Genomic DNA, 230,686 nt, shown 5'->3' with positions numbered 1-230,686 from the left:
ATCAATCCACTGGCACAACGTGCGCAACGTTTGTGGCGTTAATCCTTTGGGTAAGCGCCGCGTTTCTTGTTCATTGGAGGAGCTGCCGTGAATCAACTGGTCAAGCTCAGACTGTTCATAGTACTGATGCTTTTCCATCTCAGTTTTTTTCTGTAGCCAGCCGGTGAGCGCCTCTTCAAACCGGGACGCCTGGAAAGGTTTGATCAAGTAGTCAACGACGCCGTAGTGAAGTGAATCTTTAATGGTGGTGGCATCGGCTGCAGAAGAGATGACGATGACATCGCACTTGCAACCTTCACTGTGCAGAACCGGTAGCAGGTCCAGACCGTTTTCTTTTTGCATATAAATATCTAGCAAAATCAGATCTATATGATGACCGCTATGAAAGATTATCTCTTTTGCTTTCTCCAGCGTGGAGGCTGTGCCGCAGCAGTGAAAACCGGAGAGTTGCGCGACATAACGGCGGTTTAATTCCGCTACCATTGCATCGTCATCGACAATTAAGACATTGATCATCTGCTGGCCCTCTCACCATTCCACGGTAACTGTACAAAAAATTGGGTGAAGATCCCAGGTTCAGACTCGACGGATATATTACCGCCAACGTTTTCAACCTGTTGTTTAACAAGCGCTAAACCTACTCCCCGTTCGGTTCCTTTTGACGAAACGCCCTTCTCAAAGATGTGCTCAATGTTTTCGGGGGCGATCCCCGGACCATCGTCATTCACTTCGCAATGCAACCAGCCGTGTCGATAATGCAAGGATACGCTGATCTCACCACCAGGTTCTTGACCTAGCGCCTCCAGGGCGTTTTCAATCAGATTACCCAGAACGGTAATCAGCACCGCCACCTGATCTTCGTTGTTATTTTCCGGTAGCTGGCTTTCATTGCTGATGACCAGGCTATGGCCTAAATCAGATGTGCGATTAATCTTACTGAGTAAAAATCCTGCGATCACCGGAGATTTTATTTTTCCTAACAGTGAGCCAATTTCTTCCTGATAATTGTTCGCGGTCTTTAGGATGTAATTTTCAAGCTGCTTATAACTTTTCAGATGCAATAATCCCAGAATCACGTGCAATTTATTCATGAATTCGTGGGATCGTTCACGAAGTGCATCGGCATAGTTGACCATACCGTCCAGGCGTTGCATTAACTTTCGGACTTCAGTCTTATCTCTGAAGGTTGAAATGGCGCCGATGATTTTACCGTTGCTGAGTACCGGGACCGTGTTAATTAAGAGTAGCCGATCCTTCACCATGATCTCTTCATCGCGGCGCGGCGTTCCGTTATGTAGTACCTGTGAAAAATCGACCACCTGTGACCACGCATGGCTGAGCGTGGAGAGCTGGGCATCATCTTGTGATTTGCGATAATCCAGCAGCTCCTGCGCAGCTTGGTTAATCAACGTCACCTCACCGCACTCGTCAACGGCAATGACTCCTTCCTTTATAGAGTGCAGCATCGCCTGGCGTTGTTCGAACAGATTGGAGATTTCATAAGGTTCCAGACCAAACAGAATGCGTTTGAGGACCTTAACGAATATCCATGTGCCGAGCAGCCCAACCAGCACGCCAAATAAGATTGACCAGATGATGCTGCCGCGGCTGTTATTGATCTGTTCAGCAACTCTGCTTAGCTCAAGACCGATCGCCACCACGCCAATTTGCTGGTGATGTTCGTCGTATATAGGGGTGAATACCCGTAGGGCTTTAGCCAGAAATCCGCGATTAATGGCGACATTCTCTTTACCTTGCAGGGCCAGCAAAATGTCATCGCCTTTAAATGGCTGGCCGATTCGCTGTGCTTCGGGATGGGAGTAACGAATGCTTTGCATATCGGTGACGACGATGAACAAAAAATCGTTGCTCTTATTCACCGCCTGGGCAATCGCCTGAATACCGCTTTCCTCGGGCTTTTTCATTAGTCCCTGGCGGATCTCCGGAGAGTTGGCCAACGTTCGCGCGACGGCAAGCGCTTTACTCGCTAACGCATCGCGCGTCATGTTGCTAATTTGCGAGAAATAAATCAGATGAACGACAAGCAGCACGGAGAAGAGAACTGCACTAACCATGAGGATCACGGTGGTGCCAAGCTTCATCGGGCGTTTGCGTATAGCAGTACGTTGCAGTGAGTGTCTCATCACGGTCCTGAAATCACGGTTTGTGCGGGTATTATCGCCTGATGGGGGGCGTAATTCAAAGGTGGTAGGGATTATGGAGCTTAAGTTGTCAGCCCTTCTTCTTTATATAGCGTAGAGTGAATTTCTTTCTATATAGAAGTTTTCATACCGGTTCTCTCCTTTTTCAGGGACGCTGACAGATAATTTGCTTACGATTGTGGATAACTCTGTGCGTAAATGGGTATAAGGCGGGGTTTTGCTGTGGAATGCAGCAGTCAGTCATTTTTCTGCAATTTAAGGGTTGCGGGCCACAGGAAACTCCCTATAATGCGCCTCCATCGACACGGCGGATGTGAATTACTTCACACAAACAGTCGGTTCGGTTGAAGAGAAAAATCCTGAAAATCGGGGTTGACTCTGAAAGAGGAAAGCGTAATATACGCCACCTCGCGACAGAGCGCTAAAGCGCGTCGCAACTGCTCTTTAACAATTTATCAGACAATCTGTGTGGGCACTCGAAGATACGGATTCTTAACGTCGCAAGACGAAAAATGAATACCAAGTCTCTGAGTGAACATACGTAATTCATTACGAAGTTTAATTCACGAGCATCAAACTTAAATTGAAGAGTTTGATCATGGCTCAGATTGAACGCTGGCGGCAGGCCTAACACATGCAAGTCGAACGGTAGCACAGAGGAGCTTGCTCCTTGGGTGACGAGTGGCGGACGGGTGAGTAATGTCTGGGAAACTGCCCGATGGAGGGGGATAACTACTGGAAACGGTAGCTAATACCGCATAACGTCGCAAGACCAAAGAGGGGGACCTTCGGGCCTCTTGCCATCGGATGTGCCCAGATGGGATTAGCTAGTAGGTGGGGTAACGGCTCACCTAGGCGACGATCCCTAGCTGGTCTGAGAGGATGACCAGCCACACTGGAACTGAGACACGGTCCAGACTCCTACGGGAGGCAGCAGTGGGGAATATTGCACAATGGGCGCAAGCCTGATGCAGCCATGCCGCGTGTATGAAGAAGGCCTTCGGGTTGTAAAGTACTTTCAGCGAGGAGGAAGGCGTTGTGGTTAATAACCGCAACGATTGACGTTACTCGCAGAAGAAGCACCGGCTAACTCCGTGCCAGCAGCCGCGGTAATACGGAGGGTGCAAGCGTTAATCGGAATTACTGGGCGTAAAGCGCACGCAGGCGGTCTGTCAAGTCGGATGTGAAATCCCCGGGCTCAACCTGGGAACTGCATCCGAAACTGGCAGGCTAGAGTCTTGTAGAGGGGGGTAGAATTCCAGGTGTAGCGGTGAAATGCGTAGAGATCTGGAGGAATACCGGTGGCGAAGGCGGCCCCCTGGACAAAGGCTGACGCTCAGGTGCGAAAGCGTGGGGAGCAAACAGGATTAGATACCCTGGTAGTCCACGCCGTAAACGATGTCGACTTGGAGGTTGTGCCCTTGAGGCGTGGCTTCCGGAGCTAACGCGTTAAGTCGACCGCCTGGGGAGTACGGCCGCAAGGTTAAAACTCAAATGAATTGACGGGGGCCCGCACAAGCGGTGGAGCATGTGGTTTAATTCGATGCAACGCGAAGAACCTTACCTACTCTTGACATCCAGAGAACTTAGCAGAGATGCTTTGGTGCCTTCGGGAACTCTGAGACAGGTGCTGCATGGCTGTCGTCAGCTCGTGTTGTGAAATGTTGGGTTAAGTCCCGCAACGAGCGCAACCCTTATCCTTTGTTGCCAGCGATTCGGTCGGGAACTCAAAGGAGACTGCCAGTGATAAACTGGAGGAAGGTGGGGATGACGTCAAGTCATCATGGCCCTTACGAGTAGGGCTACACACGTGCTACAATGGCATATACAAAGAGAAGCGACCTCGCGAGAGCAAGCGGACCTCATAAAGTATGTCGTAGTCCGGATTGGAGTCTGCAACTCGACTCCATGAAGTCGGAATCGCTAGTAATCGTGGATCAGAATGCCACGGTGAATACGTTCCCGGGCCTTGTACACACCGCCCGTCACACCATGGGAGTGGGTTGCAAAAGAAGTAGGTAGCTTAACCTTCGGGAGGGCGCTTACCACTTTGTGATTCATGACTGGGGTGAAGTCGTAACAAGGTAACCGTAGGGGAACCTGCGGTTGGATCACCTCCTTACCTTAAAGAAACGTTCTTTGTAGTGCTCACACAGATTGTCTGATGAAAAGTAAATAGCAAGGCGTCTTGCGATTGAGACTTCAGTGTCCCCTTCGTCTAGAGGCCCAGGACACCGCCCTTTCACGGCGGTAACAGGGGTTCGAATCCCCTAGGGGACGCCACTTGCTGGTATGTGTGAGTGAAAGTCGCCGACCCCAATATCTCAAAACTTACCTTCGGGTGACGTTTGAGATATTTGCTCTTTAAAAATCTGGATCAAGCTGAAAATTGAAACGACACACTGTTTCATTTCTCCGTAATAAGAAATGAAAAATGGTGTGTTCGAGTCTCTCAAATTTTTGCAAGTCGATGATGAATCGAAAGAAACATCTTCGGGTTGTGAGGTTAAGCGACTAAGCGTACACGGTGGATGCCCTGGCAGTCAGAGGCGATGAAGGACGTGCTAATCTGCGATAAGCGTCGGTAAGGTGATATGAACCGTTATAACCGGCGATTTCCGAATGGGGAAACCCAGTGTGATTCGTCACACTATCATTACGTGAATACATAGCGTAATGAAGCGAACCGGGGGAACTGAAACATCTAAGTACCCCGAGGAAAAGAAATCAACCGAGATTCCCCCAGTAGCGGCGAGCGAACGGGGAGCAGCCCAGAGTCTGAATCAGCTTGTGTGTTAGTGGAACGGTCTGGAAAGTCCGACGGTACAGGGTGATAGTCCCGTACACCAAAATGCACAGGTTGTGAACTCGAAGAGTAGGGCGGGACACGTGGTATCCTGTCTGAATATGGGGGGACCATCCTCCAAGGCTAAATACTCCTGACTGACCGATAGTGAACCAGTACCGTGAGGGAAAGGCGAAAAGAACCCCGGCGAGGGGAGTGAAAAAGAACCTGAAACCGTGTACGTACAAGCAGTGGGAGCCTCTTTATGGGGTGACTGCGTACCTTTTGTATAATGGGTCAGCGACTTATATTCTGTAGCAAGGTTAACCGTATAGGGGAGCCGAAGGGAAACCGAGTCTTAACTGGGCGTTAAGTTGCAGGGTATAGACCCGAAACCCGGTGATCTAGCCATGGGCAGGTTGAAGGTTGGGTAACACTAACTGGAGGACCGAACCGACTAATGTTGAAAAATTAGCGGATGACTTGTGGCTGGGGGTGAAAGGCCAATCAAACCGGGAGATAGCTGGTTCTCCCCGAAAGCTATTTAGGTAGCGCCTCGTGAATTCATCTTCGGGGGTAGAGCACTGTTTCGGCTAGGGGGTCATCCCGACTTACCAACCCGATGCAAACTGCGAATACCGAAGAATGTTATCACGGGAGACACACGGCGGGTGCTAACGTCCGTCGTGAAGAGGGAAACAACCCAGACCGCCAGCTAAGGTCCCAAAGTCATGGTTAAGTGGGAAACGATGTGGGAAGGCACAGACAGCCAGGATGTTGGCTTAGAAGCAGCCATCATTTAAAGAAAGCGTAATAGCTCACTGGTCGAGTCGGCCTGCGCGGAAGATGTAACGGGGCTAAACCATGCACCGAAGCTGCGGCAGCGACACTATGTGTTGTTGGGTAGGGGAGCGTTCTGTAAGCCGTTGAAGGTGTACTGTGAGGTATGCTGGAGGTATCAGAAGTGCGAATGCTGACATAAGTAACGATAATGCGGGTGAAAAACCCGCACGCCGGAAGACCAAGGGTTCCTGTCCAACGTTAATCGGGGCAGGGTGAGTCGACCCCTAAGGCGAGGCCGAAAGGCGTAGTCGATGGGAAACAGGTTAATATTCCTGTACTTGGTGTTACTGCGAAGGGGGGACGGAGAAGGCTATGTTAGCCGGGCGACGGTTGTCCCGGTTTAAGCATGTAGGCGGAGGTTCCAGGTAAATCCGGTACCTTTTAACGCTGAGGTGTGATGACGAGGCACTACGGTGCTGAAGTAACAAATGCCCTGCTTCCAGGAAAAGCCTCTAAGCATCAGGTAACACGAAATCGTACCCCAAACCGACACAGGTGGTCAGGTAGAGAATACCAAGGCGCTTGAGAGAACTCGGGTGAAGGAACTAGGCAAAATGGTGCCGTAACTTCGGGAGAAGGCACGCTGATATGTAGGTGAAGTGATTTACTCATGGAGCTGAAATCAGTCGAAGATACCAGCTGGCTGCAACTGTTTATTAAAAACACAGCACTGTGCAAACACGAAAGTGGACGTATACGGTGTGACGCCTGCCCGGTGCCGGAAGGTTAATTGATGGGGTTATCCGTAAGGAGAAGCTCTTGATCGAAGCCCCGGTAAACGGCGGCCGTAACTATAACGGTCCTAAGGTAGCGAAATTCCTTGTCGGGTAAGTTCCGACCTGCACGAATGGCGTAATGATGGCCAGGCTGTCTCCACCCGAGACTCAGTGAAATTGAACTCGCTGTGAAGATGCAGTGTACCCGCGGCAAGACGGAAAGACCCCGTGAACCTTTACTATAGCTTGACACTGAACACTGGTCCTTGATGTGTAGGATAGGTGGGAGGCTTTGAAGTGTGGACGCCAGTCTGCATGGAGCCATCCTTGAAATACCACCCTTTAATGGCTGGTGTTCTAACGTGGACCCGTAATCCGGGTTGCGGACAGTGTCTGGTGGGTAGTTTGACTGGGGCGGTCTCCTCCTAAAGAGTAACGGAGGAGCACGAAGGTTAGCTAATCCTGGTCGGACATCAGGAGGTTAGTGCAAAGGCATAAGCTAGCTTGACTGCGAGAGTGACGGCTCGAGCAGGTGCGAAAGCAGGTCTTAGTGATCCGGTGGTTCTGAATGGAAGGGCCATCGCTCAACGAATAAAAGGTACTCCGGGGATAACAGGCTGATACCGCCCAAGAGTTCATATCGACGGCGGTGTTTGGCACCTCGATGTCGGCTCATCACATCCTGGGGCTGAAGTAGGTCCCAAGGGTATGGCTGTTCGCCATTTAAAGTGGTACGCGAGCTGGGTTTAGAACGTCGTGAGACAGTTCGGTCCCTATCTGCCGTGGGCGCTGGAGAATTGAGGGGGGCTGCTCCTAGTACGAGAGGACCGGAGTGGACGCATCACTGGTGTTCGGGTTGTCATGCCAATGGCATTGCCCGGTAGCTAAATGCGGAAGAGATAAGTGCTGAAAGCATCTAAGCACGAAACTTGCCCCGAGATGAGTTCTCCCTGAGACTTAAAGTCTCCTGAAGGAACGTTAAAGACGATGACGTTGATAGGTCGGGTGTGTAAGCGTAGCGATACGTTGAGCTAACCGATACTAATGAACCGTGAGGCTTAACCTTACAACGCCGAAGATGTTTTGGCGAAGAGACGACATTCAGCTTGATTACAGATTACATCAGAACGCATAAGGCGGTCTGATAAACAGAATTTGCCTGGCGGCTGTAGCGCGGTGGTCCCACCTGACCCCATGCCGAACTCAGAAGTGAAACGCCGTAGCGCCGATGGTAGTGTGGGGTCTCCCCATGCGAGAGTAGGGAACTGCCAGGCATCAAATAAAGTGAAAAAGCCCATCCTGACGGATGGGCTTTTTTGCGTCTGTGCGGGGTAAAAACCGCCGGGCTGAACGTATTGTGCAGGCCTGATAAGCGCAGCGCATCAGGCAGATCACGACACCGCACCATCGGGTGCAAAGCAATATCCAGAGCCTGCATAACACAAGCCATTCTGCGGCATACGCGATAAACACCCAATCTGAATTATCTGTATTACCTCCCGAAAATATCAGGATCTCCTGCGGCAGTTACGTGTACCTTTATCTATTAGTAAGGGTCAATCCGGAGAATAAAGTGTTCGGAAAAATGGTATTAAACTACATGCCGGGTCTAAAAAATTTATTAGCGTACGATAAAAGCTGGCTAAAACATGATGTTAAAGCCGGGTTATCCGTTGCTGCCGTAGCACTACCGGTTGCGATTGCTTACGCTGAGTTGGCGGGAGTCGGGGCTATCGTCGGGTTATATTCCTGCGTTTTGCCAATGCTAGCTTATGCACTGTTTGGTTCTTCCCGCCAATTGATTGTTGGCCCTGATGCCACGACCTGCGCGGTAATTGCGGCAGTTGTGGTTCCTCTTTCTGCCGGAAATCCAGAACTCCACTGGCAGTTAACAATCGTCATGACCGTGATGATGGGAGGATGGTGTCTACTTGCCAGTAAGTTTCGCCTGGGTGCGCTTGCTGATCTGCTTTCTCATCCCATTCTAACGGGGCTGCTTAACGGCGTTGCCGTGACGATTATTGTCGGGCAACTCGGTAAGGTGCTGGGGATTACGCTTGATGAAGAGCAAGTGATTGAGAAGATTATAGCCCTGCCAGGCCGACTCTCAGAAATTCATTTATTAACCTTAGGGATCTCCATCCTAACGTTAGCGATTTTAATAGCTATCAAAACGTTTCGTAGCCAATGGCCAGCACCGTTAATTGCAATTGTGATAACAACGGCGCTGGTATGGGTCACATCTGCACAGCAGTATGGTATTGCCACTATTGGGGGATCGGGCTTCCAGTCTGGTTTGCCTGTTGTTCACTGGGGCTCATTTCAGCCTGGACTGGCGCGTGATTTATTGATCCCTGCGCTGAACCTGGCATTAGTCAGTTTTGTTAGCCTGATGCTAACCGCTCGCAGTTTTGCCGCGAAAAATGGATACGAAATAAATGCTGATGCTGAGTTCAGGGCTTTGGGTGTTGCGAATTTGATGTCTGGCTTATCTCAGGGGTTTGCGATTAGCGGAGCCGATTCCCGGACTGCGGTAAATGACTCCACCGGAGGGAAAAGTCAGCTGGTTTCCGTTGTTGCAGCCTTAATCATCGGAATTGTCGTGGTATTTTTCACGCAGCCATTACAATTTATTCCGGTATCTGCATTAGGCATTGTTCTAATTTATGCATCGTGGTCATTGATTGATTTACGCGGACTCTGGAATCTGAGGCGAAGAAATAAACCCGCATTTCGCCTGGCGTTCTTCACTTTTGGCTGTGTTCTGATTATTGGTGTTATTCAGGGGATCGGCCTTGCGGTATTGCTGGGTCTGTTGCAGTTCCTGCGCACAGTTTTTCGTCCTACTGAACACTTATTGGGAATTGACGAAAATGGGATGATTCACTCATTAGGGAATTCAACTGATGTGAAAATGATCCCTGGCGTGTTGATGTACCGATTTAACTCACCGCTGACCTATTTTAATGTGGCCTATTTTAAGCGCCGCGTTTTGAATTTAGTCGATGGTGCAGTACTACAACCTAAATGGGTGGTCATTGACGCCGTTTCTTGCTTTACCTATTCAGATATCAGCGTCCTGGCAACCATTAATGAGTTAAAGCGGGACCTGAAGGGGCGGCAGATTAAGTTAATTCTTGCGGGCCGGAAAACGGAGTTAACACGCTGGTTTAAAGAGAGTCGACCGACAATGAAGGACGACGACATGATTCTGGCACCAGACCTTTATTTGGCGCTGCGGTTTATTCAAAGCAAAGAAAGCATGAGTGATGGTGAATCTGGCGTTGTTGAATAAAGCAGATTTAGGTAAATAATCAGGATGGAAGGCGCTGAGGACGGGTTTTCGTCCAGCAGGACCTGACATCGACCAGAACCCTATGTTGCTAAAGGGGGGATCAGCATCCGCCCGGGGACGGTGAGTTCCCCGGCAGAGCATTGATATCGGCAAGCTACCTGAAATATAAGCAGTGTGACTGTTGTTAACCTTACGCTGTGAATGCGACAGATCGCTTAAATGATATCCTTCCCATTGCTGGCTTCGAGCTCCCGAATCAGGCGCTTGTTGATCTTGCCAACGCTGGTTTTGGGAATATCCGGGACTATCCTTATCTGTCGTGGGATCGCCCATTTAGTGATGTGGCCGCGGTCGACGAATCCTTGTAGATGTGTCGCTATGGCTTGCGGCTCCAGGTCCTCCCCTTCCTTGCAAACCACCAGAGCCAGGGGGCGTTCGCCCCACTGCTCATCAGGTATCCCGACGACGGCTACCGACCTGACCGCCGCGTGTGAGCTGATGAGGCTCTCCAGCTCCAGCGTGCTTATCCACTCACCGCCCGTCTTGATTACGTCTTTGATGCGATCCTTGATTTCCACTATCCCATGGGGATCGATAGAGGCTATGTCGCCGGTGTGCAGCCAACTGCCATTCCATAGCTCAGCCCCTTTCTCGGGTTCCTTCAGGTAGCCCTGAGTCAACCAAGGGGCTCGCACCACTATTTCGCCCAGGGCTTCTCCGTCGTGCACCACCTCCCGACCTTCGCCATCGACGATACGCAGATCCACCAACGGGACAGGCAGGCCGGTCCGAATCCGCAGGGGTAACTGTTCATCCATGGGAAGGGCCAGCTCGGCATCGCTTAAGTGGGTCATACAGAGCAGGGGACAGGTCTCAGACATGCCATAGCCGGCGTGAATGCGTATGCCCCTATGGTGGGCCTGTGTCGCCAGTCCAAGGGACAGTGAACTGCCACCCAGTAACATCTTCCATCCTGACAGATCAGTCTGCGTGGTTTCTTCGCACTCAAGGATCATCTGCAATATGGTTGGCACACAATGCGAGAAGGTCACACCCTCATCGTGATAAAACCGTACCAGTTTGTTGGGTTCGTAACGACCGGGATATACCTGCTTCACACCCAGCATTGTTGCGACATAGGGAGCGCCCCAGGCATGCACGTGGAACATAGGGGTGATCGGCATGTAGACATCGTTCGATCGTAGCAGCGACTGTCCCTCGTGGGCAGCCAGGAGACCCAGCTCATTGAGCGTGTGCAGGACCAACTGGCGATGGCTGAAGTAGACTCCCTTGGGATTGCCCGTGGTTCCAGTGGTATAGAACAAGGTAGCTATCGAGTTTTCATCGAAGTCGGGGAAGTCAAAGCGTTCTCCCGCTGCGGCCAGCAGGGTCTCATATTCCCCTAGCACCGGCAGGCTGGTCGCCTTCGATTCTTCGTCGCTAAGCTGGATGTATCCCCGGACAGTGGTCAGCGTCTCTGCCAGTGACTCGACAACCGGCAAGAAGTCGTCGTGCACCAGTACCAGGTTGTCCTCGGCATGATTCATGGTGTAAGCGATTTGGTCCGCCGAGAAGCGGACGTTCACCGTGTGAAGCACGGCACCAATCATGGGTACCGCGAAGAAGCACTCGAGGGCGCGATGGCTGTCCCAATCTAGCAGGGCGACGGTGTCTCCAGGCATGACACCGGCCGCTGTCAGCATGTTTGCCAGGCGATGAATGCGCTGTTTGAGGGTACGATAGTCGTAACGGAGCTTATCGGCGTAGACGATTTCTCGCTCGGGATGAGAACGCCCACCCGACAGCAGTAGGCTTTTGATCAGCAACGGATAGGCATGGGCCCCCTGCGCTGACTGTATGATTCTTGTTTTCACCATCCAGATTCCTCGTTGACTCACTATTTGCTCGGTATGATGGCAATTGTAGATGAAGGTTGGCTTTTACTCCCTGGCGTTTGCTTCAGATATCGAGGCGGAGACCAGTTCCAGCCCCTGGGGATGAATGTGCGTACCTTGCAACGCGATCGGGTTATTCGCTACCTGCAGAATCCTGGCTACTCTATGCCCAGTTCCTTCACCCGCTGGTTCAGTGCCCAAGGTTTTCAGATAAATTACTCAAATCTGGCCTACGGTTAAGCACGCCAGAAAAAGAGGTGTTCCTGATACCGCTATATTTTTTGCAGTACCATCGTGGTCTCACTGAAAGGTTTAGCTGGCGTGATGAGGTAGGGTAGGAGTCGCTGTGGACAGAACGATCAGAAATCTAGCAGAACCCTAAAAGCAAAAAACCCGCCATAGGCGGGTTCTTCTGAATAGTGGTGCCCGGACTCGGAATCGAACCAAGGACACGGGGATTTTCAATCCCCTGCTCTACCGACTGAGCTATCCGGGCAACGGGGCGCATTAAACCGTATTCACGTCTGTCAGTCAATCAAATTTCTGGAAACATTGTTCAACCGCTTAATATTGCGGCAATCTGCATGGTTATGCCTGAAGTTTGCACAAATCTCCCCGACAGATGCGGCTAAAACAGATAATGCTCGCTTAGGTCAGCGCACCGCCCATTCGGCACTGGGCAAAGCGTAGGATATCTTCGGCCAGGTGGTGTGCCGTTTCGACATCAGCATGACTACGATTAACCAGCATGCGGCTCAGGCAGCCTTCCAGCACCAGTTCCATCTGTTTGGCGACCATTGCCGGGTCGTCAACTTCCAGCGTCGTGAGCAGTTCATGGGTGAAGTCATGTGCTGCCTTTTTTTGCTGATCGGCTAACTGATGGATCGGATGCCCGGGATCGGGGTAAAACGTACAGGCGGCGATGAACAGACAGCCGGGATAGCGATTATTGCTCACGCATTCGGACAGTGCGGTGTAGCGCGCCAGTAATTTCTGCTCAGCGCTCAGGGTGTCATCCAGCAAAAGCTGACGCCGCCAGATATCCACCCGCTGGCTGAGGTAACGTAGCGCATCGTACAGAATGGCCTCTTTATCGGGCCAAAAGCGCTGCAGTTCATCCAGAGGATAATCGATACGTTCGGCCACCATTTCCAGCGTGGTATTGGCTATCCCTTGCACCTCAAGTAATTTCAGGGCTTCTCCCAGGACATCTTCACGTTGCACGGTATTCTCCTCCGTATTTCCTGTTGCAAGTGTCGCTCACGGTTGGCGATCGCGCAAATGTGCGCTGAAGGTCGCGGCATCCATAAAACCCGTTACCCGGGCCTCCGGATGCTCTTTTCCCTCGGCATCAAAGAACAAGATAGTCGGCAAACCTAAAACCTGTAGATGTTTCAGCAGAGCGACATCCTGGGCATTGTTTGCTGTCACATCCGCTTGCAACAGCACCGTGTTGCCTAGCGCTTGCTGAACCTGCGGATTACTGAACGTGTACTTTTCAAATTCCTTACAGGCTACACACCAGTCGGCATACAGATCCAGCATGACTGGCCTGCCTTTAGCTTGCTCCAGCGCTTGATTTAACGCATCTACCGATGCCACCGGCGTGAAGTTAAGGTGTGCCTGGGGTTGAGTATGCGGCGCGCCGAACGCCCAGTCTTGCAGTGGACGCACGCATACCAGTGCTGCGGCTAACAGGACAATCTGCACGATACGCATCCAGGCGTGCTTTGCCTGCAGGCTGGTAATGAACGCCCAGCCAAAGAACGCGACGCCTAACAGTGACCATAAGCGAACGCCCCACTCGTCGCCAACGATACGTTCGAGTAAGAAGACGGGAAGCGCCAGAATGACAAAGCCAAAAGCGGTTTTGACATGCTCCATCCATGGGCCGCTTTTAGGCAACAGGCGATTGCCAAATACGGTAATCAGCATCAGGGGGAATCCCATCCCCAACGCATACAGATACAGCGTGCCGCCTCCCAGCCACATGTTCCCGCTCTGAGCGATATACAGCAAAATCGCGCTTAGCGGGGCCGTTGTGCAAGGAGAACAGATGAGGCCAGCAATCGCCCCCATCGCAAAGACGCTGCCGGGAGCTCCGCCTTGCTGGCGGTTACTCATTAGCGTGAGGCGCGTTTGCAGCGATGAAGGCAGTTGCAGTGTGAACAGGCCAAACATCGACAGAGCCAGCAGCGTAAAGATGACGGCAAGGCCAATCAGGACGTAAGGATGTTGTAGCGCGGCCTGGAACTGTAAACCGGCGGCTGCAACAACCAAACCCAGCGCGGTATAGGTGAGCGCCATCCCTTGAACGTAGATAAACGTCAGCAGCAGTGCCCGTCCGGTTGATAAGCGTTGCTTGCCGCCCAGTACGATCCCGGAAATCAGCGGATACATCGGCAGTACGCAGGGCGTAAACGCGATGCCTATTCCGATCAGCAATGCCCACAGAGCGGTAAAGGGAAGTTGAGCCGCGGGCTGCGGTTTCTCTTGCGGATCGACAGTGGCTGGCACCGGCGCAGGTGTCGCCTGGATATCGGCAGACACTTCACTTAATGGCACCGTTTTTGTTTCTGGTGGATAGCAAAATCCGGCGTCGGCGCAGCCCTGGTATGTGATCGTTAATGTTGCGCCAGACTTAGCCTGATTGACCGTGATCGGGATAGTCAGTTGTTTACGGTAAATCTCACTTTTGCCGTAAAACTCATCTTCATGCCAAACGCCTGGCGGCAGTTTTATCTCGGCAATATCGGCCTGAGATGGCGTAATGCTTATCTGTTTGCGATACAGATAGTAGCCATCTTTAACCTGCCATGTGAGGTTCAGATCGTGTTGGTTTTGCTGAAAATCAAAAACAAACGCCCGATCGGCAGGTACAAACTGCGAGCGGCCAGGCGCGTCAAATAATCCGGCAAAGGAAGATGTGCTGCACAGCAGCAGGATCAGCGTAAGGATGCGTTGAGCCATGAGCGGTAATCAAAGTCTCCGTGAGTGACGGGTAAAACCAGAAGTTCAGGCGTTTGATACGGATGATGTGACTTCAGGCAATCGAGAAGGGCTTGCTGGTGCATAACGGTGGTTTTTAAAATCATCTGCACTTCATATTCCTGCTCCAGTTTACCTTCCCAATAATAGAGGGAGGTCGCACCGGGTAGCAGGGTCACGCAGGCAGCCAGCTTTTCCGCCAGCACTTTGGCGGCGAGATCCTGGGCGGTTGCTTCATCCGGGGCAGTACAGAGCACCACAACGGTATCGGGGATGGAAATATCCTGACTCTTTACATCAAGCATAAACACCTCGAAAGAACAGAGTAACCAGCAAAAGAATGGTCACTATACAACGGACGAGGGAAGGATGTTAGTTAAAGCGGGGTGGGGAGTAGGAACTGCAGGGCGCCCAGGCACCCTGCAGGAAAAACTTACAGCATGAAGCTGCCCAGCAAGAAGCCGAAGCAGACAGCCAGAACCACACCCAGAGTACCAGGGATGAAGAACGGATGGTTAAAGACGAATTTACCGATGCGGGTTGTACCGGTGTCATCCATCTGAACCGCCGCAACCAGAGTTGGGTAGGTTGGCAGAATGAACAGGCCAGAAACCGCGGCGAAAGACGCAACAGCAGTCAGTGGGGAAACGTTCAGAGCCAGAGCCATCGGCATCAGTGCTTTAGCGGTTGCAGCCTGAGAGTACAGCAGCGCGGAAGCAAAGAAGAAGATGACCGCCAGCAGCCACGGATGACCCTGGATTACGCTACCTGCAGTATCTTTGATCCAGTCAATGTTGTGAGATACGAAGGTATCACCCAGCCATGCAACACCCAGGATACAAATACAGGCGCTCATACCGGCTTTGAAGGTGCTGGAGTTCAGGATGGAGTCAGTTTCAACGCGGCAGACGATCGTGGTCAGCGTCGCGACGCTCAGCATGATGATCAGGATTGCGTTGGTGGTGTTCATCAGCGGTTTAGCGACCAGGCCAAGGCTTGGGCTGTTGATGATGGCGTAAACAACTACGCAAACCACGCCCAGCAGGAACAGCCAAACGGAGGTTTTCGCGCCAGCTTTGATTTCAACTTGTCTTTCACCGCGCAGTTCAACCAGGCCTTCTTCCAGACGCTTACGATAAATCGGGTCGTCAGACAGTTTGGAGTTGAACAGTGCGGTGATCAGGAAGGACATCACCAGAACGGCCAGCAGGGTGGATGGAATGACCACGGACAGCAGGTGAATGTAGCTGATGCCATGACCTTCCATGACGGAAGACATGTAAACCACGGCTGCGGAGATTGGAGAAGCCGTAATCGCAATCTGTGCAGAAACCACTGCGGTAGAGAGCGGACGGCAAGGCTTGATACCTTGTTCCTTCGCAACTTCAGCGATAACCGGCAGCGTTGCCAGAGAGATGTTGCCAGTACCGGCAAAGATAGTCAGGAAATAGGTCACGATAGGTGCAAGGATCGTGATGTATTTCGGGTTCTTACGCAGCAGTTTTTCAGTTTGATGAACCAGATAGTCCAGACCACCTGCAATCTGCATAGCTGAAATGGCAGCGATAACCGCCATGATGATGGAAATAACATCGAACGGGATATTACCGGGTTTTACGCCGATAGCGGCAAGAACCAGAACACCCAGCCCACCTGCAAATCCAATACCGATACCCCCAAGTCTGGCACCTAAAAAGATTGCCAGCAAAACGATGATAAGTTCTAAAACTATCATATTAGCCTTCCTTGTTGTTTAACAAGTTGATATTAAATTGTTGTTTTTAAGTAACTTCGAGTAAGAAAAAAGGCACGTCATCATGACGTGCCTTCTCCGGTACTACCCTACACGATTACTGTTCGCTTTCATCAGTATAACGTTTTGCTTTATAAGCAGGGTGCATCAGGTTCTGTGCAGAGAAGATATCGTCCAGTTCAGACTCGGTCAACAGACCGCGTTCCAGGACAACTTCACGTACGCTCTTACCAGTTTCGGCACAAATTTTACCGACGATGTCGCCGTTGTGGTGACCGATGAACGGGTTGAGGTAAGTAACGATGCCGATGGAGTTGAATACAAACGCTTCACAGACTTCTTTGTTAGCAGTGATACCACTAACGCATTTTTCCAGCAGGTTGTAGCAAGCGTTGCTCAGAATGTGAATGGATTCAAACATTGCCTGACCAATGACCGGCTCCATTACGTTCAGCTGCAGCTGACCAGCTTCAGATGCCATGGTAACAGTGATGTCGTTACCGATGACTTTGAAGCACACCTGGTTTACGACTTCCGGAACAACCGGGTTCACTTTAGCTGGCATGATAGAAGATCCAGCCTGCAGTTCCGGCAGGTTGATCTCGTTCAGACCCGCACGCGGACCAGAGGAGAGCAAACGCAGGTCGTTACAGATTTTGGACATCTTCACAGCCAGACGCTTCAGTGCGCCATGCACCATAACGTATGCGCCACAGTCAGAAGTTGCTTCAATCAGGTCTTCTGCCGGAACACAGGCGAAGCCAGTAACTTCAGCCAGTTTCTGTACTGCCAGCGGAGAGTACTCTTTCGGCGTGTTCAGACCAGTACCGATTGCTGTTGCGCCGAGGTTAACTTCCAGCAGCAGCTCAGCGGTACGCCCAATGTTTTTCACTTCTTCTTTCAGCAGTACGCTGAAAGCACGGAATTCCTGACCGAGAGTCATCGGTACAGCATCCTGCAGCTGGGTACGACCCATTTTCAGGATGTCCTGGAATTCATCGGCTTTTTTCTCAAAGCCTTCACGCAGCTGGTTCAGTGCATCAATCAGTTTGATGATGGATGCGTATACAGCGATACGGAAGCCAGTTGGGTATGCATCGTTGGTAGACTGACATTTGTTAACGTGGTCGTTCGGGTTCAGGTACTGATATTCACCTTTCTGGTGACCCATCAGTTCCAGACCGATATTGGCCAGAACTTCGTTGGTGTTCATGTTGACGGAGGTACCCGCACCACCCTGGTAAACATCTACCGGGAACTGATCCATGCATTTTCCGTTATTCAGGACTTCATCACACGCCGCGATGATGGCATTTGCCACACTCTTAGGAATGGTTTGCAGCTCTTTGTTGGCCATTGCCGCTGCCTTTTTAACCATTACCATACCGCGAACAAATTCAGGAATATCGCTGATTTTGCTGTTGCTAATGTAGAAGTTTTCAATCGCTCTCAGAGTGTGGACACCGTAGTAGGCGTCCGCTGGAACTTCCCTGGTACCCAACAAGTCTTCTTCGATACGAATGTTGTTTAACATGTGAACCTTCTTTTTCAAGCTGCCAATGATTTGACTAAACACACAGGATATATGTGATTTCGATTGTTTCTCGACCGACGATTATCCCCTGCATCGGTCTGATACCCGAGATCATATGCTGGTTAAGGATTTCTACCGTAATCTGGATCACTTAAAGCGTGGAATTTACCCCTTATTTATTATTCTGTGAAATGGATCACCCCTTTGTGATTAACCCTAAATATTAGTGTACAAGCCACTTGAAATTTTGCTAACCACCACAATATCAAATCGATGCGATTAACATAATTTTTCGAACAGAAGTTGAACAAAACGGCTGTTATTAACAGGAGATCCCTTTGCGCTGGATACCATTACTTGCCATTTTTCTCTATGTTTACATAGAGATATCTATTTTTATTCAGGTTGCCCATGTGATGGGCGTCCTGATGACGCTGATTTTGGTTATTTTTACGTCGGTTATCGGTATGTCTCTGGTTCGTAATCAGGGATTTAAGAACTTTTTACTGATGCAACAAAAAATGGCTGCTGGTGAAAGTCCGGCTGCAGAAATGATCAAAAGCGTATCGCTGATTATTGCCGGTCTGCTGTTGGTACTGCCTGGTTTTTTCACCGATTTCCTCGGTCTTCTTCTTTTATTACCCCCGGTGCAAAAACATCTGACGATGAAACTGCTGCCACATTTACGTTTTTCACGTATGCCTGGCGGTGGTTTTAGCGCCGGAACCGGTGGCGGTGAGACTTTTGATGGTGAATTTCAGCGTAAGGATGACAAGCGCGACAGCATCGAACATAAAGACGATCGTCGGGATTAAGCCTCAGTATGTAGGCCGGATAAGCGTTAGCGCCATCCGGCAAAAGTGTTTATAGGCCGGATGATGGCGTCAACGTTGCCTTATCCGGCCTGCGGGGTAAAAACAGCCACAGCCCTGCCAGCATAATCAACGCGTACAAACTCTTCCAGCCGACCATTGCCAGTAGTAGTAGGCACAGCAGACCACCAATGATCGCCAGTGCGCGGTAATGCCCTTTCAGTAATCGACAACCCGCCAACATGCACAGCAAATAAATCATAATAAAGATGCCGTTGGCGTAGACGATTAACGCATCGAGATTGATTTGCAGCATATAGATACACAGAGTACTGACTACGCAGCAGCCTAAGACGGCGTTTAGCGCATTGCGCGGAAGGTGGCGGGGGGACAGGCGAGCCAGATAACTCTCAGGCTTATACTGCGCTTGCGACCAGACCAGTCGAGCGAAACTTTGAATATAAATGTTGAGGCTGGCAAAACAGGCCAAATAACCAATGATGCAGGCGACCCACAGTGCCTGTACACCAAACAGTTGCACGACGATTTCTGGCAGCGATGCTGCGGCGGCCATTTGCTCGCCGTAGGCACCAAAATGGAGAACGACGACGGTGCATGCCCAATAAACAGATCCAGCCAGCAGCAGGCCAATCATCAGCGCGCGTGGGAAGTCTCGTTCCGGATTTTTGAATTCAGACGCCAGGTGAGCAAACGCTTCGAGGCCAACAAAACACCAGAACATCACCGACAGCGCGGCGAACAGACCGGGGAGTTCAATATCGCTAATTGCAGGGAAGGGGATTTCGCCTGGTTTCAGATCGCCCGCCCACCAGATAGCAACAATGAGGGCAACAATCAGTCCGGCAATGACCGTTTGCAGATTAGCGCTTGAGCTTGCGCCGCGGGAGCCGATGTACCAAACCAATGCCAGCGTACCCAGCTCAGCCAGCAGAAGCTGCTCGTCATGCCAGCCAAACATCGCCTGACCGAATCCGGCGGCGATGTGCAATGCCGCAGGCAAGCCGACAGGAATGACCGACAAAAATAGCCATCCGGTGACGCGCTCCAGTCGTGAACCAAAGGCCATGCCGACAAAATGCGCCACACCGCCTGCGCTGGGGAAATGACGACCCAGTACGGCGAAGACAATCGCCACCGGAAAGACCAAAACAATCAGCACCGGCCAGGCCCACAGGCTGTTATTGCCAGCCACCAGCGCAGCCAGCGCGGGGACGGCGAAAACGCCTGTACCTAACAATGATGTCGACAACAGGCCAACGCCCTGAGCCAGTCCCAGCTCTTGTTTCAGTCCGCTCATAAGTGGTTATCCGATTATGCCCATTGACCGGGCTACAACGCAGATTTTTGATGGTATCACAATCGGATTTGCTTATGACGACGTGACTGAAATCGTTATGGAATGTGAGGCAGGTCGGCATTTTGACGGGATTTTCTGCTGATAAAAAATTTTTTTCGCTTGCCCCCTTGAAGGCACAAAACCCCATCCCCATCTCTCTGGTCACTAGCCGGGAAACCGTTTACGGGCCGGCGTCACCCATAACTGATAAAGACTTTCTCAAAGGAGAGCTATCAATGAGTATTCGTCCGTTACATGATCGTGTGATCGTCAAACGTAAAGAAGTTGAATCCAAATCTGCTGGCGGCATCGTACTGACTGGTTCTGCAGCAGGTAAATCAACTCGTGGCGAAATCATCGCTGTCGGTAAGGGTCGCATCCTGGATAACGGTACCGTACAGCCGCTGGACGTGAAAGTCGGCGATATCGTTATTTTCAACGATGGCTACGGTGTTAAATCTGAGAAGATCGACAATGAAGAAGTGTTGATCATGTCTGAAAGCGACATCCTGGCAATTGTTGAAGCCTAATCCGCGAACGACACTGAACATACGAATTTAAGGGAAAGAGAAAATGGCAGCTAAAGACGTAAAATTCGGTAACGACGCTCGTGTGAAAATGCTGCGCGGCGTAAACGTACTGGCAGATGCAGTGAAAGTTACCCTCGGTCCAAAAGGCCGTAACGTAGTTCTGGATAAATCTTTCGGTGCACCGACCATCACTAAAGATGGTGTTTCCGTAGCACGTGAAATCGAACTGGAAGACAAGTTCGAAAACATGGGTGCGCAGATGGTGAAAGAAGTTGCCTCTAAAGCGAACGACGCTGCAGGTGACGGTACCACCACCGCAACCGTACTGGCTCAGTCCATCATCACTGAAGGTCTGAAAGCCGTTGCTGCGGGCATGAACCCGATGGATCTGAAACGTGGTATCGACAAAGCTGTCGCTGCTGCTGTTGAAGAACTGAAAGCACTGTCCGTACCGTGCTCCGACTCTAAAGCTATTGCTCAGGTTGGTACCATCTCCGCTAACTCCGACGAAACCGTAGGTAAACTGATCGCTGAAGCGATGGACAAAGTCGGTAAAGAAGGCGTGATCACCGTTGAAGACGGTACCGGTCTGCAGGACGAACTGGACGTGGTTGAAGGTATGCAGTTCGACCGTGGCTACCTGTCTCCTTACTTCATCAACAAGCCGGAAACTGGCGCAGTAGAACTGGAAAGCCCGTTCATCCTGCTGGCTGACAAGAAAATCTCCAACATCCGCGAAATGCTGCCGGTTCTGGAAGCTGTAGCGAAAGCAGGCAAACCGCTGCTGATCATCGCTGAAGATGTTGAAGGCGAAGCGCTGGCGACTCTGGTTGTTAACACCATGCGCGGTATCGTGAAAGTCGCTGCGGTTAAAGCACCTGGCTTCGGCGATCGTCGTAAAGCAATGCTGCAGGATATCGCTACCCTGACCGGTGGTACCGTTATCTCTGAAGAGATCGGTATGGAGCTGGAAAAAGCAACTCTGGAAGATCTGGGCCAGGCGAAACGCGTTGTTATCAACAAAGATACCACCACCATCATCGATGGCGTGGGCGACGAAGCTGCAATCCAGGGTCGCGTGACTCAGATTCGCCAGCAGATCGAAGAAGCAACTTCCGACTATGACCGTGAAAAACTGCAGGAGCGCGTAGCGAAACTGGCAGGCGGCGTTGCGGTTATCAAAGTTGGTGCTGCGACTGAAGTTGAAATGAAAGAGAAGAAAGCCCGCGTTGAAGATGCCCTGCACGCTACCCGTGCTGCGGTAGAAGAAGGCGTGGTTGCTGGTGGTGGCGTTGCGCTGATTCGCGTAGCGTCTAAAATTGCCGGCCTGAAAGGTCAGAACGAAGACCAGAACGTAGGTATCAAAGTTGCGCTGCGCGCAATGGAATCCCCACTGCGTCAAATCGTACTGAACTGCGGCGAAGAGCCGTCTGTAGTGGCTAACACCGTGAAAGCCGGTGACGGTAACTACGGTTACAACGCTGCAACTGAAGAATACGGCAACATGATCGACATGGGGATCCTGGATCCAACCAAAGTAACTCGTTCTGCTCTGCAGTACGCGGCTTCTGTTGCGGGTCTGATGATCACCACCGAGTGCATGGTAACCGACCTGCCGAAAGGCGATGCACCTGACTTAGGTGCTGCTGGTGGTATGGGCGGCATGGGTGGAATGGGCGGCATGATGTAATCATGTTGTTCTGAACCTCTCAGAATTGAGAAACCCCTGGGCAGAAATGTCCGGGGGTTTTTCTTTTGGTCATCTTTTTAGTATATGATTCAGCTACGGACATAACGTCCAACTAATTGATCATGGGGAATGACATGCACGTGAAATATTTAGCAGGGATCGTTGGTGCCGCGCTACTGATGGCGGGTTGTAGCTCCAGCAACGAACTGAGTTCAGCCGGGCAAAGCGTACGCTTTGTCGAAGACAAGCCTGGCGCAGAGTGCCAACTGATAGGCACGGCAACCGGTAAGCAAAGCAACTGGCTTTCTGGCCAGCACGGCGAAGAGGGCGGCTCAATGCGTGGCGCAGCAAACGATCTGCGTAACCAGGCTGCGGCAATGGGCGGTAATGTGATTTATGGCGTCAGCAGCCCATCGCAGGGAATGCTGTCCAGCTTTGTTCCTACCGCCAGTGAGATGATTGGACAGGTTTATAAGTGCCCTAACTGATTACACTTCATCCTTCAACCAGCCTCTTTGTTGGATGCGCTGTGAAACCCCAGTCACATAGTTATCTATGCTCCTGGGGATTTTCTTCGCTTGCCGCCGCGATGCAGATTGAATGATTTTGTGTAATAAAGTGGCCTGGACAGACTCATGCAATCGTAGGCCTGATAAGCGCAGCGCCATCAGGCATTCTGAGTCTTATGTGCAGACTGAACGCGTAAATGATGCAGCGCGCGCAGGCACTGATCCTGATTGAGTTTTTGCGTCTTATCACCCGTCAACGTTCTGATAAACACCTGGCACGGTACACCGGCAAGTTTTTTCAGCCGTGGGCTGAAATCGAGCAGACGGCGAGTAATGGCTTCGGCCTCTTTGCTGCCGGAAGCGGCGCGAGTTTTTACTACCGAACCACAGAAATGGGCTTTTCCTTTATCATCCGTATAGCGGTAAATAATCGCCAGATAATGATTAAACAGGTTATGTTTCCATTCGGGTTGTGTATAAGAGTCGTATTCCAGATTGTCGTTTTGCTGGCAATCCACATCGTACAGCGGCAGGAAATCCAGCAGCGATGTAATTCGTAGCGCTAAATCCCGCATGCCAGCATTATTTATTGCATGAATAATTGCATGCGCCAACACCTGAATTTGTAATTCATTAACCAGTAATTCATCTGTTTTCCCGTCATGCAACGTCAGAGAAAATGCTAAGTTCTCCCCTTTATCATCCACTAACGTCAGTGAATTTATGCGACGGTTAATATCCGCATTCTTTAACTCATCTTCCTGAATTAACGGAATGTTTTCGTGCATCTTTTTGCTGGCTTTGTCACGTTCTTTTTCATATTGCAAACGTGCGTCTTCGCTAAGTTGGTGCTTCATATAGAGCCTGCTCTCGAGCGCGATAAGCAGATCTCTTAGCCCAAGCGGAGAGAGAAAAAACAGCGACTCTTTATTTCTTGGTTCTTTAATCTTCAATGCCAAGGCAACAAATTCATTCTTTTGACGAATAACGCCGGTATTAACACCCTTAATACTTATAGCCATCAAAGGTTCTCCCTAACCATATATTTATTGAAAATCTAGATTTGACTTGATTTATATTTTTTGCAAATAACTAATTGCGCGCTGCGAGTTAAAATAGCACATATTAAAAGTGCGGCTCCACCTGCAGGGATATTAAATAATCGTGATCGATAGCGAGTGTCCGGAATCGGACACTCAATAATGGTTATTGTTGGCGTAACTGCAGGTCCAACGGCGTTTTACTTGGCTCTCCGCCAATTTCACGCGCCAGTTTGGGGACCATGTAACCGGAAACCAGTGTCAGCAGTTCACGCATAATGTGACGTGCTTCATCATCGCTGACCATAAAGTGGGCGGCACCCTGTACTTTATCCAGCACGTGCAGGTAATAGGGCATCACACCGGCATCAAATAGTGCGTTGCTAAGGTTAGCCAGGGTTTGTGCGTTATCGTTCACGCCACGCAGCAATACGCTTTGGTTGAGTAGCGTAATGCCCGCGGCGCGCAGACTACTCATCGCCTGGCGAAACGTCTCATCAACTTCATTGGCATGGTTAATGTGATTGACCAGCAGAATCTGCAGAGAGGAGCGCGCAAAACGTTCGACCAGTCCTTCGGTAATGCGCGCAGGGATCACTATCGGCAAACGGCTGTGAATACGCAGGCGTTTAATGTGCGGAATGGCTTCCAGTTGCGTGAGCAACCAGTCCAGTTCGTGGTCTTTGGCCATTAACGGATCGCCACCAGAGAAGATGATTTCATCCAGCTCAGGATGCGCGGTAATGTAGTCGAGAGCGACCTGCCAGTTGCGCTTATTGCCTTGGTTTTCGGCATATGGGAAGTGTCGACGGAAGCAATAGCGACAATTCACCGCACAACCGCCTTTGACCAGCAACAGTGCCCGATTGCGATATTTATGCAGCAGACCGGGAACCACACTGTGCTGTTCTTCCAGCGGGTCGGTTGAGTAGCCTGGCGCGGCAACAAACTCTTCCTGGGAGGTAAGTACCTGACGCAAAAGCGGATCGTCCGGGTTACCTTTCTGCATGCGGGCAATAAACGCGCGCGGCACGCGCAGGGCGAAAAGCCGTCTCGCATCGCGTCCGGCCAACAGTTTTTCATCTGCGTCTATATTCAAAAGATGCAGAAGTTCATCGGGATCGGTCACAACATCGGCAAGTTGCGATAACCAATCTTCTCTGGATGGGGTATTTAGGGTTACAATATGCGCCATTTTGTGGCTTAGCTACCAGTTAACAATTTTCAGAGGGCCTTATGGCAACGTACTATAGCAACGATTTTCGTGCTGGTCTTAAAATCATGTTGGACGGCGAACCTTATGCGGTTGAAGCCAGCGAATTCGTTAAACCAGGTAAAGGCCAGGCGTTTGCGCGCGTTAAGCTGCGTCGCCTGCTGACCGGTACTCGCGTAGAGAAAACCTTCAAGTCTACTGACTCCGCTGAAGGCGCAGACGTAGCCGACATGAACCTGACTTTCCTGTATAGCGACGGTGAGTTCTGGCACTTTATGAATAACACCACTTTCGAACAGCTGGCTGCTGACGAGAAAGCGGTAGGCGATAACGCTAAATGGCTGCTGGACCAGGCTGAATGTATCGTGACCCTGTGGAACGGTCAGCCGATCTCCGTAACTCCGCCGAACTTCGTTGAGCTGGAAGTTGTTGAAACCGACCCAGGTCTGAAAGGCGATACAGCTGGTACTGGCGGCAAACCGGCTACCCTGTCTACCGGCGCAGTCGTTAAAGTTCCGCTGTTCGTACAGATCGGCGAAGTGATCAAAGTGGATACCCGCTCCGGCGAATACGTTTCTCGCGTAAAATAAGTCTTCCATTTGATCTTATGGCGCAGGTTGCTGCGCCATACTTTTTCCAGGGCAGGAATGATGAAACGTCTTCTCGGTCTTGTAATGCTACTCCTTTTCACCAGCACCCTCCTGACGGGATGCAATACCGCGCGCGGCTTCGGTGAAGACATCAAACATCTTGGCAATTCAATCTCTCACGCTGCCAGCTAATCCTTTCATATAGTCTTAAAAACGATTGTTTATCCATCACACTCCCAGATCTTGTCTATTATTAAGTAGCTATACACAAACAATATTGGCTAGAAAAGGAAGACGTTATGGTTAAGAAGACAATTGCTGCGATCTTTTCTGTGTTGGTACTTTCTTCCGTTTTAACCGCGTGTAATACCACACGAGGCGTAGGACAGGATATTTCTGAAGGCGGTAGCGCCATTTCTGGTGCAGCGACAAAAGCTCAGCAATAATGAAGAACGGTACGACGTCGTGTCGTACCGTTAATCTCCCTTCCCTGGGAGTGACAGAAACGGCGAGAAGCGGTTCCCCAGGTGCAGTTTCATACGGATATTCCGCTTATAGGTGTAGACCGTTTTGCCATGAATGCTGAGTGCGGCGGCAATGGCATTGTTACTCACACCATCCATCCACATTGATAATACTTTCTCCTCCTGCGGCGTAAGCAAAGGCGTGGCGTTTTTGGGTATTTCTAATGCGGGGCGAACCTGAAGTGCTTCCTGAATTGTGTGGGAGAGTGTGTTCAGCGTGGTGTGCTTGGTCAAGACCGAATGGGCGACGGATTGAGAGGGCGCGATGGGGGCATGCTGTCTATCTGCTGATTGCAGTAAAATCAGTGGGATGACGCCACAACTCATAAAAAAAGGGTTAATTGGCGGACTGGAGTGCGTCTCGCTAATAAAACTGTATAAATCCGCGATCACCAGATGCGGTTTCCATTGCAAAATATGCTCTTTTGCTAACAGGAGATTATTGATTCCTGATACCAGAAATGAAGAGCTGAACCTGCCAGAATGATTAAGCAAGGCCTCTATCCCTGTGCGGGTAAAGTGGCACCGGTCAATCACTAAAATTTTAAGCATAAACGTTTCGCATTCAGAAGAGGGGCAATCGACTTTCCGTTTCAGAAAGCCCTTCATCATAGAGAACTCCGATGAGTGCCAAATGCGGGAACTACGCCGCTAATTATGCTTAATTCTTGCTTTTAGCAGGCAATGAATAAAAAGGTTGAAATTCATTTTCTTCCGGGCAAAAATGCCATTTCACACATCAGCTTTGTAGGACGACCTGCAAACGCTTCTTTCACCGGGGACGGCCCCATTGTTCTGGAGCCTGATATGTCCTGGATCGTTTTATTAATTGCAGGTTTGCTCGAAGTCGTCTGGGCGATTGGCCTGAAATATACCCACGGTTTTACGCGTCTTACGCCAAGCATTATCACTATTGCGGCGATGATCGTTAGTATTGCCATGCTCTCCTGGGCAATGCGCACATTACCTGTAGGAACCGCTTATGCGGTCTGGACCGGCATTGGCGCTGTCGGGGCGGCCATTACAGGGATTTTGCTGCTGGGTGAATCTGCCAGCCCGGCGCGTTTGCTGAGCCTTGGGCTGATCGTTGCTGGCATTATTGGTCTGAAGCTGAGCACTCACTAAGCGCCAGGCTGTTTCACCCAAATCAGCTTATTCACCTCAAACCCTTCCCGGGTCGCGATGGCTAACATTTGCTGTTTCATTTCATCTGAAATAGTTGGGGTCCGTGAAAGGATCCACAGGTAGTCGCGATCCGGACCGCAAACCAGCGCGTGACGATATTCCCGGTCGAGTGCAATTACGTTATACCCACCATAGAAGGGGCCGAAGAATGATACTTTAAGCGCGGCCGTGCTTGGGTCGCCGGTGAAATAGGCTTTCCCTTCCGTTTTCTGCCACATCTCCCTGTCAGGGTTATAGCCCTTGTTAATAACGTTGATGCCGCCGTCGTCGCGCAAGCTGTACGTTGCGGTCACTTTATCCAACCCGCGCTCGAAACGATGGTCGAAGCGCGCAATTTCATACCATGTTCCCAGATAGCGTTTGGCATCAAAGTTATTCACCACGGTAACGCCTTTCGGCGGTGTTGGGGAGCTGCAAGCGACAACCAGGAATGCAGCCGTAACTGCAGCAACGACGGGCAGAATGCGCATAGTGTTTTCCTTACTGTTTTTTGTTAAGTGTAGATGACAGCAGGGAAAAAAGAGCAAGAAAGGAGGTCCGATTTACCGGACCCCTCTGTCAGTTATTGCAGTTTTTCAAGAATGCGCCAGGCCGCCTCGACGCGAGCCGGGTTGGGGTAGCTTTTGTTTGCCAACATTACGATGCCAAGGTTTTTTTCTGGAACGAAGGCAACGTAGCTGCCAAATCCGCCTGTGGATCCTGTTTTATGCACCCATGAGGCTTTCACGGCAGGTGCTGGCGGGTTTACCTCAACGGCGGGAAGCGCTGCCAATGCCACTTTGCTGTCGCTGCCGTTGATGATCGAATCAGCTTTCAGCGGCCAGTTCAGCATCTCCCAGCCTAATCCCTGGTACATATCACCAATACGCTAGTAGCGAGACTGCGCAAGCTCAATGCCCTGCTGGAGCGTTTTCTCCTGAACGTGGCTGGCGTCCATGTTGGCCTGAACCCAGCGGGCCATATCGATAACGCTGGATTTCACGCCATAGGCTTCGGCGTCAAGTTGTCCCGGAGAAACGTGTACAGGCTTCCCTTCGCGATAGCCCCAGGCATAATTTTTTTGTTCGCTTTGCGGAACCGTAATCCAGGTATGCGCCAGTTTTAATGGTTGCAGGACGCGTCTGGTCATTGCCTCTTCGTAGCTCATACCTGAAGGTTTTACCACCAGCGCACCAAACAGACCAATGCTGGAGTTAGCGTAAAGACGCTTAGCGCCCGGAGTCCATTGTGGTTGCCAGTTTTGATAAAAGCGCAGTAATTCGGCTTTATCCGTAACGTCATCGGGGATCTGCAGCGGCAGGCCACCCGCTGTATAGGTGGCTAAGTGCAGCAGGCTGATACCCCGCCACTGTTTGCCTGTCAGTTCTGGCCAGTATTTCGTGACCGGATCGCTGAGCTTAATTTCGCCGCGGGCGATAGCGTCGCCGCCCAACACGCCGTTAAACGTCTTACTGACCGACCCTAGCTCAAACAGCGTTTGCTGCGTGACTGGGTGGTTATTGGCGATATCGGCTTTACCCCAGGTAAAGTAATAAGGTTTCCCCTCGTAGATAATCGCCACGGCCATACCCGGAATAGCCTGCTCCTGCATCAGTGGTGTGATGGTGCGGTTAACGATATCGGCAATTTGTTGTTCTGTTTTTGCGGCAGCAAACGTGGAGAAAGAGGCTGTCAGCAGCAGTGCGCAGCATATCGATTTTTTCATCATGAAATCAGTTCCGTAATTAAAAGCAAAAGGGTGTCCGGGCCCGTCAGACGCAATCAGTGTGTTTGATTTGCACCGTGTTGACAAACGGTTAAATTTAGCAGCAGATATAAGTTTTTCTAACAGGCCGGATGATGACGCGTAGCTATATCCCTCTTAACTCGCTGCGGGCTTTTGAAGCCGCGGCCAGACATCTCAGCTTTACCCGCGCTGCGATTGAGCTCAACGTGACGCATTCTGCCATCAGCCAGCATGTAAAATCGCTGGAGCAGCAGCTGAACTGTCAGCTATTTGTGCGCGGTTCTCGTGGATTAATGTTGACGACTGAAGGGGAAAGTCTGTTACCTGTACTTAATGACTCCTTCGATCGTATGGCGGGGATGTTGGATCGTTTTGCCACTAAACAGACCCAGGAAAAACTTAAAATTGGCGTAGTGGGAACCTTTGCTATCGGCTGTCTTTTCCCGCTTCTGAGCGATTTTAAGCGCAGTTACCCACATATTGATTTGCATATTTCTACCCATAATAATCGCGTGGATCCCGCCGCCGAAGGGCTGGATTATACCATTCGCTACGGTGGGGGAGCCTGGCACGATACCGATGCGCAATATTTATGTAGCGCGCTGATGTCTCCACTGTGTTCGCCAACATTGGCTTCGCAGATTCAAACGCCTGCGGACATCCTGAAATTTCCGTTATTACGATCGTATCGGCGAGATGAATGGGCGCTTTGGATGCAGGCGGCCGGAGAGGCGCCTCCGTCACCGACGCACAATGTGATGGTGTTTGATTCGTCCGTCACCATGCTGGAAGCCGCTCAGGCGGGGATCGGTGTGGCAATTGCGCCAGTCAGAATGTTCACGCATTTACTCAGCAGTGAACGTATCGTTCAGCCGTTTTTAACGCAGATTGATTTGGGAAGCTACTGGATAACGCGTTTGCAATCTCGCCCGGAGACGCCCGCGATGCGTGAATTTTCCCGTTGGTTGACCGGGGTGCTGCACAAATAAAAAAGGCCCGCCAATGGCGGGCCTGATAATTAACGCATGTACTTAGATGGTCAGAATACCAATCGCCGTTACAACGGTCAGGATAGCTGCCAGTCCGTAGAATACCCATTTGCCAGCCGGCACGTGGATTTTCAGGTCATGCATCGCGTGGTGCATACGGTGTAAACCACACCACAGCGGCAGAACGATCATCAGGAACAGAAACGCACGTCCGATGAAGCTCTGAGCGAATGCCAGTACGCGTTCATAGCTGAAAGCATCAGGAACAAAGCCCAGCGGCAGCATAATGCCTACCAGCAGGATCATTACCGGCGCAATGATTGCGCTCCACATACCGCCTGCACCAAACAGGCCCCAGAATACGGGTTCGTCAGAGCGTTTTGGATTTGGATTAATCATTCCGGACTCCTTACCAGAACAGGGCAACAAACAGTATGACTACTGTAGCAACCACAGTGACTGCCCAGAGACCTTTGATGATCGGCTCTGGCCCCATTTTTTCGTCTTTTACGATGATGTTGGCTGCTTTTGGTGCCAGCTCAAACCAGGTTTTGGTATGCAGCAGCGCTGCTGCCAGGGCGATAATGTTAAGGATTACCACTACCGGGTTTTGTAAAAAGGCGACAAAGCCCATCCAGGACTCTGCACCATGCTTGAGTGCAAACAGGCCGATAATCAGTTCAATGCTGAACCAGACTGCCGGGACTGCCGTGCCTTCACGCAGCATGTAAAAACGATAAAATGGCAGCTTTTTCCACCAGGTGGACGTCATTGGCCGCACATAGGCTTTACGTTTAGTCGTCATCGTGCACTCCTTAGCGTGGTTTCAGGGTAGCGATAAGAAAGTCTTTTGAACTTTCAACTTTACCCTGCTGAATGGCTGCAGCCGGATCGACGTGTTTCGGGCAGACTTCGGAGCAGTAGCCCACGAAAGTACAGGTCCAGACGCCGTTCGGGCTGTTCAATTGAGCCATACGCTCCTTCTTACCGTGGTCGCGGCTATCTTCGTTGTAACGATGCGCCAGCGTAATCGCAGCCGGTCCAATGAACTCAGGGTTCAGGCCGAACTGCGGGCACGCGGCGTAGCACAGACCACAGTTGATGCAACCGGAGAACTGATGATACTTCGCCATCTGCGCCGGAGTCTGGGTATTTGGACCCTGATCCGGTGTACGCGGGTTACCGATGATGTACGGTTTGATCGCTTCCAGGCTTTCGATAAAGTGCGTCATGTCGACGACCAGATCGCGCTCAATCGGGAAGTTACCCAGCGCTTCAACCTTCATGCCGTTTGTGTAATCACGCAGGAAGGTTTTGCACGCCAGTTTCGGTACATTGTTGACCATCATGCCGCAGGAGCCGCAGATTGCCATACGGCAGGACCAGCGGTAGCTCAGGTCCGGTGCCAGGTTATCCTTGATGTAGCCCAGCGCGTCCAGCAGTGACGTGGTTTCATCATAAGGAACTTCGTAGAAAGCACTGTGCGGCGCGGTATCGGTTTCCGGGTTATAGCGCACCACCTCAACTTTCAGGTTTTTCATCTCAGCCATTCGCCTTCTCCTTCTTATCGGCTGCTTCCGCTTCGCCACCGTAAACACGTTTAGCCGGTGGCAGAGTGGTGATTTTCACGTCGCTGTATTCCAGGCGAGTCGTCCCGTCAGCATCGCGGAAGGCGAGGGTGTGTTTGAGGAAGTTCACGTCGTCACGCTCGGTGCAGCCTTCATCCAGACGCTGGTGCGCGCCGCGGGATTCTTTACGTGCCAGAGCGGAGTGCGCCATACATTCAGCAACGTTCAGACCGTGACCCAGTTCGATGGTGTACAGCAGGTCGGTGTTGAAGACGCTGGAAGTATCAGTGATACGTACGCGCTTGAAGCGCTCCTGCAGTTCCGCCAGCTTATCAACGGTTTTCTGCATCAGTTCCGGCGTACGGTAGATACCGCAACCTTCTTCCATGGAAATACCCATTTCGTCACGGATCTTAGACCAGTTTTCGTTACCTTCCTGGTTAACCAGATCTTTCAAGCGTTTTTCAACGCCAGCAACCTGTGCATCCAGAGCAGCACTGTTTGCAGCGCCAGCCGTTGCAGCGCGTTCCGCAGCTTGTTCACCGGCCATACGACCGAAGACCACCAGTTCCGCCAGAGAGTTGGAGCCCAGACGGTTAGCGCCATGCAGACCAACAGAGGAACATTCGCCGACAGCGAACAGACCTTTAATGCGGGTTTCACAGTGCTGATCGGTTTCGATACCGCCCATGGTGTAATGTGCTGTCGGACGTACCGGGATCGGTTCTTTAACCGGATCGACACCCACATAGGCTTTCGCCAGTTCGCAGATGAACGGTAAACGTTCGAGCAGTTTTTTCTCGCCGAGGTGACGCAGGTCCAGGTGAACCACATCGCCACGCGGAGTGGAAATGGTGTTGCCTTTGCGCCATTCGTGCCAGAAAGCCTGAGAAACCTTGTCGCGCGGACCGAGTTCCATGTATTTGTTTTTCGGCTCGCCCAGCGGGGTTTCCGGACCCATGCCGTAGTCTTGCAGATAACGGTAGCCGTTTTTGTTGACCAGGATACCGCCTTCACCACGGCAACCTTCTGTCATCAGGATACCGGAGCCAGGCAGACCCGTCGGGTGATATTGAACGAATTCCATATCACGCAGCGGAACGCCGTGGCTCAGCGCCATGCCCATACCGTCGCCGGTTACGATGCCGCCGTTGGTATTGTAACGGTAAACACGACCAGCGCCGCCCGTTGCCATTACGACTGCGTTAGCACGGATCTGCACCAGCGTGCCTTCCATCATGTTCATGGCAACCAGGCCGCGGGCATGACCCTCGTCCACCAGGATATCCAGAACGAAGTGTTCGTCAAAGCGCTGAATCTGCGGGAACTGCAAAGATGTTTGGAACAGCGTATGCAACATGTGGAAGCCGGTTTTATCTGCGGCAAACCAGGTACGCTCGATTTTCATGCCGCCGAAGCGACGTACGTTGACGCTACCGTCTTCACGACGGCTCCATGGGCAGCCCCATTGTTCCAGTTGCGTCATTTCAGTTGGGCAGTGGTGGACAAAGTAATCCACGACATCCTGCTCACATAGCCAGTCTCCGCCTGCTACCGTATCGTGAAAATGGTAGTCAAAGCTGTCATGATCCTGCGCGACAGCAGCAGAGCCGCCTTCGGCAGCAACGGTATGGCTGCGCATTGGGTACACTTTTGAGATCAGTGCGATTTTAGCGTTGGGATTTGCTTGTGCGGCAGCAATTGCAGCACGTAATCCCGCGCCACCGGCGCCTATAATGGCAAGATCGGCTTGAAAGGTTTGCACGACATTCCTCCAGATTGTTGTTATTTCATCCCCGCCTGAAATCAGATGCTTCATCGGCTTCAAACAGGTTATGAACGCGTTTCCACTGCTCCTTTATAGGTACAATAGTATAGTCTTAGGGATGTGCGGGAAATTTGACGTGTTCGATTTTTTTAGCGTGTCACAGGGGGGAATTATCATTGAATTTGATTAATTTAATTACTAAACCACCCTATGTCGCTTTTTTTATCCAATTGCCAGTGCTGATTACTGCTGCCTGAAATTTGTCTCGTTAGCGCGATACGAGTAGACTTCGTGCCCTTGTCTTAAATCGGAGAAACAACCATGAGCGAAACGGCAACCTGGCAGCCGAGCGCGTCCATCCCCAATCTGTTAAAACGTGCAGCAATTATAGCGGAGATTCGCCGCTTTTTTGCCGATCGTGGCGTGCTTGAGGTTGAGACCCCTTGTATGAGTCAGGCAACGGTAACGGACATCCATCTGTTCCCGTTCGAAACGCGTTTCGTTGGCCCTGGACACTCCCAGGGGATGAATCTCTATTTAATGACCAGCCCTGAATACCATATGAAGCGCCTGCTGGTGGCAGGGTGCGGCCCGGTGTATCAACTGTGCCGCAGCTTCCGTAATGAAGAGATGGGGCGCCATCATAACCCTGAATTCACTATGCTTGAGTGGTATCGTCCGCACTACGATATGTATCGCCTGATGAATGAAGTGGATGATTTGCTTCAGCAGGTGCTGGACTGTTCGCCTGCGGAAAGCCTCTCTTACCAGCAAGCCTTTCAGCGTCATCTGGAGATAGACCCGCTGTCTGCGGATAAAGCCCAGCTGCGGGAAGTGGCGGCGAAATTGGATCTCAGCAATATCGCCGATACCGAAGAAGACCGGGACACCTTACTGCAGCTGCTGTTTACGATGGGCGTTGAGCCGCATATTGGTAAAGACAAACCGACGTTTGTGTATCATTTCCCGGCCAGCCAGGCATCACTGGCGCAAATCAGTACCGAAGATCACCGCGTGGCTGAACGTTTCGAGGTTTATTACAAAGGTATTGAGCTGGCAAATGGTTTCCATGAATTGACCGACGCGCGCGAGCAGCAGCAGCGGTTTGAACAGGATAACCGCAAACGTGCCGCACGAGGCTTACCGCAGCAACCTATCGATACCAACCTGCTGGAAGCGCTGAAAGTAGGCATGCCGGATTGCTCAGGCGTGGCGCTGGGTGTTGACCGTCTGGTGATGCTGGCGCTGGGCGCAGAGAGCCTGGCCGAGGTTATCGCATTTACCGTCGATCGCGCATAACTTACTCTTCCGCAATACAAAGTGGCGGCTTAATCGCCACTTTGTAGCATATTTTTTCATTTCCCCTCTAATAGCCACAATTTATACTTGGATATTTGATATCGTTTAGGTATCAATTCTGTGTTGATTTTTTTATCGCTGAACTCTGCAAAGAGAGCAGTGCCAACCGGTGAGCGGCGTTTGTTAAACGCTTGCCAGAGTAAGGGATGGTTTAATGACCCAAACAATAAAAAAGATGAGCCTGCCAGGTCTCATTCTCATGATATTTACGTCAGTTTTCGGTTTTGCTAATAGCCCCTCCGCATTCTATTTAATGGGGTATAGTGCAATACCGTGGTATATATTTTCTGCATTATTATTCTTTATTCCATTTGCTTTAATGATGGCGGAAATGGGTTCTGCCTATCGGAAAGAAGAGGGTGGAATCTATTCGTGGATGAATAATAGCGTTGGACCGCGCTATGCCTTTATCGGCACGTTTATGTGGTTTTCTTCTTATGTGATATGGATGGTAAGTACTGCGGCGAAAGTCTGGGTACCTTTTTCAACCTTCTTGTTTGGCGCAGACATGACGCAGCACTGGCGTATTGCAGGGCTTGAGCCTACGCAGGTTGTCGGGCTGCTCGCCGTCGGCTGGATGATCCTGGTGACCTGCGTGGCATCCCGGGGTATTAATAAGATTGCGCGTATTACGGCAGTAGGCGGAATTGCCGTAATGTGTCTTAATTTAGTTCTGTTGTTAGTGAGTGTCGCTATTTTGTTATTAACTGGTGGCCACTTTGCACAGGATATTAATTTCATCTCCTCACCTAATCCCGGATATCAGTCCGGGCTGGCAATGTTGTCATTTGTTGTGTTTGCCATTTTTGCTTATGGCGGAATTGAAGCTGTAGGGGGACTGGTTGATAAAACAGAAAAACCAGAAAAGAACTTTGCTAAAGGCATTGTTTTTGCCGCTATTGTCATTTCTGTTGGTTATTCACTGGCCATCTTTTTATGGGGCGTTAGCACCAACTGGCAGCAGGTATTAAGCAATAGCTCGGTCAACCTCGGCAATATTACTTATATCCTGATGAAGAGCCTCGGGATGACGTTGGGTAATGCGCTGCATCTTTCCCCTGAGACCGCGATGGTGATGGGTGTATGGTTTGCACGTATTACCGGGCTTTCCATGTTCCTTGCCTATACCGGCGCTTTTTTCACCCTCAGCTACTCACCGCTGAAAGCGATTATTCAGGGCACGCCGAAGGCGTTGTGGCCCGCGCCGATGACCAAACTGAATGCCGTAGGGATGCCGACGACGGCAATGTGGTTACAGTGCCTGCTGGTGAGCCTGTTTATCCTGTTGGTTTCATTTGGTGGCGATACGGCGTCAGCGTTCTATAACAAACTGACGCTGATGGCGAACGTCTCCATGACGCTGCCGTATCTGTTCCTGGCACTGGCGTTTCCGTTCTTTAAAGCCCGTCCGGGTCTGGAAAGACCGTTTGTGGTCTTTAAAACCCGAGCGGCGACGCTGCTGGCAACGGGTGTGGTCGTTCTGGTGGTGACGTTTGCCAACGTGTTCACCATCATCCAGCCGGTAATTGAAGCCGGGGACTGGAACAGTGCCTTGTGGATGACCGGCGGCCCGATCTTCTTCTCGCTGCTGGCGATGGCGATTTATCAGAACTACAGCCGCCGCGTTGACCGTCAGCCGGTTCTGGTGACAGAGTAAATTGGGCCGTGTAGGCCGGATAAGGCAATGCCGCCATCCGGCAATCAGTATCGAATTGCCTGATGGCGCTACGCTTATCAGGCCTACAAGACCCACACTGTAGCCCGGCCTAACGCAGTGACGCCGGGATTTCCCGGTGCGAGTGTTAGCGACGTTATTACTCATACACATCGTCCATAAATAATATGGTATTTATGGACGATAGATTAGTGTTGTAATTATTTTTTAGATAAATGCTATTTACTGTGAATTATATCTTTAATCAATTGCTTTAAATGTTTTTGATATTTTATGTTTCTGTTTCTCGCTTAATGTAGTATCCAGTGGTTTACTTATCTTTTAAGCTAAGGACAGTGACATGCGTGATTCGGTTATTTCTGTAAGGTCGACAGCTATGGTTTTCCACATTGGAATGGTGTGGATTTTCTTCGTTGGAAAACTCTTCCAACAAATTGGCGTTTTGATACAGGGACTGCACATTTATGGATATATAAAACAGCATGGTTAGTTTATCATAGAAATATGCTAAAAAAATCGGCTGAGGAAGCCCAAATCCCTCTATTGTTGTTGGCTGGTGTCGCTGCAGCAGAGGTGGGGGGGGACGCCAGAAAGATTTAAGTCAGTGGGTGTATTACAAGTCAGACAAATTCTGGAAACTATCTCGCGAAGGGAGGATAAGGCCTTATCTAATGCTACTTCAGTTGGTTCTATCGCAATACAGCTGGGTGTGGCCGCTAGCACGATGGGCATCAGGCCCGATAAGTTGACCTCTTTTGAGCAGTTTCAGCTATCGAATTGTCTACTGGATAATCGCTTTAATATTCGGGTTGTCGCGTTTCATTTGCGCGATCTTATTATGTTAAGTTACCCTGGGAAAGATACTGCTCATCTTACCGATGAGCAAATTATTATTATTGGCTCAAGATATAATCGTGGTACCCAACGAGAAATTCAAAGCATTACTGATTCTATTTCTGCTCCGGTTGGTACTAAACAGCGTGAATACAGTGAGTATGGGCGGCGAATTATTGAGAAAAAGACAGCAATAATGGAAATTATGCGAGGAGGATGAATGAATTCGAAAGCCATATCGCTGAATGTTATCTGGGGAACAGTAAGTTTCGTTCTGATTATTATTTTCTCTACCCAGGATAAAGAGTGGTTTATCGATGGGCTGGGGGTTAATAATATTTGTGACCTGATGACCTATGTTGAAAGTGATGATATCCGTGATGCTGGTATTATCTTCACGCTCCCGCTTTTTATTCCCTATATCTATGTCATTGCATACAGGAAGCAGCGTAGTTTCTGGCAGTTACTGACGGTGACGGTATTGGTTTGCTTTTGGCTATGGCGCTTCTTCCTGCGATACCAGTTCTGCCTGTAATCCAATAGTCTGGTAGCCCGGCCTAATGTAGTGACGCCGGGATTTCCCCGGCGTCGGTGCTAGCGCCCCTCGTCCGGGCTACTCAGGTATTACAAACTTCCCGCCGGGCGACTGCCTCTGCCCGCAGAACTTAACGTTCTCCCCGTTTGCTTACCGCCGAGGCTCTCCAGACGCATCTGGAACGGTGGGAACGGCATATCAATACCGTGCTCGCGGAAGCCTGCCAGAATCAGTTGGTGGATTTCATGGCGCAGCGGCATGCGATGCCCCATTTCAGCGGCATAAATACGCAGTTCGAAGATTTGAATTCCTTGTTGTAGGTCAACCAGGAAGACTTCTGGCGCCGGGTTATCGATAACCAGCGAGCAACGATGTGCGGCAGTCAGCAGGATCTGCGTAACCTCCTCGCTGTTAGCCTCCGACGGTGCCGGGATGGTTAACACCACACGGGTAACCGAATCGGATAGCGACCAGTTGATAAACTGTTCGGTGATAAAGGCTTTGTTGGGTACGATGATCTCTTTGCGGTCCCAGTCGCTGATAGTAGTGGCACGGGTATTAATTTTCGTCACGCTACCGGTAAGATCGCGAATTGTAACCGTGTCGCCAATGCGGATTGGCTTTTCAAACAGGATAATCAGGCCGGAAATAAAGTTGGCGAAGATCTCCTGCAAACCAAAGCCCAGACCGACACCGAGAGCCGCCACCAGCCATTGCAGTTTGGACCACTCAATACCGATCATCGAGAAACCCACCAGGCCGCCAATCAGCATCAGAAGATACTTAGTGATAGTGGTGATGGCGTAACCGGTGCCGGGGGTTAAATCCAGATGTTGCAGTAGCGCCAGCTCCAGCAACGCGGGTAGGTTGCGCACTAGCTGGGTGGTGATGATAAACACCAGAATAGCAATGAGCACCGCGCCCAGCGTTATCGGTTCTAAGCTTTCCACGCCCTGCACCGTGGAGGTGACATCCCACAACGAGATGTTTTCCAGGAAGCCGAAAGCGGAATGAATTTCTGACCATAGCACAATGACCGAGAGCAGGGCGATAAGCATCAGGATAGAACGTACCAGGCGCAGCGATTGCGCGCTGATTGCATCCAGATCCACTTCGCTTTCATCTACATCGATCGTACCTTCAAGGCTGGTGGAATGAGGTGGTTCCTCTTCGCCCCGCGCACGTTGCGCCAGCATTTCGGCGCGTCGATGTTTGGCGCGGTCAAACGCAAGGCGGCGGCGCTGAATTAGCATCCAGCGGCGGATGACGTGATACACCACCAGTAATAAGAACCAAATCGCCACGGATGTTTCCAGGCGTGCCAGCAGGGCTTGCGATGTGGCGAGATAACCCACTGCCGCGGCGAGAATGGCAATCAGCGGCGCGCCCATCAGCATATTCCACAGCATACTATTGACCATGTTATCGCTGTTGCCCTCTTTATCGAGGTACAGCGGTATCCCGGCGCGTTTCAGGCTCAGGGTCACGACCGCCAGCGCACCGCAAATCAGAATAAAGCACAGACGTCCCAGTGAGGCGGAGAATTCCCGGTCATTGAGATTATCAAACATAATCACCGCCATGATCAGCGGGACAATCAGTCCGATGCTCATCAGGTAGTAGTGCATGGCTTTCGCGACGCGGTTACGTGGCCAGCCAAAGTGGGCAATGAACAGACCGTTGGGACGCGCAAAGGTGGCGCAAATCATTACCGCCCATAGCATAGGCACCGTGGCGGTAACGCCATCGCCGATAGCAACAGCCAGCGGGTAAGGCCAGGCTTCCTGCAACCCGTAACCGAGCGTTGCCCATAACACCGGCAACGGAGAAGCGACGAGTATTGACCAGAATACCGTGCGTATTGTCAGCCAGAAATGGTCCTGGGTGACTTTCCCGACTCGCGCGGACGAGCGTTCAAGGAAACGGGTGAAGTGCTTGCGCGAAGAGAGGCTAAAGCCAACCAGCACCAACGCCGCGAACAGCGGCAATAGTGTTTCTTTGCTGGTCAGCATCATGACGCTGGCTTTACCCAACTGATTAAACGTATCTAATGAGATCAAACGCCGCAGATCCTGAACGATGTCGACAGGCCAGGAGAGCGAGATGGGACTGACGTCTGACGTCCAGAACAGATAGCGGTGCGTTGCTTCGTTGACCTCTTTTAGCGCATCTTCCAGTTGGCTGTTGGAGACTTTGAGCTTGGTCAGCTCAAGGATCAGCGTATCGCCGCCCTGTAACAATGAGTTCAGCAGCTCGCGCTGGGTGCGTAGCTGGGCGTTGAGAATGCTGCTCTGTTCAGCGGTCAGCGGTTGTCCATCGGCCTGATGAATCTGACGCAGCTGCGGCTGTTTGTTGAGGAGATCCTCATAGCGCATACGGTGCACGCGAAGCTGCGCCATTTCGGTATCCAACTGCTGGGGCTTGGGCATTTCCGGCAGACGGGATACCTGCGCGCGCAGCGCTTCTCCCAGCATATTTGAAACCCCAAGCCACTGAGACTGCTCTCGCAGCGTATTCAAGGCCTGGCGGACCTGCAGCGTTTGGCTGGCAGCCTGACGCTGCTGCGAGGCGACCAGGTCCATACGTTGCGCCTGCTGGTTCAAGGCCTGAGACAGCTCGCGGTTAACCTTGAACTGATCGACAATACCTTCCGGCAGTCCCGCGCTGTTTTCTGCCAGCAGTTCGGTACTTTCCAGCGCTCGCTCTGCTTCACGCTGGCGCTGACTGTTGAGTTGATTGCGCAAAGCCTGCAGGTAAGTGTCGAGTTGTTGACTCTGCTTTTCCGCCAGTTCGGAGCGCATACGCGCCAGTTCCTGACGGTTATTGGCGGAAAGCTGTGCCAGCTCCAGTTCATCGACCAGGGCTTTAAGTTTGGCGGATTCAGCTTGCATCGCCTGATTCTGCGCGGAATTGCCGTTGGCGGTACCAATGCGCCGCTCAAGCTCATTGAGCTGGCGGCGGGCATCGGTTTGCTGTTGAGGAAGCTGGCTTAACGAGTCGGCGATTTCCCGGGCGCGATCCTGCTCCTGCTGGGCCTGACGACTCTTTTCCAGCAGTTGGCTGCTAACCTGGAGGATCTCCTGGTTTAATGCATCGGTAGAGAGTCCGGTTGGCACATTGCGCGGTTCATCGCGCAGGTTACTAAGCTGTGCGCGTAACGTTGCGGACAGCTTGGGGAAGTTATCAATAACCTGCTGATATTGCTGTGCGCGCTCGAGAGAGCCTTTCCGCTCCTCAAGGGCATTCAGCGCGGACTGGAGCGCCTCGACGGTTTCTGGCTGAGCGGGTTTTGCCGCTTTTGCCTGCTCCAGTTCCTGGGTGAGTTGTTTGGCATCGGGGGCCGTCGCAGCGTACGCCCCCAGGCTGAGGCACCAGGCCATCAGAAAAGTGATAATCAGGCGCACAGCAGCGATTCCTATGTTTAACTTTCGTCTTTTTTGTCGTCAACCAGCGGGCTGGCGTCGTGTTCTGCTTCGATCTCTTCTTTCGCCAGCGGGGCCGGTTCTGTCTCTGGCGTCACGAAAGTCTCGGTCGAGATGGCCATTGGTTGGCCGATTTTGGTCACGGAAAGATCCTGCAACTGCTCAACCAGGTTAACTTTGCCAGGTGCGAACAGGTTGATGACGGTGGAACCGAGCTTAAAGCGGCCCATTTCCTGACCTTTCAACAGCGCCACCGACCCTTCGCTTTCGCCTTCCGGCCAGGTCCAGCGCTTGATAACGCCTTCACGCGGTGGGGTAATGGTGCCAGCCCATGTGGTTTCAATGCTGCCGACGATAGTCGCGCCGACCAGAATCTGCACCATCGGACCAAATTCGGTATCAAACAAACAGATTACGCGTTCGTTGCGGGCAAACAGGTTCGGTACGTTTTGCGCAGTCAGGATGTTTACAGAGAAGAGATCGCCCGGCACATACATCATTTCACGCAGGATACCGTTACACGGCATGTGTACACGGTGGTAATCGCGTGGAGACAAGTAAGTGGTTACAAACGTACCGTTGCGGAATTTTTCCGCCATCTGATAGTTGCCAGCCAGCAGCGCTTCAAGGGTATAGCTGTGCCCTTTAGCCTGCAGCAATTTGTCTTCTTCGATGTTGCCTAACTGGTTGATCACGCCGTCAGCGGGCATGACCAGTACGTTTGGGTCTGTATTAATCGGGCGAGCATCGTCGCGCAGCGGGCGAACAAAGAAGTCGTTAAAGGTGCGATAGCTGGCGGTGTCCGGCTTTTGCGCCTCTTTCATATCGACCTTGTAATATTTCACGAACAGATCGATAACCAATTTGGTCAGCCATCCCGCTCGTTTGCTCGCACCCCAACCCGCCAGGCGAGTGAGCCATAGTTTCGGCAGAATGTATTGTAGCGAAAGCTTAAATGAGTTTAACAAGGTAGCCTCCAGGCCATAATTTGTTCCCGATCCGGCATGTGGGCCGGATCCTGAAAAAAGGGGGACGATTCTAGCGATGCTTAGCTTAGTTGTCAGTTGTCTGTATCAGAAAAGTTTTTACGCGTTTTTACCTGCGCCATGCTTTCCAGGATGCGGTGATAATTTTCAAACCGGGTTTCGGCTATGGCCCCTTTTTCTACAGCCTCACGGATAGCGCAGCCTGGATCGGTATCATGCTTGCAGTCGCGGTATTTGCAATGGCCCAGGTAGTCATGAAATTCGACAAAGCCATGCGTGATTTGTTCCGGCTCCAGATGCCACAGTCCGAACTCACGTACGCCAGGGGAGTCGATAACGTCGCCGCCGTGCGGGAAGTGATACAGGCGAGAGGCCGTGGTAGTGTGCTGTCCAAGACCGGAGTTGTCGGAGACATCGTTGGTCAGGATCTCTTCTTGCAGGCCGAGAAGATTATTGAGCAGGCTGGATTTACCTACGCCCGACTGACCGGCAAAAATGCTGATGCGATCGGTTAATGCTTCTTCAAGCGGTTTCAGGCCGTCTTTAGTGCGGCTGGATACCATCAACACCCGATAGCCAATGTTGCGATAGATATCCATCTGTTCGTTAACGAAGGCCATGCCTTCATCATCCAGCAGATCGATCTTATTCAGTACGATAATTGGTTCAACATGTAGCGTTTCGCAGGCTACCAGATATCGGTCGATAATATTGAGTGACAGCTCGGGTAAGATGGCTGAGACAATAACGATCTGGTCGATGTTGGCGGCAATAGGTTTTACCCCGTCGTAAAAGTCGGGGCGTGTCAGTACCGAGGTACGATCGTGTACCGCTTCAACGATACCTTTGACATTCACGCCTTCAGCCGCCGCTTTACCCGGGCGCCAGACTACGCGATCGCCAGTAACCAGCGAGCGAATTGTACGGCGGATGTTGCAGCGGTGAATTTCACCGTCAGCAGACTCTACGTCGGCATGCATGCCAAAACGGCTGATAACTATGCCTTCAGCGGTTTCGCCAAACAGGTTGTCGTCGTAGTCGGGCTTCTCCGTGGACGTTTTAAGACGACGCTGGTGATTGGCGTTCACACGGCGCTGTTGGCCTTTGGAGAGTTTATTCTTACTCAATCGGACTGGCTCCTGGTCGCCCATGATGGGCAAAACATTTATGATACACACAATTTTAGATCAATGTAGTCACACTGAATGTGACGCTGAAGGGTGGAAAATAGCATGAGTGCCAATGAAAACAACCTGATTTGGATCGATCTGGAGATGACAGGTCTGGATCCCGAGCGCGATCGCATTATTGAGATCGCCACGCTGGTGACGGATGCCAATCTGAATATTCTGGCAGAAGGACCGACAATTGCGGTGCACCAGTCCGACGAACAACTGGCATTAATGGATGACTGGAACGTACGTACGCACACCGGTAGCGGGCTGGTGGAACGCGTGAAGGCAAGCACCATGGGCGATCGTGAAGCAGAACTGGCCACGCTGGCTTTTTTGAAAGAGTGGGTTCCGGAAGGGAAATCACCTATCTGTGGCAACAGCATTGGTCAGGATCGTCGTTTCCTGTTTAAATACATGCCGGAGCTGGAGGCGTATTTCCATTATCGCTATCTGGACGTCAGCACGCTCAAAGAACTGGCGCGTCGTTGGAAGCCGGAAATCCTGGCTGGCTTCACCAAGCAGGGAACACATCAGGCGATGGACGACATTCGTGAATCTGTTGCTGAGCTTGCTTACTATCGCGAACATTTTATTAAGCTTTGATTTTGTTCTCCGGTGGCTTGCGCCACCGGCTTTTTGACGCTAAATTGTCCAGCTTGATTGCAAAGTAATCACTTGAACGAATTTTCGAAAAAAACGTATTCAAGGGGGTTGCAGCTAAACGGATTTCTCGTATAATGCGCCTCCCGTAACGACGCAGAAATGCGAATTACGACAGCAACAAATTTGCGGGAATAGCTCAGTTGGTAGAGCACGACCTTGCCAAGGTCGGGGTCGCGAGTTCGAGTCTCGTTTCCCGCTCCAAAATTTGAAATGCTTGTAAAGCAAAGACACACCCAAGCGGGAATAGCTCAGTTGGTAGAGCACGACCTTGCCAAGGTCGGGGTCGCGAGTTCGAGTCTCGTTTCCCGCTCCAAAATTTGAAAGTGCTTATAAGCACAGACCACCAATCGCAGGATTTCGAATTGCGACAAGGCGGCAACTGAATGAGTCCTTAGGAGCTTACTGAAGTAAGTGACTCAGGCGAATGAAGGCAGCCAACGCAGTAGCGGTTCGAAAGACGAAGATTATGCGGGAATAGCTCAGTTGGTAGAGCACGACCTTGCCAAGGTCGGGGTCGCGAGTTCGAGTCTCGTTTCCCGCTCCAAATTCTTACCCCAATAAAAATATCCACAACGAATAATCGCGTTGGGGACGTTTTGTTTCGTCATTGACATACTCTTGTAAACAGACTTATCCACAGGTTCGGGTATTATTCCTGGAATGCAAAAAACTTCGCCGGGTGAATAGTATCATTTTAACTGATTGAAATTATTGGTTTAATTATCATTTCAAATTGTTAATGCGATCACTTGACGATTTTTTCCCTCTTGAATATCAATGTATTTTTATTTTTATACACAAGCTGTGGATGACTTAAGCGTCGCGCGGCAGACCCTTCTCAATGACCCTGACCAAACGTTGTTTCTTCGGTAGCTGCACCTCAACTACGCAGGCATTTCGCTTCTCGATTTGCTGAGCAACCGCCCAGTCTATATGTTCGTCGAGAAGTGGGTGCTCACCTCTGCGACTTTCCAGCGCGAGAATAACAGCGTCATTCCAGGGAGCATTACCCAACGCAACGGCGATATTTCGCAGCCAGCGCAGGTGGCCAATACGACGAATGGCAGACCCCTCCGTGACTTTTAAAAACCACGCTTCGCTCCAGCTAAACAGCTCTATTAACTCCGGAGCATGAAGCTGCTTGCGCGGGTTGAAGTCATCCTCTGTCGTCAACTGTGAATAGCGGTTCCACGGGCAAATGAGCTGGCAATCATCGCAGCCGTAAATTCGATTCCCCAACAATGGACGAAACTCTTCCGGGATCGGGCCTTCCAGTTCGATAGTGAGATAAGAGATACAGCGGCGCGCATCTACGGTGTAGGGTTCAACGATGGCCCCAGTGGGACAGATGGTCATGCAGGCGACGCATTTCCCGCATCCTTCTTCTGCTGGTTGGTCGACCGGCAAGGGTAAATCGATCAGTAATTCCCCGAGGAAGAAAAATGAACCGGCTTCGCGATTGAGGATTAGTGAGTGCTTACCTGTCCAGCCAAGCCCGGCTTTTTCAGCCAAAGGACGCTCAAGAATGGGCGCAGAATCGACAAAAGGTCTAAAATTCAGCGAAGCGCAGTGCTGTTGAATCATCTCTCCCAGCTTTTTTAAGCGGTTACGTAACAGCTTATGGTAGTCGCGGCCAAGCGCGTAACGGCTGACGTAACCCAGAGAAGGGTTCTTCAACGTGCTGGCAAAGGCCGCTTTGGCAGGAAGATAGTTCATACGTACGCTGATGACGCGTAGCGTACCGGGCAATAATTCGTGGGGGCGGGCGCGCATCATGCCGTGACGGGCCATCCAGTCCATCTCGCCGTGGTATTGTTTATCCAGCCAGGCCTGCAGTTTGGGCTCTGCTTCGCTGAGGTCGGTATCGGCAATACCGACCTGCTGAAAGCCAAGCTCCAGCCCCCACTGCTTAATATTTTGCGCTAACTGATTGAGATCGAGGGGCTCTGACATGACGGACCATACAATGAAGAAAAACCCCGCAAGTATACCACACTCCATCTGGCACGCCGATGACATCAGGCGTATGGAGCGAGAGGCGGCAGACAGTTTAGGGCTGACGTTGTATGAGCTGATGCAACGGGCGGGAGAGGCGGCGTTTCAGGTCACCCGCGAGGCCTATCCGAACGCCCAACACTGGCTGGTGCTATGTGGTCACGGCAACAACGGCGGTGATGGTTACGTGGTGGCAAGACTTGCCAAAGCGCAGGGTTTTAATGTTACGTTGCTGGCGCACGAGGGTGATAAACTGCTCCCCGAGGAAGCGCAGCAGGCGCACGACGCCTGGCTTAACGCCGGTGGCGTTATTCATGCTGCTGATATTAACTGGCCAGACAGCGTGGACGTCATTATCGACGCGCTGTCAGGTACTGGCTTAAAAAACGCGCCGCGTGAACCTCTCCCGGCGTTGATCGAACGTGCCAATAGCCACCCAGCCCCTACAATTGCAATCGACATTCCCTCCGGCCTGCTTGCGCAGACGGGGGCGACGCCGGGGGCAGTCATCAACGCTGCGCATACCGTTACCTTTATTGCGCTCAAGCCAGGTCTGCTCACCGGTAAAGCACGCGATGTCACCGGACGTCTGCATGTTAACGCACTCGGGCTGGACGACTGGCTGGCGGTGCAGAACGCGCCGCTGCAACGTTTTGATGCTCAACAGCTTGCGCACTGGCTAACGCCGCGTCGGCCCACCTCACACAAAGGCTCTCACGGTCGGCTGGTGATTATCGGTGGCGACCACGGTACGGCAGGTGCAATACGTATGGCCGGTGAAGCGGCGTTGCGTGCGGGAGCCGGGCTGGTCAAAGTATTGACGCGCAGTGAGAACATTGCGCCTGTTCTGACTGCCAGACCAGAACTGATGGTCGATGCGCTGACGCCGCAGACTCTGGAAGAGAGCCTGGCATGGGCGGATGTTGTGGTGATAGGACCAGGTCTTGGTCAGCAGGAGTGGGGCAAAAAAGCGCTGCAAAAAGTGGAGAATTTTCGCAAACCGATGCTCTGGGATGCGGATGCGCTGAACCTGCTGGCAATCAACCCCGATAAACGTCACAATCGCGTGATCACGCCGCATCCAGGTGAAGCCGCGCGACTGCTGGGCTGTTCCATTGCAGAAATTGAAGACGATCGCTTACTTTGTGCACAACGTCTGGTAAAACGGTACGGAGGCGTGGTAGTGCTGAAAGGCGCGGGTACGGTTGTTGCTGCTGAACAGGCTGAGTTAGGTATTATTGATACCGGCAATGCAGGGATGGCCAGCGGCGGAATGGGAGATGTGCTTTCCGGTATTATTGGCGCATTGCTCGGACAGAAGCTTACCCCGTATGATGCAGCATGTGCGGGATGTGTTGCGCACGGAGCGGCGGCGGATGTGCTGGCGGCGCGTTTTGGTACGCGCGGCATGCTGGCGACAGATCTCTTTACCACGCTACAGCGTATTGTTAACCCTGATGTGATTGACGTTTATCATGATGAATCGAGTAATTCCACTACCTGATGAGCAGGCAACTTTAGACCTGGGACTGCAGGTAGCCAAAGCCTGTGACGGCGCGACGGTTATATATTTGTACGGCGACCTGGGGGCGGGTAAAACCACTTTCAGCCGGGGATTTCTGCAAGCGTTAGGTCATAAAGGTAATGTAAAAAGCCCCACCTACACGCTGGTTGAACCCTATTCACTCGATAACTTGATGGTTTATCACTTCGATTTATACCGACTTGCGGACCCGGAGGAGCTGGAATTTATGGGGATCCGCGATTATTTTGCCAATGATGCCATCTGCCTGGTGGAATGGCCGCAACAAGGTAAAGGTGTACTGCCAGACCCGGACGTCGAAATACACATTGAATATCAGGCGCAAGGTCGGGAGGCGCGCGTAAGCGCAGTCTCCTCATCGGGTGAATTATTGCTGGCGCGTTTAGCCGAATAACCTTAAGGGTGGCGGGATGATTTATCGCATCAGAAACTGGCTGATGGCAACCCTGGTCCTGCTGTGCGCGCAGGCAGGGGCCGCCAGCCTCTCCGATCTTCAGGTTTCCAATGGCAATCAACAGGCGCGGATTACGCTGAGCTTTATTGGCGAGCCTGAATACGCCGTGAGCCAGGACGGGAAACGCACCGTCGCGCTGGATATAAAACAAACCGGAGTGATTCAGGGATTACCGCTGCTGTTTAGCGGCAATAATCTGGTGAAATCTATCCGCTCCGGCACGCCAAAAGATGCGCAGTCCTTGCGTCTGGTGGTGGATTTAACCGAGAACGGCAAGGCCGAAGCCGTTAAACGACAGAACGGCGGCAATTATACAGTTGTGTTTACCATCAAAGCTGATGCGCCACCGCCACCGCCTCCACCTCCAGTGGTTGTTAAGCGTGTTGAAACGCCGGTTGTCGCCCCTCGTCCTGCCGAGCCTGCGCGTAACCCGTTTAAAGCAGAGAACGATCGCACCACGATGGTGACCAACAGTAATACCTCCACACGACCTGCGGCGCGCGCCAGCACCGGCAGCGGTGAAAAAGTGGTTATTGCCATTGATGCCGGACACGGCGGGCAGGATCCGGGGGCGATTGGCCCTGGCGGCACGCGTGAGAAAAACGTCACGATTGCCGTGGCGCGTAAACTGCGCAGCTTGCTCAATGATGACCCAATGTTTAAAGGCGTACTCACCCGTGATGGCGATTACTTTATCTCGGTGATGGGGCGTTCAGACGTCGCACGTAAACAAAACGCCAATTTCCTGGTTTCTATTCACGCGGATGCCGCGCCAAACCGTGATGCCACAGGTGCTTCCGTTTGGGTGCTGTCGAACCGTCGGGCGAACAGTGAGATGGCCGGCTGGCTGGAACAGCACGAAAAACAATCGGAGCTGTTGGGCGGCGCGGGCGATGTGCTGGCAAACAGCCAGTCCGATCCTTATCTCAGCCAGGCCGTACTGGATCTGCAGTTCGGTCATTCGCAGCGCGTCGGGTATGATGTGGCGACCAGCATGATCGGCCAGTTAGAACGTATTGGTTCGATGCATAAGCGCCGTCCGGAACACGCCAGTCTTGGCGTACTGCGTTCGCCTGATATCCCGTCTGTGCTGGTTGAAACCGGCTTTATCAGTAACAACAGCGAAGAACGTCTGTTGGCGAGCGATGATTACCAGCAGCAACTGGCTGAGGCGATATACAAAGGATTGCGTAACTATTTCCAGGCGCACCCGATGCAAACCGGACCGCAGGGCGCGCCGGCGCAAACCGCCAGTGCCATATCGCCGGGTAACACGTTAACAAATTAAGGATTAGCCATGCCGATTCAGGTTCTACCGCCACAGCTGGCGAACCAGATTGCCGCAGGCGAGGTGGTAGAACGGCCTGCGTCAGTGGTGAAAGAGCTGGTGGAAAACAGCATCGATGCCGGTGCGACGCGCATTGATATCGATATTGAGCGCGGCGGCGCGAAGCTTATCCGTATTCGTGACAACGGCTGCGGGATTAAAAAAGACGAGCTGGCGCTGGCGCTGGCGCGTCATGCCACCAGTAAAATAGCCTCGCTTGACGATCTTGAGGCCATCGTGAGCCTCGGATTTCGTGGCGAAGCGCTGGCAAGTATCAGCTCCGTGTCTCGTTTAACCCTGACATCGCGCACACAAGAGCAGCCTGAGGCCTGGCAAGCCTATGCTGAAGGGCGCGACATGGATGTGACGGTAAAACCTGCTGCGCATCCAGTGGGAACCACACTGGAGGTGTTAGATCTGTTCTACAACACCCCGGCGCGGCGCAAATTTATGCGCACCGAGAAAACTGAATTTAATCATATCGACGAGATTATTCGCCGCATTGCGCTGGCGCGTTTTGATGTGACGATTAATTTGTCTCACAACGGCAAAGTGGTGCGTCAGTACCGGGCAGTGGCCGTGGATGGGCAGAAAGAGCGCCGGCTGGGCGCGATTTGCGGCACGCCGTTTCTGGAGCATGCGCTGGCGATTGAATGGCAGCATGGTGATTTAACGCTGCGTGGCTGGGTGGCCGATCCTAACCACACAACGGCGGCACTGGCAGAAATCCAGTACTGTTATGTGAATGGTCGGATGATGCGAGATCGGCTGATCAACCACGCTATCCGCCAGGCCTGTGAAGATAAGCTGGGAGCCGATCAACAACCCGCTTTTGTGCTGTATCTGGAAATCGATCCGCATCAAGTGGATGTCAACGTACACCCAGCTAAACATGAGGTCCGTTTCCATCAATCCCGCCTGGTGCACGATTTTATTTACCAGGGCGTGTTGAGCGTCCTGCAACAGCAGCTTGAAACGCCGCTGCCGTTGGCTGATGAGGACGAACCTGCTCCAAGGCACATCCCGGAAAACCGTGTTGCTGCCGGACGTAACCATTTTGCCGAGCCTGCCCCCGCGCGTGAACCTGCAACACCGCGGTACTCAGCATCCGCTGGCGCTGGAAACGGCAGTAGTGGCGCAGGCCGTCAGGCGGGGGCCAGTTGGCCTCATGCCCAACCCGGATATCAAAAGCAGCAGGGCGAAATTTATCAGAAACTGATGCAGACGCCGGCTCCAACGCGCAAAACGCCGGTCTCTGAAACATCATCGGCACCTCTGAGTGGCAGCAGTCAGGGCTTTGGCCGGGTGCTAACGATTGTCGGTGCAGACTGTGCGTTACTCGAGTGCGATGGCCATATTCGGTTGCTGGCATTACCGGTGGCTGAGCGTTGGCTGCGTCAGGCGCAATTAACGCCGGACCAGGGGACCGTTTGCGCCCAGCCGTTGCTGATCCCTTTACGGTTAAAAGTCAACGCCGATGAAAAAGCGGCGCTGCAAAAAGGACAGAGCCAACTGGCTGAGCTGGGCATTGAATTTCAACTGGATGCGCAGCATGTGACCATCCGGGCGGTGCCTTTACCCTTACGCCAACAAAATTTACAAATCTTGATTCCTGAACTGATAGGCTACCTGGCGCAGCAATCCGTATTCGAGCCGGGCAATATTGCGCAGTGGATCGCACGTAACCTGATTAGCGAGCATCCACAGTGGAGTATGGCACAGGCGATTACGCTGTTAGCGGATGTTGAGCGGCTTTGCCCACAACTCGTGAAGGCACCGCCGGGTGGTTTGTTACAACCTGTTGATTTACATTCGGTAATGAATGCCCTGAAACATGAGTGATACCCGTAAGGCGAGCCTGCCAAAGGCGATTTTTTTGATGGGGCCAACGGCCTCCGGTAAAACGGCACTCGCAATTGAATTGCGTAAAGTTTTGCCCATAGAGTTGATAAGCGTTGATTCCGCCCTTATTTACAAGGGGATGGATATCGGTACAGCCAAGCCCGATGCAGATGAATTACAGGCCGCGCCGCACCGATTACTGGATATTCGCGATCCGTCGCAAGCGTACTCCGCTGCGGATTTTCGTCGCGATGCGTTAGCCGAGATGGCCGACATCACCGCCGCGGGGCGTATCCCGTTGCTGGTGGGCGGCACAATGTTATATTTCAAAGCCTTGCTTGAAGGGCTGTCGCCGTTACCGTCGGCGGACCCGGAAGTCAGGGCCAGAATTGAGCAGCAGGCGGCAGAGCAGGGTTGGGACGCGTTACACCGACAGCTTCAGGACATCGATCCGGTGGCTGCGGCGCGTATTCATCCAAATGATCCGCAAAGACTTTCCCGGGCACTGGAAGTTTTTTTCATTTCGGGTAAAACTTTAACGGAGCTGACGCAAACGTCAGGAGATGCTTTGCCGTATCAGGTGCATCAGTTTGCAATCGCCCCGGCGGGCCGTGAACTGCTCCATCAGCGAATTGAGCAGCGTTTTCATCAGATGTTAGCTTCAGGTTTTGAAGCAGAAGTCCGGGCGCTTTTTGCCCGTGGAGATTTGCATACGGATTTGCCTTCCATTCGTTGTGTAGGGTATCGCCAGATGTGGTCATACATTGAAGGTGAAATTTCATACGATGAAATGGTTTATAGAGGTGTTTGCGCCACGAGGCAGTTGGCGAAGCGACAGGTAACCTGGTTGCGTGGTTGGGAAGGGGTGCACTGGCTTGACAGTGAAAAGCCTGACCAGGCGCGAAACGAAGTATTACAGGTTGTTGGTGCTATCGCGAACTGAATGTGTACAATTGAAACGTATCGTGCGCAATTTTTCAGAATCGAAAGGTTCAAAGTACAAATAAGCATATAAGGAAAAGAGAGAATGGCTAAGGGGCAATCTTTACAAGATCCGTTCCTGAACGCACTGCGTCGGGAACGTGTTCCAGTTTCTATTTATTTGGTGAATGGTATTAAGCTGCAAGGTCAAATCGAGTCTTTTGATCAGTTCGTGATCCTGTTGAAAAACACGGTCAGCCAGATGGTTTATAAGCACGCGATTTCTACTGTTGTCCCGTCTCGTCCGGTTTCTCATCACAGCAATAACGCCACCGGCGGCACTGGCAGCAACTACCATCACGGTAGCAACGCGCAAGGTTCATCTGCGCAACAGGACAGCGAAGAAACCGAATAAGGTTATTAGCTGTTTTACATACGGGGAGCCAGCGATCCTGCGTTCCCCGTTGATTTATATTAAGGGGTTGACGCTTGTTTGACCGTTATGATGCCGGTGAGCAGGCGGTACTGGTACACATCTATTTTTCGCAAGACAAAGATATGGAAGACCTCCAGGAGTTTGAATCTCTGGTTTCTTCCGCCGGTGTCGAAGCAATGCAGGTGATTACCGGGAGCCGTAAAGCACCGCACCCGAAGTATTTTGTTGGTGAAGGTAAGGCAATCGAAATTGCCGAAGCCGTAAAAGCGACTGGCGCTGCGGTGGTGATTTTTGATCATGCTCTGAGCCCCGCCCAGGAACGTAACCTGGAACAGTTGTGCCAGTGTCTTGTAATCGACAGGACCGGTCTTATTTTAGATATTTTTGCCCAGCGTGCGCGCACCCATGAGGGTAAGTTGCAGGTTGAGCTGGCGCAGTTGCGCCATATGGCTACGCGTCTGGTCCGTGGCTGGACCCACCTTGAAAGGCAAAAGGGCGGGATTGGTTTGCGTGGTCCGGGTGAAACCCAGCTCGAAACCGACCGTCGTTTGCTGCGTAATCGCATTTTGCAAATACAGTCGCGCCTGGAAAAAGTTGAAAAGCAACGTGAGCAGGGGCGGCAGTCGCGCAAGAAAGCGGATGTCCCAACCGTATCACTGGTGGGATATACCAACGCCGGAAAATCCACCCTGTTCAACCAGATCACCGAAGCCCGGGTTTATGCAGCGGACCAGCTGTTTGCGACCCTGGACCCAACGTTGCGCCGCATAGACGTGGCGGACGTGGGTGAGACCGTGCTGGCGGATACCGTAGGGTTTATCCGCCATTTGCCGCACGACCTGGTGGCGGCATTTAAAGCCACCTTGCAGGAAACACGTCAGGCGACATTGCTGCTGCACGTTATTGATGCTGCAGATTTTCGTGTGCAGGAAAACATCGAGGCAGTCGACACGGTGCTCGAAGAGATCGATGCACATGAGATCCCGACCCTGCTGGTGATGAATAAAATCGATATGTTGGATGACTTTGAGCCGCGTATCGATAGAGATGAAGAGAATAAACCCATTCGCGTTTGGGTATCAGCGCAAACGGGGATTGGTATACCACAACTTTTTCAGGCTTTGACTGAGCGACTTTCCGGTGAGGTGGCGCAGCATACGTTGCGTTTGCCGCCGCAGGAAGGGCGTTTGAGAAGCCGGTTTTATCAACTTCAGGCAATAGAAAAAGAGTGGATGGAGGAAGACGGCAGCGTAGGTCTGCAGGTTCGTATGCCGATCGTAGACTGGCGTCGCCTCTGTAAACAAGAACCGGCACTGGAAGACTATGTTGTCTGATCTGACGGATATGGCCTGAAGATTTTTTCGCCTCTATACCTTGTGGATTTTGTGCGGCAGGAAGGCGGCAAGTCCTGAAATCTCCAGGAGCATAGTCAACTATGTGACTGGAGTTGAGGGACGCAGCCAACGCATCGGCAGCGCAAAAGACGCAGGTATAGCATCGCATAACAAATATGGAGCACAAAAATGGCGTGGAATCAGCCCGGTAATAACGGACAAGACCGCGACCCCTGGGGAAGCAGCAAACCTGGCGGCAACCCTGAGGGAAATGGAAACAAAGGTGGTCGCGAGCAGGGGCCTCCCGATCTGGACGATATCTTCCGCAAACTGAGTAAAAAGCTCGGTGGTCTGGGTGGCGGTAAAGGTACTGGTTCTGGCGGCGGTAGTTCATCGCAAGGCCCGCGTCCGCAACTGGGCGGGCGAGTCTTTACTATCGCAGCGGCCGCCATCGTCATTATCTGGGCGGCTAGCGGTTTCTATACCATTAAAGAAGCGGAACGTGGCGTGGTGACACGCTTCGGTAAATTCAGCCATTTGGTTGAACCGGGTCTGAACTGGAAACCGACCTTTATCGATGAAGTGACACCGGTCAACGTTGAAGCCGTGCGTGAACTTGCCGCATCCGGCGTTATGCTGACCTCTGACGAAAACGTCGTGCGCGTCGAAATGAACGTACAGTACCGCGTGACCGATCCGCAGCGTTACCTGTTTAGCGTAACCAGTGCGGATGACAGTCTGCGTCAGGCAACTGACAGCGCCCTGCGTGGGGTTATCGGTAAATACACCATGGACCGTATCCTGACCGAAGGGCGTACCGTTATTCGTAGCGATACCCAGCGGGAACTGGAAGAAACAATCCGTCCGTACAACATGGGTATCACCTTGCTGGACGTCAACTTCCAGGCAGCACGTCCGCCGGAAGAAGTAAAAGCCGCGTTTGACGATGCTATCGCAGCACGTGAAAACGAACAGCAGTACATTCGTGAAGCAGAAGCGTACACCAACGAAGTTCAGCCGCGTGCAAACGGTCAGGCTCAGCGTATTCTGGAAGAAGCGCGTGCGTATAAGACTCAGACCATCCTGGAAGCACAGGGTGAAGTGGCTCGCTTCGCAAAAATTCTGCCGGAATATAAAGCCGCACCGCAAATTACCCGTGAGCGTCTGTATATCGAAACCATGGAAAAAGTGCTGAGCAATACCCGCAAAGTCCTGGTTAACGATAAAGGCAGCAATCTGATGGTTCTGCCGCTGGATCAAATGCTGAAAGGTGGTAGTGCGCCAGCAGCAAAGACTGACAGCAGTTCAAACCTGTTGCGTCTGCCGCCAGCAACGACTTCCAGCACTGGAGCAAGCAATACATCGTCCACCAGTCAGGGCGATATTATGGACCAACGCCGCGCGAATGCGCAGCGTAACGACTACCAGCGTCAGGGGGAATAACGATGCGTAAGTCAGTTATTGCGATTATCATCATCGTTCTGGTAGTTCTGTTCATGTCTGTCTTTGTGGTCAAAGAAGGCGAGCGCGGTATTACTCTGCGCTTTGGTAAAGTTCTGCGTGACGATGAAAACAAGCCGCTGGTCGTTGCACCAGGCCTGCACTTCAAGATTCCGTTTATTGAATCTGTGAAGATGCTCGATGCGCGTATTCAGACCATGGACAACCAGGCCGATCGCTTTGTTACCAAAGAGAAGAAAGACCTGATTGTTGACTCCTACATCAAGTGGCGCATCAGTGACTTTAGCCGTTACTACCTGGCAACGGGCGGTGGCGATGTTTCTCAGGCGGAAGTCCTGCTGAAACGTAAGTTCTCTGACCGTCTGCGTTCTGAAATTGGTCGTCTGGACGTGAAGGATATCGTTACCGATTCCCGCGGTCGTCTGACCCTGGAAGTTCGTGACGCGCTGAACTCCGGTTCTGCTGGCACGGAAGATGAAGTGGCGACTCCGGCAGCAGATAGCGCGATTGCCGAAGCGGCTGAACGTGTTCAGGCTGAAACGAACGGTAAAGTACCGGTCATCAACCCGAACAGTATGGCGGCATTGGGCATCGAAGTGGTTGACGTGCGTATTAAGCAAATCAACCTGCCTGCTGAAGTGTCCGAGGCTATCTACAACCGTATGCGCGCTGAGCGTGAAGCGGTAGCGCGTCGCCATCGTTCACAAGGCCAGGAAGAGGCGGAAAAACTGCGTGCAACGGCGGACTATGAAGTCACTAAAACGCTGGCAGAATCTGAGCGTCAGGGCCGTATCATGCGCGGTGAAGGCGATGCAGAAGCCGCTAAGCTGTTTGCCGATGCATTTAGTCAGGATCCAGACTTCTACGCCTTCATCCGTAGCCTGCGTGCTTACGAGAAGAGCTTCGAAGGCAACCAGGACGTGATGGTCATGAGTCCGGACAGCGATTTCTTCCGCTACATGAAGACACCGAGTTCCGCGACACGCTAATCGCGTTCCAGCGGTTTTAAAGCAGCAAAACCACCGGCATCTCCAGGGATGCGGTGGTTTTCTTTTTATATAAGGGCGATGGATGAATTCAACAATTTTGCTGGCGCTCGCGCTGGTTTTGGTGCTGGAAGGGCTGGGTCCGATGCTTTATCCCAGCGCATGGAAGAAAATGATCTCTGCAATGGCGCAACTTCCCGAAAATATTTTGCGTCGTTTTGGTGGAGGTCTTGTGGTTGCGGGCGTAGTGGTCTACTACATGTTGAGGAAAACGATTGGCTGATTAATAAGTAGACTAATTTGCGGATTTTCGCATGCAAAAAGTGCTGTATATCTGAAAAAGCGGTGGTAGAATCCATTTTTAAGCAAACGGTGATTTTGAAAAATGGGTAACAACGTCGTCGTACTGGGCACCCAATGGGGTGACGAAGGTAAAGGGAAGATCGTCGATCTTCTGACTGAACGGGCTAAATATGTTGTGCGCTACCAGGGTGGTCACAACGCAGGCCATACTCTCGTAATCAACGGTGAAAAAACCGTCCTCCATCTTATTCCATCAGGTATTCTTCGCGAGAATGTCATCAGCATCATCGGTAACGGTGTTGTTCTGTCTCCGTCCGCGCTGATGAAAGAAATGAAAGGACTGGAAGATCGTGGTATCCCGGTTCGCGAGCGCCTGCTGCTGTCTGAAGCTTGTCCGCTGATCCTTGATTATCACGTTGCGTTGGATAACGCTCGTGAGAAAGCGCGTGGCGAGAAAGCGATCGGTACTACCGGTCGTGGTATCGGTCCGGCTTATGAAGACAAAGTAGCTCGTCGCGGTCTGCGTGTTGGCGATCTGTTTGATAAAGCAACCTTCGCTGAAAAACTGAAAGAAGTGATGGAATATCACAACTTCCAGCTGGTGAATTTCTATAAAGTTGAAGCAGTTGACTACCAGAAAGTGCTGGATGATGTGATGGCTATCGCCGACATCCTGACCTCGATGGTTGTTGATGTTTCCGATCTGCTGGACCAGGCGCGTAAGCGTGGCGATTTCGTCATGTTTGAAGGTGCGCAGGGTACGCTGCTGGATATCGACCACGGTACCTATCCGTACGTAACGTCCTCCAACACCACCGCAGGTGGCGTGGCAACCGGCTCTGGCCTGGGCCCACGTTATGTGGACTACGTTCTGGGTATCATCAAAGCTTACTCTACTCGTGTAGGTGCGGGTCCGTTCCCGACTGAACTGTTTGATGACGTTGGCGAGTTCCTGTGCAAACAAGGTAACGAGTATGGTGCGACCACCGGTCGTCGTCGTCGTACCGGCTGGCTGGACTCCGTTGCTGTACGCCGTGCAGTACAGATTAACTCCCTGTCTGGCTTCTGCCTGACCAAACTGGACGTACTGGACGGTTTGAAAGAGGTGAAAATCTGTGTCGCTTACCGTATGCCGGATGGCCGTGAAGTAACGACTACTCCGCTGGCAGCAGACGACTGGAAAGGTATCGAGCCGATTTACGAAACCATGCCGGGCTGGTCTGAATCTACCTTCGGCGTGAAGGAACGTAGCGGTCTGCCGCAGGCTGCACTGAACTACATCAAGCGTATTGAAGAACTGACCGGTGTGCCGATTGATATTATCTCAACTGGCCCAGACCGTACTGAAACCATGATCCTGCGCGACCCGTTCGACGCATAATTCTGGTTATAGCGTGGCGTCGAATGGCGCTGCGCTTGCAATATCTCAAGCCGGATAAGGTGCTTTGCATCAGAATCCGGCTTAAAATCACGTAAGTTCCTCGCTTTTTTCCTTCCCGAACTGAAATAAATTAGCGACCTGGCTGGTGGCTGGTTTATCATCAATATAATTAATACCACCAGGTTTATCCGTTTTATCCCTTTTCCTGAGGTTGATGTGCAGTTAACAAGTTTCACCGATTACGGATTACGTGCGCTAATCTACATGGCGTCACTTCCCGAAGGACGTATGACCAGTATTTCTGAGGTGACAGAAGTCTACGGCGTGTCCCGTAATCATATGGTCAAAATAATCAATCAACTTAGCCGGGCGGGCTTTGTTACTGCTATTCGAGGAAAAAATGGCGGTATCCGCTTGGGTAAACCCGCTAAGGATATTGGTATTGGTGATGTGGTTCGCGAGCTGGAACCCTTATCGTTGGTCAATTGTAGCAGCGAGTTTTGCCACATTACCCCAGCCTGTCGACTCAAACAGGCGCTTTCTAAGGCAGTGCAAAGTTTTCTCACGGAGCTGGACAACTACACACTTGCTGATTTGGTTGAAGAGAATCAACCGCTTTATAAATTATTGCTGGTGGAGTAATGAAGTCCAAAGTATTTCGCGTCGCATCGCGGCGGCAACTGAGCGAGTCGCCAGGAGCTTACAAAAGTAAGTGACTGGTGGGAGCAAAGGCAGCCAACAAAGAGGCGTCGTGAAAGACGAAGGAATTCCATCAGAGCTGACAATGGAGGAACCTCAATGTCACAAGATCCTTTCCAGGAACGCGAAGCTGAAAAATACGCGAATCCTATCCCAAGCCGGGAATTTATCCTCGAACATTTAACTAAACGTGAAAAACCGGCCAACCGTGATGAGCTGGCCGCTGAACTCAACATTGAAGGTGAAGAGCAGCAGGAAGCACTGCGCCGCCGTCTGCGCGCGATGGAGCGTGACGGACAACTGGTCTTCACCCGTCGTCAGTGCTATGCGCTGCCGGAGCGTCTCGACCTGCTGAAAGGTACCGTTATTGGCCACCGTGATGGCTACGGCTTTCTGCGCGTTGAAGGCCGCAAAGATGACCTGTACCTGTCCAGCGAGCAGATGAAAACCTGCATTCATGGCGATCAGGTGCTGGCGCAGCCGCTGGGCGCGGACCGTAAAGGTCGTCGCGAAGCGCGTATTGTGCGCGTACTGGTGCCAAAAACCAGCCAAATTGTCGGTCGCTACTTCACCGATGCTGGCGTTGGGTTTGTCGTCCCTGACGACAGCCGTCTGAGTTTCGATATCCTGATCCCGCCGGAAGAGGTGATGGGCGCTCGTATGGGCTTTGTGGTCGTCGTTGAACTGACCCAACGTCCGACTCGCCGCACCAAAGCGGTGGGTAAAATTGTAGAAGTGCTGGGTGACAACATGGGAACCAGCATGGCCGTTGATATGGCCCTGCGTACTCATGAAATCCTATATATCTGGCCGCAGGCTGTTGAGAAACAGGTCGCCGGGCTGAAAGAAGATGTGCCGGAAGAGGCGAAAATAGGACGTGTCGATCTGCGCGACCTGCCGTTGGTGACTATCGATGGCGAAGATGCGCGTGACTTCGACGATGCGGTTTACTGCGAGAAGAAACGCGGCGGCGGCTGGCGTTTATGGGTGGCAATTGCCGACGTAAGCTATTACGTTCGCCCGCCGACTCCGCTGGACCAGGAAGCCCGCAGCCGTGGCACATCCGTTTACTTCCCGTCGCAGGTTGTTCCGATGCTGCCGGAAGTGCTGTCTAACGGATTGTGTTCGCTCAACCCGCAGGTGGACAGGTTGTGTATGGTCTGTGAAATGACCATTTCGTCGAAAGGCCGTTTAACCGGCTTTAAATTCTACGAAGCGGTCATGAGTTCCCATGCACGTCTGACCTACACCAAGGTCTGGCACATGCTGCAGGGCGACCAGGAGCTGCGTGAGCAGTACGCACCGCTGGTCAAACACATTGAAGAGCTGCATAACCTCTACAAAGTGCTGGATAAAGCCCGCGAAGAGCGCGGCGGTATCTCGTTTGAAAGTGAAGAGGCGAAGTTTATCTTCAATGCTGAACGCCGTATTGAGCGTATTGAGCAGACGCAGCGTAACGACGCGCACAAGCTGATTGAAGAGTGCATGATCATGGCGAACATCTCAGCGGCGCGATTCGTTGAGAAAGCCAAAGAGCCAGCGCTGTTCCGTATTCACGATAAGCCGACGACCGAAGCGATTAACTCGTTCCGTTCCGTCCTGGCAGAGCTGGGACTGGAGCTGCCAGGTGGCAACAAACCTGAGCCGCGCGATTACGCTGAACTGCTGGAGTCGATTGCTGACCGTCCTGACGCAGAAATGCTGCAAACCATGCTGCTGCGTTCGATGAAGCAGGCGATTTACGATCCGGAAAACCGTGGTCACTTCGGCCTGGCGCTGCAATCTTATGCACACTTTACTTCACCGATCCGTCGTTACCCGGACCTCTCCTTGCACCGGGCGATTAAGTATCTGCTGGCGCAGGAGCAGGGTCATAAAGGCAACACCACGGAAACGGGTGGCTACCATTACTCGATGGAAGAGATGCTGCAACTGGGTCAGCACTGTTCGATGGCCGAGCGCCGTGCTGACGAAGCCACGCGCGATGTCTCTGACTGGCTGAAGTGCGACTTCATGCTGGATCAGGTGGGGAATGTCTTCAAAGGCGTGATTGCCAGCGTCACCGGATTTGGTTTCTTTGTCCGTCTTGATGAGCTGTTTATCGACGGTCTGGTGCATGTCTCCTCTCTGGATAACGACTACTATCGTTTCGACCAGGTTGGGCAGCGCCTGACGGGGGAATCCAGCGGTCAGATGTATCGCCTGGGCGATCGCGTGGAAGTTCGCGTGGAAGCAGTCAACATGGACGAGCGTAAGATCGACTTTAGCTTGATCTCCAGCGAACGTGCGCCGCGTAATGAAGGTAAAACTGCGCGCGAAAAAGCCAAAAAAAGCGATGCGGGTAAAAATACCGGTAAACGTCGTCAGATGGGCAAAAAGGTGAATTTCGAGCCGGACAGTGCTTTCCGCGGCGAGAAAAAAGGCAGAGCCAAACCTCAGGCGGAAAAGAATGCGGCTGAGAAGAAAGGCGACAAAAAAGCGAAAAAGCCATCGGCAAAAACGCTTAAAATCGCTGCCGCCACCAAAGCTAAACGTGCGGCGAAAAAGAAAGTCGCACAATAACTGCCATAAACAGTAAGTCGGGCAATCTCGTGTTGCCCGCGTTATGCATAAACTATTAACGAGTACATTCATGAGTGAAATGATTTACGGCATCCATGCGGTGCAGGCTCTGCTGGAACGTGCGCCTGAGCGCTTCCAGGACGTCTTTATTCTCAAAGGTCGTGAAGATAAACGCCTGCTGCCGCTGATCCACGCACTGGAAGCACAGGGTGTTGTCATTCAACTGGCTAACCGTCAGTTTCTGGATGAGAAAAGCGAGGGTGCGGTACATCAGGGGATTATTGCTCGCGTGAAGCCTGGGCGTCAGTATCAGGAAAACGATCTGCCGGATCTGATTGCTACGCTCGATCAGCCGTTCTTTTTGATCCTCGATGGCGTCACCGACCCGCATAACCTGGGGGCATGCCTGCGTAGCGCCGATGCCGCTGGCGTACATGCTGTAATCGTACCGAAGGATCGTTCCGCTCAGTTGAATGCAACGGCGAAAAAAGTGGCCTGCGGTGCGGCAGAAAGCGTACCGCTGATCCGCGTGACCAACCTGGCGCGCACCATGCGTATGCTGCAGGAAGAGAATATCTGGATCGTCGGAACCGCTGGTGAAGCCGACCATACTCTCTACCAGAGCAAAATGATCGGACGTCTGGCGTTGGTGATGGGCGCAGAAGGTGAAGGTATGCGCCGTTTGACCCGTGAACACTGTGACGAACTCATCAGCATCCCGATGGCAGGTAGCGTTTCGTCGCTGAACGTTTCAGTTGCGACGGGCATCTGCCTGTTTGAAGCAGTCCGTCAGCGCAGCTAAGCTTAATTTTCGGAAAAAGCCATCCTGATTCGGATGGTTTTTTTTATCTTAAACAAGTATGATAAAGGCTGAAAAATGATATTTATTTCTAATTAACTAATATATGGGAAATATATGGCATGGAATCCGCAGGTGCTTGCTGAAGCACTACAAACTCTTCAAGAATTAAATATAGATATTGAAAATAATGAGCGGTCATTAATTATTAAAATGAATGATTATGGCGATTTGCCGCTCAGTGTGTTATTTACATCCCGCCAGATTATTATTGAAACCATTATTTGTCCTGTCAGCAGTATTCATCAGCAAGATGAGTTTAATGTTTTCTTATTGCGTAATCAGAAACTCCTTCCTCTGTCTTCCGTGGGGATTTCACGCGTTCAGCATGATGAATATTACGTCGCATTTGGGGCGCTTTCCCTGAACTCATCGTTGGATGATGTGGTCCTGGAGATGACGACGCTTGCGGATAACGCTCTGGATTTGGCTGAAATCACTGAAGAATACACTCACGAATAACAAGGAACGCTATTTATGGGAATTTTAAAAAGCCTGTTTACCCTCGGCAAGTCCGTACTTTCTCAGGCGGAAGAGTCAATTGAAGAAGCGCAGGGTGTGCGGATGCTGGAACAACATATTCGTGATGCGAAGGGCGAACTGGATAAAGCCGGCAAATCGCGGGTTGACCTGCTGGCGCACGTGAAGCTGAGTCATGACAAGTTGAGCGATCTGCAGGCACGCAAGAGTAGTCTGGAAACGCGAGCGCTGGAAGCTCTGAGTAAAAACGCTAACCCGTCTCTGATTAACGAGGTTGCAGAAGAAATTGCCCGTCTGGAGAATGTCATTACCGCTGAAGAGCAAGTGCTCACTAACCTTGAGAGCTCTCGTGATGGCGTCGAAAAAGCGGTTAGTGCAACCACACAACGGATTGCGCAGTTTGAGCAGCAGCTGGAGGTGGTAAAGGCGACAGAAGCGATGCAGCGCGCCCAGCAGGCCGTGACCACATCAACTGTGGGCGCGTCTTCCAGCGTGTCTACCGCCGCGGAGTCGCTCAAGCGTTTGCAAATGCGCCAGGCAGAGCGTCAGGCGCGTCTGGATGCTGCCGCACAGCTGGAAAAAGTTGCGGATGGGCGTGACCTTGACGAGAAGCTGGCCGAAGCAGGTATTGGCGCAAGCAATAAAAGTTCTGCTCAGGATGTGCTGGCACGATTGCAGCGCCAGCAAGGCGAGTAATCATACGGCGATATATGCCAGCATCGACCGGAGGCTGGCACATCATTAAGGATAAATGATGACGAGTTTTTTCCAGCGTTTATTTGGTAAAGCGGATGTTGCTGCGCCAGTTCGCGGGCCGTTGGGGTTACATCTGAATGCCGGGTTTACGCTCAATACATTGGCGTTTCGCCTGTTAGAAGAGGCTTTATTGATCGAATTTCCCGGCGAAGAGTACACCGTCGCCGCGATTAGCCACATCGATTTAGGCGGCGGAAGCCAGATTTTTCGCTACTACACGTCCGGAGAAGAGTTTCTGCAAATCAATACCACGGGCGGCTCAGACATTGATGATATCGACGATATCAAATTTTTTGTTTATGCAGAAAGCTACGGGATTTCGCAGAAAAAAAACTGGCAGTCTGCTATTAGCCCATCCGCGATAGGTACGCCAACGCTCTCTTGGCAGGAAGAGCGCTGGCAGCGCTTTTTTAACGAGGAAGAGCCGGGGAACATTGAGCCGGTTTATATGCTGGAAAAAGTGGAAAATCATCAGCATGCCACATGGGATGTACATAATTTTACCATGGGTTATCAGCGGCAGGTTACAGAGGATACATGGGAATACCTGCTGTTGAACGGTGAAGAGTCGTTTAATGAGCTGGGAGAGCCTGAGTGGGTATTCTCGCGGGCGCTGGGTGTGGATATTCCATTAACATCACTTAATGTAATTGGTTAATTTCAGGGAAGGTTACACAATGCACATACTGGATTCATTACTGGCTTTCTGCGCCTATTTTTTTATTGGCGCAGCCATGGTGATTGTTTTTCTGGTCATCTACTCAAAAATTACGCCGCACAATGAATGGCAGTTGATTAAAAATAACAATATGGCGGCGTCGCTGGCGTTTAGCGGTACGTTACTTGGCTACGTTATTCCGTTATCCAGCGCGGCAATTAACGCCGTCAGCATTCCGGATTATTTTTCCTGGGGCGGTATCGCGCTGGTGATACAACTTATCGTTTACGGTGGCGTGCGTTTATATATGCCGGCACTGAGTGAAAAAATTATTAATCACAACACCGCAGCGGGACTATTTATGGGAACCGCCGCGCTGGCGGGAGGCATTTTTAACGCCGCCTGCATGACATGGTAATGGACGATCATGGCAAGAAAACGTAAATCCGGAAACAAAAACAGAACATCAGGGCATTCTGCTATCACGCGAATCGATCGCCCGGTTAACCCCTTTGTAAGAAAACGCAGTCGTTACAGCGGAAAGTATCTGACGCTGGCTATTATGGGCGGAGCGGCATTTTTTATCCTCAAGGGGTGTAGTGATGACGCAGGGGCAGACAACGATGGCGACGGTACCTTTTACTCCGCGGTGAGTGAATGTATTGACGATGGCAATAGCGCCACCGTTTGTGCTGATGGCTGGAACAATGCGAAAACAGAGTTCTACTCCAACCTGCCAAAGCAGATGAATAAGCAAAGCTGTCAGACCCAGTTTGGCGACTGCTATCTCGACAGCACCGATCAAAGCTGGGTGCCTGTATTCACCGGTTTTTTACTCAGTCGCGTCATTCGTAAAAATCGCGACGAACAGTATGTTTACCACAGCGGCGGTTCATCCTATGTTTCGCGTCCGGTCTGGCGTACGACTTCCGGGGATTACAGCTGGCGTTCCGGTAGTGGAAAAAATGATACCGCGACCAGCCATAGCTATACGACAAAGAAAGTTTCGACGGTTTCACGCGGTGGCTACGGGCGTTCGTCCAGCGCGCGTGGGCGCTGGGGAGGTTAACGATGCTGCGACATGATGTTCCTGTTCGGCAAGATTTGGACAGGATCGCTTACGATCACGGTTTCGATTTTCATATTATCGATAACGAAATCTACTGGGATGAGAGTCGGGCTTACCGCTTTACGCTCAGACAAGTGGAAGAGCAGATCGAAAAACCTACTGCGGAACTGCACCAGATGTGTCTGGATGTCGTCGAACGAGCAGTTAACGACGAACAGATTATGCAGCAACTGGCGATCCCGCCGCTGTACTGGGACGTTATTGCCGAAAGCTGGCGCAATCGCGATCCCTCTCTGTACGGCCGTATGGATTTTGTCTGGTGCGGAAATAAATCGCCGGTCAAGCTGCTGGAGTACAACGCGGATACGCCAACGTCGCTCTATGAGTCAGCGTATTTCCAGTGGTTATGGCTGGAAGATGCGCGTCGCAACGGGGTGATTCCACGCGATGCCGATCAGTACAACGCTATTCAGGAGCGGTTGATCTCCCGTTTTGCTGAGCTTTATAGCCCGGATCCCTTCTATTTCTGCTGCTGTGAAGATACCGATGAAGACCGTACCACGGTGCTGTATTTACAGGATTGCGCACAGCAGGCCGGGCAAGAATCGCGATTTATTTACGTTGAGGATCTGGGGCTTGGCGTTGGCGGCGTTCTCACAGACCTTGACGATAACGTCATTCGTCGCGCCTTTAAGCTCTATCCCCTGGAGTGGATGATGCGAGATGAGAATGGCCCCTTGCTGCGCCATCGCCGCGAACAGTGGGTTGAACCGTTGTGGAAGAGCGTGCTCAGCAATAAAGGGTTGATGCCGTTACTGTGGCGTTTCTTTCCCAATCATCCCAACTTGCTACCCGCCTGGTTTGACGGTGAAACGCCACAAATTGCGCCAGGTGAAAGCTATGTGCGCAAACCGATATTCTCCCGCGAGGGAGGAAACGTCACCATTTTTGATGGTCAGCAGCAGGTCGTTGAGCATGCTGAGGGTGATTACGCCGAAGAGCCGATGATCTATCAGGCATTTCAGCCGTTACCGCACTTTGGCGACAGCTACACGCTGATCGGCAGTTGGATCGTAGATGATGAAGCATGTGGTATGGGGATCCGCGAAGATAATACGTTGATCACTAAAGATACGTCTCGTTTTATTCCTCACTATATTGCGGGCTAACCCTACTTTTGTGATCTTCCTCCGTCGCGAATCATGGGGTTCTGACCATACTTAAGGCGACGTCCATTGACGGAGGGAAACACAATGCACTGGCAAACGCATACCGTTTTTAACCAACCTGTACCGCTCAATAACAGTAACTTATATTTGTCCGACGGCGCGCTGTGCGAAGCGGTTATCCGTGAAGGCGCTGGCTGGGATAGCGATCTTCTCGCCAGTATTGGTCAGCAGCTAGGGACTGCCGAGTCGCTCGAACTTGGTCGTCTGGCCAATGCTTTTCCACCTGAACTATTGCGCTACGACCCGCAGGGGCAGCGGCTGGATGATGTGCGTTTTCATCCTGCCTGGCATTTGCTGATGCAGGGATTGTGCGCCAACCGCGTACATAATCTGGCCTGGGAAGAAGACGCGAGGCAGGGAACATTTGTTGCCCGGGCGGCGCGTTTCATGCTGCATGCGCAGGTTGAAGCAGGCACGTTGTGTCCGGTGACCATGACGTTTGCCGCTACGCCGCTGTTACTTCAAATGTTACCCGCCCCCTTTCACGACTGGCTGACGCCGCTGCTAAGCGACCGTTATGACTCGCATTTACTGCCCGCAGGGCAAAAGCGCGGGCTACTGATTGGTATGGGTATGACCGAAAAACAGGGTGGTTCAGATGTGCTGAGCAATACCACTCAGGCAGAACGTCTTGTCGACGGCTCGTATCGGCTGGTGGGACATAAGTGGTTTTTCTCCGTACCGCAAAGCGATGCCCATTTGGTGCTGGCCCAGGCAAAGGGCGGCTTATCCTGCTTTTTTGTACCGCGATTTTTACCTGACGGGCAGCGTAATGCCATCCGTCTTGAACGACTGAAAGATAAGTTAGGCAACCGCTCCAACGCCAGCTGCGAGGTTGAATTCCACGATGCGATTGGCTGGCTATTGGGCGAAGAAGGGGAGGGTATCCGCCATATCCTGAAGATGGGCGGGATGACGCGTTTTGACTGCGCGCTCGGCAGTCACGGCATGATGCGACGTGCTTTTTCCGTCGCGATTTATCATGCGCACCAGCGACAGGTTTTTGGCAAGCCATTGATTGAACAGCCGATGATGCGTCAGGTATTAGGCCGGATGGCGCTCCAACTGGAAGGTCAGACGGCGCTACTGTTTCGACTGGCGAGGGCCTGGGACCGTCGTGCTGATGCCAAAGAAGCGCTGTGGGCCAGGCTGTTCACGCCTGCGGTGAAATTCTCAGTTTGCAAGGTCGGTATGCCGTTTGTGGCTGAAGCGATGGAAGTGCTGGGCGGGATTGGCTATTGCGAGGAGAGTGAGCTGCCGCGCCTGTATCGTGAGATGCCGGTAAACAGTATCTGGGAAGGCTCCGGCAACATTATGTGCCTTGATGTATTGCGGGTACTGACAAAACAACCCGGCATCTACGATATGCTCAGCGAAGCCTTTGCGGAGGTGAAGGGGCAAGATCGACATTACGATCGAATGGTACGTCAGCTACAGCAGCGTTTACGTAAACCCAGTGAGGCATTGGGACGAGAGATTACGCAGCAGCTTTTCCTGCTCGGTTGCGGGGCGCAGATGTTGCGTTATTCTTCTCCGCCAGTGGCGCAGGCCTGGTGCCAAATGATGCTTGATACGCGGGGTGGACTACGATTGTCTGAACAGGTGCTGAACGATTTGCTCCTGCGGGCAACGGGGGGGTTACGGTAATAACTTGCCTGATGGCGACGCGGGTGCGTCTTATCATGCCTACGCTCAGTCCAGGTCTGATAAGTTTACGCCATCCGGCAATCTGTTACGCATAAAGTATGGCCTGTACGCGCCAGTTGTCGGGCTGCTGGTCTTCGTACATCTGAATGATCCGATACCATGAGGCACCTTGTTCATCCGCTTTTAACGCGATTACACGTTCTACATCCTGCGGATTCCCTGCAATGTTACTGACAGAGATCAGGCCAATTTCGTTCAGGCCAGTAACGCAGTCAGCACTGGCGAATTCGGCAGACTGCGCCGTAGTGCCTGCCAGTCCGGCAGAAAGCAGCAGTGAGGATAAGGCAAGAGATTGTTTCATCGTCAGCTCCATTATTCGTACCCCTACACACGGCAGGGCATTCCATCGCGATAATAAACCTCAAGCTTCCTGCTGTTGGTTTATTGTGCACAGGTAAACGCATAGAGGCGCAAAGCAATGTAAAGCTGACTAAATTTCAACCCAATGTTATTTACGATACAAAATTGCCTGTGAATACCATTGGCCTGTCACGATGGTTTCATCTACTAATAAAACCACGTAGTAATCAGCTTTAGCCGCGACGGCTTTGGCACGGATCTCTGCCAGCGCATCATCCGGAGAGCCTCTAACCAGCGCGCTAACCGTCCCTAATCGCTGTAACCCATTACTCTGGTCACGGCGGATCTCCTGCGGGTGGTCGGCAACGGGCGGTGCGGGTTGCGGCGTTCCCTGTAGCACGCTACAGGCGCTTAAAAACATAACCAGCAACAAAGAGGCAAACCGACGCATAACTCTATCTCGTTTCCTGATAGCCATAGTGTAGTGCCTTATTAATTTCCCTTTAGGGGAATGTTCCCGAATTGTTATCTCTCACGCGATTTTCGAATGAAAATGTTGCGAAAGCGTAACCCAGTTCTCAACATTATGAATCATTACCGAACACATTCGCTTGCGTTAAGTATTGCTGCATGGCATACCAGAAAAAAAGGGGCAACAAATGATAGAAATTGAGACACGACAGTTAGCTGGTATCCCTGTCCTGCACGCCGTTCCGGCTGGTAAACGCGAATGTTCACTCCCTTGTATTCTCTTTTATCACGGGTTTACATCTTCAAGTCTGGTCTACAGTTATTTTGCCGTTGCGCTGGCTCAGGCCGGGTTTCGCGTCGTCATGCCAGATGCGCCCGAACATGGCGCCCGATTTAACGGTAATGCTCAGGAGCGAATGTTCCGCTTCTGGCATATATTGCAGCAAAACATGCAGGAGTTTACGACGTTACGTGCGGCTCTGGTGGCAGAAAATTGGCTTTCAGATGAGCGGCTTGCCGTCGGTGGGGCATCGATGGGAGGAATGACTGCATTGGGCATAATGGCGCGCCATCCTGAGGTTAAATGTGTAGCCAGCCTGATGGGCTCAGGATATTTTACCCGGCTTGCGCAGACGCTTTTTCCTCCTTTACTGGTTCAGACCCCAGAGCAACAGGTGGAATTTGATGCCGTTATCGCCCCGCTTGCCGAATGGGACGTTACGCATCAGTTGCCACGCCTCGCCGACAGGCCGTTGCTGCTGTGGCATGGACAGGATGATGATGTTGTACCGGCTGTTGAAACCTTCCGCTTACAGCAAGCGCTGATTCAGGCAGGTTTGGACAACAATCTGACCTGCCTGTGGGAAGCGGGCGTACGACATCGCATCACGCCAGAAGCGTTGGCCGCAACAGTGACGTTTTTCCGCCAGCACCTTTAAACGCGCATAATGCTCACGCCCTGAGCTTCAAGCTGTTGCAGAATCTCAGGGTTCGCGTTTTTACCGGTAATGAGCATATCGATTTGATCGGCGCGACTGAACAGCATCCCCGCGCGTTCACCGACCTTACTGCTATCGACCAGTACCACCAGTTTGCCTACCACGTTAAGCATCTTCTGCTCGGCCATCGCGGTCAGCATATCGGTTTTATACAGTCCGTCCGCGGTCAACCCTTTGCCGCTGGTAAACATCCAGTGTCCGGCATACAGGCTATTTTCACTGCCTTGCGGGCTAAGCGTGATGGATTGGCTTTTGTTATATTGCCCTCCCATGATGATCACGCTGTCATGCTCCTGGTCGATCAGATAGTTCGCCAGCGGCAAATAATTGGTGATGATCTGCACCGGCTTGCCGCACATTTCGCGACCCAGCAGGAAAGCGGTCGATCCGCAGTTGATCACTACGCTTTCACCCGCATTCACAAGCTGGGATGCTGCCTTGGCAATGCGAACTTTTTCATCGTGGTTCTGCGCCTGGTGCAGATTCATTGGCGTCCAGCGCGGTCTCTGTTGGGTAATAGCTTCTGCGCCGTTGCGTACTTTCTTGAGTTTGCCGCTTTCGTCGAGCTTGTTGATGTCCCGGCGCGCTGTGGCGGGTGAAATCCCCAGACGCTCAATTACGTTCTCAACGGTAACAAAGCCCAACTGCGCCAGCATATCCAGCAATATTTGATGTCTTTGTGCTTCAGTCATGAGCTATTCCGATACAAATTGATTTGAAAAGATGATATTTGAAATAGCCTGGAAATACTAAAGTAAATGGGAAAAAAATGCCGGGATGGCCCGGCATTTTGTGTGGATCACAAGAATGATTTAAACGGTAAATCCGGTTCAATGGTGAAGCAGTCATCAAAGCCGCGCGGATAGTGATATTCAAAGTTATCTTTGTCCAGCGGCCAGGTGAACTTGCCACCTACCTGCCAGATGAATGGCTTAAAGCCATACTTAAGGCGATCTTTTTTCATCTCCCACAGTACGCGGATCTCCTGCGGATCGGCCTGAAAGTTTGACCAGATATCATGATGGAAAGGGATCACCACTTTTGTATTCAGGGCCTCCGCCATACGCAGCATGTCAGAACTGGTCATTTTGTCCGTAATACCCCGTGGGTTCTCGCCGTAGGATCCGAGTGCGACGTCGATCTGGTGCTCGTTGCCATGCTTTGCATAGTAGTTGGAGTAGTGTGAGTCGCCGCTATGATAAAGCGTACCGCCCGGCGTTTTGAACAGATAGTTTACGGCGCGGGCATCCATACCATCCGGCAGCACGCCAGCGGCTTTTTGATCGGCGGGCAGGGTGATTAACGCAGTACGATCGAACGCATCAAGCGCATGAATTTCAATATCTTTCACTTTCACCACATCGCCTGGTTTTACCACGATGCAGCGCTCTTTTGGTACACCCCAACCGATCCACAGATCCACACAAGTCTGCGGTCCAATAAACGGCACGTCGTCGGCACAGTTCTGCATGACGGCTGCCGCAACATTTACGTCGATGTGATCGTTATGATCGTGTGTGGCCAGCACCGCATCGATCTGACGAATGGCAAACGGATCAAGAACAAACGGCGTGGTGCGCAGGTTTGGCTGCAGCTTCTTCACCCCTGCCATGCGTTGCATCTGGTGACCGGTTTTCATCAGCGGGTTACCGTGACTCTGTTTGCCCGTGCCGCACCAGAAATCGACGCAGACGTTAGTCCCGCCTTCCGATTTCAGCCAAATTCCGGTACAGCCGAGCCACCACATCGCGAAAGTACCTGGTGCGACCTGTTCCTGCTCGATCTCCTCATTCAGCCAGCTTCCCCACTCCGGGAATGTGCTCAGGATCCATGATTCACGCGTGATGCTTTTTACTTTACTCATCGCAATTACCTTCATGTTTGTTCAAGTTGAATCAAATTGTGATTTGTTTTGATTGATACTGACATCATTTTTTCAAGAAGGCAATGCGTTGATTTTTGGTGTTGAATGAAAAATTGTTAACAAATTACAACGTGACAAGATGGTTTATATGAAATGTATTTTTGTATTTTATTGTTTTGATTGGTTTTATTTTGAAGCGAATGAATTGTGAGTAAATCCACTCTGCAAGTAAGAGAATTATTTGCGTACTGCATCACATTTAATCAAATTCAATCTTGTTGTGATTACTTTTGAAAATTAGAGTGAGGGCACAACATCCTGGGCATCTGTAATGAATGTTCAGCAACTTCGTCTACTGGAGATCGTTATGGAGATCCTCTACAACATCTTTACCGTCTTTTTTAATCAGGTCATGACCAATGCACCGTTGCTGTTGGGTATTGTGACCTGCCTCGGCTACATCCTGTTGCGTAAAAGTGTCAGCGTTATTATCAAAGGCACGATCAAAACGATTATCGGTTTTATGTTATTGCAGGCAGGGTCGGGCATTCTGACCAGCACGTTTAAACCGGTAGTGGCGAAGATGTCCGAGGTTTACGGTATCAACGGTGCGATTTCCGATACCTATGCCTCCATGATGGCAACCATCGAACGTATGGGGGATGCCTATAGCTGGGTAGGGTACGCGGTACTGTTGGCGCTGGCGCTAAACATTTGTTACGTGCTGCTACGGCGGATTACCGGTATTCGTACCATCATGCTGACCGGGCACATCATGTTCCAGCAGGCGGGCCTGATCGCCGTCTCTTTCTACATCTTTGGCTATTCCATGTGGACCACCATCATCTGTACCGCAGTGCTGGTGTCGCTCTACTGGGGCATTACCTCCAATATGATGTACAAGCCGACCCAGGAAGTGACCGACGGCTGTGGTTTTTCCATCGGTCACCAGCAGCAGTTCGCCTCCTGGATTGCTTACAAAGTCGCGCCGTATCTGGGTAAGAAAGAGGAGAGCGTAGAAGATCTCAAGCTGCCAGGCTGGCTGAATATCTTCCATGACAACATCGTTTCTACCGCGATTGTGATGACCATCTTCTTCGGGGCGATCCTGCTCTCTTTCGGCATTGATGTGGTTCAGGCGATGGCGGGTAAAACCCACTGGACCGTGTATATCCTGCAAACCGGTTTTTCGTTTGCTGTCGCTATCTTCATCATCACCCAGGGCGTACGTATGTTCGTTGCTGAACTTTCAGAAGCGTTCAACGGTATCTCCCAACGTCTGATCCCGGGCGCGGTACTGGCCATTGACTGCGCGGCGATTTATAGCTTTGCTCCTAACGCGGTGGTCTGGGGCTTTATGTGGGGGACCATCGGACAACTGATTGCGGTGGGCATCCTTGTGGCCTGCGGCTCTTCCATTCTGATTATCCCAGGCTTTATCCCGATGTTCTTCTCGAACGCCACTATCGGCGTATTTGCTAACCACTTTGGCGGTTGGCGCGCAGCGCTCAAGATTTGCCTGGTGATGGGGATGATCGAAATCTTCGGCTGCGTCTGGGCGGTGAAGCTCACCGGTATGAGCGCCTGGATGGGCATGGCGGACTGGTCAATTCTGGCACCGCCGATGATGCAAGGCTTTGCCTCCATCGGCATCGTGTTTATGGCCGTCATTATTCTGATTGCACTGGCTTATATGTTTTTCGCAGGACGCACGTTGCGTGCTGAGGAAGACGCAGAAAAACAACTGGCAGAACACTCTGCTTAATAAGGAGTTCCGATTATGACCGTACGTATTCTGGCTGTGTGTGGCAATGGGCAGGGCAGTTCCATGATCATGAAAATGAAGGTGGACCAGTTTTTAACCCAGTCAAATATTGACCATACGGTAAACAGCTGCGCCGTGGGTGAATACAAAAGTGAACTGAGCGGAGCGGATATTATCATCGCCTCTACGCATATCGCCGGTGAGATTACCGTTTCTGGCAATAAATATGTCGTTGGCGTACGCAACATGCTGTCTCCTGCCGATTTTGGACCAAAACTGCTGGAAGTGATCAAAGCGCATTTTCCGCAGGACGTGAAGTAAGGGGCGGCATATGAAATTACGTGACTCGCTGGCAGACAATAGTTCCATCCTTTTGCAAGCCGAGGCCAGTACCTGGCAGGAAGCGGTAAAGCTTGGCGTGGATCTGCTGGTTAAGGCTGATGTGGTTGAACCACGCTACTACCAGGCCATCCTTGATGGCGTTGAGCAGTTTGGCCCGTACTTTGTGATTGCGCCAGGCCTGGCGATGCCGCACGGCCGTCCGGAGGAAGGGGTCAAGAAAACCGGTTTTGCGCTGGTGACGCTGAAAACGCCGCTGGTGTTTAACCACGAAGATAACGACCCGGTCGATATTCTGATAACGATGGCGGCAGTTGATGCCAACACACATCAGGAAGTGGGCATCATGCAGATCGTGAATCTCTTTGATGACGAAGCCAATTTCGACCGTTTACGTGCCTGCCGCACCGCGCAGGAAGTGTTGGATTTAATTGATAACGCCACTGCGGCGGCTGTTTAAAAGGATACCAAAATGTCATTACCTATGTTGCAGGTTGCGCTGGATAACCAATCAATGTCTTCCGCGTATGAAACGACGCGTCTGATTGCCGAAGAGGTCGATATCATTGAGGTGGGCACTATTCTTTGTGTGGCAGAGGGCGTGCGCGCCGTTCGCGATCTGAAAGCGCTTTACCCACATAAAATTGTACTGGCGGATGCCAAAATTGCCGATGCGGGAAAAATCCTCTCCCGCATGTGTTTCGAAGCCAACGCTGACTGGGTTACCGTCATCTGCTGTGCCGATATCAACACCACCAAGGGTGCGCTGGAGGTGGCGAAAGAATTTAACGGTGATGTACAGATTGAACTGACTGGTTACTGGACCTGGGAGCAGGCGCAAGAGTGGCGTGACGCAGGGATTGGGCAAGTTGTATATCACCGCAGTCGTGATGCGCAGGCGGCGGGCGTGGCGTGGGGAGAAGCGGATATCAGCGCGATCAAGCGTCTGTCCGAGATGGGCTTTAAAGTCACCGTCACCGGCGGTCTGGCGCTGGAAGATCTGCCGCTGTTCCAGGGAATTCCGATTCACGTCTTTATTGCCGGCCGCAGTATTCGCGATGCCGCCTCTCCGGTGGAAGCGGCCCGTCAGTTCAAACGTTCTATCGCCCAACTGTGGGGATAAGGAGCGACTATGTTGTCGAAACAGGTCCCGCTCGGTATTTATGAAAAAGCACTCCCCGGCGGGGAGTGCTGGCTGGAACGCTTGCAACTGGCGAAGGAACTGGGCTTTGACTTTGTCGAAATGTCGGTTGATGAAACCGACGCTCGCCTGGCGCGTCTTGACTGGAACCGGGAGCAGCGACTGGCGCTGGTGGCCGCTATCGCCGACACTGGGATACGGGTACCGTCCATGTGCCTGAGCGCTCATCGTCGTTTTCCGCTTGGTAGTGAAGATGATGCGGTACGCGAACAGGGGCTGGAGATCATGCGTAAAGCCATTCAGTTTGCGCAGGATATCGGTATTCGCGTTATTCAACTGGCGGGTTACGACGTTTATTACCAGCAGGCCAATAACGAAACGCGTCGTCGTTTTCGCGATGGGCTGAAAGAGAGCGTAGAGATGGCGAGCCGTGCACAGGTGACGCTGGCGATGGAAATCATGGATTATCCACTGATGAATTCGATCAGTAAGGCGCTGGGATACGCCCACTATCTCAACAATCCGTGGTTCCAGCTGTATCCCGATATTGGCAATTTATCGGCGTGGGATAACGACGTGCAGATGGAGCTGCAGGCGGGAATGGGCCATATAGTTGCCGTACACGTGAAAGATACCAAACCTGGCGTATTCAAAAATGTGCCGTTTGGTGAAGGGGTTGTCGATTTTGAACGTTGTTTTGCGACTCTCAAACAGAGTGGGTATTGCGGGCCATACTTGATTGAGATGTGGAGCGAAACGTCGGACGACCCGGCACGTGAAGTGGCGAAGGCGCGCGACTGGGTGAAAGCGCGTATGGCCAGCGCGGGCCTGGTGGAGGCAGTGTAATGCAAAAAAGTAAACAGCAGGTTTTTGAGGCCAATATGGATCTGCCGCGCTACGGTCTGGTGACGTTTACCTGGGGTAACGTCAGCGCCATCGACCGCAAACGCGGGCTGGTGGTGATTAAGCCCAGCGGCGTCGACTACCAAACAATGACAGTGGATGACATGGTGGTTGTGGATCTGCACGGTAATGTGGTGGAGGGACGCTATCGTCCTTCTTCCGATACCGCCACCCATCTGGCGCTGTATCGCCGTTATTCCTCTCTCGGCGGCGTGGTGCATACCCACTCAACCCACGCGACGGCATGGGCGCAGGCAGGTCTGGCAATTCCTGCGCTCGGCACGACGCATGCTGACTACTTCTTTGGCGATATTCCCTGTACCCGGGCTTTAACTGAAGCTGAAGTTCAGGAGGAGTATGAACTTAATACCGGTAGGGTGATTATTGAAACGCTCGGGGAGGTGGAACCTTTACATACGCCTGGCGTAGTGGTGTACCAACATGGCCCGTTTGCCTGGGGCAAAGATGCTCACGACGCAGTACATAACGCTGTGGTGATGGAAGAGGTGGCAAAAATGGCATGGATTGCGCGTGGCATTAATCCGGCGCTCAGCCCCATCGACAGTTACCTGATGAATAAGCACTTCATGCGTAAGCACGGCCCAAATGCCTATTACGGCCAGAAGTAAGAAAAAACGTTCCGGAGCCAACTCTTCATGGGGATGAGATCGGTCTGGCTTCGGGATTGTTTTGCAAAAAAAAGCCCCCAGTGAAGGGGGCAAGTCAAACTGTGGCAATGTTCTCGTTGGTTGTTTCTGGTGCTAGCGATAAATATCTGCACTGGCGTGCATATTTCCGTTACTACCGGGTTCCCTGGTGAGGATCACGTGATAGTAGGTTGCGCCTTGCGCATCGGTTTCTTCATTCAGGGCCTGAGTGGCTTCACTTTCAGTGGCGAAGTTATGATTTATGTAAATAACGCCTAAGCTCTGCACATCATCCATATTCCTGGCCTGATGATTGTCAATTTTGATGGCTGCCGTTGCATTTGCACTGAGCAAAAGTACAGCCAGAAGGGTCAAAACACGGGCTCGCATATGTACCTCCTCGACTGCGGTCTCTGGTTAGCTCTCTCCTGTGAGTGGATAACTTCTGATTTAATTTTAACCGCTGCCGGCGCAGTCGATAGCGACCATTTCTGATGCAGTTGTTCAAAAAATTACCGCAAAGCCATCTTTTCTTTAATTAACAATCAGCTGATGCCTTCCGCTACGGTTAAAAATACCTGCCTTACGCGCATAAGCTCTTACCAAATAGTCAATTTAATCGGGTGAGTACGCCGTTTATAGTGAGCCAGATAATTAATATAACTTTATGATAATTAGGCAAAAACTTATGGATACTTCATTCATGGATTTCAGCTATTTCGTGATTATGTTTATGGTCGCGCTGGTGGCTGGCTTTATTAACGTGGTGTCGGGCGGCGGTGGTTTTCTCTCTATTGGCGCTCTCTTAATTTCTGGTTTACCCCCGGCTAATGCGCTGGCAACCAATAAAATTCAGGCACTGGGTAGCTCGCTAACCTCCGGAATTTACTTTTTACGCCGGGGACATATTAATGTGCAGGAGCACAAATATGTCTTTTTATCTGCCTTTATCGGTTCTGCGATGGGCACAACGCTTATCCAGTTTATTGAACCGGACGTGTTGAAGAAACTGCTGCCGATCCTGATTATCGCGGTCGCTATCTACTTTATTTCTGCGCCTAATCTTAGCGAACCGAAAAGGAAGCAGCAGGTATCCCTGTTTCTCTTCTCGTTGATCTGCGGGGGAGGTATTGGGTTTTATGATGGTTTTCTCGGTGCCGGGGCCGGCTCCTTTTATACGCTCTGCTATATCCTGCTGTGGGGGTACAGTATCGATAAAGCGCAAATTCACTCGAATTTTATCAACCTGGCGTCGAATATTGCCTCGATTCTGTTCTTCATTTTCGGCGGTAAAATGATCTGGTCGCTGGGGCTGGTGATGTTTGCCGGGCAATCCCTTGGCGCACGTCTGGGTGCGACAGTCGTACTGACGCGCGGCAAGAAAGTCATCCGACCCATGATTGTCATCGTCTCTATTTGTATCAGCGTCAAAATGCTGCTGGATATGTATTAATGGCGACATGATAAATAATCGTACAAGCACCTTGAGTTTAACTGCTGACCCCAGTATTATGACGCGTCATTTTTCAGCCGACCTTTAACACGTTCCTTGCCTCCATGGGCCTCGGCTGACCCAGACAGGAGGCTGAATAATCCGTAAGGAGCAATTCGATGCGTCATTACGAAATCGTTTTTATGGTCCATCCTGACCAGAGCGAACAGGTTCCGGGTATGATCGAACGCTACACTGCTGCCATCACTGGTGCAGAAGGCACGATCCACCGTCTGGAAGACTGGGGCCGCCGTCAGCTGGCTTACCCGATCAACAAACTGCACAAAGCTCACTACGTTCTGATGAACGTTGAAGCGCCGCAGGAAGTGATCGATGAGCTGGAAACTACCTTCCGCTTCAACGATGCCGTTATCCGCAGCATGGTTATGCGTACTAAACACGCTGTTACCGAAGCATCTCCGATGGTTAAAGCGAAAGACGAGCGCCGTGAGCGTCGCGATGATTTCGCTAACGAAACCGCAGATGATGCTGAAGCTGGGGATTCTGAAGAGTAATTTCTGATGACCAACCGTCTGGCGTTGTCCGGCACCGTGTGCAGGGCTCCCCTTCGAAAGGTCAGTCCATCAGGAATTCCTCATTGCCAGTTCGTGCTTGAGCATCGTTCTGTGCAGGAGGAAGCCGGGTTTCACCGGCAGGCGTGGTGCCAAATGCCCGTTATTATTAGCGGACACGAAAACCAGGCCATTACTCACAGTATAACGGTCGGTAGCGCAGTGACCGTTCAGGGGTTCATCTCTTGCCACAAGGCAAAGAACGGCCTGAGCAAAATGGTTCTGCATGCCGAGCAGATTGAATTGATAGATTCTGGAGACTAGCCATATGGCACGTTATTTCCGTCGTCGCAAGTTCTGCCGTTTCACCGCGGAAGGCGTTCAAGAGATCGACTATAAAGATATCGCTACGCTGAAAAACTACATCACCGAAAGCGGTAAGATTGTCCCAAGCCGTATCACCGGTACCCGTGCAAAATACCAGCGTCAGCTGGCTCGCGCTATCAAACGCGCTCGCTACCTGTCTCTGCTGCCGTACACTGATCGTCATCAGTAATCGGTCACGGTCCATTAATACGACTTTGAGAGGATAAGGTAATGCAAGTTATTCTGCTTGATAAAGTAGCAAACCTGGGTAGCCTGGGTGATCAGGTTAACGTTAAAGCGGGCTATGCTCGTAACTTCCTGGTACCACAGGGTAAAGCTGTTCCTGCTACCAAGAAAAACGTTGAATTTTTCGAAGCGCGTCGCGCTGAGCTGGAAGCTAAACTGGCTGACGTTCTGTCCGCTGCTGAAGCTCGTGCTGAGAAAATCAACGCACTGGAAACCGTAACCATCGCGTCTAAAGCTGGCGACGAAGGTAAACTGTTCGGTTCCATCGGTACTCGCGACATCGCTGACGCTGTAACTGCAGCTGGCGTTGAAGTAGCTAAGAGCGAAGTTCGTCTGCCGAACGGCGTTCTGCGTACCACTGGTGAGCACGAAGTGAGCTTCCAGGTTCACAGCGAAGTGTTTGCTAAGCTGACTGTAAACGTAGTTGCAGAATAAGTTTTTATTCTGATGACCGCGTAAAAGCGCCGGCCCTGTGCCGGCGTTTTGCTTTTCTGTTCCCCCGCTTTTCTCTCTGGCTATTCTTTATCCTTTTCGGGATAATCACAAAAATAAAACATTATTTCAAAGTGGTGATGGAATGGAACCAACGCACCAACCTCTGTTTGCGCGTAAAAATGTTGTCTATCTGAGCGCGGCGTTCTGCTGCCTGCTGTGGGGGAGCGCCTATCCGGCGATCAAAAGCGGATATGAGATCTTCCAGATTGCCACGGATGACATTCCCTCAAAGATTGTCTTTGCCGGATATCGCTTTCTGTTTGCGGGAATATTGCTGCTAATGCTGGCGCTGGCACAGCGAAAACCGATTGGCCGGTTAAGCCCGCGTCAGTATGGCCAACTCACGCTGTTGGGGCTGACGCAAACCTCGCTGCAATACATCTTCTTCTATATCGGCCTGGCGTTCACGACGGGGGTGAAAGGGTCCATTATGAATGCGACCGGGACCTTCTTCAGCGTGCTGCTGGCCCATTTTATCTACCATAATGACAAATTGAGCTACAACAAAGCGCTGGGCTGTATCCTCGGCTTTGCTGGGGTGATGGTAGTGAACTTTAGCAGCGGAATGGATTTTAGTTTCAGCCTGTTAGGAGACGGTTCAGTAGTGATGGCGGCCTTTATTCTTTCTGCTGCCACGCTATATGGAAAACGTATTTCTCAGACGGTGGATCCGACGGTAATGACAGGGTACCAGTTGGGCGGTGGCGGTCTGGCGTTGGTTATCGGTGGCTACGCTTTTGGCGGCACGCTGACCGTACACGGTGCGTCTTCGGTGGCAATTCTGGGCTACCTGACGTTACTCTCTTCTGTCGCCTTTGCCTTGTGGAGTATTCTGCTCAAGCATAATCGTGTGGGAATGATTGCGCCGTTTAACTTCCTGATCCCGGTTTCGGGGGCGCTGCTGTCGGCGATATTCCTCGGCGAAAACATTCTCGAATGGAAATACGCACTGGCACTGGTGCTGGTCTGTTCGGGGATCTGGTGGGTGAATAAGGTGAAGCGCTGACGCTTCACCTTGATGCCTGATGGCGTCGCTTAACGGGCGCGAATAAAACTGCCGTTTGGCTGGCGGGTGAACAGAACCTGCTGGCCATTCCCGGTATCAATGGTTAATCCCGTCACCACGCCATTGGCATTCTGCCTGATCTGCACCATCTGACCGTCTTTCAGGTTGCTTAGCGGTTTTCCCGCGCCTTCAACCTGCGCCATTGCATACACATCGGTTGGCGGGAGGTTATGGTCACGGAAGACCTGGGCCAGCGTTTTGCCCGAGTCTACGCGATAAGAGCGCCACTGTTGCTCAATTCCGCTATCCTGTTGGAAAGGTTGCGTCTGCGGCTGAGATTGCTGAGCCTGCGGCTGCGCATCAGGTTCTCCTTCCTGGATTGGCTCTGGAGCAACCGGAGCGACCTGGCCGGGATCGTTTTGCGGGGCGACTAACTGTGCCTGTAGCTGAGCCTCGGTTGGTGGCTGCGACTGTGACTGTAAATCCAGCTGGGCAGTACGCGTCACCACAGGGGCATCGCTGGTGTCACTGGAAGGAAGCAGGAAACCTATCACCAGCACGATAGCAGCAATAATAATGCCGCGGCGGTGCATAGGCGGTAGCGGATCCATAATGCGAAAATTGTCCGGTGCATGCCAGATTTTCGCCAGGGTTGGTTTTAATTCAAAGCGCCCGGGCATGGCTTTCCTCCTGCTCCGCGTCTCGTTCCTCGATCATAGAGTATAGATGGCTAACGCTATGATGTTCGTCATATTACCCGCTTTCGTGACGTCAACGCGGGATATTCCTATTGTTTATGTTTCCTCGCGATTTGTCATCTGTTCCCGAGACAAAGTTTTACCGGATGCGGCATGGCTGATATGCTGCCCGCTACTTTACATCCGATGAAAGGAAATATGATGGCTAACCCGACTTTTGACACTATCGAAGCGCAAGCAAGCTACGGCATTGGTTTGCAGGTAGGACAACAGCTGAGCGAATCCGGACTGGAAGGACTGTTGCCTGAAGCGCTGGTAGCGGGTATCGCTGACGCGCTGGAAGGTAAGCACCCGGCAGTGCCGGTTGATGTTGTGCATCGCGCGCTGCGTGAAATCCATGAGCGCGCTGATGCAGTACGTCGCGAACGCTTCCAGGCTATGGCGGCTGATGGCGTCAAATATCTGGAAGAAAACCGTGAGAAAGAGGGTGTGAACAGCACTGAATCCGGTTTGCAGTTCCGTGTTCTGACTCAGGGCGAAGGGGCTATTCCGGCGCGTACTGACCGCGTTCGCGTGCATTATACCGGTAAACTGATCGACGGTACCGTGTTTGACAGCTCTGTCGCACGTGGCGAACCGGCTGAATTCCCGGTTAACGGCGTAATCCCTGGCTGGATTGAAGCACTGACCCTGATGCCGGTAGGTTCGAAATGGGAACTGACTATTCCTCAGGAACTGGCTTACGGCGAGCGTGGCGCTGGCGCGTCCATTCCTCCGTTCAGCACGCTGGTGTTTGACGTTGAGCTGCTTGAGATCCTGTAAGCAGTGACTTCTGTTCCCCCCGAGGCCGGGGGGAGCAAAAAAATAGCGTGAAAAGCTATAGTTACGTCGCTGTCGATATTTTATCTTGCAAATGCCGCATCAGCGTGTATTTTTGTGAGCTGATTCGCGCTATCAGAGTGATATGACACTCACTTTAAACATTAAATTAACATTATATCTAAATCTTAGTATTCATCCCGCCAATTCTTACCTAATATCGATGAGTCCTGATAACAGGATCGTCGAATCATAGACACACTAAAGGCCGTAGAGCCTGAACAACACAGACAGGTACAGGAAGAAAAAACATGGTAGATCAGGTAAAAGTCGACACCGCTGAAGAGGCGTCGTCTGAACAGTCGCTACGGCGCAATCTCACAAACCGTCATATTCAACTTATTGCTATTGGTGGTGCTATCGGTACTGGCCTGTTTATGGGCTCCGGTAAAACCATCAGTCTCGCCGGACCGTCGATCATCTTTGTATATATGATCATCGGTTTTATGCTGTTTTTCGTGATGCGGGCAATGGGTGAATTGCTGCTCTCGAATCTGGAGTACAAATCGTTTAGTGATTTCGCCTCCGACCTGCTCGGGCCGTGGGCCGGGTATTTTACCGGCTGGACCTACTGGTTCTGCTGGGTCGTTACTGGGATGGCAGACGTTGTCGCGATTACCGCGTATGCGCAATTCTGGTTCCCCGAACTGTCAGACTGGGTCGCCTCGCTGGCGGTGATTGTGCTGCTGCTGAGCCTCAACCTCGCCACCGTAAAAATGTTCGGTGAGATGGAGTTCTGGTTTGCGATGATCAAAATCGTCGCCATCATCGGCCTGATTGTCGTCGGTCTGGTGATGGTGCTGACGCACTTCCAGTCGCCAACCGGCGTTCAGGCATCGTTCACGCATCTGTGGAATGATGGTGGCTGGTTCCCGAAAGGTCTGAGCGGCTTCTTTGCCGGCTTCCAGATAGCGGTGTTCGCGTTTGTGGGTATTGAGCTGGTGGGAACGACCGCTGCGGAAACCAAGGATCCTGAGAAATCTCTGCCGCGCGCCATTAACTCGATTCCAATCCGTATTATCATGTTCTACGTGTTCGCGCTGATCGTGATTATGTCCGTAACGCCGTGGAGCTCGGTAGTACCAACCAAGAGCCCATTCGTTGAACTGTTTGTGCTGGTTGGTCTGCCTGCTGCGGCGAGCCTGATCAACTTTGTGGTTCTGACTTCAGCTGCCTCTTCCGCAAACAGCGGCGTGTTCTCTACCAGCCGTATGCTGTTCGGCCTGGCGCAGGAAGGCGTTGCACCGAAAGCATTTGCCAAGCTGTCTAAACGCGCAGTTCCGGCGAAGGGTTTAACCTTCTCCTGTATCTGTCTGTTGGGCGGCGTGGTGATGCTGTACGTGAACCCGAGCGTGATTGGCGCGTTTACCATGATCACCACCGTGTCGGCGATTCTGTTCATGTTCGTCTGGACCATCATTCTTTGCTCGTACCTGGTGTACCGCAAGCAACGTCCTCACCTGCATGAAAAATCAATCTACAAGATGCCGTTAGGCAAGCTGATGTGCTGGGTATGTATGGCGTTCTTCGTCTTCGTACTGGTACTGCTGACGCTGGAAGATGATACCCGTCAGGCGTTGATGGTGACGCCGCTGTGGTTCATCGCGTTGGGTCTGGGCTGGTTGTTTATCGGTAAGAAACGTATGGCGGGTATGCGTTAAGCGTTGTCATATCGGACACAAAAAAGGCCACATAAGCAGTGGCCGAATTCGGACTTCAGGAAGGCGCTCTCGGGCGCCTTTTTTTATTCACCTGCGAGGGCACGCGGGAACAACACATTGTTTTCCAGGCTGATGTGTTCCATCAGGTCATCGATCATTTCGTTAATGCCGTTATACATGGCTTTCCAGGTGGTGCAGGCTTCTGGCGGCGGCGTCACGTTGTGGGTGATGTGTTTGATCACTTCCACCAGTTCACCCGCATCGTCATGTTCGCTTTCCATCACGCTGATTGGCCCCATCGCCTGACTACCCATGCCCTGTTTGATCATCGGGAACAGGATCTGCTCTTCTTTCATCATGTGGCTGGACAGCTCTTCATGCAGCATGGTCAGGTTTTTCGCCAGACCGCGCGGTACGTTCGGTTTGTCTGCGTGAACGCGTTCAACTTTTGTGGCCTGCAGGATCAGCTCCGGAAGCTGTTCGCGGTGTCTGTCGTGATAACGCACGATGATATGGTCGATGATTTCAGCCAGAGCCACGGTACGCCAGTCTTTCTCCAGCGGCTGTTCAGCCAGCTGCGCGAGCTGCGCCTCAATAACGTCTAAATCCAGCTCTTTACGCGCGGCAGCGCGTGCCAGCGTTTGCTTACCGCCGCAGCAGTAATCCATATCGTATTTACGAAACAGGGCCGAAGCGCGAGGAATAGAGAGCGCCAGTTCACCTAAAGGTTGATCGCGATAAGACATTGCCGTTACCTCATTCTCAATAATATAAGATGTATTTTAAATGCAACTTATGGAGAAGGATATAACCCTTTCGGGGTGGGGTGATTTGTGATGAACGTCACGAAAATTTCTTATTTCGTTAAGGTGCTGAATCTTATTGGAAAGGTGAGGGGCGGCGAAAAAAGCGGCACGACAGGATTAAATAAGCGCACGCCGCTGCCGATAGTTAGACCTCAGACAATACCTGCATAATAAAAAGGCTACAGATGTTCAAACGAATCAAAGTGATAACCTTACTTATCACCGTGTTACTCGCCCTGGGCGCAATGCAGCTCATCTCCGCGGGCGTTTTTATTGGCGCACTCAATAACGATAAGCAGAACTTTAACGTGTCTCAACTTTCCAGCCAGAACGTGGCCGAGTTTACCGATGCGTGGATTAGCCTGAACCAGGCTCGCGTCACGCTCAACCGGGGCATGCTGCGTTTACAGGGAACGATGGCCAGCGAGATTAACGGCGGTCAGTTGAAGGAGCTGGTGAACACAGCAAATCGCCTGTTGGCCGAATCGAAAGAGCATTACGATAAATACTACGCTCTACCGGAAACGCCGGGGTTGGATGAGCATCTGGCCGATCGACTGGAAGAACAGTACGGCATCTATTCTGCGACGCTGGCAAAAATGAACGCGCTGCTGGCTGAAGGAAAGCTGGAAGAGATGTTCAAGCAGAACGCCGAGCAAAAGCAAACGGCCATGCAGGAAGTTTATCGGGAATGGCGTAGCGCGCAAACGGCGCTGGCCACTGCCGGGGTACAGGACAATGAGAGTGACTACCAGAAGATAATCTGGCTACTGTCCGCGGTGATGCTGATTGTCGTCACCGTAATTATCGCCAGTTGGCTGGCGATGCAGCGAGTGCTGCTCAAGCCGCTCCACGAGGTGATGGGACATATTCGCCATATTGCCGCAGGTGATTTGACTCACCGCATCAACGCCGATGGCAGTAATGAAATGGCGCTGCTGGCAGGCAACGTCCGCGACATGCAGCAGGCGCTGGCGAACACAGTCAGCGTGGTGCGTGATGGGGCTGACACCATCTATACCGGCGCGGGTGAAATTGCCGCTGGCAGTAACGATCTCTCGTCACGTACCGAACAGCAGGCCGCCTCTCTGGAGGAGACCGCAGCCAGCATGGAACAACTTACCGCAACCGTGAAACAGAATGCGGATAACGCGCGTCAGGCGACCAGCCTGGCAAAAAACGCCTCACATACGGCGCAAAAAGGCGGAACAGTGGTTGATGGCGTGGTGCGTACGATGGATGAAATCGCCACCAGTTCCAGCAAAATTGCGCAAATTACCACTGTTATCGACGGCATTGCTTTCCAGACCAACATCCTGGCGCTGAACGCGGCGGTAGAAGCGGCGCGGGCTGGCGAACAGGGGCGTGGCTTTGCTGTAGTCGCAGGTGAGGTGCGTACGCTGGCGCAGCGTAGCGCTCAGGCGGCGAAAGAGATTAAGGCGCTGATTGATGACTCAGGGAATCGGGTCAATGCCGGTACGGCGCTGGTGCATGAAGCGGGTGAGACGATGGCGGAAATTGTCAGTGCCGTCACCCAGGTAACCGATATTATGGGTGAAATTGCGTCGGCCTCTGATGAACAGAGCCGGGGTATCGATCAGGTCGGTCAGGCGGTGGCTGAGATGGATCGCGTCACGCAGCAAAACGCCTCGCTGGTGGAGGAATCCGCTTCCGCCGCAGCCGCGCTCGAAGAGCAGGCCGCACGGTTGAACCAGACGGTGGCGGTGTTTAAAGTTTAACGTCTGCTCCGGCCTACAAGATATTATCCAGTAGGCCGGATAAGCGGAGCACCATCCGGCACATTATGATTGTGAAACCACCATGACGCTCGGTTTCTGCGGCTTGGCTCTGACGGCTATCACTACCCCAACCATCAGCAGCGTAATACCGCTTACCGTCAGCAACGGTGGAAATTCCTGGCGCAGTATAAAGGTGTACAGCAGGCCAGCCAGCGTTTCGAAGACAATCAACGGGCCGAGGATCACCGTCGGCAGCTTCTGGCTGGCGACGTTCCAGCACAGTGCGCCAACCCAAGAACACAATACCGCAATGGCTATCATCAGGCCGATAAACACGGCTGGACGCGGACCGAAGGGCAGAGCGAAGTCCGGCGTTTGCCCGTTCAGCCACAGGCAGGCGGCAATATAGCCGAGCAGAGAAACAGGCAGCGTTACCAGAGCCTGAGCCGTCGCCCACATCATCGGGTGCTTATCCGGATTCTCGCGCAGCCAGCGGGCATTACGCAGCGCATACCACGCCCAACACACCACCGAAATCAGCGCCAGTGCGATTCCAGAGCCATATCGCCAGCCGCTAAAGTCAGGGAGTCCCTGATTCAGCTCCGAGATATTCACGCACAGCAGGCCTATACCAATCAACACCAGCGCAGGCGACAAACGCCACCATGATAATTTGCCGTCACGCTGGCTGTAGAGGAGGTTAGCGAAGACCGGGATCACCACCGGCAATGTACCAATAATCATCGTGGAGACCGGTGCGCCGGTGCGCTGGATAGCGCTTGCCAGGCAAACGTAATAAATCAGATTCCCCATCATTGTTAGCGTCAGCGCAGTTACCCAGTCTTTCCGCCCGAGTTGACGCAGGCGCACACGTCCCAGCCAGGCAATCGGCAATGCGATCAGCCCCAGCGCCAGATAGCGCCCCATCGACTGCAATACCGCCGGGTATTCCGGTACGATCAGCGGTCCAACAAAAATTAATCCCCACATCAGCCCGGCCAGCAGGGCATACAACACACCGCTAATCATTTTTGATATCCACATCGCTTAACAATACGTCGAGTGTAGGCAGGAAAAATGCCGCCGTATTGTATGAGATTGCTGATCAACGCCGGACGACTTGTTTCTGATAACGCACTGGCGTAATGCCGTAGCGATGGGTAAATGCGCGGGTGAGATGCGACTGGTCGGTGAGGCCGGTTGCGGCGGCGACCTCTGCGGCGGGCATACCGCAAGTGAGAAAACCTTTGGCTCGCCACAGGCGGATCGCCATCAACATCTGGTGCGGCGTGACGTGGAAATGAGATTTAAACTGGCGCTGAAAATGCCAGGGACTCAGCGATGCAACCCGCGCCAGCTCGTCGAGCGTGACCGGATGCATATAATTATCGTGCAGATACTCGCGTACTCGTTCAAAGCGATGCGCCCCCTCCGGCAATACTGGTGCATGGCGGGCCAGCGGCTGGAACGTGTCGATCAGATCGAGCAATAGTCCTTTTTGCGCCAACGGATCTTCCGTGTTCCACAGGCCGTGGATCAGCGAGCAGATCTGGCGCGAGCGCAGCGGATCGTGACGCGTTACGTCATGAAACCACCAGTGGCGGATCCCAGTGACCTCTTCCAGAAGATCGGGCTCAAGATAAATCATCCGATAGCGCCAGCCATCGGCGGTTTCGGCCTCGCCGGTGTGCAGCTCATCGGGATTCATGGTTACGACGGAATGGGCGGGGGCCACGTACTGCGTGCCGCGATAACGAAAACGTTCGGCTCCGGCTTCTATCGCGCCAATGCCGAATGCTTCATGTGTGTGCGGCTCAAAGGCGTAACGTGAGATGTGCGCATGATACAGCTCTACGCCCGGCACCTGCGCCAGATGGCGAAAGCGGGCGCTGTCTTTCTCATCAATAAACTGCTCAGGTACACCTTGCACGTTTTCTCTCCCCACGCATCATCCTGTCATTATCAGAGAGGATGCGCGGGGATGCCACCACAATTAACTAATTTTTAACACTTACACGATGCCTTTGACGCTGTCAGCCAGCGAGGTGGTCGGGCGACCAATCAGTTTGCTTAGCGTATGGCTGTCGTCGAACAGACCGCCTTTGGAGGCGCCACTGTCTGAGTCAGCCAGCATGTCCGCCAGTCCGGCAGGCAGACCTACACCTTTTAGCGCGGCGGCAAAATCAGCTTCGCTCAGGTTCTGATACACCACTTTTTTACCACTCTGTTTTGCCAGTTCGGCAGCCAGCTGGCTCAGGGTCCAGCCTGCGTCGCCCGCCAGCTCATAGGTTTTACCGGCGTGACCGTCTTCACTGATGACGCGCGCGGCGGCAGCGGCATAGTCGGCGCGGGTCGCTGAGGCAATTTTGCCTTCACCTGCAGCCCCGATAAACACGCCATGTTCCAGAGCAGCCGGTGCGCTGGCGAGATAGTTTTCGGTGTACCAGCCGTTACGCAGTAGCACGTAGGCGATACCGGATTCAGCCAGCATCTGCTCGGTTGCCACATGCTCATCAGCCAGCCCCAGCGGGGAGGTGTCAGCGTGCAGCAGGCTGGTGTAGGCGATAAATTTCACGTGAGCGGCTTTCGCTGCGTTAATCACGTTGCGATGCTGCGGGGCACGTTGTCCCACTTCGCTGGAGGAGATCAGCAGTAGCTTGTCGATACCCTGTAAGGCAGTTGTAAAGGCGGCTTCATCGCTGTAATCCGCCTGACGAACGGTAATGCCATGCTGACTAAGCGCCGTCGCTTTAGCGGGATTACGCACGATTGCTACAATCTGGCTGGCAGGAACGGTTTTCAACAGAGATTCAATAACGTGTTGGCCCAGTTGGCCGGTGGCGCCGGTAATCGCGATCATGGGGTGACTCCTTGGTATTGGTCTTGTGTTTAATCACGCTAACACCTAAACTTACTTTTAGTAAGTACGTACAAAAAGGTTAGTATGAAAATGACAGCTTCGACGCTCTCCCAGCAGTTACGCGATGGCAACTTGTTTGCCGAACAGTGTCCCTCCCGCGAGGTGTTAAAACACGTCACCAGCCGCTGGGGCGTGTTGATTCTGGTGGCGCTGCGCGACGGTACGCACCGTTTCAGCGATTTGCGCCGTAAGATGGGCGGGGTCAGTGAAAAGATGCTGGCGCAATCCCTGCAAGCGTTAGAGCAGGACGGGTTTATCAATCGGGTGTCATATCCGGTAGTACCGCCGCACGTGGAATATAGTTTGACGCCGTTGGGTGAGCAGGTGAGCGATAAAGTCGCCGCGCTGGCGGACTGGATAGAACTGAATTTGCCGCAGGTTTTAGCGCAGCGGGAAGAGCGGGCGGCGTAAAGTATTGCCGGATGGCGGCTAACGCCTTATCCGGCCTACAGATTACTTCGACACGTAGGCCGGATAAGACGCTATTGCGTCGCATCCGGCACGAAAATTACTTACTTAAATCCAACTGGTAAATGGCGAAACCGATGTCATCGGTCGCGACTTTTTTCAGCGGATACTGGCCTTTCTCTTTAATAAACGCCGCGGCTTTATCAGACGGTGATGTTTCAAAGCGAATATCCAGTGGCGTATCGCTGTGAATTGGCGCCAGACGCCAGTTGTTATCTGCCGCCGGATGAATTTCACCGGCACGCTTCGTCTGTGCACCAATCCACGCGGCCAGCACCGAGCGGTTTTCATCCGGAGAAGCAAACGCGATGTGGTTGTCGCCGGTTCCGGCAAACTTACCGCCGTAGGCGCGGTAGTTGTTGGTCGCGACGAGGAAGGTAGCATTCGGATCGATTGGTTTGCCGTTAAAGGTCAGATTTTTAATACGTTCCGCTTTCGGATTAATGGTCTGACATTCCCCGTCGTAGCGGGCGGGTTGTGAAACATCAATCTGATAATTCACGCCATCAATCACGTCGAAATTATAGGTACGGAAGCCGTCCCAGTTAATCAACGACTGTGGTTTGCTGCTGTGGATATCAATCTGATTGAACTGCCCGGCGGAACATTCCAGCCACTCTTTCACCTCTTTACCGCTGGCTTTCACCACCACCAGAGTGTTGGGATAGAGATACAAATCAGCGGCGTTACGGAAGGTTAACTGGCCTTTTTCGACTTCTACAAAGCTGGCCGGATCGTTCTTACGCCCACCGACCTTAAACGGCGCGGCGGCGGAAAGTACCGGTAGTTTTGCCAGATCCGGATCGCCCTGAATAAAGTGTTCCACATAGGCTTTCTGCGCGTTGTTCACCACCTGTACGGTCGGGTCATCCTGTACCAGCGCCAGATAGCTGTACATATTGTCGGCGGATTTACCGATCGGTTTGCTGACAAACTCACGCGTAGCGTCGTGATCGGCTTTCAGGATCTCAACGATTTTTTTGTCTTCTGCTGCCAGTGATTTTTTCGCTGCCGCGTCATAAATCGGACGTGCTTCGGCTTTCGCCTGGGTGACCTGCCATTTACCGCTGTCGTTATTCAGCACTAAATCCACCACCCCCAGATGATCGCCCCACATACCCGGCATCACCGCCGGAACCCCATTCAGCGTACCTTTTGCGATATCTGCACCTTTGATGTTGGCAAAGTCTTTACCAGGGAAAACGGCGTGAGCGTGACCAAACATAATGGCATCTACGCCCGGGACCTCACTGAGGTAATAAACGGAGTTTTCCGCCATGGTTTGATACGGGTCGGCAGAAAGCCCGGAGTGAGCAACTACCACCACGACATCGGCACCTTTTTCTCGCATTTCGGGAACGTATTTGCGTGCAGTTTCCGTAATGTCGTTCACCGTCACTTTACCGCTGAGGTTGGCTTTATCCCAGGTCATAATCTGCGGTGGCACAAAACCGATATAGCCAATCTTCAGCGTCTGCTTGTTCCCTTCTTTGTCGACAACCTCAGTGTCTTTGATCAGATAAGGCGTAAATAGCGGCTTTTTGGTCTTAACGTCGATGATATTGGCATTAACGTAAGGGAACTTCGCCCCTGCCAGCGCGTTGTGCAGATACTCAAGACCGTAGTTGAATTCATGGTTGCCGAGGTTACCCACCGCGTAATCCAGGGTATTCAGCGCTTTATATACCGGGTGAGTTTCGCCCGCTTTCAGCCCTTTGGCCGCCATGTAATCCCCGAGCGGGCTGCCCTGAATCAGATCGCCATTATCAACCAGCACGCTGTTTTTGACTTCTCCACGCGCAGCGTTGATAAGACTTGCCGTTCGTACCAGACCGAATTTTTCAGTCGGTGTATCTTTGTAATAATCGAAATCCATCATATTGCTATGCAAATCAGTGGTTTCCATTATACGCAGATCGACGGTCGCGGCATTGACGCTGGCTGCAATCAGCGTTGCCAGAAGCGTTGCACTAAACTTAATCATCAGGGGCATCCTTTTAAGATCTAAGCCACAAAAGAAAATGTATATAAATCTTCTTGCTTACAGAACTGTGAATCATGACATGAATATAGCGTTTAAAACCGCAGACGCTATCACAGTTGGCGGATCCCCTGACGATCGGGTATAAGTAAAACAACGAGTTAACACCACTGACAGAAACGAGGTGGAGAATGCTAGAACATGTATGCCAGCTTGCACGGAACGCGGGCGATGCCATTATGCAGGTCTACGATGGAATCAAACCGATGGAGATTACCAGCAAGCAGGATGATTCTCCGGTCACGGCGGCGGATATCGCCGCGCACAAGGTTATCCTCGAGGGATTACTGGCGCTGACGCCGGATATTCCCGTCCTGTCTGAAGAAGCGCCTCCTGGCTGGGATGTCCGCCAGCACTGGCAGCGCTACTGGCTGGTGGACCCGCTGGACGGGACCAAAGAGTTCATTAAGCGTAACGGTGAATTTACGGTCAATATTGCGCTGATCGAAAAGGGAAAGCCGGTTCTGGGCGTGGTTTACGCGCCGGTAATGAAAGTGATGTACAGCGCAGCAGAAGGTAAAGCGTGGAAAGAAGAGTGCGACGTACGTAAACAAATTCAGGTTCGTGACGCGCGTCCGCCGCTGGTGGTCATTAGCCGCTCGCATGCCGATAATGAGTTAAAAAAGTATCTGCAACAGTTGGGCGAGCACCAGACCACGTCGATTGGCTCATCGTTGAAGTTCTGTCTGGTGGCGGAAGGGCACGCACAGCTGTACCCGCGTTTTGGGCCCACTAACGTATGGGACACCGCCGCGGGCCACGCTGTTGCCGCCGCAGCCGGAGCGCACGTTCACGACTGGCAGGGGAAACCTCTGGATTACACCCCACGTGAATCGTTCCTCAACCCCGGCTTCCGCGTTTCTATTTACTGAGCAATTTGTGCAGCAGGGCAATTACCTGCTGCACCTCTTCCTGCGTTAATGCGCCATCTTTTGCCCACTGCACGCGTCCGTCCTTATCGAGTACGACGATAGCGGAGCTCTCTTCATCCAGTTGCCAGGCTTTACGCGCAATGCCATTGCTGTCGACAATGAATTGCGACCACGGGTAGAGCTTCTTATTGCTCTCCAGACTGCTGCGCACAAACATACCGGAGCCGGGGATGGCGTCATCTGTGTTGACGATAGTGGTGGTCTGATATTTGTCGTGCGGCAGGTTGGCGGCTTTGATTGCCTCGATCAGTGTCGCATTTTTCTCTTTGGCGGAGGTGCGTCCAGCAATGTGTTGCACAATTCGCACTTTCCCAGGCAACTGCGCGCTATTCCAGCTTTTGTAGCTAAACTTATCGTTATCGAGAATCAGTTCGCCGCGATCGGCGATCCCCACCGGTGGTACGCGTTGGTCAGTCTCAAACTTATGTGCGGAGGCAATCATCGGCAGCAGCAGAAACGACAGCGCCAGCAGTTTTCGTAAGGTCATAGGTTTTCCTTCTTTCTTTTATTTTGCAGGTGATCCGACCACTTGGGTCTGGAATTTAATCATATGTGCGATTGATGCTTTTTCCCGCAAGCGCGATGCCAGTTTGCGGACGGGCGCACAAATCCTGCGAAAAATGAAGGCTTATACTGAAGACAGCGAAGCGTTGAAAAGATAATTCTGAATAATTGTAACCTGAAGGTAAATAAACTTATACACGCTGGAAACATCAACGAGATAGTCTATAGTCATAGGGCATTAAAATTTGCGCCTGAGGATTGTCGGACCGATTGTGGTACCGCAAAGGCGTAATGCTCAGCAGGAGACAACAATGAAAATTTTCCAACGATACAACCCGCTGCAGGTGGCGAAGTACGTGAAGATCCTGTTTCGTGGACGGTTATATATCAAGGATGTAGGCGCTTTTGAATTTGATAAGGGTAAGATTCTTATCCCAAAAGTGAAGGACAAGCTGCATTTTTCCGTGATGTCCGAAGTTAACCGTCAGGTCTTGCGTCTGCAAACTGAGATGGCTTGATCAAGTGCTATGCAGTAGTTAAAAAAACGGCTCCTGGACAGGAGCCGTTGATGTTTCTGTAAGGCGTTACGACGCCTTTGCCTCTTCTTTTGCATCTGGCAGTTTTGGTACCAGAACTGTAGGTTTGCTGTCCAGACGCGTCACCAGCAGCTGATCGATCTTGTAGTTATCGATATCCACCACTTCAAATTTGTAGCCAGAATACTTCACCGAGTCGGTGCGTTTCGGGATTTTACGCAGCATGAACATCATAAAGCCGCCGATGGTTTCATAGTTGCCGGACTGCGGGAACTCGTCGATATCCAGCACGCGCATAACGTCATCAATCGGCGTACCGCCATCAACCAACCATGAGTTCTCATCACGCGCCACAATCTGCTCTTCCAGACCCTGGCCAACTAAATCACCCATCAGCGTGGTCATCACGTCGTTGAGCGTGATAATCCCTACCACCAGCGCGTACTCGTTCATGATGACGGCAAAGTCTTCGCCTGCGGTTTTGAAGCTTTCCAGTGCTTCAGAGAGCGTCAGCGTGTCCGGGACGATCAGCGTATTGCGGATCTGTACGCCGCTGTTCAGCGCCATGCTTTGGTTCGCCAGTACGCGGTTGAGGAGATCCTTTGAATCGACATAACCAATGATGTGGTCGATATCTTCGTTACACACCAGGAATTTGGAGTGCGGATGTTCCGCCACCTTGTTCTTCAGGCTTTGCTCATCTTCATGGAGATCGAACCAGATAATATTCTCGCGCGAGGTCATTGAAGACGGGACGGTACGCGATTCCAGTTCGAACACATTTTCAATCAGCTCATGCTCCTGTTTGCGCAGAACACCTGCCAGCGCACCGGCTTCGACCACGGCGTAAATGTCGTCTGAGGTGATGTCATCTTTTCGCACCATTGGGATCTTAAACAGACGGAAAATGTTGTTTGCCAGACCGTTAAAGAACCACACCAGCGGGCGGAAGACCAGCAGGCAGAAGCGCATCGGGTTGATGATACGCAAAGCCACAGCTTCTGGCGCAATCATACCGATGCGTTTCGGGGTTAAATCCGCGAACAGGATGAACAGGCCAGTAACCAGCGAGAATGACAGAATAAAGCTTAACTGTTCGGACAGCTCTGGAGCGAAGTATTTTGAGAACAGGCTGTGAAAAGCCGGGGAGAATGCCGCATCACCGACGATACCGCCGAGAATGGCGACCGCGTTAAGGCCAATTTGCACGACGGTAAAAAACATGCCGGGGTTTTCCTGCATCTTCAAAACACGTTGTGCGTTTACGTTGCCTTCATCGGCAAGCAGTTTAAGTTTTATTTTGCGTGATGCAGCAAGCGAGATCTCAGATATCGAGAAAAACGCACTCACGGCGATCAGGCAGAGAATGACTAAAATACTGTTTAACATATCTTATCCGACCGTTCAGGTCAGATCCTCGGAAGGGAGAAGTTGATACTCGTCGTCTTTCAAGCTGCAGGTGCGTTAGCTGCACTCATTCACCCCAGTCACATAGTTATCTATGCTCCTGGGGATTCACGAGTTTGCCGCCTGCCTGCAACTCGAAATCTATAGAGTATAAATCCAATGGAATATTCAATGAAAACCGGTCCGAAGGGAGTGGACCGGTAATTTCAGAAGCTAGTATAGCGTAAGGTACTGTAAAGCCGCCAGAGGGCGGCGATTATCCTTGTGGCGGCAGGCAAACGCCAATTCCGCCAATGCCACAATATCCATAAGGATTTTTATGCAGATATTGCTGGTGATCGTCCTCGGCATAGTAGAAAGGCGTTGCCGTAGTGATTTCCGTGGTAATGGTGCGCTCGTCGCCTGCGGCGGTCATAGCTGCCTGAAAACGCTCAAGGCTGGCCTGTGCGGCGGCGGTTTGTTCCGGCGTTAACGGGTAAATGGCGGAGCGATACTGTGTGCCCTGGTCGTTCCCCTGACGCATGCCCTGCGCCGGATCGTGATTTTCCCAGAACACCTGCAGCAGTTGTTCGTAGCTGATAACATGCGGGTCATAGACGATGCGTACCGCTTCGGCATGCCCGGTGTCGCCAGAACACACTTCCCGATAGGTTGGGTTTGGGGTGTAGCCGCCGGTGTATCCGGCCGCCGTGCTGTATACCCCGGGTAATGACCAGAATAAACGCTCAACGCCCCAGAAACATCCCATGGCGAAATAAGCGGTCTCCATACCGTCGGGCACGTTGGTCATCGAATGTTGGTTAACCGCATGCAGCGTTGCCACTGGCATCGGGGTGTTGCGTCCAGGTAGCGCATCTGCTTGAGTAACAAGATGCTTTCTATCAAATAAACTCATGGCCGTTCTCCCGAAATCAGTCATTTGGGTTAAGGTTGTAACGAGACGCGTCTTTGCCCACAATAAACGGCGTGAATACGTCTAGAGTTAAACATAAGAAATATTTGGGTTGTCGTCTGTTTTTCAACTCTTATTGTTGATTTTTTGTTAAGCCGAGGAACGGCATAGTATTTTTTTCCAGGGGTGGGAAAAAAGGATATTCAGGAGAAAATGTGCCACATATCCGTCAGTTATGTTGGGTGGGATTACTGTGCTTAAGTGGCTCCGCCGCCGCCGCGAATGTTCGCTTACAGGTCGAAGGATTATCAGGACCGCTGGAGAAAAACGTCCGTGCGCAGCTGTCCACGATTCAAAGTGATGAAGTCACTCCAGACCGACGCTTTCGTGCGCGCGTTGATGATGCCATCCGCGAAGGGCTAAAAGCGCTGGGCTACTTTGAGCCGACCATTGATTTTGAACTACGTCCACCGCCGGCGAAAGGCCGGCAGGTGCTGATCGCCAAAGTGACCCCCGGCGAGCCGGTGCTGATTGGTGGCACCGAGGTGATTTTGCGTGGTGGCGCGCGTACGGATAAAGATTATCTGGATCTGTTGAAAACGCGCCCGGCAATCGGCACCGTGCTGAATCAGGGGGACTATGACAACTTCAAAAAGTCACTCACCAGCGTGGCGCTGCGCAAAGGTTATTTCGACAGTGAATTTAATAAAAGCCAGCTTGGAATAGCGCTTGAGCGCCGCCAGGCGTTCTGGGATATCGATTACAACAGCGGCGAACGCTATCGCTTTGGGCATGTCACCTTTGAAGGCTCGCAAATTCGCGATGAGTATCTGCAAAATCTGGTGCCCTTTAAAGAAGGTGAAGAGTACGAGTCGAAAGATCTGGGCGAACTGAACCGTCGTCTGTCGGCGACCGGATGGTTTAACTCCGTGGTCGTCGCGCCGGAGTTTGATAAAGCCCGCAAAACCAAAGTGCTGCCGCTGAAAGGCGTGGTCTCACCGCGCACCGAAAACACCATCGAAACCGGGGTTGGTTATTCAACTGATGTTGGACCACGGGTGAAGACCTCGTGGAAAAAGCCGTGGATGAACTCCTACGGCCACAGCCTGACGACCAGCGCCAGTATCTCGGCACCAGAGCAGGTGCTTGATTTCAGCTATAAAATGCCGCTGTTAAAGAACCCGCTGGAACAGTATTACCTGGTACAGGGCGGCTTTAAGCGAACCGATTTAAACGACACCGAGCAGGACTCCACGACGCTTGCGGTTTCCCGCTACTGGGACCTCTCCAGCGGCTGGCAGCGCGCGATTAACCTGCGCTGGAGCCTCGACCACTTTACCCAGGGTAACGTCACCAACACCACTATGCTGCTCTATCCGGGCGTGATGATCAGCCGGACGCGCTCACGCGGCGGCTTGATGCCTGTCTGGGGCGACTCTCAGCGTTATTCTATTGATTACTCCAACACCGCCTGGGGGTCAGATGTTGATTTCTCCGTTTTCCAGGCGCAAAACGTCTGGATCCGTACGCTGTACGATCGTCATCGCTTTGTGATGCGCGGTAATCTCGGCTGGATTGAAACTGGAGACTTCGACAAAGTACCGCCGGACCTGCGTTTCTTCGCCGGGGGCGATCGCAGTATTCGCGGCTATAAATACAAATCTATTTCGCCGGAAGGTAGCGACGGCAAGCTGAAAGGGGCCTCCAAGCTGGCAACTGGCTCGCTGGAATACCAGTACAACGTGACCGGTAAATGGTGGGGCGCGATGTTTGTCGATAGCGGTGAAGCGGTCAGCGATATTCGCCGAAGCGATTTCAAAACCGGTGCCGGGGTCGGCGTACGCTGGCAATCACCAGTGGGGCCTATCAAGCTCGACTTTGCCGTCCCGGTCGGCGACAAAGATGAACATGGTTTACAGTTTTACATCGGTCTGGGGCCTGAATTATGAGTTTATGGAAGAAGATAAGCCTCGGCGTGCTGATTTTTATCCTGCTGTTGTTAGGCACGGTGGCGTTCCTCGTCGGTACCACCTCGGGCCTGCATCTGATCTTCAAAGCCGCTAATCGTTGGGTTCCGGGGCTGGAGATTGGTCAGGTCACCGGTGGCTGGCGGGATTTATCACTGAAAAATATTCGTTATGACCAGCCTGGCGTGGCGGTGAATGCCGGCGAAGTGCATCTGGCTGTGGGGCTTAACTGCCTGTGGGACAGCAGTCTGTGCGTCAACGATCTGTCGCTGAAAAATATCAATGTGGCGATCGACAGCAAAAAGATGCCGCCATCCGCGCCGGTTGAGGAAGAAGAGAGCGGTCCGCTTAATCTTTCCACGCCTTACCCCATCACGCTTTCGCGCGTGGCGCTGAACAACATCAATATCAAAATCGATGACACCACGGTTTCGGTGCTGGATTTTACCTCCGGCCTGAACTGGCAGGAAAAAACGCTGACGTTGAAGCCAACGTCATTACAGGGGCTACTGATTGCCCTACCTAAAGTGGCGGAAGTGGCGCAGGAAGAGGTTGTCGAACCGAAGATTCAAAACCCGCAGCCGGATGAAAAGCCGCTCGGCGAAACGCTAAAAGATCTGTTCTCACAGCCGGTGCTGCCGGAAATGACCGATGTCCATCTGCCGCTCAATCTCAATATTGAAGAGTTTCGCGGCGAGCAGCTGCGCGTGACCGGAGATACGGATTTAACGGTCCATAGCATGCTGCTAAAAGTGAGCAGCATTGACGGCAACATGAAGCTCGACGCGCTGGACATCGACTCGAATCAGGGAACGGTAAAAGCCAGCGGCACGGCGCAACTGACCAACACGTGGCCGGTTGATATTACGTTAAACAGTACGCTAAACATCGACCCGTTAAAAGGCGAAAAGGTGAAGCTGAAGGTCGGCGGCGCGCTGCGCGAGCAGCTGGAAGTCGGCGTCAATCTGTCTGGTCCGGTGGATATGGACCTGCGTGCACAGACGCGTCTGGCTGAAGCCGGATTACCGCTCAACATTGAGGTGGTGAGTAAGCAGGTTTACTGGCCGTTTACCGGTGAGAAACAGTTCCAGGCCGATGACATCAAACTCAAACTGACCGGTAAGATGACCGACTATACGCTGTCGATGCGTACCGCCGTGAAAGGTCAGGATATTCCACCGGCTACCATCACGCTGGACGCCAAAGGCAACGAACAGCAGATCAATCTCGACAAACTCAGCGTTGCGGCGCTGGAAGGGAAAACCGAGCTGAAAGCGCTGGTGGACTGGCAGCAGGCGATCAGCTGGCGCGGGGAGCTAACGCTGGATGGTATCAACACCGCAAAAGCGATCCCGGATTGGCCGTCAAAACTGAATGGCCTGGTGAAAACTCGCGGCAGTCTGTACGGCGGAAGCTGGCAGATGGAGGTTCCCGAGCTGAAGCTGACCGGCAACGTGAAGCAGAACAAGGTCAATGTGAACGGTTCGCTGAAGGGGAACAGCTACCTGCAGTGGACGATCCCGGGCCTGCATCTGGAACTGGGGCGCAACAGTGCGGACGTAAAAGGTGAACTGGGGGTTAAAGACCTCAACCTCGACGCGACGATTGATGCCCCAAGCCTGGATAACGCGCTGCCGGGGCTGGGCGGTACGGCGAAAGGGCTGGTAAAAGTTCGCGGTACGGTTGAAGCACCACAGCTGCTGGCGGATATTACCGCCCGTGGTCTGCGCTGGCAGGAACTTTCCGTTGCTCAGGTACGTGTTGAAGGGGATGTGAAATCGGCCGAGCAAATTGCCGGTAATCTTAATGTTCGCGTAGAGCGGATTGTACAACCTGACGTGAATATTGGCCTGGTGACGCTCAACGCCAAAGGCAGTGAAAAGCAGCACGAGCTGCAGTTGCGCATTCAGGGTGAACCGGTTTCCGGGCAACTGGATCTTGCCGGGAGCTTTGATCGCAAAGAACAGCGCTGGAAAGGAGAGTTAAGCAATACCCGCTTCCAGACGCCGGTCGGTCCGTGGTCGCTCAACCGGGCTATCGCGCTGGATTACCGTAATCAGGAACAAAAAATTAGTATCGGACCGCACTGCTGGAACAACCCGAATGCGGAGCTGTGCGTACCACAGACGATTGATGCGGGTGCGGAAGGGCGCGCGGTGGTGAATCTAAACCGCTTCGACCTGGCGATGCTAAAACCGTTTATGCCGGAGACAACCCAGGCCAGCGGCGTGTTCACCGGTAAAGCCGATGTGAGTTGGGACACCACCAAAGAGGGTCTGCCACAGGGGCAGGTCACCCTGAGCGGACGTAACGTGAAGGTCACGCAAAGCGTGAATGATGCACCGCTCCCCGTGGCGTTTGAAACGTTGAATCTCACCGCCGACCTGCACAATAACCGTGCCGAGCTGGGCTGGCTGATTCGTCTGACCAACAACGGACAGTTTGACGGACAGGTGCAGGTAACAGACCCGCAAGGGCGCCGTAATCTGGGCGGTAACGTCAATATTCGCAACTTCAATCTGGCGATGGTGAACCCCATCTTCTCGCGCGGTGAAAAAGCGGCAGGGATGATCAACGCCAACCTGCGGCTGGGCGGCGATGTGCAAAGCCCGCAGTTGCTCGGACAGCTGCAACTGAGCGGTCTGGATATAGACGGTAACTTTATGCCGTTTGACATGCAGCCAAGCCAGTTAGCCGTTAACTTCACCGGAACACGCTCAACGCTGGCGGGCGTGGTGCGTACGCAGCAGGGAGAAATTAACCTGAGCGGCGATGCCGACTGGAGTCAGATAGACAACTGGCGGGCGCGGGTCGCGGCTAAAGGCAGCAGGGTACGTATTACCGTGCCGCCGATGGTTCGCCTGGATGTCTCGCCGGACGTGGTCTTTGAAGCCACGCCAAGCCTGTTCACCCTCGATGGCAACGTGGATGTGCCGTGGGCGCGTATCGTGGTACATGACCTGCCGGAAAGCGCGGTTGGGGTTTCCAGCGATATGGTCATGCTTAACAACAATCTGCAGCCCGAGAAACCGCAGACCGCCGGCATTCCGATCAACAGCAACCTGAACATCCACGTCGGTAACAACGTGCGTCTTGACGCCTTTGGTCTGAAAGCGCGTCTGACGGGCGATCTGAAAGTGGTGCAGGATAAGCAGGGGCTGGGGCTGAACGGACAAATTAATATTCCGAGCGGTCGCTTCCATGCCTATGGTCAGGATCTGATTGTGCGTAAGGGCGAGCTGTTGTTCTCCGGTCCGCCGGATCAGCCGTTGCTCAACATCGAAGCGATTCGTAACCCGGATGCCACCGAAGACGACGTGATCGCTGGCGTTCGCGTCACTGGTACCGCCGATGAACCGAAGGCGGAGATCTTCTCTGACCCGGCAATGTCGCAGCAAATGGCGCTTTCCTACCTGCTACGCGGACAAGGGCTGGATAGCGAGCAGAGCGATAGCGCAGCGATGACCTCAATGCTTATTGGTCTGGGGGTTGCACAAAGTGGTCAGGTTGTGGGTAAAATCGGGGAGACATTTGGCGTAAGCAATCTGGCACTGGACACGCAAGGGGTGGGCGACTCATCTCAGGTGGTTGTCAGCGGATACGTACTGCCAGGTCTGCAGGTGAAATATGGTGTGGGTATATTTGACTCCTTAGCGACACTCACGCTACGTTATCGTCTGATGCCTAAGCTATATCTGGAAGCAGTGTCTGGCGTAGATCAGGCACTTGATTTGCTCTATCAGTTCGAGTTTTAGCAATGCGAATATTTGTCTACGGCAGTTTACGAACCAAACAAGGCAACAGCCACTGGATGACCAATGCCCTGTTGCTGGGAAATTTCAGTATCGATAACTACCAGTTGTACAGCCTGGGCCACTATCCAGGCGCCGTTCCGGGAAATGGAACAGTACACGGGGAAGTTTATCGTATTGATAACGCCACGCTGGCAGAGCTTGACGCTCTGCGTACCCGCGGCGGTGAATACGCACGCCAGTTAATTCAAACGCCGTACGGAAGTGCATGGATGTACGTGTACCAACGTCCGGTTGATGGCTTAACGCTGATTGAAAGCGGTAACTGGTTAGACAGAGACCAGTACTGATGTGAACACGCCACCTTCGGGTGGCGTTGTTTTATGTGCCTGTTGCACTTGTATCAGGGCACAAAAAAGCCCCGACATGCGGGGCTAAGCATCAAAAGTAAAACTTACTTCTTCGCGCGCTCGAAGGAAGCAACAATTTCAGCTTTAGCAGCTTCAGCGTTGTCCCAACCGTCAACTTTTACCCATTTGCCAGCTTCGAGATCTTTGTAGTGTTCGAAGAAGTGGGTGATCTGCGCTTTCAGCAGTTCCGGCAGGTCGGTCACATCTTTGATGTGATCGTATTCTTTGCTCAGCTTGGTGTGCGGTACCGCAACCAGTTTCGCATCTTCACCGGATTCGTCGGTCATTTTCAGTACGCCAACCGGACGGCAACGAATCACTGAACCTGGCTCCAGCGGGTACGGAGTCGGGACCAGAACGTCTACCGGGTCACCATCCAGAGACAGGGTGTGGTTGATGTAACCGTAGTTGCACGGATAGAACATCGCGGTGGACATGAAGCGGTCAACGAACAGGGCGCCGCTCTCTTTGTCAACTTCGTATTTGATCGGATCTGCGTTAGCAGGGATCTCGATAACAACGTAGATATCTTCCGGCAGGTCTTTACCGGCAGGGACGTTGAGTAAGCTCATGTCTGTTTCCTTTAAATAAGCTATGGCAAACAAGTGGCGGGTATTATAGCCAACTCGCGCGGAATGTCTCCGCTTGTTTTCGCTTTCTCTGCGTGCATTTTCTTCTTTTCACCTCTCTCTCGTGACAGAAAAGTCCATATCTTCAGCCGCATTTTTCATAGCGAGATGAAAGCGATTACAAAGTTGTGATTAACGTTTTATTTACTTTTTTGAAGTGTGATGTAACGCAATCCGTTACATGCTCAATTGTCTATAGTTTTTTCGCAACGGTTAATTAACCAACAATAATCACCCTACGAGGACGCACTTATGTGGAAGCGCTTACTTTTAGTCACAGCAGTTTCGGCAGCCATGTCGTCTATGGCAATGGCAGCCCCTTTAACCGTAGGATTTTCGCAGGTTGGCTCTGAATCCGGCTGGCGCGCAGCAGAAACCAACGTCGCGAAAAGCGAGGCCGAAAAGCGGGGAATTACGCTGAAAATCGCTGATGGCCAACAAAAGCAGGAAAACCAGATTAAAGCAGTTCGCTCATTTGTTGCGCAGGGCGTCGACGCCATCTTTATTGCGCCGGTCGTGGCAACAGGTTGGGAGCCGGTTTTAAAAGAAGCGAAAGATGCCGACATTCCGGTCTTTTTGCTTGATCGTTCCATCGATGTAAAAGACAAATCTCTCTATATGACCACTGTCACTGCCGACAACGTGCTGGAAGGCAAATTGATCGGCGACTGGCTGATTAAACAAGTGGACGGCAAGCCGTGTAACGTCGTTGAGCTGCAAGGGACCGTCGGGGCCAGCGTGGCGATCGATCGTAAAAAAGGCTTTGCTGAAGCCATCGCCAGTGCGCCAAACATCAAAATTATCCGTTCTCAGTCCGGTGACTTCACCCGCAGTAAAGGGAAAGAAGTGATGGAGAGCTTTATCAAAGCAGAAAACAACGGCAAGAACATCTGCATGGTTTACGCCCACAACGATGACATGGTGATCGGTGCTATCCAGGCGATCAAAGAAGCGGGCCTGAAACCCGGCAAAGATATTCTCACCGGTTCTATCGACGGCGTACCGGATATCTACAAAGCGATGATTGACGGTGAAGCCAACGCCAGCGTCGAACTGACGCCGAATATGGCCGGTCCGGCATTCGACGCGCTGGAGAAATTCAAAAAAGACGGCACGATGCCTGAGAAGCTGACCATTACCAAGTCGATCCTTTATCTGCCGGATACGGCGAAAGAAGAGTTAGAGAAGAAGAAAAACATGGGCTACTAAGCCTTCATGAAAATGCCGGGGGGCTGCGCTTGCCCGGCCTACATTACGCTCTTTTGTAGGCCGGATAAGCGTAGCGCCATCCGGCGTGATGCAGGGGGAATCATGACCACCGACCAACATCAGGAAATCCTCCGCACCGAAGGATTAAGCAAATTCTTTCCCGGCGTCAAAGCGTTGGATAACGTGGATTTCAGCTTGCGTCGCGGTGAAATTATGGCGCTGCTGGGGGAAAACGGAGCCGGCAAATCGACGCTTATCAAAGCGCTGACCGGCGTTTACCATGCAGATCGCGGCACTATCTGGCTCGAAGGCCAACCGATCTCCCCCAAAAACACCGCCCATGCCCAGCAACTGGGGATTGGCACCGTGTACCAGGAAGTGAACCTGCTGCCCAATATGTCGGTTGCCGATAACTTATTTATTGGCCGTGAGCCGCGGCGTTTTGGCCTGCTTCAGCGCAAGCAGATGGAAAAACGCGCGACGGAGCTGATGGCGTCATACGGTTTTTCCCTTGACGTGCGTGAGCCGCTGAACCGCTTTTCCGTGGCGATGCAACAAATCGTCGCCATCTGTCGGGCGATCGATCTCTCCGCGAAAGTGCTGATCCTCGATGAGCCGACCGCCAGCCTCGATACCCAGGAAGTTGAAATGCTGTTCGGCCTGATGCGTCATCTGCGCGATCGGGGCGTCAGCCTGATCTTCGTCACTCATTTCCTCGATCAGGTTTATCAGGTCAGCGATCGCATCACCGTTCTGCGTAACGGCGGCTTCGTTGGCTGCCGTGAAACCCGGGAATTACCGCAAATTGAACTGGTCAAAATGATGCTGGGTCGCGAACTGGATACCCATGCGCTACAGCGTGCGGGCCGCACATTGCTTAGCGATAAGCCGGTGGCGGCCTTTAGCGACTTTGGCAAAAAAGGCACCATCGCGCCGTTTGATCTACAGGTGCGTCCCGGTGAGATCGTCGGTCTCGCAGGACTGCTGGGATCCGGGCGAACGGAAACGGCAGAGGTGATCTTCGGTATTAAACCCGCCGACAGCGGAAGTGCGCTGATCAAAGGCAAACCGCAGACCTTGCGATCGCCGCATCAGGCTTCGTGTCTGGGAATCGGTTTCTGTCCGGAGGATCGCAAAACGGATGGCATTATTGCCGCCGCTTCGGTGCGGGAAAACATCATTCTGGCATTGCAGGCGCAGCGCGGCTGGCTGCGGCCTATCCCACGGAAAGAACAAAACGAGATTGCCGAGCGTTTTATCCGCCAGCTCGGAATTCGCACCCCCAACGCTGAACAGCCGATCGAGTTTCTCTCCGGCGGCAATCAGCAAAAAGTATTGCTCTCGCGCTGGTTACTGACCAAACCGCAATTCCTGATCCTCGATGAACCCACGCGTGGGATCGACGTCGGCGCACATGCCGAGATCATCCGCCTGATCGAAACGCTGTGCGCGGATGGTCTGGCGCTGCTGGTCATTTCATCCGAACTGGAAGAGTTAGTGGGCTATGCCGATCGGGTCATTATTATGCGCGATCGCAAACAAGTGGCCGAGATCCCACTGGCTGAACTGTCCGTACCGGCGATCATGAACGCTATTGCGGCCTAAGGAGACTATGGTGATGCCTCAATCTCTCCCTCAATCCAATCCGCCTAAACGGCGGTTCCGTTGGCCAAAGGGGATGCCACAACTGGTGGCGTTACTGCTGGTGCTGCTGGTGGATAGCCTGGTCGCCCCGCACTTCTACCAGGTGATTTTGCAGGATGGTCGGCTGTTTGGTAGCCCGATTGATATTCTCAACCGCGCCGCTCCCGTGGCGCTGTTGGCGATTGGTATGACGCTGGTGATTGCCACCGGCGGCATCGACCTTTCCGTGGGGGCCGTCATGGCTATTGCTGGCGCCACTACTGCGGCGATGACGGTGGCCGGGCACAGTCTACCGGTGGTGCTGCTTGCCGCCTTAGGTTCCGGCATTCTGGCTGGACTGTGGAATGGAATTCTGGTGGCCATACTCAAGATCCAACCGTTTGTCGCCACGCTAATCCTGATGGTGGCCGGGCGTGGAGTGGCGCAGCTTATCACTTCCGGGCAAATCGTCACTTTCAACTCGCCCGAGCTGTCGTGGTTTGGTAGCGGCTCGCTCTTACTGTTCCCTACGCCGGTAATTATTGCACTGCTCACGCTGGTGGTGTTCTGGCTGCTGACGCGGAAAACGGCGCTGGGTATGTTTATCGAAGCGGTGGGTATCAACATTCGTGCGGCAAAAAACGCTGGGGTGAACACCCGCATTATCGTGATGCTCACCTATGTGCTGAGCGGCCTGTGCGCGGCTATCGCTGGCATTATCGTCACGGCGGATATCCGCGGGGCAGACGCCAATAACGCCGGATTATGGCTGGAACTGGATGCCATCCTGGCGGTAGTCATCGGTGGTGGCTCGCTAATGGGCGGGCGCTTTAACCTGCTGCTGTCGGTGGTAGGCGCGTTGATTATTCAGGGCATGAACACCGGGATTTTGCTGTCGGGCTTCCAGCCGGAACTGAATCAGGTGGTCAAAGCCGTGGTGGTGTTGTGTGTGCTGGTCGTGCAGTCACAACGCTTTATCAGCCTGATAAAAGGAGTGCGTGGTCATGATAAAACGTAATTTACCGCTGATGATCACCCTCGGCGTGTTTGTGCTGGGCTACCTTTACTGCCTGACGCAGTTTCCAGCTTTTGCTTCCACCCGGGTGATTTGCAATATCCTGACTGATAACGCTTTTTTAGGGATTATCGCCGTGGGCATGACCTTCGTGATCCTCTCTGGCGGGATCGACCTTTCCGTTGGCTCGGTGATCGCGTTTACCGGCGTATTTTTGGCGAAGGCCATTGGCTATTGGGGTATTTCCCCGCTGCTGGCGTTCCCCCTGATTTTGCTGATGGGCTGCGCGTTTGGCGCATTTATGGGGTTACTGATTGATGCGCTGAAGATCCCGGCATTTATTATCACTCTGGCGGGAATGTTCTTCCTGCGCGGCGTCAGCTATCTGGTCTCTGAAGAGTCGATCCCAATTAACCATCCGATTTATGACACGCTCTCCAGTCTGGCATGGAAAATTCCTGGCGGCGGTCGCCTGAGCGCGATGGGGTTGTTAATGCTGGGCGTGGTGGTGATTGGCATCTTCCTTGCGCACCGTACGCGCTTTGGTAATCAGGTTTACGCCATTGGCGGCAACGCCACCTCTGCTAACCTGATGGGCATTTCTACTCGCAGCACAACGATCCGCATTTATATGCTGTCTACCGGGCTGGCGACGCTTGCCGGCATTGTGTTTTCCATTTACACCCAAGCGGGTTATGCGCTGGCGGGCGTTGGCGTTGAGCTGGATGCGATTGCCTCAGTGGTGATTGGCGGAACGCTGCTAAGCGGCGGCGTGGGAACGGTGTTGGGTACGTTGTTTGGCGTCGCCATTCAGGGGTTAATCCAGACCTACATTAATTTTGATGGCACATTAAGTTCCTGGTGGACGAAGATCGCGATTGGCATTTTATTGTTTATTTTTATAGCGTTACAACGCGGTCTGACGGTGCTTTGGGAAAATCGTCAAAGCTCGCCGGTTACCCGAGTGGGTACGGCGGCAACACCAAAGTAACATCCTGATTTTGCACAAAACATTTAAATACCTAAACTTTTTCCGGTTGTAGTCGATAGGTTCTGTACAGGTCTGTTTTAACCCTACAACCGGAAATATAACGATGCCAAAATCCCTTTCAATTCGATCAAGTTTGTTGGTGTTATTGTCTTTGCTGACTTTCCTTCTGTTACTGACCGGTGGTATGGGGCTATATGCCTCTACGCGTGTCATTAAATCATTGATTTATCACGGTATTATGAGCGCTGCGATGTTGGCTGCTATCGCATTGCTGGCGGTTATTTGGTTTATGCTGCGAAATAAGTTTCTCAAACCGCTGGATAATATGGTTGAGCAACTGGAACGTCTGGCGACGGGGGATTTATCACCGGTTACCACGCTGTCGGCCAGCGCTGAATTCAACCGCCTGAACGCGGCAATGGATGACATGCGCCATGCGCTGGGCGACTCGGTACAACGCGTACGCGATGCCAGTTCGCAAATTGATATTGGCAGTCGTGAACTGACGGCCGGGAACCAGCATCTGGCGCAACGCACTGAATCGACAGCCACTTCACTGGAGCAGACCGCCGCCAGCATGGAAGAACTCACGGCGACGGTGAAACAGAATGCGCAGAACGCGGAACAGGCTCACCAACTGGCAAAATCGGTGTCGGATACCGCCGATCGCGGTAGCGAAATGGTGTGCTATGTGATCGAGAAAATGCGCGATATTTCCGGCAGCTCCAGCCGAATCGCCGACATCCTCAGCGTAATCGACGGTATTGCTTTCCAGACCAATATCCTGGCGCTCAACGCTTCCGTTGAAGCGGCGCGCGCCGGTGAGCAGGGGCGGGGCTTTGCGGTTGTTGCAGGTGAAGTACGTAATCTGGCCAGCCGCAGCGCCGAGGCGGCCAAAGAGATCCGCACGTTAATCAGCGATTCGCACACCCACGTAGGGGAAGGCAGCGAACTGGCGCAGCAGGCGGGCGAAACCATGGATGAGATTGCCAATGAAGTCATGCGCATGACCAAACTGATGCGTGAAATTGCCAGTGCGTCCCAGGAACAGAGTCGCGGCATAGAGCAGGTGAATATTGCGGTGATTCAGATGGATGAAACGGCGCAGCAAAATGCGGCGCTGGTACAGCAGTCGTCAGCGGCTACCCGCTCGCTGGAAGAACAGTCTTCAGCGCTAATCGAAGCAATGGCCGTATTTAAGCTACAGACAGCCTAACCATGCGTAGGCCGGATAAAGGCGTTTACGCCGCCATCCGGCAATATCACCGTATTGTGCCGGATGGCACTTCGCTTATCCGGCCTGCAACGTGCTGTAGGCCGGATGTTGCGCTTACGCGTCCGGGAACTCGCGGATAAAGCGTTCTACATCTTCAACCATATGGTCGTTACCCACGAAGAAGGAGCGGCGCTGGTGCAGGCTTTCCGGGATGATATCCAGAATACGATTTTTACCGTCGCTCGCCTTGCCGCCCGCTTGCTCGGCCAGCAGGGCCATTGGGTTGCATTCATACAGCAGACGCAGTTTCCCTTCCGGGTGGCTGGCAGTGCTTGGGTACAGGTAGATCCCGCCTTTCAGCAGATTGCGATGGAAGTCGGCAACCAGAGAGCCAATGTAGCGCGAGGTGTACGGGCGCTGGGTTGACTTATCTTCTTCCTGGCAGAATTTAATGTACTTCTTCACGCCGTTCGGGAATTTGATGTAGTTACCTTCGTTAATGGAGTACGTGCTGCCTTTCGCCGGGAAGCGCATACGTTCCTGGCTGAGGCAGAATACGCCCAGAGAAGGATCGTAGGTGAAGGCGTGCACGCCACAGCCGGTGGTGTACACCAGCATGGTGGAAGAACCATAAACCACGTAACCTGCAGCAACCTGCTTGTTGCCCGGTTGCAGGAAATCCTCTTCCGTGACCGGTGTGCCGACTGGGGTTACGCGGCGGTAAATAGAGAAAATCGTACCGACAGAGACGTTAACATCGATGTTGGATGAGCCATCCAGCGGATCCATTAGCACAACGTATTTAGCGTGTTCACAGCCTTCAAAGACGACGATTTCATCTTCTTCTTCCGAGGCAATGCCCGCCACAATGTCGCGCGCCTTCAGTGCAGCTTTCAGTTTTTCGTTCGCGAACAGATCGAGTTTTTGCTGAACCTCTCCCTGCACGTTCTCAGCACCGCTGGCACCCAGGATATCGACCAGACCGGCCTTGTTGATATCGCGGTGGATGATCTTGGCGCCCAGCTTTATTGCCGACAACAAAGCAGTGAGTTCACCGGTAGCATGAGAAAACTCGTGCTGCTTTTCGACAATAAATTCACCTAACGTTTTCATAACACTTTCCCTGCAATTTATGTGGAGTAAAGCGACCGCAACAATATTAACAAATATTTCCATTGTTGCGCTTAGGTGAATCGCGCCAGCAAACTGCGGAATATCCTGAAATGCGTTTCTCACTTGCCGGACATGTGCGTAAAATGGCCCCCAGATTAAAAAAGGATAGTGACGTATGCGCATTCATATTTTGGGAATTTGTGGCACTTTCATGGGCGGTCTGGCGATGCTGGCGCGCTCGCTCGGTCATGAAGTAACCGGTTCGGACGCCAATGTGTATCCGCCGATGAGTACCTTACTTGAGAAGCAAGGCATTGATCTGATTCAGGGTTACGATGCCAGCCAGCTCGACCCGCAGCCGGACTTAGTGATCATCGGCAATGCCATGACCCGTGGTAATCCGTGCGTGGAAGCGGTTCTCGAGAAGAACATTCCGTACATGTCTGGCCCGCAGTGGCTACATGACTTTGTATTGCGCGACCGCTGGGTACTGGCGGTTGCGGGTACGCACGGCAAAACCACCACCGCCGGAATGGCGACCTGGATCCTCGAAGCCTGCGGCTATAAGCCTGGCTTTGTGATCGGCGGCGTACCGGGTAACTTCGAGGTTTCTGCGCGTCTGGGCGAAAGCGACTTCTTCGTGATTGAAGCGGATGAGTACGACTGCGCGTTCTTCGACAAGCGTTCTAAATTCGTGCATTACTGCCCGCGTACGCTGATCCTCAACAACCTTGAGTTCGATCACGCGGACATCTTTGACGATTTGAAAGCGATCCAGAAACAGTTCCATCACCTGGTGCGTATCGTGCCGGGCCAGGGACGCATCATCTACCCGGAAAACGACATCAATCTGAAACAAACGATGGCGATGGGCTGCTGGAGCGAACAAGAGCTGGTGGGCGAACAAGGTCACTGGCAGGCGAAAAAACTGACCACCGATGCTTCTGAGTGGGAAGTATGGCTGGACGGTGAAAAAGTCGGCGAAGTGAAGTGGGGCCTGGTGGGCGAGCACAATATGCATAACGGTCTGATGGCGATTGCGGCTGCGCGCCATGTGGGTGTCGTGCCTGCAGATGCAGCTAATGCGCTCGGTTCATTCATTAACGCCCGTCGTCGTCTTGAGCTGCGCGGTGAAGCCAATGGTGTGACGGTGTATGACGATTTTGCCCATCACCCGACGGCCATTCTGGCAACGCTTGCGGCGTTGCGCGGTAAAGTGGGCGGTACGGCGCGCATCATCGCAGTGCTGGAACCTCGCTCGAACACCATGAAAATGGGCCTGTGCAAAGACGATCTGGCGCCGTCGCTAGGCCGTGCGGACGAAGTGTTCCTGCTGCAACCTCCGCATATTCCGTGGCAGGTAGCCGAAGTCGCTGAAGCCTGCGTTCAGCCGGCACACTGGAGTGGCGATGTGGATGCCCTGGCAGATATGGTGGTGAAAACCGCGCAGCCAGGCGATCACATTCTGGTGATGAGCAACGGCGGATTTGGTGGTATTCATCAAAAACTGCTGGATGGCCTGGCGAAGAAAGCTCAGGCAGAAGCGGAAGAGTAAAATAACGCCAGGCGGTACAGGCATAACGTTTTTCTGGCAGGGTCGTGATTGTCTACAACGGTATTAACTATGCTCACTCGCGAAAAAATAGCGTCTACCACCTCGGCACTTTTTCTCCCGTTGGATGCGCTTTACGCTCAGTCGTTTCCCTGGCATGAGCAGCGGGAAATGCCAGCGAAACAGTTGGCGTTAAGTAACCCGCACTATGCGCTGGAAGCGTGGTTTGACGGTACGACATTTGTGGGGCTCAGCGGTTGCTGGGATTTCGGCGAATATATGTATATCGAGCATCTGGCGATTGATGGCGCGCTACGTTCGCAAGGCTATGGCAAAAAGGTGTTACACACTATTCTCACCCGTTCTCCGATGACGATTCTGGAGATTGATCCGTTAACAACGGATATCGCTAATAAACGTTTACGCTTTTATGAGTCGATGGGGTTTTGTGCGAATGAATGACCGCATACGCATCCGGCGTATCATCAGGGGATTGCTGACCATGAACTGATTGTGCTGAGCTATCCGCACGCAATAGATGCAGAATGCTACCAGCGCTTTAATGAGGATTTGCGCCATCATGTGATGGCGTTGTAAAGGTGGTGCCCCAAGGGATGGGGCATCCTTTGCGGAATTACGCCTCGTTTTCCGCCAGTTCACGCAGATACTGGAAGATCTGGCGGGAAGATTTTGGCGGCTTGTTGCCCGCTTTTTCTTTCCTGGCGTTACGCACCAGCGAACGCAGTTGCTGGCGGTCGGCGTCAGGCCACAGATTCATCACTTCTTCGATGGCTTCATCGCTACCGTCAACCATACGGTCACGCAGTTGCTCCAGCTTATGGAAGACAACGACCTGCTGGTTGTGACGATTTTTCAGCTTATCCAGCGCCTGACGGATAGGATCAACATCGCGCTGGCGCAACATTTTGCCAATCAACTGCAGCTGGCGGCGACGCCCTTCCATCTTAATACGCTGGGCCAGCTCAATGGCGGCACGTAAATCCGCATCGAGCGGGATCTTATCCAGCGCGTTTTTCCCCAGATCAACCAGTTCCGCACCCAGGCGTTTTAACTCCTCGGCATCGCGTTTAATTTCACTTTTACTGACCCAGATAATTTCATCGTCTTCGTCTTCGATGTCATCACCGGGAACGTCGTCGAGCCAGTCTTCGGGCTGCTTTGTCATTTCAGGCTCCTTAAAAAAAGAGGCTAATGTTACCAGTTAAGATGCGCACTGAAAAACGGTTCTCTGTTAGACTTCAGAGAAACTCTCTCTACATTATGGCATTTGCGATGAAAGTAATCTCACAAGTTGAAGCGCAGCGTAAGATTCTGGAAGAAGCAGTCTCGACGGCACTGGAATTAGCGTCAGGTAAGTCGGATGGCGCGGAAGTCGCTGTGAGCAAGACCACGGGTATTAGCGTCAGCACCCGTTATGGTGAAGTGGAGAACGTCGAATTCAATAGCGATGGTGCACTGGGGATTACGGTTTACCACCAGAACCGTAAGGGCAGCGCATCGTCCACCGATTTAAGCCCGCAGGCGATTGCACGCACCGTGCAGGCTGCGCTGGACATTGCACGTTACACTTCGCCGGATCCGTGCGCAGGCGTGGCAGATAAAGAACTGCTGGCCTTTGATGCGCCCGATCTGGACCTGTTCCACCCGGCGGAAGTTTCCCCTGATGAAGCCATCGAACTGGCCGCTCGTGCTGAACAGGCGGCGCTGCAGGCTGATAAGCGTATCACCAATACCGAAGGCGGCAGCTTTAACAGCCACTATGGCATCAAAGTGTTTGGTAACAGCCACGGCATGCTGCAGGGCTACTGCTCCACGCGTCATTCCCTTTCCAGCTGCGTGATCGCGGAAGAAAATGGTGATATGGAGCGTGATTACGCCTACACCATTGGCCGGGCGATGGGCGATCTGCAAACGCCGGAGTGGGTGGGGGCTGACTGTGCTCGCCGTACCTTATCACGCCTGTCTCCGCGTAAGCTGTCCACCATGAAAGCGCCGGTGATTTTCGCCAACGAAGTGGCGACCGGACTGTTCGGACACCTGGTCGGCGCGATCGCCGGCGGTTCTGTGTACCGCAAATCCACCTTCCTGCTGGATTCGCTGGGCAAACAAATTCTGCCGGAATGGCTGACTATTGAAGAACATCCGCACCTGCTGAAGGGACTGGCGTCGTCGCCGTTCGACAGCGAAGGGGTACGGACTGAACGCCGTGACATCATTAAAGAAGGCGTGCTGACTCAATGGCTGTTGACTAACTATTCCGCACGTAAGCTGGGCCTGAAGAGCACTGGGCATGCGGGCGGGATCCACAACTGGCGAATTCCGGGACAAGGTCTAAGCTTCGAGCAGTTGCTCAAAGAGATGGGCACAGGTCTTGTGGTTACCGAGCTGATGGGACAGGGCGTAAGCGGCATTACCGGCGATTACTCGCGCGGCGCGGCGGGCTTCTGGGTCGAAAATGGTGAAATTCAGTATCCGGTGAGCGAAATTACCATCGCCGGTAACTTAAAAGAGATGTGGCGCAATATTGTGACCGTGGGGAACGATATTGAAACGCGCAGTAATATCCAATGTGGTTCGGTATTGTTACCGGAGATGAAAATCGCCGGGCAGTAATACTCGTTAAGGCGTTAATTTTTAATAATAAAAAAGGAAGTGAGCAATGCGTAAACACCTGTTAGCGATCGTCGCGGCTTCAACGCTGGTTCTTGGTTCTTCTGCGTTTGCAGCCGATCTCGAAGATGACATGGGGATCCTCAACGACAACCTGAAAATTGTCGAAAAAACGGATAATGCGACTGAACTGAAAGACGCGTTAACCAAAATGCGTGCAGCCGCGCTGGACGCGCAAAAAGGTACGCCGCCGAAGCTGGAAAACAAATCCCCGGACAGCCCGGAGATGAAAGATTTCCGCCACGGCTTTGACACGCTGATCGGCCAGATTGACGGCGCGCTGAAGCTGGCGAACGAAGGTAAAGTTAAAGAGGCGAAAGCCGTTGCGGAAGAGCTGAAAACCACGCGCAACGAAAACCACAAGAAGTTCCGCTAATCTGCGCTACCCGGCCTGCATACCCGTAGGCCGGATAAAATCCCCCGCTACTGCACGCCCCATAAGTAAACGCTATCCCCATCACATTTTTTCATTTTTATCGTCCATTCATTGTTCGCACTTCCTTCCATTTTGCGGCCCACTCTTGCGATCTCAATCACATTCTTCCGGTGATAAATCGTGGTTCCAGCCCTTTTTGCGGCACAGATCACTATCGCTGCACACCTTTCCACTTCGAAGTGGAAAACAACTCGCTACAAACTTATAACCTCCGTCGCTAATTTACCCTCAGAGACATTAACGGGGTAAGACGAGTGAATAACGGAGCTGTAATGAATGACATGGGGGAATCGGTGGAACTGGCCGACCGCATGCTGGCGCAGGTGTATGCCTTGCTGCGTGAACGCAACATTATTCCCAACGCCGTACAGGAACAGATGCTGACGTCGCATGTTCGCGCCATGGCGCACCGCTCGGTAACGGGTGAACCCTTACCAGAAGTCGATGCCAGCTTGTTTGATGAAATATCTGCCGAGTCAATGGCGCTTGCCCGCGACGTGGTCGCCGAGTTTGGCAATCTTCCTGAGGAAGAGGCCTGGCTGCTGTCGGTGCACTTTGAAGTCGCGAAAGACAACCTTTAAGGAGAAAAAGATGGAACAGATTACCGTAGTGATTGGCGATCGTCTGGGTAAAGGCCAGAAAGTGGCGGCAGGCGTAGAGAAAGCGGGTGGCCGTGCCGTTGTGGTGCCGGGCGTTGCAGCAGATATGAAGCTGGGTGACGTGATGAAGGCGGAAAACGCCACCTTTGGTATCTCGTTTTGCGGCAGCGGTGGTGCGGGTGCGATTACTGCGCAGACCAAATACGGCTACAAAGCGAAATACGGCATGCGTTCGGTCGATGAAGGGGTAACCGCCATCAACGAAGGGTGCAACGTACTGGGATTCGGCTTTATGGACAAAGAAGAGCTCGGCGAGCGCCTGGTGCAGGCCTGGCAAAAGAAACACGGCGCTTAAGCATGAAAGAGCAATTCACCACCACGGTGAGAGTCACGGGTAAGGGCGAGACCAAAGCTCGCGCCTTTGCCGATGCCCTGAACCACGTTCAGGCTGCGGTGATGAAAGCGTCGCCGCATATCTTACTGCGTATTGAGCCACAGGATGTGCAGGTTGTTCAAGCGCGTGAATCGGTGCGTAAAGAGGCGTTTTTATTCCTCTTTTTGCGCCGGGAAAGACGCACTTTCAGCGTGGAGCTGGACGTGACCGTCAACGTGACTGCCATCAATCTCGACAAGGTGGATTTCGTTACGCAACGCTGATTTTCTATTAAAAGGCATAATTATGTTCCTGATAATATTAATAAAATCGCTCATCATCGGCGCGTTGGTTGGCGTTGGTGTCGGCGCTGGGGCTGCACGCATGTTTCATGCGCCTACCACTCAAGGGATGGGCGCGTTTCGTACTCTTGGAGAACTGAATTCCTGCGAAGGGGATCCGGCTTCTCACTTCTCGTTCGGTCTGGGCTTCTTCTTTAACGCCTGGGCTTCCTCCGTTGCGGCGGGGGCGTTCACTCAGGACGTCGACCATCGCATCATCCCCAACTGGGGTGCCGCCGCGCTGATGATTAAAAATCGCAACGTCGGTGAAACGCTGCACGATCCTAAGCGCATGGCAATTGCCTGCGGCGTTATCGGGATGATCGTGGTGACCTTCCTGAACCTCACTGCGTCATCCGTACCGGAAGCGCTGCAGGTTACCGCCGTCAAGGTGCTGGTGCCAGCGGCTAACCTGCTGGTTAACACCGTGATGCCGGTGATCTTCTGGCTGGCGGCGATCGACGCCGGTAAGAAATCCGGCTTCTGGGCCACCGTTTTTGGCGGCGCGGCGCAGCTGATCATGGGCAACGCCGTTCCGGGGCTGGTGCTCGGCATTCTGATCGGCAAAGGTGTTGAAGAAAGCGGCTGGAACCACGTCACGAAAGTGATGATGGTAGCTATCGTCGCGCTGTTTGTTCTGAGCGGCTTCTTCCGCGGTTTCGATATGAAGATGATCGAATCCTTCCATCTGACCGTGCCTAACTGGCTCGAACTTATCCACAACTCGCTCAGCGGCAAATAACGGAGGTCATCATGGAACAGAATAAAGGTTTTTGGTTCGCTGACTGGTCGTTCCCGATCTTCGTGGGCCTGCTCTCATCCGGCGTATTTGCCGGAACGCACATGTACTACCTGTACGGTATTGGCGCATTTAACGAAGTGGCTTTTGTGGCGATGCTGAAAGCTGGAATGGATACCGGCTCCTATGGGGCGGTGGCGGCATTTGGCGCAAGTTTCCTGTTTGCCCGCATCATTGAAGGTTCGCTGGTGGGGATTCTGGATATCGGCGGGGCGATTCAGACCGGGGTTGGGTTAGGCGTTCCGGCGCTGCTACTGGGCGCGGGCATTATCTTCCCGGTCGCCAACTTCGCCGCCTCGCTGGTCACTGGTCTGGTGATTGGTTTAGCGATTGGCTACATCATCATTCTGGCGCGTAAGTTCACCATCAACCAGAGCGACTCAACCTACGGTGCGGACGTCATGATGGGGGCCGGTAACGCCTCCGGCCGCTTCCTCGGACCGTTGATTATCCTCAGCGCGATGACGGCTTCTATTCCTATCGGAATCGGTTCTCTGGCGGGGGCGCTGCTGTTTTATCTGTGGCAAAAACCGATTACCGGCGGGGCGATCCTTGGAGCAATGATCCTCGGGTCCATCTTCCCGATTGCCATTAGCTAACTGTTGATTTGCAGGCCGGATAAGGCGGTTACGCCGCCATCCGGCATAGGAGAGAGCGATGTTTGATTTACTCCTGCGCCGTGCGCGCCTCGTTGACGATACGGTGAGCGATATTGCGCTCAAAGACGGCAAGATCGCGGCGTTGGGCGACGTTGATGGCTCGGCGCTGAAAACCATTGAGCTGGGCGGCGAGTGCTACGTCAGCGCAGGCTGGATTGACTCCCACGTTCATTGCTACCCGAAATCCCCGATTTACCACGACCAGCCGGATAGCGTCGGTATTGCGACTGGCGTCACTACTGTGGTGGATGCGGGCAGTACCGGGTCGGATGACATCGACGATTTTTACACCCTGACCCGGGAAGCTGCCACCGAGGTGTATGCGATGCTGAATATCTCTCGCGTTGGGCTTATCGCCCAGAACGAGCTGGCCAACATGGCCAATATTGACGCTGATGCGGTGCGAGAGGCGGTGAAACGCCACCCTGATTTTATCGTCGGTCTGAAGGCACGTATGAGTAGCAGCGTAGTCGGTGAAAATGGCATCACGCCGCTGGATCGCGCCAAAGCGATGCAAAAAGAGAACGGCGACCTGCCGCTGATGGTGCACATCGGCAACAACCCGCCGGACCTGGATGAGATCGCCGAGCGCCTGAGCGCGGGTGACATCATTACCCACTGCTACAACGGTAAGCCGAACCGCATTCTGACGCCGCAAGGCGAGTTGCGGGCGTCAGTGACGCGGGCGATTTCACGCGGCGTGCGTCTGGACGTTGGGCATGGCACCGCCAGCCTGAGCTTTGCGGTGGCAAAACGCGCTATTGAACTGGGGATTTTGCCACACACCATCAGTTCCGATATTTACTGTCGCAACCGTATCAGCGGCCCGGTGCATTCTCTGGCGAATGTGATGTCGAAATTTCTCGCCATTGGGATGTCGCTTCCGCAGGTTATTGAGTGCGTTACCGCCAATGCTGCCGACGGCCTGCGCCTGAAACAGAAGGGGCGACTGCAGGTCGGTCTGGATGCTGATTTAACCCTCTTTACGCTTAAGCGCCAGCCAACCGTGCTGGTAGATGCAGAAAACGACAGCCTGCAGGCTGAACAACTGCTGGTGCCGCTTGCCGCAATACGTGCGGGCAAGGGCTATATGACCGAACAAGGGAGCGCGGAACATGCCTTCGATTTTTGAGAAATACGATTTAAAACAGGTGATTAATACCTCCGGCCGCATGACGGCGCTTGGCGTTTCCACGCCGCGACCAGAAGTGGTTGAAGCCGCGATGGCCGGGATGAATCAATACTTTGAGATGAAAGACCTGGTGAATAAAACCGGCGACTACATCGCGAAATTGCTGGAAGTGGAAGGGGCAACCGTTGTCTCCTGCGCCTCGGCGGGGATCGCCCTGTCGGTGGCTGGCGTATTGGTTAAAGACAGCGACTGGCTGCTGGAGAACCTGCACGTCACGCCCATCGAGAACAACGAAATCGTGCTGCCCAGAGGCCACAACGTCAACTTTGGCGCTCCGGTGGGTACCATGGTGGCGCTTGGCGGCGGTAAGTTAGTGGAAGCCGGTTATGCCAACGAATGTTCCGCGGCGCAGCTGGCTGCGGCCATTACACCGCGTACGGCGGCCATTCTGTATATCAAATCTCACCACTGCGTCCAGAAAAGTATGCTCAGCGTGGAGCAGGCTGCGGTGGTGGCGCGTACGCATAACCTGCCGCTGATCGTGGACGCGGCGGCGGAAGAAGATTTGCAGTGCTACTACCGGGTTGGCGCAGATCTGGTTATTTATAGCGGCGCGAAGGCGATTGAAGGACCAACCAGCGGTCTGGTGATAGGTAAAACCCAGTACGTTGAGTGGGTGAAACGCCAGACGGCGGGAATTGGCCGGGCGATGAAGGTGGGGAAAGAGGGAATTCTTGGCCTAACCTGCGCCATCGAACTGTATCTGAACGCGCAGAAAGAGAGTGGCGCGGAGATGGTCGAGAAAATGACGCCGTTCATTAATGCGTTGAACCAGCTTAATGGCGTGAGCGCCCGCGTGGTGTGGGATAGCGCAGGGCGCGACATCGCACGCACGGAAATTAAGTTTGATGAAGCGGTAACCGGGATCGCCACGGGCGAACTGGTTGAAGCCCTGAAACAAGGCGAGTACGCGATTTACTTCCGTGGTTACAAAGCCAACGAAGGCATTATCGAAGCCGATGTGCGCAGCGTCGATCGTGCGCAGCTGGAGATTGTGGCCCGTCGAATTGGTGAAGTGATTTCGCAGGAGAAAGAAGTATGAAACTGACCCCTAACTTTTATCGCGACCGCGTCTGCCTGAACGTGCTGGCAGGCTCCAAAGAAAATGCGCGGGATATTTACGCGGCGGCGGAAGGACATGTGCTGGTTGGTGTGTTGTCAAAAAATTACCCGGATGTCGCAAGCGCAGTAGCGGATATGCGTGAATACGCAGCGCTTATCGACAATGCGCTCTCCGTGGGGCTGGGGGCGGGCGATCCTAACCAGTCGGCGATGGTCAGTGAAATTTCCCGTCAGGTACAGCCGCAGCATGTTAATCAGGTCTTTACCGGTGTGGCCACCAGTCGCGCGCTGCTGGGCCAGCAGGATACAGTAGTCAACGGTCTGGTCTCGCCAACCGGCATGCCGGGCAGGGTGAAAATCTCCACCGGTCCGCTGAGCAGCCAGACGCCGGACGGTATTGTGCCGGTAGAAACCGCGATTGCGCTGCTCAAAGATATGGGCGGTAGCTCGATTAAATATTTCCCGATGGGCGGCCTGAAATGCCGTGAAGAGTACATTGCCGTAGCGCAGGCCTGCGCCCGGCATGACTTCTGGCTGGAGCCAACCGGCGGTATCGATCTGGATAATTTCACTGAAATCCTGCAGATTGCCCTCGATGCCGGAGTGAGTAAAATCATTCCTCACATCTATAGTTCGATTATTGATAAGGTGAGTGGTAACACTCGTCCGGATGACGTACGCCAGCTGATGGCGATGACCCGGGCCTGCGTAGGCTAACTGACTGATGAGGAAACTGACGTGCGATTCCCCAACCAACGTTTAGCACAGCTGTTTGACATGTTGCAAAACGAAGCGCTTCCACAGGACGAGCTGGCGCAGCGGTTGTCGGTTTCCACACGCACCGTACGGGCGGATATCACCGCGCTAAACGCGCTGCTCACCCAGTACGGCGCACAGTTTGTCCTCAGCCGGGGTAACGGTTATCAGCTCAAAATTGACGACCCGGCAAGTTATAACACCCTGCAAACGCAGCAGCCCAACGCGTTGCTACGCATCCCTCGAACCAGCCAGGAACGGATACACTGGCTGGTGGTGCGTTTTCTGACGTCGGCTTTCTCGCTAAAGCTGGAAGATTTGGCTGATGAATGGTTTATCAGCCGCGCGACGCTGCAAAACGATATGGCTGAGGTGCGCGAGCATCTGCAACGTTATCATCTGACGCTGGAAACGCGTCCCCGTCACGGCATGAAACTGTTCGGCAGCGAAATGGCGATTCGCGCCTGTTTGACCGATCTGCTGTGGACGCTGGCACAGCAGGATCCGCAGCACCCATTAGTGATGCAGGAGGCGCTTAATGCCGGGATCCCTGAGCAGCTACAGCCCGTTTTACAGGATATTTTCGCTCGTTTTCATATTCGTCTGACCGATGAGGGCGAGCTGTTTTTACGCTTGTACTGCGCGGTGGCGGTACGGCGGATTAGCGAAGGGTATCCACTCCCGGATTTTGCCGCAGAAGAGGCCGATCAATCGGTGTGCCTGGCCACGCGGGAAATCGCGGCGGTACTGCACCGCCTGGCAGACAAACCGCTTTCCGTTTCCGAAGAAAACTGGCTACAGGTGCATATTGCTGCCCGCCAGGTACAAGAGATCGCGCCCAGTGCTATCAATGCGGATGATGACGAAGCGTTGGTCAATTACATCCTGCGTTTTATCAACACCCAGTACAACTACAACCTGTTGAATGACAAACAGTTACATGCTGACCTGCTGACGCATATTAAGACGATGATCACCCGCGTGCGTTACCAGATAATGATCCCCAATCCGCTGCTGGAAAATATTAAACAGCACTATCCCATGGCGTGGGACATGACGCTGGCCGCCGTCTCGGGATGGGGAAAATATACGCCGTACACCATCAGTGAAAATGAGATCGGCTTCCTCGTGCTGCATATTGGCGTCGGGCTGGAGCGTAGTTACAACATCGGTTACCAGAGACAGCCGAAGGTTCTGCTGGTATGCGATGCCGGAAATGCGATGGCGCGGATGATTGAAGCGGTGCTGGCGCGTAAGTATCCGCAGATAGAGATCGTCGATACCGTGACGCTGCGTGACTACGAACAGCGGGAAAGCATTAGCGAAGATTTTGTTATCTCTACCGCGCGGATCGGTGAAAAAGATAAGCCCGTAGCGATGATTGCGCCGTTTCCGACCGATTATCAACTCGAGCAAATTGGCAAACTGGTGCTGGTGGACAGAACCCGCCCGTGGATGTTGAACAAATTCTTCGATGCCGCCCATTTTCGTGTAATTGACGAGCCAATGGATCAACAAACGTTGTTCAAAACCTTATGCCGTCAGTTGCAGGATGAAGGTTTTGTCGACGCGGAGTTCCTTGATTCAGTGGTTGAGCGTGAGGCCATCGTCAGCACCATGCTGGGTGACAGCATTGCCCTGCCGCACGCCCTCGGTCTGCTGGCCAAGAAAACGGTGGTCTACACTATCCTCGCCCCGCAGGGTATTGCCTGGGGCGATGAAACCGCGCACGTGATCTTCCTGCTCGCCATCAGTAAAAGCGAGTACGAAGAAGCGATGGCGATCTACGATATTTTCGTCACCTTCCTGCGTGAACGCGCTATGACGCGGCTCTGCGCATGCCGGAATTTCACCGAGTTCAAAACGGTCGCCATGGAGTGTGTCAGTCGTTTTTGAGAGGCAGAAAACAGAATATTAACCGCCTGGAGATCAACGTAAATGATGCACAACCTGGTTGCTGCTACCTCGCCAGATTAGCGCCGGGTCTTTAAGATCCTGCACGTATTTGCCATCGACCAGTACGTTGATGAGATCGACCACCTGCATTTGCGCGGCGTTGAGTTCATCGAGCTTGTAGCCGGTCCACACCCAGATATCTTTGCCGGGGCACTCAGCGCGAACGCGCTGCACTAGTTGCAGGATTTCCGGCACGTTTTGCGGATGTAGCGGATCGCCACCGGAGAGCGAGATCCCCTGACGCTTGATTCGCGTATCGTTCAGATCGGCAATGATCTTGTCTTCCATCTCTTTGGTAAATGGCTCGCCGGAATTGAGCCGCCAGGTGCTTTTGTTATAGCAACCGGGACATTCATGCACGCACCCGGACACAAACAGCGTGCAGCGGGTGCCGGGGCCGTTAACGATGTCGACGGGATAGTATTGGTGAAAGTTCATTTTCGCTTCTCATCCGCTTATCAATTCGCGCCATAGCTGCGTTAGCTGCATTCGTGCGCCCGAGTCACTTACTTATGTAAGCTCCCCGGGACCCACTCATTTGCTGCCTTGCTATGACGTGAATTGCGTTGCGGAAAAAATGGCCCGAAAAGCATCGCATTGCCGGGCAATAATACTGTCGAAATTAACCTATCTGCCCATTACCCAAATGCTTAACGCGGCGCTTCACTTCTTCCTGCTTACCGGCGTTAAACGGACGGGCGTCCGGGCTGCCTAAATAACCGCAGACGCGGCGGGTGACCGACACGCGCGCGGCGTCGTGGTTACCACATTTCGGGCAGGTAAAGCCTTTGCTGGTGCACTCGAACTCACCGGTAAAGCCGCACTCGTAGCATTCATCAATTGGCGTGTTGGTCCCGTAATACGGCACGTGCTGATAGCTGTAATCCCAGACGTCTTCCAGTGCTTTCAGGTTGTGTTGAATATTCGGGTATTCGCCGTAGCAAATGAAGCCTCCACTCGCCAGCGGCGGGTATGGCGCTTCGAAATCGATCTTGTCGTACGGGTTAACCTTTTTCTCCACGTCGAGGTGGAAGCTGTTGGTGTAGTAACCTTTATCGGTCACGCCTGGCACCACACCAAACTCGGCGGTATCCAGACGGCAGAAACGATCGCACAGGTTTTCGCTCGGCGTGCTGTACAGGCTGAAGCCGTAGCCGGTCTCGTCTTTCCACTGATCGACTGCCTGACGCAGGCGTTCGACAATGGCGATAGCTTTGGCGCGAAGCTGCTCGCTGTCGTACAGATGTTTGTCACCAAACAGTGCGTTAATGGTTTCGTGAATGCCGATGTAACCCAGCGAGATAGACGCGCGGCCATTTTTAAAGATTTCTGACACGTCATCGTCCGCTTTCAGACGCACGCCGCAGGCACCTTCCATATACAGGATTGGCGCCACGCGGGCTTTCACGCCTTCCAGACGCGCAATGCGGGTCATCAGCGCTTTACGTGCCAGCACCAGTCGATCGTCGAGCAGTTTCCAGAAGGTGGCTTCATCGCCGTGGGCTTCCAGCGCGATACGCGGCAGGTTGAGGCTGATAACGCCGAGGTTGTTACGCCCGTCGTGAATCTGTTCGCCGTTCTCGTTTTCCCACACGCCGAGGAAGCTGCGACAGCCCATCGGCGTTTTGAACGAACCGGTCACTTTCACTACCTGATCGTAGTTCAGGATGTCCGGATACATACGCTTGCTTGCGCACTCCAGCGCCAGTTGTTTGATGTCGTAGTTCGGATCGCCAAACTTGTGGTTCAGGCCGTCGCGAATGGCGAACACCAGTTTCGGGAACACGGCGGTTTTACGATTTTTACCGAGGCCCGCAATGCGATTACGCAGAATGGACTGCTGGATCAAACGTGATTCCCAACTGGTTCCCAGGCCAAAACCGAAGGTGACGAACGGCGTCTGACCGTTAGCGGTATGCAGGGTATTCACTTCATACTCGAGGGACTGGAATGCGTCGTAGCACTCTTTCTCGGTACGGGAATGCGCATAGCCGTCGGCATCCGGGATCTGCCACTCTTCAGCGGTTTTGCGATGCTTGTTAAAGCTCTCGGTCACGAATGGTGCGAGAACTTCGTCAATACGGTTAATGGTGGTACCGCCATAAATATGGCTGGCAACCTGCGCGATAATTTGCGCGGTGACGGCCGTCGCGGTGGAGATGGATTTTGGCGGCTCAATCTCCGCGTTACCCATCTTAAAGCCCTGCGTCAGCATGCCTTTCAGGTCGATCAGCATGCAGTTAAACATTGGGAAGAACGGAGAGTAGTCGAGATCGTGATAGTGAATATCACCACGCTCGTGCGCCTGGACGACATCACGCGGCAGCAGGTGCTGACGCGCATAGTGTTTGGCGACGATACCGGCCAGCAGGTCACGCTGGGTCGGGATCACTTTGCTGTCTTTGTTGGCGTTTTCGTTCAGCAGAGCAGAGTTGGTTTGCTCAACCAGACCACGAATTTCCTGGTTCAGACGGCCACGCTTTTCACGCTGTATATCACGGTCGTGGCGATATTCGATGTACGCACGGGCGAGTTGTTTGTACGGACCAGACATCAGCTGGTTTTCTACCGCTGTCTGGATCTCGTTGATATCGACCTGGCTGCGCTCATTCATCTGGCTACTAACGACTTCTGCGACGGTGGCACAGTAATCTGCGTCATCGACTCCCGCTGCTTTAGCTGCACGCAGAATGGCTTCTTTGATGCGCTCTGATTTAAACGGCACTTTACAGCCATCTCGTTTCATCACATGCGGTGTCATGATCACTCCATATTTATAAGAACAGGTTATCCACAGAGGTTGGGGAAGCGGCCATGGCTTTATTCATCTCTATTGCCAATGACTTCCCGCAATCCTGACCCACTTTATCCACAATTTCACCGTAAAGCGGTGCACTGTAGTTGTAGCAATTGTAGTCGATTAATACAACATATTGGGTCGGCGTGCATTTTAAGTTCTATATGTAGTGATTTGCATCAAGGATGTTTACGATTTATTTGATGTAGCGCAAAGTAAAAATCGGAGCGTACAGATGACGGGCAGTACAGCGATTGTAAATTGTGGGCAGAAAATTCTGATTAATTATTCAACAAAAACAGGAGGCTAAGCTAAGCGCATGTAGCAACGCCCGGTAGCGCTATGCGTACCGGGCTTGAGCATAATTGCAAGCTATTTTTGTACCCACCAGACGGCCTCAAAAGGACGCAGTGTCATGTCCCCAGGTTGGCTGGCGACCTCGGCATAGTTGTGCATCAGCACCTGCCAGTTTCCATCGGCCTGGACTGGCTGCCAGTTCTGGAAGGTATCGCTCAGATTAGCAATGACCAGCAGTCGCTGCCCTTGCCACTCGCGTTGGTAACACCACAGATGTGGGCTGTCCGGTAACAGATCCTGATAGTCGCCCCAGGTAATAACTGGCTCCGCTTTGCGCAATGCGATAAGCCGCTGATAGGTGTAGAACACCGAGTCGGCATCGCTCAGCGCTGCCGCCACGTTGATCTCCGCTGCGTTGTCACACAGATTGATCCATGGCTCGCCCTCGGTAAAGCCCGCGTGTTGGCTGGCATCCCACTGCATCGGCGTGCGGCTGTTATCGCGGGATTTACTGGCGAGGATCGCCAGCAGTTCGTCGGCATCCCGCCCCTGACCGTTCAGTTCGGCAAACATGTTATGGCTTTCCACATCGCGATAATCGGTAATCTGGCTGAAGTGCGGATTGGTCATGCCGATCTCTTCACCCTGGTAGATATAGGGCGTGCCCTGCATGCCATGCAGCACCATCGCCAGCATTTTGGCCGACGGAATGCGGTATTTACCTTCATCGCCAAAACGCGACACGATGCGCGGCTGATCGTGGTTACACCAGAACAGCGCGTTCCAGGCCTGATTGTGCATGCCTTGCTGCCAGTGACGGAACAGGGTTTTCAGCGCCACATAATCGGGTTTGGCTAACGTCCACTTCTCACCGTTGGGGTAATCCACTTTCAGGTGGTGAAAGTTAAAGGTCATCGACAGTTCGCTGCCATCGAGTGCGGCGTACTGCTGGCAGTTTTCCAGTGTGGTGGAAGACATCTCGCCCACCGTCATCAGGCCGCGTGGCGTGAAGACGTCACGGTTCATCTCGCGTAAAAACGCATGCGCGCGCGGGCCATCTGTATAAAAACGCCGCCCATCGCCGTCGGGATCGTTCGGGTAGTCCTGATCTTTAGAGATAAGATTCACCACGTCGAGGCGCAATCCGTCCACGCCGCGATCGGCCCAGAACTCACAGACTTTTTTTAGCTCGGCGCGTACCGCCGGATTTTCCCAGTTCAGATCGGCCTGCTCCGGAGCAAAGAGGTGCAGATAGTACTGCTCGCTTTCGGCGTGCCAGCCCCAGGCGTTACCGCCAAATTTGGAACGCCAGTTATTCGGCGGGCTGTCTGGCGTGCCGTCGCGCCAGAGATAAAACTGACGATACGGGCTGTCTTTATCCAGCGCTTCACGAAACCAGGCGTGCTGGGTTGAGGTGTGGTTAAACACCATATCGAGAATAATACGGATGCCGCGCGCTTTCGCCTGCGCCACCAGTTCGTCAAAATCTTCCAGCGTACCGTAGGCCGGATCGACAGACAGGTAATCTGCGACGTCGTAACCGTTATCAACCTGCGGCGAAATATAGAATGGCGTCAGCCAGATGGCATCGACTCCCAGTTTTTGCAGATAGTCGAGGCGCTGCGTCACGCCGCGTAAATCGCCGGTGCCGCTGCCGGTAGTGTCCTGAAAACTCTTGGGGTAAACCTGATAGATAACGCCGTTTTGCCACCAGTGGGGAATATTCATGGTTGTTTCCTGGAAATACGCTGGGGCGCAACTGCGCCCCGAAGAAAAGTTAGATAATTTGTAATGTGCCCAGACGGTATTTACGCTGGTAAACAAATGAGGTCAGTATCATTGGGATAACAATCGCAATGACCATCGCCATGCCAAATACCTGCCAATAAGTCGGCTGGATGGAGAGGATGCCCGGCAAACCGCCGACGCCAATCCCGTTTGCCAGCACACCGTTCAGGCCGCACAGCAGTCCGGCGAGACCGGAGCCGATCATCGCGCACAGCATCGGGAAGCGGTATTTCAGGTTGATCCCGTACATTGCTGGTTCAGTTACTCCAAGATAAGCAGAGATCGCGGCAGGAACGGAGATTTCACGTTCGTTGTGCTTGCGACTGGAGATAATGATCCCGACCACCGCAGAAGCTTGAGCGATATTCGACAGTGCGATCAGTGGCCATACCGGCGTGCCGCCCATGCTCTGGATCATCTGCATGTCGATAGCCAGCGTGGTCTGATGCACACCGGTGATCACTAGCGGGGCGTACAGGAAGCCGAACAGGGCCGCGCCAATCGGAGCAAAGCTGCCGGTCAGCAGATGGCGGACCGCAAACGCGACACCGTCGCCGATCATGCGACCAAACGGACCGATGAAGGCGTGCGCGAGGAACACCGCAATGATCAGCGAGCACACCGGGACGATCACCAGATACAGATAATCCGGCACGATGCGCTTCATGCGTGTTTCAATAAACCCGAGCGCCAGACCAGCCAGCAATGCCGGAATGACCTGCGCCTGGTAGCCCACTTTCTCAATGCTGAACAGGCCGAAGTTCCACACTTCCGGTACCTGCTGACCGAGCAAATAAGCGTTCATTAACTGCGGTGAAACCAGGGTTACGCCCAGCACAATACCGAGGATCGGCGTACCGCCCATTTTCTTCACCGCCGACCAGCAGATCCCGACCGGCAAATAGAAGAAGATCGCCTCGCCAATCAGCCACAGGAAGTCGTAAAGGGTTTTCAGCGAAGGATGCATCTGCGCCAGCGTCTGGCCATTGCTCATCGGCAGATCGCCGATCACGTTACGGAAACCTAAGATCAAGCCGCCGCTAATCAGCGCGGGCAGCAGCGGGAAGAAGATCTCCGCAAAATGAGAAATCAGCTGTTCATGCCATTTCATATTCTGCCGCGCCGCTTTTTTCGCCTGCTCTTTGTCGGCGCTGGCTTGTCCGGTAGTTGCCAGCAGCGCTTTGTAGTAATCACCTACCTCGGTGCCAATCACCACCTGAAATTGCCCGGCGTTGGTGAAGCAGCCTTTGACCATCGGCAACTGTTCGATCTCTTTCGGCCTGGCGTTCGCAGGTTGATTCAGCACAAAACGCAGGCGAGTAATGCAGTGACTTACCGTGGCGATATTGTCGCGCCCGCCTACCAGCTCAATCAGCCGGTCGATGTCTGCTTGTTTTATTTTGCTCATGATGACGTGTGTTCCCCGTAGGCCGGATAAGACGCGTTAGGTCGCCATCCGGCAACTCTCGCGTTGTTGGCGCCAGAGTATATCGTCGATGAATATTTAAAAATGGGAACGTTCCCGAAACGCAGCGAAGATCACAAATTAACGCTCAGAAAGCGGTCAGGAGAGGGTGGAAGGAATAACGATTTGTCGTGGTTCGCTGCGGCCGTTGATCTGCTCGATCAGCTGAGAGGCCGCTTGTCGCCCGGCTTCGGCGTATCCTGGGTCGACGGTGATAATTTCCGGATGGAGGAATTTCATCAGCGGCGTGCTGCCCACGCTCGCCAACTGCAGGTTCTCAATTCGCTGCTCCTGCAGGTATTTGCTGACCCCAAGGGCGAGGGTGTCCGTCGCGCAGACTAATGCGGTGGTTTCCGGGGTGATGACACTGGCGGCCTGCTCATAGCCCTGCTTCATGGCCAGACCCGGCAGCGCGGCAACCGGATGCAGTTTGTGTTTCTTACAGAATGCCAGATAAGCTTCATGGCGGCGCTTACCGGTGGTCACGTCGCTATGAGGAACGCCAAGAAAGCTAATATGGCGATGCTCGCGTTCATATAAACGCTGCATCAGGGTGCGAATGGCACCCTCATCGTCATAGCAGACCGAGGCAATGCCTTTGGCATCTCTTGCCAGCAGCACCAGCGAATCCTGCCAGGTGGTGAGCATGGATTCAGTAATGCCGGTAAAACCAAACAGCACCACGCCGTCAATATTACGGCGTCGGAGCATGCCGAGATGTTCTTCAACCAGTTCGGGTGAGAACTGGCTTTCCATCATGATCGGATCGTAACCCTGTTCATAAAAGGCGGGCAGCATGGTCTGCACGGCGAGATTTTCCGAAAGCGAGTCCAGACGCGTGACGATAATCGCCACTACCTTGTCGCTTTGCCCACGCATGGCGCGTGCGGAGCGGGAAGGGGAAAAACCGTGCTGATTCATCACCGCTTCAACGCGCTCGCGGGTGCGTTCACTCACGCCGCTTTCATTGTTGAGCACACGGGAAACGGTTGATTTTCCCACACCGCTTAAGCGGGCGATGTCTTTAATGGTCAGCCGATTTTGCATCCTGTTTTCCCATGTTGCGTGTGAAGTTATGCCAAATAGAGAATAACTTTACTCAAGCGCAGTGCAATGGGCAAAGTCTGGTATACATTTGGTTTAGTTTCCGTGCTGTATCATACCGCCATAATTGCCACAAACCTTATGGTTTTCTGCGTATAATCCGCAGCGCAAATCTTTCACTTACCGGAGGCTATATGGATCCCGATCCCACCCCTCTCCCGAGACGGAGAAACAACCCTTTCCGGTAAGCCTGTCTTTCACTGTCTTACCGGATGCGTAAGACAGTGACGTTCTGACGTCCCTGTTACGATTTTGAGATTGCCATCAGGCAAGGCTTCGCCACGCCTGAAGGATTTACTGCGCCTGTTTATACTGGTGCAGGGGGACTGCCTATGTTCAAAAATATTACTCGCCAGCTATTTGCCCGGTTAAACCGCCATCTACCGCATCGTCTGGTGCATCGCGATCCGCTACCCAATGCGCAAACCGTTGCCAGCACACCGATCCCACCCTCGCTGAGCGAACATTGCCTGAAAATGGCGCTGATGGACGAAGCCGCGCTGTGGAAAACGTTCGGCGCGCACCCAGAAGGGTTGAACGCCGCAGAAGTCGAGAACGCTCGCGAAATCCATGGCGAAAACCAGTTGCCGGCGCAGAAGCCGTCGCCCTGGTGGGTGCATCTGTGGGTCTGCTACCGCAACCCGTTTAATATTCTGCTGACCATCCTTGGTGCGATTTCCTATGCCACCGAGGATCTGTTCGCTGCTGGCGTCATCGCGCTGATGGTCGCCATCTCGACGCTGCTGAATTTTGTGCAGGAGGCGCGTTCCACCAAAGCGGCGGATGCGTTGAAAGCGATGGTCAGCAACACCGCCACGGTGCTGCGCGTTATCAACGAGAAAGGGGAGAACGGTTGGGTTGAACTGCCGATCGATCAGTTGGTTCCTGGCGATATTATCAAACTGGCGGCAGGGGATATGATCCCGGCCGATCTGCGCGTGGTACAGGCTCGTGACCTGTTTGTGGCTCAGGCTTCGCTGACCGGTGAATCGCTGCCGGTAGAGAAAGTTGCAACCAGCCGCGACCCGCAGCAAAGCAACCCGCTGGAATGCGATACCCTGTGCTTTATGGGCACCAATGTGGTGAGCGGCACGGCGCAGGCCATCGTGATTGCGACCGGGGCCAATACCTGGTTCGGGCAACTGGCGGGCCGCGTCAGCGAGCAGGAAAGCGAGCAGAATGCCTTCCAGAAAGGGATCAGCCGTGTCAGCATGCTGCTGATCCGCTTTATGCTGGTGATGGCGCCGATTGTGCTGATCATCAACGGTTATACCAAAGGTGACTGGTGGGAAGCGGCGCTGTTTGCGCTGTCTGTGGCGGTGGGACTGACTCCAGAAATGCTGCCGATGATCGTCACCTCTACGCTGGCGCGTGGGGCGGTGAAGCTGTCAAAACAAAAGGTTATCGTTAAACACCTCGACGCTATCCAGAACTTTGGCGCGATGGATATTCTGTGCACCGATAAAACCGGCACTCTGACACAAGATAAAATAGTGCTGGAGAATCATACTGATATATCTGGAAAGCCCAGCGAACACGTCCTGCATTCTGCGTGGCTGAACAGCCACTACCAGACCGGGCTGAAGAATCTGCTGGATACGGCAGTGCTGGAAGGCGTGGACGAAGAATCCGCACGCCGTCTCTCTACCCGCTGGCAAAAAATCGATGAGATCCCGTTTGATTTCGAACGTCGCCGCATGTCGGTGGTGGTGGCAGAAGAAACCGATGTGCACCAGTTGGTCTGTAAAGGGGCACTACAGGAGATCCTCAGCGTGTGTACCCAGGTGCGCCACAATGGTGAGATTGTTCCGTTAGATGACAACATGCTGCGTCGGGTGAAACGCGTCACGGACACGCTGAACCGCCAGGGGCTGCGCGTGGTGGCGGTGGCGACGAAATACCTGCCAGCGCGTGAAGGTGATTACCAGCGTATTGATGAATCCGATCTGATCCTCGAAGGCTATATCGCGTTCCTCGATCCGCCGAAAGAGACCACCGCACCGGCGCTTAAAGCGCTGAAAGCCAGCGGTATTACGGTGAAAATTCTGACGGGCGATAGCGAGCTGGTGGCGGCGAAAGTGTGTCATGAAGTGGGGCTGGATGCGGGCGATGTGGTTATCGGTAGCAGCATTGAGGGGTTAAGTGACGACGAGCTGGCCCAACTTGCCCAGCGCACCACGCTGTTTGCCCGCCTGACACCAATGCACAAGGAGCGTATTGTCACGCTGCTCAAGCGCGAAGGTCATGTGGTCGGCTTTATGGGGGATGGCATTAACGACGCTCCGGCGCTGCGCGCGGCGGACATTGGTATCTCCGTTGATGGCGCGGTTGATATTGCCCGCGAAGCGGCTGATATCATCCTGCTGGAAAAGAGCCTGATGGTGCTGGAAGAAGGGGTAATCGAAGGACGCCGTACCTTCTCTAACATGCTGAAGTACATCAAAATGACGGCCAGTTCTAACTTCGGTAATGTGTTTAGCGTGCTGGTGGCGAGCGCCTTCTTACCGTTCCTGCCGATGTTGCCGTTGCACTTACTGATTCAGAACCTGCTGTACGATGTATCCCAGGTGGCGATTCCGTTTGATAACGTTGATGAAGAGCAGATCAAAAAGCCGCAGCGCTGGAATCCCGCCGAGTTGGGCCGCTTTATGATCTTCTTTGGACCGATCAGCTCGATCTTTGACATTCTGACTTTCTGCCTGATGTGGTTCGTCTTCCATGCCAATACGCCTGAACATCAGACATTGTTCCAGTCTGGCTGGTTCGTGGTGGGCCTGCTGTCGCAAACGCTGATTGTGCATATGATCCGTACCCGTCGCGTGCCGTTCATCCAAAGCCGCGCCGCATGGCCGCTGATGCTGATGACGCTGGTGGTAATGGTGGTGGGCATTGCATTACCGTTCTCGCCGCTGGCCAGCTATCTGCAATTGCAGGCGCTGCCGCTGAGCTACTTCCCGTGGCTGATTGCGATTCTGGCGGGTTACATGACATTAACCCAGCTTGTGAAAGGTTTTTATAGCCGCCGCTACGGCTGGCAGTAATCTTTTTATTTCTCTGCCGGATGGCGTTCACGAAGCCATTCGGCATTTCTGGATCTGCATAAAAACCATCTCCTATGGAGGTGGTCAGCAACAGGTTTTGGTTTTGCCTGTTCAATTCTTCTAAATTTATTCTGAATTATGGAATTGCTAATGCCCTTCAACAGAAGAGGGTACATTGTAAATGTTAACATCAGAGTATGTTAATTATTTACAGGGAATGATTATGTCAAATTATATATTGGGAAAAGAAGATCCTGAATATATTATAGATGCTGGGAGTGGTGAATGGTGTGGTGCTGGTCACTTTTCTGAACAATTATATCACTATAAATGTTACTTAGAGCAATTGGTCGAGGGTAGCTTTTATTTAAAATATCGTTATCCCGTTGCTCGGGACCATTTATTACATTATCTGCAAAACACTGGTGAAGATGTACATATTAATTTATTCGACCTGATGAGCAAATCAAATCAGTTAAGAGATAATTATGTAAGTGAGTTGAATGAGGCGAAAGTATTTTGTCGAAATTTATCACCAGGGCAGCATTTTTTTACTTCTGAGTCTGTTAGTACAGATGATTTTATTTCCAGCGATCCAGATCTTTTTTATGCTATTGGTGGATATCAATATTGGGGCAAAGGACAGGTATTAATTACTGAAGATAAGTATAAAAATACGATGAGCAATGGTAGTAGATTATGTAGTTATGATTTGACATTTCAGTTTAAGTTTTTTGACAGGTATAACTGGAATGTTACTGTCGCAAATTCTGAGGTTCGTTTAGGTAGTGTTATTCCGGTTAGTGATGATTTCATGGGCAGATTTCATCAGGAATGCCTTGCCAGAGAGTACAATATTTTTGGTACCATTGAATCAGAGGTGAAATGGCATGACTGAGCATCGATGCTCTTTGTTTCTGGGAAGAATTCTCAGTGTTGCTACATTCTGCGCTTTTCTCTATATGATTTATGTTGTTTTGGCTTGTTGGGCTCCCATACGTGAAAGCTATCAACTTCTGGTTGTGCAATGGTGCCGTAATGATGATACCAGTATCCATTATGCGGAAAATATCTCGTGGCATGGCTTATATGTTTACCTGGAAAAATCGGCTGGAAACATTATATTAAGAGAAGTAAATACTCCAATTGATAACTCCTTTCAGCCTTACAGGTATATTTACAACATAATCGGTCATGAGCATGAGCTGCGTTTGGCCAGTGAGAAGTGGGGAGCGATTGAGTGTCAGGCAGGAAATAAAGCTATTATTGGTTCATCCGGTTATCTCTTTTCATGGGGGCCGAACTGATGAAGTTTGCTTTACAACGATGCAGAATAAAAATTATCATGTTAATTGGTATTTTGTTGATTTGCATTTTTTTAATCGATTCAGTCGGTCGTTATAATAAGCTTGTTAGCTTCAAAATTTATAATGGCGTGATATATACTTTAGAGAAGATAGATGATGATAGTATCTACGTTCTCAAGGCTAATGTTTATAGCTCAAAAGCTAATTGGCTATTAGGTCGAGTTTGTTTTTCAAAAAATATAGATTCACAGAAAAAAAGAACAATGAAATTGTATCACTGGAATTTTAAAAAAATTGAGAATAAATCAGTTAGCGTAACGAACAAGGGCAGAGAGCTGAGTTTTCCAGTTAGAGATTGCTTGTGAAAAAACAACGCGTAAGGAACCCTGCCAGAGCAGGGCTCTCTAATAAGACTTAGCGACGAACGGCGATCGCTTCAATCTCGATTTTCACGTCTTTCGGCAGACGGGCAACTTCTACGCAAGAACGCGCCGGGAAGGTCGCGTTGTGCTCGGTGAAGAATGCTTCGTAGGTCGCGTTTACGGTGGCGAAATCGTTCAGGTCTTTAACGAAAACGGTCGTTTTTACGATGTCGCCCACTTTCAGGCCTGCTGCTTCAACGATAGCTTTTACGTTTTCCAGCGACTGACGTGCCTGAGCGGATACGTCTTCCGCTACGGCACCGGTTTTCGGATCGACCGGGATCTGACCGGAAGTGATTACCATGCTACCCAGGTCAACGCCCTGAACGTATGGGCCGATTGCTGCTGGTGCATTTTCCGTCGCGATAGTCTTGCTCATGATTTCTCCTGAATTTACAGCGGTAGTAGAATGTTCCCGCCCATTATACACGTCATCCTTCACACTGCCTCTTCGTTGGCTACGTCCTCTTACCCTGGTCACATAGTTTACTATGCTCCCAGTGATAATCGGACTTGCCGCCTCGATGCATTGCGAATGCTTATGTGTAACGGGAGCCGGGATCTCATAACCAACCCCCAATTAGTTGGCCAGCACCACATAATGCGAAAACTCTTTTTCACAGTATTTGCATTTGAGTGCGATGTCATCGGCACGTTTTTTCACTGCAAAACTGGAAGAAACCGGCTCAGCATGACTGATGCAGTTGCTGTTCGGGCAAACCAGCACGTTATCGATACGCTCAGGCAGGCTCGGACGTGATTTACCCACCACGTCGTAATCGTCAATGCGGTTTACCGTTGCCTGCGGGGCGTACAGGGAGAGCTGGTTTACCTGCTCGTCGGTCAGGAACGTGTTTTCGATTTTAATCAGATCCTTACGGCCCATCTCGCCAGACGGCAGGTTCAGACCGATGGTGATACGTTGGTCGGTTTCCGTCAGTTTGAACAGCGTCAGCAGCTTAAAACCAACCTGTGCGGGAATGTGGTCAATCACGGTGCCACGTTTGATGGCTTCAACCTGCAGTTTGTTATCGTGTGTCATCTCTTTTTCTCCCTTACAGTGCCAGTTCGCTATTCAGTACCAATGCCAGTAACGCCTGGCGGGCGAAGATGCCGTTGCCAGCCTGCTGGAAATACCAGGCGTGCGGCGTCTTATCGACGTCGGTGGTGATTTCATCGATGCGCGGCAGCGGATGTAGCACCTTCATGTTTGCTCTGGCGCCGTTCAAATCGCTGGCGCGCAGGACAAACTGTGCTTTCACGTTGGCGTATTCGGACGGGTCCAGACGCTCTTTTTGTACGCGGGTCATGTAGAGGATATCGACCTCCGCCATCACCTCTTCGATAGTGCCGTGCAGGCTCCAGGCGATACCTTTTTCGTTCAACATATCCAGAATGTATTGCGGCATGGCCAGTGCGTCCGGGGCGATGAAGTAGAAACGGTTACCTTCGAACTTCGCCAGCGCCTGGGTCAGGGAGTGGACGGTACGGCCATATTTCAGGTCACCCACCATGGCGATGTGGAGATTGTCCAGGCGACCCTGCGTTTCCTGAATGGTAAACAGGTCCAGCAGCGTTTGGGTGGGATGTTGGTTGGAGCCGTCGCCTGCGTTCAGTACCGGAACGTTACCGGAGAACTCTGTAGCCAGACGTGCGGCGCCTTCCTGCGGATGACGCATGACGATGGCGTCGACATAGGTGCTGATGACGGAAATGGTATCGGCCAGGGTTTCGCCTTTTTTGCCCAGCGACGTGTTGCTGCTGTCAGAAAAACCCACCACGCTGGCGCCCAGGCGGTGCATGGAGGTTTCAAAGGATAAACGGGTGCGGGTTGACGCTTCAAAGAAGCAACTGGCGATAACCTTATGCTTTAACAGCTCCGGCTGTGGGTTAGCTTTTAATTTCGCCGCCGTCGCGAGGACCAGATTGAGGTCATCGCGGCTGAGGTCGTTTATGGAAATGATGTGTTTTTGATAGAGCGGGTTAGCCATGTTTATCTCCTGACGCCTGGGCAAAAAAAAAGCCCCTCAATTGAGGGGCTCGGAATGGGTGATCAACGGAAAGAAAAACGGCAGGCCAGCGTCCTTTTTCAGACGCGGTAAGACAAAATGTCGTACACACTGAACCATACATCCTCCCGGCAAATTGTCCGCGATTATACTCAGCTCCGTTATGGGATCAAGCGGAAAATGCACAATTTATTCACCGCAAACGGTTCTTATGAATTTTAATTCATTTTAAATAGATAGTTAATCTGCTTGTGCACCAGCCCCGTTCGCTGCACAACGCGCGGCGCAACCCAGACAATACTGCTACCAGCGATGACACCCAGAATCTCTGGTAACGCGTGGTAATCGAGGATTCTGGCAACGGCACGGCCATAACCTGCCGCCGTGTGGATGAGGATAAATTCGCTATTGTGCTCCACGCTGACCACCATTTCAGCAATCGATCGGGCAGCATCAGGAGCGGGTCGCGATTGCGGATTTACAGAATAAATTTTTTGCCCTTTCGTATTTCTTATTTTTATAGCCCCGAGCAGTTTCAGCAGACGGGATACCGTTGACTGACTAATTCCGGTAAAACCATGGTGCTGGAGATCGCGGCGAAGCGCTTCCTGAGAAAGGTAGCTTTTTTCGCTAATCAGGCGCTGACAAATCGCCAATTGTTTCTGCTCTTTGGTCGAGTAATCATCGAATTCCTTCATAAATACACCCTAAGTTTATCATTTGTATCAATGTGATGGCGAAATTCACCACATTTGCAGTATCAATAACGGCTCAAACGGGCGGTTGCGCAGAAAAACGAGAGTGCGCTCAAAAAAGCCGTCGGGATCCGACGGCTAAAAGGGCTACAACATCGCGCCGATACTCAGGACGGCCATGTTCAGTAACGTCAAAATGAGCAGGAGCGGGGCGACCCATTTCAGGTAGCGCACGTAAGGAACACGGGCGATGGCTAACCCACCCATCACGACGGCTGAGGTGGGTGTAATCAGATTCACAATGCCGGAAGCGGATTGATACGCGGTGACGACCAGATCCCTGGGGACATGCGCGAAGTCGGCCAGCGGGGCCATAATGGGCATCGTGAGCACCGCCAGGCCAGACGAGGAAGGGACCAGGAAGGAGAGCAATACTTCCAGCCAGTAGGTTACATTGATGAAAATGGTGGTGGACAGACCGGAGACTAAATTTTCGGCGCTGTGCAAAATAGTGTGGGTGATCATGCCGTTGTCCATCACCACCACGATACCGCGTGCAATGCCGATAATTAGCGCCACGCCAAGCAGATCCCGCGCACCGTCAATGAAGGTACTGGTGAAGGCTTCTTCACTCATGCGGGCAATCACGCCGACGATAATGGCAGAAGCCAGAAAGACTGCGGATATTTCTGCCATCCACCATCCGAGTACCGCGACGCCATAAATCATTACCGCAAAGGCGGCGGCGAATATCAGCAGGATCCACTTACGCGTGGCCGTGAATTCAAGATTGGTATTGCCGCGATTGCCGAGAAAATGCGCACGGTTTTCCTCCATTTTATCCGCCACAATCGACAACTCCGGGTGATTGCGGACTTTGCGCGCATAACGCATGACCCACACCACACAGATAACATAGCCGACGACCAGCAGCAGAATGCGCATCAGCATTCCCTGGGTGAAGGGGATCCCGGCGGCGTTAGCCGCGATAACCGTTGCGAAAGGGTTGATTGTCGAGCCGAGTGTGCCAATGCCCGCGCCGAGCAGAACGGTGGCGGCGGCAACCAACGGATCAAAGCGTGCGGCCATCATGACCGGAACCAGCAATGTGTAAAAAGGGAGTGATTCCTCCGCCATCCCGTAAATCGTACCTCCGGCGGCGAAAAGTCCCATCAGAATGGGGATCATCCACTCCTCTTTACCGTTCAACCTGACCGTCACGCGCTCGATACCTGCGTCGATGGCGCCTGTTTTGTTTACTACGCCGAGAAACCCACCAATAATCAGGACAAACAACGCCACATCAATTGCGCCTGCGGTATAGGTTTCGTGGTTGTAAAGACCGTCAATCGGGGCCAGCAGTACAGCGGTAAAACCTTGCGGGTGCGCCTCTGTGGGGGCATAAGTACCGGCAACTGGCACTTCTTTGCCCAGAGTAGCATTCATCGCCATCTGGTATTTCCCTGCCGGGACTATCCAGGTCATAACCGCGACGAGTGCAATGAGAATAAACAGGATGGTATATGCGCTGGGAAATTTGAATTTACCCATGATGTTCTCCGGATAGCTTGGGCATATGCCGTCAGGCGACATACACCCGCTGGGGTTAGTCGCCGAGGGTCGCTACCATTACCGCTTTAATGGTATGCATCCGGTTCTCTGCTTCGTCGAAGACGATGGAATGAGCTGACTCAAAAACCTCTTCCGTGACTTCAAGCCCTTTCAGGCCGTAGGCCATTTCGATTTCACGTCCAACCTTTGTGTGCTCGTTATGGAAGGCGGGCAGACAGTGCATAAATTTCACATTGGAGTTACCGGTTGCGTTGATGACCCGCTGGTTAATTTGATAGGGCGTCATCAGGCTAACGCGTTCTGCCCAGGCTTCTTTGGGTTCGCCCATAGAGACCCAGACATCGGTGTAGAGGAAATCGACGTCGTATACACCTTCCTCAACATCCTCTGTGAGCGTAATGCGTGCGCCAGTCACGCTGGCAATTTCACGGCATTCGGCAACCAGTGCCTCGTCAGGCCAGAAGGATTTAGGTGCGACCAGCCGAATATCCATCCCCATTTTCGCCGCGCCGACCATCAGCGAATTACCCATGTTATTGCGGGCGTCACCGAGATAAGCGAAACTCAGTTCCGGCAAGGTTTTACCCGGCGCGTGTTCCAGCATGGTCATCAGATCCGCGAGGATCTGGGTGGGGTGAAATTCATTTGTCAGTCCATTCCAAACAGGAACTCCGGCAAATTGCCCCAGTTCCTCCACAATGTCCTGGCCGTATCCGCGATATTCAATGCCGTCGTACATGCGGCCTAGCACGCGGGCAGTATCTTTCATTGATTCTTTATGGCCGATCTGCGATCCGCTTGGGCCGAGATAGGTCACCTGCGCGCCTTGATCGAAAGCGCCGACTTCAAAGGCACAGCGGGTACGGGTTGAGGTTTTTTCGAAGATCAGCGCGATATTTTTACCGACCAGCGTCTGTCTTTCGCGCCCGGCCTTTTTTGCCGTTTTTAACTCGATAGCCAGATCGATCAGGTACTGGATTTCCGTCGGGGTGTAGTCCAGCAGTTTGAGAAAATTGCGATTTTTCAGGTTAACAGTCATGAAAATGTCCTTATGTAGGCCGGATAAGGCGAAGCCGTCATCCGGCAAAAAAAGTCCTACGCGTTAGCGTCGGTGGTTTCGAGACGAATTAGCGTGCCTTTGTCGCCGGCGAGAATGGCCGAACCGTCGGCCAGTGAACCGATGCCAGCAATCCCACGACAGTGAGAGACGAATTCCGCGCAGGCGGTGACTTTGGGGCCCATTGAACCGGCGTCGAATTGCATTTCACCGAGCAGTTCCGGGGTGACCTGGGACAGCGGGCGCTGGGTAGGTTTGCCCCAGTCGAGGTACACGGCATCTGCATCGGTGAGGATCAGCAACGCATCGGCATGGAGTTGGCGGGCGAGTAGGGCGGCGGAGAGATCCTTATCGATCACCGCTTCAATGCCGTGGTAGCCATCGGCTTTTTCCACCACCGGTACGCCGCCTCCGCCGTTGCAAATCACCAGATGATCGCGGGAGATCAATGTGCGAATGGCATCACTTTCAACGATACGTTTGGGTTGTGGAGAGGGCACAACGCGGCGGAACGCTTTGCCGTCGGCTTTGAAAATCCAGCCCTTTTCCGCGTGTAGCGTTTTAGCCTGAGCGTCGTCGTAAATCGGTCCGATATATTTGGTCGGATTGCTGAAGGCTGGATCGTGGGCATCGACTTCAACCTGAGTCAGCAGCACACTAATTTCACGCTGTGGAAGCTGGTTTTTCAGCGCCTGTTGCAGCATATAGCCAATCATTCCCTGACTTTCCGCGCCGAGAATGTCGAGCGGATAGGGGGTGACGCTGGCATACGCACTGTTTTGCAACGCCAAAAGTCCAACCTGCGGGCCATTGCCGTGCACCAGAATCACGCGCCATTGCTGTGTGAGCTGAGCGATAGTTTTTGCCGCCAGCTCAATGTTCTTGCGCTGGATGTCAGCTTCCAGCGGCTCGCCGCGTTTGAGCAGCGCATTGCCGCCCAACGCCACAACCAGAGTAGGTTTGTTTTCCATGACTTTTCCTTAAATACCGTCGCGTTCCAGTGGGCAGCTCATGCAGCGTGCGCCGCCGCGTCCACGTCCAAGTTCGTCGCCAGGAATGGGTAAAACGGTGATGCCTGCTTTGTCGTATTTCTCGTTGGTCCAGATGTTGCGCTCGTAGCCCACGACCACACCGGGGCGTAGCGTCAGGACGTTGTTGGCGTCATTCCACTGTTCGCGTTCAGCTTCGAAGGCGTCGCCTCCGGTGGTTATCAGCGTGATTTGGTCAAGGCCCAGCGCTTTTTCGAGGGCATGTACCAGAGTACTTTCCTGGGTGCGTTTCAAGCCGCCGCGCCCGTCTGGCGTCAGGGTCCAGCACTGGACATCCGGGCGTACCACTTCCGGGTAGACGGAGAAGGTATCGATATCAATGTGGGTCATGACGGTATCGAGGTGCATACAGGAGCGATGTTTCGGCAGTTCAACCGCGATGACGCGTTCAGCCTGGCGATGCTTAAACAGCGACTGGGCAAGGAATTCAATGCCCTGCGGCGTGGTGCGTTCCGACATACCGATGAGTACCGCGCCGCGACCAATGACCAGCACATCTCCACCTTCTAATGTGGCGTGGTCGTAATTAATATTTTCATCGCCGAAATATTTAATAAATTCACCATCAGCAAATTGAGGGTGCCAACGGTAGATCGCCCGCAGGTTATTGGTTTCTCTTTGCCGCGCGGTTTTTGCCATTGGGTTAATTGACACACCGTTATATATCCAGCATGAGGTGTCGCGGGTAAATAAGTGGTTTGGTAATGGCTTCATAATAAAGTCATTAATATCGTGAGTATCGACCACCATATTTTTGATTGAGGCAGGAATTTCTCCGTAGGTTAGCCCACCGCTTAAATGCCGGGCGAGTTCCCGATGCTGCATATCTGCAAGCCAGGCACGAATATCCGTGGCGAAAGCGGGGCCAAGGCGATAATCAGAGATTTGTGTCTCCAGCAACCAGTCTTTGGCATCTTGGACATCTAAGGTTTGTGTCAATAAATCAGTGAGTAACAGAACCTCAATCCCTTGCTGACGTAACGTGTTGGCGAAAATGTCATGCTCTTCTCCTGCACGTTCTACCGAAAGAACATCATCAAAAAGCAGTTCCTGGCAATTTGATGGCGTCAGCCTTTTTAAGCTGAGATTAGGGCGATGTAGCATTACGCTACGTAATTGACCGATTTCAGACCCGACATAATGCTTTTCCATCATTATTCCTTTAATACGATTTTAAAAAATAAAGAGGATGTGCCTGCAAATAATATTTATTGCAGTCATGACTTTTCAGCTGATTTCAGAATCTATATTTAGATCTTATTTGATGAGGAAACGTGATTTATTTCACAGTCAGGTCGATATTTGACTTTTGATGTTTAATTTATGATATGGCTCGGAGAATTAATAAAATAAAAATATGAATAATTGAATTACTACGCGGGAATATGTCTTGTTATTTATCGGTGTTAATTTTATGTACACTTTTAGCGTGCTGTAATATAATTAATGCATTGATTTATTTGTGCTTTTTTCTGTGTTGTGAATTATTATGCGAATATATGATTTTATTATTTGCGCGGTAAAGTTCATTTCAAAATAAATATGACGATGAAGAAGGATAGCGAAGGAGAGGTGAACTGTGATCGATAGCTGGTTTTTCTAATAAAACTTTTAATAACAGTTGGTTACTGATCTGGTTGAAAAAGGGTGGCCGAAAGTTATGCAAAGTTTATGCATAACCTGTTGCTGAGAGTTAGCAATTATTTAACACCATCAGCGATAAACATGCGTTGACGCAAAATATCGGCAAATAGCAGTAGTATGGCAGGCCGTTTTTTCGTATAACAACTAAAATGAAACGTTGTTTTAATTAAGGGGTTTGAGATGATTGTTGGCAATATTCACAACCTGGATGCCTGGCTGCCGGAAGAGCTGCGTCAGGCAATTGAACACATTAAAGCGCATGTGACGGATGCGACGGAAAAAGGTAAGCACGACATTGACGGCGATCGCCTGTTTTATCTGATTGCCGAAGATATGACGGAGCCGTTTGCACAGCGCCGCGCCGAATATCACGCTCGCTATCTGGATATTCAGATCCTGCTCAAAGGCCAGGAAGGAATGACCTTCAGCACGCAGCCTGCAGGCGCGCCGGAAACTGACTGGCTGGCGGATAAAGATATCGCCTTCCTGCCGGAAGGGGTACAGGAGAAGACGGTGGTGCTGAACGAAGGTGATTTCGTGGTGTTCTATCCGGGTGAAGTGCATAAACCGCTGTGCGCGGTCGGTGCTCCAGCGCTGGTACGCAAAGCCGTGGTGAAAATGCAAGTGGCATAAGCGTATTTGCCGGGGGCGGCTTCGCCTTGCCCGGCCTACGAGAGCGCCGTTGTAGGCCGGATAAGATGCTTAGCATCGCCATCCGGCATTCTTTTGATCCATGCCCTCACTTCGCCAGCGTCGCCACCATCACCGCTTTGATGGTGTGCATCCGGTTTTCCGCCTGATCAAATACGATGCTGGCGGGTGATTCAAAGACCTCATCGGTCACTTCCATACCGCCGTGCAGACCATATTCCTGTGCCATTTGTTTGCCAAGCGTGGTTTGATCGTCATGAAATGCGGGCAGGCAGTGCAGGAATTTCACCTGTGGATTGCCGGTCAACGCCATCATCGTGCTATTAACCTGGTACTTACGCAGCAGCGCAATACGTTCGGCCCACTTCTCTTTTGCTTCGCCCATTGATACCCAGACGTCGGTATAGATAAAGTCCGCACCTTTCACGCCCGCGGCGACATCTTCGGTCAGCGTAATATTGCCACCGTTTTTCTGTGCCAGCGCTTTGCACTCTGCAACCAGACTTTCCTCTGGCCAGCAGGCCTGCGGTGCGACCAGGCGCAGATCCAGCCCGGTTAACGCAGCGGCTTCCAGCATGGAATTGCCCATATTGTTGCGGGCATCACCGGTGTAGACCAGCGTCATCTCATTAAACGCTTTACCCGGCAGGTGTTCCTGCATAGTTAACAGATCCGCCAGCAGCTGGGTGGGATGAAACTCGTTGGTTAATCCGTTCCACACCGGAACTCCGGCATATTCCGCCAGCGTCTCGACAATCTCCTGGCCGTGGCCCCGATACTGAATACCGTCGTACATGCGGCCGAGCACGCGGGCGGTGTCTTTGATCGACTCTTTATGGCCAATCTGGCTGCCGCTTGGCCCGAGATACGTCACGCGAGCACCCTGGTCGTATGCGGCAACTTCGAAAGAGCAACGGGTTCGGGTTGAGTCTTTTTCGAAGATGAGCGCGATGTTTTTACCGGTGAGCTTTGCGACTTCAGTGCCGTTTTTCTTATCTGCCTTTAGCTGCGCGGCGAGCTGGAGCAGTGACGTGAGTTCAGCAGAGGTGAAATCAAGCAGTTTCAAAAAATGTTTATGATAAAACGCAGACATGGTTCCCTCACATGGCTTAGGCTATTTATTGAATTAAAATTCAATTTATATGTATGTTTATTCATTTGCAACCTTGTTTAACAAATCTTTCCTGGAAAGGTGGAGGCAATGACAGCGGTATGTGACAATAAGAGTATCGGCAGGACATTATGAGGAACGAGCCATGGCAAACCCGGAACTACTGGAAGAACAGCGTGAAGAAACGCGCTTGATTATTGAAGAGTTACTCGAAGATGGCAGCGATCCAGACGCGCTGTACACCATTGAGCATCACCTTTCCGCGGATGACTTCGAAACCCTGGAAAAAGCGGCAGTAGAAGCCTTCAAGCTGGGTTATGAAGTGACCGAGCCGGAAGAGCTGGAAGTGGAAGAAGGCGACACGGTTATTTGCTGTGACATTTTGAGCGAATGTGCACTGAATGCGGAGTTGATCGATGCTCAGGTTGAGCAACTGATGAACCTGGCTGAAAAATATGATGTGGAATACGACGGTTGGGGCACCTATTTTGAAGACCCGAACGGCGAAGAAGGTGAAGACGGCGACGATGAAGATCTCGTCGACGAAGATGATGACGGCGTGCGTCACTAAGTCATCTACTGACCTGCGGTAGCCCAGGCTGCCGCAGGCCAAGGACAATGTATGGATTACCTGCAAATACTCTCCCCGATCCACAATTTCCTGCACTGTAAAACGCCCCAGGCCTGGCTTGATAAAGCGCGAGACCCGGCTAATCTGCCTCTGTTATTGACCGACCACCTCGTCTGTGAGCTGAAAGCAGCGCAAACGGCGATGCTGCTGGTGCGTAAGTATGTCGCAGATAAACAGGGATCTCAGGCGCTGCTGGACTGGCTGAAACCCTATGAAGCGTTTGCTTTCAGAGAAGGGGATGAGCCGGATTTTATCGCGCTGAATAAACAGATATGCAAAAGCGTGATGCCGCAAACCGACGACCCGTGGGGACGCAAGCTTATCGACAGCATGGTTTTGCTGATCAAGGAAGAACTGCATCATTTCTGGCAGGTGCGTGAGGCGATGATGAGTCGCAACATTCCCTATATTAAGATTACCGCCAGCCGTTACGCCAAAGGCATGCTCAAAGAGGTGCGCACCCACGAGCCGCTGACATTAATCGATAAACTGATTTGCGGGGCTTACATTGAGGCGCGTTCCTGTGAACGGTTCGCCGCGCTCGCACCGTATCTGGATAACGATTTGCAGGCGTTTTATCTGTCGCTGCTGCGATCCGAGGCGCGGCACTATCAGGATTACCTGGCGCTGGCGCAGCAGGTTTCAACCGATGATATCAGTAGCCGGGTGCAGTTTTTTGGCGAAGTAGAAGCCGCGTTGATCACCTCTCCTGACGATGAATTCCGCTTTCACAGCGGTGTGCCAGCTTAGTTCCTTTCTTTGACGCGCGGTGCCCATCGCCGCGCGGTTTAATCCTTCCTGTTTCTGTTAGCAAAATCTGGTGGCTGGAAATAGCTCGCTGCTGCCGTAATAATCAAAACATCGAAGGGGAAATATATCCCTGTAACAGAGACGATTTGGCATAAGGATGGTTAATGAACTGGGCACACGTTTTGTTGGCAGGTTATATCGGGGCGGTGATTGCTATCGTCGTCGGCATGTTTCGCAAAAAAGGCTGGCTGGGCAAGGTCTCCGGCGCGGTGGTCTTTGTGGTGGCGATTATCGCGTGGAATCTGTTTGATGTGCACTACCTGATCCCACGCGAAAGCCCGGATTATGGTCTGACGGATGCGCAGAAATTTGAAAACGCGATGCTGTCCATGCCCGTTTATCAGGTGCTTAAGGAGCAGGAGCCAGCTCTGTGGCAGAACATCCTCACCCAGGCAACGCAGCTGAAAGAGGCGGGGAAAAGCGAGCAACAGATTATCGACGCTATTCAGCCGCAGATCCTACAGGTACAGATGGCGCGTTTGCAGCAGGCGCCTGATGCCAACGTGATCGAGTATATGAAGATTAATCTCGAGCAGATTGCCGCGGTGGCAAAAGTGGGTAATGACGAATGTTTTCGCTTTTTGTTCCCGGCTGTGAAAGGCGGGATTAACCCGGTGCGTATTATTCCGCGCGAGCTCATGAACCGTCGTATGGCCAGCGACATGAGTATGATGCACGCGGCCTATGGCCCGAACAAACATACGGTTACGGCGGAAGAAAAACAGTTGGCGCTTCAGGATCTGCAATCCATCAGTCCGGGGCTGGTACAGCGCTTTGGACCGGATATCCAAATCATGGCCGATCCGAGTAAAGGCGTGGGCAAAGAGAAAGTCGTCTGTGAAATGGTGCAAGATTTATGGTCACAGGTGCTGAAGCTGCCAACCGCTCGTGCGGCTGGCGTTATTCGACTGATGCTCTCAGCCGAGATGCAGTAACGCGGTTAAAGCCTCTCGGCGTAAGGTTAGAGGGGCTTTAACATTCGCACTTCACAATCTACGTGCCCGGTACAGCCCAGCGCTTCGCTGATATGCTCAAAGCCTAAATGCTCATACAGGCGGATTGCCTCAGTCAGAAACGCCGTGGTCTCAAGATAGCACTGCTTGAAACCTTGCTCACGGGCATGTTCAAGCGCCATCAGCGCCAGTTTTTTCGCCAGCCCCTGACCGCGCGCGCTCGACAGGAAGTACATCTTTTGCAGCTCGCAAATGTCTGGTTCACTACATCCTAACGGTGCAACACCACCGCCGCCCACGACTTCACCGTTTTGCTCAACCACCCAGTAGGCCGCGCCCGGCTGGCTGTAAACCTGGAACAATTCGTCCAGATTAGGGTCGGCAACGGTGTAGCCTTTATCGGCGGTCAGGCCGTATTCAGCGGAAACTTTGCGGATAACGCGGGCAATTGCGGCGTTATCATCGGCAGAAATTCGGCGCAGCGTTGCCGCGACGGAGGTAATGGCACTCATAGCGAACTCATGACATAAAAGTGAGACATATGCAGTTAATACCACTGCGGTGAGGGGAAGCGCAAGCGAGGATAATTCAATAAAAAGCCTCTGAGCATATGCGTCAGAGGCTTTTATTGTCTGCGGCGTCGGATGCGCAACACTTATCCGACCTACGTTGACGGTGCCCGTAGGCCGGATAAGCGCAAGCGCCATCCGGCAAACGTACAGGCACGATGATTACAGCGCGGCGATAACTGCCTGCTGCTCAATCAGCTTCGCTTTCGCTTCTGCGTAACCGTCCAGCTTCTCACGCTCTTTGGCGATGACCGCTTCCGGTGCGCGGGCAACGAAACCTTCGTTGGACAGTTTGCCTTCGATACGGGCAATCTCACCTTCGATTTTCGCCACTTCTTTCGCCAGACGCGCCAGCTCATCTTCTTTGTTGATGAGGCCAGCCATCGGGATCAGCAACTCGGCGCCGTCGATGATTTTGGTCACGGAGACCGGACCTTTGTCATCGGCTGGCAGCACGGTGATGCTTTCCAGACGCGCCAGGTTAAGCAGGAAGCTCTTGTTGTCGTTTACACGACGCATCGCATCCGCGCTGCAACCACGCAGCAGCAGCTCCAGCGGTTTGCCCGGGGCAATGTTCATTTCCGCGCGAATATTACGTACGGCAACGATCGCCTGCTTCAGCCATTCGGTATCGGCCAGCGCCGCTTCATCTACCTGAGCCGCGTTATATTCCGGGAACGGCTGCAGCATGATGGTATCTGCGGTGTTGCCACAAATCACCTTCACACGCTGCCAGATGGTTTCGGTGATGAACGGAATGATCGGGTGCGCCAGGCGCAGCAGACCTTCCAGCACGGTCACCAGCGTATTGCGGGTGCCGCGCAGTTCAGCATCAGTTCCTCCGGTCATTACCGGCTTGGTCAGCTCCAGATACCAGTCGCAGAACTGGTTCCAGGTGAACTCGTACAGGATGCCCGCAGCGATATCGAAGCGGAAGTTATCCAGCGCTTCGCGGTACGCTTTGATGGTCTGGTTGAATTCAGCGAGGATCCAGCGGTCTGCCAGTGACAGGGTCATTTCGCCGCCGTTAAAGCCGCAATCATTTCCTTCAGTGTTCATCAGCACGAAGCGGCTGGCGTTCCACAGCTTGTTACAGAAGTTACGGTAACCTTCCAGACGCTTCATGTCCCAGTTGATATCGCGGCCGGTCGAAGCCAGCGCCGCCAGGGTAAAGCGCAGGGCGTCGGTGCCGTGCGGCTCAATACCGTTCGGGAACTGCTTCTCGGTACGTTTGGCAATCTTCTCAGCCAACTGCGGCTGCATCATGTTGCCGGTGCGTTTCTCCAGCAGCTCCGGCAGTGAGATACCGTCGACCATATCCAGCGGGTCGATAACGTTGCCCTTGGATTTGGACATCTTCTGGCCTTCGTCGTCGCGAATCAGACCGGTCATGTAGACGGTATGGAACGGAACCTGCGGCTTGCCGTTTTCATCTTTGATGAAGTGCATGGTCATCATGATCATGCGGGCAATCCAGAAGAAGATAATGTCGAAGCCGGAGACCATCACGCTGGTTGGGTGGAACTGACGCAGCGCGTCGGTGTTTTCCGGCCAGCCGAGCGTGGAGAAGGTCCACAGCGCGGAGGAGAACCAGGTATCCAGAACGTCTTCGTCCTGACGCAGCGCAACGTCGGCGCCGAGGTTGTTTTCCTGACGCACTTCGTCTTCGGTACGGCCAACATATACGTTGCCGTCGTTGTCATACCATGCCGGGATACGGTGACCCCACCACAACTGACGGGAAATACACCAGTCCTGAATATCGCGCATCCAGGAGAAGTACATGTTTTCGTACTGCTTCGGTACGAACTGAATGTCGCCGTTTTCAACCGCTTCAACCGCCGGTTTCGCCAGCACGTCGGCACGGACGTACCACTGGTCGGTCAGCATCGGTTCGATAACTACGCCGCCACGGTCGCCGTAAGGTACGGTCAGGTCGTGCGGTTTAATTTCTTCCAGCAGGCCCATCGCATCAATGGCAGCGACGATCGCTTTACGCGCGGCAAAGCGTTCCAGCTTCTGGAACTCAGCCGGGATGGCGTTGGAGTAAACGTCAGACTCTTCGCCTTTGGTGTCATATACTTCCGCGGTTTCACGGATGTCACCGTCAAAGGTCAGAATGTTGATCATCGGCAGGCCGTGACGTTTCCCGACTTCGTAGTCGTTAAAGTCGTGTGCCGGGGTGATCTTCACGCAGCCGGTGCCTTTTTCCATATCGGCATGTTCGTCGCCGACGATCGGAATACGGCGGTCAACCAGCGGCAGAATAACGAATTTGCCGATCAGATCTTTATAGCGCGGATCTTCCGGGTTCACGGCCACGCCGGTGTCGCCCAGAATGGTTTCCGGACGGGTAGTCGCCACGACCAGGTAATCTTTACCGTCTGCGGTTTTCGCGCCGTCGGCCAGCGGATAGCGGATGTGCCACATCGAGCCTTTAGACTCGCGGTTTTCCACTTCCAGGTCAGAGATGGCGGTGCGCAGTTTCGGGTCCCAGTTTACCAGGCGCTTGCCACGGTAAATCAGGTCTTCTTTGTACAGGCGAACGAAGACTTCTTTCACGGCATTGGAAAGGCCTTCGTCCATGGTGAAGCGCTCGCGCTCCCAGTCAACGGAGTTGCCGAGACGGCGCATCTGACGGGTAATGGTGCCGCCGGATTCCGCTTTCCACTGCCAAATTTTATCGATAAACGCTTCGCGACCGTAGTCGTGACGGGTTTTACCTTCTTCAGCGGCAATCTTACGCTCAACCACCATCTGGGTAGCGATACCCGCGTGGTCGGTACCAGCCTGCCACAGGGTGTTTTTACCCTGCATGCGCTGGTAGCGAATCATGGTATCCATGATGGTTTGCTGGAAAGCATGACCCATATGCAAACTGCCGGTGACGTTCGGCGGCGGGATCATGATGCAGAAGGACTCTTTGCTTTCATCGCCGTTAGGTTTGAAATAGCCCTGCTTTTCCCAGTGCTCGTAAAGCGGCTGTTCGATATCTTGTGGGTTGTATGTCTTTTCCATTATTTCCAGGTTGCCGTATTCAGGTTAAAACCAGCCACGCGGTAAGCTTTGTAGCGATCGCGTGCCGATTGTTTCAAAGAATCTTCGTAAGGAACGAAGTCTATCACTTCTGTGAAAGCGGTGGCAAAATCTGCAAAGCCAACGCGCAAACTGATGAGCAGGTCGCGCGGGCTGCTATTGCGTTTCTCCGGCCAGGCAATTTCTACCGGCGCGCCGCCTCTGGGGCCTTCGCCCGCCAGATTATGCGGAACAAAGCTTTCTGCCGGTCTTGCCCACAGGGCTTCATCCAGTCGAAGAGCCTGCTTTTCGTTTTCACAGGCGATAAGCACGCGCTTGCCAGCCCGCCAACGTTCTGCGGCAATTTCACACACCAGTTGCTCGACGGCGCTTAAACCATCTTGTTGTGTGTCGTTGTCCAGAAGATAGAACGTCGCATTCTTCATATATGGGGCTTCTTGTGGTGGATTTAAATGCAAAGCCGGGTGGCGCTACGCTTACCCGGCCTACGGTTGAGTGACGTTGTAGGCCGGGTAAGGCGAAGCCGCCACCCGGCGTTTTACATCACTCTTCGCCGTTAAAACCCGCGCGATTGAGCAGGAACTGCGACAGTAACGCGACCGGACGACCGGTTGCACCTTTGGCCTTACCGGAACGCCATGCGGTACCGGCGATATCCAGGTGCGCCCAGTTGTACTTACGGGTAAAGCGTGACAGGAAGCAGCCCGCGGTAATGGCGCCGCCAGGGCGTCCGCCGATGTTCGCCATATCCGCAAAGTTAGACTCTAACTGCTCCTGGTATTCATCACCCAGCGGCAAACGCCACGCGCGGTCGCCAGCCTGCTCGGACGCACCGATCAGCTCATGCGCCAGCGGGTTGTGGTTCGACATCAGGCCGGTGATGTGATGGCCCAGCGCAATCACGCACGCGCCGGTCAGGGTCGCAACGTCAATCACCGCCTCCGGCTCAAAGCGCTCGACGTAGGTTAACACGTCGCACAGCACCAGACGGCCTTCGGCGTCGGTATTGAGCACTTCAACGGTCTGACCAGACATGGTGGTCAGCACGTCGCCTGGGCGATACGCGCGGCCACCCGGCATATTTTCGCAGCCCGCCAGTACGCCGACGACGTTGATGGGCAACTGAAGCTCGGCAACCATGCGCATTACGCCGTACACAGCCGCCGCGCCGCACATGTCGTACTTCATCTCATCCATGCCTTCGGCTGGTTTGATGGAGATACCGCCGGAGTCGAAGGTTAACCCTTTACCGACCAGCACAATCGGACGCGCGTCTTCGGACGGATTGCCTTTGTACTCGATGACTGACATCAGCGACTCGTTCTGCGAACCGTGACCGACGGCGAGATAAGAGTGCATACCCAGCTCTTTCATCTGCTGCTCGCCGATCACGCGGGTCACAACATTTTTGCTGTAGCTGTCTGCCAGCTGACGCGCCTGAGAGGCCAGATAAGCTGCGTTACAGATGTTCGGCGGCATGTTGCCGAGATCTTTCGCCGCTTTAATGCCAGCGGCGATTGCCAGACCGTGTTGGATCGCACGCTCACCGCTGGTCAGCTCGCGGCGGGTCGGCACGTTGAAGACCATTTTACGCAGCGGGCGACGCGGCTCGCTTTTGTTGGTCTTCAACTGGTCAAAGCTGTACAGCGTTTCCTGTGCCGTCTCAACGGCCTGGCGCACTTTCCAGTAGTTATTGCGCCCTTTGACGTGCAGCTCAGTCAGAAAGCAGACGGCTTCCATTGAGCCAGTATCATTCAGGGTATTGATGGTTTTCTGAATGACCTGCTTGTACTGGCGCTCATCAAGTTCGCGCTCTTTGCCACAACCAATAAGGAGAATTCGCTCAGACAGAACGTTAGGAACATGGTGCAGCAACAGGGTTTGACCCGGTTTGCCTTCCAGTTCGCCACGACGCAGCAGTGCGCTGATGTACCCGTCGCTGATCTTGTCGAGCTGCTCTGCAATCGGAGAGAGGCGGCGTGGTTCAAAGACACCCACGACGATGCACGCACTCCGCTGTTTCTCCGGGCTACCGCTTTTTACACTGAACTCCATGCACTACGCTCCTGAATCTTAAAGACAACAGCGGTGGCTACGGATAGAATTGCAAGCTTTCGTAACTCATACCCGCTGTTGCGGTGACTTCGTGTTAATCTTAACGTTATTACGGCATTGGCACGTCAGAACAATTTCTGAGAGGTGGATCCGTTGAGTATAATGATCTTAGCGACGATTTCGACGACTCAAGAGAATAAATGACGTTTAAGCCATGAAACAAGCTAAATTCCGGCAAAAGACGGGTTTTTACGGGCGTATTTAAAGTGATAATCATAAGATATCTGGTTCGGGAAACGCTCAAAAGCCAACTTGCGATCCTATTCATCCTGCTTTTGATCTTCTTTTGTCAAAAGTTGGTCAGGATCCTTGGTGCGGCTGTTGACGGTGATATCCCGGCAAATCTGGTGCTCTCGCTGCTGGGGCTGGGCGTGCCAGAAATGGCGCAACTTATCTTGCCCTTAAGCCTGTTCCTCGGGCTGCTGATGACGCTGGGCAAACTGTATACCGAAAGTGAAATTACGGTCATGCATGCCTGTGGGCTGAGCAAGGCTGTGCTTGTTAAAGCGGCGATGGTGCTGGCGTTGTTTACCAGTATTATTGCGGCGGTCAACGTGATGTGGGCCGGACCGTGGTCCTCCAGACATCAGGACGAAGTCCTGGCGGAGGCGAAAGCGAACCCCGGTATGGCGGCGCTTGCTCAGGGGCAATTCCAGCAGGCGACCAACGGCAGTTCGGTGCTGTTTATCGAAAGCGTTGACGGCAGCAACTTCAAAGACGTGTTCCTCGCGCAAATCCGCCCGAAAGGCAACGCTCGTCCTTCGGTCGTCGTAGCCGATTCCGGACATCTTACCCAGATGCGTGATGGCTCTCAGGTTGTGACGCTAAACCAGGGGACGCGCTTTGAAGGTACCGCGCTGCTGCGCGATTTCCGCATTACCGACTTCCAGGATTATCAGGCGATTATCGGCCATCAGGCCGTGGCGCTGGATCCAAACGATACCGAACAGATGACTATGCGTACGCTGCTGGCGACCGACACCGATCGTGCCCGCGCGGAGCTGACATGGCGTATCACGTTAGTATTCACCGTATTTATGATGGCGCTGATGGTTGTACCGCTGAGCGTGGTAAACCCGCGTCAGGGTCGCGTGCTGTCGATGCTGCCAGCAATGCTGCTCTATTTGCTGTTCTTCCTGGTTCAGACATCGCTGAAGTCGAACGGTGGCAAAGGTAAGCTGGATCCGGTGTTCTGGATGTGGGTGGTTAACCTGGCTTATCTGGCGCTGGCGATTGTGCTTAACCTCTGGGATACGGTGCCGATGCGCCGCTTGCGTGCCCGTTTTATGCGTAAAGGAGCGGTATAATGCAGCCTTTTGGTGTACTTGACCGCTATATCGGTAAAACCATTTTCACCACCATCATGATGACGCTGTTCATGCTGGTGTCGCTCTCCGGGATCATCAAGTTCGTTGACCAGCTGAAAAAAGCCGGGCAGGGGAGCTACGATGCGATGGGCGCCGGGCTGTATACCCTGCTCAGTGCGCCGAAAGATATCCAGATCTTCTTCCCGATGGCGGCGCTGCTGGGGGCATTGCTGGGGCTGGGCATGCTGGCCCAGCGCAGTGAACTGGTGGTGATGCAGGCTTCTGGCTTTACCCGTATGCAGGTGGCGTTGTCGGTGATGAAAACCGCGATTCCGCTGGTGCTGCTGACGATGGCCATTGGCGAATGGGTCGCACCGCAGGGTGAACAGATGGCGCGTAACTACCGTGCGCAGCAGATGTACGGCGGCTCGCTGCTCTCTACCCAGCAGGGTTTGTGGGCGAAAGACGGTGACAGCTTTGTCTACATCGAGCGGGTGAAAGGCGAGGCCGAGCTGGGCGGGATTAGCATCTACTCGTTTAACGACAAGCGCCGTCTGCAGTCTGTACGCTACGCTGCGAGCGCGACGTTTGACCCGGAGCAGAAGGTTTGGCGTTTGTCGCAGGTGGATGAATCCAACCTGACCGATCCGAAACAAATCACCGGCTCGCAGACGGTGAGCGGCACCTGGAAAACCAATCTGACGCCCGACAAGCTCGGCGTCGTGGCGTTGGATCCTGACGCGCTGTCGATTAGCGGACTGCATAACTACGTGAAGTACCTGAAGTCGAGCGGCCAGGATGCCGGACGCTACCAGCTCAATATGTGGAGCAAAGTCTTCCAACCTCTGTCAGTGGCGGTCATGATGCTGATGGCGTTGTCGTTTATCTTTGGTCCGCTGCGTAGCGTCCCGATGGGTGTGCGTGTGGTGACGGGGATTAGCTTCGGTTTTGTGTTCTATGTGCTGGACCAAATCTTTGGCCCGCTGACGCTGGTGTACGGCATTCCGCCGATTATCGGTGCGCTGCTGCCAAGCGCCAGCTTCTTCCTGATAAGCCTGTGGCTGATGCTGCGTAAATCGTAATCATAGTAATCGTAGGCCTGATGGCGTTGCGCTTTTCAGGCCTACTCCGGGCCCGTAGGCCGGATAAGGCGTTAAGCCGCCATCCGGCAACGTAATACAGGCTAGCGTTTTCTCCCGCCCATCAAACTCCCCAACATGCCGCGGATTATCTGATTAGTAACCTGTCGCGCCGCGCTTTTCGCCACGCTCTGTACCACGCCATCGCGCTTGCCGCCGCGCGGCCCTGTGCTGCCAAATAAAATATCCTTCAATCCACCGAGAATACCGCCGTCCACCTCGACCGCTTTACCGTTGGCGGGAGGCGTATTTTGCTGCTCGGTACTGGCCTGCACGCCCTGCTGTAAACGTTCATAGGCGGACTCTCGGTCGATATCTTCTTCATATTTGCCGTACAGCGAAGAGTGATTAATCAGCCCGTTGCGCTCGTCGTCCGTCACCGGTCCCATCCGTGAGCACGGCGCAATCACCATCGCCCGTTCAACCACCGACGGGCTGCCTTTGGCGTCCAGAAACGACACCAGCGCCTCGCCGGTTCCCAGCTCCTGAATGGCTTTTTCGGTATCAAATGCCGGGTTGGCGCGCATGGTTTGCGCCGCGGTTTTCACCGCTTTCTGATCTTTCGGCGTGAACGCGCGCAGGGCGTGCTGCACGCGGTTCCCCAGCTGACCAAGCACGTTGTCCGGAATATCCGACGGGTTTTGCGAGACGAACCACACGCCGACCCCTTTCGAGCGGATCAGACGGATCACCTGTTCGATTTTATCCAGCAGCACCTGCGGGGCATCGTTGAACAGCAGATGCGCTTCATCAAAGAAGAACACCAGTTTTGGCTTCTCCAGATCGCCCGCTTCCGGCAACTGTTCGTACAGTTCTGAGAGCATCCACAGCAGGCTGGCGGCGTACAGTTTGGGCATCTGGTAGAGCTTCTCTGCGCTGAGAATATTAATCATCCCTTTGCCGCTGGCGTCGGTACGCATCCAGTCTTTGATATCCAGCATCGGTTCGCCAAAGAAGTGTGCCGCTCCCTGCTGCTCCAGCGACAGTAGTCCGCGCTGGATAGCCCCGACCGAAGCGCTGCTGATATTGCCGTACTGATTTTGGAAGGATTTAGCGTTATCGCCGATGTACTGAGTGATGGCCCGCAGGTCTTTGAAATCGAGCAGCAGCAGGCCCTGGTCATCGGCAATGCGGAAGATAATATCCAGCACGCCGGACTGAACGTCGTTGAGATTCAACAGACGAGCCAGCAGCAGCGGCCCGAGGTCAGATACCGTGGCTCGCACCGGGTGACCCTTTTCGCCGAAGATATCCCACACCGTGACCGGATTACCATGCGGTTGCCAGTCGGTAATGCCGATGTTTTTCAGGCGGGCGAGCAGCTTTTCAGAGGCTTGTCCTTCCTCGGCCACGCCGGTTAAATCACCTTTCACATCGGCCATAAATACCGGTACGCCAATCTCGGACAACGATTCGGCCAGCTTTTGTAGTGTGACGGTTTTACCAGTCCCGGTGGCGCCGGTAATCAGCCCGTGACGGTTGGCCATGCCTGGCAGTAAAAACAGTTCGGTGTCCGGCGTGCGGGCAATTAGCAGGGGTGCGCTCATTGAGATTTCCTCCATTTATCCTGCCTGGAGTATAGGCAACCGTGACGCACTCTTCACCGCTAAATTGCGGAGATTGTGAGGAGAATTTTACCTGCCTGGAATAGCGGGGAGAATAGCCGGGAAGCTTACGCCTCCCGACAAAGACGATCAGAAGTCGGCTTTCAGCACCACGCGGTAGCGGGCTTTGCCGTCACGCACATGCTGGATTGCTTCGTTAATTTGCGACATCGGGTACAGCTCGGTGGTAGGCGACACCTTGCTGCGCCCGGCAAACTTCATCAGCTTGCGCAGCTCGAATGGCGTCCCGGTCGCCGAACCGGAGATGCTGCGATCCCCGGCAATTAAGGTAAACGCCGGAACCGGCAGCGGCTTCAGCACTGCACCGACGGTATGGAAGTTACCGCCGTAGGCCAGCGCTTCAAAATAGGGCTGCCAGTCGAGATCGACGTTAACCGTGTTAATGATGAGATCGAACTGGCCCGCCAGCGCTTTTAGCGCATCCGGATCGCGGCTGTTGACCACTTTATCCGCCCCCATCGCCAGCACTTCCTGCTCTTTCGCCGGATTGGAACTGAATGCGGTCACTTCGCAGCCCATCGCGTGTAACAGCTTAATGGCGATATGTCCCAGGCCACCGATGCCGATCACCCCGACGCGGCTGGTGGCAGTGATATGGTGCATCAGCAGCGGTTTGAACACCGTAATGCCGCCGCACAATAATGGGCCAGCTGCCGCCAGATCGATACTCTCCGGCAGCGGGATCACCCACTGCCAGTCGGCCCGCAGCTTCTCGGCAAAGCCGCCGCGATTAAGAATAGTGGGAACGGAACCTTCCAGGCAGTTGATTTGATTACCGCTGATACAGGCGTCGCAGTGCCCGCAGCTGCGGGCCGTCCAGCCAATACCGACGCGCTGACCAACCTTCAGACCCTTATCCTGCGCCGCGCTGCCGAGAGCTGCCACGCGACCAATCACCTCATGCCCGGCAACCAGCGGATACTGAGAGAACCCCCATTCGTTGTCGATCATCGACAAATCGGAATGGCAGATACCGCAGTAATCGACCTGGACTTCGACATCTTCCGGCTTGAGCTCTCCCGCATCATATTCATAGAGTTCGAGTTCGCTGCCCGCCGCTTTTGCAGCGTAGCTTTTTATCATCGACATCGTGTTTCCCTCAGTGTGGTGTTGAACTGGAAGTGTAGAGCATGGGGAAACGGGACGCTTCGCAGAAGGGGGGATTAAGGAGGGGCAAACTGTGATGATGGTTACAGGTAAGAAAGGTAATGCTGAAATTTTCAACACTTAGCGAGCCATACACACGCTGGCGCTTGCATGGTGGCGCACGACAGGTATAATCCACAACGTTTTCCGCATCCCTTCCGTGCCGGAGTGGCGAAATCGGTAGACGCAGTTGATTCAAAATCAACCGTAGAAATACGTGCCGGTTCGAGTCCGGCCTTCGGCACCATACAAAGCTTTTTTCAAGTCTATTAACGTCTACTTTAGTCCATAAAAACAGTAAGTTAAGCAGGTTTCTGGCTTTTCTTAGTCTGTACACGTCTACTCAATTCCTTGAACATATACCAACTGATGATGGTATAACTGATGGTATTCCCGGTTCGATTGATTTTGTACCAACACTGGAGGTATCAGCTGATGGCACTCACCGATATCAAAGTTAGGACTACCAAGCCCTCCGACAAACCCTTCAAACTCACAGATGGGCAGGGTATGCACCTGCTGATCAATCCCAATGGTTCAAAATACTGGCGACTCCAATACCGTTTCGGGGGCAAACAGAAAGTTTTAGCATTGGGTGTTTATCCAATGGTCTCTCTTGGTGAAGCCCGCAGGAAGCGAGATGAAGCCAAAAAGTTGGTATCTGATGGCATCGACCCTTCTGAGAAGAAAAAAGCAGATAAGATTGAGCAAAGCGAAGCCTTGACATTCGAGGCTGTCGCAAGGGACTGGCATACTGCTTGTAAAAGGAAATGGTCTGATTCCCACAGCGAGAGAGTTCTAAAAAGCATGGAAGATGGTCTCTTTACTACTATTGGTAAAAGAAAAATATCCGAGCTTAATACCAGAGATCTTCTTGCCCCTATCAAGGCTGTTGAAGCTTCCGGGCGACTGGAAGTTGCTTCCCGACTACAGCAAAGAACGACGGCAGTAATGCGATATGCTGTCCAGAACGGGCTGATAGATTACAACCCTGCTCAGGAGATGGCAGGAGCTATTGCTGTAGCCAAAAGAATCCACAGGCCTGCTTTGCCATTCGAACGATTTTCAGAACTCTTAGAACGAATTGATAACTTCAAAGGTAGGAAACTCACGAAGTTAGCCGTAAAGCTGACATTGCTCATTTTTATCCGTTCCAGTGAACTCCGATTCGCAAGATGGTCGGAGATCGACTTTGAAAATGCGATGTGGACTATCCCTGGAGAACGCGAGCCATTGCCAGGAGTCAAACATTCCCATCGAGGCTCAAAAATGAAGACCCCACACCTCGTGCCGTTAAGCCGTCAGGCCTTAGAACTTCTAAAAGCAATCAGAGAAATCAGCGGTGAATGCGACCTTGTATTCATTGGTGATCATGATTTCAGAAAACCTATGAGCGAAAACACAGTCAACAAGGCACTAAGGTCGATGGGTTATGACACAACTGTTGAGGTATGTGGGCATGGTTTTAGAGCGATGGCTTGTAGTGCTTTGATCGAGTCAGGAAAGTGGTCGAGAGATGCTGTTGAGAGGCAGATGAGCCATCAGGAGCGAAACTCCGTTCGTGCCGCATACATTCATAAAGCTGAGCATTTGGACGAGCGTAGGTTGATGTTGCAGTGGTGGGCTGATTATCTTGATGAAACAACTGAGAGAAGAATTGCACCTTTTGATTTTGATAACTAACTGATTTTAATTAATAAAATGGCGTGCTCAATAAAAAAATGAGGCGCTATTTTTTTATTTTCGATTTATGTGCTATTACGAAGTAAAACTTTTTACAACGGAGTGGCATTAATGAAATCTTGGGTAAAAATGAATAGTTGGACATCAGAAGACACCAAAGCAGTGAAAACATGGTTTGATTTGGATAGATATCGAGAGTTTGAAAACATTTCAATTAATATGCTTTACCATGAAATATGGGCGAGGACATATTTCTTCAAACCAGTAATAGAAGAAGGAATGCATAAAACAGTATTGAAAAATTATATGCAGATATTAGAAGGTAATCCTTTTCTCATCAAAGAGAAAGACTTGAATTATATGGATGCTGAAAATAAACTTTATCAACCGCCATACTTTTTTATAACCACGGTAGATCGAATAGCTAATATCAGTTTTGCTTGTATGAAAAAGGCTTTATTCATAAGAGCTAATTCAGAACAATATAAGATTGATTCCACTATTGAGAACGAATACATATCCGAAAAAATCCCTGAACAGTTTCCTACTACAATTATGTTAGAAATCGATCTTGCGGCTGGAAGTGATGATGAGATAGCAGAGGCACTGCGAATATCATTACCACAATGGCGAAAAGTTAAGGGTGTAAAACCTGCACCGCTTGATGCAGTAAGATTTGGTTATGGGACAATAAAAAAGTTAATGAGCTATAGAATAATACCAATGCTTGATTTACTTGCTTGGTCAGAAAGAAAAAAAGTGCATCTGTCAGATGATAGAATATCACGATTGATTTATAGAGATGAAGATGACGATAAGGTAATTAGACAAGGGTATCATATTAGAGATGCAGACCGACCTTTAGCTATGAAAGTAGTAGAAAATGATTTTTTACGCCAATTCTACTTTTTTATAAATAAAAACAGACATATTAAAGAGATGAGCGTTTATGATGTAATGAAAATTACAGACACCGATTGATTATGTTGTAATGGTTGATAAATATATTTTAAGAAAGATTTTACTGGAAATAGACTATTTTAATGATTTGAAATGCAGTAACGATTATGCGAGATATGACAATTTTTTTCACGGTATGATTGTGCTATTATATAACAGTGAATATTATGATGGATTATCCAATGGCACTAAGTATCGATAATATAAGAGTTTTTTCAAGGGTGTTCAGCCGCCCAGTTTTCGAGGCTTTAGCCAAGGGAAGAGAACCGTCTAATGTCTTGGATTTTGTGTCTTTCTCTGATGAAATGAAGCAGGATGGGCAACCATTACATACATTTTTTAGTGAATGTTATAAAGAGTTATCCAGGAATTATAGAAATGAGTATGTTTACAAAACAGAAGTAGCAAATCGAATAGTTTTTGGGAGGCATAGCCCCCGGACCTCATCATTATTAAGTGAGCTTCATGTCGGAAAGTCTATTGTTGATATTGCAATTTTTAACGGAACATCTACAGCGTATGAAATTAAAACGGAATATGACACCCCGCGTAGATTGCAAACTCAAACCCCAGATTATTTAAAAGCATTCGATAAAGTTTATGTGGTTACTCATCCAAATTTATCTGAAAAATATGCTGAGATTGTTCCAGATAAAGTTGGTGTTATTGCATTAAATAATAGAGGTAGCCTTAAGATAGTTAAAAATGCTGAGTCAAACTTAGCTAATGTTGATATATTATATATTTTTCGTATGCTGAAAAGAAGTGAATACCTTCCCGCAATAGAAAAATTCATTGGCGAGAAGATCAATTTACCCAACGGGCTTATTTATGCATTCTGCGAGGATATATTTAAAAAAATTCCTCAGGATTTAGCTCACAATATTTACATTAATGCAATGAGAGGCAGAACGACAAGTGATGATATTGTAAGCTTTGTTAATTGCCTTCCTAGTTGCCTTCGTGTGTTGGGAATGTCATCTGCTTTATCAAGTGTTCAACGTAAAAAGATCCTCACGGTTTTGGGGATAGTGTAGAGATGCTTAACTTTATGTGATCATTGTTCTCTCTGGAGGGAGTCATATGTATAGTCCATATCTATATGGTCGTGGTTCTGAGCTGTTAGCGCTAAGAGAATTGGCAGCAAGTTGTACTAATGCTGAGTTGTTTATACCGATAATTGAACCTGTGCTAACCAAAACCGATAAACTTATACGTTGTTTAGAGATACTTTCAGAGAAAAACAAGAGGGTCATGTTAGTCATCAATCCAAAACAACATGAGTTTAGTAAAGATATAGAGGCTCGAAGAAAATTTGTAGCAACGATTAAAAATAATTTAGATAAATGTAAAACGCTTATCCCCACCCTTATAGTTGACTCAAGTGTAGCAATTGAAACCCTTAATGGTTTCTTAAAAGCATTTGAAGGTTCAAATGTTGCTTTAATATACAACAAGCCAAGTATTAACGATGTGGAATTTTCCAAGTTAACAAAATTAAAATTTATTGAATTTCATATTACTATTGATGGTAATGTTACCGATTTTCAATTTAATGAAATCCCTAAAAATAAACTTATTGAAGTGAAAGATAACTTCGTCAAATTAGATAAGAATGCAGATTACTCTGGTCAAGAAGTTTTCACGGATAAACATAAAAAAATTGGTAAAACAGTATTAGGTATCGGTGATTTCACTATAGTCGGGAAAAAACTTGAGATTGGTGGTGGCAAGGCTGGTGCCGTTGCATCTCATTTAATTTATAAACATCCTGCAAGCGGTGATATATGGATAGAACATTTTGTTTCGAATGACACTGATAGAGACATTGGCGACGTAGCGTCAAAATTCTTACAAATGACAGATAAAATTGAAAAGGAAGTTAGAACAAGGGCCACAGAGTACGGCTCTAATAAAGCATTAGAAAAATATAACGAGCATTATAAAAGCAGAACGTTTCCCGGTTTGGGGAAAAATAAAGAATACCAGATTAGACACCACATACAGCACATAATTGATGTAATATCAGGAAAAATCTGACAGTAAAGAGGCTATTCTATAGCCTCTTTTTAGTTTTGTTTAGAGCTTTTTTGTTATGAATTTTGGATTCGATTATTTTTTTTTCTCTTTTAGCAGTGTGTATGTTATTTAATGTAATGGATTTTTTTGTCAGATCTTGATAGTTCTCTGTGAATATATTTTCAGATATAGCAAATGAATTATCTTCCTGTTTTGTTAATATTTCTTTGCCGAGCATATAACTAATTAAAGAGGTTATTTCATCTGGTATTATCGTTGTTCGTTCAATTATATCATCAAATAGAAGTTGTAAGAAATCAAGATATTCTCTTGGCGTTAGATTACATAGGTATTTATCATAGAATTCATAACTACCAAGTTTGATTAATTCACTTCTGAAAAGATGTTCATTACTATAATAATACACTCTAACGTGGTCTATGTTCCCTTTTATATCAATCATTTTTGGGTCCTTAATAATTATTGTTATAATAAAATAACATGTCAAAACTATTATGCAATAGAATTTAGAAGGTTTTTATTATAAAAATAGATTTTTCAATCTAACTCCTTATTGAAGAAAAAACATAATTAGAGGCTGTCTTAATACGCAATTGAACAGATAGTTATCTTCTCTAAGCTCAAATCTAGTGAGTAAAGGTTTTCGATCTTGTGAAAATTTAGGTGAATGAAAGAACTGTTTTCTACCTGTAGCCTATTGATGTGAGGGTTTCGGATGTTATGAAACTCTCAGATTCTGAGTGATATGAATCTCCAGAGGCTCATAGTTTCGAACCAGGGATGGCTCTGGTGTTCGTAATCTCGCTTCATCCATTCGAAATTCATTTGTACTGTATCCCTGTAGAAACAACAGAGGACATACATATGGAAAATCAAGCTCGTCTCATCCGTTTACCAGAAGTCATGAAGAAAACTGGATTTGGTAAAGCGTGGATCTATCGTCTTATCAGCCAAAATAGGTTTCCACAGCCAGTAAAGATCGGTGTTCGTGCTACCGCTTTTGTCGAAAGCGAAATCGATGAATGGATTCAATTAATTATCGAAAATTCAAGAAAGCATGTCGCTTAACAAAAATGCTGCTTCATCGATTTTTAACTTTTAATAATGCATTAAGAAAAAGAAATTTACAGATGTTGTGAGTTTACGTATTGGTTTTGAAACAACGAGGCTTTGTAAAGTTTGCATCTGAGAAAAAGAATATATTTGACGTAATTCTTTACCTTTTTTCTAGCAGAGCTTTTGCTATAAGGCTTGAAGATGGTTTTCTTAATATCGGGTATGGATACTTCATACTAGCCGTACCTGTTTATTTGACGTCAAATAAAATTTTTCAAGCCATTAATATATATACCAATTAAACAAGATTCATTGTAAAAAATTTGAATTATTTTGAATAGGAATATATTTAATAAGTGAGAGTGATATTAATTTGTTAAGTTTGAGGTGAAAATGGGATATAAAGTAAAGAAATTCATCATGAGTAGTGGAGAGCGAGGATGCCTGATCCTTGATAAAAAAAGTAATCTACCAACTTACTATCAAAATCTATTTCTTACTACAGACATAAGAAATAGAGGCGCAACAGCCTCAACGATGGAAATAGTTGCAACTAACTTACTAATTTTCAGTAATTTCTTGGATGGTAGGGGAATTGATATAATTGAGAGAGTTGAACTTAAAAAATATCTCAGCGTTGCAGAAATAGATGATCTGGTAAGATATGCGAAACAAAGATTCGACAGACAAAAAATCATAAATATAAAATCGACAAATTATAGGTTTATTGCGAAGAGAACCTTTAGTTATAGAATACACGTTTTTTCACGCTACCTTAAGTGGTTATGTGGATTAGTTCATTCGTCAAAGGGGATTCATGCAAAGTATGAAGTAGACGTATTTATTGAAAGTATCAGAGCACATATTCCAAGAAACAGTTCATTGAATATGAATGAAATATCTGAAAAATCGTTAAATGAAGAAGAGATCAAAGTGCTTTTCCGTCTATTGGAAATTGGCGGGATTAAAAACCCTTTCCATAAGGAAGTACAGGTCAGGAACAGACTAATATTTACCTTGCTCTTAAATTTAGGTTTAAGGGCTGGAGAGTTGCTCAATCTTAAAATAGATGATTTTGATCTCAGAGACAACACTTTAAGTGTAGTCAGAAGACATGATTCAAAAGAAGATGGAAGATCTTATCAACCATTAGTAAAGACTGGAGAAAGGGTTATTCCGTTATCTGATGAGTTAGCCTGTGAAATTTTTGATTACATAAGCAATAGCAGAGAAAAAATGACAAAAAGGAAAAAGCATAATTTCTTATTGGTGGCTCATTGCACCGGAAAAAACGCAGGAGAACCCTTAAGCATTTCAGCTTATGAGAAGGTGATATCAACACTGAAACGAGCAAGTCCAGAGCTATATAATCTTTCAGGCCATAGGTTAAGGCACTCTTGGAATTATATGTATTCTAAAGGAATAGAAGGTGCTGAATTAGAATATAGTAGAAGGAAAGATTTAAGGAATTATCTAATGGGTTGGTCAAAGGAGTCAATAATGTGTGATAGATACAACTATAAATATATATCTCAACAAGAGAAGGATGTCGTCCTAAAGGTCTATAAATCAGTAAGTAAAATAATTAGTGGAGTTTAGTATGGAAAACAAATGTATTGAAAGTGAGCAAATCTTTTTTGCTAAGATGAACAGGTATAGTTTCAAACTGTCAGATAAGAAATGGCAACTGGATAAAGAAAACTGCGTATACCCTCATAAAGTTGTAGATAGAATGCCTACAAAAATGAAACTTAGCTACTTAAAAACATTGGCTTACTATGCGTCTGAATATAGTTCTTTTTATATTCAAAGTATTAACAATCTATTTTATAAGTGGTTTGGTGCGATGACTATCGATACTATTGATGGCAAAGCCATATATCAATTGAATGTTTATTTAGGTTCAGCGAGAAACTACAAGCTAAACATAGTTAAGTCCTTCATCACTAAATGGAAAAAACTCAATTACCCTGGAGTAGAAGCGACTGCCCTTAGAATGTTGGAGAAAATAAAAATAATTCCAAACCAAACAGGAGAGGCAGTTAAAAGACGAGATCCAAATAAAGGACCTTTAACTGAAACGGAACTAAATTATATCCTTAACTCTGTTAGCAAATTTTATCTTCAGAAGAAAATTCAACGCTTCTTATATTGTTATATTCTTCTGTTGGCAATAACAGGAAGAAGGCCATTACAATTAATCTCTCTAAAAGCTAAGGATCTCATTAAAAATGAGAAAGGGTATTTTTTAAATGTACCAAAAGTAAAACAAAGGAAATCATTCAGAAATGAATTTAACATGGTAATGATAGAAAAGTTTTTGTATGACAGCTTATCAATGCTAATTGATGAAAATCAGGTGTTTGTAGAAGATAAATTTAGTGTTGGGATTAATAACTATAGAGGCGAATTGCCAATCTTCATGGATTTAGACAAGATTACGGAAATAAAAATAATTGAGGAGTTTCTATCTGATTTAACAACAGATTTTTTCCATATGAAAAATTCAGTCATGTCAAAGCTATTAAAACGCTTTCCTTCAAAATTCGATGTTAGATCAGAAAGGACTAACAGCTATATAGAGCTTAATGCCAGAAGATTCAGATATACATTAGGGAGTCGACTGGCTAATGAAGGAGCCTCAATTGAGGTGATTGCTAAAGCGTTAGATCATAAATCAGCAAACTCTTCTATGATTTATATAAAAAATAATCCTGACAGTGTTTATGATATCGATAAGAAACTAAGTGCATTTTTTAACCCCTTATCTAATATACTTATGGGCGTAGAGATTGAAGAAAACAAGAACTTTTTTATCAAGTATGTTTTAGATTCATTTTTATTATTAGAAGATACGAAAGAGGAATTTAAATGTTTATCTTGTAAAAAATTCAACCCCTGGAGAACATAATGAATAATATATTTATTTTTGAACCAAGTAATATAAACAACCCACACTATAATGTTATTAAGTTCATCGAGTTTTGTAAGGATACCATTTCTAATAATAATTTAACAACTTCCTGGGAAAGCAATAAATGGAAAGGTTTATATAGATTTACTAAGTTTAACTTAAAAAACAACCTCAGCAGCAAGGAACGCTTAGATGATAGTTTTATTAATTTTGCTAAAGCATATATGTTGCATGTGCATTCATTCAATAAAGCTAAGACGAAACACTCAACATTATCAATGTTGAAGATTGTAGAATTCGTTTTACTGAAAATCAATATGGAAGCTAATGTAAGCTATTGCAACAATTCAGTTTTTGATGAATGCATAAGAATAGCATCTGAAAAGTATTCTAAAGCACACGCATTTTCTATTGGAAAAGAACTTGAGAAATTGAGTTCATTTCTAAGTGATAATAACATGACTAATTTATCTTATTTATTTTGGGTAAACCCAATTAGGTATAGGATTACTCAGTCTTGGACTGGTTATGATTCTACACTGGAAGGCCATTCTAGATTGCCTGATATCAAATCAGTTATTGCGATTGCTGAGATTTTTTCAAAGAGGGATGAACAATTATCTTTAAGAGACATATTTACTACATCTGTGCTTGCTTTACTTATGTGCGCACCGAGTAGGATATCAGAAATTTTAGCTTTGCCAGCGGATTGTGAAATTACAGAATGTGATGGAAAGGGCATTCAAAGATACGGTTTGAGATTTTTTTCAGCAAAAGGGTATGAAGGTAATATAAAATGGATTCCAACTCTAATGATACCTGTAGCTAAAAAGGCAATTACCAGATTAAAAGAATTATCAAGTCAAGCGAGGTTATTGGCTGCTGAAATTCAGAAAAATCACTCTAATTCAACGATGGGAACCCTTAAAGAGAATATACCTCAAGATTTCCCTTGGTATGATAGAGAGAAGAAAATTGAATATTCTAATGCGCTTTGCTTGTTAACTGAAGGACAGTTAAATCAAAACAAAAAGAAAATGTTAGATAAGTTATTCAGACCTACAATGAGTTTTTTTAAAACTGACATTGTTGATTCTGATTATATAAAAGGACATTTTAATATCTTTAAAAGACATGGTTATATAAATGAAGATGGTAGCCCATATTTGCTGAGAACACATCAACTGAGGCATCTTCTTAACACATTTGCTCAAATAAATGGTATGGATGAATTTAGTATTGCTCGCTGGTCTGGACGTAAGCTTATTTCTCAAAATGTTTCTTATGACCACAGATCGCATCTTCAAATGTCTAAAGCAATAAGAGAACAAAAGTTATCAGTGTGTGTTAATGAGCACAGAAAAAAGGATATTCCAGTGGTGGATCTTGACGAGTTTGATTCACTTAGTAGTGGTGCAGTACTTGTATCAAAACATGGCTACTGCAAGCACTCATATGCGTTTAAGCCGTGTGAACATTATCCGATTGAGAATTCTGGTTTAGATAACGAAACGATTTCAAACATTCACGATAAAATTTTAAAAAGAACACTGTATGATAAAAATGATGGGAACATAAATGCTGATAGATGGTATGAATTCCATAAGAGAATAAAAAAAGGAGAATAAATGGCTAAGCATATAAATGGTTATCATGAGAAGAAGATTGTAGATGTTATTAACACATGGTCTATAGATGAAAAACTAACTTGGGACGCTTTGTGCGACAGGTTAGTAAGGATTATTGGGAAAAGACCATCAAGACAATCCTTAAGTAGTCATGTAAGGATTGCAGAAAGCTTCAGTGTGAAAAAAGCCACTATCAAATCTGGTGCAATACACACTGTAAAACCTGCTAATTTAAAAGTGGCTTCTCAACGAATTAGAAGACTTGAAGCTGAAAATGAAGCTTTGAAGGCATTAAATGAACGCTATTTAGAACAGTTCAAAGTGTGGCTTTATAATGCTCACCTTAAACAAATAACGATTGAAGAACTTAATAATCCATTACCTGCAAAATACCTTTAATAGAATTGATAGGTTTTAGCTATTGACATGGTAAAATATTATGTTATTTATTTTCTTGTCAGGACGACAAAATTTCACTATTGCAAGGATGCATATTATGGATAAAACAAATATTAACTTAATGGAAAGGTATCTATTACTGCTTGATCGATTCGTTGATAAACTCGCTGAATCTGGTTTCTCAGAGCAACGAATTATCGAACAATCATATCTTTTTTGTGCAGGATTTTATATCAAATACCAAAGTGGTATCGAAAAAATGACCTTCTCCAACAGGGAGGTTGTTTTAACCTTTCTGCTACTTTCATATTATAGTCATATAAATAAACTGGATGATGATTTGATCAACAAAGAGCGTATGAAAAATGTATGTTCTTCATTGATTAACTTTATAGTCAGTAATGGTAGCCGAACAGAGAAAGTCTATGCTAATGAGAAAAGGAAATATGATGCTTCGACCCTAAAAAGATCGTTATCCATCAAAGAGAAGAAAAGAAAATATGGATTGTAATTATTTTAAAAGCCCGTAGTAGGAATCTACGGGCTAACTCTTTGTTGCTTATATTTTTTATTTTTTTACTAAATCGATAAGATTTCTGATTTCATGATCAAATCTAGCGCTTCTTCTTTTAATCCATTTGATACAAACGAAGCTTCCGATCCTTGATAGGAAATATGTGAGCCACATATACTTGTGCTCATCCCACACATATCCATCTTTAAAGCCCCAAGGCAATGTGAGAAATGAAATAAGTGCAGCAGCACAAAGTAAAATGAAAACAATAGAGAATAGTTTCGAAATAGGCATTGCTCTGTAATACGATGCTGTAGAAGCATTATGGAACAGCATTGTCAGAAAAGCGGGGATGACAACTTTTTTCCTATTTAAGTTTACTTCATGTTCTCCCGTGTTCTTATTAACGATAAGTGCATCTTTATACACATTATACGAACCATCCTCACTATACTGGCGAAGCTCGTATTTATAAATAGTGTGTGAACTTCTGAAGGGGATACCATAGTCGGAAATCTGCTTCTCATCCCCAGCGTCGGTATTTACCCAGATCTGATTATTGCTTGGGTTGGAATTAATGACAGTGCCAGAGAAAGTCTTAACAAACGTGTAAGTTTCACCAAACAGATCAAACTTTGAGGCTGTAATCTCTGCTTTCCGGCGATCAGAAAGACCAACATTGACTTCTTCATTGCGGCGTTTCGTGGTGGAGATGCTCATACAAGTTCCTTTGTGTTAGATGTTAAATTCATATTCGATGTATGAAGAAATCAGGGACTACAGATGAGATGGTATCTGCCATTTCAAAACCTGCATGTTAGTTGAATACGTAAATAGGCTAGTTAAATCAGTCTGTTATATTCTTTGGTGTGAAATCACATTTTGACTGGGTTTACAGGAAAGGCAAATCACTTGTACCGATCGATTAAAGATTAATGATAGATGCAGGCTATCACCAAAAGAATATCGATCGGTATAAACGATCAAATTATTGACCTGTATCTATCAAAAAGGCTTGACAGCCTTACATCGAAAGCGAAGCTCTTCTGGATTGAGGTGCTGATTCAATGAGATTTTTTTGGGGGAGAGGCGTAATCTCTACCATTCTCACGCTAGTGATGGTTTTGTGTTTTTGAGGGCGTTTAAGGGTTGGGATTTTGAGGTTTTTGAAGATGGTAATAATGGTATTGAGATAGGGGATGGTCTCTAACCATCTGAACGTTGAAGCCCTATAGCTTCGCTTGGGCGCTACTTTTAACGTTTCGGTTGCTATCGCTTCTTTGTTAGTTGCAACAGCTTCTGGGAGAAGCGCTTCGACAGAAGCGATAGAGTATTCGTCCTGACCAGCAGCTCGTTTATCGAGGATAAGTGCTTCTATGGGGCGGTTAACGTATTCTGTCGTGGTTTCAGGAGCATCTATAGTTATGACCATATCATGAGTTGCACTAACAGATGTTTCTCTGACAGATGATTTCAGTTTAAACAGGAAAGCATTATCACGTTCCTGTTGGTAGTCGATTCTGCTTTGCAAGGCAGACCAGGAATACCCTTTTCCCAATTGAGATGCTTTGAAAGCAATCCCGTTGTATTCGAATGAGAAGCCGTTCATGCGTCCAGTAGAGGCAATGTTAGGGATTGGCCTGATATTTTGTGCCACAAGCTGTTGCACGAAGTCGGTAATCGATTGCCTGGTATCAAGCAGTTCGTTAAGGGCGTTTTGGATGAATCCTTTTGGGCATAGCTCACCAGTTCTCTTTTCTATCATCATCTCATTACGGGATTTTTTGAGCTTCGGTGTAGGTGAGGGCGCTGCTGGAGAAGCTTTCGGTCCTTTGGTTCTTGTTAGCTGGTAGTCTTGTTCAAGATCCTGGATGATACGGGTGCTGATAAGGTTCTCATTTTTACCTAAGTAGAGCTTCCCCGAACTGAGTTCGATGCGACTGGCGATGATATGGATGTGCTGGCCGGCCGCATCATCATGGAGGACATAGCATCTGAGGTGCGTTTCAGAGAAGCCCATTCGGGACATGTAATCATCAGCAATCTCTGACCACTGAGCATCTGTCAGCGCTTCGTTTTTCGGCAAGCGAAGCGAATTGTGCCAGACGGGTTTAGCAAGATCCGGGCGAAGCGCTTTAGTCGCATTGAATTCTGCAATCAACTCTCCGGCATTGCTTCCATCCATATTGCCACCAATCACTGATGGGGGGGGTTTATGATGCGAAGCTGGCCTCAATGCATAAAACACTACGCCAGCGAAGTTCTTACCTCGCTTTATCTTCTGCATCCCCTTCATGGGAAGCTCTCCACAGGTCAGCGGTAATTAAATGCAAGCGAAGCTCTGAGACCTGGCGCTTTACGGCGAAGAGTTCAGTTTGCGTCAGAGGGCTTTCATAGCTCTTGCTATTAAGATGAGCCACAAGCTTGTTTAGCTTCTGCGAAATCTCACCAAGGGTTTTCCAGGCTTCAAAATTGATGGCTGGAACGACAGCTGGGAGTTTATTAAGTAAAGATAAGCGAAGCCACTCGCCTTTACGATGACGACCTCGTTTCTCATTGAGAAGCGTTAGCTCTTCATCATTTAATCTGACACTGACGCAATGAGAACGAAGCTGGTTGTATGAGAGCTTCGCTTCGTTAACGCTTCCATTACGGGAATGCTTACTTACAACGATCTTATTAAAAGTATCACTTTCGACCATATGAACTCCTTTTCATATAATTAAATAAAAGCATATTCCTTATGCTTAATTTATTTATATGATAGATTCGGATAATGTCAATGTAGTGTCTTGATTTTGCTTTTGATTTTTTTCAACCGAAGGGCGAAAAAAACAAGGGGAACTCGAAGAAGCAGCGTAGCGCTTCGATGAGTTAGCCCTTGCTTTTAATTAGTATCCGAAAAGTTATTTAACTTCAAAAAATATAACTAACAATCAAAAACAATAGGTATATATTATTTCTTTATATATAAATATGATTATATTCCATTTGGTTATTAATTCTAAGTTGTGAGTCTTGTTTGCTTGTGTAACCATATGATTTTAATTGGTTATATTAATAAGGGTTAACGAGGAAATATATTGACATATTTTCCGCTAAGCTATAAGTTAATATAAATTATCTCATATATTTTCATGTCAATCGTCAATCGATTTCGGCAATTTTACAAAAGCGACTGAATATAATGGACAAAGACAAAATTGATTTGATTATTAAGTCATTAACTAGAACTGATAGCTATTTGAACTATGCAAATACTAAATCTACCATATTGCTAACATTGGCATCAGCCATATTGACGATCGTTGGAGTTAATCTGTCAAAGGTGCTTCCTGAAAAACTTTATGAATTAAGTTATTTATCGTTGTTTTTCTTTATGTTATTTTTAGTAGTAGGAGTTTTATTGAATGTTGCTTCTATTATCAAGTCATTAGGTTCAATAGCACCATTTATTAAGGCAAGCGAAAAGGAGAACAATTTCTCGTTTGTGGATATTGTTCATTACTACAAAGATGGGATTGATTATTTCAATAAGTTATCTGAGACAAAATATTTAGATTTAGGGCAACAACTAGCAATTCTGAATTACACTTTGTCCAATGGGTTAATAAAAAAATACAATGGGCAAAAAAGATCAATTCTATATTTGAAATTATCCCTCATTTCCTTTTTTATATCGATATCAATCCCTTGGGTAGAATTATCTTTTGGGTTATTCAAGAATGAAGAGAATAGTGTGATAGTCTTAAGCCTTATCATTATTTTCCTTTTGTTGATTATTGTATTCATGGTATGTGTCATTTATTACTTGCTGCTTATAGGAAGAAAAACAAAATGAGTATTAAGAATTTATATAAAAATTTAAACTCTGACATGGAAAGTATAGCTAAAAGAAATAAGAGTGATAGTTATAATTTTTTCACAAAAAAATCCTTCGACTCTGCTGGGATGGAAAATTTAGAACCAGTGTGGGAAGATGCAAATGACATTTCTTTGGAAAGTTTTAATAAAACATTGTATGAAAGTGTGAATTCGGAAAGTGCCGTCGTAAGAAATGGTATTACGCCACTAAGAGATTATGAAGCTGTCCGTGGGCTAAGAGAAGCTTTTGGTAAGCCTGATCGAGAGGAAGAGCCTGCGATTGGAACACATCCTGACTTTAAAAATTTGGAGACAAATAATATAACGCAATTTGGGTATGTGGTTACCATGTTTATGGATATTATAGGCTCGACTAAACTTGGTCTTTCATATAGTCCATCTGATGTTTTTCTTTTTAAAAACAATATCATTAGCGGTTTTATCGAGACTATCAATGCATTTGATGGACATGTGCATAGAATTATGGGAGATGCTGTTATGGCTTTCTTCCGAAGCAATGAAAATGAAAACCTTAATACATTAGAAAATAGTGCTATTGATGCTATTAACTGCGCAGCATACTTTATTGAGGTAATGAATGAAATCGTTGTTCCACAAATTAAAGAAGTCGCTGATGAGAATATTGGTATTAGAATTGGCATAGATATCGGTGAAAGTGATTATGTGTTGTGGGGGAACTATGGTATCCCTGGCATTAATGAAGTAACTGCTACATCATTCTATGTAGATATAGCATCTAAATTACAGCACAAGGCACCCAAAAATTCTATAATGCTTGGGGAAAGTTTAGTTAATAAATTAGGGCTTACTATTAAGGATTATCTGGATTACAAAATAAAAAATAACGAACCAGATAGATATGTTATTGATTACACATCTAAAAATAAAGAAAGATTGCGATATCGTCAATATTTACTTAATCAGGAAAAATACTTTTCACTTCTTCCTCATGGTATTATATCCTCTCGTATAAAAATTGAAATCACATATAGTAGCGACGAGTTTGGTTTTTCAAATAAAAAAACTTATAAAAGTTGCGGCTCTGTAATTCCAAAAAATAAATGGGTTAAGTTTCATGCTATTTTTTCTGAGGGTTATGGAGAGAACTATGATTCGCTTAAATTCAAGTTTCGTGTTGTAAATAATGGAATTGAAGCCAGTAAAAAGCACGACTATGACAATCATGAAACTGAAATAATAAAAAAAGCTCACGAGAAAGAAGATGGGGTATTTCATGCTATTCACAAAGAAAGAACTTCATACAAGGGACTTCATCTTATGTATGTTTCTGTGATCTCTAACGGAAGAGTGATTGAGAAAGAGGTTCCTTGTAGTATATTTATACAGTAATTATGATGGTATTTACAAATACTACAAAATAATATTCCCAAATAAAAAATATAAGTTTTGTTTGAAATTGAATCCCATATATATCCAAGAAATGTTAATCTTGAAGTTTCTTGGATATATTCTATAAAGAACGATATAATCCCATTGTTTATTGTCATATATTCAATCGCGTAAGTATATATTTCATTTAATCTACTATCCAATATTGAAATTCTATAGCTGTTTGGATGTTAATGTGATGTCATGAAAATAAATTTGAAAACTTATTTATTAGATGCTATTAATCATGAGGTGAAATAATTATTGAAGAGGTAGTGTTATGAATGTAATAAAAGATGTTTGGACTATTATGATTAATTTTAAATATATAATAATCACTGTTGTGTTATATTCCGTGGCGTGTCTATATGGCTTGATAATAAACTTTTCTGATACGGCTAACTTGCCAATGAAAGCTTTATTTGGAACTATTTCTTTTTCATTGATTATGTTCTTGCCGATACTTTATAAATGGATCTACATATCGGCAAGAAAATTAATTAATAATTTTGATGATTAATCATTGGTCTAATTGTGCTTAGGGTCTCTTTTCGAGTTTGGATATATAGTAACAATTGTTTTGGTAAGGGAACAAACACCTATATAGCTGAGAATTATAATTGAAGTAATATTATTATTTAGTACTATGGAGTCAAAATAACTACCTCCAAGAGGTTTAGATATTGCCACAATTGATACAATTGCTACTGATGCCGTCAAGCCAATGTCGCATACCTTATTTATAACGGCTCTCATTTCTGGAAGCCAGTAATAAATCATGGAAAGTACTATTGATATAACTATTGGTGGGAAAAATAAGAATGTCGGTGAGAGGGTTTGTGAGATTGTTATTTTAACAAGATATACTGTTGAACATAATATCACTAAAAATATTATAAAAAAAGTAATTACAGAGCTAATCAAGAACCTTTTAACCGACATTCCTAAAATAACGTTCGGTTTTATTTCTTCGGTTTTTACCTTTTGAGAGGGGGTGTTATTATTTTCTGGATTTTTAGGGTTGATATTTTTCACTTGCGTAATATCCTTCATAATATTTCCTTTCCTGACACTATTTCAATTAGTCGTAAATGAATTTATAGCATAATCGCCCAGTTTAACCTAGTCTGCCGCAGACCATGTAAGCATCCTAATAGTCGATAGGATATAGTTCATAGGTCTAATAAATTTTAACCTTATATATCAATTAGTTAATTGACAATGGAAAGTGCTGATGTATCATTCGCTTGTAGTTTCTGATTTCTGTTTGCGTTCATAAAAATTGCACCCATACTTATCTTCACATAAGAAGTTAAATTTTCATCCTCACCCCCACCAGCTCTCATCTTTCTAGGTTGCTCAAGGTATTGAAAGTGGGTGTAGGCTTCCTTGACATCAATGATGTCAAGGATACTGGCCAACGCTTCTTCGAATAAGTCAGTATAGAAGCCTTTCGCATTGTGATTGCTGAAGGCATACATCTCATACTATGAGCCACTAACAACTCTTTGAAACCCGTGCGTTTTAACGTCATGTTAGCTTCTTAGCTGTTTGCCGGTGCAAGCTGCATATGAGAATCAGAAAGCATTATTGATTATCATAGGATAAGCAGCATCATTTTTCGGAATCGCCATTCAGATGCTAACATCTTGTAACATATTTATTAAATGGTGTATCCTCATTTCTATAGGAAAAATCCGCTTTAAAGCGGTTGCTGATTGTGATTATTAGTTTTGTGAGGCAATGGCAATGTGCGAAAGGACGTTAAAAAAAGATGAGTATTCTGAATGGGTTATACGCAATAGCCTGTACTGGATGACTTCGCTTACTCAGTGGAAACTTTGTGAAGATATATCCTCCTGGACAATCTCTTTTGAAAACGATGGTCCCGAATGCCTCTATGAATTCGAGAGGCTGCTGAATGATTATGCTTTGCGAGAAAAACTACAGCATAAAACGGGGGCGTTGAGAGATTCTATTGTCCATAAAGTGCTTCGCAGTGTCGATGAAAGGCTTTCGTGATGGAATTGATGCCATTCAATTTTGACAGATTGCCTAATGGACAGGTGTTTATAAGCAACCTCGCTGGTTTTCATCACTTCATTGATGAGCAAGAGCTGCTTGATCTTTCTGATGAGCAAATCAGTGCGGAACAATCAAACGCACTTGAAAGCAAGCTGTTCATAACCAACGAAAGCTCATCAGCTATTGCTCCCTATGCTTTAAGTTCTGCTTTTGCAAAACGATTGATGAATGAACTGGCTATCAGGCCAATTTTCATGATTGTGCCCACATTACGTTGCGACCATACCTGCAAGTATTGTCAGGTCAGTCGAGCTTCAGTGAACGCCTCTGGTTATGATTTAGATCCCGCTCTCATCCCTGATATCATTTCTACTATCAAAAAACTATCAACTCCACCTTACAAGATAGAGATACAGGGTGGAGAGCCACTCTTGCGGTTCGATTTAATTCAGTCTATCTATGAGCAATGTGCTGAAACGCTGGGAAGCACCGATTTTGAGATGGTGGTAGCATCAAGCCTGTCTGTATTGAATGAGGATATGCTTGAATGGTCGAGAGATAGGAACATAACGTTCTCTGTTTCGCTTGATGGTGAGGAAGTTGTTCACAACAGTAATCGAATTCTTGGTCATGGGCTTGCGTACAGTAGAACAGTGTCAGGGGTAGAGGCTATCAAACGGTCTTTAGGCGCTGGTCGCGTTGCAACGGTTACTACAGTTACTAAAGATCTCATTAGGCATCCTGAATCGATTGTCAAGGCTCACTTGTCTCTTGGCATCAAGGACATGTTTATCCGACCTGTCAGTCCCTATGGGTTTGCACAAAAAGCATCGTTCACATTTTCTATGGAGGAATACTTCAGTTTCTATGCCTCGTTGATAGATGAAATTCTCAAGATGAATAATGAAGGGATAAGGGTTGTGGAACATTCGGCCTCCATTCATCTGAAAAGGATCTTCAATCCCGGCTTTAGTGGTTATGCGGATTTAAAGTCGCCAAGCGGGGTCGTGCTTAACAGTATTCTTTTCAATTATGACGGTCGAGTATATGGTAGCGATGAGAGCCGTATGTTGCAGAAGGTGAACCCTGAAACGGAGTTCAGTGCGGGTGAGGTTAAAACGCTATCATTTTCTAAGAGTCCTTATTATAACGCAGTGTTGAGTTCATCGTTCAATTGTGCTCTGCCGGGTTGTGATACATGTGCATATCAACCATTTTGCGGTGCAGATCCATGCCAGAACATAAGTGTACAGGGTGAGCCTGTCGGTGATAGGAGTCGTTCAACGTTTTGTCAGTATCACAAGGGGATGTTCAGGTATCTGATGAACTGCATCTCAGAAGGTGGTCCGAAGGCTGAGATGCTAAAAGGATGGGCATATGTCTGAGGTTATCAGGAACGATATCTTTCATTTTGCTTCAAAAAAGAATGTGCCCACAGGGTTCTATCGGTTATGCAAACAAAAACCAGTGAACCCTTTATTCTTTTTGCCCAATTTGCTGGTAGTTGCTGAAAGCAATAATGATGCCATTCTACCATGCTTTGATTACTCTGTTATTAGCACTGAATTATTTGAGTCAATTGAAGATGGAGATATTGGGGTAATTAACAATGGCAATATGATCCGCGTTATTCTGTCCCGCAGAGCCAATCATAATACTGTCTTAGTAACGGAACGCTGCAATAACTTGTGTCTCTTTTGTTCGCAGCCACCAAAGAAATCAAATGATGACTGGCTACTTACCCAATCAGCTCTTGCTATCGCTTCATTTGGGTTGAATGGAGTAGTTGGGGTCAGCGGTGGTGAACCTTTGCTGTATGGAGATGATTTCCTTAACTTCATTGATTTTATCATCGAGAATTCACCAGATACTGCTTTGCATGTTTTAACAAATGGACGCAAATTTGCTGATACCAACTTTACTCATGAAATGGCAAAGCGAAGTAAAAAGATAAAAATCACCTTTGGTATACCGCTCTACTCATCAAGACCACTTGTGCATGATCATTTGGTAGGAAGTGATGGCGCATTTAATGAAACGGTTAAGGGGTTAATCAATGCAGGGAACTCAGGGATTAATATCGAACTTAGAGTTATTCCGACACTGGCTAACTATACGGAATTGGATGACATCGTAGAGTTCGTTGGCCGTGTTTTCTCCAACATCAATCAGATTTCCCTTATGGGGTTGGAATCTATCGGTTGGGCGCGAAAAAACTGGTCAACAATCTTCATTGAACACAGCAGCTATAGTGAGAAAATAACCTCCGCTATAGACGCTGCACACAGGTCAGGTATACCTCTAACAATTTTTAATTATCCTTTGTGTCATCTTCCTGAAAGAGCCTGGGAGCTTGCTGCTCAGTCGATCTCTGATTGGAAAAATTACTATCCTAAAGAATGTGATGAATGCACTCAGAAGTCTTCCTGTGCTGGTTATTTCAGTTCTTCAACGGGCCGTTTTCATCAACCACCGAGACCAATTTTATGAAAAAATTTAATTTTGCTGCTCTACTTCCGGGGTTTTTGGCACTCAATAATTCTGTATGGGCAAGTGATTCATCTACCGGAGCAAGTGATTTGCCTGGTATGACTCTTAATGAACATGATTTAGTGATAGCCCCACTTAACACCGAAGTTCCATTCTACATTGCAGGGCATCGCAGTCATAGCTCCCATCGGAGCCATAGTTCTCACCGTTCATCATCAGGTGGCGGGTACTATGGTGGCAGCACTCCCTATTATCCAAAAACATACAGCTCACCAAGTTCATCTGGGTCTTCAAGTTCAGGAACAAGTTCCTCATCGTCCTCTTCCTCTGTGCGTTCGCTTCGTTCTAACGACAATATTAACTCTACTACTACGAATTCAGTTGGAACTACAGAAGCTAACCGTGCAAGTAATGGGCTTACTTCTGCTACAGAGAAGCGTAAGCGCTTAATCATGCGTGTTCAGTTCGCATTGCTGGACAAGGGATTTTACAATGGGAATATTGACGGCATAATGGGACCATCTACGAGGCAGTCTGTGAAAAATTACCGTATTGCGAACGGATTACCTATTCCTGCAACTGAAACACTCGACACTCAACTTTTGAATTCTTTAAATATTTTGGCTCGTTAAATCTCTATGGAGCATAAAATGAAAAGTAATAATTTGGCTTTACCGTTTTTGGCTCGATTCGCTACCGAGAGAACAGAGGGGGAAAACATTCCCGGTTGGTACTCGTATGAGCAAGATCTTTGGGTAGTTGAAGAGGACAGTAAAGAAATCCCAATAATCTCTAAATATACTCTTACACAGACAGTAACTAAAACTAAAGTAAGGCAAGAAAGCGATGATGATTCATCAGTTTCTATGCTTGAATTAACCACGAAAACAGAGGCTCAACTAGAAAGGGATGATTCCGATTTAAGTATGAACCATCTATTAGAGTTAATGACCAAAACAGATACAATCCAAGAACGAGACGATGATAACTGGTGTGCAGGAAATATTCTGGAGTTATCTATTAAAACGTTTGTTTCAGTAGAAAGAGATGAGGATTTCTCTATGCATACTTATGATCACCAAAGGGAAGGTTTAATTTAATGATATTGTTGGTGACTAATAAGCGCGATATAACTATGGATTATATCGTGGTTGAGTTAAAAAAACGAGGCATCAAGTACTTCCGTCTTAATACAGAAGACTTGCCAAGATCATACTGTTCTATGTCAGATTCATCATTTATGGATTGGAGTATATCTATTAATGGAAATACAATAAAAGGTATCGATGTTAAAGCCGCCTACTTTCGTAGACCTGGGAATCCCGAAGTTCCTGCCTCAATAACTGATCCTGGTATTGCTGATTACATTCAGGGAGAATGGAATAGTTTCCTTAAGAGTCTTTATTCGCGACTTGATTCTTTTTGGTTTTGCTCGCCTACTAATATAATTTTAGCTGAAGATAAACCAAAGCAACTGGTCGTTGCCAAACGTTTGGGTTTTAATATTCCAGAGTCAACCATCACTAATTCATTTGAAGAAATAAAAAGTTGTAGCAATAGCTTTCAAATGATCGCTAAGCCTTTACGACAAGCTCTATTTATAAATAATGATGCTGAAAGTATCATTTTTACCAACAGATTAGGTCAACTAGATGAGACCGATTCGAGTTCACTTTCTTTGGTACCTATTATAGTTCAGCATGAGATAATAAAAAAGTTTGATGTTAGAGTAACAGTAGTTGGGAAAAGAGTTTTTTCTGTTGCAATTTACTCCCAAAGCCATAAAGAAACAGAGGTAGACTGGCGCAAGGGGTCTCGAATTGACTTAAAACATAAACCTTTAGAGCTACCTACATCATTGAGTTCTAAGTGTATAGATCTAGTCGAATCACTTAATCTTCGATTTGGGGCAATAGATTTTATTTGCGACGAAGATGATGTTTTTTGGTTTTTAGAAATTAATCCTAACGGTCAATGGGCGTGGATAGAAAACCAGACAGGTCTTCCTATTGCTAGTTCTATAGTCGATGAACTTATGAGGATCGGTAGATATGAGTTTTGAAGATATCAGAGAATTCTTTTGGCCAGTTTTAGTTGAACTGAATAGTGAAGAAATAAGACAAGATCAAGAAAAGCTGGATAATGATATCTTAATTATTAAAAATACTGACTGGACAAATGAAAGTGAACTAGCCCTTGATGAGGCAAAAAAACTCAATGAATTAGAAAATCAAAGAAGAGTAGGAGCTGAGAGTAAAGCTGCAATATATTTAACAGCTATTACTGCTCTTGCTCCTGTATTAGTCTCGTTAGTTCCCGGTATTATTAGTAGTGGTGGAAATAATGCCTTTGTGGATTTTTTGTCATTTGCAATTTTTGTGTATGCACTTTCTAATTTGCTTAGAGCTGCATTATGGGCTTTTAATACCTTAAAAGTTTCAGCTTCCAATAGAATCGACACGATAGATTTAGTTAGAATTTGGGGGGGGGCCGGAGATGCATACAAAAAAAATTTAATTGTTGAAAATCTTTGTGCTGTTCGAAAAAATAGAGATGGAGTAAATCGTAAGGTAACATGTATTAAAATGACGCATGAACTTCTCCTTAGAACATTTCTTGCGTTTGTTTTACTCTTATTGTTACAAACATCGATGTCATTTATTCCTAATATCAGCATTGCCAATCAGGTCTCTTCAACTACATGTAATGATAAACAGGATATTGTTCAACATCCTGTTAATATTTATAGAATATAGTAAAATTGAACGATACGAATCTAAATGCTGAATCTATCAATAGAAATAGAGAGGGCTAGAAACCCTCTCATTCCTTACCGAAAATGAGAGAATGCCCCATCACTTCCTTTTGGTGCAAACCAGAATACTCTTTTTATCCCTCGTGTTATAGCTACATATGCCAAACGATATGACTCATCGATCATAGCTTGATCATAACTATATTTGAAGTAGGGAATCTGTTTATAAACTTCATTTCTTAAAATGTGTCCTATATGAGCTTTGCTATCATCAAAGATCACACATACTTCCCCCTGCAAACCTTTAGCTTTATGGATCGTTAAAAAATTTATTCCTTTAATACTGCCATATCTTTCTATATAAAAATCTCTTATTTCTTTAAGTGTATTATTAGTTCGGCTCAAAACTATAATATGAGTTTTATCTTTATGTTTTTGATTTTTTACCATATTTAATTGTTCATAAATTAGCTGAATTGCTTTATTTTTCCATGAATTATCATCTTTTTTATCATCATACCCATAACAATAGACACCATGCTCATCACCATCAGGTTTTCGGCATGATATAGATTCTTTTATGATTTTCCCTTTAACTAAAGCCATCATTTTTTCAGCATCATTAAGAATCGCAGCATCCGAACGATAGTTTTCCATCATAAAAACTGTCTTATGTTTTCCCAATGATTTATGCACAGGGAAAAAATCTGAAAAATTCATGAAAATATCAGGAGAACTGCCTCTCCATGAATATATTGATTGCCAATCATCACCAATAGCCATTATCGTAGGCCTTCGACTTAAAATTGCATTTTCTTTATGTATTGCCCTTAACCAATTAGCTATTTGAGGTGAAATGTCCTGGAATTCATCTACTAATAGATTTTCAAATCTAACATATTTATTTTTGAATAAATCACGTCTTTGCTGCAACACTAACTCATCTGAAAACATTATGAACATTCGATTGAAAGTCATTATGTTATTTTTATGGATAGTCTCTTCAAATAATGGCCAGAATAAAGCCAAAGCCTTGGCGAAATAATACTCAATACCCTTTTCTCGAAAAAGCGTAATATTAGATATTGTCGTAACAACTTCTTTGCCAAGACTTTCAATAAAAGAGCCTTGGTCATATAAAAGTTCAAGTATATTTGTTGAGTTTAACTCACCATGCAACTTGATTGAAAAATTGCTAGGGGATTCGCCAGTTTTAAATGTTCTCAGAAAGTTATTTACTGAGTTTAGTTTGTCATTGCTATTTATAAATATAGAAATTCTATTATTGTATCCAGCAACTATTTTGTTTTTTATAGATATTGCAGTACTTAAAAGTACTTTTTTCTTGGGATCGGTTTCATGAGGATCAAAAGAGTCATTCCCATCAAATAATTTCTTACTCCCAATATTACCTGATAAAAAAACCGGCATTTCATTATGTTCAACATACCCATTAGCATAAAAAATATTTCCATTAACATGAAAGCACTTTACGGGACCAGGCACAATTCCCTCTATAGGCCATTTCCCATCTTTAGACCATAGATCATTAATTTTTTTTGTTAGAGCAAGGTCTCTCTCTGCTGCATAATTAATTAACCAACTTCTTTGCTCTTTTTCATCGGATGAAGAGGATGATGTTATTGAAAAATCAACAAGCTTATCAATACAAATTTTGAATTCCTTGTTATTATTATATAACTCGGTGTAAACGCTTTTCAAAATGTCTATTTGCTCATTGTTTTTTTTGCCTAACGATATTTCCAAGGCAGACTCATTCTCATTTTTATGTTCGCCTAAAAAATCGAAAACACTTATTCCTGGCATTGAGTTCAATGAAAACCTATATATAAGAGAGTGGAATGTGCTGACGAGTGAATTAACAGATTCTTTATCATACCCTTCATCCCAAAAAGTAAATACTTTATTTAACTTTTCACTTAACTCCTCACATGATTTTTTTGTAAATGATATTACTGTAATTTTATTTAATGGAATCTTTAAATAAAAATGCATAAACACTACGCGAAGAATTAGTGTTGTTGATTTACCTGAGCCAGCACCAGCAACAACGCAAGTCGCTGGATGATCTGAAAAAATCATTTCCCACTGAGAGGGGGAAGGTGAACTTATAATTCCAGCTTTAGTTGCAACTCTTACTTTTTCAATCATGAGTTGCTCTAATTCTCTCGTAACGCCAATATTTTCTGGTCCATAAATCGAGTTGTCAATAGCGGACATCGAGAACGTATCGATTTCGCGACGAATGTGATATTTTAACACACCATCATCATGACCTTTACGATAACCCTTATCTTTCCCCTGAGAATATCCTTTCTTGTACGAACGCTGAATTATTATTTTTATTTTTTTATAAAAGAACTTTACGAATATTCTGTCAGTTAATTTCATGTATATCCTTTATCTTAGTAAATATGTTTGAATATTTAGATAGAATAATATTTGTTGTGTGCAGTGTAAACGATTTTAAGTGTAAGAGGGCTTCAATGTTAGGCTATAATCATGGCAGGTAGAATTATATGTGAAAATGAAGCTCCTATCTTTATGGCAGGGGGCACTAACCCATTGCGATTTTACTAAGATCGTTTCAAAAAGTGCATACTTGATGAAAATTGACCTTGATACTTGGTTTGAACCTGGTGGATTATAGTAAACAGGTGCGCGTGATGGTATCAATGATGGTATCATACCCATTGTGGTAATTTTTAATGTCTTAAGATCATGAGGATAGTAGTGATGTGCGAGTCCGGCCTTCGCACCAAGAATGCAAGATTAAGCTACCTACGGGTGGCTTTTTTTGTGTCATTTTTTCCGAATCATATACTCAGCTTATATATCGCTCTGACAAAGCACCAATCATAGGTGCTCCATCTTGTTGAATAAATTACACTAATTAAGTATGTTTAATTTATTGATTCTGAAGTGTATTAAATTTACAGGTCAATTATTATTGTGACTAACTTCGCGTTTTAAAATGGCAACAGATGATTATTCTTTTGATGAGTAATATTATTATCTGTTTTGCTAACTATTTTTATGAATTATTCCTGTCGGATCAGTCTGTTTACGCAGTCAATTTGCAAGGAGCTTGCTTTGAGTCAGTCAGAATACACGTCGATCCTAAAATGTACCCCGTGGCTAGCTAAATTCCTCGCTCGTAGAGGATTGAAGCAACCAGATCATCGTCCGTTATATGAATATCACGCAACGTGTGATGAATATGATGAATTGAAACGGATGTTGCGAGCTATAGGGCTACCCGATGGTTACAAAAGTGATAAAGGGTACGCAGCCTGCTTCACTTTGTTCTGCTCTGAGTGGTACAGAAGGGATTACGAGCGAGATTGTGGATGGTCGTGGGAACCTATTTATAAAACTCTTAGTATATCGCTACCTTCTTCTGAAATGGGGAATATAATCCCTAAAGGCCTGGATGGGTACTGGGGACGTCCAGTGCGGTTCTATGATACTGAAAGGCGGAATTTTTTAGGGTCCTTATTCAGTGAAGGTGGTTTACCTTTCAGGTTGCTAAAGGAATCTGATAGCCGTTTTCAGTCAATGTTTTCTCTCATTTTAAACCAATACGATCAGGCTAAATCTTCTGACATTTCCACGTACGCGTTGGTTCATGCAGCGGTAGAAAAATCATCCCTGCCAGTCGTTTTCAAAGAAGATACTTCAGTTGAGCTTATTAGTCGAATGGCTGAACAGTTAGTATCTCTTGTTCAAATTTATGATTTGAGTAATCATACCGAACCCGTAAAAGAACTTGAGCGTGTTCATCCAAAGTGGCGGGACAGTTTCCCTGTTCCCCTTGAGGATGATACGGGTACCAGTTTCCTTAATGGACTTTTACGAACAGCTTCTACTGAATCAAAACCCCGCCTTCAAAAGAATAAAACCACTCTCTGTCAGTTTTTATGGTCAGAAAATAATCCTGAAGCTGTCCAGGCTCTCATTTCTCTACCTGAGGAGCTGAGCTTTTCAATTGATAGTGAGCCTTCAACAACGCGCTTCGAGCTTGCTATCTATGAAGATGGTAACGAAATCGCAAGTCTGGGCCCTGCTTATGCAACGTTAAGTAACTCCCAGGCAAAAATAAGAGTTCGTAAGCGCGAGATTAAATTTTGCCGAAGAAATCCCGCAGTAAGTTTGTTTATTGTGGCGAGAGCTGGGGGAATGTTTGTCGGCTCCAATCTTTTAGAAGGTAGTGAAGTTGCCGTTGGCGATGTTCCATTGGTTTTTGTTTCTGATAAAAGTGAATGGCTGTTACAGGGACAAGCCTCTTGCAGCGTGCGTGGCAGCCATGTGCTTATCGTACTACCAAAGGATGGTTGTCTGGCTTCGGAACATGAGGATTGTGACTCTGGCTTTTCGGCTTTGGGCTGCCGTGCTCTGACTATCAAAGGTCGGCAGGATATCATTATTGAAGGCGACGAAACGTACCGGATAAAGACAGGAAGAGATCAGATTATTCAGGCTGGGTTCTCTTTCCAGGGAAAGCGGTTGAATTGGACAAGCTACCCGGATGAAGCCTTCCTTGGAATTCCCGGGATTACCAAGAATCCTGAGAATCTCTCAAAGCATCATTATAAACGCTTTTTCAACGGTACGTTTATAGATGATTGCGATGTGCAAGAGAGAATGGGAGCACAGTTTATTTCTGTGCGTAACGAAAGTAATGAAACTTTACTGCGTAAGAAAATAGGTATTCTCCCCAATGATTTTAGCCTGGAAATAAAAAATGGAGAACAGGCAAACGAAGGTTCGGTCATTATTACTACTCAGCATCCTTGTTTGTATCGTTTGAAGGAAAAAACACTTGAAGTTGGACGGGAGCGGCTGCCTGGTAGTACAGAAATAATGATGAAGGCGGAGGGGATTCCTCCTGCATCGATTTCATTACAAGTAACGCCAAACCTCACTGCGGACCCAATTGTTATTTGCTTACCATTTCCTGCACGAGGTTGTCTTGCGTTCGATAAAGACGAGAAGCCTCTTCCTAAAAATTTAACGATTAGCGATCTTCTGGGAGCCAGAGCATACCTTTTCGGAAAAAATGGAGAGCCTACGCGATACCAGCTTGAACTACGTCTACATTCCCGTAGTGGAATGCAGGCTTGGTATGAGTGGCACTATAGTGCGGGAGAAAGTCCGGTAGAGCTTACGTTATACAGCTTAAGGGAACATATTGATAATTTACTCTCACTGGAAGAGGGAATTGATCAAATAGTTGATATGCGTATAGAAGGAGGTGGTAGTTCTTTTACCTGGCAGATTCGACGTTACAAATATAGTCTGGATTATGATCGGGAAAGGCAGGTTCTTTTCGCAAACTCAGTAAGCAATCTTACAGGACAGATCCCTTCGCCCGTAATTATGTTACTCAGCGAACCGGAGAGAAAACCCATACCGCTGATGTCAAGAATGAGCGAAGGCGTACCGGTTGGGGAATTCGAATTAAGTTCGACAATACAAAATAATGGCCCATGGCTGGTGTTGCCAAAACAAGGTGAAGAAGCTTCATTTCGGCCATGCTACATTGCTGGCGAATCAGTAATTCAAAGCGACACGACAACAATACAGTCCTTGCAAAAAGCAACGCAGCTTTTTAATCCCCGGTCGGATGTAAATACAATTACGTTAGTTCTGGAACAAATGGCGAGCGACCCTGCACACTCGGGCTGGCAGTTTTTACGCAATTTATACGATCAGTTTGGATATTTACCTTTGGCTACCTTTGAAGTATGGCGGGCACTTGTTCAGCATCCGCAAGCGTTGGCGATGTCGCTGTTCAAATTTGAAATGTCCATTGATTATCTCAGCCGTATTGAAAGCGAGTTTCCTGTTTTCTGGGAGTTTTTACCTATTACAGAAGTGAAATGTGCCGCCAAACGTTTTCGTACTTTTTTGACTCATAAAGGTGCGCCTGAGGAAATGCAGATAAGGTTGCTGGACAGAATGTATCAGCAGCTGGGCACAGTGTTCCCGACTTATGCCAATGAGGTAAAATTATGGTTGAGTCAAGGGAAATTACCACCGGTTTTTCCGGAGTTGGTGATGAAAGGTATTATCCAAGGGTGGTATCAGGAACTTCTACGCGAACATGGTGAATCTCGCTGGCCAGAATTTGGTGGTCCGGGCCTTTTTCGTTGGTATATATCGCAACAAAATCCGGTTATAGATATTTCACCTGATACTAGTTACCGATATTCCGTCACCTTGCTCCCCGTATTTGCTGCTGCTGTTGCAAGCGGAAAAACAACATTTAGCAGTGTGAATCGCCACAGATAATCTAGACACTTCCGAGCCGTTGATAATACTGGTTTTCATATTCTGTCGGTGACATCTGATCGCTAGAACCATGCCGACGCTTACTGTTATAAAACATTTCGATGTAATCAAAAATATCACTGCGGGCTTCTTCCCGCGTTCCGTAGATCTTTTTCTTTATCCGTTCGCGTTTCAACAACTGGAAAAAGCTTTCTGCAACCGCATTATCATGGCAGTTACCGCGACGGCTCATGCTGCCCTCCAGGCCGTGTGATTTCAGGAAAGACTGCCACTCATGGCTTGTGTACTGACTGCCCTGATCCGAATGAACCAGCACCTGTTTTTGGGGATTACGCCGCCATACAGCCATCAGCAGTGCGTTCAGGACAATGTCCTTTGTCATCCGGGATTGCATGGACCAGCCGATAATTTTGCGTGAGAACAGATCAACAACCACAGCAAGATACAGCCAGCCTTCGTGGGTCCTGATGTAGGTTATGTCTGTTACCCAACGCTCATCAGGAGCATCCGGATTGAACTGTCGCTGGAGCCTGTTGGGCGACACGATACTGGCCTCGCCTTTACGTGCCCGCGGGCTCCGGTATCCGACCTGAGCCTTTATCCCGACACGTTTCATCAGTCGCCAGACTCTGTTCACTCCGCACTGTTGCCCGCTGTCCCGCAGATCCAGATGGATTTTGCGATAACCATAGACGCATCCCGATTCCAGCCAGAACTGTTTAATCTGTCCTGTCAGTCTCAGGTCTGCCTGATGGCGTTGAGAATGCGGCTGCTGAAGCCAGGCGTAAAAACCACTGGGATGAACATCCAGCACCCGACAGAGCAGGCGAACAGGCCAGCAACAGGTGTTGTCACGGATAAAGGCGTACCTCAGTCGGACAGCTTTGCGAAGTACGCCGCGGCTTTTTTTAATATGTCCCGTTCGTCGGTAACCCGCTTCAGCTCTTTCTGGAGACGACGGATCTCGGCCTGAGCATCTGACTGTTCTTTATTAGTGGAAGAATCCGGACCGTACTTCTTTATCCAGGCGTAAAGGCTGTGGGTGGTGATATCGAGACGTGTTGCCACGCTGGCAACAGAATAACCGCGATCAACAACCTGTTTGACTGCTTCAGTTTTAAACTCTTCGGGATAACGCTTACCGCTCATGGGCACCTCTCTTTAAGCCATCTTAAATGACTCTGAGGTGTCTGTTAAACCCGTGGCGATTCACTATCTTCACTCGTTCTTATTTTTGTACCTTCTTCATTAAGACTTTCAATGCCTCAATAGTGAGTGAAGGTTTTTGTCTGTGGATCATGGCATGGCAATTGGGGCAGACAGGACGAAGGTCTTTTACGGGATCCAGTTTGTAGCGCTCCCCAATATCAGACAGCGGTGTAATATGGTGGACGTGAATATAGTCCTTCCCGGTTTCACCATACGTTTCCTCAAAATCCATATTGCACACGCTGCACTGACAGCCGTAGTGATCTATGCATTTGTCTCTCGCCGTTTTACTACGTTCGTATTTGTTAACTTTGATTTGCTTTACGGCACCTTCGTAAAAGGTTTCCGGAACATCATCTGGATAATCGATATTCAATCGGGTGGAAAGCGATTCTGCTTTTTTTATGCCATCTGGTGTGAGCTTCCAGATACCAAGGCCTGATTCTTTAGCATTGTGGAGGTACTTGTAGTCAACAAGCTTTTTCCTTGCCCATTGGACCATGTTGTTCCATTGAGGGCGATTAGTATCATCAGGGAGTAACATGTTCATTTCTTCGTTGGTCAGGCCGAACTCCTTGCCCAACGGCTCGTAACATGAGGAGGAACTTACTTCTCCCCCTCCGTTGTAGATATTTAAAAGCAGAGGGATTTCTATCTCTTTATAACTGGGAAACGACATGTTGATCACCATCAATGGATTAATATTTTTATGTCCTGAAAACTTCTTGTTGATGCCACTCAATAAATTTTTCTTGAGGATAGTCCTCTTTATTTTTTGGAAGATGAATCTGAACTCCTGAAAAGTCCCAAAATAACCTGGAGACAATATTACTTCCATTTACTGCAGACGAAATTCGTACTCGCATACGCTCATCCAGCCCAATCGAACCTTTATCAAAGGCTTTATGGTGGATTGCACACAACGCCAGGCCGTTTGAAATCTCACACGGGCCGCCGTGCTGTTTCCATTTGATATGGGCGGCTTCCAGGGCGACTGAGGTGCTGTCGTGGCGCATATTGAAGCCACAAATGGCGCATTCATAGTTATAAGCACGCAGAACCTGCTGGCGGAACAATGGATCCCGCTGTTTGCGGATTTGCAGGATATCAAATCCCAGTTCATCCGCGATCTCTTCCTGGATGCTTTCGGTGAAGTGCGCCTCGAGGATTTGCTGGGCCAGGGCGTTGATGAGGCTCTTGCTCTTTTTCAGCAGGGCAAAATGCTGTTCATCAAAACCTCCGGTAACGTTGTGCGACACCAGTTCTCCGGCAGGAGGCTGTTTGCTGCTACCGGATGTTGAACAGTGCTCGGCGTTTTGTAGCTCCCAGAACCCATCTCCCTGTAAGCGCCAGAAAGGCATATCCGGGCGGTATTGCGCGCGCTGTGGTCCAAATCGCTCCAGCAGACTATGCAACGGGTCGCGAACTTCCGAACCGTAGTCAAACAGGCGACCGTGACCCTGCTGATAACCGGCCAGCACATGAAGCAGCAGCAGGGGCTTGTGCGGCGCACGCTGCTCGCCTTTACGCCAGATGGTGATGTCGGCAATCGCCTGTTGCAGGGTTTTACTGGAAGTCATTGATTTCATTATCAGGTAAATAATTGCGATGATGCTCGCAAAATATCACCTGATCAAGCAAAGACGGGTTGATGCGCTACCGACATCACTTTTATGTTTTCTGAAAAACACATACGCCATGGCGTTTACCGTTCCCCAAACTGGAGACGCAGGAGTACAATAAGTAAGCAAATTATTGCATATCGAAGGATCTTTGATGGTGAAGGATAACGAGGTATTGGAATTTTTTCGGGGGGAGTTATCTCTCGCGGTAACGTTTACTTTCAAGCTTATCCCGATTGAACTTGATACGCCGCTGCAAGGTTACGCTGAATGGGATGAATTACCGTATGCCATTGAAGATTTTGGAGAGAAATATAACGTTGAGGTTTCAGTCATTGATTTCGAAGCCTATTACCCCAGGGAAAGAGAATCGGTCTATCGAAAGTGGTTTACGAAAGAACCCATCAAACAAGTGTCAAAACCGCTTACTGTGCGTATGTTCGCAGAATCAGCCAGAGCAGGTCACTGGTTATATGATTGACTGTATGCTTACAGAGGATACTGACGCAATTAGATGTTGATTGCATTGACAAAATCTGGAAAATAATTATACGAAGAATAATGGCAGTATCAGTTTACTCAAAAGTTTTGGTGGTGTATCTCGCTGTTTATTAGAGAGGAATGACCTCGTTTGTTCATAAAACGTATGCTTTCACCACCAGCACATTCTTTCTGTGCTGGTGAAATACTCAATGGCAGTTACGAAATTACTCTGTGATTCCAGGCATCCTTATAAATGATATTTCCATCGCAGTGCTTCCATGTAATAGCCTCATATCTTAGCTGAATAGTTTCATTGTGGGTTCCTGTTCCCGAACCGGGGAATAAATTTGGTGTGATTCCTGTCACTTTTACATTTTCTAAAATGATATTGAAGTATTCACTTTCAATACCAACCTCCAGAATTTGATACATTTTTATTGTGGCTGATTTTAATGTCTGGCTTTCACTTAACGCTTTATACAAAAGGGGCGTTGTTTTATCAAACTCCTTCTGTATTGTAATCGGCGCGTGCACACGCGTTCCTGTCAGTCTACCTGTATTTCCATCTACAGGGACAGACAGGTGATGAGTGACTGCTTTCAGTTCAATAGCACCAATGCGTCCAGCGACTTGTGAGCTTCCCATTACGGGGGAGCCATTTGCATCGGTTAACCACAGATAGGCTGGGTTTGACATGATTAGTCCTTATCTATATTTATACGGGAAGGGAAATAAAGCATGATGAGAATCCAAACGAATGTTCCAATAATTTTTATGGGCCAGGGTTCAAGAAAAGCGAAACAGGCGAGGCCTCCTGCGATTAGCAATGGACCGGATAATAGATCAAGAACTCCCCCCATCAGGTGTATCTTTGTTGGTAAGAACCTATTGGCTATAAAGGCGATAATATAAGCGCTTACAACGATGATAATAATGGCAAGGATTTTATCCTGCCATGAATCGAATTCGATGAGAGAAATTAAACAAAGGGTGGCAACATACCCACAAAACAATGAATTTATTATTAGGGTGATAATTTTTTTCATGTTACCAGTCCTTAGACTTACCGTTTAAATGTTCTCCCACTAACTCAATTATTTTTATAAAAGTAGGTTTGCCTTCTGTATATCCAGCATGTATAGCATCAACGAAAGGTTGTACTGCATCAATGAAAAGGAAATAAAGAAGATCGTAGTCATGAGGCCTTAATAACTCGTATATCTCGGGTGCATCTGTACTGAGGCCATCCGATGTCCTGATAGAACGTTCGGTCATACCTCCCAATAAAAGGAAGGTGCTTAACAGTGTTATGGGATTACCTTTACCCTTAAAGACAACATAAGTGAAAGATGTTTTTTCGATAACGGCTTTCGCAATGTTTGAGGCGATTGTATTTGCAATAATCCTTCCTGCTATAGATGTAATAACGGTTCTGTATATTTTATCTTGTGCCTGTTCGGATAAGAAATTGTTAAAAAGATGAAAGATGCGAGAAACAGCATTGACGATATTCTCATAATTTAGAATGTCATTTTTTATGGCTGTCATGATGCGAATACGTTCTGTTTCTCGTTTAAATCTGCTGTCTGTATCAAAGACACCGTAAATCATATATCCATAATCTAAAGGAACAGACAGGCCACCATTGATAAGTCCTGTGACTGTATCAGGTGAAATGATAATGTTATAGATCCTTCTTGCAATGCCTTCTATATCGGCCATGGCAATCCTTTAATAAAATAAGATGGCTAGAAATGAAAGCATGTAAATAACAAAAATAGATGGTGAAATAGTTGACCTGAGTAACAGTTTCTCAAATAACATTAAGAATATCGACATTGGTTATTAATTAGAGATATTAATTCTTGAGCTAAATATTCTAGTGCTGATATAAAAAATCATATGAAAATGCTTCCTCAAAAAAGGCGCCCCGCAGGCGCCTCAATGACAATCACAATTACAATCTCACCCCTTCAACGCTTTCCCCGCAATCACCCCGATAAACTCCAGTACCTGCTTTTGCTTACGCGCGGAGAGCTTTTCCACGGCGCGCAGGGATTTCATCAGTTCTGACTCTTCGGGGTCGGCGGTGCGGGCGGTTAATACGATGCAGCCTTGCATTACGCGAACATCAACGTCGGTGCCGGTATCGAATCCGGCGGCTTTCAGCCACTGGCCCTTCATCACAATGGACGGAAACCGAACGTACTTCACCGGAATACGGCTGTAATCAGGATAACGGCTCGCATAACCCACCTTCAGGCGACGGTTATCTGCGGCGTGGACTTCTGGATCAAACGAAACTGCAATACAATGCGTATCAGTCATGGCTGCTATTCTCTATTAATAGTTGCTGTGATTAGCGATGCGGAGGTGTTGGCGCACCTTCGCATCGCGCTAATAAAACCCCTGTAAATTACGCCAGTATCCTGGGGGAAGTCCAGATGTAAATAAGATGAAATAAGCGCGAATAGCACGCTTTCGGAATAAATAGAAAACCCCTTAACCCCAATAAATCCGGTATTATTCACCGTATAAATCCATTCTCATCCAATCCGCCAAATACCTGCCATTTCCAGAAAATAATGCTCCTCTGCATCTGGCCAAAAATGCGATCTCACTCACTGAAGCAAATAGTAAACTCTGAAACAACATCGTTTTGTACACTTTGCTTTACACTTTTAGTGATGTAAATCACAAATATCACTCCGTGAAGTGATCCGACTCTCACAAAATGGCGTGTACTCATTCACCAATACATTATGAGAACAGCCTGGAAAGTTATGTTTTCAGTATTTCCACTCTCCGCAGACACACTACGACGAATGGCAAATCGAAACGCAAAAAAAAACTTGTTGAATATTAACGGGTAAAAAAATGACGTGTGATTTGCATCACTCACATTTACAGCTTTTTAAATTATTGCCAGTGATTAATGTTGACCGGGCTATTTCCATAATCAATCAAATCTTGCATAGTGCCTCCACATTATTTCTCCCCCTGACTCAGGAGGCGAATAGTTATATTTCATCAGGATTTGTTGATGAACCAGGTATGATTTACTTCACATTAATACGTACATGACCACTGTTACTGGAGAAACAAAATGAATTATCCGGCAGAACCCTTCCGTATTAAAAGCGTTGAAACTGTATCTATGATCCCGCGTGATGAGCGCCTCAAGAAAATGCAGGAAGCGGGTTACAATACTTTCCTGTTAAATTCGAAAGATATTTATATTGACCTGCTGACAGACAGTGGCACTAACGCAATGAGCGACAAGCAGTGGGCCGGAATGATGATGGGTGATGAAGCGTACGCGGGCAGTGAAAACTTCTATCATCTGGAAAGAACCGTGCAGGAACTGTTTGGCTTTAAACATATTGTTCCGACTCACCAGGGGCGTGGCGCAGAAAACCTGTTATCGCAGTTGGCTATTAAACCTGGGCAATATGTTGCCGGGAATATGTATTTCACTACCACCCGTTATCACCAGGAAAAAAATGGTGCGGTGTTTGTCGATATCGTTCGTGACGAAGCGCACGATGCCGGTCTGAATATTGCGTTTAAAGGTGATATCGATCTTAAAAAATTGCAAAAGCTGATTGATGAAAAAGGCGCAGAGAATATTGCGTATATCTGCCTGGCGGTAACGGTTAACCTCGCTGGCGGGCAGCCGGTCTCCATGGCGAACATGCGTGCGGTGCGTGAACTGACAGAAGCGCATGGCATTAAAGTGTTCTACGACGCTACCCGCTGCGTAGAAAACGCCTACTTTATCAAAGAGCAAGAGCAGGGCTTTGAGAACAAGAGCATCGCCGAGATCGTGCATGAGATGTTCAGCTACGCCGACGGTTGCACCATGAGTGGTAAAAAAGACTGTCTGGTGAACATCGGCGGCTTCCTGTGCATGAACGATGACGAAATGTTCTCTTCTGCCAAAGAGTTAGTCGTGGTCTACGAAGGGATGCCATCTTACGGCGGCCTGGCCGGACGTGATATGGAAGCCATGGCGATTGGCCTGCGTGAAGCCATGCAGTACGAATATATTGAGCACCGCGTGAAGCAGGTTCGCTACCTGGGCGATAAGCTGAAAGCCGCTGGCGTACCGATTGTTGAACCGGTAGGCGGTCACGCGGTATTCCTCGATGCGCGTCGCTTCTGCGAGCATCTGACGCAAGATGAGTTCCCGGCACAAAGTCTGGCCGCCAGCATCTATGTGGAAACCGGCGTGCGCAGTATGGAGCGCGGAATTATCTCTGCGGGCCGTAATAACGTGACCGGTGAACACCACAGACCGAAACTGGAAACCGTGCGTCTGACTATTCCACGTCGTGTTTATACCTACGCACATATGGATGTCGTGGCTGACGGCATTATTAAACTTTACCAGCATAAAGAAGATATTCGCGGGCTGAAGTTTATTTACGAGCCGAAGCAGTTGCGTTTCTTTACTGCACGCTTTGATTACATCTAAAAAATAGTTATGGCCCCATCACGTGATGGGGCTTTTTTGTATTCCTTTTCCATGAACAGGAAGCCTTTGCGGTGCCCGTTACCGTGACATAACTAAAAAAAGTAAACCCTGACTCCGACATTTTTATTATCCGCATGATGTACAAATGACAGCTGTAATTATAACGAATAGTCTACAGGAACATTTATCATGGATATTAATGCCATTGAGCGACAGAGTAGTACCCCCGGACTGATTAGCGGAACCATGTTGGTTATCGCGACCGTAGTGGGTGGCGGGATGTTCTCCCTGCCGATTGCGATGGCCGGCGTATGGTTCCCCGGTGCGTCTGTTATTCTTCTATTTATCGCCATCATGATGTTATTAACCGGTCTGATGCTGGTCGAAGTTAACCTACATTATGGCGCCGGTGCCAGTTTTAATACTTTTACTCAGGATTTATTAGGCCGGAAGTGGAATATCGTGGTTGGTATCGCTTTCGGCTTTGTGCTGTATATTCTGACCTATGCCTATATCTCCGGTTCGTCGGCGGTGATGGCGCAAACCGTGTTCAAATACAGCGGTGTGCACTTTCCGGCGAATATCTCGGTGGTGATCGTCAGTATGCTGGTCGGCGCGATTGCCTGGTATAGTTCCTTGCTGGTCGGACGCATCACTACCGTGCTGATTATCGGTAAGTTTGTGGCGTTCTTTGCCACGTTCTCCGGGCTGATTGGCCATATCGAAGTGGCAAAACTCATCGACAGCGTGGCGGTGGCGTTGCCCAATTCGCAGTATCTGCCGTACATCCTGATGACGCTGCCGTTCTGCATCATCTCGTTTGGTTTTCACGGTAACGTGCCAAGCCTGGTTAAACTGTATGGCACAAGCGGAGTCTCGAATATTACGCGTTCGATTATCATCGGTACGCTGTTTGCTCTGCTGCTGTATATTTTCTGGCTGGGCGTGACGATGGGTAACATCAGCCGTTCCTCATTCCCGCCGATTATCGCCAAAGGCGGCAATATCGATGTGTTTGTCGAGGCCATCAGCGGGCTGTTCACCAGCCGATATATGGATCTGATCCTCACCTTTTTCGGCAACTTCGCGGTAGCCAGTTCCCTGCTGGCGGCGACGCTTGGCCTGTTCGATTACATCGCCGACCTGTTTCACTTCCCGGACGACGGCATGGGCCGCCTGAAAACCGCGCTGGTGACCTACTTCCCGCCAGCCGCCGTGTGCTTCTTCTTCCCGAACGGTTTTGTGCACGCGATTGGTTACGCCGGTCTGGCCTTTACCATCTGGAGTGTGATCCTGCCGCCGTTCCTGGTGAAAGCCGCGCGGAAACGTTTCCCAACCGCCAGCTATACCGCGCCCTGTAATAACACCGTGCTTAACCTGGTGATTGTCTGCGGAGCGGTTGTCTATCTGACGGTTGTTCTGGACGTATTTGGTCTGCTGCCAACGTTTCGTTAGACGGAGTCAAAATGAAAAACGTGTTGTCTGTTCAGTCGTCGGTCGTTTATGGCTATGCCGGAAATAAAGCCGCTGTGTTGCCGATGCAGCTCTCGGGGATCGATGTCTGGCCGTTTTACACCGTACAGTTTTCCAACCACACCCAATATGGGATGTGGCAGGGCATGGCGATGCCGCACGGCGAGCTGAGCGCGATCATCAGCGGGCTGGATGACCTGCAAAAGCTGGCGCAATGCGATGCCGTATTGTCCGGGTATCTTGGAGATAAACGCCATTGTGAAGAGGTGAAGTACGCCGTCTCCACCATTCGTCAGCGTAATCCGCAGGCGCTCTATTTTTGCGATCCGGTAATGGGCGACCCGCAAAAAGGCTGCATTGTCGCGCAGGGCGTGGAGTCATTTTTTGTCGATGACGCCATTCAACTGGCCGACATGATGGGACCGAATCTCTATGAGCTGGGCGTGCTGACGGGCAGACAACTGCGTAGTTTTGACGAGGTGGTGGAAGCGGCGCGGCAGCTGGTGTCGTGGGGCGTAAAGAAGGTGCTGGTGAAGCATCTCGGCGACTGTTCGCGGAACAAACAGGCGTTTGAAATGCTGCTGGTGACGCCGGAACAGACGTTACACATTGCCCGGCCGCTGTATACCTTTGCCAAAATGCCGGTCGGCGTTGGGGATCTGATTTGCAGCGTGATGCTGGCCTCACTGCTCAATGGTTATGAGGACAAGCAGGCACTGGAGCGGACCACCAGTGTTGTTGACGCGGTAATGCGGCTGACGAAAGAGCATGATTCGTATGAACTGCGGCTGATAGACGCGCGCCACCAGATTATGGACCCACAGGTTCGCTATCAGGCAACGGTGATCTGACGCCGCAAGGGGGCTCTGTGTTTCTGACATTGCTGAGGTTTCAGCATCCGCTGGTCTACCGTTTTGCATGGCTTCGTATTTGGGTTGTGATGTTAAGAGCGTGCGGACTGCGTAAGAGAAAGGGGTGAACATTTTACGCTGCTGCCGGATGCGGCTAGCGCCTTATCCGGCCTACAAATGAGCGTGAAACGCAGGCCTACAAATGAATGCGAAACGTAGGCCTGATAAGCGAAGCGCCATCAGGCATAAGTGCCCAGTATTACACGCGGAAGTAGCGTGGTGGAATCAACGCGGAAAAGGCGTCGAACTTCTTCACCATCTTTTTCCAGAACAACATAACAACAATCCTCGATTTGAAACATCGGCGCTATTTTAGTCAGCGCCGACAAATCGTAAAGTCTGTCGCCTCGTTCCGTTCCCGGGGAGGTGTAAACCTTTTTGGTCACCGCGTCGTCAAATACGGTTGCCGCAAATTTGACGGGGTTGACAATGGTTTATGCCATAAACCAGTAATAAAAGAGGCCAACCTTTAAGCCGAGGATCACGATATAGGCGCAGCAGTATTTCATGGTGCCAGACATGATCTGGTTGGCCTGACCGTCCATTTTTGTGGCGGATACCGCGATGGCGATGCTTTGCGGCGAAATCATTTTTCCGCCCGTTGCGCCAGAGGTGTTGGCCGCCGCCAGCCAGTTGGGATCGATATGCAGTTTGCTGGCGGCAATGGTTTGCAGTTTTCCGAACAAAATGTTCGAGTTGGTATCGCTGCCGGTAACGAACGTGCCCAGCGCGCCAATCACCGGGGCGAGGAAGACGTACGAGCTGCCGGTCAGATCGACAATCGACTGCGCCAGCGTGGAGATAATCCCGCTGAGATCCATCACCGTGGCCAGCGCGACGATCGCCATAATTGCAACGATAGAGTTTTTAAGCTGGAAAATCGTTTTGATAAATACTTCCAGCATCCCGCGTGCGGACGCTCCCTGAATAAAACCACCGATAATGGTCGCAAAGATGATCAGCATCCCTGGCGTGGTCACCCATTCAACTTTCAACGCCATCGTTTTGCCGTCAGCCAACGTGAAATGTAGCACCGAGGCCAGTTGTGAGGCTGCGCCTTTTATCGTCGGGAACAGCGGCGAACACATCAGGATAAACACAAAAATAAACAGATAAATAGAGCCAACTCGGAACAACACCTTTGCCGAGCGCGGCGTGGTTTCGCGGGTATGGCTGACTTCAATTCGCCACTCGGGATCGGTTTTCCCTTTGCGCAGACGGCTAACCATCGCCACGGCAAACAGGCTGACCAGGCTACCGGCAAAGGCGGGTAATTCAGCACCGAGATGAATAGCGACAAAATACTGCGGAACCAGCGTGGTAATACCGCAAATCAACGTAATCAGAAATACGCCGCGAATGGCTTTCAGGCCGCCGCCAATAATGCAGACAATCACAAACGGCAGCAGGATATTAAACAGCGCGAGCTGCAGAATAATGGTTCCGCCTAAGGTATAAACCGGCAGGTTAACCTGTTCTGCCAGAATAGAAACCGGGATCCCGACCGCGCCGAATGCAGTGGGAACGGTATTTGCCACCAGAGAGGCAATTGCCGCCTTCAGCGGATTGAAACCCAATGCGATAAGAATACCGATCGGAATGGCGACCGCTGTACCATAACCCGCCGCGGCTTCAAGAAATCCACCAAAGCACCATGAAATCAGCAGCACCTGAATACGCTTATCTTCGCTAATACTGGCGAGAATATCGCGCAGAATATCCAGCGCTTTGGTCGCCTGCATGACGTTATAACTGAAGATAGCGCCGAGGATCACAATCACAATCGGCCATAATCCCTTCAGCGCGCCATAGCCTATCGCGGCTTTTAGATTTTGTACGGGCATTTCCCAGAATATTGCCGATAGTGCAGCGGTGAATACCAAAGAGATCAGTACTGAATAATGGATGGGCATTTTCAATTTCAATATTAAAAATACCATCAGTAGTAACGGAGAGAGTGCCAGGGCAAACATAAAATATTCGTTCATTGCTATTCCCAATTGGTTCATTAAACCTGATTTATATTTATGGTTGGGAGGCTACATTGCTGTTCTAATAAAGTATGCAAACTGAATCGCTTCAGTGAATAAAGTAATTATGATTTGTAGTTTTGTAACTATTGTAATCTTTTAATTAAAATCTAATGCCGGGTAAATATACTTAAGTGCCGATTAAATACCTATAAGTAGTTATTTAATAAACTTTTTAATAATGGTAGTGACAACAGTGGTAATCACTTGAAACTGTTTTCTAAGGTGTTAATAACGCTGTGGTTTCCAATGTAAAAATGTGAGCGAGGCCGAAATAAATAAACCAGGGTATTGCATGTGCGAGTCGATTAGGGGATTATTTGTTTTTGTCATACAAATGAAAATAAAGACATTTGCGATTGTCCTGATATAAGAAGAGGAGAGTCGTCATCAAAGGAAAACGATCAGAGCATCACCATGACCCCAGGTATTGGTAAAACCAGCAAACAGAAAAACTGGGCATGAAATACGAATGAACATTTGTTTGATATCGCGATATCAAGCGCAATAAACAGAAATGAAGCAATGGAGTAGTTATTGTGAATGTAAATTTCTTTGTTACCTGTATTGGTGACGCACTGAAATCACGGATGGCACGAGACTCCGTATTGCTGCTGGAAAAACTGGGTTGTCGCGTTAATTTCCCCGAGAAGCAAGGGTGTTGCGGTCAGCCAGCCATCAACAGCGGTTACATCAAAGAGGCGATCCCCGGGATGAAAAACCTGATCGCCGCCCTGGAAGACAACGACGATCCGATTATCTCCCCGGCAGGCTCCTGCACCTACGCGGTAAAAAGCTACCCGACGTATCTGGTGGATGAGCCTGAATGGGCGCTGCGCGCCGAGAAGGTTGCCGGACGTATGCAGGATCTCACCTCTTTTATCGTCAACAAACTGGGCGTGGTGGACGTGGGTGCCAGCCTGCAGGGCCGCGCTGTGTATCACCCTTCCTGTAGCCTGACCCGCAAACTGGGGGTGAAGGAAGAGCCGCTCACGCTGCTGAAAAACGTGCGCGGACTGGAGTTGTTGACGTTTGCCGATCAGGACACCTGCTGCGGCTTTGGCGGGACGTTCTCGGTCAAGATGGCCGAGATCTCCGGCGAGATGGTGAAAGAGAAAGTTTTACATCTGATGGATGCGAAGCCGGAGTTTTTGATTGGCGCTGACGTCAGCTGCCTGCTGAATATTGGCGGCCGACTGCAACGCGAAGGCCAGCCGGTCAAAGTGATGCATATTGCTGAAGTGCTGATGAGCCGCTGAGGGGAAAGAGATGTCGATAAAAACCAGCGATGTAGAATTTAAACTGCGCATTCGTCAGCAGATCGAAGATCCGATCATGCGCAAAGCCGTGGCCAACGCGCAGGAGCGTATTGGTGCGAATCGGCAGAAAATGGTTGATGAGCTAGGCCACTGGGAAGACTGGCGCGATCGTGCCAGCCAGATCCGCGACCACGTTCTGAGCAACCTCGATGCTTACCTGTATCAACTCTCCGAGAAAGTGACGGAAAACGGCGGGCACGTCTATTTCGCCAAAACCAAAGAAGACGCCACCCGCTATATTCTGCAGGTTGCGCAGAGTAAAAATGCGAAGAAGGTGGTGAAGTCCAAGTCGATGGTGACCGAAGAGATCGGTGTCAACCATGTGCTGCAGGATGCCGGAATTCAGGTGATCGAAACCGATCTCGGCGAATATATCCTGCAGTTGGATCAGGATCCGCCTTCGCACGTTGTGGTCCCGGCTATTCATAAAGATCGCTATCAGATCCGCCGCGTGCTGCATGAGCGTCTGGGGTATGACGGCCCGGAAACCCCGGAAGCCATGACCTTGTTCATTCGCCAGAAGATCCGCGAGGATTTCCTCAGTGCCGAAATCGGTATTACCGGCTGTAACTTTGCCGTGGCGGAAACCGGCTCTGTTTGCCTGGTGACCAACGAAGGTAACGCGCGCATGTGCACCACGCTGCCGAAAACGCACATTGCGGTGATGGGCATGGAGCGTATCGCGCCGACCTTTGCCGAGGTGGATGTGTTGATCACCATGCTGGCGCGCAGCGCCGTGGGCGCACGTCTGACGGGCTACAACACCTGGCTGACCGGCCCACGCGAGGCGGATAACGTCGACGGCCCGGAAGAGTTCCATCTGGTGATTGTCGATAACGGCCGCTCGCAGGTGCTGGGCTCAGAGTTTCGCGATGTGCTGCGCTGCATCCGCTGCGGGGCTTGTATGAACACCTGCCCGGCGTACCGCCACATTGGCGGACACGGCTATGGTTCTATCTATCCCGGCCCTATCGGCGCGGTGATCTCTCCACTGCTCGGCGGCTATAAAGATTTTAAAGATCTGCCATACGCCTGTTCATTATGCACGGCCTGTGACAGCGTTTGTCCGGTTAAGATTCCGCTGTCAAAACTGATCCTGCGTCATCGCCGGGTGATGGCCGAGGAGGGCATTACGCCGAAAGCCGAGCGACGGGCGATCAAAATGTTCGCCTACGCCAATAGCCATCCGGGGCTGTGGAAAGTCGGGATGATGGCGGGCGCACATGCGGCGAGCTGGTTTATCAATGGCGGCAAAACGCCGCTCAAGGTTGGCGCGATTGGTGACTGGATGGAGGCGCGCGATCTGCCTGATGCCGACGGCGAGAGCTTCCGTAGCTGGTTTAAGAAACATCAGGCGCAGGAGAAAAAGAATGGATAACCGTACCGCGTTTTTAAATACCATCGCCCAGGCGCTGGGTCGCCCGCTGCGCTTCGAACCGCAAGCGGATGTCGCACCGGTTAACAACTATGCTAACGAGCGCCTGAGCGAACTTAGCCCGCAGCAGCGCTGCGATGCGTTTGTCCAGTTTGCCAGTGAAGTGATGCTGGCTCGCTGTGAGCTGACTCGCGAAGACCAGGCCGCAGATGCGGCGCTCCGTCTGTGCGAAGAATTGGGCCAGCAGCCGGTGGTGCTGAGCGGCGACAGCCGGCTGGCGGCGCTGGGCATTACCGAACGCTTGCAACAGGAATGCAACGCCGTGGTCTGGGATCCGGCGCGTGGCAGCGAAAATATTACCCAGGCCGAAAAGGCGAAAGTGGGCGTGGTGTATGCCGAGTATGGCCTGACCGAGTCCGGCGGCGTGGTGCTGTTTTCCGCGCCGGAGCGCGGGCGTTCCCTGAGCCTGTTGCCGGAATCCTCAATTTTCGTGCTGCGTAAAAGCACTATCCTGCCGCGCGTGGCGCAACTGGCAGAAAAACTGCATCAGAAGGCGCAGGCCGGTGAGCGTATGCCATCGTGCATTAACATCATTAGTGGGCCCAGCTCGACGGCGGATATTGAGCTTATCAAGGTGGTTGGAGTGCATGGCCCGGTGAAGGCGGTGTATCTGATTATTGAGGATTGTTGAGGCTGGATGGATAACCGCTCTGGCGCTGCGGGCCAGAGCGGTATCGACGTTATGCAATCATGCTGATGATCAATACGATAATCAGGCCAACCACGGAGTTCACCAGCTCCAGCAGACCCCAGGTTTTCAGCGTATCCTTCACCGACAGGTCAAAGTAGCCTTTGAACAGCCAGAACGAGGCATCGTTGATATGGGTCAGGGTGTTGGAGCCCGCCGCCGTTGCCAGTACCAGTAGCGCCGGATCGACGCCCACCAGTTGACCGGTTGCCGGGTCGAGAATGGCGGCGCTAATAATCCCTGCAGCCGTCATGGCTGAGACTACGCCCTGACCCGTTGCCAGACGAATCAGCACGGTTATCAACCACGCCATGATGTACGGAGAAATATTGCCGTGCGACATCAGCATACCGATGGTATCGCCAATGCCGGTATCAATAATGGTCTGCTTCAGTACACCGCCCGCGCCGATGATCAGGATCACCATGGCGATGCTTTTCACCGCGTTTTCAAAGGCATTCATCACCCATTGCATGTCGTGACCACGCGCGGTACCAAACAGCACGAAGGCGACAACCATAGCGATAAACATTGCAATCGGTGAAGAGCCTAAGAAGTTGACCACTTCCCACGCCTGCGTCCCTTTCACCAACCAGATGTTGGCGATGGTGGTGGAGATCATGATGATCGCCGGGATCAGCGGCACCAGGATAGAAACACCGAAGGATGGCAGGTTATTCTGGTCAACCGGTACGTCGGCCTTCATGAATGACGGCGTTGGGCGATCGAGGTTGCCGAGGAATTTCGGCAGGATAAGCCCGGCGCAGATCACGCTCGGAATGGTCACCAGAATACCGTAGATGTAAACCATGCCCATGTCCGCACCGTAGGCGTTAACCAGCGCCACCGGACCCGGCTGCGGTGGGAACAGCGAGTGGGCGGTGGTGGCGGCGGCAACGGCAGGAATCGCCAGCTTGAGGAACGGGATCTTCGCTTCTGCAGCAATGACGATCACCAGCGGCGCCAGCATAATGAATGCCACTTCATAGAACATCGCCAGGCCGAAGATCAGACCAATAATGATTACCGACAGCTGCACATAGCGCAGGCCGAGGCGCGCCAGCAGCGTATGGGCAATCTGATGCGCCGCCCCGGAATCAACCATCAGCTTACCGATGACCGCCCCGAATACCACGATAATCGCCAGTTCACCCAGCGTGCTGCCAAAGCCGGATTTCATGGTGTGCAGCAGCTCCATTAAATCCATACCCGCCAGCATACCGACCGAGAGCGCCGCCAGCAGCAGGGCGACCATCGAGTTTATTTTGAATCTTAGATTGAGCACCAGCATCAGACCGATGCCGAATACGACCCACAGAATATTGAGAACGTGCATATAACGTCTACCTTTATTGGTTGAACTATTATGATTTTGGTTGAGATGTTACATATATTGGTTAACCATTGATGCGATAAATGTCACATTGCGTTACATGTTTACATTCTTACTGAGCAACATGGCCGTAAAATGGCGATCTCAATAGAATAAATCGTGATTTGGTTAACCAATTTTAAGCTTCAGGTTGACATGTCATACCAAAAGGAGGAATTTATGTGCCATATCGTCGAGTCCATAACGTAACGAGGAATAAAACATGGAACAGACATGGCGCTGGTATGGTCCTAACGATCCGGTCACCTTAGCGGATGTACGTCAGGCGGGTGCCACAGGCGTTGTCACCGCCTTGCACCATATCCCGAACGGGGAAGTGTGGACGGTTGATGAGATCCTAAAACGCAAAGCCATTATTGAGCAGGCGGGCCTGGTCTGGTCGGTCGTCGAAAGCGTGCCGATCCACGAAGACATTAAAACCCGTTCCGGCAACTATCTGCAGTGGATCGCCAACTACCAGCAAAGCCTGCGTAACCTGGCTCAGTGCGGTATTCGTACCGTGTGCTACAACTTCATGCCGGTTCTCGACTGGACCCGTACCGACCTGGAATACGTTCTACCGGACGGCTCCAAAGCGCTGCGTTTTGACCAGATTGAGTTTGCCGCCTTTGAGCTGCATATCCTCCAGCGTCCGGGCGCGGAAGCGGACTACACCGCCGAAGAGATTGCTCAGGCAAATGAACGCTTCGCCAACATGAGCGATGAAGACAAAGCGCGTCTGACCCGCAACATCATTGCCGGTTTGCCGGGCGCGGAAGAGGGCTACACCCTCGACCAGTTCCGCCAGCATCTTGCGCGCTACAAAGATATCGACAAAGCCGCGCTGCGTGAGAATTTCGCCGTCTTCCTGAAGGCGATTATTCCGGTGGCGGAAGAAGCTGGCGTACGCATGGCGGTACACCCGGACGATCCGCCGCGCCCGATCCTTGGCCTGCCGCGCATTGTTTCCACGGTGGAAGACATGCAGTGGATGGTCGATACGGTCAACAGCATGGCGAACGGTTTCACCATGTGCACCGGCTCCTATGGCGTGCGGGCGGACAACGATCTGGTCGACATGATCAAACAGTTTGGCCCACGCATTTACTTCACCCATCTGCGCTCCACGCTGCGTGAAGATAACCCGAAAACCTTCCATGAGGCGGCGCATCTTAATGGCGATGTCGACATGTACGAGGTGGTGAAAGCGATCGTTGAAGAAGAACAACGCCGTAAAGCCGAGGGTAAAGAGGATCTGATCCCGATGCGTCCGGACCATGGCCACCAGATGCTGGACGATCTGAAAAAGAAAACCAACCCAGGCTACTCCGCGATTGGTCGACTGAAAGGGCTGGCGGAAGTGCGCGGCGTTGAGATGGCTATCCAGCGCGCTTTCTTTAGCCGCTAAAGCGAGTTGCCGGCCACCTGTCTGGCCGGCTTTTTCTTTTCTCATCCGTTGGCCTTTCAACGGGTTCTGGAGTTCACGATGACAACGACAATTGCCAATAGCGACCTGCCGGTTGCGCGCCCTGCATGGGACCGCTCGCGCCTGCAATCCCGCATTGTTCACCTGGGATGTGGCGCTTTTCACCGCGCGCATCAGGCGCTGTACACCCATCATTTGCTGGAAACCACTGACAGCGACTGGGGGATCTGTGAAGTTAACCTGATGCCGGGTAACGACTGCGTACTGATTGAAAATCTGCGCAAGCAGCAACTGCTGTATACCGTGGCGGAAAAAGGCGCGGACAACACCGTGCTGAAAGTGATCGGGTCAATGAAAGAAGCGCTGCACCCGGATCTTGACGGCTGTGACGGTATTTTACAGGCTATGGCGCGCCCGCAGACGGCAATTGTTTCGCTGACGGTCACCGAAAAAGGCTACTGCACCGATGCGGCCAGCGGTCAGTTAGATCTCAATAACCCGCTGATTAAACACGATCTGGCGAATCCGACCGCGCCGAAATCGGCGATTGGTTACATCGTACAAGCGCTGTACCTGCGCCGTGAGCAGGGGCTGGCGGCTTTTACCGTGATGTCCTGCGATAACGTGCGTGAAAATGGGCATGTGGCGAAAGTCGCAGTTCTGGGGCTGGCGCAGGCGCGCGACCCGCAGCTGGCGCAGTGGATTGAAGCTAATGCGACTTTCCCGTGCACTATGGTCGACCGCATTGTTCCGGCGGCGACGCCGGAAACGTTGCAGGAGATTGCCGACCAGTTGGGTGTTTACGATCCGTGTGCTATCGCCTGTGAACCGTTCCGTCAGTGGGTAATTGAAGACAATTTTGTCAACGGTCGTCCTGACTGGGACAAGGTTGGCGCACAGTTCGTGGCCGACGTGGTGCCGTTTGAAATGATGAAACTGCGCATGCTCAACGGCAGCCACTCTTTCCTTGCGTATCTGGGCTATCTCGGCGGCTATGAAACCATCGCCGATACCATGACCAATCCGGCGTACCGTAAAGCAGCGTTTGCGCTGATGATGCAGGAGCAGGCGCCGACGCTCTCGATGCCGGAAGGCACCGATCTCAACGCCTACGCGACGCTGCTGATCGAGCGTTTCAGCAACCCGTCTCTGCGCCACCGTACCTGGCAGATTGCGATGGACGGCAGCCAGAAACTGCCGCAGCGCCTGCTGGATCCAGTGCGTCTGCACCTGCAAAATGCCAGCGGCTGGCGTCACCTGGCGCTGGGCGTGGCGGGCTGGATGCGCTACACCCACGGTGTGGATGAGCAAGGGCAGGCCATTGATGTTGTCGACCCTATGCTGGCTGAATTCCAGCACATCAACCAACAGTACCAGGGCGCCGAGCGCGTGACGGCGCTGCTGGGGCTGTCTGGCATTTTTGGTCATGACCTGGCGGAAAACGCTGGCTTTGTGGAGACCATTATCGCGACGTATCAACTGCTATGTGAACACGGCGCACGTGAGTGCGTTGCGGCATTAAGCGCTGACGCATAACCTCCGAACTATGACGGGTCAATCAAAATATTGGTTTGGTTGACCCGTTTTCTGTTTTTGCCTTCCCGCAAATGCTATAGTTCGATACCTATTCCCCGTATCTGATTACACGCATCTGACGGACATAACACGATGAAATCGAACACTTCTCAGCAAAGACCCTACCAGGAAGTGGGTGCCATGATCCGCGATCTGATTGTCCAGACGCCGTACCAGCCCGGTGAACGCTTGCCGCCAGAGCGTGAAATTGCCGAGATGCTCAATGTCACTCGCACGGTGGTTCGCGAAGCGTTAATCATGCTGGAAATTAAAGGCCTGGTGGACGTGCGCCGCGGAGCCGGGATCTACGTGCTCGACAATGCGGATGCGCAGACTATCGACAGTACGGATGCAAATCATTGCAATGATGCGGGCCCGTTTGAACTGTTGCAGGCGCGACAGCTGCTGGAAAGCAACATTGCCGAATTTGCCGCGCTGCAGGCTACCCGCGAAGATATCGTCAAAATGCGCCAGGCGTTGCAACTGGAAGAGCGGGAGCTGGCTTCCAGCGAGCCAAACGGTTCTGAAAGCGGCGACATGCAGTTCCATCTCGCCATAGCTGAAGCCACGCATAACAGCATGCTGGTGGAGCTGTTTCGCCAGTCATGGCAGTGGCGTGAGAACAACCCGATGTGGATCCAGCTCCATAGCCACCTCGACGATACCCACTACCGGAAAGAGTGGATGGGCGACCATAAACAGATCCTGGCTGCATTAATCAAAAAAGATGCCCGCGCGGCCAAGCTGGCCATGTGGCAGCATCTGGAAAATGTCAAACAGCGTCTGCTGGAGTTTTCAAATGTCGATGACATTGATTTTGATGGTTATCTGTTTGATTCCTGGCCGCTGGATAAAGTTAACGCCTGATTTTCCTTCCTCTCATACGCGGGCTATTGCGGCCCGCACCGCGTTTTCCGCATCCTCATTCATTGCCCGGCAGGGCCGCTTTTCACGTTCTGAAAGTCACGTAAAAAATTGTTTCCATCGCCTCGGATGAACATTTTTTCGTCCCCTTTGTGCGGTGCAAATTGATTTAAATCAATTAAAAACAACTTATTTTCGCATGCGAAAAAATGTGTCATTTACCTTATTTTTACCTTTCCGTGCTTATTTTTAGACAAAATGGGTCTGGGTTAAGTGAGAATCAACGCGATCTCTGCAGTAATCAGGATAAGGTTTACCGGCATAACTACACATAGAAACAAGCGGTTCGCGTAAATGTAGACATTAATAACGGTGCGTAACTTATTGGTCGTAATGATGTTTTGATTGGTGATATAGTTGATGTAAATGTTTCATGCTTTTTTAATCAAATGAATAAAATCCAGTATTCGTAAAGCTAGCATTACACATTATTCCATAAACAAGTTATCTTTCATTTGAAATATCGTTCCATTCTTCATTGGTTTATTAACACTTTCATTACTATTATGACTGTATTTTACCGTTGACATGTTTTTACACTAACTGCATATTTCATCGCCATAAGCGTGTTATTACGTTCAGGAGTTGAAAATGCCATCTCGAGACTATCCCGATATTCGAAAACCCAGAGGGACCCGATCAAAAGATATGGTTCTTTTAAGTGCCCGTGTCGATACCTCTTTGTGGGAATATGTGCGAACGCTGGCATTTGAAACCCGTAAAAGTAAACAAGATATTATTGCTGAAGCATTAATGTTGCATCGCTCAGTTAATGAGAGTGAAAGTCTCGAGTAATTATCGCTGTCCGGTTTTGATTGAAAATCCAAAAATTAATTATGTCTTGCCACTTCATTATTACCTTCATTGGTATTTTTTGGGTGTGTTATTGGTATTGCCCCTTAATCCATAGGGGACTTTTTTATGCAGGTATTCTGCCTGCATAACAAAGTTGATAGCCAAATTCACAATTAAAAGTGAGTAATAACATGAAAAAGTCAGTAGTGGCATTAGCTGTAATGGCATTAGGGGTAACCTCCGTTCATGCAGCGGAAATTTATAATAAAGATGGCAACAAGCTGGATCTCTACGGCAAAGTAAAAGCAGCCCATTCCTGGACTGATGGTACTAATGCTGATGAAACCTACGCACGTCTGGGTTTTCGCGGTGAGACGCAAATCAACGATCAACTGACCGGTTACGGGCAATTTGAAAGTCAGTTTGATGCCGCTAAAGCAGAAGGTTCGCAGAATGGCGTTAATACACGTCTGGCGTTTGCTGGCCTGGATTATGGTCATGACGTCAGTTTTGACTATGGTCGTAACTATGGTATCGCTTACGATGTGGGAGCTTATACTGATACTCTCTCAGAGTTCGGCGGTGACTCCTTTGAAAATACTGACCGCTTCCTTACTACACGCACTTCTGGCGTTGCAACACTTCGCACCAAAAATCTGTTCGGTGCCGTTGATGGTCTAAATGTTGGCGCGCAATATCAGGGTCAGGACGATACCAATAAGGATCCGACGAAACAACACGGCAATGGCTACGGCTTCTCCCTGGGTTATGACAACATTGCGGATTCTGGCATATCTGCAATTGCGGCCTATACCAACAGTTCTGTGACTGCTCAGCAGAAACAAAAAGGTTGGAATGGCGAAAACGCAGAGTTCTGGGGCGCGGGTCTGAAATATGATGCTAATGCTATCTATGTAGCGACTATGTACGGAGAGTCCCACAACCTGATTCAGGATGCGGACAAAGCTGAGCACTTTGAAGCGATGGCCGCGTATGTGTTTGATTTTGGTCTGCGTCCAAACGTGGCTTACGTCCACGCGCGTGATAACAACAATAATGACCTGACCGAATACGTCGCGCTGGGTACAGACTACTACTTCAACAAAAACATCGTGGCTGATGTAGGTTATAAAATTAACCTGCTCGATGGTAAAGACAGCGATAACCAGGTTGCTGCGGGTCTGACCTATCAGTTCTAACTTTTTGTTCTGGTATGAAAAAGGCGTCCTGGTAAAGACGCCTTTTTTTATATCTGCCGGCGTTTAAACCGGCTGACTCTCTTCCTGCTGTACACCGCTAAACAGCCATTGCCAGATGCCCACTTTTACCCATGCAACCACGCAGAGAATCAGATAAAAAAGTGGATTATGCGTAATGGTAACGCGCATGACCTCCATTAAATCCACATGCAAATTTCCGGCAATGGCCATATTGATAACAAAAATAGAGGCTATCGCGCTGGCCAGTAAAATAAGTATGGCATGTAACTTTGTTATCTCCGGTAACCTGCCAGAGGCCCATTGCCATAAAAATGTTGTTGATAACAGGAAGATAATAAACAATCCCAGTGCGCCAAACAGGCCAAAGTCTTTATAATCCTTTAGCGTGCCAATTAAACCCGCCAAAATAATCAACCCCAGTAATATTTTTTTAAACCACGACATGTATTTTCCCGAAGATAGTGTTGATGTTGAATTAACATGTCCATTTTTACGCATTTTAAATTGAGTTTATAAATGAACGGACGGGAATTATAAATTGTCTGGCGGGTAATTACCGATTATTTTAGGTTTATTAAATGTTGACATTTAATTGCGGACTAATCCGAATATACCTTCTTTAGAAGGTTGCCGGTTATACCCTTTTTGGCGAGGCGAAACGCTGTTTGTATAATTGCGTGAGGCTGATAAGTGCCGCAATCAACAACGCGACGGCGCCGCACACCGTGGCGTTAACGATCGCCAGTGCGCCGCTTCCCAGCAGGCTGGTTAATAGCGGACCAAGTATTTGCCCAATGCCGTAAGTCAGAGTGACCAGGCCCAGCAGATTAATATTGCGCGGTACGCTAAGTTGTCGGGCAAGCGGCATCACCAGTGAAGTGGTTCCCATAAACGTTGCGCCAAAACCCATGCTGCTTATCACCAGCAGCGGCAAAGAGCCGCTGGCGAGCGTCATGAGCACGCAGGTGCTTTGAATCAGCAAATTCGCCGTCAGGCATTGCAATACTCCCCAGCGTCGGGCGGCCCAAAGCCAGGCGAAACACCCCGGAATTATCGATATGCCGACCAGCGACCAGAGATGTGCAGTCAACAGCGGCGAACCGGCGCTTTTCGCCATTAGCGGCAGGTAGGTGGCGACAATGATGTAGCCAAATCCGGCCAGCCCGTACAGCAGCGCCAGCAGCCACCAGGACATAGGCTGATGCTCTGTTTTTACCGGGGCCGCGGCGGGGAGCACGTGGTCGCGAGATGGCAGGAGTATAACCAGTAGCACAAAGAACAGAGCCGAGGTTGCCGCCGCGCCCAGCCAGAGCGTGTGCGAGGACAGCGCAAAATGCAGACCGCTAATGACATATTCATTGCCCAGCAAAATGCCTGCGCCAACGCCGGAGAACAACGCCGCGATCACGAAGGGATGCCGGGTATGATGCAGAACGATCATCGAGCCAAAGATCATCATACCGGCACTGGCGACGCCCGCCAGAAAGCGGATCAGCATCACCAGCGCGGGCTGCGTTAAGCTGGCCATCGCCAGAATCAGCCCTGCGGTAGCGAGCGCGGACGTTAGCAACATTGGACGTAAGCGTGAGGGAAGATGAAAGAGCCCAAAGGAGAAGAGCAGGCTTCCCGCCAGATACCCGGCGTAGTTGGCGCTGGCAATCCACGAGAGTTGGTCAAACGTAAATTGACCTTCTGACAGCAGTACCGGCAGCATTGGCGTATACAGAAAGCGCCCAATCCCCATGCCCAGCGTTAAGACCAGCATGCCAAAGAGCGCGACACTGATGGCATGGCGATTTGAATCTGGGCTTCCCTGGGGCATACGGACTCTCATTTCGCGCTGTTAGCTGATAATTGTTATATTACATACGTAAATGATAATGAAAAGTAAAAATAAAACCGCGTAACGCTGAATGCCATCAAAGGTTACGGCTGTAGACCCGCGAGGCTTCTCCCCACGGATGATAGCCCGGCCCGTTGAAGTAAAACCCTGCTTTCTCGTATAAACCTTCCAGGTCAGTACACAGATGGAGCTGCGTAAAACCCAGCTGTCTGGCCTGCTGTGCAATATGTTCGATCAGGCGAAACGCCAGACCGTGACCACGATAGCGAGGATCGATATAGAGCGCGCATAGCCACGGCCACAATTCGCCGCGACTAATAAAATCATTGGTGATCAATCCAGCGCAGCCAACAATGCTGTCACCATCCTGCAGCCAGTACCACTGTGGTAGCGGGTTCTTTGCGCCAATACAACGGCGCAATGCATCCTCGTATACCGCCATGGAGTCTTCTGAGGCCCATTGCTGCTGAAAGTAAGCGGTGATCTCGTGCAGCTTTTCTGGCGTCTCGCGCAGGGAAAAAATGCGGATGCTCATCGTCATTGAATCTTTCTCCTTAAAAATTCGCCAGCGTCAGCAGGGACGGAATTTGCGACAACAGATATAACACCAGCCCGATTGAACCGCCAACCAACGTGCCGTTGACGCGAATAAACTGCAAATCTTTACCGATGTTTAACTCAATTTGCTGCGACATATCGCGTGCATCCCAACTTTTCACCGTGTCGCTAATATGGCGCGTCAGGAAGGTGGCGAACTCCGGGGCAACTTTATGCGCAGCCTGCTCCAGATGCCCATTTAGTGAGGCACGCAGGGCGCTGTCGGCTACCAGCGTTTCGCCGAACCACTGCCCGGCGCTGGCGATGCGCTGCTTCACACGGGAATCATCTGCGTTAATGTCGGTTTTCACCCACTGACGCAGGTCTGCCCACAGCTCGCCAAGATAACGGTTGAAGGCTTCATCTTCCTTCAGATAGCTTTTCATGCTTTCGGCCCGCGCGGTCATCTCCGGATCGTGTTTGAGCTTATCGATGAGCTTAAATGTAGCGCGATCGAAGGCATGGCGGATCTGATGCGCGCGATCGTGGCTGATGTCATCCAGCAAGGAGTTAACGGCATCAGACACCAGCTCGGCGCTGTGCTCGCCCAGCCATTCGGTTGGCAGGATCTTTGCTTTCAGCGGATGTTCGGTTTCCAGCCAGTGCACTACTTGTCTGGCGATAAACGCTCGCGAGCTGTCGCGCTGGAGCAGGGCGATCAGTTGGGCGATCAGCGTATCGAGCAGCACCTGATGGCGATTGTTTTTGGTCATGCTTTCCAGCATCAGCGCGCTGGTTCCGGAGAGATCGACCTTGTCGATGGCCTTGTGCACCGCCCGCTTGATCAGCCGCTGAATGCGCGAGTCGTCGGTCAGTTCGAGAAAACCGCTCATGATCTGCAACAGATGCTGGCCGATGCGCTGGGCGTTTTCCGGCTGGCTGAACCAGTTGCCGATCAACAGCGCCGGTTCATGGCGGCGGATCAGGGCTATCAGCGACTGGGTATCGAGGAATTTCTCTTGTACAAACTGACCAAGATTTTCGCCGATCCGATCCTTATTGCGCGGGATAATAGCCGTGTGTTGCGAGATAAACGGGATCGGCACCCGGCGAAAAAGCGCCACCACGGCAAACCAGTCCGCCAGCGCGCCCACCATCGCCGCTTCGGCGATCGCTTTGATCCCGAGTACCCAGAAGTTGGGCGGCAAAAACAGCGTGATGACGAAGGTCGCGGCAGCGATCAGCAGCAATGAGAGCGCCAGTCGCTTGGCACGTTTGAGTTCAGCAATTTTATTCATAGGCTTAAGGATAGAGCCAGACGGGGGGATCGCGCAAAAATTGTGGTGCGTCTCCCATTTTCAGGCGGGAAGCTTTTATCCAGGGATCCAGTTATCCCACGCCGGTAAGGGACCAAGTTCTGCGACCAGAAAATCGATAAACGATCGCACCTTCGGATTGCTGTACTTGCTGGGAAAGTACAGCGCATACAGGGCATGAGTTTCACAGGTGATGGTGCCGTCGAGCATCAGCGGCGTGATCTCCTCTTTTTGAATATGATCGCCAATCAAATAAGTGGGCAAATATGCCACCCCCTGATCTTCTAACACCGACTTCAACAGCACCAGGCTGCTGTTGGCCTGGATCGGCATATGTAGTTTCAACTGATGCAGTCGATCCTGTTCATCTGCCACCTTCAGTACCGGCGTGAGGCCCGGGTAAACCAGGCAATCATGATCTACCAGATCGCTGCGACGCTGGGGCATGCCTTTTTTGGCGAGGTAGCCGGGTGAGGCACAGTACGCCCAGCGAACAGGCACCAGCTTGCGCATCGCATAGTTTTGCGGCGGCGCGGTGGAAATTCGCAGGGCAATGTCGAAATCCGTTTCGTTCAGATTGACGAAGTTATCGTTGAGATCGATATACAGATTCACATCCGGGAACTGGGAGCGGTATTTATCCACCAGGTTCACCAGCCGGGAATAACCAAACGCAATTGAGCAGGTTATGCGTAATTCACCCTGCGGGCTGTGGTAATAACCGGAGGTGGTATTCAGCGTTTCATCGAATTCTTTCAACAGCTTATTAGCGCGGTTGAAGAGATATTGCCCGGCGTCGGTCAGGGTAATACTGCGGGTGGTGCGTTTAATTAATGTCGTGCCTAACGTATCTTCCATCGCTGCCAGGCTTTTGCTGACCGCAGACGGCGAGACGTTGAGCTGCGCCGCGGCTTCTGACAATCCTCCGCAGTCGACGATTTTAGTAAAAAACTCCAGATGCTTGAGTGAAATCGGCGTACTCATAATTTCCTTAAATTCACAAGTGATTTGCAAAAACGGTACGAATAGGCCGTTACATTCGCCTTTTAAACATGCAACTATTGAATCACAGGAAACAACTTGCTGGCAAAATGAAAAAATAACAACTTAGGTGAGTTACGTCACAAATTAAAAGGAGGCGAAACGGAAACTCATCACATTGTGAATTTAATCTCATTAATTATTATTCTAAAGGTACCGATTATGTGGTCACGACTCGAACCCTACAGATCGTCGATTATTTTATTAGTTGCTCTGGTGATTGGCGGCTTATTAGGTATTTATGCCCCATCGTTTGCAAGTAAACTCCAGCCAATAGGTCAGATATTCTTAAACCTGTTATTTATGATTATTGTGCCGCTGGTGGGGATCAGCGTCATGTCTTCGATCGCCAGTATGACCGACCTGAAAAGGCTGGGGCGTATTATGGCGATTATCTTTATTGTTTCGATCGCGATGGCCTTTATTCCGGCGGCCGGGATCGTCGCGCTGGCGCTCTGGTATAACCCGGCGCAGGGCGTCACTATCGATCTCTCGCAGTCGGTGCAGGCGGGCAGCGGCAAGATGGATTTTGTCAGCATGATCACCACCAGCGACTTTATTGGGCTGTTCTCTAAGTCCAATATTCTGGCACTGATCGTGATGGCGATCATCGCCGGTGTGGCGATTGGCCAGTCGGATCAGGCCGGTAAACGTATTGCGTCGCTGCTGGAAGACGCCAATACCGTGATCATGAAGATCGTTTCGATCATTATGAAGGTCGCGCCGATTGGTCTGGGCTGCTACTTCGCCGCCACCATGGCCAGTCAGGACTCTGCACTATTGTTAACCTTTGCCCGCGCCATCGGCCTGTTTATGGTTGCCACGCTGGTCTATTTTGTTTTTGGCTCGATTCTCTATTCGTATATTGGCGGCGGTATTCCGGCGGTCAAAGCCTTCTGGCGTAACGCGATTGAACCGTCTGCGACTGCGCTGGGGACCTGCTCTTCGCTGGGGACGCTCCCGGTGACGCTGCGTGCCGGTAAGGCGATGGGGATTAACCCGGAAATCGTTGATGTTTCCATTCCACTGCTGGTTAACCTGAACAAAGGCGGTGTGGCGATGATTGCCGCGCTGAAAATCGTCTTTATCTATTCCGTGCTGGGTATGGAATTCACCACCGAAACCTTCTTCCTGACGATGCTGATTGCGGTGCTCTCCGCCATTATCGTTGGTGGCGTGCCGGGCGGGGCGTTCCTCGGTGAAATCTTTATCGTTACCACGCTGGGCCTGCCGATGGAAGCAATCCCGATGCTGGTGGTGCTGGGCACTATTACCGATGCGCCGGCCACACTGATTAACGTTATCCATGATTTGAATGCGGCGCAGATTGTTGAACGGTTCGCTGGAAAAAAGCAGACCAACACTGAAATAAACTCTACTGCTGCGGTGGTATAGGTTTCACACGGATTAAGAACAGGAGATGTTATGAAAGACGCAATGAAGCTTGAGACGCAACTGGTTGTTGCTGGTCGTGACAAACGCTACACCCAGGGAGCGGTGAATCCGGTTATCCAACGTGCCTCTTCACTGGTATTTGATACCGTGAAGGACAAGAAATTTGCTACCGCCAATCGCGCGAACGGCGAGCTGTTTTACGGTCGTCGCGGAACCTATACCCACTTTGCCTTCCAGAAGGCAATGAGCGAACTGGAAGGCGGCGTTGGCTGCGCGCTGTACCCATGTGGTGCTGCGGCGGTGACCAATGCGATTCTGGCGTTTGTTCAGGGTGGCGATCATATCCTGATGACCGGCGCGGCCTACGAGCCAACCCAGGATTTTTGCAATAAGATCCTGAGTAAATTCAATGTGGAAACAACGTATTACGATCCGCTGATTGGTGCAGGTATCGTCGATCTTCTGCGTCCGGAAACGAAGGTTGTATTCCTTGAGTCACCAAGTTCTATCACCATGGAAGTCCAGGATGTGCCGGGGATGGTGAAGGCTATCCGCGCGGTGAATCCGGAGATTGTCATTATGATCGACAACACCTGGGCGGCGGGTGTGCTGTTCAAAGCGCTGGATTATGGCGTGGATATTTCCATTCAGGCGGGAACGAAGTACACCATCGGTCATTCGGACGGCATGCTGGGCACGGCAGTGTCTAACGCTCGTTGTTGGGATCGTCTGCGCGAGAACTCCTATCTGATGGGGCAAACGCTGGATGCCGATACCGCCTACAACGGCAGCCGCGGATTGCGTACCCTGGTGGTACGCCTTAAGCAGCATCAGGAGAGCAGTATCCATATTGCTCGCTGGCTGTCGGCAAGACCGGAAGTGGCGCGGGTGAACCATCCGGCGTTACCGGAATGTCCGGGCCATGAGTATTTTCAGCGTGATTTTACCGGAAGCTCAGGCCTGTTCTCATTTGTGCTGAAAAAGAGACTGACCGACGAACAGATGGCGAATTTCCTCGATAATTTCTCGCTGTTCCATATGGCCTATTCGTGGGGTGGATTTGAGTCGCTCATTCTGGCGAACCAGCCGGAAGAGCTGAACAGCATTCGCCCGGCTGGAGAGGTGGATTTCAGCGGCACGCTGGTCAGGGTGCATATTGGCCTGGAGGATATTGGCGACCTGATTGCCGATCTCGAAGCGGGATTTGCACGCATTGCGTAAGGTGATGTGAGCGTAGCCGGATGCGGCGCAAGCGCCTTATCCGGCCTACATAGTTGTCGTAGGCCGGATAAGCGGGCAGGTTAGTTTTCAGTGGCTAACGTCGTTGCCTCATGCTGGCGTACCCGTTTGAGTAAGCCTGCCAGCGTGAACACGACAGCGAGCCCCGCCGCAACCGCCAGCAGATGAAACGAAATCCTGCCACCGTTAAACCATAGCCAGCGTCCAATTTCGACAGAAACCGCCATCACCGTCAGGATCACCATATTCAGCGATGCCGAGACCGTTCCTTTAGGTAAGTTGTTGGAAAACAGCGTAAAGCGGAACAGCGTCGGGAAGATCATCCCAATACCAAACGCATACAGGCTGGTTCCCAGCACCGACCACAGCCAGACGTGCGGCCACAGTAAATTGCCGACAATCAGCACTGCCAGCCCGCTCAGCTGTATAGGTGCGGCCCGCCAGATAAAGCGTGGTCGGGTCGGATCTTTCACGAAACGAACCACCACCATATTGGCGACGATCACTGCGCCAAACACCGGGGCCTGTGCCCAGGCAAACTGCGATGTAGTCATGCCGCCCGCATCAATCAGTATCACCGGTGAGACCGCCACCCAGCTCATCATCGGGATATAGCTTAGCGATAGCGTGGCTGCGCCAAACAGGAATACCCGGTTGCGGAAAACGTCGCGGAAATCACGCAGTACGCCGCGTGCACTGAACGGTACCGCGCCGCGCTGGACGGTTTCCGGCATGGCTAGCATTAACCCAATCAGGGCGATAAGCCCCATGACGGCAATGATGGCAAACAGGATCTTCCAGTGTACAAAGTGCATTAGCGCCGCTCCGGAGAGCGGGCCGATAACCGGTGCAACCAACACAATGGAAGTGATTATCGCCATTAACTTAATGGCCTTCGTTTGCCCAAACGCCTCCTGCACCGTGACATAGCCAACGGTCGCGATAAAGCAAATGCTGGTGCCCTGCACAAATCGGGCGATCAGAAATTGCGTCATTGAAGTAGTAAACAGTGTGGCAGCGCAGGCGAGGGTAAAGATTAACGCCCCCGCAATCAGCACCGGTCGACGGCCAATCCGGTCGGAAAGTGGCCCCAACAGCCATTGCAGCGCCATGCCGCCTGCCAGATAGAGGCTCACCGCAGCGGGCGCCAGGCTGACGTCGGCGTTGAAATCGCGTACGACATTAATGATGCCGGGCTGAATCAAGTCCGTCGACAGATAGGCTGCGAAATCATACAAAATCAACGCAATAGGAAAAAATAACGTTGTGGCGCGTTGGGAGAAAAACGCGAGAATCCGTTGCATAAAACAGCTCCTTGTCGGGAGAAAACCCTCAACGGGAATAGCGAAATTCAATACCGTCTTTGAGACGTCAGGCCGATGACAGAATAAAAGCAGACTGCAAATGTACTGAATTTCATGTAATCAAAAACGCTGCCTGCGTGAAGCGCAAACAGGAGAAACGCTCACTAACGTGGGGTCAGAAAACGTAACGATTACAGGTAACAATCAGCACATCGCACCTCAGGAAGAGTAAGTTGAACGGGTAATAACCATCCGCAGTGTAATGCGGATTGGATATTAATTAAACGAGTTTATCCTGTTTATGTGTAGAAAATCGCACCGCAAATCAGACTACGATGCTCTGCAAAAACCGCAGCGCGATAGCACAGCCGAAGATAATCAATACACCGCCAGCGATACGCTCTATCCACAAGATCCCTCTGGTTAACCGCCGCTGGATCTGCGGTAAGCCGATGAACATCACGATCAGCAGATCCCAGCACAGCACCACGCTGGTCATCCAGATCCCGCTCATGGTTTGTTGTAGCAGCGTCACCGACGGGCCGAGCAGGGCGGTCATTAGCGCCAGATAGAACAGTGCATTTTTTGGGTTAAGCAGTGACGAACCCAATCCCAGCAGCAGCTGTTTACCAAATCCTGGACAGGTAGACCGGGCATCAGCTCCGGTCAGAGTTTGCGGGCGGCTGCGTATCAGCAGGCTGCCTATCCACAATAAATAGAGCGCGCCCAGCAGCTCAACAACCGTAAACAGCAGGGGAAGCTGGCGCAGGATCCCCCATCCTATTATCGCCAGCAGGATATACAACCCATTGCCGACGGCGATACCCACACACAGCCCGGCGCTGCCGCGCATCCGGTATCGTACGGCATAACCGATCAGTAAAAAGAAGTCCGGTCCGGGGCTTAGCAGAGCAACAAAATGTGCCAGCGCCAGCGCGGGAAAAGCAGACGGAAAAAATACAGAAAGCAGCGACATAGCGACCTCAGACAATGAATCTGAGATCACCGTACGCCTGACGCAGCGCTAATTATTGTCTGATATTGATCTCCCCAACGCGTACTGGCGCGGTGTGGCGGCGGTGTAGCGAACAAAGGTGCGATGGAAATGACTCTGGTCGGCAAACCCGCTCTGATAGCCGACATCGGCAATTTCGTCCCCGGCCCGCAGCCGCTGGCGGGCATAGTCAATCCGTATGATGTTCAGATAACTTCCTGGCGTCAGCCCGGTGTCCTGCTTAAAGGTACGGATCAGCGTTTCTTTACGCATGTGACACTCATGTGCCAGCTCATCGAGTGAGGGCGGAGCCTGCAGGTTGGACTGCAACCGTTCGCGCAGATACTGGCTGGCGGCGCTTAGGTTTTCCGGTGCTACCGATTGCAATGGTAGCGAACGTAGCAATGCTTGTGCGGCATCCGTTACCCGCGTCGTTTGCCGTTGCTGCATAAGTGCCACGAGGTTTACATAGTGCTGGAACAATTGCCGATCGCGGATAACACGATCGCGCGTGCAAAGCCGCTGATTGTTGTTCTGCGCAGGCAGATGGGCAAGGCACCACCGGGCATCAAGATAAAGCATGTGATAGCTGCGAAACTGTCCGTTAACAGGATTACAGCTGTGAGGTGCCAGCGGCGGGATCACAATCAGATCGCCCACCTGCAGATGGTATTCCTTGCCATCGCACAGGCAGCACGTTTCCCCCTCGAGAATTGCCCCAATCGAGAGCTGAGAGTGGTGATGCCGCTTATAGGCCTGCAGGCTTTGCCAGGTGCTGCGCAGTTCCAGCCACGGGAGCTGTTCATCACGCCAGAACGATTGTGGAATATCCCGGGTGTGCGTCACATCGCGTCCTCCCTGAAAGTAATGATTCGTTATAGCACAGGCCGAGTGGTGAAAAAGTGGGTATGTGCATTGAGATAGCGATTCTGCGTGACGGGTTCCAGACAAATGCAGACGTTACATAGGGACGTTTTTATCCCGGAAATCGTCTCGCAAACAGAGAAAGTTGCAGGTGAGGGTGTGGCTTTGCGGCGCTACAGTCATGGCATCTTATTTCCAGGTGACGGATCGCCATGAACAAAGCGCCGACTTCCACACCGCATGATGCGGTTTTTAAAACATTTTTACGTCACCCTGAGACTGCACGGGATTTTCTGCAAATACATCTTCCTGCCTCGCTACGCGAACTTTGCGATCTTCAGACGCTGAAACTCGAGTCAGACAGTTTTATCGAAGAGAATTTACGTGCGTACTATTCCGATGTGCTGTGGTCGGTGAATACGACAGAAGGGAATGGATATATTTATGTGGTGATTGAACACCAAAGCACGCCGGATGCGCATATGGCATTCAGACTGATGCGCTATGCAGTTGCGGCCATGCAGAAACATCTGGATGCCGGACATCAGCAGTTGCCGCTGGTGGTGCCGATGCTGTTCTATCACGGCGCTAAAAGTCCGTACCCTTATTCGCTATGTTGGCTGGACGAGTTTGCCAACCCGAAGCTGGCACGTCAGGTGTATGCTGCGGCGTTTCCGCTGGTGGATATTACGGTTATCCCAGATGACGAAATTGTGCAGCATCGACGCATGGCGCTGTTGGAGTTAATCCAAAAACATATCCGTCAGCGCGATCTTATGGGGCTTGTTGAGCAAATTGTTTCCCTGCTACTTACGGGAGTGACTAATGACAGCCAGATAAAGACGCTGTTTAATTATATTTTGCAAACTGGCGATGCACCTCGCTTCAGTGAGTTTATTCGTGGGGTTGCTGAACGTTCACCACAGCATAAGGAGCATTTAATGACGATCGCGGACAGATTGCATGAGGCTGGATTTCAAAAAGGGTGGCTCGAAGGCCAGCAAAAAGGTAAGCAGGAAGGTAAACAAGAAGGTTTAATTGAGGGGCAACGCACCGAGGCGCTGCGTATTGCCCGCACCATGCTGACCGACGGTACTGATCTCAGCACGGTGCAAAAAATTACCCGACTTTCCGTTGAAGAGATTCAGGGCGTAAGCCATTAGAAATGACTTAATCCGTGCAATCGCCAGCCCGGTAGCACCGGGCGGTCTGATTTACTCTATCGCCACCTTTACCGCCTCGCCGAGCTTCTGCATCACTTCCCGATGCTTCTCGTTTGGCGGCAACGCGCAGTTGATGCGTACGCAGTTGCGATACTTTCCTGATGCGGAGAACAGCGAACCCGGTGCGACCTGGATTTTGAGGCGGCAGAGCTGCTTAGCGACACAGACCATATCGACCTGTAGCGGCAGCTCGACCCACAGCATAAAGCCGCCTTTTGGTCGGGTGACGCAGATCCCGCAGGGGAAGTATTCCCGTACCCAACAGGTGTAGAGCTCCATATTCCGCTGGTAGATCTGACGCATACGGCGAACATGCCGATGATAATGCCCCTCGCGCACGAAAGCGGCGGCCGCCAGCTGCGTAGCAGGAACGTTAGTGCCGATGACGGCATATTTCATATGCAGAAATTTATCGTGATAACGACCGGGAATAACCCAACCGACGCGCAACCCCGGCGCCACGGATTTGGTAAATGAACTGCACAGTAGCACCCGACCATCGCTGTCCCTGGAGTGTATTGTGCGCGGACGGGGATATTCCGTGGCAAGCTCTCCGTACACATCATCTTCAAAAATGACAATATCGTGCTGCTGGGCGAGGGCGAGGACCGCCCGCTTACGTGCATCCGGCATAATAAATCCGAGGGGATTATTGCAGTTAGGAACCAGAATCACCCCTTTAATCGGCCACTGATCCAGCGCCAGTTCCAGCGCTTCAATGCTGATCCCTGTATCCGGATCGGTTGGGATTTCTATAACTTTGATCCCTAATCCGCGTAGCAGCTGCATCGTGCCGTAATAGGCGGGCGATTCTACGGCGACGATATCTCCTGGCTGGCAGACTGCCAGCAGCGCCAGTGACATCCCGCTCTGACTCCCGCTGGTGATCACAATATCATCCGCATTGATGACCGAACCTCCGTCCAGCATGAGCCGGGCAATCTGTTGACGCAATTCGCGACAGCCTGGTAATTCATCGTAGCCCAGAACCGCCTTGAGATTATGCTGCGCCACGCGACTTAGCTCGCGCCAGAGCGGCTTCAGGCTGGGTTGATTGATATCGGGCACGCCACTGCTAAAAGGGATTATCGATTTGTCTGCATGACCTGCAAGCATGTCCAGCACCTGATCCCACTGGGTGATCTCAACTGGACGCTGGACCGGGCGCGACATCAGCGGCACCGGCGGCTGTGCTTTTTGTGGTGCGACAAAATAACCGGAACGCGGCTGCGGCGTGATCAGCCGTAATTGTTCCAGCGTCTGATACGCCTGCTGGACGGTGCTGATGCTGACCCCGTGCTCCTGGCTCAGGCTGCGTACCGAAGGCAGTTTTTCGCCATGGCGATACAGACCTTGCTCAATGCGTTCGGCCAGCAGATTGGCCAGATGTTGGTAACGCGTCATGCTGTATCCCTCATGGGTACCATACAGATTAATAAACCAGTACAGATTGGCGTGAAAAAAGCGATGCAGAACTCTTTTTAACCAATCTGTATGTTAAATAAAAGTACTTTGTGAGTCTGTATTGTTTTGGGCCAAATCCGTGAAGATAAAGCCTCTGGCAAGGCGGGGAGGCAAGGTATGGAATTTCACGAGAATAAAGCAAAACAGCCGTTTATTGGGTTTGTACTGATCTGGCGGGCATACAAGGCGTGGCGGCTGCGAGCGCAAACGCGGCGCCTATTGCAACAGATGAGCGACGAGCGGCTGCGGGACGTCGGGCTGCGACGCGATCAGGTGGAGTGATTTTCTTTCATCGGCAGAGGCTGGGGGTTATCGCCCGGCCTCTTTTGTATTCATGGTATTTATCAATTCATGCTTCTGAATGATGTGTTTCTTGATACTTACCATGATAAGTATTATTTTCTTCATCAGCGATGAGGGGAAGGATACATGACTGAAGATGAACTGTTTGCCCGCCGCCCTATGGGGATGCGCATGGCAATGGTGGTGCGCCAGTGGCGGGCCATTATTGATGCAGCCATTACCGACACTGGCCTGACGCAGTCAAGCTGGACGGTATTGATGCAGCTGTATCAACTGGGAGACAACGTCTCGGTCAGTGAACTGGCGGAGGTGCAGGGTATTGAACTGCCGCCGCTGATGCGCACCCTCTCACAGTTGGAAAAGCACGGCTATCTGCTGCGTTCCACATCGCCTTATGACAAACGCATTCGCCTGCTCACGCTGACCGAGCAAGGCCGCGCAAGGCTGGAAGAACTAAACCGGGTGATTGAGAACTATCAACATCGCGTTACGTGTACCATCCCTGAAGCGGAGCTTGCCGCCTTCAGCTCGACCTTAAATCAACTCGCCTGCAATTTGCGGACAATCCGCGAAGAAGACAATCAACACTAAAAAACTATGATGACCCCAGAACAAAAATTTGCCCGTTGGGTAAGGGTGAGTATTGCCGCTTTCCTGGTTATATTCGCCTGGTTTATCGTTGCCGATATCTGGATCCCGCTAACACCGGACTCCACGGTGATGCGTGTGGTAACGCCTGTTTCCTCACGCGTATCCGGCTACGTCTCGCAGGTGCATGTACATAACAATAGCCAGGTGAAAAAGGGCGATTTGCTGTACGAACTGGATCCGACGCCGTTTATCAATAAGGTCGAGGCTGCGCAAATCGCCCTTGAGCAAGCAAAGCTGAGCAACCAACAGCTGGATGCGCAGATCGCCTCTGAGCGTGCCAACCTGCGTACCGCGCAATTTAACACCCGGAACGACAAGACCACCTTTGACCGCTATCAGCGCCTGAGTGCCATGCAGAACGTGTCGCAAGCCGATCTCGACAAGGTGCGCACCGCCTGGCAAACCAGCGAGCAGTCGGTGTCGGCGCTCAATGCCAGTATTCAGAACCTGCTGATCCAACGGGGCGAGCGCGATGATAAGCGTAACGTGACGCTACAAAAATACCGTAACGCGCTGGAAGAGGCGCAACTGAACCTCGGCTGGAGCAAAGTGTATGCCCAGACCGACGGTACGGTGAGCAATCTCCAGCTTAGTCCCGGACTTTACGCCACTGCCGCCACGCCATTGCTGGCGCTGGTCAGCCACCAGACCGATATCGTGGCCGACTTTCGCGAGAAAAGCCTGCGTCACACTAAAGTGGATACCGATGCCGCGGTGGTGTTCGACGCCATGCCGGGCAAGGTTTTCTCTGCTCGCGTCACCAGCAGCGATGCCGGTATTTTGGCAGGACAGGAGCAGGTTAACGGCCAGCTGTCGCAACCGGAACAGTCTACCCGCTGGGTGCGCGACGCCCAACGTATGCGTATTCACGTCGCGCTGAACGAACCGCTCGACACGCCGTTGCCGACCGGGGCGCGCGCCACGGTACAGCTGTACAACAGCGAGGGGATGTTCGCCCGCACCTTTGCCGGGGCGCAGATCCATCTCGTTAGCTGGCTGCATTATGTCTATTAACACTCTGGCCCACGTCTTTACGCCGCACGGGAATATTGTCTACACCGCCAATGATTTTCGCCAGACCCTGCGTATCTCGGTTGCCGGGACAATCGCGCTGAGTATCTCGACCTTTTATAACGTGCAGTACGGCGTGTTTTTTGTGGTTTATCCGCTGATGCTGTTGTCGCTGGTACCGGTGTTCAACCGCCATGTGGCAAAACAGTTTGTGTTCAGCGCGGCGATGAATTGCGTCGAAATGGTGCTGATTGTCGGCTATCTCTCACAATGGCCGCTGATTATGACGCTGGTGGTATTTAGCCTGTACGTGGTGCGTTTTCGTTTGATGAGCAAAGGACCGCTGTTTCTGTTCGGCTCAATGGGCGTGGTGTGCCAGAGCACGATGCTCAATTTTATGAGCTATCCCACCACCAACTGGCATACGCTGATGTTCTCCAATATGGAAGCCTGCGTCATGGCGGTGGCGCTGAGTGCGCTGCTGCATTATCTGATCCCGGACGTGGAACCCCGACAGCCGCCGCCGCGCATTGAGAAAGATGACGCCCGGGTTCGCCACGAGTCGCTGCTCTCCGGTTCGGTGGCGACAATGATTTTTGTGGTCTTTCAGATTTGTGACTTGAGCGATTCGCTGTCGGCGCTGATGGCGGGTATTTTGATCCTGTTTCCGATGCATTATCGTGGCGCGGTGTTGAGCTCTCTCTGGCGTGTGGTCGGCGTGGTACTGGCTTGTCTGTACATTCTGCTGGTGCAACTGCTGGTGTATGATTTCAGCAACCATATGCTGTTGATGATGCCGCTGATTGGCCTCGGGCTGGCGTTCAGCGCCCGCCTGCACGTGATGGAAAAAGTCGGTGCGGGCGTGGGTTTTGCCAGTATCACCACCATCGGCATTATGTTCGGCCAGAACCTGCATCCGGACAGCGATCTGGTGTTCAGCGATCTCTACCGCATCACCTCCGTTACCGTGGCGCTGCTGGCCACGTTAACGATGGTATTTCTGGTGCACCGGATATTGAACTGCTTTGCGGCGACACGATTTGTGATCACCGAGTGAGTGGCTGCAATGCCGGATGGCGGCTGCGCCTTATCCGGCCTACTAAAGTTCATCCTTTCAACAGCAAAATGTGATGTTATTTCCAACAATTTCGCTATAATCATAAGATAATTGTATATACATTTTTGTATATACAATTAGGGATGAAATACATGCCAATGGAGTTTGAATGGGATGCAAACAAGGCACAAAGTAACCTGAGAAAACACGGTGTCCGGTTTGAGGATGCGGTGCTGGTGTTTGACGATCCCCAACATCTTTCGCGGCAGGATCGGCATGAGAACGGTGAGTATCGCTGGCAGACCATCGGTCTCGTTCATGGCATTGTGGTTATTCTGGTTGCCCATAGCGTTAGGTTTGAAAGTGGCTTTGAAGTCATTCGTATCATCAGTGCCAGAAAGGCAGACAGTAAGGAGAGGAATCGTTATGAGCATGGTTAAGCATAAACGCGGCAGCGTATCCGCGCTGAGTGCTCAGCATGAGGCTGAACTGAAAGCGCTGGCGAATAAATCGGATGATGATATCGATTACAGTGACATTCCCGTGACCGAAGATAAGCAGTGGTCAGAGGCCACACGCGGTAAGTTTTTCCGTCCCTTAAAAACGCAGGCCTCGGTGCGTATTGATGCCGATGTGATGGAGTGGCTGAAACGTCCAGGAAAAGGATATCAGACGCGCCTTAATGCCATTTTGCGCGAAGCGATGCTGCGCGAGCAAAATAAGAAATAGTCAGAATATACTGGGGCAGTGAGTGCCGGATGGCGGCTGCGCCTTATCCGGCCTACAAAAAATCTACTTCTTCAATCCCGCAAACGCGGCTCTGATCTCGTCTTCCGGCAGATTAATACCAATAAACACCAGTTGGCTGTACGGTTGTTCGTCGCCCCACGGGCGGTCCCAGTCGGCGCTGTATAGGCGCTGGACGCCCTGGAACAGCAGGCGGTTTGGTTCGCCTTCAATCCACAGCATGCCTTTGTAGCGCAGCAGCTTCTCGGCGGATTCCAGCAATAGATTTTCCATCACCCTGGACACGTCGCTGATGTTCACCGGGTAATCCAGCTCGACGACGATCGAGGAAATATCGTTTTGTTTGTCGGCGATAAAGTGGAAGCGCGGTTTGGCGCTGACCACGTTCTCTTCCAGCATAAAACCGTTGGTGTCGAACAGTTGCGCGAGGTCGATATCGCCATGCGTCACGGTGTAAATCGGCGCACGGGCGTTGATGCGCGCCAGGCGCTCACGCAGTTTTTCGCTTTCACCTGCTACGTCGGTTTTGGTCAGCAGGATGCGGTCGGCGTAGCCTACCTGCGACTGGGCAATGGTGAACTGGTTCATCTGCTCGTCGGCATGCACCGCGTCAACCAGCGCAATCACACCGTCCAGCAGGTAGCGTTCGCAAATTACTTCATGGGAGAAAAAGGTCTGAATAATCGGGCCGGGATCGGCCATGCCGGTGCATTCGATCACCAGACGGTCGAAATTGATGGTGCCTTTGTCGAGGTTGTCGAGCAGATCGAGCAGCGCGTCTTCCAGTTCGCTCGAACGGGTGCAGCAGATGCAGCCGTTGGTCAGGGTTTTGATCTGTGTTGCGCGATCGCCAATCAGCTGATCGTCCACCGAGACTTCGCCGAATTCGTTTTCGATAACGGCAATCTTGTAACCGTGCTGCTCGTTGAGAATATGGCGCAGCAGGGTGGTTTTACCCGCGCCAAGAAAACCGGTGAGTAGGGTAACTGCAATCGGGGTCATTCACTTCTCCTTCTAACAGCAACTGCTTCCGCCGCTACCGTAGCGGGCTTCCTGGCGCTCGCGGAAGAATTCTTCGTAGGTCATGTACGGCTTATCGGGATGGTTGGTCTTCATGTGCTCGACGTAGTTGTCGTAGTCCGGAATGCCAATCAGCATTTTCGCCGCCTGACCGAGATATTTTTTTGCCTGACCTAAAGTACCAAACATTCTGCCGTCCTGTTAATGAATAAAGCCGGATGGCGGCTTGCGCCTTATCCGGCCTACATACTGCACATTTTGTAGGCCGGATGAGCGCAGCGCCATCCGGCAATTACGGCTTAATGATGTGAAGAGGTTTTCACGCCGCCTTCCGGCACCGGTACATACGGTGTCTCTTTATCAGATCGACCGTCGATGGCGCGGGCTTTCTGCCAGGTACGGAACCCGTAGAAAATGATGCTGTACACCACCACCAGGAACAGAATACTCAAGCCTGCGTTGGTGTAGTTGTTGACGACGATGTGGTTCATGTTGGCAATCTGTTGAGCGGTCAGTTCGCCGCCGTTAGCAATCTTCTCTTTGTACTGATTCGCCATGAAGAAGAAGCCTTCCATCTGCGGGTTGGTGCTGAACAGTTTCAGACCCAGCGCCCAGGTGGTGCAGATAAGCAGCCATACTGCCGGAACCACGGTAACCCAGATGTATTTGGTGCGCTGCATTTTAACCAGCACCACGGTGCCGAGAACCAGCGCCACGGCAGCCAGCATCTGGTTAGAGATACCGAACAGCGGCCACAGGCTCTTAACGCCGCCCAGCGGGTCAACAACACCTTGATACAGCAGGTAACCCCACAGGCCTACGCAGCCCGCAGTACCAATGATACCCGCAACCAGAGAGTCGGTTTTCTTCAGGAACGGAACGAAGTTACCCAGTAAATCTTGCAGCATAAAGCGGCCAGAACGGGTACCGGCGTCCAGTGCGGTCAGGATGAACAGCGCTTCGAACAGGATACCGAAGTGGTACCAGAAGCCCATGTCAGCCATCGGCAGCACTTTGTGGAACACGTGGGCGATACCAACGGCCAGCGTCGGTGCACCACCTGCGCGGTTCAGAACGGACGGCTCGCCGATGTCTTTCGCGGTTTGCAGGATCTGCTCAGGCGAAATCACAAAGCCCCAGGAGCTGACGGTTGCCGCTGCGTGTGCGGTAACGTCTTTCAACTGCGCCATAATCAGCGGGGCGTTCTCACCGCTCATTTCATGCAGGTTCGGCATGGTGATGCCAAGGCCCGCAGGCGGGGTGTTCATTGCGAAGTACAGACCCGGTTCGATGATGGATGCAGCAACCAGTGCCATAATCGCCACGAAGGATTCCATCAGCATCGCGCCGTAACCAATGAAACGCGCGTCGGTTTCACAGGCCAGCAGCTTCGGTGTAGTACCGGAAGCGATCAGCGCGTGGAAGCCAGATACCGCACCACACGCGATGGTGATGAACAGGAACGGGAACAGAGCGCCTTTCCACAGTGGGCCAGTACCATCAACGTACTGGGTCATCGCCGGCATTTTCAGTTCCGGGTTGAGGATAACAATCCCCACCGCCAGACCGACGATAACGCCGATTTTCAGGAAGGTCGCCAGATAGTCGCGCGGGGCGAGGATCAGCCATACCGGCAGCAGCGCAGAGATAAACGCGTAACCGATCAGGGTGAAGGTAATAGTGGTGTCTTTAAAGGTCAGCGCCGGGCCCCAGTACGGGTCGTGCGCAATCACGCCGCCGAAGTAGATGGAGGCAACCAGCAACACAATACCAATCACCGACACTTCGCCCACGCGTCCTGGGCGCAGGAATCGCATGTAGATCCCCATGAAC

General features: G+C 50.4%; 215 protein-coding genes, 6 tRNA genes, 3 rRNA genes and 3 pseudogenes (2 of these 227 only partly in view). 137 read left to right on the top strand and 90 right to left on the bottom strand.

Features of this window, described 5'->3' with window-relative positions; translation table 11 throughout:
- Both dcuR and SK33_RS21430 read right to left on the bottom strand, forming a co-directional pair.
- Window positions 1–516: the 5' portion of a two-component system response regulator DcuR gene (gene dcuR / locus SK33_RS21435; RefSeq protein WP_003031875.1), read on the bottom strand. The gene continues 204 nt to the left of window position 1, outside the view; 516 of the gene's 720 nt are visible here — the first part of the coding sequence; its start codon is at window positions 514–516; its stop codon lies beyond the left edge, outside the window.
- Window positions 513–2,144: a sensor histidine kinase gene (locus SK33_RS21430; protein WP_048219889.1), complete on the bottom strand. Its 1,632-nt coding sequence runs from the start codon at window positions 2,142–2,144 to the stop codon at window positions 513–515. Before SK33_RS21430 ends, dcuR begins: the two co-directional genes overlap by 4 nt.
- 598 nt (window positions 2,145–2,742) lie before the next feature.
- Between SK33_RS21430 and SK33_RS21425 the strand changes: the two genes are divergently transcribed.
- From SK33_RS21425 to SK33_RS21405, 5 genes are all read left to right on the top strand, one after another.
- Window positions 2,743–4,284, top strand: a 16S ribosomal RNA gene (locus SK33_RS21425).
- 85 nt (window positions 4,285–4,369) lie between these two features.
- Window positions 4,370–4,445: transfer RNA gene (locus tag SK33_RS21420), tRNA-Glu, on the top strand.
- 221 nt (window positions 4,446–4,666) lie between these two features.
- Window positions 4,667–7,572 (top strand): 23S ribosomal RNA (locus SK33_RS21415).
- A 92-nt stretch (window positions 7,573–7,664) separates the two neighbouring features.
- Window positions 7,665–7,780 (top strand): 5S ribosomal RNA (gene rrf / locus SK33_RS21410).
- Together the 16S, 23S and 5S rRNA genes with 1 tRNA gene alongside form the textbook arrangement of a ribosomal RNA operon.
- Window positions 7,781–8,079: 299 nt before the next feature.
- Window positions 8,080–9,801 (top strand): SulP family inorganic anion transporter, encoded by a 1,722-nt coding sequence (locus SK33_RS21405; RefSeq protein ID WP_003036604.1) that lies wholly within the window; start codon window positions 8,080–8,082, stop codon window positions 9,799–9,801.
- A 215-nt stretch (window positions 9,802–10,016) separates the two neighbouring features.
- Here SK33_RS21405 and SK33_RS21400 read toward each other — a convergent pair whose 3' ends face one another.
- The 7 genes from SK33_RS21400 to aspA all read right to left on the bottom strand — a co-directional run bounded on the left by SK33_RS21400 (window position 10,017) and on the right by aspA (window position 17,971).
- The gene (locus SK33_RS21400) at window positions 10,017–11,678 is read right to left on the bottom strand and encodes a fatty acid--CoA ligase (RefSeq protein WP_048219887.1); all 1,662 of its coding nucleotides are present in this window, start codon (window positions 11,676–11,678) and stop codon (window positions 10,017–10,019) included.
- 438 nt (window positions 11,679–12,116) lie between these two features.
- Window positions 12,117–12,192: transfer RNA gene (locus tag SK33_RS21395), tRNA-Phe, on the bottom strand.
- 152 nt (window positions 12,193–12,344) lie between these two features.
- The gene (locus SK33_RS21390) at window positions 12,345–12,920 is read right to left on the bottom strand and encodes a transcriptional regulator (protein ID WP_003025441.1); all 576 of its coding nucleotides are present in this window, start codon (window positions 12,918–12,920) and stop codon (window positions 12,345–12,347) included.
- Window positions 12,921–12,956: 36 nt separating this feature from the next.
- Entirely contained in the window at window positions 12,957–14,666 is a 1,710-nt protein-coding gene (locus SK33_RS21385) for a protein-disulfide reductase DsbD (protein WP_048219885.1), read from the bottom strand.
- Entirely contained in the window at window positions 14,642–14,989 is a 348-nt protein-coding gene (gene cutA / locus SK33_RS21380) for a divalent cation tolerance protein CutA (protein WP_048219884.1), read from the bottom strand. Before cutA ends, SK33_RS21385 begins: the two co-directional genes overlap by 25 nt.
- Before the next feature lie 128 nt (window positions 14,990–15,117).
- The gene (gene dcuA, locus SK33_RS21375) at window positions 15,118–16,419 is read right to left on the bottom strand and encodes an anaerobic C4-dicarboxylate transporter DcuA (protein ID WP_003025449.1); all 1,302 of its coding nucleotides are present in this window, start codon (window positions 16,417–16,419) and stop codon (window positions 15,118–15,120) included.
- Window positions 16,420–16,534: 115 nt separating this feature from the next.
- The gene (aspA, locus tag SK33_RS21370; protein WP_003025452.1) at window positions 16,535–17,971 is read right to left on the bottom strand and encodes an aspartate ammonia-lyase; all 1,437 of its coding nucleotides are present in this window, start codon (window positions 17,969–17,971) and stop codon (window positions 16,535–16,537) included.
- A 338-nt stretch (window positions 17,972–18,309) separates the two neighbouring features.
- Here aspA and SK33_RS21365 point away from each other — a divergent pair, with 338 nt between their 5' ends.
- The gene (locus SK33_RS21365) at window positions 18,310–18,786 is read left to right on the top strand and encodes an FxsA family protein (protein WP_003025457.1); all 477 of its coding nucleotides are present in this window, start codon (window positions 18,310–18,312) and stop codon (window positions 18,784–18,786) included.
- A gap of 49 nt (window positions 18,787–18,835) precedes the next feature.
- Here SK33_RS21365 and yjeH read toward each other — a convergent pair whose 3' ends face one another.
- Window positions 18,836–20,101, bottom strand: a complete 1,266-nt coding sequence (gene yjeH / locus SK33_RS21360; RefSeq protein ID WP_003025460.1) for an L-methionine/branched-chain amino acid transporter — start codon at window positions 20,099–20,101, stop codon at window positions 18,836–18,838.
- A gap of 275 nt (window positions 20,102–20,376) precedes the next feature.
- Between yjeH and SK33_RS21355 the strand changes: the two genes are divergently transcribed.
- The 3 genes from SK33_RS21355 (at window position 20,377) to SK33_RS21345 (ending at window position 22,848) form a co-directional block, all read left to right on the top strand.
- Entirely contained in the window at window positions 20,377–20,670 is a 294-nt protein-coding gene (locus tag SK33_RS21355) for a co-chaperone GroES (RefSeq protein ID WP_000027827.1), read from the top strand.
- A gap of 43 nt (window positions 20,671–20,713) precedes the next feature.
- Window positions 20,714–22,360: a chaperonin GroEL gene (groL, locus tag SK33_RS21350; RefSeq protein ID WP_003025464.1), complete on the top strand. Its 1,647-nt coding sequence runs from the start codon at window positions 20,714–20,716 to the stop codon at window positions 22,358–22,360.
- 134 nt (window positions 22,361–22,494) lie between these two features.
- Window positions 22,495–22,848, top strand: coding sequence for a DUF4156 domain-containing protein (locus SK33_RS21345; protein WP_003025468.1), 354 nt, complete (start codon window positions 22,495–22,497; stop codon window positions 22,846–22,848).
- Window positions 22,849–23,027: 179 nt separating this feature from the next.
- Here the strand turns inward: SK33_RS21345 and yjeJ are convergent, their stop codons facing one another.
- Complete coding sequence (gene yjeJ / locus SK33_RS21340; protein WP_048219882.1) at window positions 23,028–23,891, bottom strand: YjeJ family protein; 864 nt, start codon at window positions 23,889–23,891, stop codon at window positions 23,028–23,030.
- Between the two features lie 184 nt (window positions 23,892–24,075).
- The gene (gene epmB, locus SK33_RS21335) at window positions 24,076–25,104 is read right to left on the bottom strand and encodes an EF-P beta-lysylation protein EpmB (RefSeq protein WP_048219881.1); all 1,029 of its coding nucleotides are present in this window, start codon (window positions 25,102–25,104) and stop codon (window positions 24,076–24,078) included.
- 41 nt (window positions 25,105–25,145) lie between these two features.
- On the opposite strand from epmB, the gene efp reads away from it, so the two are divergent.
- The 3 genes from efp (at window position 25,146) to ecnB (ending at window position 26,158) form a co-directional block, all read left to right on the top strand.
- Complete coding sequence (gene efp, locus SK33_RS21330; RefSeq protein WP_003025478.1) at window positions 25,146–25,712, top strand: elongation factor P; 567 nt, start codon at window positions 25,146–25,148, stop codon at window positions 25,710–25,712.
- Between the two features lie 57 nt (window positions 25,713–25,769).
- Window positions 25,770–25,904: a lipoprotein antitoxin entericidin A gene (ecnA, locus tag SK33_RS21325; RefSeq protein WP_003830568.1), complete on the top strand. Its 135-nt coding sequence runs from the start codon at window positions 25,770–25,772 to the stop codon at window positions 25,902–25,904.
- A gap of 107 nt (window positions 25,905–26,011) precedes the next feature.
- On the top strand, window positions 26,012–26,158 hold the full coding sequence (gene ecnB / locus SK33_RS21320; RefSeq protein ID WP_003025482.1) for a lipoprotein toxin entericidin B: 147 nt from the start codon (window positions 26,012–26,014) through the stop codon (window positions 26,156–26,158).
- A gap of 30 nt (window positions 26,159–26,188) precedes the next feature.
- Here ecnB and SK33_RS21315 read toward each other — a convergent pair whose 3' ends face one another.
- Window positions 26,189–26,788: a helix-turn-helix transcriptional regulator gene (locus SK33_RS21315; protein WP_003025485.1), complete on the bottom strand. Its 600-nt coding sequence runs from the start codon at window positions 26,786–26,788 to the stop codon at window positions 26,189–26,191.
- A gap of 255 nt (window positions 26,789–27,043) precedes the next feature.
- Between SK33_RS21315 and sugE the strand changes: the two genes are divergently transcribed.
- Window positions 27,044–27,361, top strand: a complete 318-nt coding sequence (sugE, locus tag SK33_RS21310) for a quaternary ammonium compound efflux SMR transporter SugE (protein ID WP_000118520.1) — start codon at window positions 27,044–27,046, stop codon at window positions 27,359–27,361.
- On the opposite strand, the gene SK33_RS21305 is transcribed toward sugE, so the two are convergent.
- Both SK33_RS21305 and blaCMY read right to left on the bottom strand, forming a co-directional pair.
- Window positions 27,358–27,891, bottom strand: a complete 534-nt coding sequence (locus SK33_RS21305; RefSeq protein WP_003025522.1) for a lipocalin family protein — start codon at window positions 27,889–27,891, stop codon at window positions 27,358–27,360. The genes sugE and SK33_RS21305 overlap by 4 nt on opposite strands.
- 92 nt (window positions 27,892–27,983) lie before the next feature.
- Window positions 27,984–29,129: pseudogene (gene blaCMY / locus SK33_RS21300) on the bottom strand (CMY-2 family class C beta-lactamase).
- 131 nt (window positions 29,130–29,260) lie between these two features.
- Here blaCMY and ampR point away from each other — a divergent pair.
- A complete protein-coding gene (gene ampR / locus SK33_RS21295; RefSeq protein WP_003025533.1) occupies window positions 29,261–30,136 on the top strand; it encodes a LysR family transcriptional regulator AmpR in 876 nt (291 codons plus the stop codon).
- A 42-nt stretch (window positions 30,137–30,178) separates the two neighbouring features.
- On the opposite strand, the gene frdD is transcribed toward ampR, so the two are convergent.
- The 4 genes from frdD to frdA are packed head-to-tail and all read right to left on the bottom strand — an operon-like array spanning window position 30,179 to window position 33,469.
- A complete protein-coding gene (frdD, locus tag SK33_RS21290) occupies window positions 30,179–30,535 on the bottom strand; it encodes a fumarate reductase subunit FrdD (protein WP_003025535.1) in 357 nt (118 codons plus the stop codon).
- A gap of 10 nt (window positions 30,536–30,545) precedes the next feature.
- Entirely contained in the window at window positions 30,546–30,941 is a 396-nt protein-coding gene (gene frdC, locus SK33_RS21285) for a fumarate reductase subunit FrdC (RefSeq protein ID WP_003025537.1), read from the bottom strand.
- A gap of 10 nt (window positions 30,942–30,951) precedes the next feature.
- Window positions 30,952–31,686 (bottom strand): fumarate reductase iron-sulfur protein, encoded by a 735-nt coding sequence (gene frdB, locus SK33_RS21280; RefSeq protein WP_003025540.1) that lies wholly within the window; start codon window positions 31,684–31,686, stop codon window positions 30,952–30,954.
- On the bottom strand, window positions 31,679–33,469 hold the full coding sequence (gene frdA / locus SK33_RS21275; RefSeq protein ID WP_003025543.1) for a fumarate reductase (quinol) flavoprotein subunit: 1,791 nt from the start codon (window positions 33,467–33,469) through the stop codon (window positions 31,679–31,681). The genes frdB and frdA overlap by 8 nt, the downstream gene beginning before the upstream one ends.
- A 324-nt stretch (window positions 33,470–33,793) precedes the next feature.
- Here frdA and epmA point away from each other — a divergent pair, with 324 nt between their 5' ends.
- The 4 genes and pseudogenes from epmA to SK33_RS21255 all read left to right on the top strand — a co-directional run bounded on the left by epmA (window position 33,794) and on the right by SK33_RS21255 (window position 37,875).
- On the top strand, window positions 33,794–34,771 hold the full coding sequence (gene epmA / locus SK33_RS21270; protein ID WP_003025546.1) for an elongation factor P--(R)-beta-lysine ligase: 978 nt from the start codon (window positions 33,794–33,796) through the stop codon (window positions 34,769–34,771).
- Between the two features lie 214 nt (window positions 34,772–34,985).
- The gene (gene yjeM / locus SK33_RS21265; protein ID WP_003025549.1) at window positions 34,986–36,488 is read left to right on the top strand and encodes a glutamate/gamma-aminobutyrate family transporter YjeM; all 1,503 of its coding nucleotides are present in this window, start codon (window positions 34,986–34,988) and stop codon (window positions 36,486–36,488) included.
- Window positions 36,489–37,010: 522 nt separating this feature from the next.
- Window positions 37,011–37,560 (top strand): annotated as a pseudogene (locus SK33_RS21260) (hypothetical protein).
- Window positions 37,561–37,875, top strand: coding sequence for a YjeO family protein (locus SK33_RS21255; RefSeq protein WP_003025555.1), 315 nt, complete (start codon window positions 37,561–37,563; stop codon window positions 37,873–37,875). It begins immediately after the preceding pseudogene.
- Window positions 37,876–37,964: 89 nt separating this feature from the next.
- On the opposite strand, the gene mscM is transcribed toward SK33_RS21255, so the two are convergent.
- The 3 genes from mscM to rsgA form a co-directional block, all read right to left on the bottom strand.
- The gene (mscM, locus tag SK33_RS21250; RefSeq protein WP_003839472.1) at window positions 37,965–41,279 is read right to left on the bottom strand and encodes a miniconductance mechanosensitive channel MscM; all 3,315 of its coding nucleotides are present in this window, start codon (window positions 41,277–41,279) and stop codon (window positions 37,965–37,967) included.
- Window positions 41,280–41,296: 17 nt separating this feature from the next.
- Window positions 41,297–42,265 (bottom strand): archaetidylserine decarboxylase, encoded by a 969-nt coding sequence (gene asd / locus SK33_RS21245; RefSeq protein ID WP_032948369.1) that lies wholly within the window; start codon window positions 42,263–42,265, stop codon window positions 41,297–41,299.
- A gap of 92 nt (window positions 42,266–42,357) precedes the next feature.
- Entirely contained in the window at window positions 42,358–43,410 is a 1,053-nt protein-coding gene (gene rsgA, locus SK33_RS21240) for a small ribosomal subunit biogenesis GTPase RsgA (protein WP_170974257.1), read from the bottom strand.
- 105 nt (window positions 43,411–43,515) lie between these two features.
- Between rsgA and orn the strand changes: the two genes are divergently transcribed.
- The 4 genes from orn (at window position 43,516) to SK33_RS21220 (ending at window position 44,665) form a co-directional block, all read left to right on the top strand.
- Window positions 43,516–44,061 (top strand): oligoribonuclease, encoded by a 546-nt coding sequence (orn, locus tag SK33_RS21235; protein ID WP_003839477.1) that lies wholly within the window; start codon window positions 43,516–43,518, stop codon window positions 44,059–44,061.
- A gap of 185 nt (window positions 44,062–44,246) precedes the next feature.
- Window positions 44,247–44,322, top strand: a tRNA-Gly gene (locus tag SK33_RS21230).
- 36 nt (window positions 44,323–44,358) lie between these two features.
- A tRNA-Gly gene (locus tag SK33_RS21225) sits at window positions 44,359–44,434 on the top strand.
- Window positions 44,435–44,589: 155 nt separating this feature from the next.
- A tRNA-Gly gene (locus SK33_RS21220) sits at window positions 44,590–44,665 on the top strand.
- Window positions 44,666–44,934: 269 nt separating this feature from the next.
- Here SK33_RS21220 and queG read toward each other — a convergent pair.
- Entirely contained in the window at window positions 44,935–46,074 is a 1,140-nt protein-coding gene (queG, locus tag SK33_RS21215) for a tRNA epoxyqueuosine(34) reductase QueG (RefSeq protein WP_048219878.1), read from the bottom strand.
- Here queG and nnr point away from each other — a divergent pair.
- The 21 genes from nnr (at window position 46,073) to SK33_RS21110 (ending at window position 68,063) form a co-directional block, all read left to right on the top strand.
- Window positions 46,073–47,620, top strand: coding sequence for a bifunctional ADP-dependent NAD(P)H-hydrate dehydratase/NAD(P)H-hydrate epimerase (gene nnr / locus SK33_RS21210; RefSeq protein WP_048219876.1), 1,548 nt, complete (start codon window positions 46,073–46,075; stop codon window positions 47,618–47,620). The genes queG and nnr overlap by 2 nt on opposite strands.
- Entirely contained in the window at window positions 47,592–48,053 is a 462-nt protein-coding gene (gene tsaE / locus SK33_RS21205; RefSeq protein WP_048219875.1) for a tRNA (adenosine(37)-N6)-threonylcarbamoyltransferase complex ATPase subunit type 1 TsaE, read from the top strand. The genes nnr and tsaE overlap by 29 nt, the downstream gene beginning before the upstream one ends.
- A 16-nt stretch (window positions 48,054–48,069) precedes the next feature.
- Window positions 48,070–49,401: an N-acetylmuramoyl-L-alanine amidase AmiB gene (gene amiB, locus SK33_RS21200; RefSeq protein ID WP_016149446.1), complete on the top strand. Its 1,332-nt coding sequence runs from the start codon at window positions 48,070–48,072 to the stop codon at window positions 49,399–49,401.
- 9 nt (window positions 49,402–49,410) lie between these two features.
- Window positions 49,411–51,282, top strand: coding sequence for a DNA mismatch repair endonuclease MutL (mutL, locus tag SK33_RS21195; RefSeq protein WP_008323056.1), 1,872 nt, complete (start codon window positions 49,411–49,413; stop codon window positions 51,280–51,282).
- On the top strand, window positions 51,275–52,225 hold the full coding sequence (gene miaA, locus SK33_RS21190; protein WP_048219873.1) for a tRNA (adenosine(37)-N6)-dimethylallyltransferase MiaA: 951 nt from the start codon (window positions 51,275–51,277) through the stop codon (window positions 52,223–52,225). Before mutL ends, miaA begins: the two co-directional genes overlap by 8 nt.
- Window positions 52,226–52,309: 84 nt before the next feature.
- Window positions 52,310–52,618 carry an RNA chaperone Hfq gene (hfq, locus tag SK33_RS21185; protein WP_003025584.1) on the top strand — a complete coding sequence of 103 codons (309 nt, stop codon included), beginning with the start codon at window positions 52,310–52,312 and terminating at the stop codon, window positions 52,616–52,618.
- 74 nt (window positions 52,619–52,692) lie between these two features.
- Window positions 52,693–53,973 (top strand): ribosome rescue GTPase HflX, encoded by a 1,281-nt coding sequence (gene hflX, locus SK33_RS21180; RefSeq protein ID WP_003025589.1) that lies wholly within the window; start codon window positions 52,693–52,695, stop codon window positions 53,971–53,973.
- Between the two features lie 189 nt (window positions 53,974–54,162).
- Window positions 54,163–55,416 carry an FtsH protease activity modulator HflK gene (gene hflK, locus SK33_RS21175; RefSeq protein WP_003025593.1) on the top strand — a complete coding sequence of 418 codons (1,254 nt, stop codon included), beginning with the start codon at window positions 54,163–54,165 and terminating at the stop codon, window positions 55,414–55,416.
- 2 nt (window positions 55,417–55,418) lie between these two features.
- A complete protein-coding gene (hflC, locus tag SK33_RS21170; RefSeq protein ID WP_003025595.1) occupies window positions 55,419–56,423 on the top strand; it encodes a protease modulator HflC in 1,005 nt (334 codons plus the stop codon).
- Between the two features lie 82 nt (window positions 56,424–56,505).
- A complete protein-coding gene (locus tag SK33_RS21165; RefSeq protein ID WP_003025602.1) occupies window positions 56,506–56,703 on the top strand; it encodes a DUF2065 domain-containing protein in 198 nt (65 codons plus the stop codon).
- Between the two features lie 102 nt (window positions 56,704–56,805).
- Window positions 56,806–58,104: an adenylosuccinate synthase gene (gene purA, locus SK33_RS21160; protein ID WP_003025606.1), complete on the top strand. Its 1,299-nt coding sequence runs from the start codon at window positions 56,806–56,808 to the stop codon at window positions 58,102–58,104.
- Between the two features lie 216 nt (window positions 58,105–58,320).
- Complete coding sequence (gene nsrR, locus SK33_RS21155) at window positions 58,321–58,746, top strand: nitric oxide-sensing transcriptional repressor NsrR (RefSeq protein ID WP_003025609.1); 426 nt, start codon at window positions 58,321–58,323, stop codon at window positions 58,744–58,746.
- Between the two features lie 156 nt (window positions 58,747–58,902).
- Window positions 58,903–61,365 carry a ribonuclease R gene (gene rnr / locus SK33_RS21150; RefSeq protein ID WP_048219871.1) on the top strand — a complete coding sequence of 821 codons (2,463 nt, stop codon included), beginning with the start codon at window positions 58,903–58,905 and terminating at the stop codon, window positions 61,363–61,365.
- Window positions 61,366–61,435: 70 nt separating this feature from the next.
- Window positions 61,436–62,167 carry a 23S rRNA (guanosine(2251)-2'-O)-methyltransferase RlmB gene (gene rlmB / locus SK33_RS21145; protein WP_048219869.1) on the top strand — a complete coding sequence of 244 codons (732 nt, stop codon included), beginning with the start codon at window positions 61,436–61,438 and terminating at the stop codon, window positions 62,165–62,167.
- Between the two features lie 114 nt (window positions 62,168–62,281).
- Window positions 62,282–62,686 (top strand): YjfI family protein, encoded by a 405-nt coding sequence (locus SK33_RS21140; RefSeq protein WP_003025618.1) that lies wholly within the window; start codon window positions 62,282–62,284, stop codon window positions 62,684–62,686.
- A 15-nt stretch (window positions 62,687–62,701) separates the two neighbouring features.
- Window positions 62,702–63,400 carry a PspA/IM30 family protein gene (locus SK33_RS21135; protein ID WP_048219866.1) on the top strand — a complete coding sequence of 233 codons (699 nt, stop codon included), beginning with the start codon at window positions 62,702–62,704 and terminating at the stop codon, window positions 63,398–63,400.
- A 58-nt stretch (window positions 63,401–63,458) separates the two neighbouring features.
- On the top strand, window positions 63,459–64,118 hold the full coding sequence (locus SK33_RS21130; RefSeq protein ID WP_003025624.1) for a YjfK family protein: 660 nt from the start codon (window positions 63,459–63,461) through the stop codon (window positions 64,116–64,118).
- A gap of 19 nt (window positions 64,119–64,137) precedes the next feature.
- The gene (locus SK33_RS21125; protein WP_032948378.1) at window positions 64,138–64,536 is read left to right on the top strand and encodes a DUF350 domain-containing protein; all 399 of its coding nucleotides are present in this window, start codon (window positions 64,138–64,140) and stop codon (window positions 64,534–64,536) included.
- 9 nt (window positions 64,537–64,545) lie between these two features.
- Window positions 64,546–65,187 carry a DUF1190 domain-containing protein gene (locus SK33_RS21120; RefSeq protein ID WP_048219864.1) on the top strand — a complete coding sequence of 214 codons (642 nt, stop codon included), beginning with the start codon at window positions 64,546–64,548 and terminating at the stop codon, window positions 65,185–65,187.
- Between the two features lie 2 nt (window positions 65,188–65,189).
- The gene (locus SK33_RS21115; protein ID WP_032948382.1) at window positions 65,190–66,356 is read left to right on the top strand and encodes a glutathionylspermidine synthase family protein; all 1,167 of its coding nucleotides are present in this window, start codon (window positions 65,190–65,192) and stop codon (window positions 66,354–66,356) included.
- Between the two features lie 84 nt (window positions 66,357–66,440).
- A complete protein-coding gene (locus SK33_RS21110; protein WP_048219862.1) occupies window positions 66,441–68,063 on the top strand; it encodes an isovaleryl-CoA dehydrogenase in 1,623 nt (540 codons plus the stop codon).
- Window positions 68,064–68,148: 85 nt separating this feature from the next.
- Here SK33_RS21110 and yjfN read toward each other — a convergent pair whose 3' ends face one another.
- Window positions 68,149–68,424, bottom strand: a complete 276-nt coding sequence (yjfN, locus tag SK33_RS21105; RefSeq protein ID WP_003839497.1) for a DUF1471 family protease activator YjfN — start codon at window positions 68,422–68,424, stop codon at window positions 68,149–68,151.
- A 147-nt stretch (window positions 68,425–68,571) separates the two neighbouring features.
- The gene (gene bsmA / locus SK33_RS21100) at window positions 68,572–68,901 is read right to left on the bottom strand and encodes a biofilm peroxide resistance protein BsmA (RefSeq protein WP_003025640.1); all 330 of its coding nucleotides are present in this window, start codon (window positions 68,899–68,901) and stop codon (window positions 68,572–68,574) included.
- A gap of 181 nt (window positions 68,902–69,082) precedes the next feature.
- On the opposite strand from bsmA, the gene yjfP reads away from it, so the two are divergent.
- The gene (yjfP, locus tag SK33_RS21095; protein WP_048219860.1) at window positions 69,083–69,832 is read left to right on the top strand and encodes an esterase; all 750 of its coding nucleotides are present in this window, start codon (window positions 69,083–69,085) and stop codon (window positions 69,830–69,832) included.
- On the opposite strand, the gene ulaR is transcribed toward yjfP, so the two are convergent.
- On the bottom strand, window positions 69,829–70,584 hold the full coding sequence (gene ulaR / locus SK33_RS21090; protein WP_003025646.1) for an HTH-type transcriptional regulator UlaR: 756 nt from the start codon (window positions 70,582–70,584) through the stop codon (window positions 69,829–69,831). The two genes, yjfP and ulaR, sit on opposite strands and share 4 nt — an antisense overlap.
- Window positions 70,585–70,691: 107 nt before the next feature.
- Window positions 70,692–71,756: an L-ascorbate 6-phosphate lactonase gene (gene ulaG, locus SK33_RS21085; protein ID WP_003025649.1), complete on the bottom strand. Its 1,065-nt coding sequence runs from the start codon at window positions 71,754–71,756 to the stop codon at window positions 70,692–70,694.
- A gap of 367 nt (window positions 71,757–72,123) precedes the next feature.
- Here ulaG and ulaA point away from each other — a divergent pair, with 367 nt between their 5' ends.
- The 6 genes from ulaA to SK33_RS21055 are packed head-to-tail and all read left to right on the top strand — an operon-like array spanning window position 72,124 to window position 76,533.
- Window positions 72,124–73,521, top strand: coding sequence for a PTS ascorbate transporter subunit IIC (ulaA, locus tag SK33_RS21080; RefSeq protein ID WP_003025652.1), 1,398 nt, complete (start codon window positions 72,124–72,126; stop codon window positions 73,519–73,521).
- 15 nt (window positions 73,522–73,536) lie between these two features.
- Window positions 73,537–73,842: a PTS ascorbate transporter subunit IIB gene (gene ulaB / locus SK33_RS21075; protein ID WP_003025655.1), complete on the top strand. Its 306-nt coding sequence runs from the start codon at window positions 73,537–73,539 to the stop codon at window positions 73,840–73,842.
- A 10-nt stretch (window positions 73,843–73,852) separates the two neighbouring features.
- Window positions 73,853–74,320, top strand: a complete 468-nt coding sequence (ulaC, locus tag SK33_RS21070) for a PTS ascorbate transporter subunit IIA (RefSeq protein ID WP_003025658.1) — start codon at window positions 73,853–73,855, stop codon at window positions 74,318–74,320.
- Window positions 74,321–74,332: 12 nt separating this feature from the next.
- Window positions 74,333–74,983, top strand: coding sequence for a 3-keto-L-gulonate-6-phosphate decarboxylase UlaD (gene ulaD, locus SK33_RS21065; RefSeq protein WP_003025660.1), 651 nt, complete (start codon window positions 74,333–74,335; stop codon window positions 74,981–74,983).
- 9 nt (window positions 74,984–74,992) lie between these two features.
- On the top strand, window positions 74,993–75,847 hold the full coding sequence (locus tag SK33_RS21060; RefSeq protein ID WP_003839508.1) for an L-ribulose-5-phosphate 3-epimerase: 855 nt from the start codon (window positions 74,993–74,995) through the stop codon (window positions 75,845–75,847).
- Entirely contained in the window at window positions 75,847–76,533 is a 687-nt protein-coding gene (locus SK33_RS21055) for an L-ribulose-5-phosphate 4-epimerase (protein ID WP_048219858.1), read from the top strand. The genes SK33_RS21060 and SK33_RS21055 overlap by 1 nt, the downstream gene beginning before the upstream one ends.
- Before the next feature lie 132 nt (window positions 76,534–76,665).
- Here the strand turns inward: SK33_RS21055 and yjfY are convergent, their stop codons facing one another.
- The gene (gene yjfY / locus SK33_RS21050; protein WP_003025668.1) at window positions 76,666–76,941 is read right to left on the bottom strand and encodes a DUF1471 family protein YjfY; all 276 of its coding nucleotides are present in this window, start codon (window positions 76,939–76,941) and stop codon (window positions 76,666–76,668) included.
- 298 nt (window positions 76,942–77,239) lie between these two features.
- On the opposite strand from yjfY, the gene SK33_RS21045 reads away from it, so the two are divergent.
- The 6 genes from SK33_RS21045 to SK33_RS21020 all read left to right on the top strand — a co-directional run bounded on the left by SK33_RS21045 (window position 77,240) and on the right by SK33_RS21020 (window position 80,668).
- Entirely contained in the window at window positions 77,240–78,004 is a 765-nt protein-coding gene (locus SK33_RS21045; protein WP_003025670.1) for a TSUP family transporter, read from the top strand.
- A gap of 158 nt (window positions 78,005–78,162) precedes the next feature.
- Window positions 78,163–78,558, top strand: a complete 396-nt coding sequence (gene rpsF, locus SK33_RS21040; protein ID WP_003025672.1) for a 30S ribosomal protein S6 — start codon at window positions 78,163–78,165, stop codon at window positions 78,556–78,558.
- A 6-nt stretch (window positions 78,559–78,564) separates the two neighbouring features.
- Entirely contained in the window at window positions 78,565–78,879 is a 315-nt protein-coding gene (gene priB, locus SK33_RS21035) for a primosomal replication protein N (RefSeq protein WP_003025674.1), read from the top strand.
- A 4-nt stretch (window positions 78,880–78,883) separates the two neighbouring features.
- Entirely contained in the window at window positions 78,884–79,111 is a 228-nt protein-coding gene (rpsR, locus tag SK33_RS21030) for a 30S ribosomal protein S18 (RefSeq protein WP_000135199.1), read from the top strand.
- Between the two features lie 41 nt (window positions 79,112–79,152).
- Window positions 79,153–79,602 (top strand): 50S ribosomal protein L9, encoded by a 450-nt coding sequence (gene rplI / locus SK33_RS21025; protein WP_003025676.1) that lies wholly within the window; start codon window positions 79,153–79,155, stop codon window positions 79,600–79,602.
- 142 nt (window positions 79,603–79,744) lie between these two features.
- The gene (locus tag SK33_RS21020; protein ID WP_003839516.1) at window positions 79,745–80,668 is read left to right on the top strand and encodes a DMT family transporter; all 924 of its coding nucleotides are present in this window, start codon (window positions 79,745–79,747) and stop codon (window positions 80,666–80,668) included.
- 29 nt (window positions 80,669–80,697) lie between these two features.
- Here SK33_RS21020 and SK33_RS21015 read toward each other — a convergent pair whose 3' ends face one another.
- Entirely contained in the window at window positions 80,698–81,348 is a 651-nt protein-coding gene (locus tag SK33_RS21015; protein ID WP_003025681.1) for a LysM-like peptidoglycan-binding domain-containing protein, read from the bottom strand.
- Between the two features lie 219 nt (window positions 81,349–81,567).
- Here SK33_RS21015 and fklB point away from each other — a divergent pair, with 219 nt between their 5' ends.
- Window positions 81,568–82,188, top strand: a complete 621-nt coding sequence (gene fklB, locus SK33_RS21010; protein ID WP_003025685.1) for an FKBP-type peptidyl-prolyl cis-trans isomerase — start codon at window positions 81,568–81,570, stop codon at window positions 82,186–82,188.
- Window positions 82,189–82,496: 308 nt separating this feature from the next.
- The gene (gene cycA, locus SK33_RS21005; protein WP_003025688.1) at window positions 82,497–83,906 is read left to right on the top strand and encodes a D-serine/D-alanine/glycine transporter; all 1,410 of its coding nucleotides are present in this window, start codon (window positions 82,497–82,499) and stop codon (window positions 83,904–83,906) included.
- 83 nt (window positions 83,907–83,989) lie between these two features.
- On the opposite strand, the gene ytfE is transcribed toward cycA, so the two are convergent.
- Entirely contained in the window at window positions 83,990–84,652 is a 663-nt protein-coding gene (gene ytfE, locus SK33_RS21000) for an iron-sulfur cluster repair protein YtfE (RefSeq protein ID WP_003025690.1), read from the bottom strand.
- A gap of 245 nt (window positions 84,653–84,897) precedes the next feature.
- Between ytfE and SK33_RS20995 the strand changes: the two genes are divergently transcribed.
- On the top strand, window positions 84,898–86,451 hold the full coding sequence (locus SK33_RS20995) for a methyl-accepting chemotaxis protein (protein ID WP_003025692.1): 1,554 nt from the start codon (window positions 84,898–84,900) through the stop codon (window positions 86,449–86,451).
- Window positions 86,452–86,514: 63 nt separating this feature from the next.
- Here the strand turns inward: SK33_RS20995 and SK33_RS20990 are convergent, their stop codons facing one another.
- The 3 genes from SK33_RS20990 to SK33_RS20980 all read right to left on the bottom strand — a co-directional run bounded on the left by SK33_RS20990 (window position 86,515) and on the right by SK33_RS20980 (window position 89,311).
- Window positions 86,515–87,480 (bottom strand): DMT family transporter, encoded by a 966-nt coding sequence (locus SK33_RS20990; protein ID WP_003025693.1) that lies wholly within the window; start codon window positions 87,478–87,480, stop codon window positions 86,515–86,517.
- Between the two features lie 76 nt (window positions 87,481–87,556).
- Entirely contained in the window at window positions 87,557–88,381 is an 825-nt protein-coding gene (locus SK33_RS20985) for an AraC family transcriptional regulator (protein ID WP_003025695.1), read from the bottom strand.
- 81 nt (window positions 88,382–88,462) lie between these two features.
- Window positions 88,463–89,311, bottom strand: coding sequence for an SDR family oxidoreductase (locus tag SK33_RS20980; protein WP_048219856.1), 849 nt, complete (start codon window positions 89,309–89,311; stop codon window positions 88,463–88,465).
- A 90-nt stretch (window positions 89,312–89,401) separates the two neighbouring features.
- Between SK33_RS20980 and SK33_RS20975 the strand changes: the two genes are divergently transcribed.
- Complete coding sequence (locus SK33_RS20975) at window positions 89,402–89,782, top strand: winged helix-turn-helix transcriptional regulator (RefSeq protein WP_003025698.1); 381 nt, start codon at window positions 89,402–89,404, stop codon at window positions 89,780–89,782.
- Between the two features lie 97 nt (window positions 89,783–89,879).
- Here SK33_RS20975 and cpdB read toward each other — a convergent pair whose 3' ends face one another.
- A complete protein-coding gene (cpdB, locus tag SK33_RS20970; protein WP_044699166.1) occupies window positions 89,880–91,823 on the bottom strand; it encodes a 2',3'-cyclic-nucleotide 2'-phosphodiesterase in 1,944 nt (647 codons plus the stop codon).
- 188 nt (window positions 91,824–92,011) lie between these two features.
- Here cpdB and cysQ point away from each other — a divergent pair, with 188 nt between their 5' ends.
- Window positions 92,012–92,752 (top strand): 3'(2'),5'-bisphosphate nucleotidase CysQ, encoded by a 741-nt coding sequence (gene cysQ / locus SK33_RS20965; protein WP_048219855.1) that lies wholly within the window; start codon window positions 92,012–92,014, stop codon window positions 92,750–92,752.
- Here the strand turns inward: cysQ and SK33_RS20960 are convergent.
- Window positions 92,742–93,299 (bottom strand): YtfJ family protein, encoded by a 558-nt coding sequence (locus SK33_RS20960; protein ID WP_003025707.1) that lies wholly within the window; start codon window positions 93,297–93,299, stop codon window positions 92,742–92,744. The two genes, cysQ and SK33_RS20960, sit on opposite strands and share 11 nt — an antisense overlap.
- Before the next feature lie 328 nt (window positions 93,300–93,627).
- Between SK33_RS20960 and SK33_RS20955 the strand changes: the two genes are divergently transcribed.
- On the top strand, window positions 93,628–93,834 hold the full coding sequence (locus SK33_RS20955) for a DUF1107 domain-containing protein (protein ID WP_003025710.1): 207 nt from the start codon (window positions 93,628–93,630) through the stop codon (window positions 93,832–93,834).
- A gap of 66 nt (window positions 93,835–93,900) precedes the next feature.
- Here SK33_RS20955 and SK33_RS20950 read toward each other — a convergent pair whose 3' ends face one another.
- Both SK33_RS20950 and msrA read right to left on the bottom strand, forming a co-directional pair.
- Window positions 93,901–95,241 (bottom strand): hemolysin family protein, encoded by a 1,341-nt coding sequence (locus SK33_RS20950; protein ID WP_048219853.1) that lies wholly within the window; start codon window positions 95,239–95,241, stop codon window positions 93,901–93,903.
- Between the two features lie 274 nt (window positions 95,242–95,515).
- A complete protein-coding gene (gene msrA, locus SK33_RS20945; RefSeq protein ID WP_003025715.1) occupies window positions 95,516–96,154 on the bottom strand; it encodes a peptide-methionine (S)-S-oxide reductase MsrA in 639 nt (212 codons plus the stop codon).
- 212 nt (window positions 96,155–96,366) lie between these two features.
- Here msrA and tamA point away from each other — a divergent pair, with 212 nt between their 5' ends.
- Genes tamA through SK33_RS20930 form a run of 3 tightly spaced genes read left to right on the top strand, consistent with a single transcriptional unit; the run spans window position 96,367 to window position 102,220 of the window.
- On the top strand, window positions 96,367–98,100 hold the full coding sequence (gene tamA / locus SK33_RS20940) for an autotransporter assembly complex protein TamA (RefSeq protein WP_003025718.1): 1,734 nt from the start codon (window positions 96,367–96,369) through the stop codon (window positions 98,098–98,100).
- Window positions 98,097–101,873, top strand: a complete 3,777-nt coding sequence (gene tamB, locus SK33_RS20935; RefSeq protein ID WP_048219851.1) for an autotransporter assembly complex protein TamB — start codon at window positions 98,097–98,099, stop codon at window positions 101,871–101,873. Before tamA ends, tamB begins: the two co-directional genes overlap by 4 nt.
- Window positions 101,874–101,875: 2 nt before the next feature.
- The gene (locus tag SK33_RS20930) at window positions 101,876–102,220 is read left to right on the top strand and encodes a gamma-glutamylcyclotransferase family protein (protein WP_003025723.1); all 345 of its coding nucleotides are present in this window, start codon (window positions 101,876–101,878) and stop codon (window positions 102,218–102,220) included.
- Window positions 102,221–102,324: 104 nt separating this feature from the next.
- Here the strand turns inward: SK33_RS20930 and ppa are convergent, their stop codons facing one another.
- Window positions 102,325–102,852, bottom strand: coding sequence for an inorganic diphosphatase (ppa, locus tag SK33_RS20925; RefSeq protein WP_003025726.1), 528 nt, complete (start codon window positions 102,850–102,852; stop codon window positions 102,325–102,327).
- 309 nt (window positions 102,853–103,161) lie between these two features.
- On the opposite strand from ppa, the gene ytfQ reads away from it, so the two are divergent.
- The 5 genes from ytfQ to SK33_RS20900 all read left to right on the top strand — a co-directional run bounded on the left by ytfQ (window position 103,162) and on the right by SK33_RS20900 (window position 108,963).
- Window positions 103,162–104,118, top strand: coding sequence for a galactofuranose ABC transporter substrate-binding protein YtfQ (ytfQ, locus tag SK33_RS20920; RefSeq protein WP_003025728.1), 957 nt, complete (start codon window positions 103,162–103,164; stop codon window positions 104,116–104,118).
- Between the two features lie 102 nt (window positions 104,119–104,220).
- On the top strand, window positions 104,221–105,723 hold the full coding sequence (ytfR, locus tag SK33_RS20915; RefSeq protein ID WP_016149467.1) for a galactofuranose ABC transporter, ATP-binding protein YtfR: 1,503 nt from the start codon (window positions 104,221–104,223) through the stop codon (window positions 105,721–105,723).
- Between the two features lie 13 nt (window positions 105,724–105,736).
- Window positions 105,737–106,759 carry a galactofuranose ABC transporter, ATP-binding protein YtfT gene (gene ytfT, locus SK33_RS20910; RefSeq protein ID WP_008323019.1) on the top strand — a complete coding sequence of 341 codons (1,023 nt, stop codon included), beginning with the start codon at window positions 105,737–105,739 and terminating at the stop codon, window positions 106,757–106,759.
- The gene (gene yjfF, locus SK33_RS20905) at window positions 106,746–107,747 is read left to right on the top strand and encodes a galactofuranose ABC transporter, permease protein YjfF (protein WP_003025736.1); all 1,002 of its coding nucleotides are present in this window, start codon (window positions 106,746–106,748) and stop codon (window positions 107,745–107,747) included. Before ytfT ends, yjfF begins: the two co-directional genes overlap by 14 nt.
- Before the next feature lie 103 nt (window positions 107,748–107,850).
- On the top strand, window positions 107,851–108,963 hold the full coding sequence (locus SK33_RS20900) for a methyl-accepting chemotaxis protein (protein WP_075262495.1): 1,113 nt from the start codon (window positions 107,851–107,853) through the stop codon (window positions 108,961–108,963).
- Window positions 108,964–109,077: 114 nt separating this feature from the next.
- Here the strand turns inward: SK33_RS20900 and fbp are convergent, their stop codons facing one another.
- Window positions 109,078–110,076: a class 1 fructose-bisphosphatase gene (gene fbp, locus SK33_RS20895; protein ID WP_003025742.1), complete on the bottom strand. Its 999-nt coding sequence runs from the start codon at window positions 110,074–110,076 to the stop codon at window positions 109,078–109,080.
- A 175-nt stretch (window positions 110,077–110,251) separates the two neighbouring features.
- Here fbp and mpl point away from each other — a divergent pair, with 175 nt between their 5' ends.
- Together mpl and SK33_RS20885 are read left to right on the top strand one after the other, a co-directional pair.
- Entirely contained in the window at window positions 110,252–111,631 is a 1,380-nt protein-coding gene (gene mpl / locus SK33_RS20890; protein WP_003839563.1) for a UDP-N-acetylmuramate:L-alanyl-gamma-D-glutamyl-meso-diaminopimelate ligase, read from the top strand.
- A gap of 69 nt (window positions 111,632–111,700) precedes the next feature.
- Window positions 111,701–112,225 (top strand): annotated as a pseudogene (locus SK33_RS20885) (GNAT family N-acetyltransferase).
- Window positions 112,226–112,262: 37 nt separating this feature from the next.
- Here SK33_RS20885 and yjgA read toward each other — a convergent pair.
- On the bottom strand, window positions 112,263–112,814 hold the full coding sequence (gene yjgA, locus SK33_RS20880) for a ribosome biogenesis factor YjgA (protein ID WP_003025750.1): 552 nt from the start codon (window positions 112,812–112,814) through the stop codon (window positions 112,263–112,265).
- A gap of 95 nt (window positions 112,815–112,909) precedes the next feature.
- On the opposite strand from yjgA, the gene pmbA reads away from it, so the two are divergent.
- From pmbA to SK33_RS20825, 11 genes are all read left to right on the top strand, one after another.
- Entirely contained in the window at window positions 112,910–114,262 is a 1,353-nt protein-coding gene (pmbA, locus tag SK33_RS20875) for a metalloprotease PmbA (RefSeq protein WP_032937740.1), read from the top strand.
- A 46-nt stretch (window positions 114,263–114,308) separates the two neighbouring features.
- Window positions 114,309–114,695 carry a cytochrome b562 gene (cybC, locus tag SK33_RS20870; RefSeq protein ID WP_003025756.1) on the top strand — a complete coding sequence of 129 codons (387 nt, stop codon included), beginning with the start codon at window positions 114,309–114,311 and terminating at the stop codon, window positions 114,693–114,695.
- Between the two features lie 332 nt (window positions 114,696–115,027).
- Window positions 115,028–115,336: a glycine dehydrogenase gene (locus SK33_RS20865; protein WP_003025758.1), complete on the top strand. Its 309-nt coding sequence runs from the start codon at window positions 115,028–115,030 to the stop codon at window positions 115,334–115,336.
- A 10-nt stretch (window positions 115,337–115,346) separates the two neighbouring features.
- The gene (locus SK33_RS20860; protein ID WP_003830384.1) at window positions 115,347–115,709 is read left to right on the top strand and encodes an SFCGS family glycine-rich protein; all 363 of its coding nucleotides are present in this window, start codon (window positions 115,347–115,349) and stop codon (window positions 115,707–115,709) included.
- A 2-nt stretch (window positions 115,710–115,711) separates the two neighbouring features.
- Window positions 115,712–116,011: a DUF4312 family protein gene (locus SK33_RS20855; protein WP_003025762.1), complete on the top strand. Its 300-nt coding sequence runs from the start codon at window positions 115,712–115,714 to the stop codon at window positions 116,009–116,011.
- 22 nt (window positions 116,012–116,033) lie between these two features.
- Window positions 116,034–116,810, top strand: coding sequence for a DUF4311 domain-containing protein (locus tag SK33_RS20850; RefSeq protein WP_003025764.1), 777 nt, complete (start codon window positions 116,034–116,036; stop codon window positions 116,808–116,810).
- Between the two features lie 11 nt (window positions 116,811–116,821).
- Window positions 116,822–117,466 carry a DUF4310 family protein gene (locus SK33_RS20845; protein ID WP_003830379.1) on the top strand — a complete coding sequence of 215 codons (645 nt, stop codon included), beginning with the start codon at window positions 116,822–116,824 and terminating at the stop codon, window positions 117,464–117,466.
- 58 nt (window positions 117,467–117,524) lie between these two features.
- Window positions 117,525–118,658: an amidohydrolase/deacetylase family metallohydrolase gene (locus SK33_RS20840; protein WP_048219849.1), complete on the top strand. Its 1,134-nt coding sequence runs from the start codon at window positions 117,525–117,527 to the stop codon at window positions 118,656–118,658.
- Window positions 118,642–119,760 (top strand): DgaE family pyridoxal phosphate-dependent ammonia lyase, encoded by a 1,119-nt coding sequence (locus SK33_RS20835; protein ID WP_048219848.1) that lies wholly within the window; start codon window positions 118,642–118,644, stop codon window positions 119,758–119,760. The genes SK33_RS20840 and SK33_RS20835 overlap by 17 nt, the downstream gene beginning before the upstream one ends.
- Window positions 119,757–120,497 carry a 2-dehydro-3-deoxy-phosphogluconate aldolase gene (gene dagF, locus SK33_RS20830; RefSeq protein ID WP_003025772.1) on the top strand — a complete coding sequence of 247 codons (741 nt, stop codon included), beginning with the start codon at window positions 119,757–119,759 and terminating at the stop codon, window positions 120,495–120,497. The genes SK33_RS20835 and dagF overlap by 4 nt, the downstream gene beginning before the upstream one ends.
- 21 nt (window positions 120,498–120,518) lie before the next feature.
- Complete coding sequence (locus SK33_RS20825) at window positions 120,519–122,432, top strand: BglG family transcription antiterminator (protein ID WP_003839574.1); 1,914 nt, start codon at window positions 120,519–120,521, stop codon at window positions 122,430–122,432.
- Between the two features lie 33 nt (window positions 122,433–122,465).
- Here the strand turns inward: SK33_RS20825 and nrdG are convergent, their stop codons facing one another.
- From nrdG to treR, 5 genes are all read right to left on the bottom strand, one after another.
- The gene (gene nrdG / locus SK33_RS20820) at window positions 122,466–122,930 is read right to left on the bottom strand and encodes an anaerobic ribonucleoside-triphosphate reductase-activating protein (protein ID WP_003839580.1); all 465 of its coding nucleotides are present in this window, start codon (window positions 122,928–122,930) and stop codon (window positions 122,466–122,468) included.
- A gap of 184 nt (window positions 122,931–123,114) precedes the next feature.
- Window positions 123,115–125,253 carry an anaerobic ribonucleoside-triphosphate reductase gene (gene nrdD, locus SK33_RS20815; protein WP_003844922.1) on the bottom strand — a complete coding sequence of 713 codons (2,139 nt, stop codon included), beginning with the start codon at window positions 125,251–125,253 and terminating at the stop codon, window positions 123,115–123,117.
- Window positions 125,254–125,661: 408 nt separating this feature from the next.
- Window positions 125,662–127,314, bottom strand: a complete 1,653-nt coding sequence (treC, locus tag SK33_RS20810) for an alpha,alpha-phosphotrehalase (protein WP_048219845.1) — start codon at window positions 127,312–127,314, stop codon at window positions 125,662–125,664.
- Window positions 127,315–127,363: 49 nt separating this feature from the next.
- Complete coding sequence (treB, locus tag SK33_RS20805; RefSeq protein WP_003025786.1) at window positions 127,364–128,782, bottom strand: PTS trehalose transporter subunit IIBC; 1,419 nt, start codon at window positions 128,780–128,782, stop codon at window positions 127,364–127,366.
- A 156-nt stretch (window positions 128,783–128,938) separates the two neighbouring features.
- On the bottom strand, window positions 128,939–129,886 hold the full coding sequence (treR, locus tag SK33_RS20800) for a trehalose operon repressor TreR (protein WP_003844911.1): 948 nt from the start codon (window positions 129,884–129,886) through the stop codon (window positions 128,939–128,941).
- 11 nt (window positions 129,887–129,897) lie between these two features.
- Between treR and mgtL the strand changes: the two genes are divergently transcribed.
- The 4 genes from mgtL to SK33_RS20785 all read left to right on the top strand — a co-directional run bounded on the left by mgtL (window position 129,898) and on the right by SK33_RS20785 (window position 134,291).
- Window positions 129,898–130,131, top strand: a complete 234-nt coding sequence (gene mgtL / locus SK33_RS26810) for a mgtA regulatory leader peptide MgtL (protein WP_099975506.1) — start codon at window positions 129,898–129,900, stop codon at window positions 130,129–130,131.
- A 144-nt stretch (window positions 130,132–130,275) separates the two neighbouring features.
- Window positions 130,276–132,984 (top strand): magnesium-translocating P-type ATPase, encoded by a 2,709-nt coding sequence (mgtA, locus tag SK33_RS20795; RefSeq protein ID WP_048219843.1) that lies wholly within the window; start codon window positions 130,276–130,278, stop codon window positions 132,982–132,984.
- 223 nt (window positions 132,985–133,207) lie between these two features.
- On the top strand, window positions 133,208–133,882 hold the full coding sequence (locus SK33_RS20790) for a hypothetical protein (protein WP_226999266.1): 675 nt from the start codon (window positions 133,208–133,210) through the stop codon (window positions 133,880–133,882).
- Entirely contained in the window at window positions 133,875–134,291 is a 417-nt protein-coding gene (locus tag SK33_RS20785; protein WP_048219841.1) for a hypothetical protein, read from the top strand. The genes SK33_RS20790 and SK33_RS20785 overlap by 8 nt, the downstream gene beginning before the upstream one ends.
- A 414-nt stretch (window positions 134,292–134,705) precedes the next feature.
- Here the strand turns inward: SK33_RS20785 and ridA are convergent, their stop codons facing one another.
- The 4 genes from ridA to pyrL form a co-directional block, all read right to left on the bottom strand.
- Window positions 134,706–135,092, bottom strand: coding sequence for a 2-iminobutanoate/2-iminopropanoate deaminase (gene ridA / locus SK33_RS20780; RefSeq protein ID WP_000047544.1), 387 nt, complete (start codon window positions 135,090–135,092; stop codon window positions 134,706–134,708).
- Window positions 135,093–135,293: 201 nt separating this feature from the next.
- Entirely contained in the window at window positions 135,294–135,755 is a 462-nt protein-coding gene (gene pyrI / locus SK33_RS20775; protein WP_003025816.1) for an aspartate carbamoyltransferase regulatory subunit, read from the bottom strand.
- Window positions 135,756–135,768: 13 nt separating this feature from the next.
- The gene (pyrB, locus tag SK33_RS20770; RefSeq protein ID WP_003025818.1) at window positions 135,769–136,704 is read right to left on the bottom strand and encodes an aspartate carbamoyltransferase; all 936 of its coding nucleotides are present in this window, start codon (window positions 136,702–136,704) and stop codon (window positions 135,769–135,771) included.
- Between the two features lie 36 nt (window positions 136,705–136,740).
- Window positions 136,741–136,842, bottom strand: coding sequence for a pyr operon leader peptide (pyrL, locus tag SK33_RS20760; protein ID WP_003025819.1), 102 nt, complete (start codon window positions 136,840–136,842; stop codon window positions 136,741–136,743).
- On the opposite strand from pyrL, the gene SK33_RS20755 reads away from it, so the two are divergent.
- Window positions 136,822–136,944, top strand: coding sequence for a hypothetical protein (locus SK33_RS20755; RefSeq protein ID WP_085951582.1), 123 nt, complete (start codon window positions 136,822–136,824; stop codon window positions 136,942–136,944). The two genes, pyrL and SK33_RS20755, sit on opposite strands and share 21 nt — an antisense overlap.
- Here the strand turns inward: SK33_RS20755 and SK33_RS20750 are convergent.
- From SK33_RS20750 to arcA, 5 genes are all read right to left on the bottom strand, one after another.
- Window positions 136,941–137,420 carry an arginine repressor gene (locus SK33_RS20750; protein WP_003839609.1) on the bottom strand — a complete coding sequence of 160 codons (480 nt, stop codon included), beginning with the start codon at window positions 137,418–137,420 and terminating at the stop codon, window positions 136,941–136,943. The genes SK33_RS20755 and SK33_RS20750 overlap by 4 nt on opposite strands.
- A 144-nt stretch (window positions 137,421–137,564) precedes the next feature.
- Window positions 137,565–138,968 carry a YfcC family protein gene (locus tag SK33_RS20745; RefSeq protein WP_048219839.1) on the bottom strand — a complete coding sequence of 468 codons (1,404 nt, stop codon included), beginning with the start codon at window positions 138,966–138,968 and terminating at the stop codon, window positions 137,565–137,567.
- Window positions 138,969–139,023: 55 nt separating this feature from the next.
- Window positions 139,024–140,028: an ornithine carbamoyltransferase gene (gene argF / locus SK33_RS20740; protein ID WP_048219837.1), complete on the bottom strand. Its 1,005-nt coding sequence runs from the start codon at window positions 140,026–140,028 to the stop codon at window positions 139,024–139,026.
- Between the two features lie 56 nt (window positions 140,029–140,084).
- Complete coding sequence (arcC, locus tag SK33_RS20735) at window positions 140,085–141,017, bottom strand: carbamate kinase (RefSeq protein ID WP_003844902.1); 933 nt, start codon at window positions 141,015–141,017, stop codon at window positions 140,085–140,087.
- A 9-nt stretch (window positions 141,018–141,026) separates the two neighbouring features.
- On the bottom strand, window positions 141,027–142,247 hold the full coding sequence (gene arcA / locus SK33_RS20730; protein ID WP_003025834.1) for an arginine deiminase: 1,221 nt from the start codon (window positions 142,245–142,247) through the stop codon (window positions 141,027–141,029).
- 672 nt (window positions 142,248–142,919) lie between these two features.
- Between arcA and SK33_RS20725 the strand changes: the two genes are divergently transcribed.
- On the top strand, window positions 142,920–143,372 hold the full coding sequence (locus tag SK33_RS20725) for a YhcH/YjgK/YiaL family protein (protein WP_003839618.1): 453 nt from the start codon (window positions 142,920–142,922) through the stop codon (window positions 143,370–143,372).
- Between the two features lie 106 nt (window positions 143,373–143,478).
- On the opposite strand, the gene argF (SK33_RS20720) is transcribed toward SK33_RS20725, so the two are convergent.
- Window positions 143,479–144,483: an ornithine carbamoyltransferase gene (gene argF, locus SK33_RS20720; RefSeq protein ID WP_003844898.1), complete on the bottom strand. Its 1,005-nt coding sequence runs from the start codon at window positions 144,481–144,483 to the stop codon at window positions 143,479–143,481.
- Window positions 144,453–144,548, bottom strand: a complete 96-nt coding sequence (argL, locus tag SK33_RS26805; RefSeq protein ID WP_407056789.1) for a putative translational regulatory protein ArgL — start codon at window positions 144,546–144,548, stop codon at window positions 144,453–144,455. The genes argF (SK33_RS20720) and argL overlap by 31 nt, the downstream gene beginning before the upstream one ends.
- Before the next feature lie 98 nt (window positions 144,549–144,646).
- Here argL and rraB point away from each other — a divergent pair, with 98 nt between their 5' ends.
- The 3 genes from rraB to SK33_RS20705 all read left to right on the top strand — a co-directional run bounded on the left by rraB (window position 144,647) and on the right by SK33_RS20705 (window position 146,877).
- Window positions 144,647–145,072 (top strand): ribonuclease E inhibitor RraB, encoded by a 426-nt coding sequence (gene rraB / locus SK33_RS20715; protein ID WP_003025845.1) that lies wholly within the window; start codon window positions 144,647–144,649, stop codon window positions 145,070–145,072.
- Between the two features lie 51 nt (window positions 145,073–145,123).
- Complete coding sequence (gene miaE, locus SK33_RS20710; RefSeq protein WP_048219834.1) at window positions 145,124–145,882, top strand: tRNA isopentenyl-2-thiomethyl-A-37 hydroxylase MiaE; 759 nt, start codon at window positions 145,124–145,126, stop codon at window positions 145,880–145,882.
- 164 nt (window positions 145,883–146,046) lie between these two features.
- The gene (locus SK33_RS20705; RefSeq protein WP_048219833.1) at window positions 146,047–146,877 is read left to right on the top strand and encodes a hypothetical protein; all 831 of its coding nucleotides are present in this window, start codon (window positions 146,047–146,049) and stop codon (window positions 146,875–146,877) included.
- Between the two features lie 26 nt (window positions 146,878–146,903).
- On the opposite strand, the gene SK33_RS20700 is transcribed toward SK33_RS20705, so the two are convergent.
- From SK33_RS20700 to pepA, 4 genes are all read right to left on the bottom strand, one after another.
- Entirely contained in the window at window positions 146,904–147,407 is a 504-nt protein-coding gene (locus SK33_RS20700) for a GNAT family N-acetyltransferase (RefSeq protein WP_003025856.1), read from the bottom strand.
- Between the two features lie 219 nt (window positions 147,408–147,626).
- Window positions 147,627–150,482, bottom strand: coding sequence for a valine--tRNA ligase (locus tag SK33_RS20695; protein WP_048219831.1), 2,856 nt, complete (start codon window positions 150,480–150,482; stop codon window positions 147,627–147,629).
- Window positions 150,482–150,925 carry a DNA polymerase III subunit chi gene (holC, locus tag SK33_RS20690; protein WP_003025862.1) on the bottom strand — a complete coding sequence of 148 codons (444 nt, stop codon included), beginning with the start codon at window positions 150,923–150,925 and terminating at the stop codon, window positions 150,482–150,484. Before holC ends, SK33_RS20695 begins: the two co-directional genes overlap by 1 nt.
- 118 nt (window positions 150,926–151,043) lie before the next feature.
- A complete protein-coding gene (pepA, locus tag SK33_RS20685) occupies window positions 151,044–152,555 on the bottom strand; it encodes a leucyl aminopeptidase (protein WP_003025870.1) in 1,512 nt (503 codons plus the stop codon).
- A gap of 153 nt (window positions 152,556–152,708) precedes the next feature.
- On the opposite strand from pepA, the gene SK33_RS20680 reads away from it, so the two are divergent.
- The 3 genes from SK33_RS20680 to lptG all read left to right on the top strand — a co-directional run bounded on the left by SK33_RS20680 (window position 152,709) and on the right by lptG (window position 155,004).
- Entirely contained in the window at window positions 152,709–152,759 is a 51-nt protein-coding gene (locus tag SK33_RS20680; protein ID WP_212723231.1) for a hypothetical protein, read from the top strand.
- A 62-nt stretch (window positions 152,760–152,821) separates the two neighbouring features.
- Window positions 152,822–153,922, top strand: coding sequence for an LPS export ABC transporter permease LptF (gene lptF / locus SK33_RS20675; protein WP_032948416.1), 1,101 nt, complete (start codon window positions 152,822–152,824; stop codon window positions 153,920–153,922).
- Window positions 153,922–155,004 (top strand): LPS export ABC transporter permease LptG, encoded by a 1,083-nt coding sequence (gene lptG / locus SK33_RS20670; RefSeq protein ID WP_003025875.1) that lies wholly within the window; start codon window positions 153,922–153,924, stop codon window positions 155,002–155,004. The genes lptF and lptG overlap by 1 nt, the downstream gene beginning before the upstream one ends.
- A 101-nt stretch (window positions 155,005–155,105) precedes the next feature.
- Here lptG and SK33_RS20665 read toward each other — a convergent pair whose 3' ends face one another.
- On the bottom strand, window positions 155,106–156,608 hold the full coding sequence (locus tag SK33_RS20665) for a helicase HerA-like C-terminal domain-containing protein (protein ID WP_003025876.1): 1,503 nt from the start codon (window positions 156,606–156,608) through the stop codon (window positions 155,106–155,108).
- Between the two features lie 147 nt (window positions 156,609–156,755).
- A complete protein-coding gene (gene ahr / locus SK33_RS20660) occupies window positions 156,756–157,775 on the bottom strand; it encodes an NADPH-dependent aldehyde reductase Ahr (RefSeq protein WP_003839634.1) in 1,020 nt (339 codons plus the stop codon).
- 219 nt (window positions 157,776–157,994) lie between these two features.
- Between ahr and SK33_RS20655 the strand changes: the two genes are divergently transcribed.
- From SK33_RS20655 to SK33_RS20635, 5 genes are all read left to right on the top strand, one after another.
- Window positions 157,995–158,079: transfer RNA gene (locus SK33_RS20655), tRNA-Leu, on the top strand.
- 188 nt (window positions 158,080–158,267) lie between these two features.
- On the top strand, window positions 158,268–159,515 hold the full coding sequence (locus SK33_RS20650; RefSeq protein WP_048219980.1) for a tyrosine-type recombinase/integrase: 1,248 nt from the start codon (window positions 158,268–158,270) through the stop codon (window positions 159,513–159,515).
- Window positions 159,516–159,626: 111 nt separating this feature from the next.
- Complete coding sequence (locus SK33_RS20645; protein ID WP_007705339.1) at window positions 159,627–160,496, top strand: DUF6387 family protein; 870 nt, start codon at window positions 159,627–159,629, stop codon at window positions 160,494–160,496.
- A gap of 161 nt (window positions 160,497–160,657) precedes the next feature.
- Complete coding sequence (locus SK33_RS20640; protein WP_032679532.1) at window positions 160,658–161,512, top strand: sce7726 family protein; 855 nt, start codon at window positions 160,658–160,660, stop codon at window positions 161,510–161,512.
- Between the two features lie 46 nt (window positions 161,513–161,558).
- Window positions 161,559–162,515, top strand: a complete 957-nt coding sequence (locus tag SK33_RS20635) for a sce7725 family protein (protein ID WP_048219829.1) — start codon at window positions 161,559–161,561, stop codon at window positions 162,513–162,515.
- A 16-nt stretch (window positions 162,516–162,531) separates the two neighbouring features.
- On the opposite strand, the gene SK33_RS20630 is transcribed toward SK33_RS20635, so the two are convergent.
- Window positions 162,532–162,957, bottom strand: a complete 426-nt coding sequence (locus tag SK33_RS20630) for a hypothetical protein (protein ID WP_048219827.1) — start codon at window positions 162,955–162,957, stop codon at window positions 162,532–162,534.
- Between the two features lie 422 nt (window positions 162,958–163,379).
- On the opposite strand from SK33_RS20630, the gene SK33_RS20625 reads away from it, so the two are divergent.
- The 6 genes from SK33_RS20625 to SK33_RS20600 all read left to right on the top strand — a co-directional run bounded on the left by SK33_RS20625 (window position 163,380) and on the right by SK33_RS20600 (window position 169,023).
- A complete protein-coding gene (locus SK33_RS20625; RefSeq protein ID WP_016190490.1) occupies window positions 163,380–163,583 on the top strand; it encodes a helix-turn-helix transcriptional regulator in 204 nt (67 codons plus the stop codon).
- Window positions 163,584–163,964: 381 nt separating this feature from the next.
- On the top strand, window positions 163,965–165,170 hold the full coding sequence (locus SK33_RS20620; protein WP_048219825.1) for a site-specific integrase: 1,206 nt from the start codon (window positions 163,965–163,967) through the stop codon (window positions 165,168–165,170).
- A 1-nt stretch (window position 165,171) separates the two neighbouring features.
- Window positions 165,172–166,482, top strand: coding sequence for a tyrosine-type recombinase/integrase (locus SK33_RS20615; RefSeq protein ID WP_048219823.1), 1,311 nt, complete (start codon window positions 165,172–165,174; stop codon window positions 166,480–166,482).
- On the top strand, window positions 166,482–168,113 hold the full coding sequence (locus SK33_RS20610) for a DNA-binding protein (RefSeq protein WP_048219821.1): 1,632 nt from the start codon (window positions 166,482–166,484) through the stop codon (window positions 168,111–168,113). The genes SK33_RS20615 and SK33_RS20610 overlap by 1 nt, the downstream gene beginning before the upstream one ends.
- Window positions 168,114–168,512 (top strand): hypothetical protein, encoded by a 399-nt coding sequence (locus tag SK33_RS20605; protein ID WP_001052044.1) that lies wholly within the window; start codon window positions 168,114–168,116, stop codon window positions 168,510–168,512. It begins immediately after the preceding gene.
- A 97-nt stretch (window positions 168,513–168,609) separates the two neighbouring features.
- Entirely contained in the window at window positions 168,610–169,023 is a 414-nt protein-coding gene (locus SK33_RS20600; protein WP_032426704.1) for a hypothetical protein, read from the top strand.
- A 57-nt stretch (window positions 169,024–169,080) separates the two neighbouring features.
- On the opposite strand, the gene SK33_RS20595 is transcribed toward SK33_RS20600, so the two are convergent.
- The 3 genes from SK33_RS20595 to SK33_RS20585 form a co-directional block, all read right to left on the bottom strand.
- Entirely contained in the window at window positions 169,081–169,746 is a 666-nt protein-coding gene (locus SK33_RS20595) for a hypothetical protein (protein ID WP_048219819.1), read from the bottom strand.
- A gap of 304 nt (window positions 169,747–170,050) precedes the next feature.
- Window positions 170,051–171,322 (bottom strand): relaxase/mobilization nuclease domain-containing protein, encoded by a 1,272-nt coding sequence (locus SK33_RS20590; protein WP_048219817.1) that lies wholly within the window; start codon window positions 171,320–171,322, stop codon window positions 170,051–170,053.
- Entirely contained in the window at window positions 171,291–171,728 is a 438-nt protein-coding gene (locus SK33_RS20585) for a hypothetical protein (RefSeq protein ID WP_048219816.1), read from the bottom strand. The genes SK33_RS20590 and SK33_RS20585 overlap by 32 nt, the downstream gene beginning before the upstream one ends.
- Before the next feature lie 485 nt (window positions 171,729–172,213).
- Here SK33_RS20585 and SK33_RS20580 point away from each other — a divergent pair, with 485 nt between their 5' ends.
- Together SK33_RS20580 and SK33_RS20575 are read left to right on the top strand one after the other, a co-directional pair.
- Window positions 172,214–172,867 carry a hypothetical protein gene (locus SK33_RS20580; RefSeq protein ID WP_048219814.1) on the top strand — a complete coding sequence of 218 codons (654 nt, stop codon included), beginning with the start codon at window positions 172,214–172,216 and terminating at the stop codon, window positions 172,865–172,867.
- The gene (locus SK33_RS20575; RefSeq protein ID WP_048219813.1) at window positions 172,864–174,261 is read left to right on the top strand and encodes a nucleotide-binding domain-containing protein; all 1,398 of its coding nucleotides are present in this window, start codon (window positions 172,864–172,866) and stop codon (window positions 174,259–174,261) included. The genes SK33_RS20580 and SK33_RS20575 overlap by 4 nt, the downstream gene beginning before the upstream one ends.
- A gap of 567 nt (window positions 174,262–174,828) precedes the next feature.
- On the opposite strand, the gene SK33_RS20570 is transcribed toward SK33_RS20575, so the two are convergent.
- Window positions 174,829–175,353, bottom strand: coding sequence for a hypothetical protein (locus SK33_RS20570; RefSeq protein WP_024171539.1), 525 nt, complete (start codon window positions 175,351–175,353; stop codon window positions 174,829–174,831).
- Window positions 175,354–175,511: 158 nt separating this feature from the next.
- Window positions 175,512–175,781, bottom strand: a complete 270-nt coding sequence (locus SK33_RS20565; RefSeq protein WP_045340611.1) for a hypothetical protein — start codon at window positions 175,779–175,781, stop codon at window positions 175,512–175,514.
- Between the two features lie 268 nt (window positions 175,782–176,049).
- Here SK33_RS20565 and hxsD point away from each other — a divergent pair, with 268 nt between their 5' ends.
- The 7 genes from hxsD to SK33_RS20530 are packed head-to-tail and all read left to right on the top strand — an operon-like array spanning window position 176,050 to window position 181,571.
- Window positions 176,050–176,322, top strand: a complete 273-nt coding sequence (gene hxsD / locus SK33_RS20560; protein ID WP_048219811.1) for a His-Xaa-Ser system protein HxsD — start codon at window positions 176,050–176,052, stop codon at window positions 176,320–176,322.
- Window positions 176,322–177,710, top strand: coding sequence for a His-Xaa-Ser system radical SAM maturase HxsB (gene hxsB, locus SK33_RS20555; RefSeq protein ID WP_007705390.1), 1,389 nt, complete (start codon window positions 176,322–176,324; stop codon window positions 177,708–177,710). The genes hxsD and hxsB overlap by 1 nt, the downstream gene beginning before the upstream one ends.
- Complete coding sequence (gene hxsC, locus SK33_RS20550) at window positions 177,703–178,815, top strand: His-Xaa-Ser system radical SAM maturase HxsC (RefSeq protein ID WP_000005562.1); 1,113 nt, start codon at window positions 177,703–177,705, stop codon at window positions 178,813–178,815. Before hxsB ends, hxsC begins: the two co-directional genes overlap by 8 nt.
- On the top strand, window positions 178,812–179,447 hold the full coding sequence (hxsA, locus tag SK33_RS20545; protein WP_024136428.1) for a His-Xaa-Ser repeat protein HxsA: 636 nt from the start codon (window positions 178,812–178,814) through the stop codon (window positions 179,445–179,447). The genes hxsC and hxsA overlap by 4 nt, the downstream gene beginning before the upstream one ends.
- Window positions 179,448–179,465: 18 nt before the next feature.
- On the top strand, window positions 179,466–179,915 hold the full coding sequence (locus tag SK33_RS20540; protein WP_000841452.1) for a hypothetical protein: 450 nt from the start codon (window positions 179,466–179,468) through the stop codon (window positions 179,913–179,915).
- A gap of 47 nt (window positions 179,916–179,962) precedes the next feature.
- Window positions 179,963–180,877 carry a hypothetical protein gene (locus SK33_RS20535; protein ID WP_223332485.1) on the top strand — a complete coding sequence of 305 codons (915 nt, stop codon included), beginning with the start codon at window positions 179,963–179,965 and terminating at the stop codon, window positions 180,875–180,877.
- Window positions 180,867–181,571: a hypothetical protein gene (locus SK33_RS20530; protein WP_023279396.1), complete on the top strand. Its 705-nt coding sequence runs from the start codon at window positions 180,867–180,869 to the stop codon at window positions 181,569–181,571. The genes SK33_RS20535 and SK33_RS20530 overlap by 11 nt, the downstream gene beginning before the upstream one ends.
- Before the next feature lie 74 nt (window positions 181,572–181,645).
- Here the strand turns inward: SK33_RS20530 and SK33_RS20525 are convergent, their stop codons facing one another.
- A complete protein-coding gene (locus tag SK33_RS20525; RefSeq protein WP_048219809.1) occupies window positions 181,646–183,982 on the bottom strand; it encodes a UvrD-helicase domain-containing protein in 2,337 nt (778 codons plus the stop codon).
- A gap of 702 nt (window positions 183,983–184,684) precedes the next feature.
- On the opposite strand from SK33_RS20525, the gene SK33_RS20520 reads away from it, so the two are divergent.
- Complete coding sequence (locus SK33_RS20520; RefSeq protein ID WP_048219978.1) at window positions 184,685–187,885, top strand: STY4851/ECs_5259 family protein; 3,201 nt, start codon at window positions 184,685–184,687, stop codon at window positions 187,883–187,885.
- A 1-nt stretch (window position 187,886) separates the two neighbouring features.
- Here SK33_RS20520 and SK33_RS20515 read toward each other — a convergent pair.
- The 3 genes from SK33_RS20515 to SK33_RS20505 form a co-directional block, all read right to left on the bottom strand.
- Window positions 187,887–189,034, bottom strand: a protein-coding gene (locus SK33_RS20515) for an IS3 family transposase (RefSeq protein WP_113772681.1) whose coding sequence is annotated in 2 segments (ribosomal slippage) — window positions 187,887–188,797 and window positions 188,797–189,034 — 1,149 coding nt in all. Because the reading frame shifts where the segments join, the coding sequence is not laid out codon by codon here.
- 79 nt (window positions 189,035–189,113) lie between these two features.
- Complete coding sequence (locus tag SK33_RS20510) at window positions 189,114–189,836, bottom strand: winged helix-turn-helix domain-containing protein (protein ID WP_247751700.1); 723 nt, start codon at window positions 189,834–189,836, stop codon at window positions 189,114–189,116.
- Window positions 189,802–190,674: a phosphorothioated DNA-binding restriction endonuclease gene (locus SK33_RS20505; RefSeq protein ID WP_048219805.1), complete on the bottom strand. Its 873-nt coding sequence runs from the start codon at window positions 190,672–190,674 to the stop codon at window positions 189,802–189,804. Before SK33_RS20505 ends, SK33_RS20510 begins: the two co-directional genes overlap by 35 nt.
- Window positions 190,675–190,870: 196 nt before the next feature.
- Here SK33_RS20505 and SK33_RS20500 point away from each other — a divergent pair, with 196 nt between their 5' ends.
- Complete coding sequence (locus SK33_RS20500; protein ID WP_040230261.1) at window positions 190,871–191,197, top strand: DUF1493 family protein; 327 nt, start codon at window positions 190,871–190,873, stop codon at window positions 191,195–191,197.
- Window positions 191,198–191,415: 218 nt separating this feature from the next.
- Here SK33_RS20500 and SK33_RS20495 read toward each other — a convergent pair whose 3' ends face one another.
- The 4 genes from SK33_RS20495 to symE form a co-directional block, all read right to left on the bottom strand.
- Window positions 191,416–191,895 carry an Hcp family type VI secretion system effector gene (locus tag SK33_RS20495; protein WP_048219803.1) on the bottom strand — a complete coding sequence of 160 codons (480 nt, stop codon included), beginning with the start codon at window positions 191,893–191,895 and terminating at the stop codon, window positions 191,416–191,418.
- 2 nt (window positions 191,896–191,897) lie between these two features.
- Window positions 191,898–192,245, bottom strand: a complete 348-nt coding sequence (locus SK33_RS20490; RefSeq protein ID WP_048219801.1) for a hypothetical protein — start codon at window positions 192,243–192,245, stop codon at window positions 191,898–191,900.
- A 1-nt stretch (window position 192,246) separates the two neighbouring features.
- Entirely contained in the window at window positions 192,247–192,921 is a 675-nt protein-coding gene (locus SK33_RS20485) for a hypothetical protein (RefSeq protein WP_048219800.1), read from the bottom strand.
- A gap of 243 nt (window positions 192,922–193,164) precedes the next feature.
- The gene (gene symE / locus SK33_RS20480) at window positions 193,165–193,527 is read right to left on the bottom strand and encodes an endoribonuclease SymE (protein ID WP_048219798.1); all 363 of its coding nucleotides are present in this window, start codon (window positions 193,525–193,527) and stop codon (window positions 193,165–193,167) included.
- Window positions 193,528–194,305: 778 nt separating this feature from the next.
- Here symE and SK33_RS20475 point away from each other — a divergent pair.
- From SK33_RS20475 to pdxY, 3 genes are all read left to right on the top strand, one after another.
- The gene (locus tag SK33_RS20475; protein ID WP_003837154.1) at window positions 194,306–195,676 is read left to right on the top strand and encodes a tyrosine phenol-lyase; all 1,371 of its coding nucleotides are present in this window, start codon (window positions 194,306–194,308) and stop codon (window positions 195,674–195,676) included.
- Window positions 195,677–195,865: 189 nt separating this feature from the next.
- Entirely contained in the window at window positions 195,866–197,131 is a 1,266-nt protein-coding gene (locus tag SK33_RS20470; protein WP_048219796.1) for an aromatic amino acid transporter, read from the top strand.
- A gap of 11 nt (window positions 197,132–197,142) precedes the next feature.
- Entirely contained in the window at window positions 197,143–198,000 is an 858-nt protein-coding gene (pdxY, locus tag SK33_RS20465) for a pyridoxal kinase PdxY (RefSeq protein WP_003031569.1), read from the top strand.
- A 494-nt stretch (window positions 198,001–198,494) separates the two neighbouring features.
- Here pdxY and SK33_RS20460 read toward each other — a convergent pair whose 3' ends face one another.
- The gene (locus tag SK33_RS20460; RefSeq protein ID WP_003837161.1) at window positions 198,495–200,048 is read right to left on the bottom strand and encodes an L-lactate permease; all 1,554 of its coding nucleotides are present in this window, start codon (window positions 200,046–200,048) and stop codon (window positions 198,495–198,497) included.
- Between the two features lie 581 nt (window positions 200,049–200,629).
- Here SK33_RS20460 and SK33_RS20455 point away from each other — a divergent pair.
- From SK33_RS20455 to SK33_RS20445, 3 genes are read left to right on the top strand one after another with little or no spacing between them, the layout of a single operon-like run.
- On the top strand, window positions 200,630–201,349 hold the full coding sequence (locus SK33_RS20455; protein WP_003033252.1) for a (Fe-S)-binding protein: 720 nt from the start codon (window positions 200,630–200,632) through the stop codon (window positions 201,347–201,349).
- Between the two features lie 10 nt (window positions 201,350–201,359).
- Window positions 201,360–202,787, top strand: coding sequence for a LutB/LldF family L-lactate oxidation iron-sulfur protein (locus SK33_RS20450; protein ID WP_016149492.1), 1,428 nt, complete (start codon window positions 201,360–201,362; stop codon window positions 202,785–202,787).
- Window positions 202,780–203,475 carry a LutC/YkgG family protein gene (locus SK33_RS20445; protein ID WP_048219794.1) on the top strand — a complete coding sequence of 232 codons (696 nt, stop codon included), beginning with the start codon at window positions 202,780–202,782 and terminating at the stop codon, window positions 203,473–203,475. The genes SK33_RS20450 and SK33_RS20445 overlap by 8 nt, the downstream gene beginning before the upstream one ends.
- 49 nt (window positions 203,476–203,524) lie before the next feature.
- Here the strand turns inward: SK33_RS20445 and gntP are convergent, their stop codons facing one another.
- Window positions 203,525–204,868 carry a gluconate permease GntP gene (gntP, locus tag SK33_RS20440; RefSeq protein ID WP_003033260.1) on the bottom strand — a complete coding sequence of 448 codons (1,344 nt, stop codon included), beginning with the start codon at window positions 204,866–204,868 and terminating at the stop codon, window positions 203,525–203,527.
- 259 nt (window positions 204,869–205,127) lie between these two features.
- Between gntP and uxuA the strand changes: the two genes are divergently transcribed.
- The 5 genes from uxuA (at window position 205,128) to SK33_RS20415 (ending at window position 210,823) form a co-directional block, all read left to right on the top strand.
- Window positions 205,128–206,312, top strand: coding sequence for a mannonate dehydratase (uxuA, locus tag SK33_RS20435; protein WP_003033263.1), 1,185 nt, complete (start codon window positions 205,128–205,130; stop codon window positions 206,310–206,312).
- Window positions 206,313–206,390: 78 nt separating this feature from the next.
- The gene (locus tag SK33_RS20430; protein ID WP_048219792.1) at window positions 206,391–207,866 is read left to right on the top strand and encodes a fructuronate reductase; all 1,476 of its coding nucleotides are present in this window, start codon (window positions 206,391–206,393) and stop codon (window positions 207,864–207,866) included.
- A gap of 132 nt (window positions 207,867–207,998) precedes the next feature.
- Entirely contained in the window at window positions 207,999–208,772 is a 774-nt protein-coding gene (uxuR, locus tag SK33_RS20425; RefSeq protein ID WP_003033268.1) for a Uxu operon transcriptional regulator, read from the top strand.
- A gap of 648 nt (window positions 208,773–209,420) precedes the next feature.
- Window positions 209,421–209,624: a hypothetical protein gene (locus SK33_RS20420; protein ID WP_008322159.1), complete on the top strand. Its 204-nt coding sequence runs from the start codon at window positions 209,421–209,423 to the stop codon at window positions 209,622–209,624.
- A gap of 191 nt (window positions 209,625–209,815) precedes the next feature.
- Window positions 209,816–210,823 carry a porin gene (locus SK33_RS20415; protein ID WP_008322158.1) on the top strand — a complete coding sequence of 336 codons (1,008 nt, stop codon included), beginning with the start codon at window positions 209,816–209,818 and terminating at the stop codon, window positions 210,821–210,823.
- A 63-nt stretch (window positions 210,824–210,886) separates the two neighbouring features.
- Here the strand turns inward: SK33_RS20415 and SK33_RS20410 are convergent, their stop codons facing one another.
- From SK33_RS20410 to SK33_RS20390, 5 genes are all read right to left on the bottom strand, one after another.
- The gene (locus SK33_RS20410; RefSeq protein ID WP_048219790.1) at window positions 210,887–211,288 is read right to left on the bottom strand and encodes a hypothetical protein; all 402 of its coding nucleotides are present in this window, start codon (window positions 211,286–211,288) and stop codon (window positions 210,887–210,889) included.
- Between the two features lie 190 nt (window positions 211,289–211,478).
- The gene (locus SK33_RS20405) at window positions 211,479–212,666 is read right to left on the bottom strand and encodes an MFS transporter (protein WP_048219788.1); all 1,188 of its coding nucleotides are present in this window, start codon (window positions 212,664–212,666) and stop codon (window positions 211,479–211,481) included.
- Between the two features lie 97 nt (window positions 212,667–212,763).
- Window positions 212,764–213,228 carry a GNAT family N-acetyltransferase gene (locus SK33_RS20400; protein ID WP_046670865.1) on the bottom strand — a complete coding sequence of 155 codons (465 nt, stop codon included), beginning with the start codon at window positions 213,226–213,228 and terminating at the stop codon, window positions 212,764–212,766.
- Between the two features lie 13 nt (window positions 213,229–213,241).
- Window positions 213,242–214,522: a DUF445 domain-containing protein gene (locus SK33_RS20395; protein WP_003019200.1), complete on the bottom strand. Its 1,281-nt coding sequence runs from the start codon at window positions 214,520–214,522 to the stop codon at window positions 213,242–213,244.
- 75 nt (window positions 214,523–214,597) lie between these two features.
- Window positions 214,598–215,524, bottom strand: a complete 927-nt coding sequence (locus SK33_RS20390; RefSeq protein ID WP_032948460.1) for a LysR family transcriptional regulator — start codon at window positions 215,522–215,524, stop codon at window positions 214,598–214,600.
- 219 nt (window positions 215,525–215,743) lie between these two features.
- Between SK33_RS20390 and SK33_RS20385 the strand changes: the two genes are divergently transcribed.
- The gene (locus tag SK33_RS20385) at window positions 215,744–216,976 is read left to right on the top strand and encodes a dicarboxylate/amino acid:cation symporter (RefSeq protein WP_003019196.1); all 1,233 of its coding nucleotides are present in this window, start codon (window positions 215,744–215,746) and stop codon (window positions 216,974–216,976) included.
- Between the two features lie 30 nt (window positions 216,977–217,006).
- The gene (gene metC, locus SK33_RS20380) at window positions 217,007–218,197 is read left to right on the top strand and encodes a cystathionine beta-lyase (RefSeq protein WP_048219786.1); all 1,191 of its coding nucleotides are present in this window, start codon (window positions 217,007–217,009) and stop codon (window positions 218,195–218,197) included.
- 80 nt (window positions 218,198–218,277) lie between these two features.
- On the opposite strand, the gene mdtM is transcribed toward metC, so the two are convergent.
- The 3 genes from mdtM to SK33_RS20365 form a co-directional block, all read right to left on the bottom strand.
- Window positions 218,278–219,519: a multidrug efflux MFS transporter MdtM gene (mdtM, locus tag SK33_RS20375; protein WP_003019192.1), complete on the bottom strand. Its 1,242-nt coding sequence runs from the start codon at window positions 219,517–219,519 to the stop codon at window positions 218,278–218,280.
- 325 nt (window positions 219,520–219,844) lie between these two features.
- Window positions 219,845–220,495 carry a LysE family translocator gene (locus SK33_RS20370; RefSeq protein ID WP_048219785.1) on the bottom strand — a complete coding sequence of 217 codons (651 nt, stop codon included), beginning with the start codon at window positions 220,493–220,495 and terminating at the stop codon, window positions 219,845–219,847.
- Between the two features lie 48 nt (window positions 220,496–220,543).
- The gene (locus SK33_RS20365; RefSeq protein ID WP_003845600.1) at window positions 220,544–221,359 is read right to left on the bottom strand and encodes an AraC family transcriptional regulator; all 816 of its coding nucleotides are present in this window, start codon (window positions 221,357–221,359) and stop codon (window positions 220,544–220,546) included.
- A gap of 230 nt (window positions 221,360–221,589) precedes the next feature.
- On the opposite strand from SK33_RS20365, the gene SK33_RS20360 reads away from it, so the two are divergent.
- A complete protein-coding gene (locus SK33_RS20360; protein WP_048219783.1) occupies window positions 221,590–222,540 on the top strand; it encodes an Rpn family recombination-promoting nuclease/putative transposase in 951 nt (316 codons plus the stop codon).
- Window positions 222,541–222,591: 51 nt separating this feature from the next.
- Here the strand turns inward: SK33_RS20360 and SK33_RS20355 are convergent, their stop codons facing one another.
- Entirely contained in the window at window positions 222,592–224,004 is a 1,413-nt protein-coding gene (locus SK33_RS20355; protein WP_048219782.1) for an aminotransferase-like domain-containing protein, read from the bottom strand.
- A 177-nt stretch (window positions 224,005–224,181) separates the two neighbouring features.
- On the opposite strand from SK33_RS20355, the gene SK33_RS20350 reads away from it, so the two are divergent.
- The 6 genes from SK33_RS20350 to SK33_RS20325 all read left to right on the top strand — a co-directional run bounded on the left by SK33_RS20350 (window position 224,182) and on the right by SK33_RS20325 (window position 227,815).
- Entirely contained in the window at window positions 224,182–224,346 is a 165-nt protein-coding gene (locus tag SK33_RS20350; RefSeq protein ID WP_003019180.1) for a DUF1127 domain-containing protein, read from the top strand.
- Between the two features lie 147 nt (window positions 224,347–224,493).
- Window positions 224,494–224,958 carry a MarR family winged helix-turn-helix transcriptional regulator gene (locus SK33_RS20345; protein WP_003019178.1) on the top strand — a complete coding sequence of 155 codons (465 nt, stop codon included), beginning with the start codon at window positions 224,494–224,496 and terminating at the stop codon, window positions 224,956–224,958.
- 6 nt (window positions 224,959–224,964) lie between these two features.
- Complete coding sequence (locus SK33_RS20340; protein ID WP_032948464.1) at window positions 224,965–226,032, top strand: HlyD family secretion protein; 1,068 nt, start codon at window positions 224,965–224,967, stop codon at window positions 226,030–226,032.
- The gene (locus SK33_RS20335; protein WP_048219780.1) at window positions 226,022–227,086 is read left to right on the top strand and encodes a DUF2955 domain-containing protein; all 1,065 of its coding nucleotides are present in this window, start codon (window positions 226,022–226,024) and stop codon (window positions 227,084–227,086) included. The genes SK33_RS20340 and SK33_RS20335 overlap by 11 nt, the downstream gene beginning before the upstream one ends.
- A gap of 152 nt (window positions 227,087–227,238) precedes the next feature.
- A complete protein-coding gene (locus SK33_RS20330) occupies window positions 227,239–227,526 on the top strand; it encodes a BrnT family toxin (protein ID WP_003019170.1) in 288 nt (95 codons plus the stop codon).
- Window positions 227,513–227,815: a BrnA antitoxin family protein gene (locus SK33_RS20325; protein WP_003019167.1), complete on the top strand. Its 303-nt coding sequence runs from the start codon at window positions 227,513–227,515 to the stop codon at window positions 227,813–227,815. Before SK33_RS20330 ends, SK33_RS20325 begins: the two co-directional genes overlap by 14 nt.
- A gap of 63 nt (window positions 227,816–227,878) precedes the next feature.
- Here the strand turns inward: SK33_RS20325 and yjiA are convergent, their stop codons facing one another.
- From yjiA to btsT, 3 genes are all read right to left on the bottom strand, one after another.
- Window positions 227,879–228,835, bottom strand: a complete 957-nt coding sequence (yjiA, locus tag SK33_RS20320) for a GTPase (protein WP_003019163.1) — start codon at window positions 228,833–228,835, stop codon at window positions 227,879–227,881.
- A gap of 12 nt (window positions 228,836–228,847) precedes the next feature.
- Window positions 228,848–229,042: a YbdD/YjiX family protein gene (locus SK33_RS20315; protein ID WP_003830038.1), complete on the bottom strand. Its 195-nt coding sequence runs from the start codon at window positions 229,040–229,042 to the stop codon at window positions 228,848–228,850.
- A 110-nt stretch (window positions 229,043–229,152) separates the two neighbouring features.
- On the bottom strand, window positions 229,153–230,686 hold the 3' portion of the coding sequence (gene btsT, locus SK33_RS20310) for a pyruvate/proton symporter BtsT (protein ID WP_048219778.1). Its footprint extends 617 nt past the window's final position; only the last 1,534 of its 2,151 coding nucleotides appear in the window; its start codon lies off the right edge, out of view; it ends in the stop codon at window positions 229,153–229,155.

Origin of the sequence: Citrobacter sp. MGH103, from assembly GCF_001034475.2 — a bacterium.
In the GTDB taxonomy this organism is placed as follows: Bacteria; Pseudomonadota; Gammaproteobacteria; order Enterobacterales; family Enterobacteriaceae; genus Citrobacter; species Citrobacter freundii.
The sequence above is the reverse complement of the archived record's forward strand: the minus strand, read 5'-3'. Positions and strand labels throughout refer to the sequence as shown.

Excerpts from the sequence above, each read along its gene's own strand:
- SK33_RS20460 (WP_003837161.1), bottom strand. The coding sequence starts at position 200,048 with ATGAACGAATATTTTATGTTTGCCCTGGCACTCTCTCCGTTACTACTG.
- miaA (WP_048219873.1), top strand. The coding sequence starts at position 51,275 with ATGAGTGATACCCGTAAGGCGAGCCTGCCAAAGGCGATTTTTTTGATG.
- SK33_RS20475 (WP_003837154.1), top strand. The coding sequence starts at position 194,306 with ATGAATTATCCGGCAGAACCCTTCCGTATTAAAAGCGTTGAAACTGTA.
- SK33_RS20495 (WP_048219803.1), bottom strand. The coding sequence starts at position 191,895 with ATGTCAAACCCAGCCTATCTGTGGTTAACCGATGCAAATGGCTCCCCC.
- SK33_RS20350 (WP_003019180.1), top strand. The coding sequence starts at position 224,182 with ATGGAATTTCACGAGAATAAAGCAAAACAGCCGTTTATTGGGTTTGTA.
- SK33_RS21125 (WP_032948378.1), top strand. The coding sequence starts at position 64,138 with ATGCACATACTGGATTCATTACTGGCTTTCTGCGCCTATTTTTTTATT.
- SK33_RS21255 (WP_003025555.1), top strand. The coding sequence starts at position 37,561 with ATGAATTCGAAAGCCATATCGCTGAATGTTATCTGGGGAACAGTAAGT.
- SK33_RS20990 (WP_003025693.1), bottom strand. The coding sequence starts at position 87,480 with ATGATTAGCGGTGTGTTGTATGCCCTGCTGGCCGGGCTGATGTGGGGA.
- SK33_RS20745 (WP_048219839.1), bottom strand. The coding sequence starts at position 138,968 with ATGGGTAAATTCAAATTTCCCAGCGCATATACCATCCTGTTTATTCTC.
- treC (WP_048219845.1), bottom strand. The coding sequence starts at position 127,314 with ATGAATATTCCCCACTGGTGGCAAAACGGCGTTATCTATCAGGTTTAC.
- nnr (WP_048219876.1), top strand. The coding sequence starts at position 46,073 with ATGACGGACCATACAATGAAGAAAAACCCCGCAAGTATACCACACTCC.
- ytfR (WP_016149467.1), top strand. The coding sequence starts at position 104,221 with ATGACCACCGACCAACATCAGGAAATCCTCCGCACCGAAGGATTAAGC.
- SK33_RS20625 (WP_016190490.1), top strand. The coding sequence starts at position 163,380 with ATGGAAAATCAAGCTCGTCTCATCCGTTTACCAGAAGTCATGAAGAAA.
- hfq (WP_003025584.1), top strand. The coding sequence starts at position 52,310 with ATGGCTAAGGGGCAATCTTTACAAGATCCGTTCCTGAACGCACTGCGT.
- ampR (WP_003025533.1), top strand. The coding sequence starts at position 29,261 with ATGACGCGTAGCTATATCCCTCTTAACTCGCTGCGGGCTTTTGAAGCC.
- SK33_RS21165 (WP_003025602.1), top strand. The coding sequence starts at position 56,506 with ATGAATTCAACAATTTTGCTGGCGCTCGCGCTGGTTTTGGTGCTGGAA.
- ulaA (WP_003025652.1), top strand. The coding sequence starts at position 72,124 with ATGGAGATCCTCTACAACATCTTTACCGTCTTTTTTAATCAGGTCATG.
- pyrB (WP_003025818.1), bottom strand. The coding sequence starts at position 136,704 with ATGGCTAACCCGCTCTATCAAAAACACATCATTTCCATAAACGACCTC.
- fklB (WP_003025685.1), top strand. The coding sequence starts at position 81,568 with ATGGCTAACCCGACTTTTGACACTATCGAAGCGCAAGCAAGCTACGGC.
- SK33_RS20335 (WP_048219780.1), top strand. The coding sequence starts at position 226,022 with ATGTCTATTAACACTCTGGCCCACGTCTTTACGCCGCACGGGAATATT.
- hxsD (WP_048219811.1), top strand. The coding sequence starts at position 176,050 with ATGTGCGAAAGGACGTTAAAAAAAGATGAGTATTCTGAATGGGTTATA.
- arcA (WP_003025834.1), bottom strand. The coding sequence starts at position 142,247 with ATGGAAAAGCATTATGTCGGGTCTGAAATCGGTCAATTACGTAGCGTA.
- ulaG (WP_003025649.1), bottom strand. The coding sequence starts at position 71,756 with ATGAGTAAAGTAAAAAGCATCACGCGTGAATCATGGATCCTGAGCACA.
- pyrL (WP_003025819.1), bottom strand. The coding sequence starts at position 136,842 with ATGGTTCAGTGTGTACGACATTTTGTCTTACCGCGTCTGAAAAAGGAC.
- cpdB (WP_044699166.1), bottom strand. The coding sequence starts at position 91,823 with ATGATTAAGTTTAGTGCAACGCTTCTGGCAACGCTGATTGCAGCCAGC.
- nrdG (WP_003839580.1), bottom strand. The coding sequence starts at position 122,930 with ATGAACTTTCACCAATACTATCCCGTCGACATCGTTAACGGCCCCGGC.
- SK33_RS20620 (WP_048219825.1), top strand. The coding sequence starts at position 163,965 with ATGGGATATAAAGTAAAGAAATTCATCATGAGTAGTGGAGAGCGAGGA.
- SK33_RS20750 (WP_003839609.1), bottom strand. The coding sequence starts at position 137,420 with ATGAAGGAATTCGATGATTACTCGACCAAAGAGCAGAAACAATTGGCG.
- SK33_RS20540 (WP_000841452.1), top strand. The coding sequence starts at position 179,466 with ATGAAAAGTAATAATTTGGCTTTACCGTTTTTGGCTCGATTCGCTACC.
- SK33_RS20370 (WP_048219785.1), bottom strand. The coding sequence starts at position 220,495 with ATGTCGCTGCTTTCTGTATTTTTTCCGTCTGCTTTTCCCGCGCTGGCG.
- pyrI (WP_003025816.1), bottom strand. The coding sequence starts at position 135,755 with ATGACACACGATAACAAACTGCAGGTTGAAGCCATCAAACGTGGCACC.
- SK33_RS20390 (WP_032948460.1), bottom strand. The coding sequence starts at position 215,524 with ATGAGTACGCCGATTTCACTCAAGCATCTGGAGTTTTTTACTAAAATC.
- ulaR (WP_003025646.1), bottom strand. The coding sequence starts at position 70,584 with ATGACTGAAGCACAAAGACATCAAATATTGCTGGATATGCTGGCGCAG.
- ytfQ (WP_003025728.1), top strand. The coding sequence starts at position 103,162 with ATGTGGAAGCGCTTACTTTTAGTCACAGCAGTTTCGGCAGCCATGTCG.
- SK33_RS21305 (WP_003025522.1), bottom strand. The coding sequence starts at position 27,891 with ATGCGCATTCTGCCCGTCGTTGCTGCAGTTACGGCTGCATTCCTGGTT.
- arcC (WP_003844902.1), bottom strand. The coding sequence starts at position 141,017 with ATGGAAAACAAACCTACTCTGGTTGTGGCGTTGGGCGGCAATGCGCTG.
- SK33_RS20650 (WP_048219980.1), top strand. The coding sequence starts at position 158,268 with ATGGCACTCACCGATATCAAAGTTAGGACTACCAAGCCCTCCGACAAA.
- SK33_RS20785 (WP_048219841.1), top strand. The coding sequence starts at position 133,875 with ATGACTGAGCATCGATGCTCTTTGTTTCTGGGAAGAATTCTCAGTGTT.
- SK33_RS20865 (WP_003025758.1), top strand. The coding sequence starts at position 115,028 with ATGAATGACATGGGGGAATCGGTGGAACTGGCCGACCGCATGCTGGCG.
- rpsF (WP_003025672.1), top strand. The coding sequence starts at position 78,163 with ATGCGTCATTACGAAATCGTTTTTATGGTCCATCCTGACCAGAGCGAA.
- SK33_RS20575 (WP_048219813.1), top strand. The coding sequence starts at position 172,864 with ATGAGTATTAAGAATTTATATAAAAATTTAAACTCTGACATGGAAAGT.
- SK33_RS20415 (WP_008322158.1), top strand. The coding sequence starts at position 209,816 with ATGAAAAAGTCAGTAGTGGCATTAGCTGTAATGGCATTAGGGGTAACC.
- SK33_RS20590 (WP_048219817.1), bottom strand. The coding sequence starts at position 171,322 with ATGAAGGGGATGCAGAAGATAAAGCGAGGTAAGAACTTCGCTGGCGTA.
- SK33_RS21110 (WP_048219862.1), top strand. The coding sequence starts at position 66,441 with ATGCACTGGCAAACGCATACCGTTTTTAACCAACCTGTACCGCTCAAT.
- SK33_RS20975 (WP_003025698.1), top strand. The coding sequence starts at position 89,402 with ATGACAGCTTCGACGCTCTCCCAGCAGTTACGCGATGGCAACTTGTTT.
- yjgA (WP_003025750.1), bottom strand. The coding sequence starts at position 112,814 with ATGACAAAGCAGCCCGAAGACTGGCTCGACGACGTTCCCGGTGATGAC.
- SK33_RS20955 (WP_003025710.1), top strand. The coding sequence starts at position 93,628 with ATGAAAATTTTCCAACGATACAACCCGCTGCAGGTGGCGAAGTACGTG.
- SK33_RS20705 (WP_048219833.1), top strand. The coding sequence starts at position 146,047 with ATGAACTGGGCACACGTTTTGTTGGCAGGTTATATCGGGGCGGTGATT.
- ulaB (WP_003025655.1), top strand. The coding sequence starts at position 73,537 with ATGACCGTACGTATTCTGGCTGTGTGTGGCAATGGGCAGGGCAGTTCC.
- SK33_RS20995 (WP_003025692.1), top strand. The coding sequence starts at position 84,898 with ATGTTCAAACGAATCAAAGTGATAACCTTACTTATCACCGTGTTACTC.
- ytfT (WP_008323019.1), top strand. The coding sequence starts at position 105,737 with ATGCCTCAATCTCTCCCTCAATCCAATCCGCCTAAACGGCGGTTCCGT.
- SK33_RS20315 (WP_003830038.1), bottom strand. The coding sequence starts at position 229,042 with ATGTTTGGTACTTTAGGTCAGGCAAAAAAATATCTCGGTCAGGCGGCG.
- cycA (WP_003025688.1), top strand. The coding sequence starts at position 82,497 with ATGGTAGATCAGGTAAAAGTCGACACCGCTGAAGAGGCGTCGTCTGAA.
- ulaC (WP_003025658.1), top strand. The coding sequence starts at position 73,853 with ATGAAATTACGTGACTCGCTGGCAGACAATAGTTCCATCCTTTTGCAA.
- SK33_RS21055 (WP_048219858.1), top strand. The coding sequence starts at position 75,847 with ATGCAAAAAAGTAAACAGCAGGTTTTTGAGGCCAATATGGATCTGCCG.
- SK33_RS20835 (WP_048219848.1), top strand. The coding sequence starts at position 118,642 with ATGCCTTCGATTTTTGAGAAATACGATTTAAAACAGGTGATTAATACC.
- SK33_RS20635 (WP_048219829.1), top strand. The coding sequence starts at position 161,559 with ATGTATAGTCCATATCTATATGGTCGTGGTTCTGAGCTGTTAGCGCTA.
- SK33_RS21135 (WP_048219866.1), top strand. The coding sequence starts at position 62,702 with ATGGGAATTTTAAAAAGCCTGTTTACCCTCGGCAAGTCCGTACTTTCT.
- SK33_RS21385 (WP_048219885.1), bottom strand. The coding sequence starts at position 14,666 with ATGGCTCAACGCATCCTTACGCTGATCCTGCTGCTGTGCAGCACATCT.
- SK33_RS20485 (WP_048219800.1), bottom strand. The coding sequence starts at position 192,921 with ATGGCCGATATAGAAGGCATTGCAAGAAGGATCTATAACATTATCATT.
- SK33_RS20405 (WP_048219788.1), bottom strand. The coding sequence starts at position 212,666 with ATGCCCCAGGGAAGCCCAGATTCAAATCGCCATGCCATCAGTGTCGCG.
- SK33_RS21020 (WP_003839516.1), top strand. The coding sequence starts at position 79,745 with ATGGAACCAACGCACCAACCTCTGTTTGCGCGTAAAAATGTTGTCTAT.
- SK33_RS21430 (WP_048219889.1), bottom strand. The coding sequence starts at position 2,144 with ATGAGACACTCACTGCAACGTACTGCTATACGCAAACGCCCGATGAAG.
- SK33_RS20930 (WP_003025723.1), top strand. The coding sequence starts at position 101,876 with ATGCGAATATTTGTCTACGGCAGTTTACGAACCAAACAAGGCAACAGC.
- dcuA (WP_003025449.1), bottom strand. The coding sequence starts at position 16,419 with ATGATAGTTTTAGAACTTATCATCGTTTTGCTGGCAATCTTTTTAGGT.
- SK33_RS21315 (WP_003025485.1), bottom strand. The coding sequence starts at position 26,788 with ATGCTTAAAATTTTAGTGATTGACCGGTGCCACTTTACCCGCACAGGG.
- SK33_RS20725 (WP_003839618.1), top strand. The coding sequence starts at position 142,920 with ATGATTGTTGGCAATATTCACAACCTGGATGCCTGGCTGCCGGAAGAG.
- SK33_RS20755 (WP_085951582.1), top strand. The coding sequence starts at position 136,822 with ATGTCGTACACACTGAACCATACATCCTCCCGGCAAATTGTCCGCGAT.
- SK33_RS20960 (WP_003025707.1), bottom strand. The coding sequence starts at position 93,299 with ATGACCTTACGAAAACTGCTGGCGCTGTCGTTTCTGCTGCTGCCGATG.
- hxsB (WP_007705390.1), top strand. The coding sequence starts at position 176,322 with ATGGAATTGATGCCATTCAATTTTGACAGATTGCCTAATGGACAGGTG.
- SK33_RS20385 (WP_003019196.1), top strand. The coding sequence starts at position 215,744 with ATGTGGTCACGACTCGAACCCTACAGATCGTCGATTATTTTATTAGTT.
- dagF (WP_003025772.1), top strand. The coding sequence starts at position 119,757 with ATGAAACTGACCCCTAACTTTTATCGCGACCGCGTCTGCCTGAACGTG.
- aspA (WP_003025452.1), bottom strand. The coding sequence starts at position 17,971 with ATGTTAAACAACATTCGTATCGAAGAAGACTTGTTGGGTACCAGGGAA.
- SK33_RS21400 (WP_048219887.1), bottom strand. The coding sequence starts at position 11,678 with ATGGTGAAAACAAGAATCATACAGTCAGCGCAGGGGGCCCATGCCTAT.
- SK33_RS20645 (WP_007705339.1), top strand. The coding sequence starts at position 159,627 with ATGAAATCTTGGGTAAAAATGAATAGTTGGACATCAGAAGACACCAAA.
- pdxY (WP_003031569.1), top strand. The coding sequence starts at position 197,143 with ATGAAAAACGTGTTGTCTGTTCAGTCGTCGGTCGTTTATGGCTATGCC.
- SK33_RS20850 (WP_003025764.1), top strand. The coding sequence starts at position 116,034 with ATGTTCCTGATAATATTAATAAAATCGCTCATCATCGGCGCGTTGGTT.
- hxsC (WP_000005562.1), top strand. The coding sequence starts at position 177,703 with ATGTCTGAGGTTATCAGGAACGATATCTTTCATTTTGCTTCAAAAAAG.
- SK33_RS20900 (WP_075262495.1), top strand. The coding sequence starts at position 107,851 with ATGCCAAAATCCCTTTCAATTCGATCAAGTTTGTTGGTGTTATTGTCT.
- msrA (WP_003025715.1), bottom strand. The coding sequence starts at position 96,154 with ATGAGTTTATTTGATAGAAAGCATCTTGTTACTCAAGCAGATGCGCTA.
- yjfN (WP_003839497.1), bottom strand. The coding sequence starts at position 68,424 with ATGAAACAATCTCTTGCCTTATCCTCACTGCTGCTTTCTGCCGGACTG.
- ytfE (WP_003025690.1), bottom strand. The coding sequence starts at position 84,652 with ATGTCTTATCGCGATCAACCTTTAGGTGAACTGGCGCTCTCTATTCCT.
- SK33_RS21120 (WP_048219864.1), top strand. The coding sequence starts at position 64,546 with ATGGCAAGAAAACGTAAATCCGGAAACAAAAACAGAACATCAGGGCAT.
- SK33_RS20570 (WP_024171539.1), bottom strand. The coding sequence starts at position 175,353 with ATGAAGGATATTACGCAAGTGAAAAATATCAACCCTAAAAATCCAGAA.
- SK33_RS20845 (WP_003830379.1), top strand. The coding sequence starts at position 116,822 with ATGGAACAGAATAAAGGTTTTTGGTTCGCTGACTGGTCGTTCCCGATC.
- rnr (WP_048219871.1), top strand. The coding sequence starts at position 58,903 with ATGTCACAAGATCCTTTCCAGGAACGCGAAGCTGAAAAATACGCGAAT.
- yjeM (WP_003025549.1), top strand. The coding sequence starts at position 34,986 with ATGACCCAAACAATAAAAAAGATGAGCCTGCCAGGTCTCATTCTCATG.
- mutL (WP_008323056.1), top strand. The coding sequence starts at position 49,411 with ATGCCGATTCAGGTTCTACCGCCACAGCTGGCGAACCAGATTGCCGCA.
- yjeH (WP_003025460.1), bottom strand. The coding sequence starts at position 20,101 with ATGAGCGGACTGAAACAAGAGCTGGGACTGGCTCAGGGCGTTGGCCTG.
- SK33_RS20340 (WP_032948464.1), top strand. The coding sequence starts at position 224,965 with ATGATGACCCCAGAACAAAAATTTGCCCGTTGGGTAAGGGTGAGTATT.
- SK33_RS20980 (WP_048219856.1), bottom strand. The coding sequence starts at position 89,311 with ATGATCGCGATTACCGGCGCCACCGGCCAACTGGGCCAACACGTTATT.
- ulaD (WP_003025660.1), top strand. The coding sequence starts at position 74,333 with ATGTCATTACCTATGTTGCAGGTTGCGCTGGATAACCAATCAATGTCT.
- SK33_RS20410 (WP_048219790.1), bottom strand. The coding sequence starts at position 211,288 with ATGTCGTGGTTTAAAAAAATATTACTGGGGTTGATTATTTTGGCGGGT.
- SK33_RS20450 (WP_016149492.1), top strand. The coding sequence starts at position 201,360 with ATGTCGATAAAAACCAGCGATGTAGAATTTAAACTGCGCATTCGTCAG.
- SK33_RS20420 (WP_008322159.1), top strand. The coding sequence starts at position 209,421 with ATGCCATCTCGAGACTATCCCGATATTCGAAAACCCAGAGGGACCCGA.
- pepA (WP_003025870.1), bottom strand. The coding sequence starts at position 152,555 with ATGGAGTTCAGTGTAAAAAGCGGTAGCCCGGAGAAACAGCGGAGTGCG.
- amiB (WP_016149446.1), top strand. The coding sequence starts at position 48,070 with ATGATTTATCGCATCAGAAACTGGCTGATGGCAACCCTGGTCCTGCTG.
- SK33_RS20600 (WP_032426704.1), top strand. The coding sequence starts at position 168,610 with ATGGATAAAACAAATATTAACTTAATGGAAAGGTATCTATTACTGCTT.
- nrdD (WP_003844922.1), bottom strand. The coding sequence starts at position 125,253 with ATGACACCGCATGTGATGAAACGAGATGGCTGTAAAGTGCCGTTTAAA.
- hflC (WP_003025595.1), top strand. The coding sequence starts at position 55,419 with ATGCGTAAGTCAGTTATTGCGATTATCATCATCGTTCTGGTAGTTCTG.
- SK33_RS20500 (WP_040230261.1), top strand. The coding sequence starts at position 190,871 with ATGGTGAAGGATAACGAGGTATTGGAATTTTTTCGGGGGGAGTTATCT.
- SK33_RS21130 (WP_003025624.1), top strand. The coding sequence starts at position 63,459 with ATGACGAGTTTTTTCCAGCGTTTATTTGGTAAAGCGGATGTTGCTGCG.
- pmbA (WP_032937740.1), top strand. The coding sequence starts at position 112,910 with ATGGCATTTGCGATGAAAGTAATCTCACAAGTTGAAGCGCAGCGTAAG.
- SK33_RS20325 (WP_003019167.1), top strand. The coding sequence starts at position 227,513 with ATGAGCATGGTTAAGCATAAACGCGGCAGCGTATCCGCGCTGAGTGCT.
- SK33_RS20525 (WP_048219809.1), bottom strand. The coding sequence starts at position 183,982 with ATGAAATTAACTGACAGAATATTCGTAAAGTTCTTTTATAAAAAAATA.
- SK33_RS20855 (WP_003025762.1), top strand. The coding sequence starts at position 115,712 with ATGAAAGAGCAATTCACCACCACGGTGAGAGTCACGGGTAAGGGCGAG.
- SK33_RS20580 (WP_048219814.1), top strand. The coding sequence starts at position 172,214 with ATGGACAAAGACAAAATTGATTTGATTATTAAGTCATTAACTAGAACT.
- epmB (WP_048219881.1), bottom strand. The coding sequence starts at position 25,104 with ATGGCGCATATTGTAACCCTAAATACCCCATCCAGAGAAGATTGGTTA.
- yjfP (WP_048219860.1), top strand. The coding sequence starts at position 69,083 with ATGATAGAAATTGAGACACGACAGTTAGCTGGTATCCCTGTCCTGCAC.
- SK33_RS20330 (WP_003019170.1), top strand. The coding sequence starts at position 227,239 with ATGCCAATGGAGTTTGAATGGGATGCAAACAAGGCACAAAGTAACCTG.
- ridA (WP_000047544.1), bottom strand. The coding sequence starts at position 135,092 with ATGAGCAAGACTATCGCGACGGAAAATGCACCAGCAGCAATCGGCCCA.
- epmA (WP_003025546.1), top strand. The coding sequence starts at position 33,794 with ATGAGCGAAACGGCAACCTGGCAGCCGAGCGCGTCCATCCCCAATCTG.
- SK33_RS20595 (WP_048219819.1), bottom strand. The coding sequence starts at position 169,746 with ATGAGCATCTCCACCACGAAACGCCGCAATGAAGAAGTCAATGTTGGT.
- SK33_RS20345 (WP_003019178.1), top strand. The coding sequence starts at position 224,494 with ATGACTGAAGATGAACTGTTTGCCCGCCGCCCTATGGGGATGCGCATG.
- SK33_RS20430 (WP_048219792.1), top strand. The coding sequence starts at position 206,391 with ATGACAACGACAATTGCCAATAGCGACCTGCCGGTTGCGCGCCCTGCA.
- SK33_RS20615 (WP_048219823.1), top strand. The coding sequence starts at position 165,172 with ATGGAAAACAAATGTATTGAAAGTGAGCAAATCTTTTTTGCTAAGATG.
- mpl (WP_003839563.1), top strand. The coding sequence starts at position 110,252 with ATGCGCATTCATATTTTGGGAATTTGTGGCACTTTCATGGGCGGTCTG.
- SK33_RS20630 (WP_048219827.1), bottom strand. The coding sequence starts at position 162,957 with ATGATTGATATAAAAGGGAACATAGACCACGTTAGAGTGTATTATTAT.
- uxuR (WP_003033268.1), top strand. The coding sequence starts at position 207,999 with ATGAAATCGAACACTTCTCAGCAAAGACCCTACCAGGAAGTGGGTGCC.
- SK33_RS20565 (WP_045340611.1), bottom strand. The coding sequence starts at position 175,781 with ATGTATGCCTTCAGCAATCACAATGCGAAAGGCTTCTATACTGACTTA.
- SK33_RS21140 (WP_003025618.1), top strand. The coding sequence starts at position 62,282 with ATGGCATGGAATCCGCAGGTGCTTGCTGAAGCACTACAAACTCTTCAA.
- SK33_RS20505 (WP_048219805.1), bottom strand. The coding sequence starts at position 190,674 with ATGACTTCCAGTAAAACCCTGCAACAGGCGATTGCCGACATCACCATC.
- SK33_RS20360 (WP_048219783.1), top strand. The coding sequence starts at position 221,590 with ATGAACAAAGCGCCGACTTCCACACCGCATGATGCGGTTTTTAAAACA.
- SK33_RS20585 (WP_048219816.1), bottom strand. The coding sequence starts at position 171,728 with ATGGTCGAAAGTGATACTTTTAATAAGATCGTTGTAAGTAAGCATTCC.
- yjiA (WP_003019163.1), bottom strand. The coding sequence starts at position 228,835 with ATGACCCCGATTGCAGTTACCCTACTCACCGGTTTTCTTGGCGCGGGT.
- argF (WP_048219837.1), bottom strand. The coding sequence starts at position 140,028 with ATGACTGTTAACCTGAAAAATCGCAATTTTCTCAAACTGCTGGACTAC.
- SK33_RS20605 (WP_001052044.1), top strand. The coding sequence starts at position 168,114 with ATGGCTAAGCATATAAATGGTTATCATGAGAAGAAGATTGTAGATGTT.
- SK33_RS21345 (WP_003025468.1), top strand. The coding sequence starts at position 22,495 with ATGCACGTGAAATATTTAGCAGGGATCGTTGGTGCCGCGCTACTGATG.
- frdD (WP_003025535.1), bottom strand. The coding sequence starts at position 30,535 with ATGATTAATCCAAATCCAAAACGCTCTGACGAACCCGTATTCTGGGGC.
- ecnA (WP_003830568.1), top strand. The coding sequence starts at position 25,770 with ATGATGAAACGTCTTCTCGGTCTTGTAATGCTACTCCTTTTCACCAGC.
- uxuA (WP_003033263.1), top strand. The coding sequence starts at position 205,128 with ATGGAACAGACATGGCGCTGGTATGGTCCTAACGATCCGGTCACCTTA.
- SK33_RS20665 (WP_003025876.1), bottom strand. The coding sequence starts at position 156,608 with ATGAGCGCACCCCTGCTAATTGCCCGCACGCCGGACACCGAACTGTTT.
- mdtM (WP_003019192.1), bottom strand. The coding sequence starts at position 219,519 with ATGCAACGGATTCTCGCGTTTTTCTCCCAACGCGCCACAACGTTATTT.
- argF (WP_003844898.1), bottom strand. The coding sequence starts at position 144,483 with ATGTCTGCGTTTTATCATAAACATTTTTTGAAACTGCTTGATTTCACC.
- priB (WP_003025674.1), top strand. The coding sequence starts at position 78,565 with ATGACCAACCGTCTGGCGTTGTCCGGCACCGTGTGCAGGGCTCCCCTT.
- tamB (WP_048219851.1), top strand. The coding sequence starts at position 98,097 with ATGAGTTTATGGAAGAAGATAAGCCTCGGCGTGCTGATTTTTATCCTG.
- yjfY (WP_003025668.1), bottom strand. The coding sequence starts at position 76,941 with ATGCGAGCCCGTGTTTTGACCCTTCTGGCTGTACTTTTGCTCAGTGCA.
- purA (WP_003025606.1), top strand. The coding sequence starts at position 56,806 with ATGGGTAACAACGTCGTCGTACTGGGCACCCAATGGGGTGACGAAGGT.
- SK33_RS20700 (WP_003025856.1), bottom strand. The coding sequence starts at position 147,407 with ATGAGTGCCATTACCTCCGTCGCGGCAACGCTGCGCCGAATTTCTGCC.
- cybC (WP_003025756.1), top strand. The coding sequence starts at position 114,309 with ATGCGTAAACACCTGTTAGCGATCGTCGCGGCTTCAACGCTGGTTCTT.
- lptG (WP_003025875.1), top strand. The coding sequence starts at position 153,922 with ATGCAGCCTTTTGGTGTACTTGACCGCTATATCGGTAAAACCATTTTC.
- SK33_RS20640 (WP_032679532.1), top strand. The coding sequence starts at position 160,658 with ATGGCACTAAGTATCGATAATATAAGAGTTTTTTCAAGGGTGTTCAGC.
- SK33_RS20790 (WP_226999266.1), top strand. The coding sequence starts at position 133,208 with ATGTCAAATTATATATTGGGAAAAGAAGATCCTGAATATATTATAGAT.
- efp (WP_003025478.1), top strand. The coding sequence starts at position 25,146 with ATGGCAACGTACTATAGCAACGATTTTCGTGCTGGTCTTAAAATCATG.
- SK33_RS20860 (WP_003830384.1), top strand. The coding sequence starts at position 115,347 with ATGGAACAGATTACCGTAGTGATTGGCGATCGTCTGGGTAAAGGCCAG.
- fbp (WP_003025742.1), bottom strand. The coding sequence starts at position 110,076 with ATGAAAACGTTAGGTGAATTTATTGTCGAAAAGCAGCACGAGTTTTCT.
- hflK (WP_003025593.1), top strand. The coding sequence starts at position 54,163 with ATGGCGTGGAATCAGCCCGGTAATAACGGACAAGACCGCGACCCCTGG.
- frdC (WP_003025537.1), bottom strand. The coding sequence starts at position 30,941 with ATGACGACTAAACGTAAAGCCTATGTGCGGCCAATGACGTCCACCTGG.
- ecnB (WP_003025482.1), top strand. The coding sequence starts at position 26,012 with ATGGTTAAGAAGACAATTGCTGCGATCTTTTCTGTGTTGGTACTTTCT.
- yjfF (WP_003025736.1), top strand. The coding sequence starts at position 106,746 with ATGATAAAACGTAATTTACCGCTGATGATCACCCTCGGCGTGTTTGTG.
- cutA (WP_048219884.1), bottom strand. The coding sequence starts at position 14,989 with ATGCTTGATGTAAAGAGTCAGGATATTTCCATCCCCGATACCGTTGTG.
- metC (WP_048219786.1), top strand. The coding sequence starts at position 217,007 with ATGAAAGACGCAATGAAGCTTGAGACGCAACTGGTTGTTGCTGGTCGT.
- SK33_RS20395 (WP_003019200.1), bottom strand. The coding sequence starts at position 214,522 with ATGAATAAAATTGCTGAACTCAAACGTGCCAAGCGACTGGCGCTCTCA.
- frdB (WP_003025540.1), bottom strand. The coding sequence starts at position 31,686 with ATGGCTGAGATGAAAAACCTGAAAGTTGAGGTGGTGCGCTATAACCCG.
- SK33_RS21355 (WP_000027827.1), top strand. The coding sequence starts at position 20,377 with ATGAGTATTCGTCCGTTACATGATCGTGTGATCGTCAAACGTAAAGAA.
- queG (WP_048219878.1), bottom strand. The coding sequence starts at position 46,074 with ATGTCAGAGCCCCTCGATCTCAATCAGTTAGCGCAAAATATTAAGCAG.
- bsmA (WP_003025640.1), bottom strand. The coding sequence starts at position 68,901 with ATGGCTATCAGGAAACGAGATAGAGTTATGCGTCGGTTTGCCTCTTTG.
- rlmB (WP_048219869.1), top strand. The coding sequence starts at position 61,436 with ATGAGTGAAATGATTTACGGCATCCATGCGGTGCAGGCTCTGCTGGAA.
- treR (WP_003844911.1), bottom strand. The coding sequence starts at position 129,886 with ATGCAAAATCGGCTGACCATTAAAGACATCGCCCGCTTAAGCGGTGTG.
- ahr (WP_003839634.1), bottom strand. The coding sequence starts at position 157,775 with ATGTCGATGATAAAAAGCTACGCTGCAAAAGCGGCGGGCAGCGAACTC.
- symE (WP_048219798.1), bottom strand. The coding sequence starts at position 193,527 with ATGACTGATACGCATTGTATTGCAGTTTCGTTTGATCCAGAAGTCCAC.
- SK33_RS20445 (WP_048219794.1), top strand. The coding sequence starts at position 202,780 with ATGGATAACCGTACCGCGTTTTTAAATACCATCGCCCAGGCGCTGGGT.
- SK33_RS21045 (WP_003025670.1), top strand. The coding sequence starts at position 77,240 with ATGGATACTTCATTCATGGATTTCAGCTATTTCGTGATTATGTTTATG.
- mgtL (WP_099975506.1), top strand. The coding sequence starts at position 129,898 with ATGTTGCGTGTGAAGTTATGCCAAATAGAGAATAACTTTACTCAAGCG.
- tsaE (WP_048219875.1), top strand. The coding sequence starts at position 47,592 with ATGATGAATCGAGTAATTCCACTACCTGATGAGCAGGCAACTTTAGAC.
- treB (WP_003025786.1), bottom strand. The coding sequence starts at position 128,782 with ATGAGCAAAATAAAACAAGCAGACATCGACCGGCTGATTGAGCTGGTA.
- rplI (WP_003025676.1), top strand. The coding sequence starts at position 79,153 with ATGCAAGTTATTCTGCTTGATAAAGTAGCAAACCTGGGTAGCCTGGGT.
- SK33_RS20490 (WP_048219801.1), bottom strand. The coding sequence starts at position 192,245 with ATGAAAAAAATTATCACCCTAATAATAAATTCATTGTTTTGTGGGTAT.
- SK33_RS20695 (WP_048219831.1), bottom strand. The coding sequence starts at position 150,482 with ATGGAAAAGACATACAACCCACAAGATATCGAACAGCCGCTTTACGAG.
- miaE (WP_048219834.1), top strand. The coding sequence starts at position 145,124 with ATGGATTACCTGCAAATACTCTCCCCGATCCACAATTTCCTGCACTGT.
- mgtA (WP_048219843.1), top strand. The coding sequence starts at position 130,276 with ATGTTCAAAAATATTACTCGCCAGCTATTTGCCCGGTTAAACCGCCAT.
- SK33_RS20470 (WP_048219796.1), top strand. The coding sequence starts at position 195,866 with ATGGATATTAATGCCATTGAGCGACAGAGTAGTACCCCCGGACTGATT.
- orn (WP_003839477.1), top strand. The coding sequence starts at position 43,516 with ATGAGTGCCAATGAAAACAACCTGATTTGGATCGATCTGGAGATGACA.
- holC (WP_003025862.1), bottom strand. The coding sequence starts at position 150,925 with ATGAAGAATGCGACGTTCTATCTTCTGGACAACGACACACAACAAGAT.
- argL (WP_407056789.1), bottom strand. The coding sequence starts at position 144,548 with ATGAATAAACATACATATAAATTGAATTTTAATTCAATAAATAGCCTA.
- SK33_RS20400 (WP_046670865.1), bottom strand. The coding sequence starts at position 213,228 with ATGACGATGAGCATCCGCATTTTTTCCCTGCGCGAGACGCCAGAAAAG.
- gntP (WP_003033260.1), bottom strand. The coding sequence starts at position 204,868 with ATGCACGTTCTCAATATTCTGTGGGTCGTATTCGGCATCGGTCTGATG.
- yjeJ (WP_048219882.1), bottom strand. The coding sequence starts at position 23,891 with ATGGCTATAAGTATTAAGGGTGTTAATACCGGCGTTATTCGTCAAAAG.
- SK33_RS21015 (WP_003025681.1), bottom strand. The coding sequence starts at position 81,348 with ATGCCCGGGCGCTTTGAATTAAAACCAACCCTGGCGAAAATCTGGCAT.
- ppa (WP_003025726.1), bottom strand. The coding sequence starts at position 102,852 with ATGAGCTTACTCAACGTCCCTGCCGGTAAAGACCTGCCGGAAGATATC.
- cysQ (WP_048219855.1), top strand. The coding sequence starts at position 92,012 with ATGCTAGAACATGTATGCCAGCTTGCACGGAACGCGGGCGATGCCATT.
- SK33_RS20840 (WP_048219849.1), top strand. The coding sequence starts at position 117,525 with ATGTTTGATTTACTCCTGCGCCGTGCGCGCCTCGTTGACGATACGGTG.
- SK33_RS20610 (WP_048219821.1), top strand. The coding sequence starts at position 166,482 with ATGAATAATATATTTATTTTTGAACCAAGTAATATAAACAACCCACAC.
- hxsA (WP_024136428.1), top strand. The coding sequence starts at position 178,812 with ATGAAAAAATTTAATTTTGCTGCTCTACTTCCGGGGTTTTTGGCACTC.
- SK33_RS21060 (WP_003839508.1), top strand. The coding sequence starts at position 74,993 with ATGTTGTCGAAACAGGTCCCGCTCGGTATTTATGAAAAAGCACTCCCC.
- SK33_RS21115 (WP_032948382.1), top strand. The coding sequence starts at position 65,190 with ATGCTGCGACATGATGTTCCTGTTCGGCAAGATTTGGACAGGATCGCT.
- rraB (WP_003025845.1), top strand. The coding sequence starts at position 144,647 with ATGGCAAACCCGGAACTACTGGAAGAACAGCGTGAAGAAACGCGCTTG.
- SK33_RS20950 (WP_048219853.1), bottom strand. The coding sequence starts at position 95,241 with ATGTTAAACAGTATTTTAGTCATTCTCTGCCTGATCGCCGTGAGTGCG.
- rpsR (WP_000135199.1), top strand. The coding sequence starts at position 78,884 with ATGGCACGTTATTTCCGTCGTCGCAAGTTCTGCCGTTTCACCGCGGAA.
- SK33_RS20530 (WP_023279396.1), top strand. The coding sequence starts at position 180,867 with ATGAGTTTTGAAGATATCAGAGAATTCTTTTGGCCAGTTTTAGTTGAA.
- groL (WP_003025464.1), top strand. The coding sequence starts at position 20,714 with ATGGCAGCTAAAGACGTAAAATTCGGTAACGACGCTCGTGTGAAAATG.
- sugE (WP_000118520.1), top strand. The coding sequence starts at position 27,044 with ATGTCCTGGATCGTTTTATTAATTGCAGGTTTGCTCGAAGTCGTCTGG.
- SK33_RS20355 (WP_048219782.1), bottom strand. The coding sequence starts at position 224,004 with ATGACGCGTTACCAACATCTGGCCAATCTGCTGGCCGAACGCATTGAG.